The organism is Arthrobacter ginkgonis, from assembly GCF_039540195.1.
In the GTDB taxonomy this organism is placed as follows: Bacteria; Actinomycetota; Actinomycetes; order Actinomycetales; family Micrococcaceae; genus Zafaria; species Zafaria ginkgonis.
Genome location: NZ_BAABEO010000025.1, coordinates 1 through 193873, shown reverse-complemented (window position 1 = coordinate 193873; position 193873 = coordinate 1). Strand labels below are relative to the sequence as shown.

The following is a 193873-nucleotide window of genomic DNA, read 5'->3' as shown; positions in this document are numbered from 1 at the left end:
CGGGCTCCCTTGCCCAGCCGTTGTTGTACTTGCGGGCCGACGAACCAAAGCCGATAACGGCGCATACGACGGAGGCCCGGGGCATCAGACGCCTACCGATCCTCGGAGAGCGACTGCATGGCCTCGGGCCCTTCCCTGGTTCCGTGCCGCTCGTGGGGCGCGGCCGGCGGGAGCCTGCCTGTCGCTTTAGAGGGCTGCGATGTTGCTGGCCTGTGGTCCCTTGTCGCCCTGGACGACCTCGAACTCGACCCGATGTCCCTCCTCGAGGGACTTGAACCCGTGGCCGCTAATCGCCGAGTAGTGGGCAAAAACGTCGGCCGAGCCGTCGTCGTTGGAGATGAAGCCGAAGCCCTTTTCGGCATTGAACCACTTGATGGTGCCTGTTGCCATTTTCGTTCCTTTGTTTATGCGTGCCCGTTGCCGGTCCTGGGGGTGGTTCTGCCGCGCGCAGACGGTCCGGCGGCAGGGTGGTGGGGTTTACGGTTAGACGGCCATCGTCCCGTCCGACATGGTTTGCTGCGCCGGCTCGCCGGTCACGATGCGCAGCCTGCACTCGGCTTGCCCGGGGTCGATGTGCTTGGGCAGGCGTCGGAGGCAGACGTAGGCCTGCAACGCGTCGAGGACTTCGGGTTCGGCGGGGGCGGCGCTTAGGTCCAGGGTGATTTCGAAACCGGGGTTGAGCGAATGGGCCCGGTGGGCCAGGGAGTACAGCGCTTGCACGTTGCGGGAGTCCACCAGTCCGCGGACAACGATGCTTGCCGCGCGGCCCTCCAAGTCGAGGGCGACCTTCACTGCGATCTTCCCGTTCATGCGGTCTTTCCGTTCTTTGCAGGGGTGCGTGCGCAAGCAGACGGTCTGTCGATGCTTGCGGCAGCCTGCCCTTTCCGCGGCGGTGCGCTGGTGTGTGCCCCGAGCGGATCATGGCCAGGTGCTGGCGTTGGTCGCTGGACACCGGGTGGGCCAAGGGCCTGCATCCTGGCCTCGTGGCAGGGAAAGCCGTCAGCATCCGGCAGGCGGGTGTCCAAGGGGCCCTGCGGGCCGCCCTGGCGACCGCATCGACACGACCGGCGACCCTCTCCCGGGGGCACGCCGGTCCGGTGTGTTCCCGCCGTCGGTCCGCGCCGCCGCCGGCGGGATCGGGTGCGGCGGTGTTTGGAGGCTAGGCGTAGGTGCCGTGGCGGTTGCCGGACTTGGCCAGCCCGCGGGCGAGCATGTAGCCGATCGTGAGGTAGGTGATGTACTGCATCGCCTGGGCGGCGTTGAACGCGTCCTCGGTGTTTTCGCCATTGTCGCCCACGACGAGGGCCGTGATGACCGTGGCCAGGACCATGGCGACGTAGACGAAGAACTCGGTGGTCTTCGTCGCGGCCTTGACCCCGCTGCTGGCGCGGCCGTTCGCGTGGGTGGTCTCGGCGGTGTTGTGGCTAGAGGTGTTCGAGGTCATCGTGTCTCCTGAAAGATGGGGGCGGCCGGATCGGCCAGGTTCTCCCGGGGCGCCTTGTGGGCCGTCACGAAAGTTTCTACAATGTAGACGTTACCCGTAGAGTAACTAAATAACAAGCCACCTGCCCTCCCGGGGCCGCAGGGTGGATAGCAACCAGGAGAGGGGATCCCGATGCCCGACGTGCCTACCGGCGAAGACGACGCGAACGAGGAAGGACGGCCGACCACGGCCCCCGCCCGGACTCGGCGCCCCCGCCTGAACCGCGACCTCGTGCTCGCCGCGGCCCTGCACCTGGTGGACACCGAGGGCCTGGACGCCCTCACCATGCGCCGGCTGGGACAGATCCTCGACCGCGATCCGATGGCCCTGTACCGGTACGCGCCCAACCGGGCCGCACTGCTGGACGGCGTCACCGAACTGGTCATCCAGGAACTGGTGATCGAACCGGCGGACCCCGACTGGCAGTCCCAGCTGCGCCAGACCGCCCACGCCTTCCGGGCCCTGGCCCTGGCCCATCCCCACGTGGTGCCCCTACTGGTCACCCGGCCCCTGTCCACCCCGCTGGGCCTGCGTCCGCTGGGGACGCTGCGCCCCCTGGAACAGATCCTGGGACTGCTCACCCACGCCGGGTTCTCCCCCGAGAACGCCCTGCACATCTACCGGGCCTACTACGGATACCTCTACGGCCACATCCTGAACGAACTGCAGGAGCTCATCGTCGATCCGGAGGAAAACGAAGACCTGCTGCGCCTGGGACTGCACCGGCTTCCGGCCAAGGAGTTCCCCCACTTGCGCAGCCTTGCCCCCGTCCTCGCCGACTACGACGGCGCGGACGAACTCGACCAGGGCATCACCATCCTCCTCGCCGGACTCCAGGAACGCCTCCGCCCCGACGCGGCCCCGGAACGCTAGGAGGCCAGACGCGGATCTCGTCCGGCACGAAGGGTGGTTGAGAGCTTGCGACATGCCGGGACCTGGAGCCACGCGAGTGGAAGCGCTGCCAACCGCGAGTGCGGGTGGAACGGAGGGCAGCTTGGGCGGGTACGGTCCGCAGAGGAACAGGACCGAGCGATATGGCGCGCGTACGGTGCGGACCCCCGACAACCGTCCCGGGTTACCAGCAGGACATAGCGGGAACGACTCGCCCACGCGGCTCCCTGCGTACCTACAACGCCTACCCGGCATGTTTCCCTCAAGGACGCCCACGGCCGATAACGGCGCATACGTCGGCCTCCAAGCAACGCTTGCATTGCAAGCATTACGCGTGTGGTGTCTCGTGAAGAGACTTCCGGGTCCTTCGTCCGCGGCGCCAGTGGGCGGGGTCGGGGCGAGGTTGTGTGTGGGGCGTGCAGTGCTGAGATAGCTTCCGGCAGGGAGTGCCCATCATCGCCTTACTGCGCAGTCCGGTTCCCCGTCCCACGACGGTCTCTCTTCCTCTCCAACTGGACCGCCACCAACGACCACGCCATCCAGGGCCGAGGGCAACCCGCTCCCGACACCTTCCGCCGGCTGACACAATCCAAGAGCGGCGGGACCTGACGCAACCGGTCCCAGCCGTTGCCGGCCCAGCGTGGGCACGGCGGAAGACGCGAGGGAACAGAGGAACGATGATCGATAGAAGCGATGTGCTGGAGGCCCGGCGCCGGATAGAGGGGCATGTGCGTTGGACGCCCCTGCTGCGCGGCGGCTCCGGGAGCGCCCCTGTGTGGCTGAAATGTGAGTTCATGCAGCACACCGGCGTCTTCAAGGCCCGCGGGGCATTCAACCGCCTGCTCGCCGCCCAGGAACGCGGCGAACTGGACCCCGCCGCGGGGGTGGTCGTGGCATCCGGAGGCAACGCGGGGCTGGCCAACGCGTATGCCGCCGCCGCGCTGGGGGTGCCCGCCACGGTCTTCGTTCCAACGACCGCACCCAAAGTCAAGGTCGAACGGCTACTCGAGTACGGGGCAACCGTCCGCCAAGTCGGCGCCGAATACGCGGAGGCATACGCCGGCGCGCTGCAGCACGCCGGGCAGAGCGGGGCCCTGTTCTCCCACGCCTACGACCAGCTGGAGATTGCGGCCGGAGCCGGCACGATTGCGGAGGAAATCCTTGAGGACGAACCCGGCATCGACACGATCGTCGTGGCCGTCGGCGGCGGCGGGCTCTACGCGGGCTTGGCGGCCGCCGCGGCGGGCCGCGCCGGCATCGTGGCGGTCGAGCCGTCCACCATTCCGACCCTGCACGGCGCCCTGGCCGCGGGCCGGCCCGTGGACGTCCCCGTGTCCGGAGTCGCGGCAGACTCCCTAGGCGCCCGGCGCATCGGGGACATCGCCTTCGACATCGCCTCCCGCACGCCCCGGTTTCGGTGCTCGTAGACGACACCGCCATCGTCGCCGCCAGGGCGGAACTGTGGAGCGACTACCGCATCCCCGCCGAATACGGTGCCGCAACCGCCTGGGCCGCCCTGTCCTCGCGCGCCTACCTGCCCGCCGACGGGGAACGCGTCGCAGTGATCATCTGCGGCGCAAACACCGATCCATGCACCCTAGGCGACCAGCCCTAAACCCGCCGCCCCGGACGTCCTCCCTACGCGATAACGGGTCGCTGCGTCGCCGGGTCGCAGCCCCAGCGCGAGCGACGCCTATAACGGCGCATACGACATGCAGCACCGATTCCGAACAGTGGTTTGCCTGACGACAGCGGTTGTGCGCGCGTCGATCCCTCATGCCGGCCGGTGTATGCACAGGTGTCCCCCATGCCGATGGCAGGACTTCCGGAGGTGGAGGTCAACCATTCAAGATGGCTCCATGACGGCCACCGACGTTTCCCTGGCATCGGCCGAGCAGGCCGGCGCGGTAGGGCACCTGCTGTACGACTTCAACGCCGAGTTTGAGACACCTGGCCCGACGGCAGAGGAACTGGCCGTCCGTTTCAGGTTCCTCCTGGTCCGGGATGACGTGGTGGTACTGCTGTCAGGGGATCCCGACACGCCAACAGGTTTCGCGTTTCTGACCCTGCGGCCCACCCCGTACTACGACGGGGCCCTGGCCCAGCTCGAGGAACTCTATGTGCAGCCCGGTCTGCGCGGCCGAGGCATCGGCACCGCCCTGCTGACGGCAGCGATCCTCCGGGTTCGTGAGCGGGGCGCAGCCGAAGTGCACATCAACGTCGATGAGGTCGACGTCGATACCCGCCGATTCTACGAACGTCACGGCTTCACCAATGTCGAGCCGGGCCAGGATTACCGGATGCTGTGCTACCTCCGCGAGCTCTGACCCCCACAGGCGCGGACCCTCTCCGGATCGAGGCTCGTAACTCAGGTATCACCGACGGAAGAGGGACACCAGGAAGAGCAAGGCACTGATCCCCACGGAGACCACGAGCATGGAGACCCAGGGGATGTACACGCGCACGTTCTCGCCCTCGATCCGGATGTCCCCGGGAAGGTGTCCGAACCAAGCAAGCCAGCCGCGCCATGCCAGCACGCCCACCACAACCACCAGCAACCCGAAGGCCACCAGCAGCGGACCGAGGTCACGGCCCATGGAGCCACCTCCTCCACACCGCCGACGGCTTTCACGGATCCTCTCGGCGCCCGGCACTGCCCATCCGCGCAGAACCGGTTCCACCTAACAATTTCAGCACCTCCGAATCCGTGCTGCCACCGGAGCCGGGAAGCGCTGATCGAGAAACACCTCGACGATGTCACCGGCGCACGGCAGGATCGAGGGATGACGCACTTTCTCATCTCCTTCCCCAGCGCCGCCATGGTGATCTCGGACGAGGATTTTCCCGACGTGGTACGCGAATCCCACGCGGTCATCCAGGAGGCCAAGGATGCCGGCGTGTACGTCTTCGGCGGCGGGATAGACGAAGGCGTCGCCCCCGTCCTCGTGGCCGGTGACGGCACGGTGACGAACGGCACCTACCCGCAGAGCACGCGGTTGGACGGCGGCTACACCATCCTGAATCTGCCCTCCCGCGAGGCTGCGCTGGAATGGGCGAAGAAAATCGCGGTCGCCTGCCGCTGCTCGCAGGAGGTCCGGGCGTTCCAGTACGACCCGCTCGTCTGACGGCGTACGGCCACCCCCGCGACGTCCGCACCGCCCGCCGTCTCGCAGGCGGGCGGTGCGGACGCGGTCAGTCGGCGTCGATGCGGTCCAGGAGGTCCTTCAGGGCGTCGCGGATGTCGGTGTAGTCGTTCTGCCCGGACCGGCTCTCACCGGCGATCACGCCGGACCGGTGCACCTTCCGGAAGTCGCCGAACGGGAACGAGTAGGCCTGCTTGGTCTCGCGGTTCTCGGTCTTGTCGATCCCCATGTGCCAGTGCGAGTACTCGGTCCACCCCTCCTTCTCGATGAACGCGTTCTCCTCCTCGGCCGTGGGGTTCGCCTCCGACCAGTCGTCGCGCTCGTCGCGCACCACGCTGCCGTCGCGCACCAGCGCCCGCGCGTGCTCAAGCGCGGGCCTGTTCAGTTCGATCGCCATGGCGCCGACAGTACGGCAGGCACGGCGACCCGACAATAAGGGTGCTTCGACCCAAACGGCTCGCGCAGCAGGGGCTTCGACGGCGCGGGACGTCTTGGGGGTTCGTCCCGGGCCCTTCCACCTGCCGCGGCCATTTTTGGAGGATCTCACCGGCCCGTCTCCGCACATAGGCATCAGCCTGGGAGTTTCCTTGTACGCAAAGCCACCACGCGCCCTGTTTCACGGTTGTCCCGCACGGTATGTTGCTCGAATGGACGATACGTATGAGGTCATCGTGGTTGGCGGCGGGTTTGCCGGCATGACCGCGGCCGAGGAGTTGGGCCGCGGGGGCATTCGGGCACTCCTGATCGATACGAACAACTACCATCAGTTCCAGCCCCTTCTGTACCAGGTGGCGGCATCGCAGATCGGCGTGTCGGCGGTGGCCCGGCCACTGCGTTCCGTGTTCCGGGGCATCAAAGGCGTGCGTGTCCTCACGGCGGAGGTGACTGCGATCGATTCGGGCACCCGCACCGTCACCACGGCCGATGGCTCCCGTCACCAGTCACGCATTCTGGTCATTGCCACCGGCGCCGTCCCGAACTTCTTCAACACTCCGGGCGCCGAGGAACATGCCTATCCGCTGTACTCAGTAGCCGACGCCACGCGGCTCAACGCTGCGATCACCAAGGTCCTGGATGAGACGGACCGCGAGCCCGAGGGCCGGGCGGACGTCGTCGTGGTCGGCGGTGGCCCCACCGGCGTGGAGACCGCAGGTGCCTTGGCGGAGAACGCCAAATACATTGTGCCCAAGTACTTTTCGCCGGCCCTGGCGTCCCGGTGCCGCATCCATCTAGTGGACATGGTGCCGAACGTACTGATGGCGTTCTCCGACAAATCACAGACGTACGCCAGGAACCGGCTGGAGAAACTCGGGGTTCAGCTGCACATGGGCCAGGGCGTGACCGACGTCCGTCCCGACGGCGTCACGCTCGCGGACGGGACCGTGATTCCCGCCCGGATCGTGGTCTGGGCCGGCGGCCTGCAGGCTGGAAAAATCGTCACCGAGTCCGGCCTTGCGCAGGGGCGCGGCGGCCGCATCGACGTCCTGCCGGACCTGACCGCACCCGGAGCCGAGGGAGTCTATGTGCTGGGTGATGCCGCCAACATCACCGATGCCGCGGGCACCAAACTGCCCCAGCTCGGCTCGGTCGCCCAACAGTCGGGCAAATGGGCCGCCCGCAACATTCATGCCGACCTTACCGGGGGCACGCGCCAACCGTTTGCCTATTGGGACAAGGGATACATGGCAATGGTCGGTCGCGGAGCCGCAGTAGCCGAAATCGGCCGCAAGCGTATGCAGTTGCAAGGCCCGCTGGCGTTCGTTTCCTGGCTGGCGGTGCACCTCGCCTTGCTGCCCGGATTCCAGCAAAAGGTGCGGGCTCTCTCCTCTTGGGCCACCGGCTACGTCACGCACAGCCCATCGCAGGTGGTTGTCGGCAGGCCCGACTAGGCCGTGCATGGGGAGCAGGGGGACCTATGCTGAACGCCCACAGGCAACCATCGCAGCCCCGGAGGCGAGACCACTTGACGGCCCGTGCCGAAGCTCGCCCATCGCAGCCAGAGCCCCAAGCCGTCCCGGGAACATAGGGCCGTGAGAAGCTTGAGGAAGGCTGGCCCTCCTCCGTCCGGCGTTGTCGTCATCACCGGGGCTTCCAGCGGCATCGGACGGGCAACGGCCCACGCGTTCGCCCTCACGGGTACCCGCCTTGTCCTTGCGGAGCCCAGCGCGTCGCCGTGATGGGCAAGGTCCAAGGAAGCTTCATCCCCATCCACGCGCACATGGCCGGACTGTACGACCGCTTGATTGTCCCCACCATGAACGCCCTGGCGCTGCGCAGGGGCCGCGTCGAGCCCCAAAATGGGACACTCTTCGAGCTCGATCCCGCCAGCAACGCCGTGACGGGAGAATGGCGCAGGAGGCGTCGGGGAGGCGGTCGGCCCGGACCGCGGGGCCCGTCCCCCCGCGGCTAGCGGAACCCTTCGCGCTGCGTTTCCTCGTCGGCCACCCGAACGCCCAGCCGCTTGGCGCCCGGAGGATTCCTGTGACGGAACCACAACCCTCTGTTCGCAAACACAATTGCATTGTATATTGGTGCAATCAGCATTGCAGAGTGATCTGCGTAACGGAACGGGTTCGGACTTGAACAGCAGTGCGGTCGATCAGGAAGCCAACGCGAGGGGCCACAACGGTGGCGCGGACGTTGCCCATGCCTGGCTAGGAGACGTTCTTCCGGACGTTCCGCTGTCCAAGGCCCAGAGCCGGGTGGTCGATGTCATCGCCCGCAATCCGCAGCTCGCCTCCTACGCGGACATCGCCGAGATTGCCCAGCGCGCCGACGTCAACAACTCCACCGTGGTCCGCGCGGCCCAGCACTTGGGCTACCGTGGCTGGCCCGACCTCCAGCGGGAACTGCGCTCCCGGTACCTGGTGATGATCACCACCGAGGAAACGCTGACCGAGCACGGCGAACACCGCAGCCCCCTGCATGACGCGCTCAACCACGACATCGAGAATCTGCGCCTGACGCTGGACTCGAATACGGCCGACGACGCCGAGGCGGCCATCGCTGCCCTTGCCGGCGCCAAATCCATCACGGTCGTCGGGCTGGGCTCGTTCGCCGGGCCCGCCAGCGTGATGGCCCACCTGGGATCCACCATGGGATACCCGATCACCCTGGAAAACCGCGGCGGCGTCCACCTCGCTTCCAGCACCAACACCCTCGGCGCCGGGGATGTCCTGGTGGTCATCAACATGTGGCGTTCCATCCGGCAGATCATCGCCGCCGCCGAAGCCGCCAAGCAGGCCGGGGCCACGGTCATCGCCATCAGCGACATGCGCCGTGGTCCCCTCGCGGCCGCGGCCGACCACCTCCTGGTGGCCGCCTCGGAAGGCATCTCCTTCTTCCAGTCCGTCACGGCCGCGAACTCCGTGGTCTACGGCCTGCTGGCGGGCATGGAGGCGGCCCATCCCGAACGGAGCCGAGCCGCCATCCGCCGCACCCAGCAATTGTGGAAGGACCTGGACGTCTACCTCGACTGAGCCCAGCGCTTCCGGTTTCCTTCGCTGCAGACCCCCCTTTAGGAGTACTTGATGAACGACCAGATCAACCGCCGCGTCGCCGTCGTCGGTCTTGGAGCCATGGGCGGAGCGATGGCCGCCACGCTCCGTCGCGCCGGCTGGGACGTTACGGGTTTTGACCCCTCCGAGGCAGCCAGGGCGGCCGCCTCCGAAGCGGGAATCCCCACCACCGCCAACATCGCTGATATCGCAGGGACTCCCTACGCCGTTCTCTCCCTGCCGGGAGCCAGCATCGTGGAAAGCACGGTGCCCCACCTTCTGGCCGCCCCGGGGACCGTGGCCATCATCGACACCACCACCTCCGAGCCGGCAACGAGCAAGCGGATGGCCGGCCTCGCCGAAGCGCAAGGCGCAGCCTTCGTGGACGCGCCGGTCTCCGGCGGCCGCGACGGGGCCGCATCGGGATCCCTGAGCGCCTTCGTCGGGGCAACCGCCACGGGGCTTTCCGCCGCGGAGCCGGTCCTGCTCGCGCTCACCGGCGGCAAGTACAGCCACATCGGCGGCCCCGGCAGCGGCAACGTGGTCAAGCTCCTGAACAACGTCCTGGCCGCGGCAAACCTGGTCTCCGTGGGCGAGGCCCTCGGCGTCGCCCAGGCCTACGGCATCGATCCCGCCAAGGCCGCGGCCAGCATCAGCGACGCCTCCGGAGGCAGCAAGGTCTCCGCGAACATGTACCCGAACTGGGTGCTCACCGGCACCCACAACTCGGGGTTCTCCCTCGGCCTCATGGCCCGGGACGCCGCCCTCGCCGTGGAGGTCGCCGCTCAGATCGGCGAAAACCCGGCCTTGCTGGCCGCCGTTGCGGGCCGGTGGCAGGACGCCTTGGCCGTCCTGGGACCGCGGGCGGACTTCACCGAAATAGCCCGGACCGTCGCCCCGGCCCTCACGCCCGCCGGCGCCCCCAACACCGAAAACGGCGCCGCAAACGGCACCGCCGCCGTCGCCTAAGCCCCCCAGCCTCTAGCCGTTTCAGTTTCAAAGGACCACCACATTGAGCATCACCACAGCACCCACCGCCTCCTCGGCCGCCACCGCCCGGGCCATCCTGGACGCGGCCTTCCCGGCCGGCCTCGGCGCCTTCCTTGACGGCAGGACCGTTGCCGGCAACGGAGAAAGCATCACGCTCACCGCAGCGGCGACCGGCGAACCGTTCGCCAGCTACGCCGATCCCGGCGCCGAGGGCGCCGATGCCATCCTGGAAAGCTCGACGGCGGGCGCGGCGGTCTGGGGCGCGATGAACGGATTCGAACGGGCAGCCATCCTGCGCAACGTCAGCCGCGTCGTGGAAGCGCACGCGGAGGAACTGGCCATCCTCGAGTCGGCCACCACGGGAAAACCCATCCGCGACGCCCGCGTCGAGGCCGCCAAGGTGGCCGAAATGTTCGGCTACTACTCCGGCTGGGCGGACAAGCTGACGGGGCAGACCATTCCCGTCCCCGGCCAGTGGCACACGTACACCGAACGCGTCCCGTGGGGCGTCGTCGTCGCCATCACCCCGTGGAACGCTCCCCTGTTCACGGCCGGCTGGAACTCCGCCGCGCCGCTGGCCGCCGGCAATGCCGTGATCATCAAGCCCAGCGAATTCACCCCGGCCTCATCCATCCGGCTGGCGCAACTGGCCCACGAAGCGGGCCTGCCGGCCGGCGTGTTCAACGTCGCCGCCGGGCTGGGCACCACCGTCGGTTCCGCGCTCACCAGCGACCGGCGCGTCGGCAAAGTCAGCTTCATCGGCTCCGTCCCCACCGGGCGCCGGGTGGCCGTCGCGGCCGCGCAGGCCGGGATTCCCGCCCTCCTGGAACTCGGCGGCAAGAGCGCCAACATCGTGTTCGCCGACGCCGACCTGGACCGTGCCGCCGACGGCGCCATCTCCGCGATCTTCTCCGGCGCCGGGCAGTCCTGCGTCGCCGGATCCCGGCTCCTGGTGGAGCGCAGCGTGCACGCACGGTTCGTTGAGCTGGTGGCCGAGAAGGCGGCGCGGCTGCGGGTCGGCGACCCGCTGAGCGCGGACACCGAGGTGGGCCCGATCATCACGGCCCAGCAGTTCGCCACCGTCACCTCCCTCATCGAGGCAGGACTGCACGACGGCGGACGCCGGGTCACCGGCGCGGCGTTGCCGGAGGCCCTCGCCGGGTCCGCGCTGGCAGGCGGACACTGGGTCATGCCGACCCTGCTGGACGGGGTGACGCCCCAGAACCGCCTCGAAACCACGGAGGTATTCGGTCCCGTGGTGGGCGCTGACGCCTTCGACACGGAAGCGGAGGCCATCGCCCGGGCCAACAACACCAACTTCGGCCTGGCCGGTGCCGTGTGGACCTCCGACGTTTCCCGCGCGCACCACATTGCCCGCGAGGTGAAGGCCGGCACGTTCTGGATCAACTCCTACAAGACCATCCACGTGGCGGTTCCGTTCGGCGGCTTCGGAGATTCCGGCCACGGCCGCTCCTCCGGCCCCGGCGTCCTGGACGAGTACACCCAGACGAAGGCCATCTGGGTGCCCACGCGTGCGGCCGGCTCCCCCTTCCCGTCCTTGTCCTACTAGAGCGCCCTGTTAGGCAGGCAGATACTGATGGAACTGACAGACACCACCGGCGCGATGGCGGACCTCCGCGCGGCCCTGGCCGACGGCGTCGAGGGCTGGAAACCGCGGGTCCAGGCCATGGCGCAGGCCATCCACGCCTACAAGGAGGTCTCCTTCGAGGAGGTCCGCTCGGCCGAAGAGGTCACGGAACTGCTGGGCGAGGGTGGCTTCGAGGTGGAACGCGGCACCGGCGGCCTTCCCACGGCGTTCACGGCGAGCGCCGGTTCCGGCGAGCTGACGGTCGCGCTCTGCGTGGAATACGATGCGCTGCCCAACATCGGGCACGCCTGCGGGCACAACCTGATCGCGGGCGCCTCCGTCGCCGCCGCCCTTGCCCTGCGTCCCCACGTGGACCGGTTGGGCATCACGCTGAAGGCGATCGGAACGCCGGCCGAGGAGCACGGCGGCGGCAAGGCCGTCCTGCTGGAACGCGGAGCGTTCGACGGCGTCGGCCTGGCCCTGATGGTCCATCCCGTCCAGGACGGCGTGACTTACAACCCGGCCGGCACCAGCGCCCAGGCCGTGGGCCGGTTCATGGCGACGTTCACCGGCAAGGCGGCCCACGCGGCGGCGGCCCCGCACAAGGGCGTGAACGCTGCGGACGCCGCCGTGCTGAGCCAGGTCGCCATCGGGCTGCTGCGCCAGCACATCCCCGGAGACCACCGCATCGCCCTGTACATCTCCGAGGCCGGACACGTCACCAACATCATTCCGGAACGGGCGGTGGTCCAGTTCGAGTGCCGCGCCTTCACCTTGCCGGAATACGAGGCTCTGCTCGAGCGCGTCCGCCGCTGCTTCGAAGGAGCCGCCCTGGCTACCGGCACCACGCTGAGCATCGAGGCCACCGAACCCCTCTACGAACCCCTGCTCCAGGACGACGACCTGGCGGCGCACTGGACCGAGGCAATGGATGCGTTCGGCAAGGACACCTCCTCCTCCGCAGGCCTCGGCGGCGGCTCGACCGACATGGGCAACATCTCCCAAGTCATCCCGTCCCTGCATCCCTGGCTGAGCATCCCCGGCGCGGACGTGCCCATCCACTCCCACGGATTCGCCGCCCTGGCCGACTCCCCCCAGGCCTACGGCGTGATGTTCGAGGCAGCCACCGCGCTGGCCTGGACCGTCGCCGCCGCGGCCTCCTCCCCCACCGAGCGAGCACGCTTCACCGAAGCGGCCTACCGCCGTCGTACTCCCACCCAGGAAGGCACCCCATGAGTACCAGCACCCATACCCCGCGCATCGGCAAAGCTGGTGCCCGGCTGACGCTTCCGGTCGCCGCGCTGGCCTTCGTCATTGCCGTCGCCGTCCAGCTGATCGGCCAGGCCAAGATCGACCTCGGGATCGGCGCAATCGTCATCTTCCCCATGGTCTGGGGCCTCATCCTGGGCCTGCTGGTCTCCATCCAGAAGTTCAAGCCCCTCGGCCTGGACCTGCAACGGGTTGCCGCGGCCCTGGTGGGTGTGGCCGTCCTGCTCCTGGTCGCGCGGCTGGCATTCAACATCGGTCCCAGCCTTCCCACCCTCGTCAAGGCGGGGCCGGCCCTGCTCCTCCAGGAAGTGGGCCACCTGCTGGGCACCGTCGCCCTGGCCCTGCCCCTGGCCGTGCTGCTCCGCATGGGCAAGGCAACGATCGGAGCCACGTTCTCGCTGGACCGCGAACCGTCCTTCGCCATGGTCTCCGAAAAGTACGGTCCCGATTCGGACCAGTACCGGGGCGTGCTGGCCATGTACGTGTTCGGCACCCTGTTTGGCGCCGTGTTCATCACGCTGCTCACGTCGCTGGTGGCCAACTGGAACATCTTCGATCCGCTGGCCCTGGCCATGGGTGCCGGCGTGGGGTCGGGATCCATGATGGCGGCGTCCTCGGCCAGCATCATCGCGGCCTATCCCGCCGACGAGGAAGCCATCCTCGGCATGGCGGCGGTGTCCAACCTGATCACCACCATCCTCGGCGTCTACGTCGGAATCTACATCGCCCTGCCGCTGGCGGACCGTTTCTACAGGATCCTCACCCGCAAGCAAACCCGCGAAGCCGCGGCCGTCGCCGCAGGGGCCACCGCGGAACGCAGCCAGGCCGACGTTGAGCGCGACGCGGCCCAGGCCGAAGAAAACCGCCGCTTCCGCGAACAGGTCGCCGCATCCTCGGTACCCATCAGGCTCCCGCTGTGGCTGTCCTTGTCCGTCCTGACGGTCGTGGGCATCGGCACGGCCTCGGTGGCGGCCAAGGGATTCAGCCTGACGATCGTTGCCGGGTACGGCATCATGCTGGCACTGGTCCTGGTCAGCATCGCCCTGGCCAAGGTCACCCGGAAGATCTCGGCCATCATCTACATCACCACCATCGGCGCCTACATCTCCAGCCCGTGGTTCTTCGGCGCGGAGGCGCTCAACCCGCTCATCAAGTCCGTCGACTTCCTCTCCATCGCCACCGTCATGCTGACGCTCGCGGGCCTGTCCCTGGGCAAGGACATCCCGCTGCTGAAGACCATCGGCTGGAAGATCATTCCCGTGGGTCTGGTCGCCATCACCGCGTCCTTCCTGCTCTCCGCCGTGATCGCGGAGTTCGCCCTGGGGCTCTGGCACTAGATGTACCCGGCCAACACGTTGGTCACAGGCGGCTGACGGGACCGCCGCCCCCATACTCCAGCGTCTGATGGTCTCCCTTTCCCGGGAACCGCGCTGAGCACAGCGGCAGGCTAGGCATCGTCAGCGCAGCCGCCGCATCAATGGATCGCAATACGAAAGGCATCTTCATGGATAACCATGGAAATTGGAATGACCTGGCCGCCCGGCAGGTGCGGATCCAGCACCACGGGAGCACCATTCGGACCGGCTCCCTCGAGGAGGCAACCGAGGCCGTGGACACCAGGGCTGGCACCGTCATCGAGGTCAGGGCCAGTGACAAGGCCTCCACGAACGACTGCCTCAACGCCGCGGTCGACCGCATGATCGAGGTCGCTCTGCGGGGCCGCCGGCGCGGCATCCTGGTCACCCGCTTGGGGGCAAGGCACTTCACCGTCGGGCTCAGCGATGAGGTCCCCTTCGGCCGCACCGAACAGTGCGACGCCTGGGACAGGTCCGCCTGACCCTACCCCCGGGTGGAAAGACCTCGGGAACTACCTCAGGAACACTCCCTGCCCCGCACCCCCACGACCTGGCGGCGCCTGGAAAGGCGCCGCCAGGAACGGATGCCTCCCCTGCGGGCAGCCCCGGCATTTCCCCGTGCCGACGCTCCCCGTGCATCCGTTCCGCCGGATACTCCCGGCAGCCGGGCCGGACCCGCGCATGTCCACCCATCGGTCACCAGCCGCTGGTCCATGAATGGACGCCCCGCCTTGCCCGAGGAAGAGCGCATCATCGGGGCAATCAGGGACTAGGAGTCACGCCTAAGGGCGGGCACACACCGTCAACGCCTCAAATGGGATCGCGATGGCGCAGTGAAGGCGATAGGCCGGCACCTTTGAGATGGTGGTGGTCGATACATGGATATATGGCCACCATCAACCGAAGGGAGCACGCCGTGACCTCAGCTTTGCCCTCCGCCTCCCCCGCGGTACCACTGGTTCTGTCGGGGTTCGGTCCGGTGGGCCAGGCCTTCCTGGAAAAGATTGGAGCCCAGCAACAGCGGGGCATCGCTGTCACGGTCATCCGCGGCCAGGCCTCCGAAACCACGCTCGGACCGGGTTCCGGCGTGCCGGACCGCGCATCCTGGCACCCGCTGGCCCAGCTTGAGGCGACCCTCGACCGCACCGGTGCCGGCGTGCTCGTGCAGGCCCTGCCGTCCTCGCCCGAGGCGCATCCGCGCGCCGTCGACGAAGCCATTACCGCCCTTCGCCGCGGCGTGCACGTCGTGACCGCGACCAAGAGCCACCTCCTCACCCACTGGCGGGACCTGGAGCAGGCGGCACGCACGGGTGGCAGCCGGATCCGGATCTCGGGCGCCACCGGCGCGGCCCTGCCCACGGCCGACCTCGCCCGCCTCGGCGTGCGGGGTCTCGACTGCCATGCGTTGCGCGCCTGCCCGAACGGCACCTCGACCTTCGTGTTGGACCGGATCTCCGACGGCGGAAGCCTCAAGGAGGCGGTGCGGGAAGCCCGGCGGTGCGGGATCGCCGAGGCCGACACGAGTGCCGATCTCTCCGGCTCCGATGCGGCCACGAAGGCCCGGCTGCTCGCCGGTCTCCTGTGGGACTGGGATGTCGCGAGGATCCAGATCGAAACCGAAGCGATCGACGAGGGCACAGTGGAGCTGGCGGCGGCCGCCGCGCGCTCGGGACGTCGGCTCCGCGCCGTCGCGTCCGCCTCACTCGACCGTCCGATGACGGTCACGGTGCGCCTGGAACGGGTGGGGCCGGGCGACCCCTTCTTCCACATCACGGGCCCCGAGAAGGCCATGACCTTCCACTGCCCCGACGCCGGGGACATCACGGTGCAGGGCGGCCGCTCCAGCCCCACGGGAGCGGCCCTCGCCATGGTCAAGGACGTCCTCAACCTCGTTGAAGGCAACGCGACGGGCTTCCACTGATCATCCGCCACGCTTCCGCAGGCAGGGGCCTTCACGCCGAACCGGTTCACGTTTCACGTGAAACAGGACGGAGAGGGTCCGGGTGGCTTCACGGCTCGGAGGGCGCGTCCCGTGTGTTTGCGCCGCGGCCCTTGAATCTCGCCGGCCCCCTTGGCGGGCACCCGCTCAGCCCGCTCCCCCGGTCCGCCGGCGCGCCGCCGTCGTTTGCCGCAGCAGCAGGTACACCAGGCTCCCGGCCGCGATCCCCCAGAACGGGGCGACGATCCCGAACGGTGCGACGCCGGAGGCGGTGACCATTAGGGTGGCCACGGCCGCCTCGACGACGGCGGGTTCGCGCCTGCCCGGTGCCAGGGCGTCCGTGAACGCGCCCTGCAGGGCGCCCACCAGCGCGACGCCGGCGGTGGCGGTCACCAGTGCCTCGGGCACGGCGCCGAGCAGCGCGACGATCGGTCCCGCGAAGACGCCGAAGAGGATGAAGAACACTCCGCAGGAGACGCCAGCGACGTAGCGGCGGGCGGGGTCCTGGTGGGCCTCGCGGCCGGCGCAGATCCCGGCGGTGATGGCCGCGAGGTTGATCGAGTGCGCGCCCAGCGGCGCGAAGGCCAGGGACGCCGCGGCGGAGGTTCCGAGCAGCAGGCGGTCGTTGGGCTCGTACCCGCTGGTGTGCATCATCGCCAGGCCCGGCCCGTTCTGGCCGGCCATGGTCACGATGAGCAGCGGCACCGAAATGCCCATCACCGCCTGGAGGCTGAAGGTCGGCACCGTCCAGAGCGCCGCCGAGAACTCGAGCGTCAGCGGCGGCAGGGAGACCTGGCCCGACGCGGCGGCCAGCGCGATGCCGGACAGCAGCGCCAGCAGCACGGCGTACTTCGGAACGAAGCGCCGGCCGAGCAGGTACGCGGCGACCAGCCCGCCGGCCACGAGCGGGGACGCGACGACGGCGCCGGCCACCTTCAGCACGAACGGCAGCAGCACCCCGGCGAGGACCGCGGCAAGGATCGGCCGCGGGACGACGGCGAGCAGCCTGCCGAACCAGCCCGTGGCACCCAACAGCAGGCCCAGGACCGCGGCGACGATGTACGCCCCGATGGCGTCCGAGTAGGAGTGGTCGGCGAGCGCCGTGATGAGCAGCGCCGCGCCCGGCACGGACCAGGCGACCACCACCGGCATGCGGGTGAGCAGGCTCAGCGCGATGCAGACGATCCCGCTGCCGACGGAGATCGCCCACACCCACGACGCCGTCTGCGCGGGGGTCAGTCCCGCGGCGCCGGCCGCGCCCAGGACCACGAGCAGCGGGCCCGCGTAGGACACCGCGACGGCCACCAGTCCCGCGGTCACCGCGGAAAGCGAGACGTCGGACAGCTGCGGACGCCGGGGCGGCGCGGCCGCCGCCGTGGATGGGGTCTGCGTCATGGGGTCCTTCCGGCTGGGGCGCGGGTCCCGCCCACCCTAGGGGTCCACGCCTCCCGTGAACAAATACCGATTCGCGCCTGATTGGGACCTTCATCGTCTCAAGGGGGACCTAGGTGGAGCCTAGGCATTCGCCTAGTGTGACGCGGCGCACAGGCGGGCAAGGTTGAGGGCACGACTTTCCATCCCCAGCCCGGCCGGGCAACGACGCCCCATGCACGAGGAGCACACCATGACCGAGACACTCGAGACGATCAGCCACCAGCTGCGCGACGCCGTGGTCGAGGACGCCGCAAACGGCATCCACCGCACCAAGCGCGAGATCTTCACGGACGAGGAGATCTTCGAGCTGGAGATGAAGCACATCTTCGAGGGGAACTGGGTCTACCTGGCCCACGAGTCGCAGATCCCGAACGTGGGCGACTACTTCACCACCTACATCGGCCGGACCCCGGTGGTCATCTCCCGCTCCAAGGACGGGGAGCTGAACTGCCTGATCAACGCCTGCAGCCACCGCGGCGCCATGCTGTGCCGGCGCAAGACGGACAACCGGAACAACTTCACGTGCCCGTTCCACGGCTGGACGTTCAGCAACAAGGGCAAGCTGCTCAAGGTCAAGGACTCCCGCGACGCCGGCTACCCGGAACAGTTCAACAAGGACGGCTCCCACGACCTGACCACGGTGGCCCGCTTCGAGAGCTACCGCGGCTTCCTGTTCGGCTCGCTCAAGGCGGACGTGCTGCCGCTGGCCGAGCACCTCGGTGACACCACCGCCATCATCGACATGATCGTCGACCAGTCCCCGGAGGGCCTGGAGGTGCTGCGCGGCTCCTCCACCTACACCTACGACGGGAACTGGAAGGTGCAGGCGGAGAACGGCGCGGACGGCTACCACGTCTCCGCCACCCACTGGAACTACGCGGCCACCACGGCCCGCCGCGGCACCGGAGACTCCGCCAACGAGACCAAGGCCATGGACGCCGGGACCTGGGGCAAACAGGGCGGCGGCTACTACTCGTTCGACCACGGGCACCTGCTGCTGTGGATGTGGTGGGGCAACCCGCAGGACCGTCCCAACTACGAAAGCCTCGGCGAGTGGTCCAAGGAGTTCGGGAAGGACCGCGCCGAGTTCATGGTCGGCGCCTCCCGCAACCTCTGCCTCTACCCGAACGTGTACCTGATGGACCAGTTCTCCTCGCAGATCCGGCACTTCCGCCCCATCTCCGTGGACAAGACCGAAGTCACCATCTACTGCATCGCCCCCAAGGGCGAGTCCGACGCGGCCCGCGCCAACCGGATCCGCCAGTACGAGGACTTCTTCAACGCCACCGGCATGGCCACCCCGGACGACCTGGAGGAGTTCCGCTCCTGCCAGAAGACCTACCTGGCCAAGAACGCCCCGTGGAACGACATGTCCCGCGGAGTCACCCACCAGATCACCGGCCCGGACGAGACCGCGAAGAAGCTCGGCATCAACCCGATCTCCTCGGGCGCCAAGACCGAGGACGAGGGCCTCTACCCGGTCCAGCACAGCTACTGGGCCCAGGCGATGCGCGCCGCCGTCGCCGCCGAGGAGGCCGAGGCCGCCGCCCGTGCCGCCACCCCGGACCGGGGCGAACGGGCCGGCGCCTCGCCCTGCGGCCACTGACCCGGCCCGCCCCACTCCCCCATCTCCTAAAGGACACCGAGCATGACCACCACCACAGAGCCGGTCGCCACCGACGCAGACAAGACGATCGAACTGGAGCGCATCCGCCAGTTCCTCTACCGCGAGGCCCGCTTCCTGGACGACCGCGAGTTCGAGAAGTGGGTGGACTGCTACCACCCCAACGCCGAGTTCTGGATGCCCGCCTGGGACGACAACGGCGAAACCACCGAGGACCCGCAGCGCGAGATCTCCCTCATCTACTACTCCAACCGCGGCGGGCTGGAGGACCGGGTGTTCCGCATCCGCACCGACCGCTCCAGCGCCACCAGCCTCCCGGAGCCGCGCACCGGGCACAACATCACCAACGTGGAGATCCTCGAGCACCGCGGGGACCAAGTGGACGTGCGCTTCAACTGGTTCACCCTCTACTACCGCTACGACAACGTCGACACCTACTTCGGGACCTCCTTCTACACGATCGACCTCTCCGGCTCGCAGCCGGTGATCCTCAAGAAGAAGGTCGTGCTGAAGAACGACTACATCCACCACGTCGTGGACATCTACCACATCTGATCCCCGGCAAGGAGAACACCATGGGACACAAGGTTGCGCTCAGCTTCGAGGACGGGGTCACCCGCTTCATCAACGTCGAGCCCCACGAGACCGTCGCCGACGCCTCGTACAAGGCCCGCATCAACATTCCGCTGGATTGCCGCGACGGCGCCTGCGGCACCTGCAAGTCGTTCTGCGAGTCCGGGAAGTACGACGGCGGCGACTACATCGACGAGGCCTTGACCGACGACGAGGCCGACGCCGGCTACGCGCTGCCCTGCCAGATGCGTCCGCTCTCCGACCTGGTCCTGCAGATCCCGGGCACCTCGGAGATGGCCAAGACCGGCATCCAGGAGTTCACGGCCACCATCGAGCGGCTGCACTGGTACGCGGACAACACCGCCGGCCTCACGCTCTCGGTGGGGAACCGCGACCAGCTGCACTTCCTGCCGGGCCAGTACGTGAACATCCTGGTCCCGGGCACCGACCAGGAGCGCAGCTACTCGTTCAGCAGCGGACCCGACGAACGGGAGCTGCGGTTCCTGATCCGCACCGCTCCCAACGGCGCCATGACCACCTACCTCAAGGAGCGCGCGGCCGTTGGCGACAAGCTGGTCCTCCAAGGGCCGGTCGGCAGCTTCTTCCTGCGCGACATCAAGCGCCCGGTGCTGCTGCTCGCCGGCGGCACCGGCGTCGCTCCCCAACTGTCCATGCTGGAGAAGCTGGCCTCTTCAGGGCAGCAGCCGGCCTTTCCGATCCACATGGCCTACGGCGTCACGTTCGACCACGACCTCGTGGAGACCGAGGCTCTGGAGGGCTACGCCCGGTCGCTCGAGGGTTTCACGTTCGACGCCATCGTGGCCGACAAGGAATCCAACGCCCCCAAGAAGGGCTACGTCACCCAGCACCTGCTGCCGGAACACCTGAACGGCGGCGACGTCGACGTCTACCTCTGCGGCCCGCCCGCGATGGTCGACGCCGTGCGCAGGTACTGGGCGGAGGCGGGCATCGAGCCGGCCAACTTCTACTACGAGCGCTTCGCCGTCGGGGTCAGCTCCGAGCAGAGTGCGGCGTCCGTGGGGGCCGGCGCGTGAGCGGCACGACGACGGCGGCCGGGGAGGCGCACCTCCCCTCCCCCGCCGTGCCGCCCGCCTTCTTCGCCGGCCGCTTCGCGGGCCAGGTGGTCGTCGTGACCGGATCGGCGCAGGGAATCGGCGAGGCCGTCGCGCGGCGCATCGCCGCCGAATCCGGACAGGTCGTCCTCGTCGACCGGGCCGAGCTGGTCCACCAGACCGCCGCGTCCATCCGGGTGGCCGGAGGCGAGGCGGCCTCCGCCACCGCCGACCTCGAGACCTACGCGGGCGCCGAGGCGGCCATCGCCGCGGCCGTTTCCGCGTATGGGCGAATCGATGTCCTCATCAACAACGTCGGCGGCACCATCTGGGCCAAGCCGTACGAGCGCTACGCGCCGGAAGAGATCTCCCGGGAGATCCAGCGATCGCTCTTCCCGACCCTCTGGTCCTGCCGCGCGGCGCTGCCGCGGATGATCGACCAGGGCTCCGGGGTGATCGTCAACGTCTCCTCGGTGGCCACCCGCGGGGTGAACCGGGTGCCGTACGCGGCCGCCAAGGGCGGGGTCAAGGCGATCACCGCCGCGCTCGCGCTGGAGGGCGCGCCGCACGGGATCCGCGTGGTGGCCACGGCGCCGGGCGGCACCGAAGCCCCCGCCCGCAAGGTCGCCCGCGGACCCGCCCCGGCCGGGAAGCAGGAGCTGGCCTGGTACCAGCAGATCGTGGATCAGACCGTCGACTCCTCGCTCCTCAAGCGCTACGGCACCCTCGAGGAGCAGGCCGCGGCGATCACCTTCCTGGCCTCCCCCGAGGCCTCCTACATCACCGGCAGCGTGCTGCCGGTGGCCGGCGGAGACCAGGGCTAGCGCGCGGGGCAGGCCCTCTCGTGTCGACTTCGTCGCCACGAAGGGAACCCGGCTGCTCCGCGCTTGCGGGGGACCGGCCCACTCGTGTCGACTTCGTCGCCACGAAGGGAACCCGGCTGCTCCGCGCTTGCGGGGGACCGGCCCACTCGTGTCGACTTCGTCGCCACGAAGGGAACCCGGCTGCCCCGCGCTTGGCGGTAAAACCCCCGTTGGGGCCGGGCCCCGGACAACCGTGCCCGGCCCCGATGCTCCAACCCGTGCTTCACCTCGCGGCCAACCCCCGCGGCCCCTGCTGACATTGGAGTCACCATGAACGGCAACGAAGCGGCTGTGTCCCCACAGCAGCGCAGGACGGTTTCCTGGGTGGTGGCGATCGCCGCCATCGCCCTGGTCTTCGACGGGTTCGACCTGGTGGTCTACGGCACGGTGGTCTCCACCCTGCTGCGCGATCCCACTCAACTCGGCGCACTCGACCCGGCGCAGGCCGGGGCGCTGGGCAGCTACGCGCTGATGGGCGTGATGGTCGGTGCGCTGGGCACCGGCGCGGTCGGCGATCATCTGGGCCGGCGCCGCATCATGATCGCCGGCATCGTCTGGTTCTCGGTTGGGATGGGACTGACCGCCCTGGCCGGGTCCGTGGCCATGTTCGGTCTCTTCCGCTTCCTCACCGGGATCGGCGTCGGTACCCTGGTCGCGACCGCCGGCGCGGTGGTCGCGGAGTTCGCTCCGCGCGGCAAGCGCAACTTCTACAACGCGGTGGTCTACTCCGGCGTGCCGGCCGGCGGGGTCCTCGCCGCCCTTCTCGCCATCGGGCTGCTCAACGCGGTGGGCTGGCGCGGCCTCTTCTGGATCGGCGCGCTGCCGCTGCTCTTCCTGCTGCCGATGGCGCTGGCCAAGCTGCCCGAGTCTCCGGCCTGGCTGCTCTCCCGCGGCCGCGTCGAGGAGGCCCGGCAGGTCGCCGCACGCACCGGCGTCGTCCTGGACCTCCCCGCGGACGGCACCGCCCCTGCAGGGAAGGCCGAGAAGACGGGCGCCGAACGCGTCGGCTTTGCGGCCCTGGCCACCCCGCGCTACGCGCTGCCGACCCTGCTGCTCGGACTGATGAGCTTCTCCGGGCTGCTGCTCACCTACGGGCTAAACACGTGGCTGCCCGAGATCATGAGCCAGTTCGGCTACGGCAAGGAGTACTCGCTGGCGTTCCTGCTGGTGCTCAACGCCGGAGCCATCATCGGCGGCGTGGTCGCGTCGATCTCCGCGGACCGGGTCGGCGCCAAGCGGGTCGTCACCAGCACCTTCTTCCTGGCCAGCGTGGCCATGGTGCTGCTGACTCTGGGCCTGCCGTTCACCGTGCTGATGGCCCTGACGGCCGTGGCCGGCGTGGGAACGATCGGCACCCAGGTGCTCATCTACGGCATGGTCTCCAACTTCTACACCTCCAACGCGCGGGGAGCCGGGGTGGCCTGGTGCGCCGGGTTCGGCCGGCTGGGCGGCATCCTGGGTCCGCTGGTCGGCGGCTTCCTGATCGCCGCCGGGGTGCGGAACGAGATGGCGTTCTACGTCTTCGCCGGGGTGGCCGTGCTGGGCGCGGTGGTGACGATGTTCGTGCCGCGGCGCAACGACGGCGCGGCCGCCGCCCCTCGGCGGGAGCTGGAGCCGGCCGCGACCAGCTGATCCCGTGTTTGGCTCAAGCATCCGGCGGACCCGAGCATTCGGGTCCGCCGGATGCTTGGGTCCGTCGGCCCAAGGCGTCTCAGCGCTGTGCTCGATCTATCGGGACTCGTCCTGCTGGTTCTCCCGGATTTGGGCACCCTCCGCCCGGTACCGGGCGGCCAGTTCCGTGCGCGAGGAGACGCCAAGCTTCGCGTACGTCCGCGTCAGGTGGTACTGGACCGTCTTGACGCTGACGAACAGTTCCTGCGCGGCCTCCTTGTTGGTCACTCCGCCGGCCACGAGCCGGACCACGGCCTGCTCCTGCGCCGTGAGCGAGGACCAGTCGGTGGCCTCCCGCCGGGCGGCGCTCACCCCGGCGGCCTGCAGCTCCCGGTCGCAGCGCTCGGTGTAGGTGCTGGCCCCCAGGGCGGCGAACCCTTCACGGGCGCGGCTCAGCGGGATGGACGACTCCCGGCGCTTGCCCGCCCGGCGCAGGGTCTGCCCATAGGCGAAGTCCACGCGGGCCCGCTCGTAGGGCAGGTTCAGCCCGCGCAGGGACGCCAGCCCCGCTTCAAAGGCGTCCTTCGCCCCGTTGATGTCCCCCCGGGCCCCCAGGATGCGCCCGCGCACGTAGGCCAGCCGCGCGGCGGCGGAGCGGTGCCGGCGCTCGGCAACGATCGGCTCGAGGCCGGCCACGAACACTTCGGCTTCCTCGATCCGGTCGGTCATCACGAGCGCATTGGCATAGACGTCGTGCCAGGGCCAGAAGCCGGGTTCATCCAAGCCGTGGCGGCGGTCCAGGGCGGCCACCGGCTCCAGGGCACGCAGGACGCCCTCGTAATCGGTGCGGGCCTCCGCCACCTGGGCCTGCGCCAAGTGGTACGGCAGGAGCATGATCGGGTAGTTGCCGGAGTTGGCGCGGCCTTGTTCAAGGTGCTCGGCCGCCGCGTCCCGGTTCCCGCGCAGCACATGGATCTGCGCCGCCGTCCAGTGCAGCAGCGGGCGAACAAGTTCCATGCCGGTGCTGCGCTGGAGCACCAAGGCCCGATCGATCGTGTGCAGGGCCTGAGACCAGTCGCCGAGGGTGAACTCCGTCCGGGCCAGCCAGGCACTGGCCCACAACGAGATCCGGTACGAACCGGAGCTGAAGTCGGTGGAGACCGCCGAGGCCAACTCTTCCCGGGCGAGCTCCGGCCGGTCGAGCGCCAGGTGCAGCCACCCCATGCCCATGCGCACCCGCTGCGACTGCGCGCCGAGGTCCGGCCGGTCCACCAGTGCCGCATAGGACGACTCGGCCTCCGCGGTGCGGCCCATCGCGGCCAGACCCAGGCCCTTGATCGCCGACGATTCGATCACGGCGGGGCTGCCCGGCTCCGCGAGCGCACCGGCGCATTCGGCCCAGTCCACCAGGTCCGGCCCGTTCCACCGGGCCAGCGAGTCCAGTACCCGCCGCTGGGCGACGAGTGTCAGGGCCCCGCGGTCCCTCCCCCGCTCGGCGAGCGTCCAGGCCTGCTCCAGCTGGGTGGCCGCATCCAGTTGGCGGCCCTGCACGATGGCAATGTAGCCGGAGACCGCGTTGCGCAGCGGACTGGGCGCGAAGTGGGCGAGCTCGTCGGCATAGGCAAGGGCGCGTGGCAGCTCCCCCGCTCCGACCATCGCATCCACCGCCCGCAACAGCAGCGCCTCGTGCTCCTGCCCGCCGGGCAGGAGCCTGCCGGCGGTGACCAGCGCATCGGCCGCGATCGACCATGCCCCGGCTTCCGCCTGCGCGGCGGCGTAGTCCTGGAGTTCGGCCGCCAACTGTGGGTCCGGCAGCAGGCTGGCCGCGGCGCGATGGCCCAGCGACGCGCCGCGATCGGCCAGCCTCTCGGCGGCGGCGCGGTGCAGCGCGACCCGCCTCGGCAGGCACAGGGCATGGTAGACGGCCGCCCGCTCGACGGCGCTCGGGAAGGCGACGGCGACCCTCCCGCCGTCGCCGGCCACCGCCAGGAGCCCCGCTTCGCCGGCCTCGGCCAGCGCCGGCAGCGGATCCCCGCACCCGGCCAAGGCCGCCGCGTCGGCGAGACCCGACGTCGTGCCCAGCACGGCGGCCGCCTCCACCAGGTGCCGAGCCGGGGACCCAAGGCGCCCCAGCCGCACGCCGGCGTCGTGCACCAGCTCGCGGGGGGCGGGAAGTTCACGCTGCCACTGGCGCCACAGCTCGGGCGGGTTCTCCTGGAGGAGGTGCCGGACGTGCCGGGGGTTGCCGCCGCAGTAGCGGGCGATGCGGTGCGCGGCCGGTTCCGTGAGGTCGACACCCAGGCCCCTCACCGCAAGTTCGAGGATGTCCGCCGCGGAGAGCGGCCGGAGCTCCACCACCGTGGTCCGGTGGTCCTCGAGGAAGTCACGGCACGGTGTGGGGAGGCGGTGGGCGTGTTCGTCCCCCAGCACGAGGACCGCCAGCAGGCGCTGGTCGGTGAGGCGACGGAGCGCGAAGAGCAGCGCTTGGAGCGTTGCCTCGTCGACCCACTGGAGGTTGTCGACCAGCAGGACCGCGGGGCCGCCGGCGGGCGGCGGCTCCTCCCCCGGGTCGATTTCCTGCCCCTGCCCGGCCGGGCGGTCGGTGCTGGAGTGCGGGGAGGATGAGGCGAGCGACACGGAGGTGAGGGCTTCAAGCAGTGCCGGCCCTGCGGTGGCGAGGTCCCAAGGTTCGCCGGCCGGGGCCGGCCGTCCCGCGGGCAGCAGTTGCTCCAGCACCCCGCCATCGAGCTCCTGTTCCCACGCGCTCCCCGAGGCGCGCAGCACGTCCGGGCCGCCCCCGGCCTGGATCCCGTGGAGTTCCAGCAGGCGCTCAACCAGCCTCGTCTTTCCGGATCCAGCGGCCCCCCGGACGACGGCGACCTGCGGCCGTCCGGCCGAGGCGGCGGCGAGGAGTCCGTCGAGGACTTCGAGTTCGCTCCGACGCCCGACAAAGAGCGATGGGGAGGGGGATGCTGTCACGTGGTCGCCTCGAGGTCGGTGTGTGCGGGAACAGGGAGGCCGTGCACACGCATCGGCCACACCGCCGGATTTTCACAGTCTACGTCGCGCCCATGCCGCGACCGTTCCACGTGAAGCACGTCGGCATCCCGGTTCCACGTGGAACAAGCGGACGCTCCTTGTTTCACGTGAAACCTGTTGGCGCTCTTGGATTCACGTGAAACGGAGAGTGCTTTGGTAAACGCCATGCCCTACTGCCGGCGGAACACGCCTGCCGCATCGAAGGCCCCCGGACGGACCGATCGCACCCACGCGGGGTCGATCGCACCGTAGAGGTGCGGGTACGGCGTGCCGTTGCCTCCGTCCTCGTAGCGCACCTCCAGCCCGGCCTCCCGGAGGGTTTCCTCCTCCAGTTCAAGCACCACCAATTCATCGGGGGAACCCGCCCACACCGCACCGGCGACCTCGGCGAGCTGGTCAGGGGTAGAGCAATGGATGAATCCGACCTGCTCCAGCGTGGCTCCGTGGGTGGAGACGGCATAGCGGCCCGAGGCGACCGCGGCTGTCCAGTCGGCGGCCGTGGCAAGGTGAAGGATGACCATGGCGCCAGTTTAGCCAGCCTTCGGCACCCGCCTCCCCGCTCCCCGCTCCCCGCTCCCCGCTCCCCGCTCCCCGCTCCCGGGAGAGTATCCAGACACCAGTACCGCCCTCTGGGTGCGGGCAGGTCTTGCCAAAGCCTCCTGCTCCCCTCCCCCGTTTCACCAAAGGTAGATGTCGCCTTGGCCCCTCCAAAGCCGCATCTAGCTTTGGTCAAACGCGGGAGGCTGACCGTTTCCTTTGGCCAACCTCCGGCCGGTCCTAGCAACTACTGGCCTCCCCGTTCGCAGCCTGCCCCACATGCTTCGCGCGCGGGGACCCCTGGCCGCTCTCTTGCCTCGCTTCGCTCGGGGCGGGGCCCGATAAGCGGGGGGCAGCCGGGTCCCTACGTGGCGAAGAAGTCGACACGAAAGGGTCTGCCCCGCGCGCTAGTCTCCGACGGCGTCGCGGCCGCGGCGGACGATGAGCGGATCGGGGTCGTGGACCACCGAAGTGTCCTTGCCCTCGTAATCGAACTGGTCCAGGAAGAAGCGCATGGCGTTCAGCCGTGCCCGCTTCTTGTCGTTGGACTTGATGGTGATCCAGGGCGCGTGGTCGGTGTCGGTGCGCAGGAACGTCTCTTCCTTGGCTTCGGTGTAGTCGTCCCACCGATCCAGGGAGGCCAGGTCCATGGGCGAAAGCTTCCAGCGGCGCACCGGGTCGATCTGCCGGATCGCGAAGCGGGTGCGCTGCTCGTGGCGGGTCACGGAGAACCAGAACTTGGTCAGGTGGATCCCGGACTCCACCAGCATCCTCTCGAACACCGGCGCCTGCCCCATGAACGCCTCGTATTCCGCGTCCGTGCAGAAGCCCATGACCCGCTCGACGTTGGCCCGGTTGTACCAGGAGCGGTCGAACATCACGATCTCCCCGTTCGTGGGCAGGTGCTGGACGTACCGCTGGAAGTACCACTGGCCCTGCTCGCGGTCCGAAGGCTTGGTCAAGGCCACCGCCCGGGCGGAGCGCGGATTCAGGTGCTCGGTGAAGCGCTTGATCGTCCCGCCCTTGCCGGCCGCGTCTCGCCCCTCGAACACGACCACGTGGCGCAGGTCGTGCTCCTGGCCCCAGTACTGGAACTTCAGCAGCTCGACCTGCAGCCGGTACTTTTCGACTTCGTACTCCTCCCGCGACATCCGCTCCTCGTAGGGGTAGTCCTCCCGCCATGTCTCCACGGCCAGGCCCCCGGGGTCGATGAGTTCGGGGTCCTCGCCCTCCCCGCCGCGCACCTGGTACCCCAGCTCCACGAGCTGGTCGATGGTCTCGCGCAGGTTGTCCCTGATCCACCACCCGTCCCCCGGCGTCCACGACCCGCCTATCTGCGCCATCCCGTTCTCCCTCCCGCTCCTGCCATCCTTTGTCCGAAGTGTAAGGGTTGCGGGCAACAAGGGGATGAACGAAGGGCGGCCGCCGTTTCAGGTGAAACGACGGCCGCCTTCGGTGGTTCCAAAAAACGCCTATGAGTTGGTGTTGGGCGCAATGACCGCCATGATGCGGTTGAGGTCATCCACGCTGGCGAACTCGATGCTCACCCGCCCCTTCTTGGCGCCCAGGGAGATCTTCACGTTCGTGTCGAGGTGGTCGGAGAGCGAGTTCGCCAGGAAGTCCAGGCGTTCGTGGCGGGCGGAAGTCTTCGGCTTCTGCTCGCGCGCCGGCCGGCGAACGCCGTCGCTGAGCGCAACCATCTCCTCAGTCGCACGGACCGAGAGTCCCTCGTTGACGATCCGCTGGGCCAGCTTCTCCATCTCCGCGGCCTCCGCAAGCCCCAGCAGGGCACGCGCATGGCCGGCGGAGAGCACCCCGGCGGCCACACGGCGCTGAACCAGGGCAGGCAGCTTCATGAGGCGGATGGTGTTGGAAATCTGCGGGCGCGAACGCCCGATACGCGCGGACAGCTCTTCCTGCGTGCAACCGAACTCCTCCAGGAGCTGCTGGTAGGCCGCCGCCTCTTCGAGGGGATTCAGCTGGGAGCGGTGCAGGTTCTCCAGCAGCGCGTCGCGGAGGAGATCCACATCCTGCGTGTCGCGGATGATCGCCGGGATCGTGTCCAGCCCTGCCTCTTGGGTGGCACGCCAGCGGCGTTCACCCATGACCAGCTCGTAGGACTGCTCACCACCCTCGGTGGACGGGCGGACGACGATCGGCTGCAGGAGGCCGACTTCCTTGATGGAGTGGACCAGCTCGGCCATGTGGTCTTCATCGAAGACGTGGCGCGGCTGCTTCCGGTTCGGGTGGATCGAGCCCACCGGGAGTTCGGCGAAGGAAGCACCCGGGACCTCCACCAGCGTTCCACGTGAAACATCCGCGTCGGGGACCGCGACAACGGCGGGATCTCCGCTCCCCGGCGCGTCCGCTGCGCCCAGCGCATCGGTCGGGAAAAGGGCCGACTCTCCAAGCCCGGCGTCGTCTTGCGCGTCCCGATCTTCCCGCGTCCTGTCCGCGCCCAGGAGATCGGGCATCTTGGCCCGCTTGCCGGCGGCACGGCCGGCGACGTGGCGCTGGGCCTCGGCGTCGGAACCGTCCGCGGCGTGGGAGGTTTCGTCGACGGCCTCGCGGGCGGCCTCCTCCTCGGTCTTGCCGGGGGTGAAGAACATGTCCACGGGGCGTGCCTTGCGCACCGCACGCGCCCCGGTCTTGGAGCTCTCGGCGCCCGCCTGGGGCGTCTTCAGGTCCGGCAGGTCCCGCCCGGCAGGACGTGTCCCGCCCGAGGTCTGAACCAGCGTTTCGGCAACCGTGCCCAACTTGCCGGCCGTACCGGCGGGACGCTTGCGGGGGGTGGATTCCTGCTCGGCAGTCTGCTCCGGCTCCTGGGTGCCGGCCTGCTGTGCGGGGCTGCTGGAAATCAGCGCGCCCAATCCTCGTCCCAACCCGCGGCGTTTCTCCGCCATCTGATTTCCTCTCGGCGCATGAGTGCCCCACCTGTTCGTGGGCCGGATGTTCGGGTTTGAGTCTACTTGGAAAAGTCCCCTAGTGCTGGCACGCACCGACTCCTCCGGAACCCGCCGCCGCGCAGGAGTAGGCCTCTCCGTGCCCCGGGCTGCCTTTCCGTTGCGGGGAATCCAACCCATCCGGTTTGGCCGTGACGTTGCCTCGGGATATCTCCAAGACCGGAGTTGTGGCGGTCGCTATGTTCCACGTGGAACCATTCCCAAAGCAGTGTGGCCCTCCCCTGCCGGGGAGGGCCACACTGTTGGGATTCTCTGCTCGCCGCGGAACGCCCTGCCAGCGCAAAGTCAGGATCGGCGCCGCCGGGTTCGGCGACCCTAGCCGCGTTCGGCGAGTTCCGCCGCGGCCTCCAGGTAGGACAGCGCACCGGTCGAATTGGGGTCGTAGGTGATGACCGTCTGCTGGTAGCTCGGCGCCTCGGAGATGCGCACGCTGCGCGGAATGATCGCCTGCAGGACCTGGTTCGGGAAGTGCTCACGCACCTCGGCCGCCACCTGGGCGGCCAGGTTGGTACGGCCGTCGTACATCGTGAGCAGGATCGTGGAAACCACCAGATCCGAGTTGAGGTGCTTCTGGATCATCTCGATGTTCTTGAGCAGCTGGCTCAGGCCCTCCAGCGCGTAGTACTCGCACTGGATCGGGATCAGCACCTCGCGGGCGGCCACGAACGCGTTGACGGTGAGCAGCCCCAAGCTCGGCGGGCAGTCGATGAACACGTAGTCCAGCCGGGGAAGGCCGGTGGACTCGCGGTGCTTGGCGTACTGGTCCAGCGCCCGGCGCAGGCGCTGCTCGCGAGCCACCATCGAAACCAGCTCGATCTCGGCGCCAGCCAAGTGGATGGTCGCCGGGGCCACCACCAGGTGCTCCAGGTCCGGGCACGGGGCAACGACGTCCGCCAGCGGCATGTCGTTGATGAGCACGTCGTAGATGCTATCGACGTCGGCGTGGTGCTCGACGCCCAGGGCGGTGGAGGCGTTGCCCTGGGGGTCGATGTCCACGACCAGCACGTTCAGCCCGGCGGCGGCGAGGGCCGCGGCCACGTTGACGGTCGTCGTCGTCTTGCCGACGCCGCCCTTCTGGTTGCTGATGGTGAGGTAGCGGGTGTGCGGCGGCTTGGGCAGCTGCCGATGGCTCAGGCGCTCACGCCGCCTGGTCTCGTGGGCCAGCTGGCTGGCCAGCGGCGTGCTCTCGTCCATCGTGTCCATAACGCTCCGAGCCGGCGCTTCAGTTGCCGTTTGAACCGTCTTTTCAACCACCGGGTTCTCCTCCCCGCTCAGGATGCTGAGGAACGCCAGGTCCGCTTCGGCATCGCCGGCTGTTCCACGTGAAACACGATCGATATCGACAAGTTCCTCAACCTCATTGGGTTGCACAACCGTCGTTCCCCGGTTTGAGGATGAAAACAGTGCGGCAAAGGGGGGAATCTTGCTGCCCGGCTTTTTCACGCGCTGCTACTCCTTGTAAAACTCCGGTGGCCCCACGGCCACCAGTACAGACTATCGGCTAAGGTCAGCCGACGTGGATTCGCACCACCGTGGTCGGCTCGGCGAGGACTTCGGCGCCCACGGTGACGACCTCGGTTTCCTTCCCGCCCAGGCGCCGGATGACCTTGGCGGCCTTCTCGATCTCCTCGGCGGCGCTGCGGCCCTTGATCGCCAGGACCTGTCCGCTGCCGTGCAGCAGCGGAATGGTCAGTCCGGCCAGGTTGGTCAGGGCGGACACCGCACGCGCCGTCGCCACGTCGGCGTCGATAAAGTCCACGACCTGCTCGGCGCGGCCGCGCATCACGGTCACGTTGTCCAGCCCCAGATCTTCCACGACCTCGGAGAGCCACACGCAGCGGCGCTCCAGCGGCTCCACCAGGGTCAGGTCCAGGTCGGGGCGGGCGATGGCCAGGGCCAGGCCCGGGAGCCCGGCACCGCTGCCGACGTCGGCCACCTTGGCGTTCTCGGCGATCAGTTCCGCCACCACGGCGCAGTTGAGCACGTGGCGGCTCCACAGCCGCGGCACCTCCCGCGGGCCCAACAGGCCGCGTTCCATGCCGGAGGTGGCCAGGTGGTGCACGTAGCGCTCTGCCAGCGGCAGGCGGTCGCCGAACACGGCCTCCGCCGCGCGGCGTTCCTCTGCGGTGAGTTCGACTTCGCTGCTCACGTTCGGATGTCCTTCCACCGGCCTAGGCTTCGGCCAGCGACACGACGATGTGGCGGCGGCTGCCCTCGCCCTCGGACTCGCTGTGCAGGCCCAGGTCGGCGACGGCGTCGTGGACCAGCTTGCGCTCGTAGGCGCTCATCGGATCCAGCGCCACGTCCTCGCCGGTCTCCTTGGCTTGGGCCACGGCGTCCTCGGCGATGCGCTGGAGCTCACCGGCGCGGCCGGCGCGGTACCCGGTGATGTCCAGGACCAGGCGGGAACGGTTGCCGGTGGACGTCAGGACGGCCAGCCGGGTCAGTTCCTGGAGGGCCTCCAGCGTCTCGCCGTCCTGCCCGATCAGGGCGCGCAGCGGCTCGTTGGCGTCCTCCTCGCTGAGGATGGAGATGTAGGTGCGTCCGCCGCGGACCTCGATGTCGATGTCGCCGTCGATGTCGGCGATGTCCAGCAGCTCCTCCAGGTAGTCGGCGGCAACGTCGCCCTCCTCCTCGAGGCGGCTGGGGGCGGTTTCCTCGACGAGTTCGTCGGTCACGGCGCTTTCCTCCACATTGCTCATGGACTACTTCTTCCTTCGGTTCTTGCGCTGCGGCTGCTGGCGCTGCGTCTTCGGTTCAACGATCGTCGGCGCGGCCTCCACGGAGGCCTCCGCCTTCTTCAGGCCGACCGGCGGCAGGCCCTTGGCGGCACGGCGCTCGTTGAGCTCCTTCTCCGCCTGGGAGCCGGGGGTCGGGTTGTTGCGGATGACGTAGAACTGCTGGCCCAGCGTCCACAGGTTGGTGGCCGTCCAGTAGATGAGCACACCGATGGGGAAGTTGATGCCACCGATGCCGAAGACCAGCGGAAGGATGTAGAGCATCATCTTCTGCTGCTGCATGAAGGGGCCCTCAAGGGCCTCCTTGGTCATGTTCTTCGACATGATCTGCTTCTGGGTGATGAACTGCGAAGCCGTCATGGCGATGATCATGAGCAGGGCCACGATGATCACGGAGATGCTCGGCGAACCCGAATTCAAGGTTCCCAGGAAGGTGTCGGACAGGCGGGCACCGAAGATCGAGGAGTCGTCGAAGCTGCGCACGTGCTCCGGGGAGAGCGCCCCGATCCCCTCGCCGGCGGCCTTCGCGTTGGCCGTGTTGTTCAGCACCGTGAACAGCGCGAAGAAGAACGGCATCTGGATCAGGATGGGCAGGCAGGACGAAAGCGGGTTCGTCTTGTGCTTCTTGAAGAGTTCGCGCTGCTCGGCCACCATGGCCTGCTGCGAGAGCTGGTCCCGCTTGCCCTTGTACTTGGCCTGCAGCTTGCGCAGGTCAGGCTGCAGGGCCTGCATGGCGCGCTGGGCCTTGATCTGCTTGACGAAGACCGGAATCAGGGCGGTGCGGATCACCAGCACCAGGAAGACGATGGACAGCGTCCAGGTCCACCCGGAGTGAGGGTCCATCCCCAGCCAGGAGAAGAGCTCGTGGAAGGCCCAGAGGATCCAGGAGACCACCTGGCGGAAAGGCCACAGCAGCGTGTCAAAGAAACCCATTAGTCGGTCATGCTCCTCGGGCCGCGTCAGCGGCGTCGTCGTCGGGCGGAATCGGGGGATGGTTCAAGACCATGATCTTTGGCGTCTTGCCCTCGGGCCAAATCCTGCGCCCCGGGGGCACATGATCTATCCCTCCATGACTCCAGGGGTTGCAGCGGCAGACCCGCCACGCCGCCAGTCCGGCACCCTTGACCGCACCGTGGACCGTAACGGCCTCGAGCGCATACGCGGAGCAACTGGGGAAGTAGCGGCAGACGTCGCCGTAGAGCGGCGAGAAGACCTTGCGGTAGGCCTTAAGGAGCAGGATCAGCAGTTGGCGCGGCACGTCCAGCGCCATGCGTCCGGCAGCGGTCAGCGGCCGGTGCGGTTCACCTGCCACGCTCCCCCGCCCCCTTCCCGGAGGCGGCCGCGCCGCTTGAGGCCTTGCGGCAGGCGGTCTCCAGCGCTGCCCGGGTCTCGGCGGAAAGCTCGTCCCAACCGGCGGCGGCTGCGGGCGGAAGCGCACGCACGACGACGTCGAACCCGGCTTGCGGCACGGCAAAGGACTGGGCGGCCAGGGACTGCCCGGCCACCTCGCGCAGCCGGCGCTTGACCAGATTGCGGGTTACGGCGTTGCCGATGGCCTTGGAGACGATGAAGCCGAAGCGTGTCGGTTCCCCGGCCTGTTCGGCGCCACGCGAACGCGCATATAGCACGACGTTCCGGCGCCCAGAACGGGCGCCGGAACGTACGGTGGCGGAGAAGTCCAGCGCGGACCGCATCCGGTGTTCCTTGGGCAGCATGGCGTCAAACGCCCGTGCTGAAGCAGGAATCACCCATGCGCAGTGCCGGCTGGACCTGCACGCTGATGCTATGCAGAAAGTTCGGTGCGGCCCTTGGAACGGCGAGCAGCCAGAATGGCGCGGCCGGCGCGGGTGCGCATACGAAGGCGGAAGCCGTGCTTCTTGGCACGACGGCGGTTATTCGGCTGAAAAGTCCGCTTGCTCACGGTAGTAACTCCAAGACGATCAATTGATGCGCCTTACCCGTGGAAGTACAGGCCGACGCGTCGTATTAGGGTGTCCGCCCCGGCGGTGCTCCGCGCTGGCCCGGAAACCGGACAAGGACGTGGAGTATCGCCAAAAGCGTACACATAGGACTAAACCACGATAGGTGCCGGGGGAAAGGTACGTCAAACCGGCGCGCGGCGGCGGGTACGACACGTGCCGCGCTGGACACAGGGCGCCGACACCGTCCGCGCGGGAAGCTGGGGTCCGGTTTCCGCCCCTGCGCTGGGCATATTTCGTCGCATCCATTGGCTCACCCACAGGCTGTGAGTAGCGGATTCACGGCTGTGGACAACAAGTCTTTCCGCGAGGCGGAATCGCCGACATGCGTGGGCACCCGCCGGCTCGGTTGCCTGATTTGACGCGGACGGGTGCGGAATTGCAAGGCACGTGGCGGGAAACACAAGTTATCCACGGGCTGTGAATAACGCTGTGGATAGACGGTAGGATGGGTAGTCCGGCCACCCGCCTCCACATGCGGCGCCGAGCCATTTCCGCTGATCGGCGGGGGATTCTTGAAGGGACTGCATATTAGTGAGCACTGACGAGTCGAACAGCGTAGGAAGCGCGTGGCGTCAGGTTGTCCGCAACCTGGAACACGACGACCGCGTCACTCCGCGCCAGCGTGCCTTCGTCGTGCTCGCCCAGCCGCTGGGCCTGATCGGTTCGACCCTGCTGCTGGCCGTCCCGAACGAGCTCACCCGGGAAGTCCTGCAGACCCAGCTCAAGGCACCCCTGGACGACGCGCTGCGCACGGTGTTCCGCGACGACATCCTCTGTGCCTTCAGCATCGATGCCGACCTGATCCCGGTGCCGGTTGTTGAGCCGTCCGAGCCTGAACCCCAGCCGCAGCCCAAGGAGCGCGAGGCCGCCGCGCATCCGCAGCCGTCCCCGCCGTCGACCTCGCATGAGTTCGGCCGGCTGAACCCGAAGTACATCTTCGACACGTTCGTGATCGGTTCCTCGAACCGCTTCGCGCACGCCGCGGCCGTCGCCGTGGCCGAAGCCCCCGCCAAGGCCTACAACCCGCTGTTCATCTACGGCGACTCCGGGCTGGGCAAGACCCACCTGCTGCACGCGATCGGCCACTACGCCCGCCACCTCTACAACGGCATCCGCGTGCGCTACGTGAACTCGGAGGAGTTCACCAACGACTTCATCAACTCGATCCGCGACGACGAGGGAACGAGCTTCAAGCAGACGTACCGCAACGTCGACATCCTGCTCATCGACGACATCCAATTCCTGGCGAACAAGGACGCGACGCAGGAAGAGTTCTTCCACACCTTCAACGCGCTGCACAACCACAACAAGCAGGTCGTGATCACCTCCGACCTGCCGCCGAAGCAGCTATCCGGCTTCGAGGACCGCATGCGTTCGCGCTTCGAGTGGGGACTGCTCACCGACATCCAGCCGCCGGAGCTGGAGACCCGCATCGCGATCCTGCGCAAGAAGGCGACCGCGGAGGGCCTCTCGGCGCCGGACGACGTCATGGAGTACATCGCCTCGAAGATCTCCACCAACATCCGCGAGCTCGAGGGCGCGCTGATTCGCGTCACGGCCTTCGCCTCCCTGAACAGCCAGTCCGTGGACATGGCGCTGGCCGAGACGGTGCTCAAGGACCTGATCACCGACGAGGGGGCCCAGGAGATCACGGCGGCCACGATCGTGGCGCAGACCGCGGACTACTTCAACCTGAGCATCGACGAGCTGAACAGCAAGTCGCGCACCCGCACCCTGGTGACTGCCCGGCAGATCGCCATGTACCTGCTGCGCGAGCTCACGGACATGTCGCTGCCGAAGATCGGCCAGGAGATGGGCGGCCGCGACCACACCACCGTCATCCACGCCGACCGCAAGATCCGCGAGCTCATGGCCGAGCGGCGCGCCATCTTCAACCAGGTCACCGAGCTGACCAACCGCATCAAGCAGCAGCAGCGCGAGGGCTGACACTCAGTTCCATTCGGCAAAAGCCACAGTTGTGGATAAAACTGTGGATGGTTAAGTGGATCACTGCCAATTTCCTGCGCATAACTCCCCTGGAGCCTGTGGATCCCTTAAATGGCGCGGATTTTTGTCCACCGGTCAATGGGGGTTAAGAGTTCGTAAAGCACAGATTGTGCACATGCATAATCCGCAGGAATCCCCGGCTGCTTTGGGTTATCCACAGTATCCACAGCAGTTATTAACACTACGAACTACATCTTTAGGAAAATTCCAGATAACAAAACCCTCCGGCCTTCCACGCGGATCCAGACCCAACCAACCAGGCATCCCCCGCACCCTCTCCGCCGCCTTTTCCAGCCGCTAAGCTTGCTCCGACAAACGTGTAATTCCATTCGCTCCGGAAGGCGGACCACTTCGTGAAGTTCAGTGTCGAGAGGGACGTGCTCGCCGAGGCCGTATCCTGGACCGCCCGATCGCTGTCCCAGCGTCCGCCGTCCCCCGTTCTCTCCGGCATCCTGATCACCGCCGCCGCGGGGACCGTGTCGCTGGCCGGCTTCGACTACGAGATTTCGGCGCACCTGGAGATTCCTGCCGAGACCACCGAGGAAGGCACCATCCTGGTGTCCGGCAAGCTCCTCGCGGAGATCTGCCGTTCGCTGCCCCAGGCCATGGTGACCATCGAGACCGACGGCACCAAGCTCAACGTCTCCTGCGGCCGCAGCCGGTTCCACCTGGCCACCATGCCGGTGGCCGATTATCCGGAACTGCCGGTGCTCCCGGACATCGCGGGCGTGGTCGACGGCGAGGCCTTCGCCCAGGCCGTCAGCCAGGTGATCGTCGCCGCCTCCAAGGACGACACCCTTCCGATCCTGACCGGCGTGAAGATGGAGATCGAGGACGACCTGATCACGTTCCTCGCCACCGACCGCTACCGCCTTGCGATGCGCGAGGTTTCCTGGAAGCCCACCGTCCCGGGGATCTCCACCTCCACCCTGGTCAAGGCGAAGACCCTGAACGAGGTCGCCAAGACGCTGGGCAGCTCCGGCGAACTGAAGATCGCGCTGAGCGAGAACAGCGAACTGATCGGCTTCGAATCCGGAAGCCGCCGCACCACCTCCCTGCTCGTGGACGGCGACTACCCGAAGATCCGCTCGCTCTTCCCCGAAAACACGCCGATCCACGCGACGGTGCGTACCACGGACCTGATGGAGGCCGTGCGCCGCGTCGCGGTCGTGGCCGAACGGAACACTCCGGTCCGGCTCGCCTTTACCGAGGGCCAGCTCGCGCTGGACGCCGGCACCGGCGAGGACGCGCAGGCCGAGGAGGCCATCGAAGCGCAGCTGGACGGCGAGGAAATCACGGTCGCGTTCAACCCGGCCTACCTGGGCGAAGGCCTGAACGCGTTCTCCAGCGAATTCGTGCGCTTCTCCTTCACCAGCGCCCCCAAGCCGGCCATGATGACGGCGCAGGACTCGCTCGACGGCGGGGACCGCGACGACTACCGCTACCTGGTGATGCCCGTTCGCCTGCCCAACTAGCCGGGCCGGCGGGACGCGTGTACATCTCCCACCTCTCCCTGACCGATTTCCGCAGCTACGCGCAGGCGGACTTCGAGCTGGGCCCGGGCACCACGGTGTTCGTGGGCTCCAACGGCGTCGGCAAGACCAACATCGCCGAGGCGATCGGCTACCTGGCCTCGCTGTCCTCGCACCGCGTCTCCACCGACGCCCCGCTGATCCGCTTCGGCGCGGACAAGGCGCTGGTGCGGGCGCGTGTGGCGCGCGCGGGCCAGGCCACCGCCGTCGAACTGGAGATCGCTGCCGGGAAGGCCAACCGGGCACGGATCAACCGCGCCAACCCGGTGCGGGCCCGGGACATCCTCGGGATCGTGCGCACGGTGCTGTTCGCTCCGGAGGACCTGGCCCTGGTCAAGGGGGATCCGGCGAACCGCCGGCGCTTCCTCGACGATCTGCTGGTGGCGCTGCGGCCGCACCAGGCGGCCACCCGCGGCGACTACGAACGGGTCCTCAAGCAGCGCAACGCCCTGCTGAAATCCGCACGGAAGGGCCGGTTCAGCGCGGCGCACGAATCCACGCTCGAGGTCTGGGACCAGCACCTCGCAAAGGCCGGCGCCCGCCTGCTGCGCGGCCGGCTCGACGTGCTGGAATTGCTCTCCCCGCATCTGGGAGCGGAATATGCGGGCCTGACTGACGGGTCCAAGGCAGCCAGCGCGCGGTACCGTTGCACCGTGGTCGAGGAACTGGACGACGACGGCGGCGCCGCCGCGCTGCCCGCGGACGCAGGGCAGGATTCAGGCGGGCAAAATCCCGCCGATTCCGGCGCGGACGCCGGAGCCGTGCGCGCCCCCGGACTGGACGGTGCCGGAATCGAGGAGCTGGAGCGGATGTTCCTGGCGGCCCTGGTGGCGCACCGGAAAAAGGAGACCGACCGCGGGATCACCCTGGTGGGACCGCACCGGGACGAACTGGAACTGTTCCTTGGACCCGCACCCGCCAAGGGCTACGCCTCCCATGGCGAGACCTGGTCGCTGGCGCTGGCCCTGCGGCTGGCCTCGTACCGCGTGCTCGGCGAGGACGATCCGCGCGAAGGGGCCGGCCCGATCCTGATCCTGGACGACGTGTTCGCCGAACTGGACACCGACCGCCGCACCCGGCTGGCCGCCGTCGTGGCCGGCGCCGAACAGGTGATCGTGACCGCGGCCGTGGCCGCGGACGTGCCCGCCGAACTGGGGGGACGGGTGCTCAGGGTGACGCCGGGGCACGTTTCGCCGTGAGCACCGAGGAACCGCAACCCCAGGAATTCGACGCCGCCCGGGCGATGCTGAACCGGATGCGGCAGTCGGCCCTGGCCCGCGGCGAGATCCGCATCGATGCCGGGCAGGCCAAGCGGGCCGGTGAACGCAAGGCCGCCGAACGCGCCCAGCGGCGCAAGGGCCCGGCCGCGGTCCAGTACGACGACGGGCGCGATCCGCAGGGCATCGGAAACGTCTTCGGCCGGATGGTGCGCGACCGCGGCTGGACCTCGCCGGTGGCCGTCGGATCCGTGATTTCCCGCTGGGAGGAGCTGGTGGGGCCGCAGATTTCCGCGCACTGCCGGCCGGAAAGCTTCGAGGCGACCACCGTGGTGGTGCGCTGCGACTCGACCGCGTGGGCCACCCAGCTGCGCCTGCTGAGCCACAGCCTGCTCAAGCACTTCGACGAGAAACTGGGCCCGGGCGTGGTGACCGCGATCCAGGTGATCGGACCCGCCGCCCCGAGCTGGCGCAAGGGAATGCGGCGGGTCGCCGGACGGGGGCCGCGGGACACCTACGGCTGAGTCCGGGCGGCTCGCGGAGCAAATCCGGTGGGGCGCCTGCAGGCGCGTTTGGGGGTGCGGGGCGGCATGGCCCCTTGGTGTGGGGCCGATTCGGCCCTCCTACGGGCATTCATGGGCCTGTGGAGGGCATATGGTGGGCGGGTTCCGCGCTTTTCTCCGGCGAAACGCGATAGAATTACATCTGTGGTGTCCCTCCGGCCCGGAGGGGCGCCGGTTCATGCATGGGCCCAACTCATACGGGGCCCGCCCGCCCGATGCACAAGGAGTCTGCAGCGCCTGTGGCTACTGAGAACACCGCACCCCAGGAAGATCCCTCAGCGGAGGCCAGGGAATCGGCCACCGGCAAGGCGGAAAAAGACTACGGCGCGTCCGCCATCACGGTGCTCGAGGGACTCGAGGCCGTGCGCAAGCGCCCCGGCATGTACATCGGCTCCACCGGTCCGCGCGGCCTGCACCACCTGGTGTACGAGGTCGTGGACAACTCGGTTGACGAGGCCCTGGCCGGCTACTGCGACCACATCAAGATCACCCTCCAGGAGGACGGCGGCGTCCGCGTCGAGGACAACGGCCGCGGCATCCCGGTGGACATCCACCCGACCGAGGGCAAGCCGACCGTCGAGGTCGTCATGACGATCCTGCACGCCGGCGGCAAGTTCGGCGGCGGCGGCTACGCGGTCTCCGGCGGCCTGCACGGCGTGGGCATTTCCGTGGTGAACGCGCTCTCGCGCCGGGTGGACACCGTCGTCAAGCGCCAGGGGCACGCCTGGAGCATGACCTTCGGCGACGGCGGCAAGCCGCAGGGCCCGCTGGTCAAGGGCGAGGAAACCGCCGAAACCGGCACCACGCAGACGTTCTACGCGGACCCGGAGATCTTCGAGTCGACGGAGTACGACTTCGAGACCCTGCGCGCCCGCTTCCAGCAGATGGCCTTCCTGAACAAGGGCCTGCGCATCACGCTGACGGACGAACGCCGCGCCGAGCCGGACGAGGACGAGATTGCCGGGGAGGCCGAGGAGGCGCCGAAGCACCGCGTCGTCGACTACCGCTACGAAGCCGGCCTGCTGGACTACGTCAAGCACCTCAACGCCTCCAAGAAGGTGGAGCTGGTCCACGAGGACGTCATCTCCTTCGAGTCCGAGGACACGGAGAAGAAGATCTCCGTGGAGGTCGCGATGCAGTGGACCACCGCCTACTCCGAGTCCGTGCACACCTACGCGAACACCATCAACACCCACGAGGGCGGAACCCACGAAGAGGGCTTCCGCGCCGCGATGACGGCGCTGATCAACCGCTACGCGCGCGACAAGCAGATCCTCAAGGAGAAGGACGACAACCTCACCGGCGACGACATCCGCGAGGGCCTGACCGCCGTCATCTCGGTCAAGCTCGGCGAACCGCAGTTCGAGGGCCAGACCAAGACCAAGCTGGGCAACTCGATGGCCAAGGGCTTCGTCCAGGGCGTTGTCAACGAGGAGCTCGGCGACTGGCTCGAGCGCAATCCCAACACCGCCCGCGACATCATCCGCAAGGCGCAGCTGGCCGCGACCGCGCGCATGGCCGCCCGCAAGGCCCGCGAGAACGCCCGCCGCAAGTCGCCGCTGGAATCCTTCGGCATGCCCGGCAAGCTCTCCGACTGCTCCTCGAAGAACCCGGTGGAGTGCGAGGTCTACATGGTGGAGGGCGACTCCGCCGGCGGTTCGGCCAAGCGCGGCCGCAACCCGGAGACCCAGGCGATCCTGCCGCTGCGCGGCAAGATCCTCAACGTCGAGCGCGCCCGCCTCGACAAGGCGCTCGGCAACGCCGAGGTCCAGTCCATGATCACGGCCTTCGGCACCGGCATCGGCGAGGAGTTCGACCTCGCCAAGCTGCGCTACCACAAGATCGTGCTGATGGCCGATGCCGACGTCGACGGCCAGCACATCACCACCCTGCTGCTGACGCTGCTGTTCCGCTACATGCGCCCGCTGATCGAAAACGGGTTCGTCTACCTGGCGCAGCCGCCGCTGTACCGCATCAAGTGGTCCAATGCCGCGCACGACTACGTGTTCAGCGACCGCGAGCGGGACGAGGCGCTGCGGAAGGGCCAGGCGGCGAACAAGCGCCTGCCCAAGGACAACGGCATCCAGCGCTACAAGGGCCTGGGCGAGATGGACTACACGGAGCTGTGGGACACCACCATGGACCCGGAGCGCCGCACGCTGCTGCAGGTCACCATGGAGGACGCCGCCGCGGCGGACCAGATCTTCTCCGTGCTGATGGGCGAGGACGTCGAGTCGCGGCGCTCGTTCATCCAGCAGAACGCGAAGGACGTGCGCTTCCTGGACATCTGATCCCGGTGCCCCTTCGACGTATGCAGACTTTGACTAGAGGAAGAACCCGATGAGCGATCAGACTCCCGAGAACCCGCAGAACCCCGAGGACCCGCAGGAGCCCGTGGAGGGCACCGTGATCGACCGCGTCGAGCAGGTCGACCTGCAGACCGAGATGCAGCGGTCCTACCTGGACTACGCGATGGCCGTGATCGTCGGCCGCGCACTGCCGGACGTGCGCGACGGCCTCAAGCCCGTGCACCGCCGCGTGCTGTATGCGATGTTCGACGGCGGCTACCGTCCCGAGCGCTCGTACAACAAGTGCGCCCGCGTGGTCGGCGAGGTCATGGGCCAGTACCACCCGCACGGCGACACGGCGATCTACGACGCCCTGGTGCGCCTCATCCAGGACTGGACCATGCGCTACCCGCTGGCGCTGGGCCAGGGCAACTTCGGTTCCCCGGGCAACGACGGCGCCGCGGCCCCGCGGTACACCGAGACCAAGATGGCCCAGCTGGCCATGGAGATGGTCCGGGACATCGACGAGGAAACCGTCGACTTCCAGGACAACTACGACGGCAAGAACCAGGAACCGACGGTCCTTCCGGCCCGCTTCCCGAACCTTTTGGCCAACGGCTCCTCCGGCATCGCCGTCGGCATGGCCACCAACATCCCGCCGCACAACCTGCGCGAGCTGGCCGAGGGCGTGCAGTGGTACCTGGACAACCCGGGAGCCTCCAAGGAGGAGCTGCTCGAGGCGCTCATCCAGCGCGTCAAGGGCCCCGACTTCCCCACCGGCGCCATGATCCTGGGCCACAAGGGCATCGAGGAGGCCTACCGCACCGGACGCGGCTCCATCACCATGCGGGCGGTCGTCAGCGTCGAGGAACTCCAGGGCCGCACCTGCCTGGTCGTGACCGAACTCCCCTACCAGGCCAACCCGGACAACCTGGCGATCAAGATCGCCGAACTGGTCAAGGACGGCAGGATCCAGGGCATCGCCGACCTGCGCGACGAGACGTCCGGCCGCACCGGCCAGCGCCTGGTGATCGTGCTCAAGCGCGACGCCGTGGCGAAGGTGGTCCTGAACAACCTCTACAAGCACACCTCGCTGCAGGAGAACTTCTCCGCGAACATGCTGGCGCTGGTCGACGGGGTGCCGCGCACGCTCTCCATCGACGCGTTCATCCGCCACTGGGTGACGCACCAGATCGAGGTCATCGTCCGGCGCACCAAGTTCCGCCTGCGCAAGGCGGAGGAGGCGGCCCACATCCTGCGTGGCCTGCTCAAGGCGCTCGACGCCCTCGACGAGGTCATTGCCCTGATCCGCCGCTCCCCCACCGTGGAGGCTGCGCGCGAGGGCCTGAAGGAACTGCTGCAGATCGACGACGTCCAGGCCCAGGCGATCCTGGACATGCAGCTGCGCCGCCTGGCGGCCCTGGAGCGCCAGAAGATCACCGACCAGCACACCAAGCTCGAGGCCGAGATCGCCGAGTACCGGGTGATCCTGGGGGACCAGGGCCGCCAGCGGCAGATCATCTCCGAGGAGCTGCACGAAATCGTCGCCAAGCACGGCGACGACCGCCGCACCAAGATCCTCATGGGCTACGACGGCGACATGTCCGTCGAAGATCTCATCCCCGAAGAGGAAATGGTCGTTACGATCACCCGCGGCGGCTACGTCAAGCGCACCCGCAGCGACAACTACCGCTCGCAGAACCGCGGCGGCAAGGGGATCAAGGGCGCGCAGCTGCGCGGCGACGACGTCGTCGAGCACTTCTTCGTCACCACGACCCACAACTGGCTGCTGTTCTTCACCAACCACGGGCGCGTCTACCGGGCCAAGTGCTACGAGCTCGCCGAGGCCGGCCGCGACGCCAAGGGGCAGCACGTGGCCAACCTGCTCGCCTTCCAGCCGGACGAGCGCATCGCCCAGGTCCTGGACCTGCGCGACTACGAGCAGGCGCCCTACCTGGTCCTGGCCACCAAGAACGGCTTGGTCAAGAAGACCCGCCTGGCGGACTACGACACCAACCGCAGCGCCGGGGTGATCGCCATCAACCTGCGCGAGGACGACGAACTGGTCTCCGCCCAGCTGGTCAGCGAAACCGACGACCTCATGCTGGTGTCCCGCCACGGCCAGTCGGTGCGCTTCACCGCCACCGACGAGGCGCTGCGCCCGATGGGCCGCAACACCTCCGGCGTGACGGGCATGAAGTTCCGCGACGACGACGAGCTGCTCGCCGCCGACGTCGTCTCCGACGGCTCCTACGTCTTCATCGTCACCGAGGGCGGCTACGCCAAGCGCACCTCCATCGAGGAATACCGCGTGCAGGGCCGCGGCGGCCTGGGCATCAAGGTCGGCAAGTACCAGGAGGACCGCGGGCACCTGGTCGGCGCGCTGATCGTCCAGGAAGAGGACGAGGTCCTGGTGGTCATGGAGGGCGGCAAGGTGGTCCGCTCCGACGTGGCGCAGGTCCCTGCCAAGGGCCGCGACACGATGGGCGTGATCTTTGCCAAGCCCGACAAGAAGGACCGCATCATCGCGGTGGCCAAGAACACCGAGCGCGGCCTCGGAACGGACGCCGATGACGATGCAGTACCGTTGGATGCGAACCAGATCCCGGCTGAGGCGGAGTCCGTTCCGTCCGTTGCGGACGAGGCGGCGCCTGCGGCCGACAACGACGGAGGTAATGCGTGAGCACCCCGAATACTCCCCGCCCGGGAGCTTCCCGCCCCGCAGCGGCAGCCGGGGCACGTCCGGCAGCGCCGCGGCAGGCACCGGCAAATGCCGCCCGTCCCGCCGCCGCCGGCCAGCGTCCCGCCCAGGGCCAGCGTCCCGCGGCGGCCGGCGCAGCCCGCCCCGCACCGCAGGGACAGCAGCGTCCGGCCCCGCGTCCGGGCCAGCAGCAGCTGGTGCGCCCGGCGCCCAAGGCCAAGGTCCGCAAGGCCCGCCTGCTGGTCAGCAAGGTGGACCCGTGGTCCGTGCTGAAGATGGCGTTCCTGCTGTCCGTGGCGCTGGGCATCGTCACCGTGGTCGCCTCCGTGGTGCTGTGGACCGTGCTGGATCTGACCGGCATCTTCGACCGCATCAACGAACTGCTCCGCGACGTGGCCGGCACGGAGAGCTCCTTCGACCTCAAGGAACTCATCTCGCTGGGCCAGACGGCCTCCTTCGCCACCATCGTCGCCGTCGTCAACGTGGTCCTGCTGACCGCCCTGTCGATGCTTTCGGCGGTGCTGTACAACATCTCCTCGACCCTGGTCGGCGGCATCGGCGTGACGCTCACCGACGACTAGCCGTCCAGACGGCTCCCACGCCTCGCTTCGCTCGGCGCGGGGCCCTCGCCGTCTGGACTTACAGGCTTGAAGGAACGGCCCCCGGCCGCGGAACGCTCCGCGGCCGGGGGCTTTTCCTTTGCCCCGTTTTCGAGGGCCGATTTCCGGGCCACGTCCCCCGAAAAACCGCAGGAAAACGCCCAAATGCGGCCGATTTGGTTTATCTGCGGTTCTTCGGTAAAGTCTTATCTCGTCCTAAGGGACACTGAGGGCGTATAGCTCAGGCGGTTAGAGCGCTTCGCTGATAACGAAGAGGTCCCAGGTTCAAGTCCTGGTACGCCCACGGATCCCTCCACGGTTGAGTCAAGGAGGACCGCATGCGCAAGCTGTTGGTTCTGGCAGCCGCGATTGCGGGAATCTTCACTTACCGGAAGTGGAAGGAATCCGAAGCGGAGAAATCCGCTTGGAGCCGGTCGACCGACAAGGTAGACTAGCCACCCCTTCCGGGGGCATGGCGCAATTGGTAGCGCACCTGCTTTGCAAGCAGGGGGTTAGGGGTTCGAGTCCCCTTGCCTCCACCGGATGAAATGTCCCGGACCCCCAGGGTCCGGGACATTTTCCGTTTCCCGGCCATGCACCCGATCGGCTTCCCGGCCCGCCACCGGTCCAGCGGGAGCCCCCGGGGGCCATAGGGTGGAACGGTGATCTTCCTCCTCGCGGCGCTCGGTGTTCTGGGCGCGTCCGCCTCCGGCCCCATCATTGCGGCGACCCCCGGGGTATCCCCCCTGGCCATGGCGTTCTGGCGCAACGTGCTCGGTGCCGGGGTCATGGCGGTCCCGATGGTGGTCCGCGAGCCGGCGGCCCTGGCCCGGGCCGGCCGCCGCGGATGGGGTTGGAGCGCCGTGGCGGCCCTGGCGCTGGCCCTGCACTTTGTCTGCTTCATGTCCTCCGTGCGCATGACCTCCGTCGCCACGGCCACCGCCCTGGCGTGCCTGCAGTCCGTGTGGATCGCCCTCTTCCAGCGGCTGGGTGGGATCCGGCTTCCCTGGGCCGTGGCCGGCGGCATCGCGGTGGCGTTCGCCGGCGTCGTCACCATCACCGGGTTCGACCTCGGCGGCGACCCGCGGGCCCTCCAGGGCGACGCGCTGGCCATCGTCGGGGGCATGCTGGCCGGCGCCTACACCCTAGCCGGTTCCAAGGCCCGGGAAACGCTCGCCACCGGCCCGTACACGACTCTCTGCTACGGGATGACGGCACTGATCCTGCTGGCCCTCTGCGTGGCCTTCCACGTGCCCCTGTGGGGGTTCGGGCTGGCCGGGTGGCTGGGCATCCTTGCCTTGACGGTGTTTGCGCAGCTGATGGGCCACACGATCTTCAACCACGTGGTCAAGCACCTGGGTCCGCTGACGGTCTCCACGCTGATCCTGCTGGAGATCCCGGGGGCGGCCCTCATCGCCGCCCTCCTGCTCGGCGAATCCCTGCCCGTGGCCACCTACGCGGGCATGGCGCTGATCATGGCCGGTCTGGCCGCCGTCGTCCGCGGACAGCGCGCCGCCGCGCCCGTGAAGACGGCGGAACCGGCGGAACTGCCGCTGTGAACGAACCGAACCCCCGCCGCCGCTGCGCACCCGCGCGGCGATGGATGAAGCGCAGGGTCCTGGCCGGGTAGTAGATGGACAGAAAGAGCAGCTCCGGGATCCTCAGGACCTTCCTGTCGATCCGGTGCGCCTTGTAGGTGCGGTCGAAGCGGCCGACGTAGCGGCGGTAGTCCCGCGGGGAGTCCTCGAGCCGGCGCGCCGACATTCCGGCCACCATGGCCGGAACGTAGCGCACCGCCATGCGGTGCTCGGCCAGATGCAGGGAGATGTCGATGTCCTCGTGCATCAGGTCGGCCTCGTCGCGGCACACCTCCGGGGCGATCGCTTCCCAGGCGGTGCGGCGCACGGCCATGTTGGAGCCGAAAAGGAAGTGGTGCTGCCGATGGGCCAGCCGCAGGACCAGCTGGCGCAGGCGGTCGTCCGCCTTCAGGCCCCACCGGCGCAGCGGCATGTCGTAGTAGTGCACCGGCCCGGTGGCGCCCATGACCTCGGGGTCCTGGAACGCGCTGGCGACCTGCGCCACCCAGTCCGGTTCCAGCACCGAATCGGCGTCGATGCGTCCCAGCACGTCTCCCGTGGCCAGGCCCAGCCCCACGTTCCGGGTGGGGACCAGTCCCTGCTCCGCGTCCTGGCGGGCGAGGTGGAGCGGGGCCTCCGGGTGCTCGCGCTGCATCCGGCGCACGATCGCGGCCGTGCGGTCCGTGGACCCGTTGTCCACCACGATGATTTCCCGTGCGGGCACGCTCTGGCGCAGCGCCGCCGCCACGCACTGCCGGATCACGCCTTCCTCGTTGTATGCGGGAATGACTAGGGAAACGGTCGGTCGGCGGGGATGCACGCCCATAATGTACCAACCCGGCACATCACAAAGGCGCAGGGCCCCGCGGTTGCGGGGCCCTGCGCCTGGTGTGTTTCCGGTGAGTGCTACTCGGCCGCGTCGTCCGAGGCACGACGGCGGGTGCCGCCGCGTGGTCCCGGCTTCGGGACCTCCGTGGTGCCCTCCTCGGGAACCTCGGGTTCGGTGCCCGCGCCCGCTTCTCCAAAGGAGGTCTCCGCCACTTCCTCGGCCGGAGCAATCTCCTCGGACGGAGCGACTGCCTCGGTCTGGGCGGTTTCCGCCTCCGTGGCCGCGGCTGCGGAGACCGGTGCCGCCGGAACCGCCGACTCGGCGCCGGGTTCCCCGGTTTCCGGGACGGCCACGGCCGGGATCGGAGCCGGGTCGACCGGGGCGGGGGACTTCCAGGGATCCTCGACCGGCTTGGAGGCCTTCCACGCGGCGATGCCTGCGGCGGCCGCCGCAGCGAAGATCGCGAAGACCAAAAGGCCCTTCTTGCGCCCCTTGCGGCCCTGTTCCTTCTGGACCTTCTTGGTGGCGGCGAGCCCGGCCGCGCCGGCTACGCCAGCCGCCGCCTTCCGGGCCTTCTTGAGGGTCTTCTTGTCCACCTTGATGGTCGCGGCAGCCTTCTGCACCACCGGGGCGGCGACCACGTCAAGCTTGCGGATGGTGTAGTCGGCTGCCTCGCCGAGCTTCACGCTGGCGGCCGGAAGGTATTCGCGGACCACAACGTCGCGGGCGTGCTGCAACGCCGGGGCCGCCTTGTCCGCGGCGCCCTGAATCTTCGGGGCTGCCTCGTCGACCGCGGCCGAAATCTTCGGAGCGACCCTTTCAAGGCCTTCCTGGAGTTTCGGGGTCACTCTGTAGACTCCTTCGGCGAGTTCTTGGGCTGCACGGGACAGGCCTTCCTGGATCTTCGGAGAGGCCGTTTCGATGCCTTTCTCGGCCCAGTAGACGGCCGCCTCCACCTTCGGTGCGGCCCAGTCCTTGGCGCTGTCGACGGAAACGCCGAGGTTTCGGGCACTGCGTTCGGTATTCTTCACACGTTCCTCCCGGATGCTAAGGGGCTTCGCCGCCCAGCCTACGCGCATGTCAAGCCCGCGGGCCATCGCCCCGGCACCATGTGTTGGGCGCGCCGTCCCATGTTCACTGTCCGCGTATCCGAGCCGGGCAGGCGCCCGGGTGCCCCGTGGAAGAATGGGGGTCATGACTGCTATCCCCACCCACAAGGCGACCATCCACACCAATCTTGGCGACATCGTCGTGAACCTCTTCGGCAACCACGCGCCGAAGACCGTCAAGAACTTCGTTGGCCTCTCCACCGGCGAGCAGACCTGGGTCGATCCTCAGAGCGGCGAGGAGAAGGCCGGTACCCCGCTGTACAACGGCACCATCTTCCACCGCATCATCTCCGACTTCATGATCCAGGGCGGCGATCCGCTGGGCCAGGGCATCGGCGGCCCGGGCTACCGCTTCGACGACGAGATCAACCCGGACCTGGACTTCACCCAGCCGTACAAGCTGGCCATGGCCAACGCCGGCATCCAGGGCGGCCGCGGCACCAACGGCTCCCAGTTCTTCATCACCTCGGTCCCGACCACGTGGCTGCAGGGCAAGCACACCATCTTCGGCGACGTGACCGACGAGTCCTCCCGCGCCGTCGTCGACTCGCTCAACGCCATCGCCACCGACGGCCGCGACAAGCCGCTCCAGGACGTCGTGATCTCCAGCATCGACATCGAGGAGCTCTAGGCAGCTTCCCCGCGCCGCACCGGCGCACTTGGTCCCGCCCGGTCCCCGCAAGGAAGCCGCGGCGGGACCTTGCCGTTTAAGGCCCCGCCAGACTCAAAAGCCGTCAGGCCGGGGGCCCAGGCTCCGCGGGGACAGCCACCAACCCCACCCGCAGCCACACCGCCCAGCACCCACGCCAAACACCCAGGAGTTCCCTCATGGCCTTCGGCCAACCCGCGCACCAGCCCGAGATGGAAGTGCCGGTCTGCCCGCGCCACCCCGACCGCGCCTCGTATGTGCGGTGCCAGCGCTGCGGCCGGCCGGCCTGCCCGGAGTGCCAGCGCTCCGCCGCCGTCGGCGTCCAGTGCGTCGACTGCGTGGCCGAAACGAACCGCACCCTGCGGACGCCCCGGACGTCGCTGGGCGGCACGGTGCGCGACGGCAAGCCGATGGTCACCTACACGCTGATCGGGCTGTGCGTGGCGGTGTACGCGCTGCAGCTGGTGTTCCCCGGGGTGCAGGAAGCCTTGGCCTACAACGGGCTGTACACCGGATCCGAACCGTGGCGGATGCTCACCTCCACGTTCCTGCACTCGCAGGGGTTCCTGATGCACATCGCGTTCAACATGTATGCGCTGTTCATCATCGGCCGGATCCTGGAGCCGATGCTGGGCCGGGCCCGGTTCCTGGCGCTGTACCTGCTGGCAGGTTTCGGCGGATCCGTCGCCGTGCTGCTGATCAACCCCTATTCGTGGGTCGTGGGCGCCTCCGGCGCGGTCTTCGGGCTGTTCGGGGCCCTGCTGGTGGTCACGCGTGCCCGCGGAGGCAACTACCGGCCGATCCTGCTGCTTCTGGGCATCAATCTAGCGATCGGGTTCATCCCCGGAACCAACATCGCCTGGCAGGCCCACGTGGGAGGACTGGCGGCGGGCGCCGCCCTGGCCGCGGTGTTCGTCTACGCCCCGCGCGGTCCGCGCCGGGCGGCGTTCCAGTGGGCGGGGGTAGTGGCCGTGGCCGCGGTGCTGCTGGGGCTGACCTGGTTTGGATGGCAGAACGTGCTCCAGGACGTGGTCCAGCGGTACGCCTCTGTATAGCGCTCGGCGAACCGCATGGCCAGGGACACAAACTAGGCTCGGTGGGATAAATCAGGTTAGCCTAACCTAAATGCCTATCCACCTCGTGCCGTGCTTCCCTCCTGCGCGAGGCCGCCAGAGAGGTCACCGTGCAAGCCATCCTGTTCCCTACCGACTGCAACGCCCAGCACCAGCAGGGCCTGGCCAGCCATTTGTGGATCGACAACGACCTGTTCCCGACCGTGCACAACCGCCGGGACACGTACGCCGTGCCGGCCTACGAAATCAAGGGCCACTGGGTGTATCCGTCCCGGTACAACCTGTTCCAGTCCCCCCAGCTGCCGGTGTACGTCTTCGACGGGGAGTGCCTGGTAGCCACGGGCCACGGCGACGAGCCCGCGGGGATGCCGGTGTATGAAATCCGGTGCATGTGCCTGCCCCACCTCACCCCATGAACCCGCCGTCCCGTCTCGCGAGCCCCGGCGGGAGCGCCATTGGCGCGGGGAGGGCCGGCAGGCCGCGCGGCGTTTCCACAGCGCTTATCCACAATGTTAATAACTGACAGCCATGTAATTCAGAGTGTGAAGGTGACGGTTCACGCCGAAAATAGGGGGACGGCCAGCGCAAAGGGGTTCCCGAACCCGAATATGCACACGTCAATCCACATCTGTGGATAACGCTGTGCACAGACTGTGGGGTGTGGATAGCCTGACTTGGGACTATCCGATTCCGCCGCTCTTCGAGCGTCGAATGCCCCCATCTTCCGCGGTTTCCCGCGGGATATCCAGAGGGGGAAAGAAATTCTCCACAGGGCTTCTCCACAGTGTTAATAACTTACGCGCCTGTAGTTCCATGGCTCAAGGGGCCTGCATCGGCATCATTCCGGGCGATCGAACACGGTTACCAACACAATTGTCCCCATCTGTGGATAACGCTGTGCACAGACTGTGGTTTCCGGGCTCGGGGACCTGAGGCAGGCATTAGGATCGTGGGGTGAAATCCCCAGAGTCCACCGGCCCCGCCGCGCTGCCGCAGGCCGTTTCCCCGGACCGCGCAATTTCCCCGGGCCGGGCACGGACCGCCCGGCGGGCCTGGACCGTTGCCGCGCTCACGCTGCTGGCGCTGGTCGCCGGGGCCGCCTTCCGCTCGACCACCGGCGCCCTGCTGGAGCCGCTGGAGACGGAGTTCGGCTGGACCCGGTCCGCGACCAGCGGCGCGGTCACCGCGAACCTGGTGGTCTACGGCCTGACCGCACCGTTCGCGGCCGCCGCCATGGAACGCTTCGGGGTGAAGCGGGTGGTGACCGCCGGCCTGCTGCTCACCGCCGCCGGCAGCGCCCTGACCACCGTCATGACCGATCTGTGGCAGCTGTGGGTCCTCTGGGGAGCCTTCATCGGCGTCGGCACCGGCGTCATGGCCCTGGTCTTCGGGTCCGTCGTCGCCAACCGCTGGTTCGCCACCCGGCGCGGACTGGTGATGGGCCTCTTCTCCGGCGCCAACGCGTGCGGGCAGCTGATTTTCCTGCCGTTGATCGTCCACCTGGCCCACTCCCCCGGATGGCGGGCCGCCGCCCTCGCGGTGGCCCTCCTGGCGGCCCTGATCGTCCCGTTCTGGCTGCTGTGGTTCTCCGACCGGCCGCAGGACCTGGGCCTGCGGCCCTACGGGGAAAACCCGGAGCACCCGCAGCAGGACCCCGCCCCGTCGGCCGTGCCGGCCTGGAAGCTGGCCGTCGTCGTGCTCCGGGAGGCGGCACGCAGGCGGGCGTTCTGGATCCTGGCCTTCACCTTTTTCGTCTGCGGCTGGTCCACCAACGGACTGGTCCAGACCCACTTCATCCCCGCAGCGCACGACCACGGCATGCCCGCCACCACCGCAGCCGGGCTGCTCGCGATCATCGGGGTCTTCGACCTGATCGGCACGGTCCTCTCCGGCTGGCTGACCGACCGCTTCGACCCCGCCCTGCTGCTGGTGGCCTACTACGGCCTGCGCGGGCTCTCGCTCGTGTTCATCAACACCATGCTGGCTCCGACCATCGAGCCGCCGCTGTGGATCTTCATCGTCTTCTACGGCCTGGACTGGGTGGCCACCGTGCCGCCAACGGTGGCGCTGTGCCGGGAGCATTTCGGCATCCAGCGCGCGGGCATCGTGTTCGGCTGGGTGTTCGCAGCGCACATGGTCGGTGCCGGCATCGCGTCCAGCGCGGCCGGGTGGATCCGCGAGGCCACCGGCAGCTACGCGCTGGCGTGGATGTCCGCCGCCGTCCTGTGCGGGGCGGCAGCCGTTTCGCTGTTCGTGATCCGCTCACGCAAGCAGGCGCCCGCCCTCCGGGACGCAGCCTAGCGCCGCCTGCGCCGGTGCCGCTGGGGAGCCGGGTGGCCGGCCCCGGTTGTCACCGGCGCGGAGAGCCGGCGTTCGCCGGCTCCGGCAGGATGTCCAGATCGAATTCGGCCGCGTCCAGCAGGAGGCGTGTTCCCGTTCCGGTTTCCCAGATCCACAGGACGCCCAGGTGCGGGGCCGCCACGTCGGTGCGGCCGCGCAATTCGACGCCGCGGGCGTCGGTGGCCACGATGGCGTCGCCGCCGCGAATCTCATGCAGCTTCCTGGATCCTTGCATCGGATTCCTCCTTCCGGGGTGGCGCTAGTACATCGTGCTGGCCAGGAGGTCGGCCAGGCGGCGTGCCGAATGGCGCAGCTCCGGTACCTGCGCCAGGAGGTCGTCGCGTGAAGACGACTCCATCGGAGAGGTCAGCGAGATCGATTCGGTGATTGTTCCGCTTCTCGAAGGGACCGCAACGGCCACCGAGACGACGCCGGTTGCACGCTCGTCCTCGGAGTAGGCGAAATCCTCGCCGGGAGGGGGGAGGCGGCGGCGCAGCTCGGCGACGGTGAAGCCGGCGGGTTCGTACTTGCGCTCGACGGAGGCGGTGACGACCTGCTCGAGTTGGTCCGCATCAAGCGCGGCGACCAGGATCTTTCCCGCGGCGCCGACGGTTAGGGGCAGGCGCCGGCCCTGGGGCAGGTCGTAGCCGAGCGAGGCCGCGCCGACGACGCGTTCAACGAGGACCCGCTCAAACCCCAGCTTTGAGTACAACGACGCCGTCAGCCCGGTTTGTTCGGCAAGGTGCTGGAGGATCGGCCGTGCGGCCCGGGCCAGGGGGTCCGACTCGAGGAAGACGCGTGCCGCCGGCAGGACGGCCGGTCCGATGCGGTAGCTCTTGTCGGTCTGGCTGACCAGGCCGTACTCCTGCAGGACCCGGAGGATCCGCAAAGTCGTCGGCGAGCTCATCCCGCAGTCCTTGGCGATCTGGTTCAGCCGCTGGGGATGGTCGTAGCGCTGCAGCTGTTCGAACACCTCGATGGCGCGGGACAGCGACCGCATGCTGCTGGCCGATCGCGCCTCGGATGCCTTGGGTTCCACCGTCATTCTTTCATCCTACGCAATCTTTCCCGTGACGCACCTCGCTTGACCGTGTGATGTGATCCATGCCATCATTTCATCTCACGTTATTAAATTTTATTGTATGAAATTTTGCGTCGAACTACGCAACTCAATTCAAGGATTCCCATGACCTCAGTCACAGAAGCCCGCCCGGTGCGGCGGCTGCGCCGTTCGATCGTGGCGGGCCAGCTGGTGCTGGCGGCCCTCGGCGCGTACGTCCTGGCCGAATCGGCCGGTCTCGGGCTGTGGAACGAGCTCGGTCCCGGGCCCGGTTTCTTCCCCTGCGTCCTGGGCGCGGCACTGGTGCTGCTCTCGGTCGTCTGGTTCTTCCAGGAACGCGCCGGCGTACAGGCGGCCCCGGTGGCCGAGGCCTCCGACCGGTCGCAGGTGCGGGCCGTGGTGCTCAGCCTGCTGGTCCTCTCCGCGGCGCTGCCGTTCATCGGCTTCCAGCTGGGGGTCTTCCTGTTCCTGATGTACCACCTGCGGCTGCGGGCGCGGACGTCCTGGGTCAAGTCGGTGGTCATCTCGCTGTGCGGCAGCGTGGGCGTCTACTACCTCTTCACCTTGGGGCTCAACGTCTCCCTCCCCGAGGCGGTCATCGTTCCCCTCAGCCTGATCGGACTGTGACCATGGACGTACTGAACGAACTGCTCAACGGGTTCGCTGCGGCCCTGACGTGGCAGAACCTCCTGTTCGCCTTCATCGGCTGCCTGCTGGGCACCATGATCGGCGTCCTGCCGGGCATCGGCCCGGTCGCCGGGGTGGCGCTGCTGATCCCGCTGACCCTGAACCTGGACCCCGCAGGGTCCATCATCATGCTCTGCGCGATCTTCTACGGCACCACCTACGGCGGAACCATCACCAGCGTCCTGCTGAACACCCCCGGAGAAGCCGCCTCGGCCATCACGACCCTCGACGGGTACGCGATGACCAAGCTCGGCCGGGCGGGAGTGGCCCTCACCATCGCCGCCGCCGGCTCCTTCATCGGCGGCTCGCTGGCCACCGCGGGCCTCGTGATCGCGGCAAAGCCGCTCGGCAGCCTGGGCCTGATGATCGGACCGCCCGAGTTCTTCGCCCTGGTGGTGGTGGGCATCTCCCTGCTGGTCGCCCTTGCGGGCCGCTCCATGGTCCGGGCGCTCATCTCCGGCGCGCTGGGCCTGTTGATCTCCATGGTCGGCATCGACCCGGTTGCCGGCGCGCCCCGGTTCACCTTCGGCATGGATCGCCTGCTCGACGGCGTCAGCTTCGTCGCGGTGATCGTTGGCCTGTTCGGCCTCTCCGAGATCCTTTCCCACCGTCCCGGCAAGGATGAGGTCGTCGCCCAGGCCCCCGGCCTGCGGGCCCTCCTGCCCACCCGCGAGGACTGGCGCCGCAGCGCCCCGGCCTTCGCCCGCGGCACCGGCATCGGTTTCGGGCTCGGACTGATCCCGGGCATGACCGGCTCCGTTTCCTCCCTCCTGTCCTACGGCGCGGAGAAGAAGTTCTCCAAGCACCGCCACGCACTCGGCCAAGGAGCCATCGAGGGCGTCGCCGGACCGGAAACGGCCAACAACGCCCACGCCAACGGCGCCCTGATCCCGCTCTTCACCCTCGGCATCCCGGCCTCCCCCACCATCGCCGTCCTCATGGGCGCGTTCCTCCAGCAGGGCCTGACCCCCGGCCCGACGCTCTTTGCCGAGCACGCGGACATCGCCTGGACCATCATCGCCAGCCTCTTCATCGGCAACATCCTGCTGCTGGTGCTCAACGTCCCGCTGGTGGGCCTGTGGACCTCCATCCTCAAGGTCCCCTACCCGATCCTCACCGGCCTGATCCTCATGTTCATGGTCGTCGGCGCCTACACGATCAACTTCTCCGTCTTCGACGTGTTCGTCATGATCCTCTTCGGCGTCATCGGCCTGGTCCTGCGCCACCTGGACATCCCGCTGGCACCGATGGTCCTGACCCTTGTCCTCGGGCCCCTGATGGAACGCTCCCTGCGCGAATCCCTGGACATCTCCCGCGGCGACCTGACCATCTTCCTCGAGCGCCCGGTGACCGTGGTCCTGCTCGCCATCGCCCTGCTCATCGTCTGCAGTCCGCTGCTCAAGCTGCGCAAGCCCGCCGCCCTCGCCGCCGAGGACCCCGAAACCTAAGCCGCCCGCACCACCCACCTACTCCACCCATCGCAAAGGACACCCAATGAAGCGCATCCTTGCCGCCACCTCCGTGGCCGCCTTCACCCTCCTCGCCACCGCCGCCTGCGGCTCCGCGGGCAACTCCCAGTCCCAGGGCGAGGACTTCCCCCGCAAGGGCAAGTCCATCGAACTGGTGGTCGCGTTCGCCCCCGGCGGCGCCGTGGACACCGCCGCCCGGCTCGTCCAGCCCGTGCTCGAGCGCGAACTGGGCACCAACGTCGAGGTCGTCAACAAGCCCGGCGCCGGCGGACAGATCGGCTACACCACCCTCACCAGCGCCCGGGCCGACGGCTACACCATCGGCGCCACCGGCTCCCCGTCCGTCGTCGTCACCCCGCTGGACTCCACCCGCGGCGCGAAGTTCACCCGGGAGGACTTCCAGCCCCTGGGCCGCCAGGTCATCGACCCGGCCGTCGTCGCCGTCCAGCCCGACAGCCCCTACCAGGACCTCGACGACCTCCTGCAGGCGGCCAAGGACCACCCCGACACCATCACCGCGACCACCACCGGCCAGCAGGGCGGTGAGCACTTCGCCATCGCCCAGATCAAGGAAGCCACCGGCGCCGCCCTCAGCCCGGTGCACTTCTCCGAGGGCGCCTCCCAGGCCTCCACCGCCTTCCTCGGCCGCCACGTCGAGGTCCTCGTCGCCAACGTCAGCGACGTCACCGACCTGGTCAAGCAGGGCAAGGCCAGGGTCCTGGGGGTCATGGACAGCGAGCGGGCCGCGGCCCTGCCCGACGTTCCGACCTTCGCCGAAGCCGGACACGACATCGTCGCCGCCACCGCCCGCGGCTACTCCGCCCCGGCCGGACTGCCCGACGCCGTCGCCGAGAAGCTCGAGGCCGCCCTGAAGACCGCCATCGAGGACCCCCAGGTTGTCGCCAAGATGGGCGACCTCGGCCTGGCCACCAGCTACCAGCCCGCCGAGGAATACCAGGCGTTCTGGGCCCAGCAGGAAAGCGACTACAAGACCGTCCTGCCGCTGGTTCAGGCCAAGTAGACAGCCCAGGCCAAGTAAACAGTCCAGGCCAAGCAACCGGCCCGGGTCCACCAACCGGCCCGGGCCCGGCACCAACACACGAAGGATCAGCTCATGACCACAGCCGCAGACACCTCCACCGCCACCGACTTCGATCGCCCTGCGCCCGAGCTCGTCGCGCGCCTCGCGGCCCTGCCCGCCGCCAACATCGGCGATGCCATGGAACGCCTGGGGGTTGCCGACTCCGCGATCCAGGCCATCTGGCCCGGAGCGAAGCTCGCCGGTCCGGCCTTTACCGTCTGGGTCGCCGCCGGCGACAACCGCGGCATCCACGAAAGCCTCGCCGTGGCGCAGCCCGGCGACGTCGTGGTCGTTGCCGGAGGCGGCGACACCTCCCGCGCCCTCCTGGGCGAGCTCATCGGCGAACGGGCGATTTCCGCCGGCCTCGCCGGATTCGCCCTCGACGGTGCCGCGCGGGACGCGGAGGTCCTCGGCGAGATCGGCCTGCCGGTCTTCGCCCGTGCCACCACCCCCGCCGGCCCCTACAAGAACGGACCCTCGCGCATCGCGGTGCCCGTCGCCTTCGGCGGCGTACCCGTCCTGCCCGGGGACATCGTCATCGGGGATTCCGACGGCGTCGTCGTCGTTCCGCGCGACCAGGCAGAGCGCATCGCCGAGGCGGCGGAGGCCGTGTTCGCCGACGAGGCCGAACGCCGGGCCCGCATCGTCGCCGAACGCGCGGCCGCCTCCTAAGCACCCCCAGCACCATCTGAAGGAAACAGCACCATGAACTGCACGATCATCGGCCTCGGCGAGGCCGGCGCCATCTACGCCTCCGCCCTGCTGCGCGCCGGCCACCGGGTGACCGGCTACGACCCGGTCGTCACCACCGCGCCCGCCGGCGTCGAGCTCGCGCCCAGCGCCGCGGCCGCCTGCGCCGACGCCGATGCCGTCCTGGTCCTCACCGGGGCCGGTGCGGCCCGGCCGGTCGCGGCCGAGTGCCTCCCCGCCATGCGGAAGGGTGCCTGCTACGCGGACCTGACCTCCTCCTCCCCCGGCACCATGGAGGAACTCGGCCGGACCGCCGGCGGGGTGCTGTTCGCCGACGTCGCGATCCTCGGCCCGGTCATCTCCCAGCGGGAGGAGACCCCGCTGATGGCCAGCGGCCCCGGCGCCGAGGCGTTCGCCGCCCTGGTCTCCGGGATCGGGGCCCCGGTCGAGGTCGTGCCCGGCCTCCCGGGGGCCGCGATGGCGCACAAGCTCCTGCGCAGCGTGTTCATGAAGGGGCTGGCCTCCGTCGTCGTCGAGGCGGTCACCGCCGGACGGGCCGCCGGCCTGGAGGACTTCGTCCGCACCCAGATCGCCGCCATGCTGGCCGGGGACGGCGAAGCCGTGATCGATCGCTTCCTCAACGGCACGCAGAAGCACGCGGCCCGCCGGTCCTTCGAGATGCGCTCCACCAGCGGCTACCTCGCCGAACTGGGCGTCCCGTCGGAGATGACCGACGCCTCGGCCGGTGCCATGGAACGGATGGCCGCGACCGAAACCGTGGCATCCTGATGATGTCCTGCTTCCCGCCCCGAAAGGACCGGACATGATCGGCGTGTGGGCGCTGGGCGCCTATCTGGCGGTCATCATCCTCTGGACGACGCTCATGCGGCGCAACGTCGGTGAAGCCATGATGGTCGGCTTCCTCGTCGCCGCCGCCTTCAACGGAGCCGGCGCGCTGGCCGCCGGCTGGACCGCGCTCTACGACGCGCTGACCGACGAGATCGTCTACGCCACCGTCGTCTTTGTCTTTATGGGCTACCTGCTGGAAAAGGCCGGCGTCATGGAACGGATGATCAATCTGCTCGACTCCCTCATTGGCGGACGGAAGGGCGGCTCGGCCTACGTCTCCACCGTCGCCTCCGCCGGGCTCGGCAGCATCGTGCACAACCAGGCCGCCATCGCCGCGACCGTCGGATCCGTGACCATCCCTTGGATGGAACGGGCCAAGATGGACCGCACCACCGCCGCGACCATCGTGGCCGGCAACGCCGGCATGGGCATCACCTTCCCCTTCAGCGCGTCCATGTTCGTGCTCGTCGGCTCCTCCACCGTCGGCCCGCTGCTGGACGTCGATTCGCTGATCGTGCCGTTGATCGCCGGCGGCCTGTGGTGCGTGCTGCACCGACTCGTCGTCACCGCGATCCTCGTGCGGCGCAGCGGCGGACAGGCCACCGCCAAGGAGAACCGGCCCCTGCTGCTCGAGTCCCTCCGCCGCGGCTGGACCACGCTGCTGCTCTTCGTCGGCGTCGCGCTGCCCATGTTCCTCACCACCGGCCTGCTCGCCGAACTGCTCTCCAACCACACCGGGACCGACGTGTCCAAGGCCGTCAGCCCGATCTTCTGGATCCCGGTGGTGCTCATCGCGCTGGGCCTGGTCCTCGGCCGCCGGCAGCTGCCGCGCAGCCCCAAGGCCTGGGCCACGCTCATCGGGGACTCCGCCCCGCGCTTCGGCGTCGTTGGCATCACCGTGCTTTTCGCGTTCGCCGGCGCCAACGCGCTGGCCACCACCGGCCTGCCGGAGCAGCTCTCCGGGCTGCTCGGGAGCCTGGACCTGCCCGTGTGGCTGCTCGCCCTGGTCATCGGCCTCATCGTCGTCGCCGTCGCCGCGCCGCTCTCCTCCACCGCGACCATGGCCGCCGTGGGCACCATCGGCGTCGCCGCGCTCATCGCAGCTGGCGTGCCCGCCCCCACCGCCGCCGTCGCGGTGCTGATCTTCTCCTCCTGCGAGGCCGCCGTGCCGCCCGGCGGGGCGCCGCTGTACGTCGCGTGCGGCATCGCCGGCGTGGACCCGCTCCACACCTTCCGCCGCATGCTCCTCTACTACGCCCTGCCCCTGCTCGGCATCGGCGTGCTCGTTGCCACCGGCCTCCTGCCCGTCTGACAAGGAACCCCCATGCTCCACCGCATCGCCCGGACCGTTTTCACCGCCTCGCTCGCCACAGCCCTGCTCGGTGGCTTGCTGCTCATCATCTGGCAGGCACTGGGCCTCGCCGCAGGCGACGCCGGGATCCTCACCGCCCCCAACGGCGTCTTCAAGACCGTCCTGTGCATCGCCGCGTCGGTTGCGTCCATCGCGGCCTACGTCCTGGTCCACGTCAAGCAGCGGCAGCCGGCCCACCTGACCGAGGCGGGAACCCGATGAGCGCCCCCCGGCACGGGTTGCCCGACCGCCGGCAGCTCAAGCAGCGGCCCGGCGTCCTCGCGGGGACCTCGTGGGAGCTGTTCGGCGAACCCTGGCGGGGTACCCCGTCCTTCGCCGACACCTCCTCGGTGCTCGCCGCCGCCGGCTCCGTCCGGCACGGGGAGGTGTTCGGCCTCGACTACGCGGTGGACGCCTTCGCCCCGGGCATGTCCAAGGCCCGCAAGGCGCCGGTCCACACGATCTACGCGAACCACCCCGCCCACCGCGACGACTTCCTCGACGGGTTCTACCTGCAGGGCTCGAGCCAGGTGGACGGGCTGCGGCACCGCCGCGCGGACGACGTCGGGTTCTACGGAGGCGTCCAAGACAGCCAGGTCCGCGCCGGCAGCGAGGACATCGGCATCCAGGTCTGGGCCGACGACCCCATCGTCACCCGCGGCGTGCTCGTCGACCTGGCCGGCTACGCCGAAGGCCGTGGCCTGCGCATCGACCACGCCGCGGGCCAGCCGCTGCCGTTCCACCTGATTCCGGACGCGCTCGAAGCCCAGGGCACCGACGTGGCCACCGGAGACCTCGTGATGCTCCACACCGGCTGGAGCGAATGGTTCCTGGGCCTCGACGAGGCAGCAAAGAGGGACCAGCAGTCCACCGGCCGTGCCACCGGCATGGCCCAAAGCGAAGAACTCGTGGACTGGGCCTGGAACAACGGGCTGACCATGCTCGCCGCCGACAACTTCGCGGTCGAATGCCTCCCCCCGGTCCCTGACTCCCCCTTCCGGGACTCGGCCCCCAACGACCGCGGCATGATGCATCAGGAAATCCTCGCCAAGCTCGGCCTGCCGCTGGGGGAACTCTGGCGCCTCGGCCCCCTCGCCCGCCGCATGCGCGAGCTGGGCCAATGGCACGCGCTCGTTGTCGTCAAGCCCCTCAACATCGTTGGCGCCACGGGATCCCCGGCCAACGCGACAGCGATCCTTTAGGAAGGCGGCCAGCGAGGCGGCCAGGGAAACGGCGGCCGGGCGGCCGGAGGCGTGACAGGCTCCGTGCCCGCCGCTAGCGTGGTGAAGTCCGCCGCGTGCGCGGACCACGCCCGCAAAGACGTCCCGAAGGGAGCCGCCGTGCCGCTGGAACACCGGCCGATCACGCCCGCCGACACCGAGGCCTGGAGCGTCCTGACCGACGTGCTCGCCGAGGCGGACGGCACCGACGAGCGCTACGCCCCCGAGGACCTGGCGGAGGAACTCGACGAACCCGGCTTCACCCCAGCCCTGGACAGCATCGGGGTCTGGGACGGGGGCCGGATGGTCGGCTACGGCCAGTTGCGCATCAAGGCCGCCCTGCTGGAGGGCCGGGCGATGGCCAGCATCCACGGGGGCGTCGACCCCGCCTACCGGGGCCGCGGCGTGGGACGGGACATCATGGACCGCCTGGAGGCGCGGGCGGGCGAGCTCTCCGCCCAGCGCCATCCCGGCGCTCCGGTGCGGGTGGACGTGTGGGCCAATGCCCCGGGGTCGGGGACCACCCGGCTGGCGGCCGCCCGGGGCTATGAGCCGGTGCGCTACTTCCAGGACATGCGGTTGGATCTCCCCATCTGGCAAGATCCCGACGCCGGGCAGCCGTCCCCGCTGGCCCTCCCCTTCGACCCGCGCCATGCCGAAGCGGTCCGGCTGGCCCACAACGAGGCCTTCGCCGACCACTGGGGCTCCACCCCGCGCACCCCGGAGGCCTGGGCCGACATGCTCGCATCGCGCAGTGCGCGCCCGGCGCTCTCCCGCGTCGCGCTCGCCGGCCCGCAGGCCGATGCATCCGCCGGTCCGGCCGCGTCCCCCGGTCCGGAAGGGAGCGGCACCCCGGCCGCGGACTCCCCCGCCGGCGCCGTCGACTCCTACGTCCTGTGCGCCGAATGGACTCCCGGCACGCTCCACGTCAACCTGGTCGGCACCCGGCGGCGGGCCCGCGGCCGCGGCCTGGCCGCCACCCTGCTGACGGACGTCGTCCGGGCGGCGCGGGAGGCCGGGTACCGGCGCGTGGAACTGGGCGTGGACTCGGAGAGCCCCACCGGCGCCGTGGGCCTGTACGAGCGCGTCGGCTTCGCCAAGGTCCGCACCAACGTGGTCTATTCCCGGCTCCTCTAGGCCCCTACGCTGGCCCCATGCGCGTGGAACGGTCCGGAAACCCGGCCGGGGAACCCCTGCCCCGCGGGGATATGCCGCCCGGCCGGGCGGCCCTGCTTGGGCGGGCGATGCTGCCCCGCCGAACCGTCCTGGCCGCTGCGGCGGCCGGACTGCTGGCCGGATGCGGCACCGGCGGCCGGAGCGGGGCATCGTCGCCTCCGCAGGCCACCGCAAGCACCACCTCCGGAAGCGGCGCCCCGGCGTCGTCCTCTGCCCCCGCGGACGGCGGTACGGACCCGGCCGTCACCGCGACCATTGCCGAGGGGCTGGACACCCCGTGGTCGCTCGCCTTCCTGCCCGACGGCACCGCCCTGGTCTCCGAGCGCGACACCGCCCTCATCAAGCGCATCGGTCCGGCCGTGGGTGGATCCGGCGTGAACGAAACGGTCGCCGAGGTTCCCGGCACGGTCCACGGCGGCGAGGGGGGCCTGCTGGGGCTGGCGCTCTCCCCCGAGTTTGCGCGCGACGGGCTGCTCTATGTCTACCGCACCGCAGCGGACGGCAACCGCGTCAGCTCCTTCCGCTACGGGGACGGGCTGGGCCCCGAAAACGCCTTGGGCCGCGAAACCGTCCTGCTCGCGGAGATCCCCAGCAGCCGCATCCACAACGGCGGCCGGATCGCCTTCGGCCCCGACGGTTTCCTCTACGTCGGCACCGGGGACGCCTCCCACGCGGACTTGGCGCAGGACACCGCCGCGCTCGCCGGCAAGATCCTGCGGCTGGCCCGGGACGGGACGCCCGCCCCCGGGAACCCCTTCGGCAACGCGGTCCACAGCTTCGGCCACCGCAACGTGCAGGGCCTGGCCTGGGACGGGCACGGGCGCCTGTGGGCAAGCGAATTCGGGCCGGACCGCGACGACGAACTGAACCTGGTCCGCGCCGGCGACAACCACGGCTGGCCGCTGGTCACCGGCACGCATCCGGCCGCGGGGACCATCCCGGCGGTGCACGTGTGGTCCTCCACGGCGGACGCCTCCCCCAGCGCCCTGGCCATCCTGGGCGGGACGGCCTACGTCGCCTGCCTGCGCGGACAGCGCCTGTGGCGGCTTCCGCTGCCCGAGCCGGGCACGGAGTACGACGCCGGGGGCCGGCTTCCGGGGGCCGCGGACTTCCTGCGCGGGAACGCCGCAGCGGGCGGGTTCGGCCGGCTGCGCGATGTCGCCGTGGCCCCGGACGGGACCCTGTGGCTGGCGACCAACGAGGGCGGCGCCTCGCGGGTGCTGCGGGTGGAGGTCTGAGGCCCGCCTCCGCACCCAAGACTCGGTGCACAAAACTCCGTGCATAAGGCTCAATGCAGCAGCAGGGACACGGCCAGGGCGGCCATGACCACGGCGACCAGCCCGTCCAGCACCCGCCAGGACGCCGGGCGGGCGAAGAACCGGCGCAATCCGCGGGCCCCGAATCCCAGCGCGGAGAACCACAGCAGGCTGGCCACGGCCGCCCCGACGGCGAACAGCCAGCGCCCCGGATCCCCCTGGGCGGCGGCGAGGGAGCCGAGCAGCACCACGGTGTCCAGGTACACGTGCGGGTTCAGCCAGGTCAGCGCCGCAACGGTGAGCACCGCAGCCTGCGCCCCGGTGCGCCGGTCGCTCCCCGGGGGAGCGGCGTCCTCCACCGTCAGGGCCGCCGGGCGCAGCGCGCGCCGGGCGGCGAACACGGCGTAGACCAGCAGGAACGCGGCCCCGCCCAGCCGCGCTGCCACCAGCAGCCACGGTGCCTGCGACGTCAGCGCCCCGAAGCCGGCCACCCCCGCCAGGATCAGCAGGGCGTCGGAGGCGATGCACACCGCCACCACAGGCAGGACGTGTTCGCGCCGGATGCCTTGGCGGAGCACAAAGGCGTTCTGGGCGCCGATCGCAGCAATGAGGGACAGGCCGGAACCGAAGCCGGCAAGAACGGGGAAGGAAGCCACTCTTCCACGGTAGGAACCCGCCTTCCCTGCGGTCCAGCTAAAGATTCTTCAGCACCATTAGGATTCCTAAACATGGACTTCCCAGCGGACCAGTTGCGGGCCTTCGCCGCCGTGGTGGACGGTGGCGGCTTCGAGGCCGCGGCCCGGCGCCTGCACGTCACCCCCTCCGCCGTCAGCCAGCGGATCAAGGCCTTGGAACGGCAGGTGGGGACCGTCGTTGTGCAGCGCACACGGCCAGCCCGCCCCACGCCCGCCGGCGAGGTCCTGCTGCGCCTCGCGCGCCAGCTGGAACTGCTGGCCGGGGAGGCCGCCGCGGAACTGGGCGGCACGCCGCGCGGCGCCGGATCCGCCCGGGTTCCCGTCGCCGTGGCCGTCAACGCGGATTCGCTGTCCACCTGGTTCGGTGCCGCGCTGCGGGACCTGGCGTCCGAGGACTCCCTGGCGGTGGAGGTGCTGCGCGAGGATGAGGCGCATTCAATCGAACTGCTGCGCTCCGGGCGGGCGATGGGCGCGGTCACCACCAGCGGCCAGCCGGTGCAGGGGTGTTCCGCGACGCGGCTGGGGTCCGTGCGCTACCGGGCGATGGCGGCGCCGGACTTCGCCGCGCGGTGGTTCGGGCAGGACTCCGCCGACGATCCCGCCGCCGGCCTTGCCGTGGCGCCCGTGGTCCACTTCGACCGCTCCGACGGCCTGCAGGCGGGACTGCTGCGGCGCTACGCCGCGGGAGCGCAGCCGCCGGCGCACTACGTCCCCGACTCGGTCCAGTTCGTCCGTTCCATCGCGGCCGGCCTGGGCTGGGGCCTGGTTCCAGACCTGCAGGATCCGGGCGACGGCTCGCTGCTGGCGCTGGACCCGGCGTGGGAGGTGCGGGTGCGGCTGTACTGGCAGCGCTGGAAGCTGGACTCCCCCGCCCTGGACCGCGTTACGGCCGCGGTGCTGGAGGCCTCCCGGGGGCTGCGGGCCGCGGCCCCCGGACCCTGAAACGCCGGGACGGCCGGGGCGGATTCACCGGGCCGGCACTCGCCGACCCCGCCGCGGCCGCGGCGACCTAAATCGGCCCGGCCCAGACGGCATTGGCCTTGACCGGACCGGCCGTGGGCACAAGGCTAAGGGGCATGCGGATTCTGGTGGCCGGAGGAACGGGAGTGCTCGGCACCCGGGTGGTGGAACTGTTGCGCGCCCGCGGGGACGAGGTATCGGTGCTGACCCGCCGGGAAGGGGTCGCCGGCGGGGTGTCCGGGGACCTGGCCACCGGCGCGGGGCTGGACGCGGCCTGCGTGGGTGCCGAGGCCGTCATCCACCTGGCCACCGCCACCACCCCTGCGGGCTGGCGCGAGGTGGACGTGGACGGGACGCGCCGGCTGGCCGAGGCGGCCACCCGGCAGCACGTGGCCCACTTCCTGTACATCTCCATCCTCGGGGTGGACCGCATCCCGTTCGCCTACTACCGCGCCAAGGCGGAGGGCGAACAGGAAGTCCTCCGCGCCGGGGTGCCTTGGACGGTGCTGCGGCTGGGCCAGTTCCACGAACTGCTGGACTCGCTCCTGCGCGTGGTGGCGGCGGTGCCCGTCGCCTTCGTGCCGCGCGGACTCGCCGTGCAACCGCTGGCCGCGGCGGACGCGGCCAGGGTCGTCGTGGACACGCTCGACGCCGGCCCCCGGGGGCGCTTCGTCGGGGCCGGAGGCCCGCAGATCCTCACGGCCAAGGACGCCGCCGAGCAGTGGCTGGCCGCCCGGCGCGCGGCCGGCGGCCGGGGCGGAGCCGTCGTCGAACTTCCCCTCCCGGGCGCCCTGATGCGCGCCTTCCGCGCCGGCCACAACCTCATGCCGGCCTCGATGCAGCCGGGCACCGCGTTCGGGGACTGGGCCCGCGAACGGTTCGCCGCCGGGACCGGTCCGGCCTACCGGAGGTAGCCCGAAGCGCCGGCGGACGCCGCCATAGGGGGATGCCGGGCCTACGCGCTCCGGCCCCGGGACACCGGCGGGACCACTTCTCCCAGCGGGGTGCGGATCCACTGCTGCCCGGTTTGGCGGAATTCCGCCCGCGTCGAATACCGGTACAGGAACGCGCGGGCGCGCACCCAGGCCGGGCGCTCGCCGTCGAACGGGTCCTCACGCAGCAGCTTCAGGATCGCGGGGTCGGCGGCCAGCAGGTGGCTCAGGAACGCGTGGAACCAGCGCTCGTGCACCGAGCGCAGGGGCAGGAACCACATGAGCCAGTCCAGCCGCAGATGGTACGGAGCCCACTGGCGGGGCAGCCGCCGCACGTCCCCCGGCTTGCCCTTGAACCCGTATTCGCGCCAGTCGGCCACGTTGTCCGGCTCCGCGTCCAGGGTGCCCTCGACGATGATCTCTATCCGCTCCTTGGTCACGGTCCCGAAGGCGCCGTAGGCGTTGACCAGCTGCCAGCGGTTGAAGGCGGCGTTCATGAGCTGGCCCCGCGAGAAGAGATTCAGCAGGGGCCGGTAGCTGAGCACCAGCAGCAGCGCCGCCACGGCCCAGACCAGCACGACCCACCACAACGGGGAGCCCGGGCCCGGTTCCTGCCCCAGCGGGATCATCGGCAGCACGGCGTGCACCACGCGGTCGCTGACCGCGCTGAAGGCCAGCACGATCGCCATCCAGTTCAGCCAGGCGAAGTTCCCGGTGGCCACCAGCCACAGCTGGGTCCCCACGACGACGGCCGCGGCGATGGTCGCCACCGGCTGCGGAGCGAAGAGCAGGAACGGCACCACCAGTTGGGCGAAGTGGTTGCCGGCCACCTCCATCCGGTGCAGCGGCTTGGGCAGCAGGTGGGCCTGCCGGCTGAGCGGGCCCGGCATGGGCTGGGTCTCGTGATGGTAGAAAAGGGCCGTGAAGTCCCGCCATTCGCTGCCGCCGCGGATCTTGATCATCCCGGCGCCGAACTCCAGGCGGAACACCAGCCAGATGGCCAGAAGGATCATGGGGGCGGGCGGGGGCACGCGGTCGGAACCGAGGAAAGCCGCCAGGAACCCGGCCTCCAGCAGCAGCATCTCCCAGCCGAACCCGTAGAAGGTGTGCCCCACGTTGACGATGGACATATACATCCCCCACAGGAGCAGGAACGCGACCATCGGCACCCACGGGGGACCCGCTTGGGGCAGGCCGGCAACCAGCAGCGCGGAGACGGCCAGGCCCGTCCAGCACATCGCGCGCAGCCGCCGGTCGGTGTACGGCCAGCGGGTGAACAGGGTGGGGCGCGGCCGCAGGCCGCTTTGGATGGTCCGTTCCAGGTACCGGGGCACCGGCAGCAGGCCGTGTTCGCCGAGCAGCGCCGGGAACTGGTTCAGCGTGGACAGGAACGCCACGAAGTACAGCGCTGCGATGCCGCGCTGCAGCACTTGCCGGGCAAACTCGCGGTCGGTGGCGTTGAACCAGCCCGCGTCGAACCAGAGGATCCAATCCACGTTCCCACGCTACGCCGTAAGGGGGCGCGTGGTCACCGGTAGCAGGGACGGGGCCGTTCCTCCGCAAAGCGCGGGGCAGTCGGGTCCCTGCGTGGCGACGAAGTCGACACGAGAGGGCCGTTCCCCCGCAAGCGCGGGGCAGTCGGGTCCCTGCGTGGCGACGAAGTCGACACGAGAGGGCCTGCCCCGCGCGCTAGCCCTTGGGGACCGGCGGGCCAACGGCCAGCAGCGCGGCGGTGGCCGCGGCGATCAGCACGGCGCCCACCACGGAGGCAGCCACCGGACGGCGCAGGCACAAGGCCTGCAGCTTTTCGACCGCCCCGGAAGGCTGCTCGCCGCCGGGGGCCAGCCGCCAGCCGCCCTCCAGCAGCCCGCGCCGGGCGGTGGCCCGCTCAAACGGCAGGGTGGCGAAGGGAATGATGGCGGAGGCCAGCCCCAGCAGGCCGCGGACGAAGCCCCAGCGCTGGTTGACCCAGACGAACACCGTCACCACGCAGTAGGCCAAAAACACCACGCCGTGGACCAGTCCGAACACGGGCACCAGCGCCTCGGTGATGCCGGAGTACTTCAGCACCATGCCCAGGATCAGCAGGGCCCAAGTGACCATTTCCGCCAGCGCGAGGGCGCCGTAGAGCTTCTTGGGCGGGAGTTTGGAAGGGGCGGTGGAGGAGAGGTGGGACTGGGTCGTGCCGTCTTGGGTCTTGGTGTTCTGGGTCATGGTGTCTTTCGGTCGGGAGCGCGACGGGGCGGGCGGGCAAGGGGGAGGGCCTCCGGTGGTAGCCTAACCGGCAGGAATCCACCTTTCCCCGGACGAGGGAGCCGTACCCGGACCACGACAAGACGGCCGCTGAAGGGACGGGTGCGCCATGGCGTGGATCGTGTTGGTGGTGTCGGGACTGTTGGAGGCCGTCTGGGCGGTGGCCCTGGGCAAGTCGGAGGGATTCACCCGCCTGGGGCCCGCGGTGGTGTTCGGGATCGGCGTGGTCCTGAGCATGCTGGGTCTGGCATATGCCATGCGAAGCATATCCATCGGAACCGCTTACGCGGTGTGGGTGGGCATCGGGGCGTCCCTGACCGTGGCCTACGGAATGGCCTTCGGCGGCGACGCCGTCAGCTGGCAGAAGATCGTCCTGATCACGGTCCTGATCGGATGTGTCGTGGGGCTGAAGTTCGTCGAGTGACCCGCGCGGGGCGCCCGGCACCGGCCGCAGGGACCGGGGGATGGTAAGCGCGGGGCAGCCGGTGCAACCAACCTGCTGGCTGAGTACAGCTAGCGCCAGCGGGTGGTCATGAAGAAGCCCGCCATCGCCAGCCCGAAGCCGATCACGATGTTCCAGCCGCCGATCATGACCACGGGCAGCACGCCCTGGGAAATGTAGTAGACCATGATCCAGAGCAGGCCCAGGATCATCAGGCCGAACATGACGGGCTTGTACCAGACCGGCAGCGGCTTGTAGCTGGCTTGGCCGGCGCCGGAGGCCTCGTCGGGCCGGCGGTTCTTGCGTCGGGTCTTGGACTCTGGCACGGCTTCTCCTGCGCTCGGGCGCCGGCGACATCCGCGAAGACTGCGGGTCGGGCGTTATTGTGGCTGGTGGGCCGGTCCGAATAGCACCGGCACGCTCCTTGTCAATATCTCAATTGTAGCCGCTGGGGCCCTTCCGCCCCGGGCGACGGCGCGGAAGGAACCAGGAATGCCCGAAGCGGCCCAAGTCACCCGCAGATCAACGGGTGCTGCGCACGACCGCCCGCGGCGGGGTCCCTTCTCGACGGCCTTCGGGATTTTCGGCGAACTGTTTCTCACCGCCGGCGCCGTGCTGCTGCTCTTCGTCGTCTGGCAGTTGTGGTGGACGAACCTCGACGCCGGACGCGCCCAGGAAACGGCCGTTGAGCGCGCCCTGGAAGGATTTGCCGGGACTCCTGCCGAGGAGCCGGCTGGCGAACCGGCGGATAACCCGCTGCTGGAAGGGAACCCGTTCGCGGTCATGTATGTCCCGCGCTTCGGCGAGGACTTCGCGCGGCCGGTGACCACCGGCGTCGGACTGGACGTGCTCAACACCCTGGGCATCGGCCACTACCCCGACACGCAGATGCCGGGGGAGAAGGGCAACTTCGCCGTGGCCGCCCACCGGCAGACTTACGGGGAAGCTTTCCGCGAAATCGACCGGCTCCGCGACGGCGACCTGATCTACGTGCAGACCGCCAAGGGCTTTTACACCTACGCCTACCGCAGCACGCAGATCGTCCACCCCTCCGCCGCCGAGGTCCTGGCGCCGGTGCCCGGCCGGCCGGGCGAAAAGCCCACCGAGGCCGTGCTGACCATGACCAGCTGCGACCCCCCGTTCACCACCCGGATGCGGATCATTGCCGTCTCCGTGCTCGAATCGTTCACGCCCGCCGCGGACGGCCCGCCGGCGGCCATCGCCGCAACCGTCGCCAAGCTGCAGAAGTAGCAGGGAGCAACAAATGTACGCCTGGATTTTCCGCCACCTGCCCGGACCGCTGTGGATCCGCCTCCTCATTTCCGTCCTGCTGATTGCTGCGGCCATACTGGTCCTGATGGAATACGTGTTCCCGTGGGCGAACCGCCAGTTCGTTCCCTGGACCGACTCGACGATTGGCATGGTGCTCCCGCGATGACCGCCCCCACCCGGATCCTGGTGATCGACAACTACGACAGCTTCGTCTACACGCTGGTCGGCTACCTGCAGGAACTCGGCGCCGAAACCACCGTGGTCCGCAACGACGACGTCACGCTGGCCGAGGCGATCGAACTGGCCTCCGCGCGCGACGGCGTCCTGATCTCCCCCGGCCCGGGCAACCCGGCCGAGGCCGGCGTGTGCGTCGAGCTGATCAAGTGGTGCGGCACCCACGCCAAGCCGCTGCTGGGGGTGTGCCTGGGCCACCAGGCCATCGCCGAGGCCTACGGCGGCGTGGTCACCCACGCCGAGGAACTGATGCACGGGAAGACCTCGCTGGTGCACCACGGCTCCCACCCGATCTTCCACGACGTCGCCAACCCGTTCACGGCGACCCGCTACCACTCCCTGGCCGCCGTGCGCTCCTCCATCCCGGAGGAGCTGGAAATCACCGCCGAGACCGAGGGCGGCGTCGTGATGGGCCTGGCGCACCGCAAGGCGCCGCTGTGGGGCGTGCAGTTCCACCCCGAATCCGTCCTCACCGAGGGCGGCTACCAGATGCTCGGCAACTGGCTGGAGTCCCTCGGGCTGGCCGGGGCGGCCCTTGCGGCCGCGGACCTGAGCCCGCTCATCAAGCAGTAGGGCGGCCCGGGGCCATAAGTCCCGGACCGCCCCGCTTGGTTAGCCTGCCCCGCGCGCTAGTCCTCCCAGTCGCCGCGTCCGTTCCCCGAGTCGCCCTCGTCGCCCGAGTCTTCGTCGGAATCCCCCTCGGAATCCTCGCCGGAGTCTCCGGACCCATCGGAGGATTCGTCAGCGGACGGATCCGGCTCCTCCGCGGCCGGGGCCACGGCGACGGTGACCACCACGGTGCTGCCCGGGTCGACGTCGCTGCCGGCGGCCTGCTCCTGGCGGATGATCGTGCCCGGTTCCACCAGCGAGTTCTCCTCCTGGCGGACTTCCAGATTCAGCTGCACGGCGTCGTCGGCGAGGGCCGCGCGGGCGCTCTCCTCCGTCAGGTCGATCAGGCGCGGCACCGTGACCTTCCCGGTGGAGAACGTCAGGTCCACGGTGCTGCCGGCCTTGACCTGCTCGCCGAGTTCGGGGTTCGTCCCGACGAGCCGGTCGCGGGGCACGGTCGCGGAGTTGTCGTTCTTCACTTCGCCGACCAGCAGTCCCAGCTCGGTGAGCACGCGCTCCACGGAGGCCTCGCTCTGTCCGGCCAGGTCCTTGGGCAGCTGGACCTGCTCGGGGCCCATGGAGATCAGCAGCCGCACCTCGGAGTCCACCCGCAGTTGCTCCCCGGCCAGCGGCTTGGTGCCCACGGCCAGGTCCTTGGGGACGGCGTCGTCGTACACCTGCTCGGTCAGCGGGCGCAGGTTGACGGCGACCAGCGCGTTTTGCGCCTGCGTGAGGGTCATATTGGCGACCTCCGGCACGGCGACCGTCGCGTTGCGCGCCCGCTCCTCCTCGCTCCAGTTCCAGAGCAGCCAGCCGCCGGCGCCCAGCACCACAACGACGGCGAGGGCCAGGACCGTGGTCCATGCCCGCCGGCGGGCGGCATCGCGGTCCCTGTCGAAACGGTCCCGGCCGCCGCGGCGGGCGGGATAGGCCGGTTCGGCGTGCTCGGTCGCGTACTGCTCCCCGTAGTGGCCGTAGCCGTCCTCCGCCGGAGCGGGATCGTAGGTTTCCGGGGACGGCGACTCCACGGACAGCGCTCCCACCGGCACCATGGCGGCCAGGGTCTCCTGGTGCTCTCCATGGGCCTGGTGCTCCCCGTGGTCCCGCAGCGGCGGGAGGTCGTGGGCGCGGGTGGGGGGCCCGGCCTGCATCGCAAAGGCGGCGGTGGCGGTGTCCTCGGCGCCGGGAGCCGGCAGCGGGGTCGTGGCCAGCGCCTGGGTGGCGGCCTCAGGGTCCTGGCCGGCACGGGCGGCCACGAGCGCCGCGGCGAACTCGGCGGCACCCTGGTACCGGTCCTCCCGGTCCTTCCGCAGGGCGCGCTCGACGACGGCGTCCAGCTGGGCGGGCACGTCCGGGTTCAGTTCGCTGGGGAGCACCGCCTGCTCGCTGACGTGCTGGTAGGCAACGGACAGGGGGCTGTCCCCGATGAACGGCGGGCGCCCGGTGAGCAGCTCGTAGAGCAGGCATCCGGCGGAGTACAGGTCGCTGCGGGCGTCAGCGGACTCGCCGCGGGCCTGCTCGGGAGAGAGGTACTGGGCGGTGCCGACGACGGCCTGGGTCTGCGTCATGGTGGCCCCGGAGTCGGCCAGGGCCCGGGCGATGCCGAAGTCCATCACCTTGACGTGGCCGTCCGGGGTGACCATCACGTTGGCCGGCTTGATGTCCCGGTGGATGATTCCCTTGCGGTGGCTGTAGTCCAGGGCGTCCAGCACGCCCAAGGCGTAGCGGCCCGCGGACTCCACGGTCACTTCACCGGCCCGGAGCAGCTCCCGCAGGGTGCGGCCGTCGACGTATTCCATCACGATGAACGGTGCGGCCAGGCCTTTCCCCACGATCTCAGGGAGAGGTTCCTCGCCGGTGTCGTAGACGGCGACGATCGACGGATGGTTCAGTCCGGCCACGGCCTGGGCCTCGCGGCGGAACCTGGCCTGGAACATCGGGTCCCGGGCCAGATCGGCACGCAGCAGCTTGATGGCGACCTCGCGCCCCAGACGAAGGTCGCGCCCGCGGTGGACGTCGGCCATGCCGCCGCGGCCGATCAGCGGGCCAACCTCATAGCGGTCATCAAGGGTGCGGGGTGCGGCCACGGCTGGGTGCCCTTCCGGGATCACCGGTTGTCAGCCGAGGAAGACGGGGTCGTGCCGGGGATGGACGGCAGAATGGACGTCGGCGTGGGCTCCGGGGTCTCCTCCTCGACCTCCTCCGGTCCGCTGGAGACGGTGTACTCGACAGAGAAGCCGCGGGCCACCTCGTCGCCTTCGCCCGGGTTCACCGAGATGACCCGGCCCTTGGGGACGGTGTCGCTGGGCACGGAGCCCGCGGAGACCGGACTCAGGCCCGCCTTCTGCAGCTTGGCGCGGACGCTGCCCTCGGTCGCGCCGACCAGGCCGGAGGGCACCTGCACGCTGGAGCTTTGGATCGCGTAGGAAACGGTGACGGTGTCGCCGGCGGACACCGTGCCGGCGGGGGAGACGTCCAGCACCGTGTTCTCCCGTTGGGTGCTCTCCACCGGGACGGCGTTGACCTTCAGGCCCTTGGCCTCCAGGTCCTGGCGAACGCTGTTAAGAGGTTGGCCCAGGTACTCGTTCTTGGAAATCACGATCCCCGCGGGGGCGGAGGAGGTCGGGCGGGCGGAGGTGCTCGAGGGCGTGGGGGGCGCGGAGGAGCTGCTGCTCGCCGGCGCGGACGAAGAGGCGGTGGTCGGGGCGGGCGATTCGGTCTGTTCCCCGCCGTCGCCGCCGCCGGTCAGCAGCGGCGCCAGCCAGACGCCGAGGGCGGCCAGGAGCACCAGTGTGACGAGCGCCAGCAGCGGCCACGTCCACGGGCTGCGCTTGCGGACGCCGCGGTCCCCGCGGCCGTCGCGTTCGGCCGGGACCCGGCCGTTGTCTCCGGCCCCGCCGTCGTACTCGTCCTCGTCGTCGTCCGGGCTCCAGGCGCGGCTGGCGCCCAACAGCGAATCGAAGCCGGCCTCGCCGTTGCCGCCAGAGGGCGTGGCGGTGGTGGGCGTGGCAGACATCGGGGTGGCGACGGTCGGCAGGGCGCTGGTGGCCGGGGCGGAGGCTCCGGCCGCGGACGGCTGCGCACGCGTGGCGGCGTCGGTGTACGGGACCGCCTCGGTGGCTGCGGTGTCCGGCGCTTCCGCGCCGACCAGCAGCATGCCCGGCACCGCGGCCTGGGCGGCCTTGATGTTGCCGGCGCGGATGGCGTCCGCGGCCTCGGCCAGCTTGGTGGCGTTGGCGGGGCGCTCGGCCGGGTTCTTGGCCAGCATCGACATGATCAGGGCGCGCACCGGGGCCGGAATGGACTCGGGCAGCGGTGGTGGGGTGTCGTTGACCTGGGCCAGTGCGATCGCGATCTGCGACTCGCCGGTGAAGGGCCGGCGGCCGGCCAGGCACTCGTAGCCGATCACGCCGAGCGAGTAGATGTCGCTGACGCCGGTGGCCGTCTGGCCGGTGGCCTGCTCCGGGGCCAGGTACTGGGCGGTGCCCATGACCTGTCCGGTGGCGGTCAGCGGGACCTGGTCGGCGAGGCGGGCGATGCCGAAGTCGGTGATCTTCACCTTTCCGTCCGGCAGGATCAGCAGGTTGCCCGGCTTCACGTCGCGGTGCACAAGGCCCTGCGCGTGAGCCACGGCCAGCGCCTTGGCGGTCTGGCTGATGATGGACAGCGTCCGGTCCGCGGAGAGCACGCGCTCGCGCTCGATGATGGCGGACAGCGGCGGGCCGGGCACCAGTTCCATGACCAGGTAGGCCGAACCCTCCTCCTCGCCGTAGTCGAACACGTTGGCGATGCCGTTGTGGTTCAGCAGCGCCGTGTGGCGCGCCTCCGCCCGGAAACGCTGGAGGAAGCCCGGATCGCCGGTGTACTCCTCCTTGAGGATCTTGATGGCGACGGTGCGGCCGAGGATCTCGTCGCGAGCCTTCCACACCTCACCCATGCCGCCAATGGCAATACGGTCGGTCAGCTGGAACCGTCCGCCCAGGGTGATTCCGGATGTTGGCCTCACTTGTTGAACACCGCCTCTAAGATCTTCTTCATGCTCGGACCGGTCAGGTTGTGACCGGTGTTGTAATCGACTTTTTCAATGACCACGGTGACCGCGACCTGCGGGTCGTCGGCCGGGGCGAACCCCGTGATCCATGAATTGACCTTGCCGGTGTTGCCGATCTGGGCGGTGCCGGTCTTGGCCGCGATCTTCAGGCCGGGGACCTGGGCGCTCATCGCGGTACCGCTCTGGATGGGTCCGAGCATCAGTTCGGTGACCTTGTCCGCGACCTCCTTGGAGGTGGCGGTGCTGAACTGCTCCGGCTTCGGATCCTCGATGACCTTAAGGTCCGAGGCCACCACCTGCTTGATCAGGTTCGGCTTCATAATGACGCCGTCGTTGGCGATGCCCATCGCCACCATGTTCATCTGCAGCGGGGTCGCCTTGACGTCGAACTGGCCGATCGAGGACTGCGCCAGCTGCGCGGCGGACATGTCGGCAGGGAACACGCTGGGGGTCACCCGCAGCGGGACCTGCAGCTGCTGGCCGAAGCCGAAGCGTTCGGTGACGTCGCGCAGCGCGTCCTGGCCCACGGCCTGGCTGATCTCCACGAACGGGGTGTTGCAGCTCTGCGCGATGATGAAGGACAGCTTCGCCTTCGACTGGCCGGAGCAGATGCCCTCCTCGAAGTTGCCCAGCTTGGCCGTCGAGCCGGGCAGGGTGACCGAGCTGGGGTTGTCGATCACCGTGTCAAGGTCGTACTTGCCGGATTCGAGGGCGGCCACCGTGTCGAGGATCTTGAACGTCGAGCCCGGGGGAATCAGGTGTCCGATCGCCGGGTTGATGTTCGGGCTCAGGCCCGTCGTCTCGAGGATCTTGTTCATGTTGGTGGTGGACTGGGAGCCGGAGACCACGGCCAGCTTGTTCGTGTCGTAGCTGGGCTTGGAGGCCATGGCCAAGATGTCGCCGGTCTTGGGGTTGGACACGATGATGGTGCCTTGGACGCCGTCCGGAAGCAGGTTGTAGGCCGTCCGCTGCAGCTTCGGGTCGATGGTCAGTTCCACCGACGCGCCCTCGTTGGTGCCGCCGGAGAGCATGTTCACCAGCCGGTCGTAGAACTGGCTGTCGCTCTGGCCGGTCAGTTCGGCGTTCATCACGGATTCGAGGTGCTTGGAGCCGAAGGTCAGCGAGTAGAAGCCGGTCAGGTGCGAATACAGCTCAGCGTCGTGGTAGACGCGCTGGAACTTGAAGTCGCCGTCGGATTCCACCGATTCGGCGATCGGCTCCCCGTCAACCAGGATGGCCCCGCGCGGGAGGTCGAAGTCGCGGTAGAGCTGGCGGTTGTTCAGCGCGTTGGCGTTGAGGTCCTGGGAGGCGAAGAACTGGATGTAGGTCAGGGACCCCATGATCGCGGTGAAGAACACCAGGATGGCGATCCAGACGTTGCGGATGGCCTGGTTCATCGGGCGCCCTCCTTAGGAGCTGCGGAGGCTGCGGAGGCTGCGGAGGCCACGGGGGCCGCCGGCGCTTGCGGGCGGCGCTTGGGCGCGGTGCCCGCCTTTTCGGGTTCGGTCAGGGGACCGACGGCGGCCGGGCGGCGGGCGCCGTGGGAGACCAGCAGCAGCAGCGCCACGATGATCCAGTTGGACAGCAGCGAGGAGCCGCCCGCCGCAAGGAACGGGGTGGTCAGGCCGGTGAGGGGGATGAGCCGGGTGACCCCGCCCATCACCACGAAGCACTGCAGGCCGATCGTGAAGGACAGCCCGGCCGCCAGCAGCTTGCCGAAGGCGTCCCGGGTGCCGAGCGCGGCGCGGATGCCGCGGCTGACCAGCACCACGTACAGCATCACGACGGCGGTGATGCCGAAGAGGCCCAGTTCCTCGCCGAGCGCGGCGACGATCATGTCGCTGTTGGCATAGGTGATCAGGTCGGGCCGGCCGTTGCCCAGGCCGGTGCCGAACAGGCCGCCGTTGCCGAGCCCGAACAGGCCCTGCACGATCTGGAAGCTGCCGCCGGCCCGGTTGTAGACGTCGGGGTCGAAGGCGTTGAGCCAGGCGTCGATGCGGCGGGTCACGTGGGACATGAACTGGGAGGCCAGCAGGCCGCCAACCGCCACGAAGGCCAGGCCGATCACGATCCAGCTGATCCGGCCGGTGGCGACGTAGATCATCACCATGAACAGCCCGAAGAACAGGATCGAGGATCCGAGGTCGCGCTGGAAGACCAGCACGCCGATGCTGACCAGCCACGCGACGATCATCGGGCCGAGGTCGCGGTAGCGGGGCAGCTGCAGGGGCCCGATCTTGCGTCCGGCCAGCAGGATCAGGTCGCGGTTGCTGGAGAGGTAGCCGGCGAAAAAGATCGCCAGGGTGATCTTCGCGATTTCGCCGGGCTGGAAGGAGAACGGGCCCAGTCCCACCCAGATGCGGGCGCCGTTGATCTCGCGGCCCAGGCCGGGGATCAGGGGCAGGATCAGCAGGAACGCGCTCAGCGCCAGGAAGATGTAGGTGGCCCGGCGCAGGATGCGGTGGTCGCGGACGGCCCAGAGGGTGATGATCGCCGCGGCGACGGCGATGCCGGTCCAGAGCAGCTGGCGGGAGGCGGCGTTGTCGCCGGTCGCGTTGTCGATCCGGTGGATCATCGCCAGGCCGATGCCGTTGAGGGCAACAACCACCGGAAGGATGATCGGATCGGCATACTTCGCCCAGATGCGCAGGACGACGTGCACGGCCAGCGCCATGCAGGCCAGGGCCACGCTTTGGGTGATCCACTTCTGTTCGACGCCGGATTCGTTGCTGAGGCTGACGAGGTAGTTCGCGCCGGTGACGACGGCGAGGGCAAGCGCCAGCAGGCCCAGTTCGAGATTTCGGCGGGGCACGGGGGCTGTCGTGACGTCGCTCACTGGGCCTCCTCCTTGCAATAGGACGGCAGGTCCGTGGGTGGGGACTCGCCGTCGACGGGCACCACCACGGGGCAGGACTGCTTGGCGGTGATCAGCAGTTCCCCCACGATCCGCTGGGCATGTTCGAGGTCTTTGGCGGCTAGCGAACTGGTCAGGCGCTGCTGGGTGTAGGCGGGCAGCACGTCGAGCGGGATGTCGGTGACGGTATCCACGTGGGAGAGCTTGACCGGCCCCAGGTCCTGGGAGACGCCGTTGAAGATCGCCACGCGGCCGTTGTAGTTGCCCACGAAGTACTGGGTCTGCGTCCACATGTAGCCGAGGGTGAGCACCGAGGCGAGGATCAGAGCCATCAGTCCCAGGAAGGCCGGCACGAGCCAGCGGCGCAGGCGCGGGCGGACCGGGGGCTCCTCGGGGAGTTCGGCCTCGGCGGCCACCGGCGGCGGTGCCTTGTGCGTAAGTATGGCGGCGGCGCGGCGCTGCGCGGAGCGCTGCGTCACGATCGGGATCTGCCCGGTTTCGGTGGCCAGGGCGGCGGCGCCCACCAGGGAGTGCGGGCGGTTGGACATCTCGTGGCGCAGGATGGCGGCGCTGGCCTGGAGGTCGCCTTCGCGGGCCACCTCAAGCTGGCCGGTGTCCGGGGCCTCGATCTCGGCGGGAGGTGGCGGCACGGCGCCACCGTCGTCCTCCGCGACCTCCACCACCACGATGGTGACGTTGTCCGGGGAGCCGTTGGCGAGGGTGGTTTCGACGAGGTCGTCGACGGTCTGCTGGAGGGAGCTGGTGCCGCGCACGATCTGTTCGGTGACGGCTTCGGGAACGACGGCGTTGAGCCCGTCAGAGCACAGCAGCCAGCGTTCGCCCGGCTGCACCGGGTACTGGGCGATGTCCAGTTCCGGGCTGGCGTCGGAGTCCCCGAGCACGCGCATCAGCACGTTCTTGTGCGGGTGGGTCTCCGCCTCCTCGGGGCGCAGGCGTCCCTCGTCGACCAGATGCTGGACGAAGGTGTGGTCCTTACTGACCTGCTCGAACACCCCGTTCTTGAGCCGGTACGCCCGCGAATCCCCAATATGCGCGTACTGGAATACGTCGCCGGTGAGCAGGAGGGCGGTCACCGTGGTGCCCATTCCGGAAAGCTTCGGGTTGGCGCTGACGAGTTCGTTCAGGATGGAGTTGGCGGTCTGGATCTCGTCGGGAAGGACGGTCTCGGCGTCGCCCTCCACGAGGCGGTCCAGGTGGACAAGGTCCAACACGGTGGAGGCGGAGGCGACGTCGCCGCCGACATGCCCGCCCATGCCGTCCGCCACGACGGCAAGGTAGTTGCCGGCATAGGCGGAATCGTCGTTCTTGGAGCGGACCTTACCGACGTCGGACCGCGCCGCGAAACGCAGGATCAAGGCCATGGTTACGGCCTCAACTCCATAATCGTCTTCCCGATCCGGATCTTCTGTCCCAGTTCCACCGGCTGCGCGCGGGTCAGCTGAGTCTCGCCGAGGAAGGTGCCGTTGGTCGAGCCGAGGTCCTCGATGAACCAGCGGCTGCCCTGCGGGAACAGCCGGGCGTGGCGGCCCGAAGCGTAGTCGTCCTCAAGCACCAGGGTGGCTTCCTGCGCACGTCCCAGCAGGATCGGACTCGCGGCCAGTTCCATGTTGATTCCCGCCTGCGCGCCGTCGACCACCGTCAGGGTCCGGGCTGACTGCTTGGCGGGGGGAGCCGACTCCGGGGCGAGATCGGGGTTCTTCCGCACTTCGCGGGCGCTCGGCGCGCCGGTGCGGGCCTTCTTGCCGACGTGGAGGTCGCGGCGCAAGGCGGCGACGACGCTGAGGATGAGGACCCAGAGCAGGATCAGGAAGCCCAGTCGCAGGGCAGTGAGGACGAGTTCGCTCATGGGCGGCCTCCGGAGCGTTGGGGCAGCAGGCGGAACGTGATGCGGGTTCGGCCCATCGCGATGATGGAGCCGTCGAACAGTTCCTCACGTCCGGCGACCCGCTGGCCGTTGACGTAGCTGCCGTTGGTGGAACCGAGGTCGACCGCCCACACGGAACCGGCCTCGCGGACGACTTCCAGGTGGCGGCGGGAGACCCCGGGGTCATCGATCAGGATGTCGGCGTCGCCGGAGCGGCCCAGGACGATCGAATCGGCATTGAGGGCGTAGCGCTGTCCGTTGACGTCCAGGACAGGCTGCAGTTGGGAAGGCTGGCGTGCGGGGGCGGCCGGAGCGGGAGGCGCGGCGGGAGCCGCCGACTCGCTGTCCCGGACCGTGTCCGCGTCGATGGCGAAGTGCCCGGACTTGAGTTCGGGATCCTTGTGGAAGGAGACGTGGACGGCTCCCTGCAGCGTGTACTGCTGGCTCTTGGCATGCTTGAGCGCCACGGTGCACAGCTCCTCCGCCAAGGTGGGGCCCCATTGGCGGGCGCGGGCAAAGTCGTCGGCGCTGAGCCGAACGGTAAAACTGTTCGGTGCCAGCGTGCGGCCCTGGGACAGGCCCAAGGACTTAACGTCCATTTCATTGCGCAGGCGGCTGGCGATCTCCACCGGCTTGACGTCGCTGGATCCGGATCCCCGGAAAACGCTGGTAACCAGCTTCTCCAGGCCGCGCTCAACATTGTCAACGAGACCCATGGGCGCTGCTCCTCTCCTAGTCTTCACATCTGCGATCGGCGCCCCGGAGCATCGCACTGCGGAGCGCGGGCCGGGTGGCCCGTGCCCTCCCGATACTACTTGGGTTGCCTTGGAATGAGCCGAGGCCCCCGTTAAACCGGCCCTTCATGCAACGAACCGAGGCCCCGAAAGGTTGCCAAAAAGTGAGGCCAAACACAAAGCGGGACCCCGATTTGGCATCTGCCCGAAAGACGTGGTTAGATTGTTTCCGTTGTTCGGGGGAAACCCGCGAACAAGTGAAATGCGCGAGTGGCGGAATTGGCAGACGCGCTGGCTTCAGGTGCCAGTGCCCGCAAGGGCGTGGGGGTTCAAGTCCCCCCTCGCGCACAGAGGAAGAAACCGGTTATCCCGAGAGGGATGGCCGGTTTTTTCGTGTTTCGAGGTGTTGGGCCGCGGTCCGGCACGGGGCCGGGCACCAATCGCAGCTAGCAGGGGAAACCGCCGGCCGCGTCAGGATGCGGCCCTGCGGACCAGTTCCTCGATCTTCTTCACGTCGGCGTCGGTCAGGTCGGTGATCGCGAACGACGTCGGCCACATGGTGCCCTCGTCGAGGTTCGCCGGGTCGTTGAAGCCGAGTGTCGCGTACCGGGCCTCGAACTTGGCGGCGGCCTGGAAGAAGCACACGACTTTGCCGTCCCGCGCGTAGGCGGGCATCCCGTACCAGGTCTTCGGCGCCAGCTCCGGGGCCGCGGCAGAGACGATGGCGTGGATCCGCTCGGCCAGCGTTCGATCCGGCTCTGGCATCTCCGCGATCTTGTCCAGCACGGACTGAAGGTCGTCGGCCTTCTTTTTGCCGCCGCGCCCCTCCGCCCGGAGCTCCTCAGCCCGCTCCTTCACGGCGGCGCGCTCCGCCTCGCTGAATCCGGTGGCGGACCGTGCCTGCGATTCGTTGTCCGTTGCGGCCATGGGCTTATGCTCCTCGCTCGTCAGGGGTGATTCAAGGCAAGTATCGCCAGCGGACCAGGCCGCATGTCAACGGGCGGGCCGTGGTCAGCGCCAGCCGAGCTGCGGCGCCACGTGCTTCAGGATCGAGTCGATGACGTGGGCGTTGTACTCGACGCCGAGCTGGTTCGGGACCGTGAGCAGGAGAGTGTCGGCCGCCGCGATCGCCTCGTCCCCGGCCAGCTTTGCGACCAGCTCGTCCGGGGCGCCTGCGTAGGACCGGCCGAAAACCGCTCGGGTCCTTTCGTCGATGTGGCCCACCTGGTCGGAGCTGAAGCGGTCGCGGCCGAAGTACTTCCAGTCGCGCTCCTCCGTCAGCGCGAAGATGCTGCGGCTGACCGAGACGCGCGGCTCCCGCTCGTGTCCGGCCTCCTTCCAGGCCTGCCGGTAGAGCTCGATCTGCTCGGCCTGCTGGACATGGAAGGGTTTGCCGCTCTCGTCGTCCTTGAGCGTGGAGCTCTGCAGGTTCATGCCGAGCCGCGCGGCCCATGCCGCTGTGGCGTTCGAACCCGAGCCCCACCAGATGCGCTCCCGCAGGCCTTCCGAGTGCGGCTCCACGCGCAGCAGGCCCGGAGGGTTGGGGAACATCGGGCGGGGGTTCGGCTGCGCGAAACCCTCGCCAGTGAGCACCTCGAGCAGGCGCTCGGTGTGCCGGCGGCCCATGTCGGCGTCGGACTCGCCCTCGGCGGGGGAGAAGCCGAAGTGGCGCCAGCCGTCGATGACCTGCTCTGGTGAGCCCCGGCTGATGCCCAGCTGCAGGCGTCCGCCCGAAATGAGGTCGGCGGCACCGGCGTCCTCGGCCATGTAGAGCGGGTTCTATCGCTCCTCGTTCTAATCTAGGGCTCGCTGGTCAGTGATGCTCTAGGGCACAGCTTACCGGCGGACGTCGTTTCCACAATCCGCCCGACGTTAACCAGCGGATGCCAGGCAAAAGATTAGGCCGGTACTGGCGGCGACCGTGACCAGACGGAGGGCGCAACCCCTGGCCACGCAACACCGAAGCTCGCTCCCGCGCAGGGGGCGGGCCATAGGTGTTGGCCTATACGGGGCTGGTGGTTTTCTGCCCGGCGGCAATGGGGGCCAAGCAAGACCAGATCTCCCGCAGGGAGGCCGCTCCCATCTTTGGAGCCTCCCCGTGACTACCCTCCCCGGCCGTGGAGCCCTCGCGTGAGCACTCGCCCGGACAACGTAGAGCCTCGCCAATGTGCGGGGCTTCTCCTATATATAGGTACGAGGGCCGCTCTCCAGGATCCCTACCTGACGCGGAGGTCGCCGACCGGGCGGGCCGCGCCAGGTTTTCCTATACCTATTAACGGCCTGGCGCGTGCGGGCCTGGCGGCCGTGCTCTCTCCTCCGGTGTCCTGGCGGTGTGCTGGGGTGGTCTAAGTGGTCGCGGGAGGCGTCTCTCGTAAGGCGTTCCCAGTGGTCGGAGAGGCCGCCGGGGTCTGTTAATTTTGCTCCGGTGCGTCTCGCAGTGAGCCGCCGAGACAGGGGGCTGACATTGGGTTTTGACATGTTCGGGGACGACGAAAACCTCGGGCCGGTCGCGGTGATCGTCGACGGCGACGGCGCCGTGATCGAGGTCTACGCGGACGGCTCCTATTGCACGAAAGACGCGACCGGGCGGGTCCTGCCGTCGGGGCCGGTGACGGTGTAGGCGGCTCGCAGACGTGTCGACCTGGGCGACCTCCTCGCGGCCTCTCCTTGGCGCCCTGGGGCTCCGGCGGTGCGAGCCTTTCCGGGGCCATTCCCGTGCCGCTGTAGGCTCGCGACATGGGATTACTTGACCTGATCTTCCGCCGTAGGACCGCCAAAGACCCCATGCCGGAGTCGGACGCCGCCGAGACAGTGCCCGAGGTCCAGACCGTCGAGGAGCGTCCGGCGCCCGAGGTCGTTACCGAGGAGCCGCTCCAGGTTCCCGAGGTCGTCGCCGAGGAGCCGCTCACGGTGCCGGACGTTGCCGCCGTGCGCGTCGCCGCCCCGGTCGTGTCTCCCGACGTCGTCCTCCCGCCTCCGCGCCTGGGGCCGCCGCGCGAGGAGGCCCGCGAGGAGGCCCGCGAGGAGGAAGGGGACCGGGCGCCGAGGGGCAACGGCGTAAAGAAAAAGGTCCTGCCCTCGGGGCTGTCGATCCTCGACCTTCGGGAAGTCAAGGCGACGCGGACGCGCATAGTCGGATCGGCGTATTGGGTCACGGATAGCGGGCGCGATAAGCACGGCGGAACCGAGTACGTCCTAGTTCGCGAGCCGAAAAACCAGTGGGACCCGAACGCGATCGGGGTCTATGGCAAGGGGCGCAAGGTCGGGCACCTATCGGCGGCCAAGGCGGCGGCGCTGGCGCCCATTTTCGACGCCCTGGACTATGACGCCTTCAAGGTCAGCGGGGCGCCGACGTCGGGTACGTCGATAGTCCTCCGGGTGGATCTGCCGTCGACTCCGGCGTTACGCACGTTCATTAAGGGGCTGGGCAAGGAATAGGGTTCGCGGTAGGCGGCCGTTCCCGGCGTCTCCAGGGCTCCGGCGGTCCGTGCTCCTCCTCGACCAGGAGGCGGCAGGAGGGGCGCCCTTGTGCAAACGCATTAACGGCCGGGGTCCAAGATCCGCAGAATCTCGGGAAAGTGGGAAACTGAACCAGGCGAGCCGGCCTGTGCGCCTGCCCTGCGTGCAAGCCAGGGCGGCGGGCCGCGTGCCAGGGCTTACCTCCGGCGGCATCCAGGCGGCCGGGTCGGTCCGGGGTGCGGGCGGTGCCCGATGGTTCCAGGGGCCATTACCGGCGGACCGTCCAATGGATTACGGGCCAGGCTTAGGGCCGTTACCTGGCCTCTGGCCAGTGGACGAGGCGGAGCCTCCCCCGCGTACATAACGCCCGAATTGCCAGCCGGATTGTTAAGGGCGCGCAGATTTTGCGGCCGACTCACCACTCACCCCTAGGGCTCACCACCCTACGGACGGCAAAACGCCTAGTCACAGTGCAAGGGGTGAGTTTGGGGGGTGGGGTGTGGCTAGAGCGAAGAAAAATAGAGAAACGAACCAGAGAAAGACCACAAACGCCACTTTCACCACTCGCGGGTGAGGAGGCGCCGGAGGCGCGGAGGATCCGGGCGAGAGCCTCGGGCCGGGCGTCCGCGTGCGGAGCCGCTGGCGGCCCTGTGCGGGCCTCCCGTGCCCTGGCGGGCCTCCAGGGCCAGGAGGCGGGTGCCTGGGCCTCCTCCTGGGACGACGTCGCGGAGGTGCTGGCGGGGCTCTCCTGGGCGACTCGGCGGCCTCCTCCATGGGAGGGCCTGGGTGCCCGTGTGCAGGCCGCTCCGGCGATGTCTGGGCGTGGGCTCGTCCAGGCTCCTCCTCGGCCTCCTGGCGGGCTCCTGGCGCTCCTCCTGGGACACGGGAGAGGCACCCGGAACGCAGAAAAGCCCCGCCTCCGGCGCGGGGCCAGGGGGCGGGGCTTTCGGGATGGAGCTAGGCGGCCTCAGCGGCCAGGACGGCGGCATCGCGGGCACGGCGGGCGGCCTTGACGCACGGAGTGCAAGCACTGCGTTTGTCGCCAGGACGAACGCCGAGGTAGCGCGCCCGGTGGAACGCCTGGGCGGGGAGAATCTGGCGGCACGCGCGGCACTCCTGCCGGACGAGGGCGCCGTCCTCGTAGAACTGCGCGAGGTCCTGGCCGGTGTGCGGGTCGCGGAGAATGCGCTTTTCGGCGGTCATGGTCGGGGGGCCTTTCGGAGACGTGCGCCGGAGCGCGGGAGTGGGACGAGAGGGGCGGATCAGAACGGCGGGGCATCCTCGGCCGCGACGACGGCGGCCGGAACCGCCCACGGGTCGAAGGCCCGGCGGGTCGGGGCGGGCTGACGTGCCCAATGGGTATCGTGCGGATCGTCGGCGACCTCGGCGGCCGCATACGTCCGCTTAGCGAGCTTGGCGCGGGCGCGGGCGACCTCGTCACGTTCAGCCAGGGTCGTTGCGGCGGCCTTGGCCGCGATCAGTGCCGGATGGTTGCGGGCGGCGTCAACCGAGGCCGTCAGGATGCCTACGCGGGCGACGTCGGCGGCGGACAGGACGACGGGCGCCAGGCGGAAAATGTCGACGGGACCGCCGGGCGCGGCGGTAGCGGCGCGCTTCTGCTTCTTCTGGGCCATGGTTACGCCTTCCCTCGTTGCTTGTCCCAACGGGCGCGGCTGGCCTTGCGGGCGGCGCGGCTGGTGGCCGTAGCGGCGTCCTCGCCGTCGTCGAGGCGGAGATCGAGGAGGCCAAGGAGGCGAACGAGGATCGCGCGTTGCTGGCGGGCCTCGGCCAGGAGCGGCGACGGGCGGCCGCTGGCCAGGATCCGGCCATGCTCGCGGATCGCACCCTCTAGCTCGGCCAGGGTGTCGACGGTCTCGCACGCCTGGGCGAGGGCGGCACGCTCCGGGATCGAAAGCTCGTACTCGTCGACGGCGGAACGGAACAGGGCCGCGCCCGCCTCGCCGAGGTGCGCGGGAGTGGGGATCTCGTCGACGTCGGGGTCGACGGCTGGGGCGGTTGGGGTAGTCATGGGGCGACCTCCTGGTCGTCGTGGTGGCCGTAGGGACGGCCGGGGATGGGCTGGGGCTGAAAAACACGGGTCGCACGCTTGGGGCCTAGTGCTATGCCGCTTCGGGCAGGAGCGAGGGGGCGGGGGAGGGGTCACCCCCCACCCTGGCCGGGCTAGGAGGCCGAGCGTGTGCTTGTGCATGTGCTCGGCCTCCTCTCGGTGTGCGTGGCTACTTGCCGCAGGTCGCGGCGCGGGCGCGGCGCTTGGCTTTGCGCCTACCCTGGGCGGCGGCCGGGCGCTCGGCACGGGCGGCGGAGTAGTCGACGGCCGAGGCGGTCGCGGCGTGCGACGAGCGGGCCTCAACGGGAGCGGCGCCGGTCGGGTCCTCGCGCTGGGCGCGGCGCTGGCCGGGCGTGCATCGCACGACGGCGGGCCGGGCCGAGGTGGCGACTATCCAGGTTCCGCACCCGCCGATGCAGGCAACGACGAGGCGGCGGCCGGAGGGGCGGGCAGGCGTGGCCGGTGCGGCCGTGGTCTCGACGGTGGCCGGTGCGGCCGTGGTCTCGACGGTGGCCGGTGCGGTCTCCTCGACGTCCTCCGGGCGCGGGCCGATGACGGCCTTAGCCTGGGCGCGGAGGACCTGGCGCAAATGGTCCAGGCGTGCGGCCTCGTCCAGGGCCAGCCAGGCCGCGCGGGAGTGGGGCGCCATGAGGGCGAGCGGGGCGGTTGCGGCGTCGGCGGCGGCGAACCTGGCGCTGTGCTCCATGCCGCGCTTAACGCGGCGGTAAACCGCGCGGTCATAGCGGCGCTGTTCCGGGGTGTGATTCGGCTTGCTGGTCTCGGTGGCGGTGGTCTCGATGTTCATGGGGTTGGGTCCTTCGTGTAAACGAGTTGGGTTAGTAGGTGGGCCAGGGCTCGGCCTCGTCAGGGTGCGCGGGGCGCGGTCCCTCGTCGGCCTTCACCTCAGCGCGGACGGCGGCCTTGAGGTGCTCCAGCCGCTCGGCCTCGGACAGTGCGAGGTACTCGGAGCGGCGGAGCCAGCCGAGGAGACCGAGCGGGACGGCGTCCGCGTGGGCGTCGGTGGCGAACTTGCCGAGGCAGACCATGAAGCCCTCGACGCGGGAACGAACACGGCGGTCATACGCTCGTTGCTCCCGCGTTTTCTTCGGCATCCTCCGGCCGGTCTCCAGCACGGCGGGCCTAGTAGCCGCGCGAACGGGCGGCTAGGGCGATCTCCTGGGCCTTGGCGGAGGCGTCGCGCTTGGCCTGGTCCTGCTCGCGCTGGGCCAGGACGGCGGACCAGTAGTTTTCCGGGGTCGTACCGGCGGCGGCCGCGCGGGACTCGACAAGGGCGCGCGTGCGGTCGTCCAGGTCGGTATACCTGGCCGGGAGGCCCTTGGAGGACTTGGCGAGGATCTCGTCGGCGATGTTGTGGGCGTTGGTCATGGGGTGCCTTTCTGGGGGCGGGTATGGGTGCGCCAGGGCCACGCAGTAACGCGGGACCCCGGCGCGGGAGTGGTGAGGGAGGGCGGGCTAAAAACCGGCGGCGCGGGAGCGGGCCGCCTCGGCCTGGCTAGCGGCGCGCCTCTCCTCGGCCTTCTTGATTGCCTGGGCGGGGTTGCTCTCGTCGGGGTGCAGTTCGATCGCGGGGGCGACGTCCTCGCCAGCGGCCACACGCTCCAGGGCGTCGACGTCGAAACCGTCGATAGCACCGGAGAGGATCCGCTCGGCCTCGCCGACGACATGGAAGCGGCCGCCGCTGGGGACGCCAGCCGTGTTCTCCCAAGAGCGGCCCGGCGATCCGGCGACGCGGTGCGCGTCGTCGCGGTCCTCCAGGGCGGCGGCCAGGAGCGGCCACAGCCGGGCCACTTCCGCGTGCTGTTCGATCGCGTACTCGGCGGCGGCCTTGCGGCGGACCTCCGGGCCGGACGGGTTCTGCATGAGGGTGTCGAACTTGCGGCGGGCGGCGCTCACCTTGCGGGCGTGCGCGGCCTGGGCGGCCTCGGCCTGACGGACGGCCTCCTGGGCGTCCTCAAGCGCGGCGGCGCGGATACCGGGCTTGGGGACGAGTTCACCGTCGACCATGCGGCCGAGTTCGTTCTTTGCCCGCAGGGCGGCGCGGACGGCGTCGAAGTAGGTCCGGGCCTCAGCGTCCAAGGCCTCCCACGCGGCGAGGGCCTCCTCGGCGCCGGACGTGAGGCGGATAAGCCAGGCCGGGTACACGCGCTGGCCGTTGGCGGTGATCTTGAGGGTGTGGGTACTCATGGGATGGGGTCCTTTCGGGGATGGGGTGCCAGGACGCCGGACGGCGAATGGCGGGGGTGGGGTTGGGGCTAGTTGGCGATGATTTCCAGGGCGTCAACGTCCAGGCCGGAAACGAAAGCGTCGATCATGTGCTCGACCTGGGCGGCCCCCTCGGCGACGCCGCCAGGCGGGGCCACGGGCAGGCGCCAGGTACGGCCGGGGACGACGTAGCCGAGGGCGGCCTCGCGGGTCGCCAGGGCGGTGCGGAGAGCCTGCCAAGCGGTGACGGCGTCGGCCTGGGCCTCCAGGGCCAGCGTGGCGGCCGCGCGGGTGCGGGCCACGTAGTTATCGGGGCCGCCCATCAGGTCATCCAGGGCGGCGCGGAGGGTGGCGGCCTCGGTCGGGTCCGTGGCGGCCGTCCAAGCGGCCAGGGCCTCGGAGGCGCCAGGGACAACGGCGACAACGGCGGCCGGGTAGATCGGGCGGCCGTAGTTGTCCGGGGTGCGGAAATTCATGGGTGGGGGTCCTTTCGGGAGGGGTTGGGGTTATCGGGTGGGGGCGGTCGGGCGGGCGAGAGCCTCGTCGACCTGGGCCTCTAACGCCGCCAGGCGGTAGAGAACGGCAGTGGCGCCGGTGAGGCCGTAGGCGGTCGCACGGTTGGCGGCGCTCAATTGGCGGCGCCGACGGTCTCGCGGGCGGTACGGTCGGCCGCACGCGCGGGCCGGAACGTCGGGTAACCACGCAACGCGCGCGGCATCCCCCAACGGGTCGCCGCCAGGGCGCGCAACTCGGAACCGGACAGGCCGCCGGGCGCGCCGTCCAGGTCGTACTCGCGGGCGAGGTCGGCCTGGCGGACCTTGTCGACCTCGTCGAACTGGGACAGCCACGCGGCCGCGTCGTCCCCGGAGGTGTCCGCCTCGGCAACCGGCGCGGGCAGGAGCGAACGCAGATCCCGAGCCAGGGCGGCGCGGGCGTGGCCGGACTGTTTCAGGTCGCGGGCCGTGCGAGACAAGGCGACGGCGTACTCATCGAACGGCGCCACACGGGCGGCCGTCTCACGATCCAGGGCCAGCGCGTCGCGGGCCTCCATGCCCTCGACGGCGGCGGCGTAGAACGACGTAGGCGCCGCCGTAGCGGCCTGGGCGACCGCCTCGGCCTCCTCGTAGTCGTCGATCATGCTGTGAGCCTCGGCGTGGGCCTCGTCCATCCACTCGGCGGCCATGTCGCGGACACGCTCCAGGGACTCATAACGGGACTGGTGCGGGTCCAGGTGCTCGGCCGCGATCGTTAGGACCGTGCGCGCAATCGTCGCGACGGCGTAGTCGTCCAGGGTCTCGCCGAACTGGCGGAACCCCTGGCCACGCTTGTACGTGACGCCCCTCCGGGCGATCTCCGGGGCCAGGAGTTCGGACAGGAGACCAATCGGCCAGCCGCCGGAACGGCGGGCCGTCGACGGCGACGGGAGCGGGTTGGTGGAGGTGGACGGGTTGGCGGTCCAGGCGGTCAGGCGGACGGGGCTAGGCATGGTGGGGGTCCTTTCAAGGGGTGGGGGCGGTGCCCCGGTGTGGGGCGGTACTTGCGGGCGTGAGTTGGAGGGACACAAACGCCCTCCGGGCGTAAGGGCCGGAGGCTCTCCCCGCGTGAATTGCCGGCCGCTGTAAATAGGGGCCGGCTACTCACCACACGCACCATGCGTAGGCGGGCAAATAGGCGCATTTCGCCTAGTCAGCGTGTGGGGGGTGAGTTTGGGGGGGTGTGGTGTGGCTAGAGAGAGCAGAACTGTAGAAACGAACAGAAGAAAGACCACAAACGCCACTTTCACCACTCGCGGGCTAGTCGCGGGTGAGGCGCTCGGCCTCGCGCCGGAGCGACTCGACGACGGCCGGGTCGCGGGCGGTGGCCATGCGGGCCAGGAGGTCCAGGGCCTTCCGGCGCTCGGCCTCCTTGCGCCGCCGGGAGCGGGTGACTCGGCAGGCTGTAGAGCACGTTTCCGCGCTGGCCTGGCCAGTGAACGGGCGGTGACAAATGAGACAGACATGGTCGGCCATGGGCGGCCTCCTTTCGGGCGTTGGCTTACTTTGTTTGGCAAATGAAAATGCCGCCGAGGGTACGGCGGCGGGTGAGGGCTCACGGACAGGAGGGCAGTAGCCCCGCCGGGTTTACGGCGGCGGGGCTACCGGGTCCCATCCATGAAAAGACCGGCCACGAGGGCCAGCGCCGAGCGGGGGCTTAGGCCGCTCGGACGGGGTGCGAACCGCCGCGCCCCGGAGAGTGCGCGGGCGCGGACGGTTCAAACTTGGTGGGGGGGAGGATCCAGGCGCACGCGGCGCGGATCTTTCCTACTGGAGTAGACGGCCGGGCGTACAGGACGCGGGCGCGGATCTCTCCCGTCTGAGTAGACGGCCGGGGGTGTTACAAATGCGCGGGTCTCTCCCGTCTGAGTAGACGGCCAGGGTCCGTTAAATGCGGATCCGACCGGGCCGGGGTCGTGGTCGGGTGCTTACAAGAGAGAAGACCGCCAGGAGCGCCGAAACTGTCCACGGCCGGGGCGTGCGGCCGGTCACGATCGCGCGGGGAGCGGGCCAGGGCGGCCGGTGACGGCCCGAAGTGGTGAAAGTGGCGAAAGTGGTGGTCTCTCTATATCTCTACTCAAGTAATGGCTTTACTTGAGAACGGATAGAGAAGTACCTCCACTTTCACCACTTCCACCACCTTTAGGCTCAGACGCAGGCGTCCAGGGTCGGGAAAACGACCTCTCCGGCGCCTCCGGCCGTCGTCTCCCGCGCTGGCACGGACGCGGGCACGGGGCGGGCCGCCCTCTCCCCGCGAGGGCGAACCGCCGCCACCTCCTCCGGCGCCCTGGGCGGCCGCCTGGCGGCCTCGGAACCGGGCCAGAGCCTTCAGGCCCGCCGGGCACGGGCGGATCCTGGGGCGGCGCCTCCTGGCGGGGAAACTGGCACGGGGGCGACGGCCGCCTCCTCCCGCGTTGTCCTCGGCGTGTAAACGGGCTGGCATCTCGCCGAGGCGGGCGCCGCCCGCCAGCCTGGCCACGGCGCAGGGATCCAAGGTCGCCACGTGGCCACCTCCGGGCCTCGCGCGGACAGGACCGGCGCCAGCCGCCGGAGACAAGAGGAGGGCCTCAGCGGGGCGTCTGGGGCTCCTCGGGTCGGCGCCAGGATCCAGGCGCGGGACTGGACCTAGAAGCGCGGAGGACGGGCGCGGAACGCCTAGGCCGCGCGGTGCCGGGCGGTCTCCTGGGCGGCTCTGGGCGCCCGTGTGCGGGAATAGGAAAGCCCCGGCCAGGAATGTGTCCGGGGCTTCCGTACGGGGCCGCCGGGCGGCTCTCAGGAGTTCCAGTAGATCGCGACGCGGTCCTCGTCGAATGCGCGGGTGCCCATGCCGGGCGTACGCGGACCGACGCGGACATGGTCGATCGCCCATAGGAGGACAGAACGGCGCCAGGCGGTGCCCTCGTCGGCGTCCCATGCCTCGGCCAGCGTGCGGCCGGTGGGCTTGCTTACGGTCTCGACGGTCACGGGGCGGGCGCGGAGGTCGGCACGGCGGGCCTTGAGTCCGGCGATCCGCTCCAGGAGTTCCGGCACCTGGGCGTCGTCCTCCGTCATGGCGACGGACGCCTCGCGGAGGAGAGCCTCGATCTCGGCGAGGGTCGCCTCGGGGGCGCCGCCGCTGGCGATCGTCTCGGTAGCCATTTCGGGCCACTCTCCGGCGACGGCCAGGACGCGGGCGGCGACGTACTCGTCCAGGGCGTCGGCGGTGATCGACGGCGAAGGGCATTTCTCACCATTCCAGCTAGACCCGCACTTGTAGATAGGTGTGCCCGACGTCGTCGTCACGTACAGGCGCGAGTCGCAGAGCCCACAGAACGCGACCGACGACAAGATCCGCGCGGCACGCTTGCGGGTAGGTTGGACCTTCGGTTTCGGCGCGGGCGGGAGCCCCAGCGGGCCGCGTTGATCCTTGCGCGGCTTCCAGTTCATGCGGACGCGGAGAGCGTCCAGGGTGGAGCGGTCCAGGATCGGCGGCCATACGGCCAAGGGGATTCCGGCGGCGTCGGAAACGAACTTGCCACGATGCACGACGCGGCCGAGGAGCACGTCGGACGTCCAGACGTTGCGGAACGTCGACACAGTCCACTTGCCAGTATCCAGGCCCTCGGCGGGCAACCCCTGGCGGAGCGCGCGGCGCGCGAGCGACCTGGACGTCGGCACGCCGCGCTTGTTCAGGTCGGCGGCGATGCCGGTAAGCGACTCGATATTGGAGAGGATGCGCGCCGCCACGTCGCGGATAAGGGCGACCTCCTCGTCGTCGTGTACGAGGATGCGCCCCGTACCGTCCGGCGCCGGGACAGAGCGGTAGCCGAGCGGCACGGCGGACCCTCCCGCGAATTTATGGGTCCGTGTCTTGCGGTGCTCGATCGAGTTAGCAATGCGCGCGGCGGCGTTCTCGGCCTCGCTCCTGGCAACCTCGCTCAATACGCCCGCGATCATGCGGAACGCGGCTTGATTGGAATTGAGGCCGTCATGCAGGGCGACGAATAGCGCCGGGATGCACCGGCCAGCCTTGGCGCCCTCGGCGCGGGTGGCGAGGGCCTGGGAGAGCGCGCCGAGCCCGTCATAGCCCATTCTTGTAAAGCGGTCCAACTTCCACACGGCCAGGACGTCGGCCTCGTCGTCGGCGATCATACGGACGGCCTCGGCGGCCTTGGCGCGGGCTTTCCTGCCGGAGATGCCTTCATCTACGAGGACCTCGGTGACGTGCCAGCCCTTGCGCCCGGCGTGCTCGCGCAGGTCTCTTTCCTGACGATCGAGGCTGGTGGAGTCGTCGGACACAGCCGACAATCTGAGGTACAGCACAGCGCGGAGGCGGTTGTCGGTCACGCTACCCAAGGTAGCTCAATTCATGGAGTTGCAATTCTCGTAGCGCATGTCGATGACGCCCGTGCCGATCTCGATTCGGCTGGTCCGTGCCCCGATCGCGGCGAGCAGCGGGAACGGGGAGGCGTATTGCTGCGCGAAGTGGTGAACACGGAAGTAGGCGCCGTCCGCGCCGAGCTCCTCGGCCGCGACCGCGAGGTCGATCGCCTGCAGGAGCGCGTCCGACGCGCTGCGCGTGCCGGACTGCGGGTGGTCGGTCCAGTGGCCGAAGGACAGGAATCCGATCTTCTTCACATCAGGAGCCAACCCGACGGCGACGGCGGGTATTCCTGGGCCGCGTCCTGCCAGTGGGCCGGTGCAGGCCCGGGCGATTGGTGGCTAGGTGGCTTCGGTGGTCCGCCGGGCCGTTCCGTGGGTGAGCGCCAGATGCCCGCCCAGGAATCCTGCTCCGGCCGCGATGGCGTTTCCGGCGAGACCCAGACCCACGCCGAGGCCATGGCGGCCGCGCATCCGCGCGATCAGGGAACCGAGGAAAAGGAAGGCGGCGGCATTGGCGCCCAGTGCGTGTACCGCGCCGATCCGCCGCTCGGGGCCGTTCATTTCCGCCCAGTCGCTGGTGCCTGCAAGGGCGGTCGGCCCGGCCGCCGCCAGCCCGGCTCCGACCAGGAGCGTGGCACCGCGCCGTGCCTGGGGTCCTCCGGCGAGGTCGAGGATGGACGCACTCATCCAGCATCCAAGCGTCACGTCGGTGAGGGGTGGATGCACGGAGTGGCCGAGGACGCTGGTGTGAAAGGGGCTGCGCCGCGCCCAGTCGATAACCGGTCCGTAGACGCGCTCTTGGGCGACAGCCACCCGTTCCGAGAGGGAACTTTCGCCCACGGCCCGGGCCAGTCGTTGCGGCAGTGACAATTCGCTCACGCTTGCTGACGCTACGCCGACGCGGCTCGACTGTATAGAGATGGATTGACCCGTCAAGGCTGCCGAACGCCGTCGCCTATGCTTTCGCCGTTCTGTGGTTGACTTCCTGCAGGCTACAACCCGGTGGCACCTGGCGTGGAGGAACAGAAGACTGATGGCATATGGCGAGCTCGATCCCTCGTCCGGGGTACCCCTGTATCGGCAGATCAAGGAAATCCTGCGCAGGGAGATCGCCGAGGGAAACGTGGATCCCAACACGCCGATGACCGAGGCGCAGCTGCTCGGCCGATTCGACGTCAGCCGGGCGCCCATCCGGCAGGCCCTCCAGGAGCTCGTCAGCGAGGGGTACGTCTACAGGAAGCAAGGCAAGGGGACGTTCCCGGTCACGGGTGCCCGGGTGCGGCGGCCGGCCGACGTGCGGTCGGGGGCCCTGTACCAGTACCTCTCCGACAGCGGACTGCATCCGACCGGGACGGTTTCCGGCATCGAACGCGTGGAACCCCCCGCCCGGATTCGGGACCTCTTGGGGCTCGAAGCGCACGAACGGCTCCTGCATTTCATCCGGTTGATCTCGGTCGAGAACGAGCCTCTCGTGGAAGCCAGCATCTATGTTCGCGCGCCCGAGGAGTTCAGCCCCTCGATTGAGGAACTGGAAGACCGGGGATCCGCCTTCGAGCTGCTGGAGCGGGAGTTCGGCATCACGCTCGACCGGGCCGAGCACGAAGCCTGGGCGACGGCGGCAACCGCCGGCCAGGCGGCGACCTTCGGCGTGGGCGAGGGGAGCCCGTTGCTCGTCATCGAGACAACCTTCTTCACGACCGGGGGCCTGCCCGCGGGATGGCGTTCCGCGGTGCACCGTGCCGAGGATTTCAAGTACCGGTTCACCACCAGCCGCTGAGTCGCCGCCGGGCCCCGAAGGAGGAGCGCGGCCAGCTGCGGGAGACTCTCCATTGACTTTGGCATAACAACATGTAAATCTAGTACGCAGGTAATCAAGGTCACAGGCGCGAGCAGGGGACTAGGGTCCATAGCGGATCCTGGGCTCCCCGCGCGCTGTCTCCTTCGTTTACATCGCCTGCACCGAGTTCGGCGAGGATCCATCCAGAGGTCGCGCGGTGCATGATCCTTCCCAGCGCGTGACGCCAATGAGGGCGTGACGCTGACGAAAGGTTGTGCCAATGACGGATACAACGAATGTCACCGGCCAAACCGTCAACACGGTCCTTGGCCCCGTCCCCGCTCACGAATTGGGTGTTGTCGGGGTCCACGAGGCCCTGCTCTCGGTGCTCCCCGGCGCCCAGTACGCCCCGGACATCACCATGGACCGGGCGGAGATCTTCGAGATCCTGGCCGCGAAGCTGGCGGACTTCCGCGCCCAGGGCGGAAAGACCATCGTCGACAGTACAGGCATGTTCCACGGCCGCGACCTCAAGCTCTACGAGGCCCTGTCCCGCTCTACCGGCGTGCACATCGTCGCCTCCACGGGCCTTGGCCCCGAGGAGGAGCTCGGCGGCTACTTTCTGACGCCGCAGACCAACCCCCCGACCCCGTGGCCGGCCGAGAAGTTCGCGGACCTCTTCTCCAAGGAGGTCACCGAGGGCATGGTGGTCCCCCGCGTTGAGCGCCGTGCCGCCGCCGGCATCGTCACGACCACCGCCGACCGCAGCGGCATGACCGCCACCGAGGAGAGCCTGTTCCGCGGTTCGGCCCGCGCCGCGCTGGACACCGGGGTGCCGGTGTCCATCCGCTTCGGCGCCGACGCCGTGCACGACCTCGACGTCGTGCTGGAGGAGAAGATTCCGGCCGACCGGGTGCTTGTGGGGGACCTTGACCGCAAGGACGCCGCCGGCGCCGCCCATGAGGTGGCCCGCCGGGGGGCCTTCGTGGGCCTGGACCACGTCGGCCTGAACGACGACGGCGACTACCTCACCGACCGCGAGCGCGCGGCCCTGGTGCTCGAACTCGTCGCGGCCGGCCACGGGCACCAGATCATCCTGTCCGGCAACGCGATCGGCGTGGCCAAGGGATTGCCGGACTACGACCTGCCGTACAGCTACGTCCTGTCCACGTTCGCGCCCTTCCTCAAGTCGCAGGGCCTGAGCGACGAGGATGCCCAGCGCATCCTCGTCGACAACCCGCGCAACCTGCTGTCGGTGCGCTGAACGCGCGGCGGCACACACCCAACAAGCTTTTTCCCGAGGGGACAGTAATGACCAAGGTAAACACCGTGCTGGGGACGATCCCGGCCGAAGAACTGGGCCTGGTGGCCATCCACGAGCACATCGGATACGGCATGCCCGGGTCCGAGCTGGACTCCAAGTGGTGGAAGACGCCCGAGCAGGCCTACGAAGAGACGGTGCCGAAGCTGCGCACGTTCCACGAAAACGGCGGCGGGACCTTCGTCGACGCCACCGGCATCTGCAACGGCCGCGACATCGACTACTACAAGTCCCTGTCCAGGAAGACCGGCGTCAACATCGTCGCCTGCACCGGGTTCGTCGGCGGGGACACCGCGCTGCCGCACTTCGCCCGTGCGACCGTCGACTACCTGGCCCGGGTCTTCATCCACGAGATCACCGTGGGCATCGGGGACACCGGCAGCAAGGCCGGCATCATCAAGGTCGGCGTAAGCCGCGGTGGCCGCATGACCGAACTGGACAAGCGCATCTACCGGGCAGCGGCCCGCGCCGCCGTCGTGACCGGGGTGCCGGTCCTCACCCACCTGGCCATCGACCCCGAGCCGGCGATCGCGATCTTCCGCGAGGAGGGCCTGCCGCTGGACCGCGTGCTCTTCGGGCACGCCGACGACGGCCTGAACGCGGCGAGCACCCCCAGCGAAATGATCATGGGCGAAGGCGGCCGCATCGGCTTCGACACCTTCGGCTACGAAACCGAGCTCCCGGACCCGCCGTTCTGGGCCCGTCCGCGCAAGGACCGCATGGACCACTTCATCGACCTGGTGGGCAAGGGATACCTCGACCAGCTCCTCGTCTCCGCCGACGCCAACTGCAGCCCGCTCGGCTGGCCCGGCGTCAAGGGCCACACCGTGAACTACATCTTCGAGGTGCTGATCCCCGACATGCGCACCAACGGCATCGGCGACGCGCAGCTCAAGGCCATCTTCGAAGAGAACCCTGCCGACTTCCTGGCGATCCAGGCCTGATCCTTCGGCACACCACCACACCCCCGTTTTTCCAGGGACGCCCTGGGTCAAGAAAGAGAAAAACAATGAAGGCTTCGGAAATTCAGAACCTCAAGATCGCCATCGTCGGCGGCGGCTACGGCGGGGCCTCCGTGGCCAAGGCGCTGCAGAGCATCGGCGCGGAAAATGTCCACGTCTATGAGCAGGCATCCGCCCTCGCCCAGGTCGGCGCCGGCATCGGGCTGCGCCCGCCGTCGGTCGAACTGTTCCGCAAGTGGGGCATCTTCGATGCGATCGCCGCGGTGAGCTCGCCCAGCGACCACCTGGAGATCCTCAGCGCGGACGGCAAGCACGTCCTGGCGAACGAGGAGTGGCCGTTCCTGAACGCCTACGAGCAGGTCAACCACAACCGCATGATCCACCGCGGGGACTTCATCGACGCCCTGCTCAGCGTGCTCCCCGAGGGCATGGTGCACCTCGGCCACAAGCTGGAGACCATCGAGGACAACGGCGACCACGCGACGCTGACCTTCGCGAACGGCGAGGTAGTCACCGCCGACCTCGTGATCGGCGCCGACGGCATCCGCTCGACGGTGCGCAACCAACTGTTCTCGCAGAAGGAGCCGGTGTTCTCCGGCGAGCACGCCTACCGTGCGGTCATTTCGATCGAGGACGCCCACGGGCTGGTGACGGACGACAACCCGCGCTTCTACATGGGCGAGAACGGCACGATCGCCTACAACCTGCCGCTGCGTCACCGCGGGCAGCTCTCCTACGACATCACGGCCCCGTCCGACGACGACTCGTGGGCGCCGGAGATCTCGACCGAGTACCTCGTGAAGATCCTGGAAGGCTTCGATGAGCGGATCGTCCAGGTCGCCCGGGAGCTCGACCTGAGCCAGGTGACGAGCCGTTCGGTGTTCGACATCGATTCGGTCGACTCGTGGCACACCGACTCCGTCGCGCTGCTGGGCGATGCGGCCCACGCGATGCTCCACCATCAGGGCCAGGGCGCGAACTCGGCGATCCTGGATGCCGACGGCCTCGCCGAGGCGCTCCTGCAGGGCGACTCCGTGAAGGACGCGCTGTCGATCTACCAGGCCACCCGCAAACCGGTGACGGATGAACTGCAGCGCGTCTCCCGCCTCGGCTGGCACGCCGACGCGGTGGACTCCGCGTTCCCGGCCAACCAGTAAGGCCGAGGTCGCCCAATGGCTATCCATCCCGAAATCGCCAAGATCCTCGCCACCCTTCCTGCTCCGGATGGCTCTCCGCTGAACCCGGAGGCCATGCGCGCGCACGAGGAATCCATGGTTGCCCCGCTGGAGGAGCGCCTGCCGCTGCACTCCGTTGAGGACCTGACCCTGCAGACTTCAGCCGGACAGGTGCCCGTGCGGATCTACACGCCGGTGGAGGCGGAGACCTACGGCCTGCTGGTGTACTTCCACGGCGGCGCGTTCTTCCTGGGCAGCCTGGACACCCACGACCACGTCGCGCGGTCCCTGGCCAGGGAGACCGGCCACAAGGTCATCTCCGTGGGCTACCGCCGGGCCCCCGAGGCCGCCTTCCCGGCGGGCCTGGAGGACTGCTACGGGGTGGTCCGCTGGGCCGCCGGGCAGGGGCAGAGGCTGGGCTGGGACGGGAAGAACCTCGCCATCGCCGGCGACAGTTCCGGCGGGACCTTCGTGGCCGCGGTCGCCGCCAAGGCCCACGACGACGGGTTCGCCGGCATCACGCACCAGGTGCTGTTCTACCCGTCGCTGGACCTGGACTTCGACGTCGACCGCTACGCCTCGCTGCGGGAGAACGCCGAAGGGTACGGGCTGGAGACGGCGGGCCTCAAACCCTTCAACTCCTTCTACCTCGAGAGCGGGGCGGATCCGGCCGATCCCCTCGTCTCGCCCATCAAGCGCGAGGACCTGTCCGGCCTGCCGCCGGCCCTGGTCATCACGGCCGAGTACGACCCCCTGCGCGACGAGGGCGAACTCTACGGCTACCGCCTCAAGGAGGCCGGCGTCGACGCCACGGTCAGCCGCTACGCCGGGTCCAACCACGGCTTCGTCCAGAACTTCTCCTGGATCCCGGAGTTCCACCGGGCCTTCCGGGAAACAGGCGACTTCCTGAAACGGGACTGAGCCCACGGGGCCCCGCCCCTTCCGCCTATCCATCGGCGGCACGAGTCATCCGGCTCGTGCCGCCGACCTGTATCCGAAGTACCTCATCGGCACGTGCCCGCGGGCACCGTTAACCACTAGGGACAATCGACATGACAACCATCAACATCAGGGATTTCATCGGCGGGGCGGGTTTCGGCCGCTTCCACGCCGGAATGCTGTTCTGGGCCTGCTTCATCATCACTTTCGACATGTATGACCTGGTCGTTTACGGATCGGTCCTGCCGGTGCTGATGAAGGAATGGTCGCTGGATCCCATTCAGGCCGGGGCCATCGGCAGCTACGGCATCTTCGGGATGATGGTTGGCGCCATCCTCTTCGGAATCCTCGCGGACCGGTTCGGCAGGAAGAGGATCCTCACGGCCAGCGTCATCCTCTTTTCCCTCGCCTCGGCCCTGTGCGGCTTCGCGCCGGGACCCCTGGAGTTCTCCGTCCTGCGCTTCCTGGGAGGTCTGGGCATCGGCGGCATCCTGCCCTGCCTCATCGCGATGCTGACCGATTACGCACCGAGGGGGCGCGCCAACACCCTGGTCGCCGTCGTCATGTGCTTCTTCTCCGTGGGCGGCATCCTGGCCGCCTTCGTCTCCATGCTGCTGCTTCCCGCCTTCGGCTGGCATGCCGTCTACTGGGTCGCCATCCTTCCCCTGCTGTTCCTGCCGTTCATGATGAGGTACTTCGTCGACTCCCCGGCCATGCTCCTGGAGAAGGGGCGGCTCGGTGAGTTGCGTGCGGCGCTGGTCAAGGTGAACCCCACCGCAGCCCTTTCGGCGGACGCGGAATTCACCGGCCTGCAGGAGAAGGAAGCGGGTAGCCCGGTGGGCGCCCTGTTCAAGAACCGCCGCGCGCTCGGAACGATCATGATCTGGATCGCCTTCTTCATGTGCCTGTTGATGATCAACGGCGTCTCGACCTGGCTGCCCAAGCTGATGGTGGAGGCCGGATACGCCCTGGGCTCCAGCCTGACCTTCATGATCGTCCTGAACGTCGGAGCCATCGCCGGCACCCTGGTGCTGGGCAAGCTCGCCGACAAGTGGGGCGTGAAGAAGGTGCTCGTCCCGATGTTCGCGATCTCGGCGGTCTCGCTGACGCTGCTGGGATTCGGCAACAACATGGCGATCCTGATGGTGCTGGTGTTCATCACCGGTGCGTGCACCATGGGCGCCCAGAACATTTCCTACTCCTTCGTCTCCCAGTACTACCCGTCCTTCATGCGCTCGACGGCGATCGGGCTGGCCTCCGGCGTCGGGCGGCTGGGGGCGATCGTCGGACCGACCTTCGGTGGCGTCCTGCTGACGCTCAGCCTCCCGGTGCAGATGAACTTCCTCTTCTTTGCCATCCCGGGAATCTTTGCCGCCCTGGCCTTCCTCTTCGTTCCGCTGGCCGCTGCGCAGGCAGCACGGAAGGGCCGGGACGAAGGCAACCGCGACGAAAACAGCGGGGCCGCCGCCGGGGACGCCGTGACGGCAGCCCCGTAGGACGAAGGTCGACGACGGCGGCACGCATCATCCTGCGATGCGTGCCGCCATCGTGCCGTCCTGACATGCTGGTGGGGTGTCATTGACCTCGACGGAAACGCCACGTACCGCCCTCAGTTGGAAGCTGGTGCCGGCGGCGCTTGTCTCCGCGTCCGGAGTGCTTCTCTTTGGGTTCGAAAACGATCCCCTTGGCTACGGCGCCCTTGCCCTGGGCCTGGCCACGGCGGCTTTCATCGACCGCGAGCTGATGCGGCACCTCGCGCTGGTAGCGGCGGGAATGGTCATCATCAGCCTGGTCCCGCTGAACGCCGACTTGAGCCTCCAGCACATGGCCCTCATGGGCGGGGCGCTCGCCTTGGCCGTGCTGGTGCCGTGGCTGGTGTCGCGCTTCGTCTACCGCGAGAGGATCATCAGGTTTCCGGTGAACACCGGCCGCAAATGGCCGTTGCCCGCGAAGCTGTACCTGATCGGCGTGGTGTTTCTCGGCTACCTCGTTCTGCCCGCCTACCTGATCCGCACGGGGGTCTACCAAAACTGGCCGGACGCCTCCGACCCGACCATCTTCTGGCGGCTCTTCCTCGGAGTGAACACCGTCGGCATCTGGGACGAACTGTTCTTCATCTGCACCATGTTCACCCTGCTGCGGCGGCACTTTCCGGATTGGCTGGCCAACCTCCTTCAAGCCGTGGTTTTCTCGTCCTTCCTGTGGGAGATCGGCTACCAGGCGTGGGGGCCGCTTCTGACGTTTCCGTTCGCGCTGCTGCAGGGCTACACCTTCAAGCTGACGAAGTCCTTCAGCTACGTCGTCACGGTGCACCTGACCTTCGACTTCGCCCTGTTCCTTGCGCTGGTGCACGCACACAACCGCGACTGGCTGCCGATCTTCCTGTACTGAATCGACCCTGGATTGGGCCGATCCCGCATCGGGCCGAAGGCGGCCGGGAACGACGGCGGCGCGCGCCCGCCCGGCGCGCCGCCGTCGTGGTCCGTGCCGGGGTCAGCGGGAGGCGGCCTCCAGTCGGCGGTAGCCGTGCAGCGTCGTGAAGAAGGGGGAGGGCTCCAGCGTGGGATCGCCCCCGTAGCCGAGCTCCTCGGCGACCGGGGCGAACGGGGAGTACACCGAGTCCGTCTCCCGCAGGCCCTCGCGCAGATACCGGCGGGCGGCGCCGTCGATCCTGGCTTCGAGGTCCAGGCTCCCCTGCAGGGCGGTCCGGGCCGTCTCGCTGTCCAGTTCGACGCCGTGGGGCACCCCGTCCGCGCCGCGGTAGGGGTGGCCAAGGTAGAGGTGCTGCGGGCGGACCTCGTCGAGCAGGTACCGCAGGCTGGAGCGGTAGGCGAGCGGGTCCTCGTAGCCGGGGAAGCCGTTGGCTGCACCGTGGATCTGCACGGCATCGCCGACGAAAACGGACTGCTGCCCGTCCACGACGTAGGCCACGGAACCGGCCGTGTGTCCCGGGATGTGGTGCACGGAGACGGTGACGTCCCCGCCGAGGGAAAGGATTTCGCCGCCCTTCACGAGGACCGCCGGCTCCATCTCGCCGGAGATGACCGCCTCCGCCATCCTGGTCTGTTCCTCCACGGCGTTCGGATTGTCCAGGTACTGCTGGCGCACGTCCACGTACTGGTCCATGTGCGCGCGCCGGGAGCGCAGCAGGGGAGCGTCGGCCTCGTGGATCACCACCTGCGCTCGCCGGCCCGTGAGCTCCCACAGCGCGTGCGCGCCGCCGAGATGGTCGATGTGGCCGTGGGTCAGCAGGATCCAGCGCACATCCTCGATGCGGCGGCCGAGCTTCTCGAGGGCGGGCGCCATGCCCTTGGCCGGGGAAGAGGCGATGCCGGTGTCGACGATGGCCGGTTCCGGAGCGTCGATGAAGAAGCTGTAGAGGCCGAAGCGGCCCCAGGGCGACACCAGTGGATGGATTTTCACTTCTTGCGTCATTGTTCTCTCCTCAGCTCCAAAACCCGTTCCCGGTCTTTGATGATTGTCGGCCACGCGGGCCGGGACCCTGTTCGCGGCGGGGGATGCCACGAGGGGTCCCTGGCGCTGTGGCCTTGCCCACAACTATATTATTATAATAATATGACTGAGTCGTGCTCGAAAGGGCATGCCTGCCAGCGGGAGACCTGGCATCCAACGTTGAACAGGAGCTGCACACTCATGGCTGATTTCACGACGTGGAACGCCGGCGGAGAGACGATCGCCATCCGCAAGGACCTCCGCGTCCCGATGCGGGACGGCGTCGAGCTCGCCGCCGACGCCTACCAGGGCCTCGAGGACAAGCCGCGCCCGGCGCTGGTGGCCCTGAGCCCGTACGGCAAGGAACTGCAGGCGCTGGCCCTGACCACCCCGCCGCAGCGGCGCCCCAGCCCCATGTGGGACGGCTGCATCGAGGCCGGGGACATCGCTCGGATCGTCAAGGAGGACTACGTCCACGTCATCGGCGACCTGCGCGGCTCCGGCGCCTCCGAAGGCGAGCACGTCGGCAACTACAACGCCGGCGGCGTTTCGCTGGGCCAGGACGCGTACGACTTCATCGAGTGGGTCGCCGCCCAGCCGTGGTGCGACGGCAACGTCGGCATGGTCGGCATCTCCTACTTCGGCTCCATGCAGGTGCTGGCCGCGGCCGAGCGCCCGCCGAGCCTGAAGGCGATCTTCGTCTCCGGCGGCCACTACGACTTCTACGAGACCACCTACCACGGCGGCATCATGTGGTTCATGCCCCGTGCCGCCCGCGAGGGCCGCGGCGGCGACTCCGGCTGGGCGTTCACCGACAACGTCAAGTCCCGCATGATCGAGAAGCACTCGCCCGAGGAGCTCAAGAAGCTGGTCGCCATGCGCCTCGAGGACCCGGACGTCGCCGCCTGGCCCAACCTGGTGCACGTGCTGAACTACCCCAAGAACCACGAGGCCTGGTTCGACATCGTGATGAACGAGCTCGACGGGGAATGGTACGAGGAGCGCAACCCCATCACGCTGGCCCCGAACATCGACATCCCGGTCTGGCTGCAGCTGGACCAGGGCCGGGGCTGGACCCTGGACGGCACCATCGAGCTGTTCAACGAGCTCAAGGGGCCCAAGAAGCTGGACATCGGCCCCTACCCGCCGATGCAGTCCCGGCCCTTCATCGAGGAGCACGACAAGATGTTCCGCTGGTACGACTACTGGATCAAGGGCATCGACAACGGCGTGATGGACGAGCCGGCCGTGAGCGTCTTCGTGGAGGGCTCCCGGGAACTGGTGACCGCGGACGCCTGGCCGCCGAAGGACATCGAGTACAGGTCCCTGTACCTGCGCCCGCGCCACAAGCTCTCCACCGAGCCCGAGCCGATGGGCGCGGAGTACGCCGCCCCGGACGGCTTCTACCAGGCGCCGCTCACGGTGACCGACAAGGTGGAGATCATCTCCTGGTCCACCCCCGTCTTCGAGGAGGATGCGGAGATGATCGGCACCGGTGCCGCGCACCTCTTCGCCGAGATCGACCAGCCGGACACCAACTTCATCCTGCGCCTGTGGGACGCCGCGCCGAACGGCAAGCGCCAGCTGATCACCACCGGCTACCTCAAGGCCTCGCACCGCGAGCTGGACGAGCGCACCACCGAGGGCAACCCGTACCACCCGCACACCCGCGTGGTGCCGGTGGAGCCGGGCAGGATCGAGGAGTACGTGGTGCGCCTCTACCCGTTCGCGAACACCTTCCGGCCCGGCCACAAGCTGGTGGCGGAACTGTCCAACAGCGAACCGCTGGCCGACGAGCACAACGCGCTGCTGCCGCCGGACGCCTTCCACCTGCCGGTGGGCCGGCCCGTCACGCACAAGATCTACCGCGACGCCGCCCACCAGTCCCGGCTGGTCCTGCCGTTCACCACGCGCAAGACGGCGGAGGGCCGGGCGGACTGACCCCGCCGGGGACTGGTCGGGGACCGGACCGGGACGGCAGGATGGTCCCATGACCGAGGCCGCGCCCACGACGGACTGGCAGACCCGTCCGGTCACCCCCGACCGGTTCGAGGACTTCGCTGACGTCATCAACCCGAACCGACGCGACACCCACTGTTGGTGCCTCTCGCACCGTCTGGGGGCCAAGGACATCGAGGAGCTCGGCGGCGGCAGCCGCGAACAGGCCATGCGGAGGCTGTGCGAGCGGGAGAATCCGCCCGGGGTGCTCACCTATCGCGACGGCGAGCCCGTCGGGTGGTGCAGCATCGGCCCCCGCTCCGAGATCCCGCGGCTGGCGGCCTCGAAGCTCATGCGGCCCGTGGACGAGGTCCCGGTGTGGAGCATCATCTGCGTGGTCGTGCGCAGCGGCCGCCGCAAGCAGGGCGTTACGGGCCGCCTCATCGAGGGAGCCGTCCGGTATGCCGCCTCGCGGGGTGCTCCGGCGGTCGAGGCCTACCCCGTGGATCCGGAGGGACGCATGGACCTGACCATGGCGTTCGTCGGCACCCGCTCGATGTTCGAGAAGGCGGGATTCCGGGTCATCGGCACCACCGACGCGGTGGCGGGCAGGATGCCCCGGCTCATCATGCGCCGCGATCTGTGACCACGCCGGTCCGGTCGACGGCGGCACCCCGGAGGAGGGTGCGGGGGAGGGCGCGACGGCGCCCGCGGGACGGAGGTGATGCTTCCGTCCCGCGGGCGCCGGGATCCTTCTCAGGCGGTGTGGTGGGTCTCCGCGAGCGCGTAGACCGGGGTGTCCAGCCCCTCGAACCGGGCCTTGAGCTGCAGCGCCAGGTACTTCGAGTAGTGCCGGGACTGGTGCAGGTTCCCGCCGTGGAACCAGAGGTTCGGCTGCCGGGTGGGCTTCCACATGTTGCGCAGTTCGCCCTGCCACGGCCCGGGGTCCTTGGCGGTGTCCGAGCCGAGCCCCCAGCACTTGCCCACCGCGTCGGCAACCTCCTGGCTGATCAGCCGCGCCGCCCAGCCGTTCATCGAGCCGTAGCCGGTGGCGTAGACGACGGCGTCGGCCGGCAGTTCCGTGCCGTCGGTGAGCACCACCGCCTCCTCGGTGAGGCGGGCGACGTCGCCGTGGGCCAGCGCGATGGAGCCGTCCGCCACCAGTGAGGAGGCACCGATGTCGATGTAGTAGCCCGAGCCGCGGCGCAGGTACTTCAGGAACAATCCGGAGCCGTCGTCGCCGAAGTCCAGGTCGAATCCGGCGTCGGACAGACCCTGGTAGAACTCGGCGTCCTGCTCGCGGATCGCGGCGAAGGCCGGCTTGTGCACCTCCGGAAGCACCTTGTAGGGGATGGAGGCGAAGATCAGGTCCGCGGTCTCGTGGTCGATCCCGTTGGCCAGCGCCTCCTCCGAATACAGCGGGCCCAGCACGGTGGACATCAGCGAGTCCGAGCGGACGATGTGCGTGCTCGAGCGCTGCAGCATGGTCGGCCTGGCCCCGTTCTGCCACAGGTCCGCACAGATGTCGTGGGCGGAATTGTTGGAGCCGACCACGACGACGTTCTTGCCCCGGTAGCGTTCCCCGCCGGGGTGGGTGGAGGAATGGTTCTGCTCCCCGGCAAAGACGTCCTGTCCGGGGATGGACGGGATGTTGGGCACCCCGGACATCCCGGTGGCGAGCACCAGATGCGAGGGGGCGAGGGTCAGCGGCGCACCTTCGCGCAGCACCTCCACGCTCCACCGCCCGGCTTGCTCGTCATAGCTGGCGGAGACGGCCTCGGTGTTGGACCAGTAGTCCAGTTCCATCAGGTGCGTGTAATGCTCAAGCCAGTCGCCCATCTTGTCCTTCGGCGTGAACACCGGCCAGTGGTCGGGGAAGGGCAGGTAGGGCATGTGGTCGTACCAGACCGGATCGTGCAGGCAGAGCGAGTGGTAGCGCGAGCGCCACTGGTCGCCAGGACGCGGGTGCTTGTCGACCACCAGGGCCGGCACGCCCTGGCGCTTGAGCCGGGCGGCGAGCCCGATGCCGCCCTGGCCGCCGCCGACGACCAGGACGTAGGGCTGTTCGGCGATGCCGAACTCGGCCTGCCGGCGGGTCCTGCGGTCCAGCCAGTTCTCCGCCGTCATCTCCTCCCCGTGCTGGGCGCCGCGGCTCCTCCGGGGTCCGCTCGGTTCCGGGAAATCGGCCAGGTGCTGGGCTGTGGACAGGAGCGTCCAGCAGGCACCGTCGCGCAGGCGCACCAGCCCCAGTCCGCTGAACGCGTCATTGCGGAAGCTGTACCAGGCCTCGACGACGCCGTCGGCCTCGGTGGCGCCGGTGACCTCGAGTTCGCGGGGCCAGGCGCCGCGTTCGATGCCCTCGAGCATCGCCTGGATCCCGTCCTGCCCCTCGGCGGTGTGCAGGTTCCAGGTCAGGCTCGCCAGGTCCCGCCAGTAGCACTCCTCGCCGAAGAGCTGCGCGGCCGCCGCCGCGTCCCCGGACCCGAGCGCCGAGCCCAGGGCGGTGAACCATTCGCGTGCCGCCGCCCATGCCTGTTCGTCATCCATGGCCATCTCCTTTGAAAGCGTGAACCGATGGCACGAGCGTATGAGGCGCGTCACATCCGCGGCAGCGTTGCATGACGTTGCAGCCGTCCGAGGGTTCAGCCGTGCACCAGGACCGGGACCACCAGGCGGTAGGGCCGCGATTCGATCAGCCCGCCGAGGCGGCGGCGCAGTCGGGAGAGTTCGGCGCGCACGGTGACCTCGGTGGTCGCCCCGTCGAGCCGGGCCAGCATGCCGCGTACGTCCAGCCCCGCCGGGTGCGCGGCCAGCAGCGCCAGGATCTGGTAGTGCCGCTCGCTCAGCGGCACGGCGGTGCTGGAGTCGCCGTGGTGGATCAGTGCGCGGGGCGCCGGGTGGGCGATGAGTTCGAGTTCGGTGCGGGTGTCGGCGGCGCGCAGGGTCCAGCCGCCGTCGACCGCTTCGGCCACCACGTGCCCGAGCCCGGCCACCCAGAGCGGACCGGGCCCCAGGCCGCCGGGCAGGCGCAGCCGCCCGGACACGCCGAAGCCGTGCGTGCGCGCGACCCAGCCGGCGGGGTCGACGAGCACGTGCGGCGCGGCCGGGGCGGGGACGCGGCCGGCCAGCTGCGCCAGCTCGGCGTCGCGCCGGACCGCCAGAAGCCCGGAGGCCTCCGCGACCGCCGCGCAGACCAGGGCGAGGGTGTGCGGGTGGGCGGTGCGGTAGGAGCCGGAGAGCGTGACCGTGCCCAGCACCGCGCCGGCCGCATCCAGCAGCGGCGCGCTCGTGCACACCCACGCGTGCTGCTCCTCGCGGGCGTGCTCGGGCCCGAAGATCTGCACCGGGGCGCGCTCGGTCATCGCCGCGCCGAGCGAGTTGGTGCCCACGTCGGTCTCGCGCCAGCGGGCGCCGCCGACGAAGCCGATTCCGTCGCTGCGCCGGCGCACCTGCGAGGGCCCGTCGACCCACAGCACATAGCCCTCGTCGTCGCTGATCACCAGCTCGTTGCCGGCGTCGGCGGCGAGCCCGAGCAGCCGTTCGCGCAGCAGCGGCACCAGCGAGGAGAGCCCGGCCGCGCGTTCGCGCCGCTCGCGGATTCCCGCGGCATCCAGCGGGCGAATCACCGCGGGGCCGAGGTTTTGCCGCTGCCAGGAGCGGGCGACGACGGGGCGCACGGGTCCGGGGATCGCTGCCGTCTCGCTCCAGATCCGGTGCAGCGGCAGCAGGGTGCGGGCCTTGGCGGTGGGATCCTCGCTGGCGGCCAGGGCCGCTTCGAGCCGGGAGGCGGACATGGCACCTCCCCGGCGGCGTCGCGATGGGCCCGCGCGTCTACGCGGGATGGCGTTGAGTGTGACACGCGCCACCGCCGGTTGCCAAGGCCTGGAAAGCGGGGGATTCCCCACGGCATTCCCGCGCCCGGGCTGCCGGCCTCGTCGCGAAAAGCGTCCTACTCGCTCTCGGTCGAGCTGGTGTGGTGGGGGACGCCCACCGGTTTGGACTCCGCGGAACCGCGCTGGCGCAGGTAGATGGAGAGCACCACCATGCTGCCCACGGCAAGGAACTCCGACTGCCAGTTCTGCAGGGTGCGGTTCCAGAAGTCGGCCGACAGGACGTATCCGAGCCAGTCCACCGCCGGCTGGCCGTGCTCGGCCTGCTCCTCGTTGTACACCACCGTGCCGGCGAGCGACTGGGCCCACAGGGACAGCAGGAAGATGGCGCCCATCACCAGCAGCAGGGAGTTGGAGTAGAGGGTGCGGCGCCACCCCTCGGCCTTGGCCCAGCGGGGGGAATCCGGGCGGGCGTGGGGCCCCACCAGCTGTTCCTCGTCCGTTCCGACTCCCTCGTCGCCGGGCTTCTTCGATTCCGGGGACCCTTTTTCGATGAACCAGATGGTCGCGAGGATGAACAGGAAGAACTGCAGGTATTCCGACTGCCAGTTCTCCGCCACGTCCACCACAAAGGCCGACGACGTCACGAACTGCCAGTAGGTGACCACGGCCTGGCCGTGGGAGAGCTGGTCCTCGTTGTAGACGGCCAGTCCCGCGAAGGACTGCCCGATCAGCGCCGCGAGGAACAGGACGGCGAAGAGGAGGCTGAGCCCGTGCTGCCGGATGCCTCCCTGGCCCTTCATCGCCCCGCCAGCCCGATGGCGATCATGTACACGAGACCCCCCACGATGAAGGCCATCCAAAGACCGAACACGACTTTCATAGGGTCAACCTAGGCCGTTGTCCCGGAGAACGTAAGTCCCCGCCCGCGGCGGACGCCGGGGGCCACGTGGCCGGTGACTAGGCATGGCTGCCGCCCCGACGCCCCGGCGGATGCGCGCTCGCCGCGGCCGGGCCGAATCCCAAAATCCGGTCCCGGATGGCTAGGGTGGGGACACGGAGCACGTGGAAAGGCTGTCCATGGATTCAGGATGGGTGAGGTTTTCGGAAGGGGCTGCCGAGCCGCCGTCGGCAGCGGAAGCGGCCTTGGCTGCGGCGGCATCGGACTGCCACGGCGATCCGGCGCCGGTCATTGCCCTGCTCCGGACCGGCACCCTGCCCAGCATCGGCTCTGGGCTGTCGCCCCTGCGTGGCAACGCGGAGCGCTGGTGGCGGCTGCTGGCCACCCTCGCCTCCCTGGACCTGACGGCGGCACGCGCCGTCGAACCCCACCTGGACGCCCTGACGATCCTCGACCAGGCCGGCATCGTCCCGGAGCCGGGGACGGTGTGGGGCGTCTTCGCCGCCGAATCCCCCGACACCAAGCTGGTTGCGGTGGACGACGGCCGCTGGAGGCTCGAGGGCACCAAGCCGTGGTGCTCCCTGGCGGGGCAGATCGACCGCGCCATCGTCACCGCCCACGTCGACGGCGGCCGCCGCGCCTTCGCCGTCGACCTCCGGCTGCCGCAGGTGCGCGTGGCGGAGGCCCACTGGCACAGCCGCGGGCTCCGGCAGGTGCCCAGCGGGCCGGTCCACTTCGACGGCGCCCCCGCCGAACCCGTGGGAGCCGCCGGCTGGTACCTGCAGCGTCCGGGCTTCGCCGCCGGCGGCATCGGGGTCGCGGCGTGCTGGTTCGGCGGGGCGGTCGGCCTGTACCGGAGCCTGCACTCCGCCGCCCTGCGGCGGGAACCGGACCAGCTCGCGCTGGCGTGGCTGGGTGAGGCGGACCGGCTCCTGGCCGGAGCGGCCGCCCTGCTGGCCGATGCGGCCCGGCGGGCCGACGGCGGGACCGCGACCTGGATCCACGCGCACCGGGTGCGCGGACAGGTGGAGGCCCTGTGTCGCCGGATCCTGGACATCAGCGGCCAGGCCGGGGGCCCGCGGCCGCTGGCCTTCGACGAGGACCACGCCCGGCGCGTGGCCGACCTCGGCCTGTACATCCGCCAGCACCACGCCGCGCGCGACGATGCCGCCCTGGGCCGCCTGCTGCTGGAGGAGGACCGTCCATGGTGACGTTCCGCCACGACGACGGCGGCACCCCGGAAAAGTCCTGGCTGGACGGGGGAGTCACCAGCCTCCCCGTCCTTCCCGGCGAGGCGCTCCCCGGCTGCGGGGACGGGCTGCTGGTGGTTGCGGCGCACCCCGACGACGAATCCCTGGGCGCGGCCGGCCTGATTCGGCACGCCCTCCGGGCCGGCGCCCGGGTGAGGGTCCTGCTCTGCACCGCTGGGGAAGCCTCCCATCCGGACTCGCCCACGCGCACCCCCGGGGCGCTGGCGGAGCTGCGGACGCTGGAATTCGACCAGGCGATGCGCGCGCTGGACCCGGACGCTGTCCGCGGAGACGGAGCAGACCCTGAGGGCAGACGTTCCCCGGGGGCCGGTTCGCTGGTGTGGCGCCTTCTGGGGCTTCCGGACGGCGCGCTGCAGGACCACGGTCCCCGGCTGAACCGCGAGATCGCCGCCGAGGTGGCTGCCTTGAGGGCGGCGGATCCGGCACGCCTGCTCATCGCCTCGACCTACCGGCACGACGGCCACGGTGACCACGAGGCCCTGGGCGCGGCGGCCGCCCGGGCCGCGACCGAACAGGGCCTGGACCTGCTGGAGTTCCCCATCTGGTACTGGCACTGGGCCTCGCCGGAGGACGGACGCTGGCGCGGATGGCACCTGCTGCCCCTGGACGACGACGGGCGAGCGGCCAAGCGCCGGGCCATGGATTCCCACCATTCCCAGGTCCATGCGCTGTCCGGGCAGCCCGGCGACGAGGTCCTGCTGCTCCCGGGCATGCTGGAACACTTCGACCGGCCGTCCGAGACCTACCGGTGGACGCCGGCCGGCTATCGCGGAGCCGGCACCGCCACCTCCGACTTCGATTCCCTCTACCATCGCGACCCCGACCCCTGGGGATACCTGTCCTCCTGGTACGAGCAGCGCAAGCGGGCGGTGACCCTGGCCAGCCTGCCCCGGCCCCGGTACGGCCACGCGGTGGAGGCCGGGTGCTCGATCGGCGTGCTCACCGCCCGGCTGGCCGAGCGCTGCGACCAACTCGACGCCCTGGACGCCAGCGGCCGGGCCATCGACCTGGCCCGCCAACGGCTGGAACACCTGGGGCACGTCCGGCTGCGTCACGCCGTGCTCCCCGGAGCCTGGTCCTTCCCGGAGGGCTCGCTGGAGCTGGTGGTGGTCTCGGAAATCGGCTACTTCCTGGCCGCCGGCGAGCTGGACGACCTGCTCCGCCGGGCGTGGTCCGCGCTGCGCCCGGGTGGCCACCTGCTGCTGTGCCACTGGCTGGGACCGATCGTCGGCTGGCCGCTGGACGGGGAGGAGGTCCACCGGGCCACCCGGACGGTCGCCGGCGAACCCGTCGTGGTGCACCGCGAGGAGAAGTTCCTGCTGGAAGTCTTCGAGCGGCCCGGACCCGAACAACGCGGGCCGGCGGCATGAGCCTCGGGAACCGCCGGATCCGGCACGCCGCCGTCGTCGTTCCGGTGCGGAACGAGGAGGACCTGCTGCCCGTGTGCCTGGCCCACCTGCGGCGGGCGATGGACCACTTCGAGGCCCGGCGCGGAGGCCGCACGGCGCGGTGCGCGGTAGTGCTGGACCGCTGCACGGATGCTTCCGCCCGCATCGCGGCCTCCGCTGCCGCGGACGACCCGCGGATCCTGGTCCTTGAGGTGGGCTTCGGCAGCGTCGGCCAAACCCGCGCGGCCGGCGTCGGAGCGCTCATGGCCGGCACGGGCCGGCGCGGCCTCGAGGCCACCTGGATCGGCTGCACCGACGCCGACACCCTGGTGCCCCCGCAGTGGTTGGCCGTCGGGGCCGACTTGGCCGATGCCGGCGCCGACGCGGTGCTGGGGACCGTCGAGCCCGACCCCCTGGACACCGATCCGGAACTGCTTGGGCTGTGGCGCGGGGACCACGACTCCGGGGACGGCCACCCGCATGTCCACGGCGCCAACCTCGGGGTCCGTGCGTCCGCGTATCTGGAGGCGGGCGGATTCCCCGCGGTGTCCCTCGACGAGGACGTCCTGCTGGTCGAGGCCCTGCGGAAGGCGCGGAAGACGGTGGTTGCCTCCGGCGCCGTGCCCGCGGTGACGTCCGGGCGGCTGGACGGCCGGACAGCCGGTGGTTTTGCCGGCTACCTGAGGGCCCTGCGCGCTGCGGCCGGAGACCTGTCCGAGACGGCGGCCGCCGGACGGTCCTGAGGCCGCCCTCCGGGTCCATACTTTTCCGCGAACCCCCGGAGCAACACGCCGTCTCGTATGTGATCTACATCACGGCTTGAGGATCTTCCGTCGGTCCGGCGCCGTCGCGGGAAGGGCGCAATCCGCACCGGTCACCCCCGAAAAGTGGCCGGCCGGACCGCGCTGCCTTCCGCCGAAACGCGGTCCGGAGGCGCTGAGGGGCGCGGTGTAACGTGGATCTCCGCCGCCGTTCACCGGCCCACGGCCCGCCGTTCACCGCGCTTCGGGACACTGGGACCGGCCGGTATCGCAGCGGCCAGAAGCGCACCGCCCATCGCAACCGTCGATCCCGGACTGCTGGTCCGGCTAAGAGGACCCATGGACAAGAGCCGCCAAGCTTTGCTCAGCCGCACAGCCTCCACCCGCCCGCTTTTCGATCCCGCCGGCGCAGTTCCCGCAGGGGGTGCCCTTATCGGCCCGGCCGCCGGCAGGGACCTGCACATCATGAGCTTCAACGTCCGTTGCGTGGTTTCCGGGACGGCGCCCGGCCACCCCGACCACTGGCCGGACCGGGCCCCGCTGGTTCAGGAATTCCTCGGCCTCGAACAGCCCACCCTGCTGGGGGTCCAGGAAGCCGGCTTCGAGCAGTTGGCGGCCATCCGAAGCGGCCTGCCCGACGGCTACCGGATGATCGGCTTCGGGCGTGAGGGCCGCAGCGTGGGCGAGTACTCCGCGGTCTTCTACGATTCCCGCCGCCTCGAGGTCCTTGAGTGGCAGCAGTGGTGGCTGTCCTCCACCCCGGAGATCGTCGCCTCGCGCACCTGGGGCAACGCGGTGCCCCGGATCGCCACGTGGGGCCGCTTCGCTGACCGTGCCACCGGCGCGCAGTTCGTCGCCGCCAACACGCACTTCGACCACGAGTCCGAGCCCTCCCGGATCAAGAGCGCGGAACTGCTTGCCACGCTGGCGGAGCGCTTCGAAGGCCTGCCCTCGGTGGTGATGGGCGACTTCAACGACCTCGCCGGCGCCTCGGCCTCCTACGCGACGCTTGTCGACGACGGGCCGTTCACCGATGCCTGGGATGCCGCGAGGAAACGCCTGACCCCGGACTGGGGAACGTTCACCGACTACGGGCCCCCGGTGGAAGGCGCGAAGGTCATCGACTGGATCCTCACCAGTCCCGACGTGAGCGTCCACCGGGCGGCCATCAACACGTGGAACGACGCCGGCCGCTGGCCCTCCGACCACGCCGCCGTGCAGGCGCTCGTTACGCTGTAGCGCCCGCGCACCAGAGTCCGGGGCCATTCCGTCTCCCGTTGCATCATTTTCGTCTATGGTGGTAGACGATAAATAAGTGACGACGGCCACATTCGTGGACGGAAGGAGCGGGCACATGGACACTGGCGCGATTCCCTACCCCAGCCGGGGTTATGAGGGCTTCAAGGGCAGGATCGAGGAAGTGTCCTCGGCGTCCGTACCGGCTTGGCCGGCCAAGCGCCGGGCGCCCCAGGACGCGCCCAACGTCGTCGTCGTCCTGCTGGACGACCTGGGGTACAGCGACATTTCACCCTACGGCGGAGAGATCGACACGCCCAACCTTGCGGCCCTGGCGGAGGGTGGCTACCGCTTTACCAACTACCACTCGGCGCCGGTCTGTTCGCCGGCCCGGGCGGCGCTCCTTACCGGCCTCAACCCCCACCGTGCCGGGTTCTCCTCGGTCGCGCATGCGGATCCCGGATATCCCGGGTACACCTTGGAGATTGCCGACGACGTGCCGACCATCGCCGAGTCCTTCCGGGCCGGCGGGTACGCGACCTTCATGGTCGGCAAATGGCACCTGACCAAGGAATCCAAGATGCACGACGGCGCGGACAAGGCTTCCTGGCCGTTGCAGCGCGGCTTTGACCGCTATTACGGGTGCATGGACGGCTTCACTACCCTGCACCATCCGCACCGACTGGTGCAGGACAACGCCCCACTGGTCATCGACGACTTCCCGGAAGGCTATTTCCTCACCGATGACCTAACCGACCAGGCGCTGCGGATGATCAAGGGCCTGCGCGCCAACGATCCGGACAAGCCGTTCTTCCTCTACTTCGCCCACCAGGCCGTACACGGCCCCATTCAGGCCAAGTCCGGCGACATCGGCAAGTACCGCGGACTTTACGACGCCGGCTGGGACCATGTGCGCGATGAGCGCTTCCGGCGGCAGATCCGCGACGGGCTCTTCCCGGCGGACACCGTCCTTCCCGCGGAACAGGAGCCGGGCCTGGAAGTGGCCGCGTGGGACAGCCTGAGCACGGAGCAGAAGCAGCTCTTCGCCCGCTACATGGAGGTCTATGCGGGCTCCGTGGACAACGTTGACCAGAACCTCGGACGCCTGCTGGACCACCTGAAGGAAATCGGCGAATACGAGAACACCCTCGTGGTCTTTGCCTCGGACAACGGAGGGACCGCCGAGGGCGGAGCCGAAGGCACCCGAAGCTACTTCAGCCAGTTCGTGCACCTGGCCGGGTTGCCGGCCGACTGGGACCGGGACGTCCCCCGGGAACTGGAGCTGATCGGCGGGCCGCGGGCCTTTGCCCACTATCCGCGCGGCTGGGCCCGCGCCTCCAACACGCCCTTCCGCCTCTACAAGGGACATACCTTCGCCGGGGGCATCCGGGTCCCGCTGCTCGTCTCCTGGCCGGCCGGCCTGCCCCGGGGCCAGGGCGACGGCGGCTTGCGGTCCCAGTACGCCTACGTCACCGACCTGGGCCAGACCCTCCTCGGCCTGGCCGGCGTGGAGCACCTGGCCGAGCGCCACGGGCTCCGGGCCAAGGAAGTGGACGGCGTCAGCTTCGAGGCGGTGCTGCGGGACCCGGCGGCACCTGCCGCCCGGCACGAGCAGTACACCGAGTTCATCGGTCACCGCGGCTATTTCTGCAACCAGTGGAAGATCGTTACCGAACACCGTTTCGGGGAGCCGTACAGCGACGGCGAGTGGGAGCTCTACAACATTGAGGCGGATCCGGCCGAAACCGTGGACCTGGCCGCGGTGCACCCGGAGAAGGTCGCCGAACTGGCCGAGAAGTGGCGCGCCGCGGCGTGGAACAACACGGTCTTCCCGCTCAGCGACGACGGCTCGATCTTCCGCACCCGCCCTTCAACGGAACTGGTGCTCTCCGACCCGGTGACGCTCTACCCGGACACTCCCACGCTGGAACGTTACCGCTCCAGCAAGCTGATCCACCTGCGCTCCTTCGAGATTGCCGCCGATTTCGAGTACCGGGACGGCGACGGCGGCGTACTCGTCGCCCACGGGGACCAGGGCGGTGGCTATGTGTTGTTCGTTCAAGACGGACAACTGTGCCTCAGCTATAACGAGTACGGACGGGTGCACCGGGTATGCAGCCCCATCAGGGGCCGGGGCCGCCTGCAGGCAAGGTTGGCCGCGGAGGCGCTGCCGGACATCAAGTGGGCGGTGCGGCTGGAATTGCCGGATTCCGAAGCCGTGCATCTGGGGCCCGTGCTGCAGCTGGTGGGGATGTCGCCGTTCACCGGCATCAGTTCCGGCGTCGACCGCGGAAGTCCGGTGGACTGGGAGCTTTACGAACGGGCGGGCTCGGCTCGTTATACCGGCACGCTGCACCACGTCCGCTACACCCCCGGCCCCAAGGCCGGCTACAACCCCGAGCTAATCGTCGAGATCGAGCGGGAGGTCGAGCGCATCTACGAATAGATCCATCCCGGAATGGATGAGGGTTCAACGGGAGGGAACCGAGGCCAAGGCCCCGGTTTCCTCCCGTTGCGCGTCCGGGCAGTCTTGGCGACCGGGTCAAGTCCCTTTGCGGGGCACCAGCTTCCCTGCTGGCACGACACATTTTCCGCAATGAGACCGCTGTCACATTTTATTGTCTACGCTCGTATACTATAAAGGTGGAAGCGGCAGTCGAATCTGGGGCCCCGCCGCGAATCCGAGGAACCCGAAATTTTTCCCGCTGCATCAGCCAATCTCCCTCAGCAGAGAGAAGGAACCATGAAAAAGACCCCGTTTGCGGCCGCCCTGGCTGTTGCCGCAATTGCGCTCACGGCGTGTTCGCCCGGGGGCGGCTCCGCCGCTGCGGGCACTGCGCCGACCGAGCTCAAGATCGGCAACTTCTTGGATGTCACCGCCTGGGATCCGGCAAACGCCGACATCGGCTTCGATGGACCCTACCTGTCCGCGGTCTATGACCCGCTGGTGGCCCTGAACGGAAACGGCGAGCCCATCCCTGCGCTGGCCACTGGCTGGAAGTTCTCCGGGGACCGCAAGACGCTGACGATGGACCTCCGCACGGACGCCAAGTTCAGTGACGGCGAGGCCTTCAATGCCGAGGCGGCGGTTGCGAACCTTGAACACCTCAAGGAGGGGGCGCGCTCGGGCGAGGCCTACCAGAACGTCAAGAAGTTCACCGCGGTGGACGAGGACACGATCCAGTTCGCGTTCGCGGAGCGGGAGAACTCGATCCTCTATTTCATGGGTCTTGGCCGCAGCTACATGGCCTCGCCGGCCGCCCTCGCATCCGGTGCGCTGCAGGGCGGGCCGGTGGGCTCGGGCCCCTACGCCCTCGATGCCTCGAGCACGCCGGGGTCGGAGTATGTGTTCACCAAGACCGCGGACCACTGGGATGCTGCAACGTATCCGTTCGAGACGGTCAAGGTCCTGCCGATCACCGATGCCACGGCCCGCCACAATGCCATGCTCTCCGGGCAGATCAACGTCGAATACGGTGATCCGGCCAATATCCCGCAGGCCGAGCAGAGCGGGTGGAACGTGGCGAACAAGGTTTCCGGCTGGGTGGGCATCCAATTCGTCGACCGTACCGGGAAGGTCCTTGAGCCCCTCGGGGACGAGCGCGTCCGCCAGGCGCTGAACTACGCCTTCGACGGCGCCGCGATACTCGAGTCGATCGGTTCGGGAGCCGGCACCGCCACTGACCAGGTATTCCCGGCCGGCACCGAGGCCAACGACCCCAAGCTCGACGAGGTGTACTCCTACAATGTCGACGAGGCCAAGCGGCTGCTGACCGACGCCGGCTACGCCGACGGATTCTCCGTGACCATGCCCATGTCACCGGTCTTCCAGACATGGCAGGCCGCTGCCGAGCAGGCACTGACGGAGATCGGCGTCAAGGTCACGTGGGACGACATGTCCCAGCCCGACTACCAGGCCAAGGCGGCGACCTACCCGATGTTCATCTCCTTCCTGGCCATGGATGCGGATCCGGTCGCGACGGTCGCCCGCCAGCTGACCAGCAAGCAGTGGTTCAACCCCAACACGGAATACACCGAGATCCCGGAGCTGAAGGCGCTCGTCGACAAGATCAAGGTGGCCGAGGACAGCGAGCAGCTCGCCCTCATCAAGGAACTCAACAAGGCCCTGACCGAGCAGGCATGGTGGACGGTCTGGTACCAGTCGGACAACACCTACTTCAGCGCCGATGGCATTACCGTGACCCCGGTTACGGGCATGATGTTCCCGACCCTTCGCCATATTCAACAGGGCTAGATTCATCCCTCTCACTGGGGCGGGGCGCCATGAACGACGGCGGCGCCCCGCCTGCGATCAGGACTCAAGATGCTTAGATTCACTGTCAAACGCTTCGTTTCCGGCCTCATCCTTCTCTTCGTCATCACCGTCGCGTCGTTCTTCCTTTGCTACCTGGCGATCGGTGACCCGACGGTGGCGCTGCTTGGGGACACCGCCACGCCGGCACAGCAAGTGGCTCTGCGGCAGCAACTGGGGATTGACCGGCCCATCCTCGAGCAGTTCTGGGACTGGTTCCGCCACGCGGCCACGGGAGACTTCGGCACCTCGTGGAGGTATTCCCGCCCGGTCAACGACGAACTCTTCCTCAAGCTGCCGGTGACGCTCTCGGTCGTGGCTTTCGCGACGCTGATCTCGGCCGTCATCGGAACCGCATTCGGGCTTCTCGCCGGCCTGCGCCCTGGCAGCGCGATCGACCGGGCCGTCAAGACGTGCGCTGTGGTGCTCTTCGCCCTGCCCGGCTTCTGGGTGAGCTTCGTGCTGGTGATCTGGTTCGCGATCAACCTCCGCTGGTTCCCGGCGGTCGGCTATCTTCCCATCGACCAGTCGTTCGGCGGCTGGCTGCGCTCCATCACCCTGCCGGCAGTGGCCCTGGCACTGGGCGGCATCGTGTCGGTGGCGGAGCAGTTGCGCAACTCGGTGGTGCGCGTCAGCGGCCTGGACTTCGTGCGCACCTTGCGCAGCCGGGGACTTTCCGGCCGCCGGGTCAACACCCACATCCTGCGCAATGCTTCCCCGGCCGCCCTGACAGTGCTCGCGCTGCAGTTCGTTGCCCTGCTCGGTGGGGCAATCATCGTGGAGGCGATCTTCAGCCTGCCGGGCATCGGCGCGCTCACCACATCGGCGTCGAACTCCGGCGACATCCCGGTGCTTCTGGGCATCACGGTCGTCTCGGTCGTTTTCGTCGTCATCGTCAACTTCCTGCTCGATCTCCTCCTTGGCCTCATCAACCCGAAGGTGCGTGTACAGTGACCGCTGCCATCAACATCGAGACAGCCAAGGCCCGACGCGAATCCGTGGCCCGGCGCTTCATCAGGCGTCCCGCGGGGGCGGTTTCCCTGTCCATCCTGGTGCTGGTGGTGCTGGTGGGCCTCCTGGCGCCCTGGCTCAGCCCGTACGATCCGAACTTCGTCAACCTCAAGATCACCAAGGCCCCGCCGGGCGCCGACCACTGGCTGGGCGGCGACTCCAGCGGCCGCGACGTGCTCAGCCGGCTCATCTGGGGTACCCAAACCACGCTCTACGGCGCCCTCCTCGCCGTTGCCACCGGCGTCATCACCGGCGTGCCCGCCGGCGTCGCCGCCGGCTACTTCGGCCGGGCCACCGACCGGATCTGTACCTGGATCAGCGACGCGCTCCAGGCCATACCGGGCATGATCATCCTGCTCATCGTTGCCGCGGGCACCGGAGCCGACTTCACCATCATCATGATCACCGTTGGCGTGTTCATGGCGCCGGGCTACTTCCGGATCGCGCGCTCGGCGGCGCTGGCGGTCCGCAACGAGCCCTACATCGATGCTGCCCGCGTCGCCGGGCTCACGGACCTGCGCATCATGGGCAGGCACGTCGTCACCGCCGTGTACGCCCCCATCATCATCCAGACCGCCCTCACTGCCGGCATCGCCATGGGCCTGCAGGCCGGCCTTCAGTTCCTGGGCATCGGCAGCGCGTCCATCCCGAGCTGGGGGGCGATGATGAACGACGGCTTCCGCAACATGCTCACCGAACCGCTGCTGCTGCTCTGGCCCGCGGCGGCACTGGGCATCACCATCGCCGTGCTCGCTGTCATGGGCTCGACGCTCGCCGACCTGGTCGTCGTACGCAAACCCGCCGCGCGCTCCACCCGCAAGTCCCGGCAGCGGACCAGACGGGAGTTCGCACCGGCCACCGGGATGATGGTCCATGCGCCGGAGAAGGCGGCGGCCCGGATCGAGAATCTCAGGGTGTCCTACGCCGGCCATGGCGGCGACGTCGAAGTGGTGCACGGGATCTCGCTCGACATGGCACCGGGGGAGGTGCTGGGCATCGTCGGCGAGTCCGGCTCCGGCAAGTCCCAGACGGTCTTTTCGCTGCTCGGCCTGCTCCCCGCCGGTGGGCATGCCACCGCCGACGGGATCTGGATCGACGGCCGGGAGGTGACCCGGATGGGCTCGGCGGAGCGGGCCGGCCTGCTGGGCAGGACCATCGGCTACATCCCGCAGGAACCCATGTCCAACCTGGATCCCTGCTACACCATCGGACATCAGTTGGTGGAGCCGCTGCGCAGCGTGCTGAAACTCCCGCGCGCCGAGGCGCGCCGGACCGCCGTCGCCATGCTCGAGCGCGTGGGCATCGTCGACCCGGAACGGGTCATGAACTCCTACCCCCACCAGATTTCCGGCGGCATGGCCCAGCGCGTGCTCATCGCCGGGGCGGTTGCGGGGCGACCCTCACTGCTGGTCGCCGACGAGCCGACCACGGCACTGGACGTGACGGTTCAGGCCGAGGTGCTTGAGCTGCTGCGCGAACTGCAGCAGGAGTACAACATGGCGCTCATGATCGTCACCCACAACTTCGGCGTCGTGGCCGACGTCTGCGACCGCGTGGTGGTCATGCAGCACGGGAACATCGTCGAAGTCGGCGAGGTGGAGCAGATCTTCGGCCGCCCGGCCCAGGCCTACACGGGGGAACTGATCAGGGCTTCCCTCGACGGGTCGGACAGCCGCAGCCAGCTCGACGCCCAATGGAACAAAAGCAACAGCATGCAGGAGGTCGCGCCATGAGCCCGTCGAATATCCCGTTCAACCCGATCCTGACGGCCGACGACGTCGTCGTCGACTATGCCCTGCAGGGCAGGAGCGAAACGTTCAGGGCACTCAAAGGGGTCTCGCTCTCGATCGGCGAAGGCGAATGCGTGGGACTGGTCGGCGAGAGCGGCTCCGGCAAATCCACGCTCGGCAAGGCGATCCTCGGTCTCGCGCCGATCACCAGCGGGAGGATCAGCTTCGCCGGTGCCGACATCACCCACGCGCGTGGAGCGGCGCGGCGGCGCCTGGCCAGCAACATCCAGGTCGTCTTCCAGGATCCCTACGGCTCGCTCGATCCGACCATGACGATCGGCGAGATCCTCGCCGAGCCGCTCACGGTCAGCGGCACGTCCACCGCGGACGCGAAAAAGGCCGTCGCCGAAATGCTCGACCGCGTCCGCCTGCCCTCGGCATCGGTGGACCGGTATCCCAGCGAATTCTCCGGTGGCCAGCGGCAGCGCATCGCCATCGCACGGGCGCTGGTGCGCCGGCCGCGGCTGGTCGTCTGCGACGAACCCGTGAGCGCGCTGGATCTGACCACCCAGGCGTCAATCATTGACCTCTTCATCGAGCTGCAGCGCGAAACGGGCGTTTCCTACCTCTTCGTCTCGCACGATCTCGGCGTCGTCCGGCGGATCTGCCACCGCGTCGCCGTTATGTACCGCGGCGAGATCGTTGAAACCGGAGACGGGGAATCCGTCACCCGCGAGCCCGTCCACTCATACAGCCAGCGCCTGCTGCTGGCCTCCCCGGTCGCGGATCCGGCCCGGCAGGCCGCCCGTCGCCAGGCTTGGCTCAAACTGCGCGGCGCGCCCGAGCCTGCGGCTGCCGTCCGGTAGCGTTCCCGGCTTAGGGGCGGCCGGCTGCGGGACCGCCGGATTACTGGTGGTTCTGGCTTGGTCACAGTTGGCGGGTCCGGTCTTCGAACGCGATCGTAAAGGCGTTCGGGGCCGGCCTCCGCCAGCGCCCTTCCTGTCGATCGAGCGACGCCGTTCCCGCCGCTTTTGGGCGCTTCCCACTAAAGTGGAAGGAAGCCCCGCCGCGAGGCGTTCCCCCATCCCCTGGAGTCCCCAGTGCCCCGAATTATCGACCATGGCCAGCGACGCCGCGAGGTCGTTGCCGTCACCCGCGGCCTGATCGTGGAGGGGGGCATAGAAGCCGCCACGATGCGCGAAATCGCACGGCAGGCGGGCTTCGCCAACGGCGCCCTGAAGCACTTCTTCGACAGCAAGGACGACATCATCCAAGCCACCTACCAGGAGTCCTTGGGCGCGATGACGACCTTCATCGACAAGGGCCTGGACTCCAAGCGGGGGATGGAGGCATTGCGGGCCATCGCCCACGCCGCGATGCCCAGCGACGAGGAACGGATCACCGCCGGGCGGGTGCTGCTCTCCTTCTGGGAGCGCGCCGTGAACAACGCCCGAATGCGGGAGAGCTACGAGGAGCACCTGCGGCACTGGCGCGGTGCGCTTGCCCGCTATGTGGCCGAGGGCAGGGAGGACGGGGACATCCGCACCGCGACCCCCGACGAGCAGCTCGTTGATGAACTGGTGTTGCTGACGGCGGGGGCGAACGTCATGGTCCTCGTGGCCCCGACGCTGTCCACCCCGGAACTGCAGAAGGCCCACGTGGAGTCCTTCCTGGCCAGGATCGCGCGGGAGGACTGACGCGCAGGGGCCCCGGCGGCAGTCCGCCGGGGCCCCTGCGCGTTCGGACGCCGAGCGGCCGCTGTCAGCGGGTCCGCGCCACCAGGAGGCGGGGGCTGCCGGGCAGATCGATCCGTTCTACCGGCTCCCACCCGGCGTCGAGGAACCACTGCTCCACCGTGGCCTGCGGGTAAACGACGGTGCCGTCGATGTTGTAGTACTCGCCCGCGTGCAGGGCGTCGATCTTGCGCTGGGCCGCGTCGTCGTCCAGGTAGAAGTCGAGCATCACCAGGGTCGCCCCGGGCGCGGCCGCCGCCCGCGCGCTGCGGATGATGTCCAGGTTCTCCGCCTCCGTGAAGCGGTGGGCCACGTGGTTCAGCATCACCAGGTCGTAGGACCCCGCAACCGACGCGGTGGCCGTCGCCTGGGCCTCGATCGTGGCGCGGCCGCCCAGGCCCGCGGCCTCCACCGCCTGCCGCACCTCGTCGCTGAAATCCGGAGCGACGACGAAGTGCGTGGTGAGCTGCGGGTTTGCCGTCATGGCCTGCACCGCGAACGCCGGGCTGAGTCCGCCGAAGTCCAGGACGCGGGAGAATTCCGAGACGTCGAAGTGGCGCACGAACATCCGGGCATGGAGTTCGTTGTACGTCATCACGCCCGCCATGAAGTCGGCCCAGCCGGCGTCGTCCAGGGCGAGGGTTCCGGCGTCGTTGGTGTCTACGGTGTGGTCGTAGCCCTGCCACTGGTCGTAGCTGATCGATCCGAGGAAGGCCAGGAATGGAGCGAGGTCCAGCTCGGCCCGCGGGCCGGTGAGGTACGCGGCGGAATCCGGCGTCAGGGCGTAGTTGCCGTCGGTCCGCGTCAGCAGATGCTGCGCAGCCATGGAGTCGGCCAGGATGCGCACCTGCGCGGCGGGGGTGCCGGTGGCTGAAGCGAGCTCCTCGGCGGTCAGTGGGCCGTCGCCCAGGGCGGAGAACAGGCCGATGCGGCTGGCCGCGAACAGCTGCTTGGCGGCCATGAAGCCGATGGCGACGTCGACGATCGCTTCGGGGCTGGTGGTGGATGTGCGGGGATCGGTTGCTGCGGTCACGGTGGAACCCTTCGGGTGGTGGTCGGTGGTTGCGGTCCGGATCCAGGGATTGATGAGGCTGGATCCGGATCGCACTTGAGAGTCTACGAGCGTAGACATAAGGTGTCCAGTGTCACCTCCGGAAGCGGCGACGTCCGCGTGGCGCCGCGTCCGAGAGGCCGGGCGGCGAGCGTTGCGCCCTGCGTGCCCACCAAAAAATCCCGCCAAAAATTAGGAGCAATGATGCCAGCTGCACTTTCCGTGGCGGTCCACCGCCGAGACGCCGATTTCGTCGGCCGGGGCCAGCCGCCCGTCGTCCTTATCCACGGATTCGCCTCCTCGGCCGCGGAGGACTTCCACGCAACGGGGTGGACCGCCGGGCTCGCGGCCGCCGGGGTGGCCAGCCACGCCGTCGATCTGCCGGGCCACGGCTCGGCCGGGCCCATCGGGGTGGACGGCGGCTGTTCGGTCCCCGCGCTCATCGCCCGGCTCTCCGCCATCGTCGATGGCGCCGCCGCCTCCAGCGGCTGCGGTGCCGTGGATGTCATCGGGTACTCCCTCGGCGCTCGGCTGGCGTGGGAACTGCCCGGTGCGGGAAGCCCGGTGCGGCGAATGGTTCTGGGCGGGCTGAGCCCGGTCGAGCCCTTTGCGGCCTTGGACCCTGGAGCCGTCGCGGCCGCGGTTGCGGATCCCGGGGCTGCCGCAGATCCGCTGGTGTCCATGCTGGCCTCGATGGTTTCCGCGCCCGGCCGGGACTCGGAGTCGTTGATCCGCCTCATGGCTGCCCTTGGCGAGCGGCCCTTCAGTCCCCAGGCCGGACGCCCGGCCGTGCCCCTGCTGGCGGTTGCCGGCAGCGGGGATCCGGTGGCCGGCGACGCTGGATGGGTCGCCGAGTCCGTGCCCGGCGCGCGGGTGCTCTCCGTGCCGGGCGACCATCGCGGGGCGCTGCTTGCGCCCGAATTCCGGGAAGCGGCCATCGCCTTCCTGGCCTCGTAGGCCGAGGCCACAAGCGAGGGCCGCACCGCCACGGCGGTGCGGCCCTCGCTTCCGTTCGGGGCGGTGCCGGAGGGGCTGCGTCGACCAGTGCGACGCCGGCCGGGGCTACGCGGCCGGCCAGGTCCCGTCGGCGCTGACGTGGCGGTCCAGCCAGAGCCCGGCGGTGGCCTCGCGCAGGCGGTCCGCGCCCAGCCGCTCCAGCAGGTCCAGTGCCCCGAGGTTCTCCTGGAACTGGGCGACGCTGCTGCTGCCGAACAGGACGTTTGCGGTGGCGGGATGGGTCAGGGTGAACGCCAGGCTCAACTGCGTCGGGGTGGTCTCCAGCTCCTCCGCGATCCGCCGAACCTCCGGGAAGGCCTCGACGATGTGCCCGCGGATGCCCCCGACGTCCGCGCCGATCTTGCGGCCGGGGGACAGTTTGCCGGCGAGGATCCCGCCCTCGAAGACGTCGGAGGCCTGCAGCGAGAGGGTTCCGTCGGCGAACAGCGGCCCGTAGCACTCCCCTTCGGCCATCGTGCGGCGGGCCAGCGAGTACTTGAGCTGCGCGAACGACGGCGGGACCAGGCCATGGGCCCCGGCGTGGTCCAGCGCGGTGTGCAGCTCGTTGATGCCCCAGTTGTTCACGCCCCACGATTCGAAGCGTCCGGCGTCGATCTGGGCATTCACGTCGTCGACGACCCTGCGCGCGTCCAGTTCTCCGAGGTAGTCACCCACCACCACGTGGTCGGCGTGGCCGGTTCCGATCCGCTCCAGCGACGTCTCCATCTGCTGGGCGAAGCCCGTGGCCGGGTAGTCCCAGAGCCACAGCTTTCCGCACAGGATGTAGTCGTTGCGCCGCAGGCCGGCCTCGGCCACCGCCCGGCCGAAGACCAGGTCCGTTGTGGCCTGCTCCGCGTGCGGGCCCATGTTGTAGTGGGCCACGTCGAAGTAGGCGGCCCCGGCATCGGCGGCGTACCTGATCAGGGCCACTGCCTCATCGAACGGCATGCGGTCCCACGTGTTCCAGGAGCCGAGCGAGACGGCCGGAACCTCGGGCCCTGCGGGGCCCAATCGACGGGTGGGGACGGTGGTGGAGGTACTCATGCGCTGCTCCTCGAGGTGTGTGAGGGATCACTGTTTTTTGTCTACGCACGTATACTATACGGCGGAGCTGCGGTCCCGCGGCCGAAGAGGAGGAAGCATGAGCAAGGTTCGAACCGTACTTGTCACCGGGGGCGCCGGGGGCATCGGTCGGAGCATCGCCGAGGCGTTCGCGGCCCAGGGGGACCGCGTGGTCATCGCGGACCGCGACGCGGCCGCGCTCGCACGCGTTGCGGGCGAGCTGGGCGTTGGCGCGGAGAGGATCGACATCACGGACGCCGCCGAGGTGGCCGGCGCCGTAGAACGCATCGTGGCCCAGCACGGGCCGATCGACGTCCTGGTCAACAACGCCGGCCTGCTCTCCCTGCACGGGGCGCTGATGGAACTGCCCGTCGCGGACTACGAATCCATCCTGCGAGTCAACGTGCTGGGGACCTACGCGGTGACCCAGGCCGTGGCCCGGCACATGGCGGAAACGGGGAACGGGGGCGCCGTCGTCAACGTCTCCTCCATCGGGGCGCGCCAGCCCACCCCGGGCATGGGCGGCTACGAATCGTCGAAGGCCGCGGTGGACGCCATGACGCGCTGGGCGGCGGTCGAGCTCGCCCCGCACGGCATCCGGGTCAACGCGGTGTCCCCGGGGCCGGTCCTGACCCCGATGCTCGCGGAGGGAATGCCCGAAGGCTCCGAGGCCCGCGCGGCCTGGGAGTCGCGCATCCCGCTCGGCAGCCTGGCCGCCACCGCCGACGTCGCCGCTGCGGTGGCCTTCCTCGCCTCGGACGGCGCCGGGCACATCACGGGGACGTGCCTGCCGGTCGACGGCGGCCAGCTGCTCACCTGACGCGGGTGCGCCTCCGGTGTGGCGCGGCCGGCCGCGCCACACCGGAGGCCCTACCGTAGGTTCGCGGCGGCTGAATTGACGGCCGCCTCGTCTCGGCCGTGGATCTCGTCCCGGCTGTGGATGAGGCGGCCGTCGAACACCGTGTGGAGCACCGCCACGTCGGGCATGTCCGCCGGCGCCAGCGCGTAGGGATCCGCCTCCAGGACCGCGATGTCCGCAACCTTCCCGACCTCAAGGGTCCCCTTGTACGCCTCGGCGTGGTCCTGCCACGCGCCGGCGGCCGTGTAGCAGCGCAGGAGCTCGCCCATGCGGGCCCGGGGGTCGCCGGCGTCCCCCATCCACTCGTCGGCTGCCGCCAGCCCCAGCCGCCAGTCCGGCGTCGTGACCGGCGCGTCCGAGCTCAGCGCCAGCGGAACGCCCGCCGCGAGGGCCGCCCGGAGCGGCCAGGCCGCGGCGGCCGCCTGCCGCCCAAGCGTCCCGACAAGCAGGTCCCCGGTATGGAGGGCGATCGCCGCCTGCGTGTTCAGGCCCATACCGAGCCCGGCCAGGCGCCGCAGGGCCGCCTCACCCACCAGGTCGCCGTGGATGACGTAGTGCCGCAGGTCGCCGTACCCCTTCCCGGCCTCCGCGACGGCGTCGATGAACGCGTCGATGCTGCGGTCGCCCGTGGCGTGCACGCCGACCTGAAGCCCCCGCGCGTGCGCTGCCTGGATCATGGCGCGCAGCGAGGCGGCGCGCGCCTCCTCGGTGGCGCCGTCGGTGAGTGGGGTTCCGTGGGTCCCGTCGGGGTAGCAGCCGTGGATCCAGGCGTTGCGCATCGGCGGGATGCCGTCGGCGAAGATCTTCACCCCGGCCACCCGGAGCAGTCGTTCGGCCGGCCCGTGCGGACGCCCTCCGGCGGGCCCGGCCGGCAGGGACGCGAGGCCGGCCTCGAAGTCGGCCAGGCGGCTGGGGCCATCCAGCAGGCCGTAGAGCATCAGGACCGTGATGCGTGCGGTCAGCCGCCCGTCGGCGGCCAGCCTCCGGTAGGTGGCCAGCACCTCCTCCCCGAAGCAGCCGGTCGGCCCGGCGTTCTCCCCGGGCCCGAGCCCGGGTTCGGTGTAGCTGGTGATCCCGAAGGAAGCGGCGATGCGCCCGGCCGCCAGTAGGGCGGCCTCGCGGTCCGCCTCCGAGTGCAGGAGCCGCTGTTCGACGTCGGGGCCCGGTTCCGTGAGGCCGAGTTCCGTGGCGCCGGTGCCGGCGTCGTTGCGGCCGTCCGGAAGGTTCGGGGCGCCCAAGGGGTTCGGGGCGCCGGAATCGGCCGCCCCGAACAGGGTGCGGGGCCACATGGCCCCCAGCCAGGCGCCGTGCAGGTGGGAGTCGTTGATCCCCGGAATCGCGGCTCCGCCGTCGAGATCCACGACGCGCGTGTGGCGCCCGGCCAGGCGGGACAGTTCGCGCTCGCCGCCCACGGCGATGATCCTGCCGCCGCGCACGGCCAGGGCCTCGGCGGTCGAATCCCGGGCGTCGAGGGTGAGGATCCGTCCCCCGCGCAGCAGCAGGTCGGCCTCCCCGGAGGGGGCGGGGCCGGGGGTCGGTGGTAGGGGTTCGTGCCGCACGGTTCTCCTCGGGTTCCAATTTTTGTCAACGTATGTAGACTATCCCACGTTGGTGCCGTGCATCACGGCTACGGCGCATCACCCCCAGCCCTCCCCACCACGTAGGAGTACGCATGCCCCGTCCCACGCAGACACGTGCCGCGATCCTGACAGAGTTCGGCGCCGACCTGGAAATGCAGGAGATCCCGCTGCCGCGGGAACTCGAGGCGGGTGCGGTCCTGGTCCGGATCCGCCGCGCGACCCTGTGCGGCACCGACGTCGAAATCTGGCAGGGGAAGATGGACATCCCCGGCATGCTGCCCATGGTGCTGGGCCACGAGATGGTCGGCGAGGTGATCGCCGTCGGCGGGCAGGCCCGTGATGTCCTGGGCCGCCCGATTTCGGTGGGGGACCGCCTCGGCTGGTCCGAGTCCACCTGCGGCGAATGCCACGGCTGCCGCGTGCTCCGGGAGCCGGTCGCCTGCAGCGCCCGCGGGTACGGGTTCCTCCAGCGGTCCGACCGGCCCCCCTATGCCACCGCCGGCCTGGTCGAAACCTGCTACGTCACCCCCCGGGCCGAGAAGCTGCTGCTGCCGGACGCGGTGGACGACACCCTGGCTGCCATGGCGGGGTGCGCGGCCAAGACCGTGCTGCGTGCCTTCGACCGCGCCGGAGGAGTGCGCCCCGGTTCCACGGTCGCGGTGCAGGGGACCGGCGCGCTGGGGATCTTTGCGACGGCCGTGGCGCGCATCGCCGGCGCGGGCACGGTGGTCACCATCGGTGCCCCCGCGGACCGCCTGGGGATGGCCAGCCGCTTCGGGGCCGACGCGGTGGTCGACATCTCGGGCGGATCCCAGGCAACCGTCGAGGCCGTGCGCGAGGCGACCGGTGGCCGCGGAGCGGACCTGGTGCTGGACTTTGCGGGCGCGCCGAGCGTGGGGGTCGAGGCCGTGGCCATGGCCGCCCAGCGCGGCACGTTCGTGGTGGTCGGCTCGACCGGACCGTCCTCCGACGCCATCGCCCTGGGATCCGTTATGGGCAAGGAACTGACCGTGGTCGGCTCGCTGAACGGGGACGTGTCCGACTACCACCACGCCCTGGGATTTTTCGACGCTTTCGGCGACCGCATGCCCTGGCACGACCTCTTCGGCGATCCCGTGCCGCTCGAGAGCGCCGGCGCGTCCCTGCGCGCCATGGCCGGGCACGAGGCGATCAAGGCCGTCATCGACCCCTCCCTCTAGCGGCGCACCACAACACGGCCGCCCCCGCAAGCACCACCTTGGCATCCACCCGCAGGAAAGGACCAGCATGACCACCACGCTTCCCACCACCGTGCCGCAACGCCCCTTGGGCGACTCCGGCCTGGACGTCTCGGCGCTCTCCCTCGGTTCGTGGCACACGTATGACCGCATGGACTTCCGCGACGCCGTGGAGATGGTCCGCGTTGCCCACGGCAGCGGGATCAACCTCTTCGACGTCGGCGTCTACAGCGTCCCCGGCGACCAGCCGCCGGTCTTCACCGACGTCCTGTTCTCCGCGATCGTGCGGGCCGCCGGCCTGCGCCGCGACGACTACCTGGTCTCCTCCAAGCTGTGGCTGGAAGGCTACGGCCCCGATGGCTTCCGCCCGCAGCTGGCGAACGCCCTGTTCCGGATCGGCTGCGACCATGCTGACCTGGTGGTCCTGGGCGACCTGCGCCGCGACGACCTGCACCTGCGCGACCTGGTGCTGGACCTGGCCGGCCTTCACCGGGAGGGCCTGATCCGGGCGTGGGGCGTGAACAACTGGTCGGCCCCGAACATCCAGCGGCTCATCGACATTGCCGCCGAGGAAGGCGTGGCGGGGCCGCGGTTCGCGCAGCTGAAGTACTCCGTCTCGCGCCGCTCCATCCCCGACGGCGAACCCTTCGCCCGGCTCTTCGCGCAGGGCTTCGCGATGCAGGCCTCCGACGTGATGGAAGGCGGCATCCTGGCCGGGAACCTCGCCCCCTCGCGCGAGGTGGGGCGCGACCCGGGAAGCATTCGAGAACGGATCGTCGCGGCGGCGCAGGGCGTGGCCGACCTGGCCCGGTCCCTGGACGCGACCCCGGCGCAGCTGCTCATCGCCTTCACCCTCACGCACGCCCACACCGCGACGACCCTCTTCGGCAGCAGCCGGATCGCCCAGCTGCGCGAAAACCTCGGCGCGATCGACCTGCTCGTGCGGATCGGGGCCGAGGAACTCCGCGCCCTGGCCGCCCCCTTCTGGGCCGACCGCGACGCCGTTGATCCCGAGGGCCCCTAGGGGCCTTCGCGGCCGCGGGAATCCGCACATCCCGCCACCGGCCAACCCCTCAAGACCAGAACCCCGGAACCCAGAAAGACCAGCCTCTAAGAAAGTTGGAGTAACCATGACCGAATCGGGCACCGCCGTCGCTCTCCCCGCCGCCTCCGTCCCCGTTCCCTTCGCCCCCGAAGTCCGGCCCGCCGTCGAGGCGGCGGCCTCGGACGCGCCCCTGACGCGCGACTCGGTGCTCGCCATGCGCGGTTCGATGGCCACCATGTTCCCGCCGCCGTCGGACGTCATCGGCCCCCGGGCCGTCGAGGCCGAGGAACGGGTGATCCCCGGGCCGGCGGGCGCCCCCGACCTGGAGATCACCGTCCTGCGGCCCCGCGGACTGGACCCGCAGGCGCGGGTTCCGGGCCTGTACAACATCCACGGCGGCGGCATGGTCGTCGGACACCGCTACTGGGAGACCGGCCGTCTGGTCGACCTCGTGGAACGGCACGGGTACGTGGCCGTCAACGTCGAGTACCGGCTGGCCCCCGAGGATCCGTACCCCGCCGGCGTCGAGGACTGCTACGCGGGCCTGGAGTGGATGAGCGCGCATGCCGCGGAGCTCGGGGTGGACGCCGAGCGGATCGTCGTGATGGGCGGCAGCGCGGGCGGCGGGTTCTCCGCGGCGGTGGCGCTGATGGCGCGCGACCGCCGCGGGCCGGGCATCGCCGGCCAGCTGCTGCTGTGCCCGATGGTCGACAACACCAACAGCACCCCGTCGGCGCATCAGTACCGGAGCCTGGGGACCTGGACCCGCGAGGCGAACGAGGTGGCCTGGCAGTGCGTCCTGGGCGACGGACTCGCCTTTAGCGAGGACGCCCCGGCCTACGCCGCCCCCACCCGCGCCGCGGACCTGTCCGGGCTTCCCCCCGCCTTCATCGAGGTCGGCTCCGCCGAGCTGTTCCGCGACGAGGACGTGGAGTACGCATCCCGCATCTGGGCTACCGGCGGTCAGGCCGAGCTGCACGTCTGGTCCGGAGGGTGCCACGGCTTCGACATGTACGCGCCGGACACCGAACTGACGCGCGCCGCGCTCGCCTCGCGCGACTCGTGGCTCGAGCGCGTTCTCGGGCAGTAGGACACCACCCCACACCAGGAAGGGCCCGCATGCCCCAGTCAGCCCCCGTCCCGTACGACCCGGAACTGGTTCCGGGCCTGGAAGCGTTCATCGCCGCGTTCGAGCCCTTTCCCCTGCGCGCCGAGACGATCACGGCCAGCCGCGAGCACATCGCGGCGCTTATCCCGTCCCTGGATGAGCAGGCCAGCGGCAGGGCCGTTGCCTGCCGGGACTACGCCGTCCCCGGCCCTCCGGGGTCCCCGGACGTGACGGTCACCGTCGTCTTTCCCACCCGCGGCGCGACCCCTGCCGGCACGCGTCCCCCGGGCGGAGCGCCGGCCGTCCTGGGGATCCACGGCGGCGGCATGGTGCTGGGGAACCGCTTCTTCGGCACCCCCGAACTGATCGAGTGGGCCGAGCGGTACGGCACGGTAGGGGTCTCCGTGGAATACCGGCTGGCGCCCGAGCACCGCGGCCCGGCCCCCGCGGAGGACTGCTACGCGGCCCTGTGCTGGATGGCCTCGCACGCCCCCGAGCTGGGCATCGACCCCACCCGGATCCTGGTGTCCGGGGCCAGCGCGGGCGGCGGGCTCGCCGCCGCCGTGGCCCTCATGGCCCGGGACCGGAACGGCCCGCGGCTGGCCGGGCAGTTGCTGAACTGCCCCATGGTCGATGACCGCAACTCCTCGGTCTCCGCCCGGCAGTACGACGGCACCGGAGCGTGGGACCGGAACAACAACGACGCCGGCTGGAACGCCCTGCTCGGCCCGCTGTGGCAGCGGGACGTCCCGGCGTACTGCGCCCCCAGCCGCGCCCGGGACCTGTCCGGCCTGCCCCCGGCCCTCGTTGAGGTGGGTGCCGCGGAGGTGTTCCGGGACGAGGCGGTCGAGTACGCGTCGCGCATCTGGGCCACGGGCGGCAGCGCCGAGCTGCATGTCTACGCCGGGGCGTACCACGGGTTCTCCGGATCCAGCCCCGCGGCCAGGGTCTCCGTCAACGCCAACGCGAACCGGGAGAGCTGGCTGCGCCGCACGCTGGGGCTTGCGGAGGGGTCGGGATGACCCAGCGGGCCACCGTGGCCAGGCCGGTGGGGACCTTCCGGACCGTTCTCCTGCTGGGCCTGCTGGACACCTTCGGCCCGCTGTCGATGGACCTGTACCTGCCGGCGCTGCCGCAGCTGGCCGCGACGCTGGGGACCACGGATGCGCTCGCCCAAGCCACGATGAGCGTGTGCATGCTCGGGCTCGGGCTGGGGCAACTGGTCGTCGGCCCGCTCAGCGACAGGTGGGGCCGCAGGGTCCCCCTCATCTGCGGGGTCGCCCTGTTCGCGCTCCTGTCCGCGGTGTGCGCCCTGGCCCCCACTATCGAAGTGCTGCTGGCGGCCCGTGCCCTGCAGGGGCTCTGCGGCGCCGCCGGCGTCGTCGTGGCCTTTGCCGTGGCCCGCGACCTGTTCAGCGGCGCCCAACTGTCCCGGGTGCTGTCGCTGCTGGCCCTTGTCAGCGCCTCGGCGCCGGTGCTGGCCCCCGTGGCCGGCGGCCAGCTGGCGCGTGTCATGGATTGGCGCGGCATCTTCTGGGTCCTGGCCGTGGCCGGCGTACTGCTGGTGGCGGCGGCCTGGCGCCTGCCGGAGACCCTGCCCGCCGGCCGGCGTTCCGCCGGCGGCGCCAGGGCCATGGCGGGACAGTTCGCCCACGTCCTGCGCGACCGCCTCTTCGTGTCCCTTCTGTGCATCTCCGCCCTGGGCGGCATCGGCTTCTTCGCCTACCTGTCCATGTCCAGCTTCGTGGTGCAGAACCAGTTCGGCTTCACGCCCCAGCTCTTCAGTGCCGTGTTCGCGCTCAACGCCCTGGCGAACATGGCCGGGGCGCAGGTCAGCCGCGTGCTGGTGGCCAGATGGGGGACCGGCCGCACCTACCTGGCCGGCCAGGCGGCCGTCGGCGTGGCGGCAGCGGCGCTGCTTGTGGCGGCCGTGACGAACGGCTCGCCGTTCCTGTTTCTCGGCTTCCTGTCGCTGTACCTCATGGCCACCGGCATCAGTAGTCCGAACGCAACCACCCTGGCGCTGGAAGGGCACGGCGCGCGTGCCGGAACGGCCGCCGCCGTGTTCGGGACGGCGTCGTTCGCCGTCGGTCCCGTGGTCGCCCCGCTGGCCTCCCTGGGCGGCGCCACGGCGCTGACGATGGCGGCCACGATCGGCCTGGGGGCGGTGGCCGCCTCGGTGCTGGCCTTTGTCCTGGTGCGGCCCGCCGCGCCCCGCTAGAAGAACCAAACATGGAAAGGAAGGAACGCCAATGCGCGCTTTGGAAGTGGTGAAGGCCCATTACGACGCGAACGACCGTGGCGACATGGCCGGGATGCTGGCCCCCTTGGCCGAGGACATCCGATGGACCGAGATGGAGGGGTTTCCCTGCGCGGGCACCTACATCGGCCCCCGGGAGGTGTTCGAGAACGTCTTCGCGCGCCTCGCCGCCGAATGGGACAACTACACGTGCGTTGTGCGGGAACTGCACGAGGCCGGGAACGTTGTGGTTGGCCTTGGCAACTACACCGCCACGCACCGGAAGACCGGCAAGTTCGTCGACGCCCGGGTCGCGCACGTCTGGCGGGTCGAAGACGGCAAGGCCGTCTCCTTTGAGCAATTCACCGACACGGTGCTGTTCGACCACGCCGCGCGCTGACCTCGGCCTCGCGGGCGTCTTTCAGTGGCGTCCGCTACCACACGATCCCGAAGTGCCCGTGGAACGCCTCGATCACCAGCTCGGGGCGGTGGAGGAAGGCCGCAGGGCGGTGGGGCGGGGGCAGTGTGGTGGCCCTGCCGTAGCGCAGCCACATCGCGATGTCGCGCCGGTCGACGCCGAGCTCGGCGCCGGCGTGAAGCAGGGACCGGCCCAGCGGTGAATCCCAAGCGAAGCCCTCGGGCAGCTTGGGCGCATGGGGTGCCTCGGTCATGGGCCCAGCTCCTCGCTAGCGGCGGCCCCGCCCGGAGGCAGCCGACGTCGAAACCCGCAGGACACGCCCCAACGCGGGTCCTTTCAACCATCATCCCACGAGGATCGGCACCGGGTCAGGGGAAGTAGGGCGCGGCCGGGTCCGGAGGACCAGACGGCAGGGGCGGGCGCCGCCCTGCCCTGCCCGAAGAAGCCCCAGCCGGTTCCCGGCCATCCAGCCGCCCCGGCAATCCGGAACATCCGCCTGACCAGTCCCTCTTGCCTGTAGCGTGGGCCTCTGGTCCGGCCTGCAGGCAAGAGAATGCCCAGGATTCCGGCCCAGGGAAGAACAGCAGGGGGAGAAGCACCATGGGACGGAACGGCGTAAAAGCCCGTCTGATCGCCGCCGCCGCGGCACTGGCCGCGGTGGCGGGCCTGACCGCGGGAGGAGCGGGGCCCGCCGTCGGCGCCGCGTGGTCCGCGCACCCCGTGACGGCGGCACCCGTGGGGGTTCCGGCCGTGGCGATTCCGGCCGCCACCGGCAGTTCGGCGGTGCGTCCGGGACCGAAGCTCAACGGGCCCAAGGCCACCTCGGTGCTGAAGTCCCTGAAGGTCAAGGGCAAGGCCGCCGGGACCGGCTACAGCCGCAACGCCAAGTTCGGCAACGGCTGGAAGGACTTCGACGGCGACAAGTGCAACGAGCGCCAGGACACCCTCTCCCGCGACATGTCCAAGGTGAGGTTCTCCGACACGAAGAAGTGTTGGGTGGCCTCCGGCACGCTCCACGACCGCTACACCGGCCGGACCATCCGCTGGCGGACCGGCACCGGGTCGGTGGACATCGACCACGTGGTCGCCCTGCAGAACGCCTGGATCTCCGGCGCCCAGCAGCTCTCCAAGGCACAGAGACTGAAGCTGGCCAACGACCCGCTGAATCTGGTTGCGGCGGACTCCTCCGCGAACCGGGCCAAGGGCTCGTCCAACGCCGCCGAATGGCTGCCCAAGAACAAGGCCTTCCGCTGCCAATACGTGGCCACCCAGATCAGCGTCAAACGGAAATACGCGCTGTCCGTCACCGGGGCGGAGAAGGTCGCGATGTCCCGGGTGCTGGCCTCCTGCCCCAACCAGAAGGCCGCCAAGGTCACCCCGATCAAGCCGGCCAGCAAGACCTCTACGGCCACCCCGGGCGGCTCCACGTCCGGGACCGTCTCCGGAACCGTCACCCCCGGGGCCTTCTGCAAGGCCGCCGACAAGGGCAAGAAGGGCCGCTCCGCATCGGGTGTGGCCTACACCTGCAAGACCAGCAGCACGGAAAACCGCCTGCGCTGGCGCCGGTAGCCTTCGGGGCCCCGCGCGCTAGCGTCGTCGGCGCCTCCCCACCCTCGCTTCGCTCGGCCGGGGCCCCTCGGCCCCTAGACTTGCCTACGGAAAACCCGTACGTCCGGAAGCAGACGCGGACGCAGTCACCCAGGAGGGTACGACCATGCCGTTGAAGACCCCGCACCAGAACGTCACCTTCCCCTCGGCCGAAGGGGAAGCCCACGGCTATTTGGCGCTGCCCGAATCCGGTTCCGGCCCGGGCGTGATCGTCGTCCAGGAGTGGTGGGGGATCGCGGACCACATCCGCGACGTCGCCGACCGCCTGGCCGCGCAGGGCTTCGTCGCGCTGGCCCCGGACCTCTTCGGCGGCTGGATCACGCACGATGGCGCGGAGGCCGCCAAGATGATGTCCCAGCTGCCCGCGGAGGAGGGCGCCCGCCTGCTGGCCGGTGCCGTGGACTACCTGCTGGGGCTGGATGCCGTCACCAGCGAACGGCTCGGCACCATCGGGTTCTGCATGGGCGGCGGCTTTGTGCTGGCGCTCGCCGAGCAGCAGGGGGACAAGCTCGCCGCGGCGGTGCCGTTCTACGGCGTCGGACAGGCCGTTCCCAACTCGTTCACCCACGTCAAGGCGGCCATCCAGGGCCACTACGGTGAGCATGACAGGGGCTACCCGGTCGCCGAGGCGCGCAAGCAGGAGCGGCAGATCCGCCGCGAGTCCGGCGCCGAGGTCGAGTACTTCTACTACGATGCCGGGCATGCGTTCCACAACGATGAAAATCCGGCGGGCAACTACAAGCCCGAGGCTGCGAAGCTGGCGTGGGAACGCGCGGTAGCGTTCCTCAAGGACAAGGTCAAGTAATCGCGGACCCGTCCGCACCACCAACACAGGAGGCAACCATGGCAGGAACCGTGCTCGTCGGGGTCGACGGCAGCGAAACCGCCCAGAAGGCCGCGCGGCGCGCGGCAAGCATCGCCCAGGGGCTCGGCGTGGGGCTGGCGGTCGTGACCGCCCACGCGACCGGCAACACGGAGGTCGTGCGCATCGGCAACGACACGTGGGTCATGGACGACGCCGAGCAGGCGCTCAAGCTCGCGGAACACTCCGCCGAGCGGCTGCGCCAGGACTTCCCGGGGCTGGACATCACCGCGGTCGCCTCCAAGGGCAAGCCGCAGGAGGCGCTGGTCGAGGAGGCCGAGCGCGCCGGCGCCCAGATGATCGTGGTCGGAAACGTCGGCATGAAGGGCTTGGGTCGCGTGCTCGGCAGCGTCGCCAGCTCGGTGGCGCACAACGCCCCCTGCGACGTCCTGATCGTCAAGACCTCCTAGCCGCGCGCGGCACGACGGCGGGGGCCGGTTCCGCACGGAACCGGCCCCCGCCGTCGTGCTCTGCTCATGCAGACCGGGGCTCATGCAGGCAGGGCTCAGGCGGACAGGGCCGCCACCGGAAGGTGCTTGCGCGAATTCAGGGCGACGCTGGCCACCGAGGCCAGGCACAGCAGCAGCGCGACGATGACCAGGGACAGCGTCGGAAACCACTGCGCGAAGAACGCAATGACGGTCGGGGCCAGGAATCCGATGTAGGCCAGGGTGTAGTAGTACCCGGTCAGGGCGCCGAGCTCGGCGGGCGGGGCGAGGCGCTGGGTTTCGAGCAGGCCCGAGACCAGCATCAGCCCGTACCCCGCGCCCAGCACCGTGGAGGCGAGCAGCGCGAGCCACGGATTCAGCGCCAGTCCAGCCACCAGCGCCAGCACCAGGCCGGCAACGGAGGTGCCCAGGGCGGTGAGGATGGCCCGGGCGGAGCCGGGATCGTCCACGCGGCGGGCTAGCGGCTGGATCAGCACGCCGGCGCCGAGTGTCAGGGCCACCGCGGCCGTGGTGTAGAGCAGGCGGGCGTCGCCGAGGTTGGTCAGCAGCGCCGGGACCACCGCGAAGCCGATGGTCCCGGAACCGAACGCCCACGGCGCCGCCGGGGCGATCACCCGGCGGAACCGCGGATGCGCCCCGGAGGGGGCGACCAGCCGGGCGCGCAGCCCGACGCGTTCGCCGCGGGCGCGGGTCTCCGGCAGGCGCAGCGCGATCAGAACCATCGGGATGCACAGCGCAATGTGCACCAGGTAGGGCAGCGTCTCCGGGGCGGGCGCCCAGTTCGCGAGCAGGCCGGCGGCCACGGGGCCGAGCCAGAAGCCGCCCGCGGAGAACAGGGCGGCCCGCCGGGCCCCCGCCCCGATCTGGGCGTGTTCCTCCCACGGAGGCTGCGAGAGTTCCTTGATCCAGCTGGTGGTGGCGGCCATCGCCATGCCGGTCGCTACGCCGGCCAGCAGGCGGCCGGCGTACAGCGGGAGCGGGCTGAGGGTACCGAAGAGCATCGCGGCGCTGGCCACGACGGACAGGGCAATGGCCCACAGCGCGATTCGCTTGCGCCCGGCGGCGTCGGAGAACGGGCCGCCGAGCAGCAGGGCGGGGACCAGGCCCGCCACGTAGATGCCGAGCATCCCGGTCACGGCGAGCTCGGAGAAGCCGTAGTCCTGCCGGTACAGCGCCAGCAGGGAGGCGAACTGGTTGGCTCCCCAACCCACCAGGGTCAGGGACAGGGCGGCGGGCAGCCACAGGCGGTGCGGGTGGAGCATGGGCCACAGTCTCTCCCATGCCCCGGCCCGGCGCCGAATCGGCCGCGGCGGTGTTGCGCCCGCCGGGCTGCGCCTTCGCTGGCTATGCCTTGGGCTGCTTCTCCTTGGCCTGCTGGTCCTTGACGCGCTTCTCCTCAACGCGGACCGCGGCCATGGAGGCGCGCTCGGCCTGCAGCCACTCCGGACGGTCGGCCATCAGGGCTTCGATCTCCGCAGTGGTCAGCGCCTCGGTGATGCCCCCGCGGGCCAGCCCGGAAATGGAGACGTTCAGCTTCTGGGCCACCACGGGGCGCGGGTGCGGGCCGTTCTCGCGCAGGTCCTGCAGCCACTGCGGCGGGTTGGTCAGCAGCTCGTTGAGGGCGTCGCGGGACACCGGGTTTTCCTGGAACTCCGCAGGCGCGGCGGGAAGGTAGATGCCGAGCTTCTTGGCGGCCGTCGCCGGCTTCATGGTCTGCGGGGTCTTCTGCGTCATGCCTTCAAGCGTACCGGTAGCCGCTTGGGCGGCCCGACCCTCCCGGCCGGTAGGCTGGGACGGTGGCAAGACTCAAGATCGCCTTTGTCCCGGGCGTCACGCCGGGCAAATGGCTGGACCGTTGGCGCGACCGCTATCCGGAGCGCCCCTTGGAGGCCTCCGTGTACGAGGGAGAGGATCCGCTGGGGCTGATCGCTTCCGGCGACGCGGACATGGTGTTCGTGCGCTTCCCCGACGGCGCCTCCCCCGCCAACGCGGCCACCCACGTGATCCCCCTCTACGAGGAGCTCCCGGTGGTCTGCGCGCCCAAGGAGCACGACGTCGAGCTCTACGACGACGCCGTTCCGCTGGCGGACCTGGCCGATGCCTCTTTCCTGGACCTGGCCGACTACGCGGAGGCCGGCGGCGCGAAGATGGCGCTGGAGGTGGTCGGCGCCGGTGCCGGCCTGCTGGTGGTCCCGATGTCGGTGGCCCGCCTGTACCAGCGCAAGGATGTCGTCTACCGGGTCCTGGAGGGGGCGCCGAGCACCCGCATCGGCCTGGCGTGGGCCAGGCCGCAGGGGGACGACCCGGAGAACCCGGAGATCGAGGAGTTCATCGGGATCGTCCGCGGGCGTGCCGCCAACTCCTCGCGCCAGCCCTCCGTGCAGGAGCGCCAGCAGGTCGATGCCGCCGCGGCGCGGAAAAAGCGCCAGGCCTCCGATGCCAAAACCAGCCAGAAGTCCCAGAAACCGGGCGCGAAGGGTTCCCGAGGCAAGCCGGGCAAGCCCGGGAAGTCCGGCGGCGCCAAGCGCGGAAAGCGCTGACCGCCCCCGCCCGGCGCGCTTTCGCCAAAGCTTCCTGCTCCGCTCCTGCGTTTCACCAAAGGTAGATGCGGGATTGGAGGGGCAAAGGCGACATCAACCTTTGGCGAAACGCAGGGGGTGGGCGGTTTCCTTGGGCGAAATTGCCGCCGCTCCTTGACCCCGCCGCGTCTTCTGGCCGCCGCTGCTACCCGGCGGCTCCGCCGAACTCCAGCACGATGGCCAGCCGGCGCAGGTCCTTCACCATCTCCCGCCGCAGCGCCCGGCCCTTCGCCGCGGCGGTGAGCCGGGCCAGCCCGCGCGGATGCCCCGTGGTGCGCAGCACCAGCCGGGTGGCCTCGGGCCCCTCGCCCTCCCACAGGTACGTGGTCTCCAGCGGAAACGGGGTCCCGGTGCGCACCACCAGCCGCCGGCCCGGATCGTGCGCGATGACCTGGTAGGTGCAGGCCCGCGTCCTGCCCAGGATCCGTCCCCCCACCTCGAAGAGGGATCCGGCCGCCATCCGGCCCGGGCTGATGTTGCGGACGGTGGCCAACCCGTTGCGCCAGCGCGGATCGTTCTCCGGGTCGGCGCAGAAGGCCGCGACCTCCGCCCGCGGCCGCCGCACCACTGTCTCTGCCTTGACCTCGAACATGCGCCTGCTTCCCGGTGCGCCCCCGGCGGGGCGCATCATCCACGCCGCATCATGCCCCAGCCCACGGCCCGGCACAAACCGCAAGACAAACCGGAACGGAACGGCGCCGCCCGGCCCGGCCACCCGGCGTCGTGCCCAAAACCGGTAATTTGGGATACATGCGTGTTCCCGAGACCCAACCCTTCGTGCCCGTCATTCTTGGCGGCGACATCGGAACCTACTCCCTGGCGCGGGAATTCCACGAGGCGTACGGCGCCGTCAGCGTCGCCGTCCCGGCCGCGTCCAACGGCGTGCTGGAGCACTCCGTGGCCATCAACGTGCGCCCCGCCGGCACCATGGTGGACGACGACGCCGTGGTCGCCCACCTGCAGGAGATCGCCCGCGAACTGACGGCCGACGGCGCCAACCCGCGCCCGCTGCTGCTCTGCGGCTCGCTGGACCTGCAGGTCATGCTGCTGGCCCGCCGCCGCGCGGACCTGGAGCAGTGGTACACGATCCCCTACGTGCCCCTGGAAAAGATGGAGCAGGCGGCGCTGAAGCAGAACTTCTACGCCCTGTGCACGGAGCTGGGGGTGCCCCACCCGCGGACCCTGGCCGTGGACATGGCCGCCTACGCGGCCGGCGGCTGGCAGATGCCCGAGGACCTCCCGTTCCCGCTGATCGGCAAGCCGGCGGACAGTTCCGCCTGGGTGCACGCCAAGTTCCCCGGCAAGCAGAAGATCCACACGCTCACCGACCGCTCCGACCTCGCGGACCTGCTGGGCCGGATCTCCGGCTCCAACTACCGCGAGGCGTTCATCCTGCAGGAACTGGTGCCCGGCGGCGACACCAACATGCGCCTGTGCACCTTCTTCAGCGGCGGGGACGGCAAGGTCCGCTTCGCCGCCTACGGCGAGGTGGTGGTGGAGGAACACGCGCCGCTGGTGCTGGGCAACTCCGCGGGCATCGTCACCGCGGTGGATCCGGATGTGATCGCGCAGGGCCGGCGCATCCTGGACCACCTGGGGTGGACCGGGTTCGGGATGTTCGACGCGAAGCTGGACCCGCGCGACGGCGTCGTGAAGTTCTTCGAACTGAACCCCCGGCTGGGCCGCAACCACTACTACCTCACCGCCGCCGGCAGCAACGCGGCGCGGTTCTACGTGCGCGAATACCTCGGCGAGGAGTACGACGCCGGCGCGCGGCCGAACCGGGCCGCCCCCTCGGGCGCGTGGCTGAGCCAGGGCCTGGCGGGGGCGGAGGGGCTGGAGGGGATCGAGGTGCTGCGCACCGAGTGGCTGTACACGGTGCTGCCGCTGCCGCTGCTGCGCCGGCACGCCCGCGGCCCGGTGGGATCCAAGGCGCTGCGCCTGATCACGGAGAAGAAGGTCTCCAACCCGCTGCTCTACAAGGCCGAACGCCACCCGCGCCGGCTGCTGTACCTGGCCCTGACCTTGCTGAACCAGTTCCGCAAGTTCCGCCAGTTCCCGCCCCGGCGGGCCTGACCGGTCCGCCTGCCTGATCAGTCCACCGGGCGGCACCACCACCCCGGGCAGGCGCGCCGCCGTGGTCCGTGCCGCATCGGTGGCATGCTGGTGCGCAGAACCTCCGAATTTCCGATCCGCAAAGGAGCCGACATGGACTGGGGCACGTACAAGACCCTGCGCGTGGAACAGGACGGGGACGTGCTGCTGGTGACGGTGGACCGCCCGGCCGCCCTCAACGCGCTCGCCGGCCAGGTCGTGGATGACCTCTGGGACCTCACCGGGGTGCTGGCCGGGCTCGCCGAGGGCTGGCCGGTGCGTGGCGTCGTGCTGACCGGGGCGGGGGAAAAGTCCTTCGTGGCCGGGGCGGACATCGTGGAGATGTCCGCGATGGACCCGGACGCGGCCGAGGCCTACGGGCGGCGGATGCACCAGGTGACCCTGCGGCTGGAGGCGCTGCCGGTGCCGGTCATCGCCGCGGTGAACGGCTTCGCGCTCGGCGGCGGCTGCGAACTGGCCCTGGCCTGCGACTTCATCTACGCGTCCGCGAACGCCAGCTTCGGACAGCCGGAGGTCGCCTTGGGCCTGGTTCCCGGGTTCGGCGGGTCCGTCCGCCTCCAGCGCCGCGTCGGGATCGGCATGGCCCGCGAACTGATCTACACCGGACGGCGCATCACGGCCGCCGAGGCGCACCGGATCGGCCTGGTCAATGCCGTCTTTGCCGACGTGCCGGCGCTGCTGGACGGCGCCAGGGCGACCCTCGCCGAGATCGCCGGAAAGGCCCCGACCGCCGTCGCCAACGCCAAGCGGGCCCTGAACTCCATTGCCGACCTGGGCCTGGAGGACGGGCTTGACGAAGAGGTGCGCAGCTTCCGCGAGGCCTTCGGAACCGAGGACAGCATGGTGGGCCGGCAGGCGTTCGTCGCGAAGCAGACGCCGGTTTTCCCGGGCCGCTGAACCCCGCCGGGGACCCACCAAAATTCCGCGGCCTTTCGCCGGTCTTGCGTGGTGGGAGGGACCTTGGGGCATGGATGCCCGCCTCCTAGGGGGTATATTTGGCGCAACCGCGTCAACGCCTAGGTAAAGGTTTGTGGAGTGCTGGCAGTCATTGGTGAAGCCCTTGTGGATGTAATCTCGGGCGGCATTTCAGCACCCGAAACCTATGTGGGCGGCAGCCCGATGAACGTGGCAGTGGGCCTGGCCCGGCTGGGCCACCCGGTGACCTTCGTCGGCCGGTACGGCGATGACGAATACGGCCGGATGATCCACGAACACCTGCGCTCCAACGGCGTCCTTGAGGTCCTGGCCCCGGACTCCCACCCCACCAGCACCGCCCGCGGACACCTCGATCCGGTCGGCGCGGCCACCTACGAGTTCGACCTGGTCTGGGACCTGTCAGGGTTCGGCGCAGTGCGCGGGCGTGCCCTCGACGACGCCCAACTGGTCCACACCGGCTCCATCGCGGCGATCCTCGAACCCGGGGCGAGCACCGTCCTCGACGCCGTGCGCCGTGCCCGTCCGCACGCCACCATCGCCTTCGACCCGAACATCCGCCCGGCCTTCATGAGCGACCATGACGCGGCGGTCGCGCAGGTCGAACGCTTCGTCGAGCTCAGCGACGTGGTGCGGGCCAGCGACAGCGACCTCGAGTGGCTCTACCCGGAGCGCACGGTCGAGGAGAGCGCGCGGGCCTGGCTGGACCTGGGGCCGGCCATGGTCGTGGCGACGTACGGCTCCCGCGGCCCTTGGGGCCTGGTGGCCAGCGGCCCCGCCCGCGCCGAGGCGCCGGTCGTCGACGTGGTTGACACCGTGGGAGCGGGAGATTCCTTTATGGCCGCGCTGCTCTCCGCGCTGGTGGACCGTGAACTGGTCGGTGCCGCGCGGCGCGAGGAACTGCACCGGTTGAGTTCCGGCCAACTGGCCGAGATCCTCGCCCACGCCGCCCGTGCCGCAGCGGTGACGGTTTCCCGTGCGGGGGCCAACCCGCCCTCCCGCCACGAGATCCCCGACCAGTAGCAGGCCCCCGGGGCACGGCTCCCGGGTGGTTTTCAGCGGACCCCCGTACAATTCAGGGGTGCGATTGATTGCGAGCGACCTCGACGGGACCGTCATTCGTGCGGACGGGACCATCTCCGACCGCACGGTGAAGGCGTTCCGTGCCGCCCGCGAATCCGGGATCGAAGTGGTCTTCGTGACCGGCCGGCCGTTCCGCTGGCTGGAGTCCGTCCGCGCGGCCTTCGGGCACCTCGGCACCGTGATCTGCTCCAACGGGGCCCTGGTCTACGACCTCGAGGCCGGCCGGATCCTCAAGTCGCAGACCGTCGACATCGCCGCGCTCCAGGAGGTCCGCCGGATCATCCTCGAGCTTGAGCCCGGTGCCCGCTTCGCCGCCGAAACCCTGCACGGCCTCCACCTGGAATCCGATTTCCTGCGCGACCCGGAGGGCCCGCTGATCGACTCTGTGGTCCCCGGCCCGCTGGACCACCGGCTGCTGCGCACCGAGGGCGTGGTGAAGTTCCTGGCCAAGTCCCACATCCTGACCCCTGACGAGTTCTTCCGGGAGGTCACCCCTGCCGTGGGCAGCCTGCTCTCGGTAACGCATTCCACCAACAACGTCTCGCTGCTGGAGATGGCCCATCCGGGGGTCAACAAGTCCGTGGCGCTGGAGGCGTACGCCGCCGAACTGGGCATCGCGGCCGAGGATGTCGCCGCCTTCGGGGACATGCCCAACGACGTCGAGATGCTGGCCTGGGCCGGCCGCGGCTACGCGATGGGTTCGGGCCACCCGCTCGCCCTGGCGGCGGCCTTCGCGGTGGCCCGCAGCGTGGAGGAGGACGGCGTCGCCCGGATCATCGAGGAGCTGCTCGGCATCTAGCCGGAGCGCTCCCGAGGCGGCCCCCACGACGCTTATGGCCTTCAGGCGCCGGCGGGCCTCCCGGCGCCGTCACGAACCGGTGCCGTCACGAACCGCGGCCGCGGGATGCACCGGCCTCACCGGCGACGCCGTCCTGCTGCCCCAGCCCGTCCTGCCAGGCGGACCAGCCGGCAAACCGGAGGGGCAACGGGTTCAGCAGGGGTTCGGGGAGGGGCCCCGCCTGCGGAAACGGGACGCCCGTGCGCGTCGGGGCCCACGCGCCCGCCGCCTCGAGGGGCTCCAGCACGGTGGCGGCCGGAAGCAGCCTCAAAACCATCCGCGCGCCGGACCTGGCCCAGTGGCTGCGCAGTTCGGGGATATGCGCATCCTCGCCCACGGACAGCGCCCAGGTCCCCGCTTCCGGATGCCGGGCCGGGTGCAGCAGTCCCCGCATGTCCACCGGCGGGGGAGGCCCGTCCCAGCCGGAGAAGCCCGCGTCCAGTTGCGCGGCGGACGGCCGCACCTTGCGCACGTGGGCCACCAGGGACCCCCGCGCGTTCCACATGCTTGCCGAGACATACGTCAGGTCACCGTCCTGCTCCGGCGTGGAGGCAGCCAAGGCGATACATTCCTTCTTGGCAATATAGGCCAGCTGCGCGCGCAGCCAGCCGCCCGGCGTCGTGCTGGACGCAGAGCAGAACAGTTCCGGGGTGGCCAGCAGCGTGGATCCCCTGGCGGCCGCGGCGGCCGCCCAGCCCCGGAGGGTGGCCAGGTTCTCCGCCGGGTCCGGGGAGGGCAGGCCGCGGGCGAGCACGGGATCCATGGAGGCATCTCCTTGCAGCGTTGACATACTCCCCGCCCTAACGGACGGGACCTATTTCGCGCAATCTCGGTAAAATCGGGAGGGTGAACGGCGCGCGCGATCGCGGGGCCATGTACCTGCACGATCATACCGACGGCGGTGTACCGGCCGGACGGCCGTTGGCGTTCGCCCACCGCGGCTTCGCCCCGGACGGCGACGAAAACACGATGGCCGCGTTCCGCGCCGCCGTCGGCCTGGGGTACCGCTACCTCGAAACGGACGTCCGCACCACCCGGGACGGCGTCCTGGTGGTTTTCCACGACGAGCGCGTGGACCGGGTCACGGACGGCATCGGGCGGATCGCCGACCAGACCTACGCCGAGCTGCGCCGGTTGCGCGTTGCCGGACGCGGGTCCATTCCGACGTTCGCGGAACTGCTAGACGAATGGCCGGACATCCGCCTGAACGTGGACGTCAAGGATTTCGCGGGGGCCGAACTGCTGGCCCGGCACATCGATGCCGCGGGAGCGCACGAGAGGGTGCTGGTGAGCTCCTTCTCCGCGCGCCGGCTCGCTGCCGCCCGGCGGGCGCTGGCCCGGCCGACCGCCTTGGGCGCATCCGTCTCCACGGTAGCCCTGGCGACGCTGCTGGGCCCGGTGGGGCTGACGGGCGGGATCGGCCCGCTGCTGCGTGCCACCGATGCGCTCCAGGTGCCGGAGCGCAAGGGCCCGGTTCCCGTGGTCACGGCGGGTTTCCTGCGCCGGGCGCACCGGCGCGGGCTGCACGTGCACGTCTGGGTGGTCAACGACCCGGACCAGATGCGCAGGCTGCTGGATTTGGGCGTCGACGGCCTGATGGCGGACCGGGCGGACCTGCTGGCCCAGGTCATGGCCGAGCGCGGGCACTGGCCGCAGCGGCCGCCCCGCTAGGGACCGGCTGCCGGGCTAGGAGCCGGCCACTCGGGGTCCGGTCCTGCCCCGATCCAGCCCGGACCTGATCCGGCCCGACCCTAGTCAAGTCCCGCCTTAATCAAGCCCCGGCCGGACCAGCCCGGCCAAGGGGGCCAGCGCCTCTGGCGCGTAGCGCTCCACGTCGGCGTCGGAGGCCCCGGAGAGGATGCGCATCCAGATGCCGTGTTCCTGCATCCGCCCCGCGCGCAGGGCCGGCTCCACCAGCGGGCGCAGTTCCTCCACGGTGCCGTACTCGGCCCACTGCTCCAGGTACGCGGCGACGACGCGGCGCACGCGGGCATCCTCGCCGGTGGTGCGGAACAGCTTGCACATTTCCCGCAGCGGCGGGCCCAGCACCGAGAACGGGTGCGCCCAGTAGGCGCCGGAGAGGCTGAGGAAGCGCAGCGGCTCGTCCGGCGCCGCCGGGATGAAGGTGTGGGTCCGGGTCAGCTCATGGTGGACCAGGCTCAGCGGGACCGGTCCGGCGGCCAGCGCCGCGCACATCTCACGGACCGCGCCCAGGCCGCGGTGCAGTTCTTCGGCGTCGCGTTCGGGAAGGTGCAGCGGGTGCTGCGGGGGCATCGAGGCGTGCAGCAGCAGCTGCTCGTCGATGTGGGACGGCAGCCACGCCGGGTCCAGCTGCAGCAGGCCGTGGTCGAAGAGCGTGTCCCCGAACGGCAGCAGTTCGTGCTGGACGCGGGCGAAGTCGCGCACGATCCGCGCCCAGAGCTGGTAGTCGGTCGCCGCGAGAGTGGCCAGCGTGTCGCCGTAATCGGGGGAGAGCATCCAGCCGCGCAGGGGCTCGATCGCCAGCGGCATCACCAGTTGGTCCGGGGCGAGCTTGGCCGCGGTGGCCGTGACGGCGGCCTCGGAGATCTGGCCGGGGTTGTTGGCCTTGAAGTAGAGGCGTCCGTGGTCGGTGTTGACGGTGACGCGCGTGGCCCAGAGCCGGGCCCTGCCGGGTTCAAGCGGGCCGTGCTGGGCGATTTCGTAGGAGTCGAGGACCATCGAGACCCACTCCTGGACCTCGGCCATCCATCCGTCGGTTGCCCATTCCTGGTTCCACTCCGCCACGCCCCCATCCTAAGGCCCGGAGAACCCCGCGGATTTTGCTCGCTTCCGGGCAGTCCCGCCGGGATTTTGCTCGCTTGGAGACGGTGCGGAGCCGAATTGTGCGCGTGACTTGGCCCGAAGACGCAAAACGACGGCGGTGCCCAGGCCTTGTAATCAGCCGGCGGGCGCCGCCGTCGTATGGTGCGTCATCCCGGGGGTCAGCCCAGCTTGGAGGGCGCGGCGCCCTCGTCCTCCGGCGATTCGGTCGGCTCGGTGCCCCGGGCGCGGGCGATGGTGCGCATCAGGTGGAAGACGATCAGGGTGACCGCCGTGCCCATCGCGATGCCGCCGAACTGCAGGCCGCCGAAATCCAGCGGCACGATCAGGGCGATCGCCACGATCAGGCCGGATCCGGCGGTCATCAGGTTGATCGGGTTGGAGAAGTCGACCCTGTTCTGCACCCACAGGCGCGCACCCATGATGCCGATCATGCCGTAGAGCACGATCCCCGCGCCGCCGGAAACGCCCAGCGGGATGGTGTTGATCAGCGCGCCGAACTTCGGCAGGAACGCCAGCAGGATCGCCACGGTTCCGGCGACCCAATAGGCCGCCGTGGAGTACACGCGGGAGGAGGCCATGACGCCGATGTTCTCCGCGTACGTGGTGGTGCCGGAGCCGCCGCCGGCACCCGCGAGGATGGTGGCGGCGCCGTCGGCCATCAGGGCGCGGCCGTTGACGTGGTCAAGGTCCCGGCGGGTCATCAGTGCCACGGTCTTGACGTGGCCGATGTTCTCGGCGATCAGCACGAACACCACGGGCAGGAACAGCGGCAGCACGTCCGCGTGGAAGGTCGGCAGGGTGAAGGTCGGGGCGCCCAGCCAGCCGGCCTCGAAGACCGGGGCGAAGTCCACCTGGCCCTGCGCCAGCGCCACCAGGTAGCCCACCACGATGCCCACCAGGATGGACAGGCGGCCGAGCAGGCCCTTGAACAGCACGGCGGAGACCACGACGGCGCCCACGGTGGCGAAGGTGGTCAGCGGGACCTCGTGCATGGCCGGCGCCGTCGCGGAGGCCAGGTTCAGGCCGATCAGCGCGACGATGGTGCCCATCACCACCGGCGGCATCAGCGCGTGGATCCAGCCCACGCCGGACTTCTGGACGATCAGGCCCACCACGAACAACGCCACGCCGGTGACCAGGATGCCTCCGAGCGCCCCGGACATGCCGTGGGCGGCGGTGGCGGCGCCGACCGGGGCCAGGAACGCGAAGGAGGATCCGAGGTAGCTGGGCACCCGGCCGGCGGTGATCATCAGGAACAGCAGCGTGCCGAGGCCTGAGAACAGCAGGGTGGTGGTGGCCGGGAAACCGGTCAGGGCGGGGACCAGGACGGTGGCGCCGAACATCGCCATGACGTGCTGGATGCCGACGCCGACGGTTTGCGGCCAGTGCAGCCGCTCGTCGGGGGCGACGACCGTGCCGGGGCGGATCGTCTTGCCGTCGCCGTGGATCTTCCAGCCGAAGCCGAGGGGGTTGCTCATGGAGGCCTTTCGCGAAAGGAAGGGCGCGTCGCGGCGCGCGGGGGACGGGGCGGCCGTCCACGCACCCGGCCAGTACCCGGGGAGCATCCTACTCCGTGCCCCGTCCGTGCGGAGGGGCCGGTGGCGTGGCCCACATCGGCGGGCGCCCCGCTCGGGGGAGCCCGCGCGTTTCGCCGAGGGTTGTTGCGCGCCCCCTGCGTTTCGCCAAAGGTCGTTGCGGGTTTTGGGGTGGGGACCGGCCAACAATCTTTGGCGAAACGCAACCACGACGGCGTTTCCTTCGTCGAAAGGCCGCCGGCCCGCTACAGGTCCGCGGCAACCCCCGCGGATTCCCGCGCCCGCGGGCTGGCCTGCGGGGCGCGCTGGTCGAAGAACTCCAGTTCCCACCGGGAGGACTCGCGGAACGCGGTGCGCATGGCCTCCAGCTCCGCCGGCCGGGCGGTGTCCGCTGCGGCCTGGACCCAGCCGATCGCCCGGCGGGTGGCCTCGTCGAACTCGAGGGAGGAGTACATGGCCAGCCAGTCGGCGTAGGGGTGGTCCGGCCGGTTCGCCGCCGCCAGCCGCGTCCCGATGTCCTGGTAGAGCCAGAAGCAGGGCAGCAGCGCGGCCGCAAGCACCGGGTAGGAGCCGGACGCGGCCGCCGCCTGCAGGTGGTTCAGGTACCCGGTGGTCGTGGCGGACGGCGCCACCGCCGGCAGCGCTCCGTCGGCCAGCTCCAGCCGTCCCTGGTGCAGCGTCAGCTCGCTGACCATGCAGCCGTGGGCGCTTTCGGCCCAGAACCGCTGCGCGGCCAGATCCGGCGCCAGCGCGGAGGCCTGGGAGAGCGTCCGCCCGTACGTCTGCAGGTACAGGGCGTCCTGCGCCAGGTAGTGCTCGAAGTCCGCCCGCGCCAGGGTCCCGTCCCGCAGCTCGCGGATGAAGCCCAGCCCGTCGATGGACGCGCGCAGGTCGGCGATCCCGTCCCACCAGCTGCCCAGGGAGGCCTCTTCGCGGGGCACCCCGCCCCCGGACCACAGCGCCGCGAAGTGGTGCACCGGCCCGTGCCCGCCGCCGACCTCCAGCTGCCCCGACGCCTCCAGCGCCCCGCGCAGCCACGCCTTGGCCAGCACCAGCGCCCGCGCCCAGTCCCCGGTGCGCGCGAACAGCGTCGCCAGGGCGCTGGAGAGCGAGCATCCGGTCCCGTGCGTGTTGGGGGTGTCCACACGCACGCCGGGAACCTCCAGCAGCACCCCGTCCGGTCCCACCAGCGCGTCCGGGCAGTCCTTCCCGGCCAGGTGCCCGCCCTTGGCCAGCACCAGCACGCCGTACCCGGCGGAGAGTTCACGGGCCTGCTCCAGCGCCTCCGCCCAGCCGGTGGCGACCGGCCGGCCGCGCAGTGCGGCCAGTTCGGCGAGGTTCGGGGTGACCAGGTCCGCCAGCGGCAGCAACTGGCGCAGCGCCGCCACGGACCCGGACTCGGAGAGCCGGTCCCCGCTGGTGGCGACCAGCACCGGGTCCAGCACGACGGCGGGCAGCCGCGCGCCGTCGTCGGTCCCGGCGGCAGCGCCGCCCGCGCGCAGCTCCTCCAGCCAGGCGCCCACCGCGTGGACGACCTCCACGTTCGCGAGCATGCCGATCTTCACCGCGTCCAGCCGCACGTCGGCGGCGACGGCCTCGAGCTGCTCCGTCAGGAACGCGGCCGGCGGGACGTGCACGCCGCTGACGCCGCGGGTGTTCTGCGCGGTCAGCGCGGTGATCGCCGCCATCCCGTAGCCGCCGCAGGCGGCGATCGACTTCAGGTCCGCCTGGATGCCGGCGCCCCCGGAGGGATCGGAGCCGGCGATGCTCAGAACATTGGGGACAGCGGGGACGTTCGGGACGCGGGGAGCCTGCGGGCCGGCGCCGGGGAGCCCGCTCATGCGCCGGCCTCCGCCCACTCGCGCACCAGGGACCGGGTGGCCTCGGCCGGATCCGCGGCGGCGCAGATCGCCCGCACCACGGCCATGCCGGCAGCCCCGGAGGCCCGGGCCTCGGCGGCGTCGCCGTGGCCGATCCCGCCGATCGCCACGCACGGCAGCGGAGCCGCTGCGGCGAAGGCGGCGAACCCGGCAAAGCCCAGCGGCTCCGGGTGGTCCTTCTTGGTGGGGGTGGGGCGCACGGCCCCGGTGCCGAGGTAGCTCACGGTGCCTTCCGGGTAGCGGGCCAGGGAGGCCAGGTCCTCCGGGCGGCTGGCGCTGAGCCCCAGGATCGCGTCCGGGCCGATCAGCCCCCGCACCGCGTCCGCCGGCAGGTCCGACTGCCCGATGTGCACCCCGTCCACGGGGGCTCCGGCGGCGCGGGCCGCCAGGTACACGTCCACGCGGTCGTTCACCAGCAGCGCCGCCCGTCCCGCGGTGTGCTGGGCGCAGGCGAGCACGTCGGCGAGGAAGTCCCGGGCGGGAACGTCCTTGCAGCGCAGCTGGACCGTGGTGGCGCCGCCCTCGACGGCCGCGGCCACGATCTGCCACAGCGGCCGCCCGGCCGTGCTGGCCCAGTCCGCGACCAGGTAGACGGACAGGTCGAGGTTTTCGTGCCCGAACCGGTTCACCGGAGCACCGCCTTCGCCGCGAGGTCCTCCGGGGTGGTGGAGGCCAGGGCGTCCAGGAAAGCGGGCGCGAACGTGCCCGGTCCGGAGCTGCGTTCCGCGGCCGCCTCGGAGGCCACCGCGTACATCGCGTGGGCGGCCACGGCCCCGGCGAACGGGTCCCCGGCCGCTGCGGCGAACGCCGCGGTGACGGCGCCCAGGGAGCAGCCCCCGCCGGTGACCTGGGTGAGCAGGGCGCTGCCGCCGTGCACGCGCACGGAGCGTTCGGCGTCGAGCACCAGGTCGACCGGCCCGGACACGGCCACCGTCCCGCCGGTGCGCGCCGCCAGGGCCAGGGCCGCGTCCCGGGCCGACTCGACGTCGTCGGTCGCGTCCACGCCGCGTCCGCCCGCGCCGGTGCCGGCGAGCGCGATCACCTCGGAGGCGTTGCCGCGCACGACGGCGGGCCGCAGTTCGGTGACCAGCCCGGCGAACGCGGTGCGCACGGTGAGCGCCCCGACGGCGACCGGATCCAGGACCCACGGGGTGCCGAGGTCGTTGGCGGCGCGTGCGGCCTCGATCATCGCCGCGCGCTGCTCGCCGTGGGGCGTGCCGAGGTTGATCAGGACGCCGGAGGCGATGCGGGCGAACTCGCCGGCCTCCACCGGCACGTCCACCATGGCCGGGGCCGCCCCCAGCGCCAGCAGGACGTTGGCCGTGAAGTTGGTGACCACCGCGTTGGTCAGGCACTGGACCAGCGGCTGGGTGGTGCGCAGCCGGGCCAGGATTTCGCCCAGGTCCTCCGCGGAAACGGGGCCGGAAACGGGCATGGACAGGTGTGAAGGCGCAATGGAATCCATCAGCGACATCCCTCCGCTAGTGCTAGCTAGATCAGGTGCGTACGGGTCTCATCTCAGTCCGGGCCGTGTGGGCCAGGACACCCCGTGTCACTGTCGGCGAGCCTATCCCGGCGGCGCGCTGCGGCCCAACTCTGTGGCCTCGCGGGTCGTCAGGGGCGGGACCTGTCCCGCCGGGCGGTTCGGCTCCGCGGCTAGGGTCTTTGCTCGCCTGCGCGGGTCTCGAAACCGTCTTGCGCAAATGGCTGGAATCCGCGAGCCATTTCAGCCATATGAGACAGATGGTTTTCCGATCCCGCCGAATCGTGCCTTGGCCTGTGGATAACTGAGGTGCGGGGTGGTTGGACCGCAAGAATGGGTTCCGTGAGGACGCCCAAGCCGTTGCCGGAGGAACTGCGTGGCCGGGAGTTCACCTCGGCCGAGGCGGCGGTGCTCGGGGTGCCGCGCCATCGCCTCCGGGCGGGGGACTTGGAGCGGGTGGCCCACGGAATTTACCGCGAGCGGGCAGCGGAGCTGGACCTCTTTCTCCGGCTGCGAGCCCTCACGCAGGCGCTCCCCGGCGCATGGGTGTCGCACCACACCGCGGGAACGGTCCAAAGGCTCTGGCTGCCCTCCCGCATCGAAAGGGAAGCACTGCTGCACCTGAGCCGCGAACGGGGAACCGCCCCGGTGCGCCGTCCCGGGGTGGTGGGCCACACCTTGATGGTGGCGGACGGCGAGGTGGCCTGCTGGAACGGCTTCGCCCTGACGACCAAGTCCCGGACCTGGCTGGATTTGGCCCGTTACCTGGAACTGGGCGAGTTGGTGGCGATCGGTGACCAGCTGATCAGGATTCCGCGGCGGCGCTTCGAGGGGCGCAGCGACCCCTACGCCACCCGCGAGGGGCTCGCCGAACTGGTCGGCCGGCACCCCAACCTTCCCGGGGTGCGGTTGGCTCGGGCCGCCATCGAACTCATGCGGGTAGGCTCCGACTCCGCCAAGGAAACCGAGCTGCGCTTGGCGATCCTGGCGCACGGCCTTCCGGAACCCCGGCTTCAGGTCCCGCTGGACCCCGCGGACCCGTACTCCTTCACCGCGGACCTGGGATACGAGGAATACCGCCTGGCTCTCCAGTACGACGGTGTCCCGCACCGCTTCTGGCCGCGGAAGGTCAAGGACAACCGGCGCAACGAAGCGTTCGTGGAGGCGGGATGGCGGTCCATGGTGTTCGACTCCAGCGATGCGGCAGAGGGGTTCCGGGGCGCCGTGGCAAGGATCGGGCGGTATTTGGTGACGGCTCGGGAGCGTGGGGCCGTGGAGCCGGGACGTTTCCGTCGATCGGCATGAGAGGGCGGCGCTGCCCGTGCCCGCTCCGCGCAAACGCTCTGGCCCAAATGGCTGTTTCACCACAGGCATTCCAGCCATCTGCGCAAGAGAGATTCGGGTTTCGCTCGGGGCCCGGAGGTGACCCGATAGCGACCCTAAGTCGACCCGGAAGTGACCCGCCGTGACAGCCGCCGCGCGCTGCCAGTAGGGTCTCAACCCATGAGCATCTTCCCGACCGGCGCCGCTTCCGACGAACCCGAACGGCTGCCCGCCGCGGGAGTCGAGACGGGCGGGCCGCTGACGGTGGAAAAGCACATCGAGGAAGTGGCGGCCCACCTGCGCGGCGGCGCCGACTCCCGGCTGGCCCACACCCGCCGGTTCCGCGCCTCCCAGCTGAAGGCGCTGGAGCGGATGATCGACTCCCACCGGCAGGATTTCCTCGACGCGCTGGCCACCGACCTGGGCAAGTCCGCCCTGGAGGCGGGCCTGACGGAGCTGGACCTGTTCCGGGGCGAGATCGACTACGCGCAGCTGTACCTGAGCGAATGGATGGAAGCCAAGCACGTGCGGGTGCCGCTGGCCCTGCAGCCCGCCGTCGCCAAGGTCGAACCGCAGCCGCTGGGGCTGGTGCTCATCATCGGACCGTGGAACTACCCGGTGCTGCTCCTGCTGGCGCCGCTGGTCGCCGCCATCGCCTCCGGCAACTGCGCCGTGCTCAAGCCCTCCGAGCTGGCCCCGGCCTGCTCCGGCCTGGTGGCCAGGCTGCTGCCGCTGTTCCTGGACCAGCGCGCCTATGCAGTCGTCGAAGGGGGGATGGAGGCCTCCAAGGCGCTGCTGGAGCAGCGCTGGGACCATATCTTCTACACCGGCGGGGAGCGTGGCGGCCGGGCCGTGGCCGAGGCCGCCGCCCGCCAGTTGACCCCCACCACCCTGGAGCTGGGCGGCAAGTCCCCGGCGGTCGTCATCGACGGAAGCCACGCCTCGGTCGCCCGGCGCATCGCCTACGGCAAGTTCATGAACGCCGGACAGACGTGCACCGCTCCCGACTACCTGCTGGCCGTCGGCTCCTCCGGAGAGGCCGTGCTCAAGCACCTCTCCAAGGCGATCACCTCCTTCTACGGCAAGGACGCCGCGAAGAGCCGGGACTACGGCCGGATCGTGGACCAGAACCACTTCGACCGGCTCGTTTCCTACCTGGACGAGGGCACCGTGGCCCACGGCGGGGGATTCGATCCCGCAACCCGGTTCATCGAACCGACCATCCTCGTGGACGTCGCTCCGGAGAGCCTGGTGATGCGGGAGGAGATTTTCGGCCCCATCCTGCCGGTCATCCAGGTCAACAGCTTCGACGAGGCGGTGCGCTTCATCAACGCCCGCCCCACCCCGCTGGCCGCGTACCTGTTCAGCGAGAACCCGCGCCTGCAGTCCGCCTTCGAGGACCAGGTGCGCGCCGGCGGGATCGGGCACAACATCTGCAACGCCCACGCGGCCGTGCCGGGGCTGCCGTTCGGCGGCGTGGGGGCCTCCGGCATGGGCTCCTACCACGGCCGGCACGGCTTTGAGCGGCTCAGCCAGATGCGCCCGGTGCTCTCCAAGACCGCGGTGATCGACACCCTGCAGGCGGTCTATCCTCCCTACAACTGGGCCAAGACCAAGATCATCGGGCGCCTGATGTAGCGCGCGGGGCAGGCCCTCTCGTGTCGACTGCGTCGCCACGCAGGGGACCCGGCTGCCCCGCGCTTACCAGGGGAACGGCCCTTTCGTGTCGGCTGCGTCGCCACGCAGGGACCCGGCTGCCTCGCGCTTTGCGGCGGAGGCCCCGCCCTGACCCCGGATTCCGGGGCCGCCGGCCCCGTGTCCAGCGTCACATCGAGCCGGGGAACATCCCCGGGATGTATGCGGTTGTATAGATTGAAAGATCAACCGGAGCCGCCAAATCGGCGCCGGATGAAACCCCGGATGCACCCCAAGGAGCACTCATGGCCACCACCGTTCTGACCCTCGTCGGATCCCTCCGCAGCGGTTCCACCAACAAGCAGCTGGCCGAGGCCGCCGTCGCCAACGCCCCCGAGGGCGTCGCGGTGAACGTCTACGAAGGCATCGAGAACCTCCCGTTCTACAACGAGGACATCGACGTCGAGGGCCAGGTTCCGGCCGCCGCCGCCGAGCTGCGCGCCGCCGCCGGTGCCGCTGACGCCCTGCTGCTGGTTTCCCCGGAGTACAACGGCACCATGCCGGCCGTGCTGAAGAACGCCATCGACTGGCTGTCCCGCCCGTACGGCGCCGGCGCCACTTCCAACAAGCCGGCCGCCGTCATCGGCACCGCCTTCGGCCAGTTCGGCGGCGTGTGGGCCCAGGACGAGGCCCGCAAGGCCCTCGAGATCGCCGGCGCCAAGCTGGTCGAGGACGCCAAGCTGTCCATCCCGAACTCCGTGGTCCGCTTCGCCGAGACCCACGCCAAGGACGACGCCGAGGTCGCCGGCCAGGTGGCCGACGTCCTGAAGTCGATCCAGGTCGCCGCCGAGGCCAACTAGCGCTTGGCGTCGCCGGTCCGGAGCCGGCCTCACACCGGCTCCGGACCACCCGCGCCGAGGGACCCCTCCGTTCCGGGGCCCCTCGGCCTTCTAGTGCCCGGGCGCCCCACGCCCCCTGGGGCGCGCCCCGCCCTGACGGGCCGCAGGGCCGAAAAACGCACGACGCCGGAGCCTGGCTCCGGCGTCGTGCGTTTCCTTATGTGTTCCCTCGGCGGCCTGCGTTCGGCTAGGCGATGACCGAATCCACCAGCTGCTTGGCCTCGGCCTGCACCTGCTTCAGGTGCTCGGCGCCCTTGAAGGACTCGGCGTAGATCTTGTAGACGTCCTCGGTCCCGGACGGGCGCGCCGCGAACCAGGCGTTCTCCGTGGTCACCTTCAGCCCGCCGATCGGCGCGCCGTTGCCCGGCGCCTCGGTCAGCTTGGCGGTGATCGGCTCGCCCGCGAGCGTCGTGGCGGTCACGTCGGCGGCGGAGAGCCTGCCGAGCGCGGCCTTCTGCTCGCGGGTCGCGGCGGCGTCGATGCGGGCGTAGGCCGGAGCCCCGTACTTCTCGGTCAGCCCGGCGTAGAGCTTGCTCGGGGAGGATCCGGTGACGGCCTGGATCTCCGAGGCCAGCAGCGCCAGCAGGATGCCGTCCTTGTCCGTGGACCACGGGCTGCCGTCCAGGCGCACGAAGCTGGCGCCGGCGGACTCCTCGCCGCCGAAGACCCCGCTGCCGTCCAGCAGGCCCGGGACGAACCACTTGAACCCGACCGGGACCTCCACCAGCTTGCGGCCCAGGCCCGCGGCGACGCGGTCGATCATCGAGGAGCTGACCAGGGTCTTGCCGACTCCGGCGCTGACCGGCCACGCCGGACGGTGGCGGTAGAGGTAGTCGATCGCCACGGAGAGGTAGTGGTTGGGGTTCATCAGCCCGGCATCCGGGGTGATGATGCCGTGGCGGTCCGCGTCGGCGTCGTTGCCGGTGGCGATGTCGAACTTCTCGCGCTGGGCGATCAGCGAGGCCATCGCGGCCGGGGAGGAGCAGTCCATGCGGATCTTGCCGTCCCAGTCCAGCGTCATGAAGGCCCATTGCGGGTCCACCTTTTGGTTCACCACGGTCAGGTCCAGGCGGTGGACCTCGCCGATGCGGCCCCAGTAGTCCACTGAGGCCCCGCCCATCGGGTCCGCGCCGATGCGCACGCCCGCGTTGCGGATGGCCGCGATGTCCAGCACCGAGGGCAGGTCCTCGACGTAGGGGGTCATGAAGTCGTAGGACTGGATGGTGTCCGTGGCCTTCGCCCGCTCCAGCGGGAGGCGGCGGACGCCGTTCAGCCCGGCTTCCAGCAGCTCGTTGGCGCGGTCGGCGATCCAGCCGGTGGCGTCCGAGTCCGCCGGTCCGCCGTGCGGCGGGTTGTACTTGAAGCCGCCGTCGGCCGGCGGGTTGTGGCTGGGGGTGACCACGATGCCGTCAGCCTGCGGCTCTCCCCGGGTTTCGGTGTTGTGGCTGAGGATGGCGTAGGAGACGGCCGGGGTGGGGGTGTAGGCGCCGTCGGCCTCCCAGAGCACGGTCACGCCGTTGGCCGCCAGCACCTCCAGGGCGGTGTCCTGGGCGGGACCGGAGAGCACGTGGGTGTCCTTGCCCAGGAACAGGGGCCCGGTGATGCCTTGGCTGGCCCGATACTCCACGATCGCCTGCGTGATCGCCGCGATGTGGTTCTCGTTGAAGGCGCCCTTCAGCGAGGTGCCGCGGTGTCCGGAGGTGCCGAACGCGACCCGCTGGGAGGGGTCGGACGGGTCCGGCTTGATGTCGAAGTAGGCGCCACGCACCGCGTCGACGTCGATCAGGTCCTGGGGAAGGGCAACGGTGCCCGCACGGTTATCGGCCATGGGGACAGCTTGGCATGCCCGACTAATGCGCGGTGTGATGTGCGTAAACATTTCGCCACGCGTCCGCCCGAAGCGGAACCGCCGGGCCCGTCCGCCGTCCCCACGGTCCCGGCTACAGGGCCGCCCCGGCGTGGGCGGGTCCGGCATCCGTCCGGGCGGCCGTGGAGACGCCGACGGCGGCCCAGGCCGCGCGGATCGCGGACTGTTCGGCAGAGCCCGAACCGAAGAGCCGTCCGGCCTCGCGCACGGTCCGCCGCGCGAACAGGGCGAAGCCGGCGTCCGCGGGCAGCGGACGGGACAGCGCGGCGGCGAGCCAGATGGCCCCCGCCCGCTCCCAGGCGTACCCGCCCAGCGCGGTCGCGGCGAGATGGAACGCCCGGTTGGGGATGCCGGCGTTCAGGTGGGCGGCGTGCTCGGCGGCGGCGTCGAGGTAGCCATCCATGTGGTCCGGCTGAGGGTCCCGACCCAGCAACGGGTCGTCGTAGGCGGTGCCGGGCGCGGCCAGGGAACGCAGCGCCCGGGCATTGACGCGGTCGGTAAACAGGCCCTCGCCCAGCAGCCACGAGGCCTGCTCGGCGGTGTGCCCGGCCGCGTGCTGCTCCACCAGCACACCGACCACGTCCGCGAAGGAAACGCGCAGCGCGCCCGCCTGGCCGCCGTCGTGCCCGGTGCCTCCGTCCTGGCCAGTGCCGCCGTCAGGCTGGTTGCCGCCCTGCGGGCGGCCGGTTTCCGCCGGGCCGGCGTGGCGCAGCAGCCCGTGGGCCAGTCCGTGCCCCACCACGCCGAGGGAAGCGGCCAGGGACCCGAACACCAGCCCGTCGCCCTCGCCCAGAACGACGGCGGTGCCGGCCCGGAACGCGTTCTGGTAGCCGTTGCCGAAGCGGACCGTCGCCTGCAGCGGCAGCGCGCCGACGGCCCGCTCCACGGCCGGTTTGCCGATCCAGCGCAATTGGCCCTCCGGGAAGGGTTCGCCGGTCCACGGCTCCGCAACCGTCGACGGGTCGACGATGGCCCACGGCTCGGTCGCGGGTGCGCCAGCCGAAAACGTCTTGAGCGCCTCGAGGCCGTCCACGATCCGGGCGATGTCGGCGAGGCAGTCCCGGGCGGCCCCGAGGGCCTCGAACGCCCGCTCCGCCGACTCCGGGCAGGCCTCGCGGCCGGAGGGGTCCGCAGGCGCCTCTTCCTCGGCGGACCGTCCGTCCTCGGTTCGGACCGCGGCGCCGGGCAGGAACTCGGAGTGCGCGGCGTCGGACACCGTCCGGGCGGAGGCGCCTGAGCTTTCGGCGCCCGGCAGCCGGGGCTCCCCGGGCTCCACGGGGCCGTGGCGCAGGGCCTGGTCCAGCAGCAGGGTGCGCCGCGCGGCCTCGGCGATCCGGCTGCGCTCTGTTTGTGTGAACTGCCGGGCCGGTGTGAACTGCCGGGCCGTGACGGGCTGGCCGAAAGCATCGGCCGGTTCCTGCGGGTCCGGGACCACCGGAGTGGGAGTCGGTCCGAGGCCGTCACAGGAAGCCAGGTGCTCCAACAGATGGATGGGGACAACCTGGGTGTGTGTGAGCGGTTCCATACTCCCTAGCCAACCATCCATTTCTGAACGTTGGATGAAAGCCCGCCGGACGGCTGCGCCGCTCTCCTTCGAGGCGTCGGGGAAGCCTAACGTCGTCGGCGCCTCCGCACCCTCGCTACGCTCGGACGGGGGCCCCTCGACGCCTAAACTGGACGTGCAGGGGGCATGAATCCGATGAGGGAGTCGCAATGACGCAGGAAAACGACCGGCCGGCGAACGACCCGGAAACGAGGCGCATCCCGGAAACCAATCCCGAAACGGCCGCGACGCCGGCCCCGGAGAACATGCCGCCCGCCCCGGCTTCTCCGCCGCACGCGGGGGAGACCTTCGCTTCCCCGACGGAGGAGTATCCCGCCCGACTGGACCAGCAGGAGCCCGGGCACAAGCACGCCGCCCCAATCGACGCGGACCAAAGGGACGCCGACGGTAAGGACTCCGCCGACAGGGACGCCGCACAAGGTGGCCCCGACCAGCCGTACACGGCCTCGCAGGACCAGGCCGCCCCGTACCAAAACACGCAGTACCAAAACACGCCGTACCAGAGCGAGCAGTACCAGCCTCCGGCGTACCAGGGTCCCACGGCTCCCGGCCAGCAGTACCCGGGCGCGGGCTACCAGTACCCGGCGGGCTACGCGGCACCGGGAGCCGGCTACGGCTACCAGGCCCCGCCGGCCAAGACGCTGAGCCTGATCTCCATGGTGCTGGGCATCATTTCCGTCGCAACCCTCGGCAGCACCTTCTTCACCCAGATCGCCGCCGTGGTCCTGGGGCACATCGCGCTGAACAAGGAACCGGCCGGACGCGGCATGGCCCTGGCCGGGCTGATCATGGGCTACGTGACGATCGGCCTGGGGATCCTGATGGTCATCCTGGCGATCATCTTCTTCGCCGCGTGGGCCCCGTACTTCTCCTCGACGACCTCAAGCGCGGAGTTTACGGTCTAGCGGGCCGCCGCTTGGGGCTTCGGCCATTCCGGCGTTAAACGCGTGACCGATCCGTGCGGGAACGGGGCATCCGTTCCCGCACGGATCGGTCACGCGTTGGCGTTTCCGGGGGCGGAGCCCCCCTCACCCTTCTATTTCACGCCGCCCATGAGGCGCTTGAGCACCGGGGCGGAGGCGGCCAGCGCCACGGCGAGCACGATCGCGGTCCCGCCGAGCGCCAGGAAGTAGGGGATCTCGTTGCCCTCGGTGTAGTACCCGGCGAGGATGCCCGCCAGCGTGGTGCCCAGGGACACGGAGAGGAAGAACAGCGCGATCATCTGCGTGCGGAACGCCGCCGGCGCCAGCTTGGTCGCCGCCGACATGCCGATCGGGCTCAGCAGCAGTTCCGCGAACGTGCACAGCAGCAGGATGCCGGCCAGTGCCAGCAGCGGGGTCTTCTCCAGCGACTCCAGCGGGATGAAGGTCAGGAACGCGACGCCGATGATCCCCAGCGACACGGCGAACTTCAGCGGGCTGGACGGCTGCCGCTCGCCCATCCGGGTCCACAGCGCCGCGAAGAGGCCGGCGAAGACGATGATGAACACCGGGTTGATCGACTGCACCCAGGAGGCCGGCATTTCCCAGCCGAACAGGTTCCGGTCCAGGCGTTCCTCCGAATACACCGCGATGAACGTGAACTGCTGCTGGAACAGCGCCCAGAACGCGGCGGAGGCGATGTAGAGCGGGATGAACGCGCCCACGCGCTTGCGCTCCACCGCCGTGACCTTCTTCGAGGACAGGATCACCACGAAGTACAGCACGGAGGCGGCGATGACCACCCAGGCGATGGTCTTGGCCAGCGCCTCCACCGTGAGCACGCCGAACACGAAGAGCAGGAAGACGACGACGGCGCCGGCCACCAGGGCGGCCAGGTATCGCACGCGCTGGTTGGCCGGGAGCGGGTTGGCCACGTGGCCGGTGGAGGCGGGCAGGTTCTTCCGCCCGGCGGCGTAGAGGCCCAGCCCCAGCGCCATGCCCACCGCGGCGGCGCCGAAGCCCCAGTGGAAGCCTGCCTTCTCCTGCAGCAGGCCGGTCAGCAGCGGGCCGAAGAGGCCGCCGATGTTCACGCCCATGTAGAAGATGGAGAAGCCGGCGTCGCGGCGCGGGTCGCGTTCGGCGTAGAGGGAGCCCACCAGGGCGGTCGCGTTCGCCTTCAGGCCGCCGGAGCCCACGGCGACCAGGACCAGGCCAAGGGCCAGGCCGGCGGCGCCGGGCAACAGGGCCAGGGCGACGTGCCCGGCCATGATCACGATCGCGGAGGCGAAGAGGACCTTCTCCGAGCCCAGCAGCCGGTCCGCCACCCAGGCGCCGAGGATGGTGGAGAGGTAGACGCCGCCGCCGTAGGCGCCGACCAGGCTCAGCGCCAGGGCCTGGTCCAGTCCCAGCCCGCCGTCGGTGACGGCGTAGTACATGTAGTAGGCCAGGATGGCCTGCATTCCGTAGAAGGAAAAACGTTCCCACATCTCGACGCTGAAGAGGTTTGCCAGCGTCCGCGGGTGGCCAAAGAAGGTTCTTCCCGGCCCGGCTTCGGGCATGATTTTGGTGGTCATTCTTTCAATTTTCCGCCGAAACTGCGGAGAATGCACATCCTGATGAAACGCGGCCCTTCCGGATCCGTCAGCTGCGGTGCCCGGAATCGGGCTGACCAGACGTTTTAGCTACTGGCGAGTTCGATTTCCGCGGCCAGCGCGAGCAGGCCCGCCTCCGCTCCGCGGCGCCCGATCAGCTGCACCCCCATCGACAGCCCCGCCGCCGTGGTGTGCGTGGGAACGGCGATGGCCGGAACGCCCGCCACGTTCACCATGGAGGTGTACGGGGTGAACCGGCACTGCCGCTCGTAGTCCTCCTCGGGATCGAACGCCGTGAAGTACCCCAGCGGGCGCGGCGTCTGGGCCAGGACCGGCGTCAGCACGGCGTCGTACTGCGCCCACTGGACGCGGGAGTCCTCGGCGATCTTGGCCAGCAGCCGCGCGGCGCCGAGCCGCTGGCCCTCCGGCCGGGCCAGCGCGCGGGCGCGGAAGTGCCGGGTGAAGGGCCCCAGGCGCTCCTCCGCGCCGGGGGACAGCTCCAGGTCCGCCAGCGTCGAGGTCCACACCGTGCGGAAGGCCGGGTGGTAGCGGTTGTCGTAGCGCAGGTCCGTGTCCTCCACGCGGTGCCCCGCGCGCTCCAGCAGCGCGACGCCGGCGTCCAGCGCCGCGCGCGCCTCCGGTTCCAGCTCGATCGTCAGGTGCGCCTCGAACGGCGAGCGCACGCTCAGGCCGATGCGCAGCGGCCGCCCGCCGGCCGGTGCCGCGGCGCGGGCGGCGGCCAGGTGCGGCTCCGTGCCGGGGGCGGCCCCGGCGAGGGCATCCATCAGCAGGGCGGCGTCCGCGGCGGTGCGGGCCAGCGGCCCGGAGACCACCAGTCGGGGCGCGCCGTAGTTGTCCTCAGTTCCCCGGGTGAGGTCCGAGGGGACGGCCCCGAGCCCGGGCTTGAGCCCCACCAGCCCACAGGCCGCCGCGGGGATGCGGATCGAGCCGCCGCCGTCGGAGCCGGGGGCGAACGGGAGCAGGCCGGCGGCGACCGCGGCGGCGCTGCCCCCCGAGGAGCCGCCGGGGGAGCGCGAGGGATCGAGCGGGTTGCGGGCGGCGGGGGCCACCAGGTTCTCCGAATGGCAGGTCAGTCCGAATTCGGGCACCTGCGTCTTGCCCAGCCCCACCGCTCCCTGCGCGCGGACGGAGGCGACCAGCAGGTCGTCGCCCTTGGCGGGTCCAAGGTCAAAGGCGGCCGATCCGCGGGTGGTCGGCACGCCGGTGACGTCGAGGAGGTCCTTCCAGGCCAGCGGGAGCCCGTGCAGCCGGGGCAGCGGGTGGTCCGCGTGGCGGGCCCGGACGAAGGCCTTGTCCGCGGCGGCGGCCTCTTCGAGCGCCCGTTCCGCCGTGACCGTGACGAAGCTGCCCAGCCGCGGGTTCCGCTCCGCGATGCGGTCCAGGTAGTGCCGGGCGAGTTCTCGGGAGGAGATTTCGCCGGCGGCGAGCATGTCCCGCAGGGCGACGGCCCCGAGTTCGTGCAGCTCCATGCCCCATGCCTCCTGCCCGCAGTGCCGTCCGGCGCCCGCAGTGTCTTCCGGCGCTCGCCGTGGTGCCGCGCCCGCGGCCGGAGGGCCGGCCCGTGCGTCGTCCTGACGTGCCGCGCCCTGCCGCAAAAAATCGTCCCATAAAATGGAACCGGTACGGCCGCGGTTCCCACTCTATCGGCGGGACGGCCGGCACCCCACCGAAAGGATGACGATGAGCGTGTTCGAGACCGTCGAGGTCACCGAGGTTCCGGCCGGCGCGAAGGTGCTGGATGTGCGTGAGGACTACGAGTGGGTCGAGGGCCACGCCACCGGTGCGCTCCACATCCCCATGAACGAGGTCCCGGAGCGCCTGTCCGAACTCGACCCGGACGAGGACACCTACGTCATCTGCCGTTCCGGCGGACGCTCGGCGCAGGTCGCCGCGTGGCTGGCCGCCCAGGGGTACACCGCCTTCAACATCGCCGGCGGCTCCGGCGCCTGGCTCGAGGCCGGCCTGCCGATGGCCAGCGAAAACGGCCAGGAGCCCAACGTCCGATGATCTACACCTACCTGGGGCCGGCGGGAACCTTCACCGAGGCGGCCCTGATGCAGGTCCCCGGCGTCGACGCCGCCGAACGCGTGCCCTCCACGTCCGTGAACACCGCGCTGGAGAAGGTGCGCTCGGGGGCGGCGGACTTCGCGATGGTCCCCATCGAGAACTCCGTCGAGGGCGGCGTCTCCGCGACGCTGGACGCCATCGCCACCGGCGAATCGCTGCAGATCGTGCGCGAGGTCCTGGTCCCGATCACCTTCGTGCTGGTGGCCCGGGACGGGATCGATTCGCTTGAGCAGGTCCACACCGTGTCCACGCACGGGCATGCGTACGCGCAGACCCGCCACTGGTGCGAGGCCAACCTGCCCGGCCACGACTTCCTGCCGGCCTCCTCCACCGCCGCCGGCGCGCTGGGCCTGCTGGACCCGGAGAACCACTACGACGCGGCCATCTGCGCGCCGCTGGTGGCCGAGCAGAACAGCCTGAACATCCTGCGCCGCGGCATCGAGGACACCGCCGGCGCCGTGACGCGCTTCGTGCTGGTGTCCAAGCCCGGCCGGATCCCCGTGCCCACCGGCAACGACAAGACCACCGTGGTGGTCCCGCTGCCGGACGACCACCCCGGGGCCCTGATGGACCTGCTGGACCAGTTCGCCGCCCGCGGGGTGAACCTCAGTCGCATCGAGTCCCGCCCCACCGGCGAGGCGCTCGGGTCCTACTTCTTCTCCGTCGACGCCGAGGGGCACATCACCGAGGCCCGGATGGCGGACGCGCTCGCCGGCCTGCACCGGATCAGTCCCGGGGTGCGTTTCCTGGGCTCGTACCCGTCCGTGGGCAGGTCTCCCAACGCAACGGCCTCGGTGGCCCGGCACAACACGGACGAGGCGTTCGCGGAGGCCGCGGCCTGGGTGGCCCGGCTCAAGGCCCACCTCGGCTGACCCCGCCCGCCGGGGCCTCAGCCGGGGACGCGCACGCTCAATGCGTGGGGCAGGACCCATACCGTCAGGGACCTCACCTTCCCCACCGGATCGCCGTCGAGCTGCGCGCTGATCGGCTCCGGCACGGACAGGCGCACCTTGCGCGCCTGGTAGTAGTCGATCACCGGGATGGACCCGCGGTGCCGGAACGCCGTCTTCGCCGCGATCCACATCCAGCCGCCGATCGAGCCCGGACTCATCACCACGATGTCCAGCAGTCCGTCGTCGATCCGCGCATCCGGGACGAAGTCCAGCCCGGCCTGCAGTTTGCCGCAGTTGGCGAACACCACCGAACGGACCCTGCGGCGCTGGGCCGGCCCGTCGTCGAGCGAAATGTCGACGTTGCGCCGCTGGCCGGACAGGTGCCGCAGCCCCGCCTCGGCGTACGCGATCGGCCCGGCCAGGGCCTTCAGCCTCAGGCGGGTGTCGTTCATGACGTCGGCATCCATGCCGATGCCGGCCATCACCAGGAACACGTTGCCGTCGCGGCGGCCGTCGGCCCGCTCCAGGGCGAACGCGGCCGCATCCACTTTCCGGGTGGCGCCGTACAGGGCGGTGTGCACGGCGCCGTCGATGTCGTCCACCCAGATGTCCAGGTTCCGCGCGAGCAGGTTCCCGGTGCCCAGCGGAAGGATCGCCAGCGTCGCCGCCTCCCGGGCGGCAGGGGTCCGGGGCGACGGCGGCTGCCCGGCACCGGTGCCCTGCCCGCCCTCCTGCCTGCCTTCCTGCCGAGTGCCGTCCGCGGCTGCCGCGGGGGACGCGGCCCCCGCGGGCTGGGGGGCCCAGGGGTCCGGACCGGCAGGGTCCCCGGCAAGGACCTCGGCGACCTCCCGCACGGTTCCGTCTCCGCCCGCGGCCACCAGCAGGGTGCATCCGGCGGCCAGCGCCTCCAGCGCCATGGACCGGCCCGGATCCTCCAGCGTCGTGGTGAAGACCAGCGGGGGCGCGTAGCCGGCGGCGGCGCAGCCGGCGCGCAGCGCGGCCTCGGCCCGTTCGGCGTGGTTCTTGGAGGGGTTCAGGATCAGGCCGACGCGCGGCGGCGGCCCTTCGGGGACGCGCTCCGACGGCGCCGCCTCCAGCAGTGCCAGGGGCGCCTTGAGCCGGCGCGCCGACCACCAGCTCGCCGCCGCAATCACCACGGCGACGAGGACCAGGATCACCAGGAGGTTATCGATCGGCATGATGCCTTTTACCCTAGTGGCCATTGGGTAGGCTTGGGGACGTGATCGACGTTAAAGAACTCGCAGAGAATCCCGAGCTGTTCCGCGCCTCGCAGCGCGACCGCGGGGCCGACGAATCCCTGATCGACCAGATCCTGGCCGCGGATTCCGCCCGTCGCGAGTCGATTGCCAGCTTCGAGACCCTGCGCGCCGAGCAGAAGGCCTTCGGCAAGAAGGTCGCCCAGGCCAAGGGCGAGGAGAAGCAGGCCCTGCTGGCCGAGGTGCAGGAACTGGCCGCGCAGGTCAAGGCCGCCGACGCGGCGTCCGGCGCCGCACAGGCGGAGCTCGAGCGGCTGCAGCGGCTGATCCCCAACCTCATCCAGGAGGGTGCCCCGGCCGGCGGCGAAGAGGACTTCGTCGTCGTCAAGACCGTCGGCACCCCCCGCGACTTCTCCACGGCCGGCTTCGAGCCGCGCGACCACCTGGAAATCGGTGAGCTGATCGGCGCGATCGACATGGAACGCGGCGCCAAGGTCTCCGGTTCCCGCTTCTACTTCCTCAAGGGCGTCGGCGCCCGCCTCGAGATCGCGCTGATGAACATGGCGCTGGACCAAGCCGTGGCCAACGGCTTCATCCCGGTGATCACCCCGACGCTGGTGCGCCCCGAGACCATGCAGGGGACCGGCTTCGACGTCGCCCACGACGACGAGATCTACCGGCTTGAGCGCGACAACCTGTACCTGGTCGGCACCTCCGAGGTGGCCCTGGCCGGCTACCACGCCGACGAGATCCTGGACCTCTCCGACGGCCCCACCCGCTACGCCGGCTGGAGCTCCTGCTACCGCCGCGAGGCCGGATCCGCCGGCAAGGACACCCGCGGCATCATCCGCGTGCACCAGTTCAACAAGCTGGAGATGTTCATCTACTGCTCCGTCGAGGAGGCCGCCGCCGAGCACCAGCGCCTGCTGGCCTGGGAGGAGGAGATGCTCGCGAAGGTGGAGCTGCCGTACCGCGTCATCGACACCGCCGCGGGCGACCTGGGCATGAGCGCGGCCCGCAAGTTCGACTGCGAGGCGTGGGTTCCGACGCAGGACGCCTACCGCGAACTGACCTCCACCTCCAACTGCACCACCTTCCAGGCCCGCCGCCTGAACATCCGCGAGCGCGTGCTCGGGGAGGACGGCAAGCCGGGCAAGGGCACCCGCGCGGTGGCCACGCTCAACGGCACCCTGGCCACCACCCGCTGGATCGTCGCGATCCTTGAGCACCACCAGAACGCCGACGGCTCCGTGAACGTGCCCGCCGCGCTGCGCCCGTACCTGGGCGGGCTCGAGGTTCTGCCGGTCCTCTGACCGGGCAGGACGTTCCGCACCCCGACGGTCCGGCCGGCGCCCACTGCGCCGGCCGGACCGTTCGTTTGGGCGGCAATGTTCATATCGATTTAATCGCCGGGGTGATTTTGCCCATGCCCAACTTGGGGCTGGAGTGGTTCACTAGGTGGATGACACTCACAATGAGCGCCGGCATCGAAGACCGGCAGGAAAACCCGAACCTCAAGATGGTGTGCCTGGACGTTGACGGCACACTCGTGAACCACGACGGCCACATGTCCACGGCCGTCAAGGAAGCCGCCCGCGCGGTGGTTGCCGCCGGCCACGAAGTGGTCGTCTCCACTGGCCGCTCGCTGGGCGCGACGCTCCCGGTGGTGGAACTGCTCGGCATCGAGCGCGGCTACGCGGTGTGCTGCAACGGCGGCGTGACGCTGCGCGTGGATTCCACCCTGCCCGACGGCTACGAGGTCATCGACCGCCAGACCTTCGACCCGGCCCCGGCGCTGGAGGCCCTGCGCGAGGTCCTGCCGGCCGCCAAGTACGCCTTGGAGGACGTGGACGGGAACTTCCTGTCCACCGAACGCTTCCAGGACGCCAGCTTCGGGGTGGTCGCCCAAGGTGTCGACTTCGAGCGCCTGATGGAATCGATCGCGGTGCGCCTGGTGGTCTTTTCCACCGACTCCACCGCCGAGGAATTCGGCGAGGCCGTGAAAACGATCGGCCTGCACGGGGTGACCTACTCCGTGGGATGGACGGCGTGGCTGGACATCGCCGCCGAGGGCATCTCCAAGGCCAGCGGCGTCGAGGCGCTGCGGGCGCACCTGGAGATCGACCCGGAGAACACCGTCGCGGTGGGCGACGGCCGCAACGACATCGAGATGCTGCAGTGGGCGGCCCGCGGCGTCGCCATGGGCCAGGCCCCCGAGGAGGTCAAGGCCGCCGCGGACGAGGTGACGGCCCCCGTTGAGGGGGACGGGCTGGCGCACGTGCTGCGCAGCCTCCTCTAGCGAGGGCGGGGAGGCTCCGACGGCTGGGCGAGGGTACCGCCCGGCTGCCGGGTGCGCCGGTGCGCAAAGGCTCGGGCCCGCTGGCTCGAGAGGGCGATGAGCAGCAGGACGTCCAGGGAGAAACCCACAAGGTTGTCCCCGAAGCCGGGCAGTGCCGCTCCGTTCAGCACGGCAGTGGCTTGGAGGATGATGGCCGCGGCGCTCAGGGCCATCGCCGTGATCCGCGCCCAATTGCGGCCGTTGAAGATGAGCCAAGCCAGCAGCAGTTCTCCTGCGCCGAAGGCGGCAACAACCACGGTGGCCGGCACCAGCAGTCCTTCCAAGGCCTCGGCCATCCCGGAGGGAAGGCCAAGGGACACCTCCAGCGGGCGGTCGCCCGGGGCCAGCACCCCGCCGGCCAGCGCGAGGGCCGCCAGGCCCCGGCCGGCGACGAGGAGGGAACCGAAAACAACTGGCGCGGGGCGCCGGGCGCTCCTGGAGCCCGGCTCCGTGGGTTGCCCCGCCGGAACGGGGAAGGGCTGCAGGTCAACGATCGGCAGGTTCCCGTCGGTCTCGATCGTGTCCCCGCCGCCGTTGCGCGAGTGGTAACCGGTCGAAAAATCGCGGATGGTCCGGATCGGCACGCCCGGTTCGGCATTTTGCAGGGATGCGAGCACATGGTCCCGTTCCGCGTCGATGCTTTCCGCGACCTTGTGGGTGACTTGCAGGGTGAAGAGGGAAAGCCCCACCGACCTGTCGTACGTTCCCGCGGCCAGCCAGTCCACGGGTATTCCGCCCGGCAGCATCCAGCCGGGCGGACAGCTCCAGAAGCGGATGTGGTGGCGCTTGCCGGGGCTGCCGTCGACCTCCTGCTCGTAGGCGAAATCCTGTTGCCGCCCGAAGAGGAACAGCGGGCTGACCGGGGCGCTGCCGTAGCTTTTGCGCAGCAGGGTGGCCGTGACGATTCGCCAACTGCTGGTCCAGCCCAGCTCGTCCGCGCGGGTCCATCCCGCCCGGCGCATCGTGCAGTGGATCCGGTCCGCATCCCCCAACAGGGCGAGGTTGACGGGGTCGCCCAGCAGGCCGTCGCTGGTCCTGGCCCGGCCCACGAAGTAGTCGGGCAGGTAGATCCGGGTCAGGACCCGGTTCAGCCGGGGCAGGGCGAGGTAGGCCAGCACCAGCCAGAAGACCAGCAGGAACCAGACGCGGCTCCACTGGAGGCTGTCCCGGAGCAGGACGGCCGCCAGCCAGAGCGCCGCAACACCTCCCAGGATGAAGAACGCCCGGTCCGCTGCCGCTTCCACGGCCTTGACTTCCCGTGCGCCACGGGGCTTCCGGAGTGCGTCGGCGCCCATGGGACACACAGTACTAGGGCACCGCTGCCCCGAGCCATGGATGGGAACCCCGCCCAGCGGGGTTACCGGTTCCGCCGGAAAGGCGCCGGCTCCCTCACGGTGGTGGGGGAACCGGCGCCTTTGGGGGCGGCCGCCGATCGGCGGCCGGGACGGGCTATGCGGGGGTCCTGCGGTGCCCGGGTCAGTGGAGGTGGCTGCCGCCGTTGATGTCCAGGGTGCCGCCGGTGAGGTAGGAGGCGTCCTCGCTGGAGAGGAAGGTGATGACCGCGGCCACTTCCTCGGTGGTGGCGGTGCGGCCCAGCGGGATGTCGCGGGTGATGGCGGCCTCGGTTTCGGCGGTCGAGCCGACGCGGATGTTGGTGTCGACGGCACCGGGTGTGACGGCGTTGACGGTCACTCCGCTGTCCTCGAGTTCGCGGGCCAGCGCCTTGGTGAAGCCCAGGATCGCGGCCTTGGCGGAGGAGTAGGGGACCTTGCCGAAGACGCCGCCGCCGCGCTGGGCGGAGACGGAGGACATGTTGACGATGCGCCCCCACCCGTTCTCGATCATCCCGGGCAGGAAGGCCTTCGTGACCAGGTAGGTTCCCGTCGCGTTGACGGCCATGACCTTGTTCCAGATGTCCAGGGTGGTTTCCAGGAACGGCACCGGCGAGGTGATGCCAGCGATGTTCGCCAGCGCCCCGACGGGCGGGAGGCTGCCGGCGGCAACCTCCGCCTGGACGGTCGCGTGGGCTGCGGCGACGGAGGCCTCGTCGGCCACGTCGATGGCGTGCCCGAAGGACGGGACGTCGAAGTCCGCGCCGATCTCGGCGGCGACCTTGGCCGATTTCTCGCCATCGAGATCGAGGACCACCACGGCCCAGCCCTCCCGGGCGTAGCGCCGTGCCACGGCCATGCCGATGCCCTTGTCCGAGGTGGCGCCGGTGACGACCGCGGTGCGCTGGATGCTGTTCATGATTTCTCCTTCAGGGAAGACCGCCTGGCCCGGCACGGAAGTCCGTCCGCCAGAACGCCGGAAGTTGGGGTGTGATGCATGCCACCATATCCCTGTCTACTGTTGACAGTCAACGGGCAACATAATTTGAGGTTGACTGTTGACAGTGAAGGGTGGCGCCGATCACACTGATTGGCATAACCTGTTGACTGTCAACACTGCCGGAGCCGCCCCACGGTGCCGGTGGTTTCCGAAAGGGAGAGACATGACCACTCAGAGCCTCGAGATGCGCGGCCCGGTCCACGGCACCAAGGACGCCCGCCGTGTGGCGGTGGGATCCGGCGTGGGCGCCGTGATTGAGACCTACGACTTCATCGGCTTCGGTACGGCCGCGGCGCTGTACTTCGGCACGGCGTTCTTCCCGGGGGCGGACCCGCTGACCGGAACGCTCGCGGCCTTCGCGACCCTCGGCGTCGGCTTCGCGGCGAGGCCGCTGGGTGGCATTATCGGCGGTCACCTCGGCGACAAGGTGGGCCGCAAGCCAGTGCTGGTGGCCTCCCTGATCATCATGGGTCTGGCCACGTTCGCGATCGGCCTGCTGCCGACGTACGCGCAGGTCGGCCTGTGGGCCCCTGCCCTTCTGGTGATCGTGCGCATCGTCCAAGGATTGGCCTTCGGGGCCGAATGGGGCGGCGCGATCCTCATGAGCTACGAGCACGCCCCGTGGAAGAAGAAGGGCAAGTACACGGGCATCGTGCAGGCCGGGTTCCCCGTGGGGCTGCTGCTGGCGAACCTGGTCTTCCTCTTCAGCGTCCAGTTGGGCAACGAGTGGGCCTGGCGCATCCCGTTCCTGGCCAGCATCGTGCTGGTCGCCGTCGGACTGATCATCCGCGCCAAGGTCCCCGAGTCCCCGGTCTTCGAGGACGTCAAGAAGTCCGGCCAGATCGTGAAGTCGCCGATCACCCAGGTCATCCGCGAGGACTGGCGGTCCATCGTGCGCGGCATCGGCCTGCGCATCGCCGAGACCGCCGGCTACGCCGTCTCGGTCACCTACATGATCTCCTACCTGCACACCGCGGAGCTCGCCAACAAGACCGAGACCCTGATCGCGCTTTGCATCGCCTCCGGCATCGGCATCTTCGCCACCATGGGCTGGGCCTCGCTGACGGACAGGATCGGCCGCCGCACCGTCTACCTCTACTCGACGGCGTTCGCGGTGCTCTTCGGCATCCCGATGTTCCTGCTGGTCAACACCGGCCTGTTCCTCTTCATCATCGCCACGCTCGTGATCTCCTACGCCGTGTGCCAGAACTCCCTGGCCGGCGCCCAGGGGGCCTGGTTCCCTGAGCTCTTCCAGGCCAAGACCCGTTCCTCCGGCGCATCGCTGGCCTACCAGATCTCCGCCATGGTCTCCGGGTTCACCCCCTTCGTCACCACGCTGCTGTTCATTGCCTTCGGCTGGATGGGCCCGGCACTGCTCTTCAGCTTCTACGCGGCCATCGGCCTCTGGGCCGCCCTGGTGACCCGCGAAACGTGGGGGCCGGCCGAGCGCCGGATCGCCGACGAGGCGGAGCGGGCCGAGGCCAACCACAACGTCGCCGCATGACCCCCTCCGCACTCCCAACCGAAGGACATTCCATGGAAACCACCACGCTCAGCACCCGGTCCGGGGAGCTGGCCCCCGAACGACGCCACCGCGTCGAGGAATTCGCCTACCGCATGCGCCACGATGTGCTGAACATGGGCGAGGTCCAGGGGCAGGGCTACGTCGGCCAGGCCCTGGGCGCCGCCGACATGTTCGCCACCGTCTACGCCGACCAGCTGGAGTACCGGCCCGAGGACCCCGACTGGGACGGGCGCGACCGGTTCCTGCTCTCCACCGGCCACTACGCCATCGGCCACTACGCGGCCCTCGCGGAGGCCGGCATCGTCCCGGTCGAAGAGCTCGAAACCTACGGATCCGACGACTCCCGGCTCCCCATGTCCGGCATGTCCACCTACACGCCGGGCATGGAGATCTCCGGAGGCTCGCTCGGCCACGGGCTGACCATCGCGGTGGGCACGGCCCTGGGTCTGCGCCACCAGGGGTCCTCGGCGCGCGTCTTCAACTTCATGTCCGACGGCGAGCTCGACGAGGGCTCCACCTGGGAGGCCGCCATGGGCGCGCACCACCACGGCCTCGGGAACCTGACCGTCATGGTCGACATCAACGCCCTGCAGGCCGACGGAAAGACCGAGACCGTGCTGCGCACCGAGCCCGTTCCCGACAAGTGGGCCGCGTGCGGCTGGTTCGTCCAGCGGGTGGACGGCAACGACGTCGGTCAGCTGCTGGCGGCCTTCGACGCCGCCGCCCGGGAGGCAGAAAACCAGGGCCGCCCCTCCGTCGTCCTGTGCGACACGCGCATCGGCCGCGGGGTCCCGCTGCTGGAAACCCGCGAGAAGGCGCACTTCATGCGCATCGACGAAAACGAATGGCAGACCTGCCGCGAGCAACTCACCGCGGGACACGAAGGAGCGACCAAGTGACCACCACTTCCACCGCCGGGGCCCAGCCCAAGCTGAAGACCTCGGCCATGATCGCCTCCTTCGCCGACCCCGGCCAGAAGACGGCCCCGGCCCCCTTCGGGCACGCCCTGGTCCGGGCGGCCGAGGAGAACCCGGCGATCGTTGGGCTCACCGCAGACCTCGGCAAGTACACCGACATGCACATCTTCGCGCAGGCCTTCCCGGAACGGTTCTTCCAGATGGGCATGGCCGAACAGCTCCTGTTCGGCGCCGCCGCCGGCATGGCCCAGACCGGCCTGGTCCCGTTCGCCTCGACCTACTCCGTCTTCGCCGCCCGCCGCGCCTACGACTTCCTGTGCCTGGACGCCGCGGAGCCGAACCTGAACGTCAACATCGTCGGCGGGCTGCCCGGGCTCACCACCGGCTACGGGCCCAGCCACCAGGCGACCGAAGACATCGCGATCTTCCGCGGCATGCCCAACCTGACGATCGTGGACCCCTGCGACTCGGTGGACATCGAGCAGGCTGTGCCCCAGTTGGCAGCCAGCGAAGGCCCCACCTACCTGCGCCTGCTGCGCGGCAACGTGCCCACCGTGCTGGACGAGTACGGCTACACGTTCGAACTGGGCAAGGCCAAGGTGCTTCGCGGCGGCAACGACGTCGTCTTCGTCTCCAGCGGGCTCATGACCATGCGGGCCCTTTCGGCAGCCAAGGAACTGGCCAAGCACAACGTGGACGTCGCCGTCGTCCACACGCCCACGATCAAGCCGTTCGACGCCGAGACCGTCCTGGCCGAGATCAACACCGACCGGCTGGCGGTGACCCTCGAAAACCACTCCGTCGTCGGCGGGCTCTTCGAGACCGTGGCCTCCGCCGTCGTCCGGGCCGGAGTCAACAAGCGCGTGGTGCCGATCGGCCTGCCGGACGAGTTCCTCCACGCCGGCGCGCTGCCCACCCTGCACGACCGCTACGGCCTGTCCGTGAACCGCATCGTGGAGAAGGTCCTGGGCGAACTCTGACCCGGCTCTTGGGGCCCGCGCCGCGGCGCGGGCCCCGTGCTGGGCTTAGGATTGGAAGTGAACATGTAGTTGTCGACCGTCAACACCGGATGCGGAAAGCGGGAAGCCATGGCCGTGGAAGCGGTGTCCTTGCTGGGACTCGAGAAAACCAGCCTGCGGCAGCAGGCCCTCATGGCTCTGCGCCGGGCGATCACCACCGGGGAGATTCCGCCGGGCAAGCACCTGGTCGAGACGGAACTCTCCGAGCGGCTCAACATCAGCCGGGGAACGCTCCGCGAGGCGCTCCGCCAGCTCCAGCAGGAGGGGCTGGTTTCGGCCGGCGCCCGCGGCAGGCTTGCCGTCCGGAACCTCGACGCCAAGGAGATCCGGGACATCTTCGCCGTCCGCGCCGCGCTCGAGACCCTCGCCGCCCAGCTGCTCTGCCTGATCGAAGACCGCAGCGCCGCCATCGCCGAACTGCGCGCCGCCCTGGATCACATGGGCGAGGAAGCCAAGCACGGCATCGAACGCGGCATCGAGGCCGACCTCGAATTCCACCGCATGCTGTGCCGGCTGACCGGCAACGACCCCCTGCTGCACGCCTGGGAACAGCTCGAAGGCAGCATCCGCATGTCGATCATGTGGGGCGGCATGGAACGCGGCGTCAAGAACATGAGCGTTGAACGCCACAGCGAGATCGTGGACGCCATTGCCTCGGCCGACGCCGGCCTGGCCGCCAGCGTCATCAAGGCGCACATGGACAGCGCGGCGGACGTGCTGGTTACCGCCTAGGGGCGCCCTTGCGCCGGCGTCCGGCTCCCTTGGACCTACGTCCTTCTATAGGGAATGATCCGAAGCGTTGGGGCGGTTACCGGCGTCGAACCAGGCCCTGCCGTGGCGGTAGCGGATCGCATGGCCCGCCAGCCCTGCCGGGCGCAGGTCGATGAAGTCGATGACGCCTCCCAGCGGCCGCTGCGGCCGGTCTTCGTCAAGTCCTTCGTCGCCGGCTTCGCGTTCCTCGGCCAGGAAGCCTCGGCCGCGATCGACCTCGACCAGTCCGCTCTTGAAGCGGGCGGGCAACCCCGTGAACGCATGGCCGGCAAAGCCGACCAGCACGGATCTGTCGGCGTCCGGCTGGGCGGGCACCGGTTCGGGTGAGTTGGCGTCCCAGAACCAAGGGGTGGCAGCCCGCGAACTGAATTGCTCCGCCGTGAGGGAGCTGATCTGGTCGATGCCATGGGCCGCGCAGTATTGCGCGGCGGGCACCCCATCGTGCTCAAGGAACTCCTCGTCCTCGTCCGGGTCCGACCGCAGGAACTCCTCAACGCAACTGCACCCGGTAGTGGTCCGCGCCTGCTTGAACGGAAGCATCCCGGCTTCTCCTTCGAGGGGCGACAACAGGTCGGAAACCGGACCGCCCCCGGAGGGAACCTGCCAAATGACGTCACCCACGGCGGCGCGGGCAACAGCCCGCCACCCGCAGTGCAGCCATTGGCTGAGGGCCAGGATGCTCGCGGCCATCGCGGCCGCGGCCAGCACGTCGGAGCACGAACTGTCTCCCAGCTCCTCATAAGTGCGCCCCAACTCGGTGGCCAAGACCGCGTAGGCCGCGATCCATCCCACGACGGCTGCGGCGCTGAGTCCGAGCGCCCAATAGACGCTGCGCCGCACGGCGCCGCTCACTGCCGAGAGGGTCGCCGCTCCGAGGTTGGTTGTCCGGCCGGTGCCCGACCGGCCGGCCAAGGCACGGACGGCCCGCACCTGTCGAACGGACACGACGGCTTGTAACAGCGCCCAGAGGGCAGCGGCGGCGGCTCCGATCCACCAAACCGGGGCGGACGCATACCCGTCGAGCGTGTGCGGTACCGCCGCATATCCCAGCACCAAGGGGGCCGCGACAGCGGCCACACGCCGGAGAAGCCAACCCCCGAACGTGAAAGCCACGGCGAGATAAAGTCCCGAGAGTCCGAGCATGTCGATGAGCCGGAACTGACCCTCCCACGCGTCATCGTCCAAGGTCTCCCACGCGCGGTCTCCTACGAAAGCCGCCCCTGTTGTGACGGCCCCTATCAGCCAGGCAACTAGCATCTGGCGCCAGGCCGGAGTGCGCCGAGGCAACGCGCGCCATTCATTCGCGTCGGGGAGGACCAGCGCCCACGTGCCGCTCATGCCGCGCAATTCCGTATGCTCATGGCCGCATTCTTCCAGTCAGGCCCGTGCCTCAACCGAAAGCGAAGAAGCCATGGGCGGGGTGTCGCGTCGCAGCGGGTTGACGTATGTGCTGCGGAGCCTTTTCTAGGGCGCCGGGTGAGTGCGGCCAGCGGAGTGCGCTAACTTCCGGGACCGGCGACGGCCCTTCCGCACGTCGATGACCCGGTAGCTGAATCCGACGAAGTCGCCGCTGGAGCCGGTCGGGGCGTCGTCGAAGAAGCTCAGCAACGCGATCAGGACCACGGCCGGAACGAAGGACCACAGCACCGCGCGCAGACCCCCGCGCCACGGCCCGGGCCGGATCCCGTCCTCGATGCGCACGGCCCGGATCCCGCACAGCCGGTCGCCCAAGCCGCCCGTCGTGCCACACAGGGCGCCGTAGGCGAAGAGGAGGCCGCACCACATCAGGGAAAGGGGCACGAGGACGGCGGCGGATTCCGCCCCGTCGGTGAGATCGAACGCGCCGGGGAAACGTTCCAGCAATGGCCCGGCGGCGGCCACCAACACCGGAATGCCCAGCGCCAGGACCGCCGCGGTGTCCAGCAGGCGGGCCAGCAGGTGCCGCCACCGGGGCGGGCGTTCCAGCCGCCGTTTCCGCGCGCGATGGGAGCTTCCCTTAGCGACGGAGGTCTCTCCATCGATGAGGCCGCGCCCAGGGCCGGTGGGAGCCATCGATCCATCCTTGGTCGGTCGGGGAAGGGTGCGGAGGGGACAGGTCCAGACGCATGCCGGCAGTGGCCGGCGCCAACCCGCTAGATCCCGAACAGGCCGATCACCAGGCACATCACCAGCACGGTGACGAGTTCGTGCGCGCAGTTCAGCACCGTAAGGCCCACCGGGCGGCCCTCGAACGCGTCATGGGTGATGAAGCGGGCGGCGGTGAAGCCGGCCCACAGGATGACGCCGGTGATGAGCGTGTTGGCCAGGAAACTGCCGCCGTAGAAATCCTGGGCGATCGCGGCGCAGCCGGCCAGCACCCACGCGCTGATGAAGCTGACCACAAGCGTCACCAGGAGCGGACCGACGGCGGACTTCGCGTCTCCGGACGGGGTGACCTTGGCGGTGCGCATCCAGTAGTTGCCGAACACCTTGGGCATGTACCAGATGGAACCGACCACCATCGTGGACAGCGTGGCCACGATGACGGCCCAGAAATTGATTGCGGGAACGGTCACGGCGGTCTCCTCAAGCTGGATGGCCCCCGGCGGGGGAGCGGCGAAAATCCGCGGCTGACTAGAGTCTAGGGGCAGCCTGGAGCTTGGTCCGGCGCGGTCAGTTCCGGTATGTGTCCGGCCGGCACGCGCGCCTACCGGTCCCTGCCGGGCGCGCCCGGAACCGCCGCCAGGTCCAGCAGCCGCGCCGCCGCGGGGCGGCAGGCCCACTCCTCGTTCCACTGCGAGCGCAGCACCGCCTTCGAGACCGCCTGGGCGGTGATGCCCAGTTCCGTGGCGACCGGCTTCTGCTGCCCGCGCACGCCGGGGGTCATCAGGTCCAGCACGGCCCACTCCGCCTCCGTGCGGCTCGCGACGATCTGGCCCAGCAGGCGCAGCACGGCTTCGGCCTCGGACGCCAGCTGCGGCTCAGCCCCCTCGACGGCCAGCGGCACGCGGTCGCCCATGCGCCGCGCGCGATCCACCGCCCGCCGGGCGTGGCCCGGACCGGGGCCCTGCGCATGCCGGATCTCCTCCGGCAGCGGGCCGTCCAGGCCGCCAATCCCCAGCCCCACATTCCAGCGGCGCAGCCGCAGCACCGCCAGGGTCGCGTCCACCGCGGTGCCGGCGTCCGCCACGACGCCGATCGCCTCATCGCCCACCGAACGCTGGAACGGGACGGCTGCGGGCAGGTGGCGCAGGGCGCGCAGCAACGCGTCCACCCGGTCGCCGGCCGCCCGGCTGTCCCGCTGGTTGATGGTGAGCACAAACATGGCACCCAGTATGCCGAACCGTCCAACGCAAAAGGCCCCGCCGTCCGGCGGCCCCGCCGTCCGGCGGCCCCGGCGTGCGAACACGCGCGGGGCCACCGGACGGCGGGGCCCATCAGGCGCCGAGGCGCCCGGAAGTATCGCTAGCCCTGGGCCGCGAAACGCTCGATCGAGCGCTGCAGTTCGGCCTCGGCGGCCTCGCGGTCCTCCCAGCCCTCGGCCTTGACCCACTTGCCGGGCTCCAGGTCCTTGTAGCGGGTGAAGAAGTGCTCGATCTCCTTGATCAGCCACTGATCGACGTCTTCGAGCTCCTGGATGTGGTCGAAGCGCTTGTCGGTCGGCACGCACAGCAGCTTGGCGTCTCCGCCGCCGTCGTCGGTCATGTTGAACACGCCGATCGGGCGGGACTCGACGATGACGCCCGGGATCAGGTCCACGCCCGGGATCCACACCATCGCGTCCAGCGGGTCGCCGTCCTCGCCGAGCGTGTCGTCGAAGTAGCCGTAGTGGGTCGGGTACTGCATCGAAGTGAACAGCACGCGATCCAGGCGCAGACGGTGGGTCTCGTGGTCGATCTCGTACTTGACGCGGGATCCCGACGGAATCTCGATGGTGACGTCGTGGCTCATCTGAGTCTCCTCGACTTTCGTGCCGGACGGCGTGCGGACGCGGGGCGCGCACACGCCGTCTAGTCTTAAAGGTGTTGTGCCTAAGCGTATAGGGCGCGGAGTGGCAACGGCGATTTCGGAGGTGGGGATGAAGCGCAGCACGCGTGCGCTCACTTCCGCGCTCCTGGCGGCCGTCCTCGGCACGCTGGTCCTGCTGGTCGTCGTGAATCTCGCCACCGCCCTGCCGGGGTGGAGGGCGGCCGGCTCCGCGCCGGCGTCGGTCCCGTTGCCCGCGCTCCCCTCAGCCTCGGCCAGCGTGCTGTCCCCGCTGGGAGCCGACGCGCCGGTGCCGGACGCGGCGGTCCTGGCGGACACGCTGGACGTGGCCTTCGGGAAGGGCGACGCCGGGAACGACGACGGCGGGGCCACCTTCGAGGCCTCCGTCACCGACGTCGCGACCGGGCAGGAACTGTACTCGCGCCAGGGATCGACGCCCGCGGTGCCGGCCTCCAGCCTGAAGGTGTTCACCGCGGCGGCCGCGCTGGCCGAACTGGGGCCGGACCGGAGGCTGCGCACGGTGGTACGGCGCGGCGCCGGTAACCAGGTGGTGCTGGTCGGCGGCGGCGACGTGCTGCTGGGCGCCGGGGAATCCGGCGGCGGGGCGGACGGGCGCGCCGGCCTGGCCACGCTGGCCCGGGACACGGCGGCCGCGCTGCTGGCCGGCAGCGACGGGCGGACCGTCTCCGGGAAGGTCGAGGTCCTGCTCGACGACACCCTCTTCGCCGGTGCCGCACTGAACCCGGCATGGGACAAGTCGCTGGTGACCAGCGGGAACATCACCGCCGTGCAGCCGCTGGCGCTGTACGGGGCGCGGCAGGACGCCGGCGCGGACAGCCCCCGCGTCGCCGACCCGGCGCTCACCGCGGCCACCACGTTCCGCGCCCTGCTGGCGAAGGAACTGAAGGAGCAGCAGGCGGCCAAGAAGGCGGCGTCCTCCGCCAGCACCTCCCCGTCCCCGCCCACGCCCTTGTCCTCCACCGCATCGCCTTCCGCCGCCCCGTCCACCCCGAACGCCTCCGCGAGCGCGGCGCCGTCGGACGCCGCCGCAGCGCCGTCGGACGCTGCCGCCGAGCCGCTGGAGGTCGCCGCCACCGTGGAGCGCGGAACTGCGCCGGAGGGCGCCGCGGAGCTGGCCGCGGTCGAATCCGCGCCGCTGCGCGAGCAGCTGCGGCACATGGCGGAGGAATCGGACAACTACGTGGCCGAAGCGGTCGGACGGCTGGTGGCCCTGGAGGTCGGCAAACCCGCCACGTTCGGCGGCGCCACCGAGGCGGTCAAGGAAGCCGTCGGCCGGCTCGGCGTCGACACCACGGGCCTGGTCCTCGCGGACACTTCCGGCCTGGCCGCCGCGAACCGGGTTTCCCCCGAACATCTGGCCGCGACGCTGCGGGCCGCGGCCTCCTCCGGCACGCCCGCGCTGCGCGAGCTGAGCTACCTGCTGCCGATCGCCGGCGCCACCGGAACCCTGCATGACAGGCTCGCCGGGGCCACCACCAGCGGCACGGTCCGGGCCAAGACCGGTTCGCTGACGGGCGTGGCCACCCTGACCGGGTACGCGGTGACCTCCGAGGGGCGGGTGCTCGCGTTCTCCTTCTTCGCCCAAGGCGTGCCCGCCTCGCTGGCGCCGGCCCGCGCCACGCTGGATGCCGCCGCCACCGTCCTTGCCGGTTGCGGGTGCCGCTGACCGCCTCCCGTGTGGTGTGATGGGTCCATGGATACCTCGGCCGTGGAGCCCCCCGTCCGCCTGATCAACTGGAAGCTGGCGGCCGATGCCGCGGCTCGGCTGGGCAGTGCCGGCCCGAAGCTGACCAACACCGACCGTGAGGACGTCGTGGCCGACCTGCGCCGCCACGCCGACGCGTCCGTCGCCCACGTGCACCGCATCACCGGCCTCGAGGCGGCCCGCGACCTGCGCGACTCGCAGGTCCTGATCGTCGACCGCGCCAGCTGGGCCCGCGCCAACACGCACAGCTTCGAGGCCCTGCTCGATCCCGCGCTGCGCCGCCTGGGCGAGAAAAAGGGCTCCCAGCTGAGCGAATCGACCGTCGCCCTCAGCGGGTTCCTCACCGGAGCGGAGATGGGCGCGATCCTCGCCTTCCTCTCCTCCAAGGTCCTGGGCCAGTACGACCCCTTCTCCGGCCTGCTCCGGCCCTCCGCGTCCGCCGGCGGCCGGCTGATGCTGGTCGCCCCGAACATCGTCGAGGTGGAGCGCGAACTCGGCGTCGAGCCCGCCGACTTCCGCCTCTGGGTCTGCCTCCACGAACAGACCCACCGGGTGCAGTTTGCCGCGGCGCCGTGGCTGCGCGACCACCTGCGCGACCAGATCTCCCGCCTCGCCGAGAGCCTGGTCGAAACCACCGACGGCCTCGGCGAGCGCCTCTTGGGCGTGGCCCGCGAGGCGCTGGGCGCCCGCAACGCGGCCGACGAGAAGCCGTCCGGTTCCCCGGGCGGCGAGGAGGCGGAAGGGGCGCCGGGGCTGCTTGCGGTGCTGAAGGACCCCCAGGACCAGGCGGTGCTCAGCCACCTGACGGCGGTGATGAGCCTGCTCGAGGGACACGCGAACGTGGTCATGGACGCGGTGGATGCCTCGATCGTGCCCACCGTGCGCACCATCCGCCAGCGCTTCAACCGGCGCGGTGAGAACCGCAGCGCCTTGGAGAAGTGGGTGCGCCGCCTCCTGGGCCTGGACGCCAAGATGCGCCAGTACGCCGACGGGCAGAAGTTCGTGCAGCGGATCGTGGACCGCGTGGGCATGGAGCGGTTCAACGTGATCTGGGAGCGCCCCGAACACCTGCCCACCGAACGCGAGCTTCACCACCCCGACGAATGGATCGACCGGATGGGGCTCTCCCCGGCCCCGGCCCGCTAAGGGCCGGTGGGGGGACACCTTCCCGCCACCGTGGCCGCGGCCCGCAATGCCGTGCGGGCGGCGGTCCCGCGCGGATCCTTCGTCCTGGTCGCCTGCAGCGGGGGAGCGGACTCTCTGGCGCTGGCCGCCGCCACCGCGTTCCTGGCCGGCAAGGGCGAACTCCGTGCCGGCGCCGTGGTGGTGGACCACGCCCTGCAGGAGGACAGCGCGGCCGTTGCCGCCCAGGCCGCGGGGCAGGTGCGCGCGCTGGGGCTGTCTCCGGTGCTGGTGAAGGCGCCCGACGTCGGCGGCGCCGGTTCCGAGGCGGAGGCCCGCGCGGCCCGCTACGCCGCGTTCGAGGAGGCGCTCGAGGAAACCGGGGCGGACCACGTGCTGCTGGGGCACACCCTGGACGACCAGGCCGAACAGGTGCTCCTGGGCCTGGCGCGCGGCTCGGGAACCCGTTCGCTGGCCGGAATCCCCGCCGCCCGCGGACCCTACCTGCGCCCCTTCCTGGGCCTGCGCCGCGCCCAGACGGAGGCGGTCTGCGCCCACGAGGCCCTGGACTACTGGACCGACCCGACCAACCTGGAGCGCGGGCCACTGCGCAACCGCGTCCGGCTCGACGTGCTGCCGGTCCTCGAGGCCGCGCTCGGTCCCGGCGTCGCCGAGGCGCTCGCCCGCACCGCAACGCTGGCCCGCGCCGACGCCGACCACCTTGACCGGCTGGCACGCGACGCCCTCGGGGACCTGCTCCTTCCCGTCGCCGCGCCCGGGTGCCTGGCCCTGGACCTGGCCGGCCTGCGGGCGCTGGGACCGGCCCTGCGCGGACGGGTGCTGCGCGCCGCCGTCGTCCGGCTCGGCGGCGAAAACCCGACCCTGGAACGCATCGAGGCCGCCGAACGCCTGGTGGACGGGGCCGGTTCGGCCGGCCCCGTCCAGCTGGCCGGGCACGTTGCCGCGTACCGCGAACGCCCGGACGGCCCGCACGGCCCTGCCCGCCGCGCCCTCGTCCTGGAGGGCACGGCACCGGAAGGCCGGACGGGGGACCGGGAGACGGAACGGTAGGCGCCGCCCGGTTCCGCACTCGGGGCCGTGCTGTGGCACTCTTGAAAGAGCAGCCCACACACTCCCTGCCCGCCCGCGCGGGCACCCGTAGACAGCAGGAGCTCCCCCGTGGATTCGAACGACGTCATCGCCGACATCAAGCACGTCCTTTACACCAAGGAACAGATCCAGGACCGCATCGCCGAACTTGCGGCCCAGATCGACGAGGACTACGCGGACCGCGACATTCTGGTCGTTGGGGTCCTCAAGGGTGCCGTCATGGTGATGGCCGACCTGGCCCGAGCCCTGCACTCCCACGTGACGATGGACTGGATGGCCGTCTCCTCCTACGGCTCCGGAACGCAGTCTTCCGGCGTCGTGCGCATCCTCAAGGACCTGGACACTGACCTGATGGGCAAGCACGTCCTGATCGTCGAGGACATCATCGACTCCGGGCTGACGCTGTCCTGGCTCAAGGCCAACCTGCAGTCCCGCGGCCCCGCCTCGGTGGAAATCTGCACGCTGCTGCGCAAGCCGGAAGCGGCCAAGGTGGAGATCGACGTGAAGTACGTGGGCATGGAGATCCCGAACGAATTCGTCGTCGGATACGGCTTGGACCACGCCGAGCGGTACCGCAACCTGGACTTCATCGGCACCCTGGCCCCGCACGTCTACTCCTAGCGCGCGGGCCAGGCCCTTTCGTGTCGACTTCGTCGCCACGCAGGGACCCTGCTGCCCCGCGCTGGCGGGGAAAGGCCCCCGGTTTCCGGGGGCCTTTCGCGTCCTCGGAGACGGCCCGCGGAAATCCTTACGCCCAAAGGGGAACTGAACGCTTGCCCCGTGCGTCTTGTTTACTGGACGTGTACTTATAGATCAGCGCCATTTGGGCGCCCGGGCGTTCGCGCTCGCAAGCAGGAGGGACGGGGGACGGGACCCCCACGCATGAAAGCCAAGAAGATCCTCAACAGCTGGGCCATCTGGGTTCTGGTCGGCGCCGTCGCGCTGCTCATTTTCCTGCCGACGCTCGCGTCGGGCAACACCGGCCGCGTCGACACCAGCATCGGCCTGCAGATGCTCCAGCAGGACAAGGCCTCCGTGGCCAAGATCTTCGACGGCGACCAGCGCGTGGACCTGACCCTGAAGGAAAACTACGTCGTCGACGGGCAGGACAAGGGCAAGCAGGTGTCCTTCTACTACTCGACGGCCCGCGCGGATGACGTCGTCCAGGCGATCGACACCGCCAACCTCGACTCCTTCACCGACCAGCCGGTGGAAAACAACTGGTTCCTGAGCCTGGTCAGCGTGATCGTCCCGTTCATCCTGATCGCCCTGCTCTTCTGGTTCCTGCTCTCGCGCGCCCAGGGCGGCGGCTCCAAGGTCATGCAGTTCGGCAAGTCCCGGGCCAAGCTGATCACCAAGGACATGCCCCAGGTGACCTTCTCCGACGTCGCCGGCGCCGAAGAGGCCGTCGAGGAGCTGTACGAGATCAAGGAGTTCCTGCAGGAGCCGGGCAAGTTCCAGGCCGTCGGGGCGAAGATCCCCAAGGGCGTCCTGCTCTATGGCCCTCCCGGCACCGGCAAGACCCTGCTCGCCAAGGCGGTGGCCGGCGAGGCTGGCGTCCCCTTCTACTCCATTTCCGGTTCCGACTTCGTGGAGATGTTCGTCGGCGTCGGCGCCTCCCGCGTGCGTGACCTGTTCGAGCAGGCGAAGAACAACTCCCCGGCCATCATCTTCGTGGACGAGATCGACGCGGTGGGCCGCCACCGCGGTGCCGGCGTGGGCGGCGGCAACGACGAGCGCGAACAGACGCTGAACCAGTTGCTGGTGGAAATGGACGGCTTCGACGCGAACACCAACGTCATCCTCATCGCCGCGACCAACCGCCCCGACGTGCTGGACCCGGCGCTGCTCCGCCCGGGCCGCTTCGACCGCCAGATCCCGGTGGAGGCCCCCGACCTCGCCGGCCGCGAGCACATCCTGAACGTGCACTCCAAGGGCAAGCCGATGGCCTCCAACGTCGACCTGCGCGCCGTCGCCAAGAAGACCCCGGGCTACACCGGCGCCGACCTGGCCAACGTGCTCAACGAGGCCGCGCTGCTCACCGCGCGCTCCAACGCCCAGCTCATCGACGACCGCGCCCTCGACGAGGCAATCGACCGCGTCATGGCCGGCCCGCAGAAGCGCTCGCGCCTGATGAAGGAGCATGAGCGCAAGATCACCGCCTACCACGAGGGCGGACACGCCTTGGTGGCCGCCGCGATGCGCCACTCCGCCCCGGTCACCAAGATCACCATCCTGCCGCGCGGCCGCGCCCTGGGCTACACCATGGTGGTTCCCGAGGAGGACAAGTACTCGGTCACCCGGAACGAGTTGCTGGACCAGCTGGCCTACGCCATGGGCGGCCGCGTCGCCGAGGAAATCATCTTCCACGACCCGTCCACCGGCGCTTCCAACGACATCGAGAAGGCCACCGGCACCGCCCGGAAGATGGTCACCCAGTACGGCATGAGCGAGCGCGTGGGCGCCGTGAAGCTCGGCTCCGGCGGCGGCGAGCCGTTCCTGGGCCGCGACGCCGGCCACGAGCGCGACTTCTCTGACCGCCTCGCCGGCATCGTGGACGAGGAGGTGCGCGCCCTGATCGATGCCGCCCACGACGAGGCGTACGCCGTCCTCACCGAGAACCGCCACGTGCTGGACCGCCTGGCCCTGGCCCTGCTGGAGCAGGAGACGCTGAACCAGAAGGAAATCGCGGAGGTCTTCCACGACATCGTCAAGCGTCCCGAGCGCGATGTCTGGCTTTCCAAGGAGTCCCGCCCGGTGCACACGGCCCCGCCGGTGCTGTCCCCCATCGAGCAGCGCCAGCGCGACGAGGCGGCCGCCCGCACGGTGGCGGCCCCGGACGACCTCTCCTAGAAGGGACGGCAGGCTAGGATCGAACCCGTGACGGAAATCGACCAGGAAACGACTGACATGCCGCCCGCCGCGGGCCAGGTGGACCTGCCCCGGATCGAACGCGCCGTGCGCGAGATCCTGGAGGCCATCGGGGAGGACCCGGACCGGGAGGGCTTGGCCGACACCCCCAAGCGGGTGGCCAAGGCCTACGCCGAGTTCTTCTCCGGCCTGCACCAGGACCCGGCGGACCTGCTGTCCACCACCTTCGACATCGGCCACGACGAGCTGGTCCTGGTCAAGGACATCGCGTTCTATTCGACCTGCGAACACCACCTGGTTCCGTTCCACGGATCCGCGCACATCGGGTACATCCCCGGCGCGGCCGGGAAGGTGACCGGGCTGAGCAAGCTGGCCCGCCTCGTGGAGCTCTACGCGCGCCGCCCCCAGGTCCAGGAGCGCCTGACCACGCAGATCGTCGATGCGCTCATGAAGTACCTGGAGCCGCGCGGGGCGATCGTGGTGGTCGAATGCGAGCACATGTGCATGTCCATGCGCGGTGTCCGCAAGCCGGGCGCCAAGACCGTCACCAGCGCCGTCCGCGGCCAGCTGCGCGAACCGGCCACGCGCGCCGAGGCCATGAGCCTCATCCTCGGAAAGTAGGTCCCATGAGCCTCGGAGCCATCCCGGGAACAGGGCCGGCCACCTTCCCGCTGCCGGTCCTCCGGCCGGGGCAGGGACCGCGGACCCTTGCCGACCTGCCCGCCGGCCGCACCCTGGTCATGGGCATCCTCAACGTCACGAAGGACTCCTTCAGCGACGGCGGCCGCTACCTGGAGGTCGACGACGCCGTCCGCCACGGCCTGGGCCTGATGGCCGCGGGAGCCGACATCATCGACGTGGGCGGCGAATCGACCCGCCCGGGCGCGGACTTCGTCGCCCTCGAGGACGAGCAGACCCGGATCGTCCCGGTGGTCGCCGCACTGGTCAAGGCGGGTGCCATCGTCTCGGTGGACACCATGCACACCGCCACCGCGCGCGCGGCACTCGACGCCGGCGCGCACATCATCAACGACGTCTCCGGGCTCACCCACGAACCCGACATGCCGGCGCTGATCGCCGAGCGCAAGGTTCCCTACGTGCTCATGCACCGCCGCGGCGACCAGAAGACCATGACCACCAAGGCGCAGTACACGGACGTCGTCGCCGAGGTCCTCGCCGAACTCACCGAACTGCGCGACCGCTTTGTCGCCGCCGGCGTCCCGCGGGAGCTGATCATCATCGATCCGGGCCTGGGCTTCGCCAAGAACCCTGAGCACAACTGGGAGCTGCTCAAGGCCACCGACCGGGTGCTCGGGCTGGGCCACCCGGTGCTCATCGGAGCCTCCCGCAAGCGCTTCGTGGGTTCCCTGCTGGCGCAGGACGGCACCCCCGCGCCGCCGGTCGAGCGCGACGGCGCCACCTCCGCGATCACCGCGCTGTCCGCGGCGGCCGGCGCGTGGTGCGTGCGCGTGCACAACGTCGCCGGATCGATGGACGCGATCAAGGTCGCGCACGCCTGGGCGAATCCGGCCAGCCAGGCCGCGGACGCGGCCGGACGGGGCTGACCATGGTGGACGGGGGCATGGTCGGTGGGGGCCCAGGTGGCGCGCGGCCTGACCGCATCACCCTCAGCGGCATCACCGCGACCGGCTACCACGGCGTGTTCGAGCACGAAAAGCGCAACGGCCAGCCGTTCGTCGTCGACGTCTGCCTGTACACGGACATCCGCCGGGCGGCCGCGACGGACGATATCGCCGACACCGCCCACTACGGCGAACTGGCGGAGGTCGTGAAGGCGGAAATCATGTCCGGGCCCTACGACCTCATCGAGACGCTGACGGAGAAGATCGCCGCCGCGGTGCTTGACGGCTTCGCCGTCCAGGCCGTGGACGTCACCGTCCACAAGCCGAAGGCCCCCATCGAGGTCCCCTTCGGAGACGTGACCATTTCGATCCACCGGGAGCGGTCATGAGCACGACGCCGGGGGATCCGGTGCGCGCGGTCCTGGCCCTGGGCAGCAACCTGGGCGAGCGCTCCGACACGCTGGCCCGCGCCGTGGCCGACCTCACCGGGACGGAGGCGGTCCGCCTGGTGCGGTCCTCCCCGATCGTTCAGACCAAGCCCGTGGGCGGGCCCGCGGACCAGCCCGACTACCTGAACATGGTCATCGAGGTGGAAACCGTGCTGGACCCGCACGCCCTGCTGCGCCACTGCCAGGCCGTGGAGCAGCTGCACCACCGCGTGCGCGAGGTCCGTTGGGGACCGCGGACGCTGGACGTGGACATCGTCGCCTACGCGGACTTGGCCCTGGATACCGCGGACCTCACGCTGCCGCATCCGCGGGCGGCCGAACGGGCCTTCGTGCTGCAGCCGTGGGCCTGGATGGACCCCGAGGCCACCCTTGCCGGGGTCCGCGTCGCCGACCTGGCGGCCCGGGCCGCCGACCGCGACGGGCTGGCGCTGTTCGGAACCGATCCCGCCGAGCCGACGGACCGCCGGCCGTGAGCGCGCTGCGCCCGATGTGGCTGCTGACCATCTGCCTGGGCACCGCCGTCGCCGGATGGATCGCGCAGCTCTACGCGGCCAGCCATTCGCTGGTCGCCCCGGTGCTGCACTGGACCTCGCTGCTGACCCTCGGCGCCGTCGTGCTGATCACCCTGGCCCTGGGCCTGCGGGTGCTGCGCTACCGCCAGGGCAAGCTCAAGCGGCGCCTGGACCCCATCCAGGCGGCCCGCACCCTGGTGCTCGCCCAGTCCAGCGCCTACGCCGGGGCCCTGATCGCGGGCTGGCACCTGGGCATCCTCATCGACCTGCTGCCTGCCGCCGGCGTGACCAGTTCCGCGGTCCTGCTGTCCTTCGTGATGATCGCGGCCGGCGTGGTGATGGTTATTGTGGGATGGGTCGTGGAGCAGTTCTGCAAGCTTCCGCCCGAAGACCCCTCGGCGCCGGATGCCGGCGGGCACAAACGGGAGGACAACGAAGGGTATGCCGCAGGAACCGGTTGATCCGCAGGGCATCACGTGGACCCGCGTGTCCCCCAAATATGCCGCAGTCCGCATGGTCGGCTGGGCGATCGGGACGGTGGTCACCCTCCTGGTGCTCTCCGTGCCGCTGGTGCTGCGCCTGACCGGGGTCTGGACCTGGCCGCCGCTGTGGCTGGCCTGGGCGCTCCCGCTGACGGTGTTTGCCATCGACCTGGTCCGGCTTTCCCTGATCCCGCGCCAGGTCCGTGCGATCGGTTACGCCGAACGCACCGAGGACCTGCTGGTCCGCCGCGGCCTCCTTTTCCAAAGGGTCCTGGTGGTCCCCTACGGGCGCATGCAATACGTGGATGTGGCGGCAGGGCCCGTCGCCCGGGCCCTGGGCCTGTGCGAGGTCCGCCTGCACACCGCGGCCGCCGACGCGACCATCGAGATTCCGGGCCTGCCCGCGGCCGAGGGCACCCGCCTGCGCGAAAACCTCACAGCCCGCGGCGAAGCCCGGCTGGCGGGGCTGTGACCGTGCAGCCCGACCGCTCCCAGCACCCGGAGGACCCGGGCCTGCCCCGGCGCCCCCTGCCGGACCACTCCCTGCCGGCGGACAGCCCGGCCAGCCCCGGCCAGCCGGCGCACCCGGTTCCCGGACCGCTTCCCGGGGCCGAGGAGGCTCCCTGGCGCCGCGTCCACCCCGCCTCCCCGCTGGTCCGCGGCTGGATCGGCCTGCTTGCCGTCGCCTGGATCTGGGGCCAGAACTGGCTTGAGGACATCATCCTCGCCGTCGAGGATCCCGGCGGCTACGGAGCCCCGCCCATGGAGGGCATGCCGTTCATCGGAGGCGTCGCCTGGCTGTTGATGATCGGCGGGGCCGTGCTGCTGCTGGTCGGGCTCGCCTTCTTCCTCTCCTGGCGCTTCACCAAGTACCAGGTGACCGACCAGCACGTGAACGTGAACAGCGGGGTCGTCTTCCGCCGCCAGCGGCAGGCCCGGATCGACAGGGTCCAGGCCATCGACATCGTCCAGCCCCTGCTGGCGCGCATCTTCGGCCTGGCCGAGCTCAAGTTCGAGGTCGCCGATGCGGGACAGACCGCCATGAGCCTGGCCTTCCTCAGGCTGGGGGAGGCCAAGCGGCTGCGCAACCTGATCCTGGCCCGCGCCGCAGGGCTCCGCCCCGGCCAGGCCGGACCCGCCGGCACCGCCGCACCGGCACCCTCCGGGCCGGCAGCATCGGCTCCCGGCGCCGGCTTCCCTGGCATTGATGTTTTCGGCCCAGCGGCGTCCGGCACCGCCGGCGCGCCTTCCGTGCCGGAGCCGGCAGCCGGCGTCGTGCCCGCCGCGGACGCCCCCGAGGCGCCGGAGCGGGTGGTCGCGGCCGTCCCGGTGGGCAGGCTGGTCGGATCGCTGATTTTCCGGCCGATCACCGTCAGCGTCGCGGTGCTGATTCTCGGTGGACTGGCGCTGCGGCCGGTCCTCGATGGCCGCACCATCAGCCCGCTGGTGGTGCTGCCCTTCCTGCTGGGCGCGGCCGGGGCGCTGTGGAGCGGGTTTTCCAACGGCTTCAACTTCCAGGCGGCGGCCAGCCCCGACGGGCTGAGGATGGGCTACGGGCTGCTGGACACCCGGCACCAGACCGTCCCGCCGGGACGGGTGCAGGCGGTGGAGATCCGGCGTCCGCTGCTGTGGCGGCCGTTCGGCTGGTACCGCGTCACCGTGAACGTCGCCGGCTACGGGCCGGGCGGCAACGGAAACGAGGCACGCTCCACCGTCCTGCCGGTGGGCACCTTCGCGGATGTGCTCGGCGTCCTCTCCGTGGTGCTGCCGGATCCGGGCACGTCGCGGCCGCTGGAACTGGTCACCGCGGGCATCGACGGCAGCGGCGACGCCGAGGGCTTCCGCACCACGCCCCGCCGCGCCAGGGCCCTGGCGCCGCTGGCCTGGCGCCGGCAGGGCTTCGCGCTCACGGACACCGCGCTGTTCGCCCGCACCGGGGTGCTGGGCCGCGCGCTGGCGATCGTTCCGCACGAGCGCACCCAGGGGATCGCCCTCCAGCAGGGACCATTGGCCCGCCGGTTCGGGGTGTGCGACGTGCGCCTGGCCACCACGGCGGGGCCGGTGTCGCCGCGGGTGGTCCAAGCGGATGTGGAGACGGCCCGGATACTGTTCCTTGAGCAGGCGGACCGGGCGGCGAAGGCCCGGCACCGCCACGACCGCGACCACTGGTTGGAGGAGGATCCCCATGGTTAAGCCCGGCCGCCTCGGCGTCGGAGTCATCGGCGCCGGCAAGGTCGGCGCCGTGTTGGGCGCCGCCCTGCGTGCCGCGGAGCATGCGGTGGTGGGTGTGCACGCGGTGTCCGAGGAGTCCCGGGAACGTGCCGAGGCGCTGCTGCCCGGTGTGCCCCTGCTGGAGATCCCGGAGATCGTCCGCCGCTCCGAACTGGTGCTGCTGGCGGTGCCGGACGACGCCCTGGGGCCGCTGGTCCAGGGGCTGGCCGATGCCGGGCACTGGCAGCAGGGCCAGATCGTGGTGCACACCGCCGGCCGCTACGGCACCGGAATCCTGGCCCCGGCACGCGGAGCCGGGGCCATCCCGCTGGCGATCCACCCGGCAATGAGCTTCACCGGCATGAGCCTGGACCTGGCCAGGCTGCAGGACTGCATGTTCGGGGTCACCGCCGACCGCATGATGCTGCCGATCGCCCAGGCCCTGGTGGTGGAGATGGGCGCTGAGTCCACGGTGATCGAGGAGGAGGACCGCGCCCGCTACCACGCGGCCCTCGCGCACGCCTCCAACCACCTGGTCACCCTCGCCGGACAGGCCGCGCAGCTGCTGGCGTCCGTCGGCGTCGACCGGCCGGACCGGGTGCTGGGGCCGCTGATGCGGGCCTCCCTCGAGAACGCCCTCGCCTCGGGCGAGGGCGCGCTGACCGGCCCGGTCGCCCGCGGGGATGTGGGGACCGTGCTGGTCCACCGGGCCGCCCTGGAGCACGAAGCCGTCACCGTGGACGTGCGGGAGGCCTACCGCGCGCTGTCCCGGGCCACCGCCCAGCGCGCGCTGGCCCGCGGGCTGCTCACCGAGGCCCAGGCCGCGGCGATCCTCGACGCGCTGGCCTGACCGGCACCGTCCGGCCGGCGTCCGCACCGGCCCGACCGCCCGGCGGAAGCGGCTGGCCTAGAATTTCCGCGTGAGCAATGCAGCCCCCCTCCCCGCCGCGGCAACCACGCCGCGGGTTGTCCGAACCGTCGCCGAACTGAAGGACGCGATCCGCGGCCGGCTGGAGGAAGGCGCGGTTTCCGGGTCCATCCGCCAGCTGGCGCTGGTACCCACCATGGGGGCCCTGCACGACGGGCACGCGCGGCTGGTGCGCACCGCGGCGGCGGAGAACGACGTCGTTGTGGTCACCGTCTTCGTCAACGAGCTGCAGTTCAACGACCGCGAGGACTTCCTGCGCTATCCGCGCACGCTGGAGGCCGACGTCGAACTGCTGGCCGGCGCCGGCGCGGACCTGGTCTTCGCCCCCGAGGAGGCGGAGGTGTACCCGGACGGTGCGCCGCTGGTGAAGCTGGACAGCGGCCGGCTCGGCGCGAAGTTCGAGGGCGAGGCCCGGCCGGGCCACTTCGACGGCATGCTGGCCGTGGTCTCCAAGCTGCTGCACTACGGTCAGCCGCCGCTGTCCACCGCCGTGCCCGTGGCCTACCGCGCCTACTTCGGGCAGAAGGACGCACAGCAGCTGGCCATCATCCGCCGCATGGTCGCGGACCTGAACTACGACGTCGACATCCGGTCGGTGGCGATCGTGCGGTCCCCGGAGGGGCTGGCGCTGTCCAGCCGCAACCGGTTCCTGTCCGCCGAGGAGGCGGAGGCGGCGCTGGTCCTCAGTCGCGCGCTGTTCCTGCTGAAGCGTCGGGCCGACGCGAGCGAGCCGCTGCACGTCGAGGATGCCGAGGCCATGATCGCCAGCCAGCCGCTGGTGAAGCTCGACTACTTCGAGGTTGTCGACCCGAGGACCCTCGAGCCGCTCGCCTTCAACTGCTTGGAGACCCCGTTCACCGGCGAGGCCCTGGCGCTGATCGCGGCCCGGGTGGGTCCGGTGCGCCTGATCGACAACATGCCGCTGGGACAGTAGGCGTCACCGAAGCTTGCCGGCCGCGCCAGAACCGTGGATTGGCGGGGTTTTGGCGGTGGGGATTCCCCGATTTGGCGTTGGGCGCAAAGGCGTGTATTGTTTTATCTCGCGCCGGA

Annotated in this window: 184 protein-coding genes, 3 tRNA genes, 3 pseudogenes and 1 riboswitch; of the genes and pseudogenes, 114 read left to right on the top strand and 76 right to left on the bottom strand. The window is 70.0% G+C overall.

Annotated features, from left to right (window positions below):
* Nucleotides 1-186: 186 nt before the first annotated feature.
* The 3 genes from ABD912_RS19475 to ABD912_RS19465 all read right to left on the bottom strand — a co-directional run bounded on the left by ABD912_RS19475 (nucleotide 187) and on the right by ABD912_RS19465 (nucleotide 1444).
* Nucleotides 187-390, bottom strand: coding sequence for a cold-shock protein (locus tag ABD912_RS19475; RefSeq protein ID WP_345153495.1), 204 nt, complete (start codon nucleotides 388-390; stop codon nucleotides 187-189).
* Between the two features lie 93 nt (nucleotides 391-483).
* Nucleotides 484-810, bottom strand: coding sequence for a hypothetical protein (locus ABD912_RS19470; protein ID WP_345153493.1), 327 nt, complete (start codon nucleotides 808-810; stop codon nucleotides 484-486).
* Between the two features lie 349 nt (nucleotides 811-1159).
* Complete coding sequence (locus ABD912_RS19465; RefSeq protein ID WP_345153490.1) at nucleotides 1160-1444, bottom strand: hypothetical protein; 285 nt, start codon at nucleotides 1442-1444, stop codon at nucleotides 1160-1162.
* A 171-nt stretch (nucleotides 1445-1615) separates the two neighbouring features.
* Between ABD912_RS19465 and ABD912_RS19460 the strand changes: the two genes are divergently transcribed.
* From ABD912_RS19460 to ABD912_RS19450, 3 genes and pseudogenes are all read left to right on the top strand, one after another.
* Nucleotides 1616-2356: a TetR/AcrR family transcriptional regulator C-terminal domain-containing protein gene (locus ABD912_RS19460; protein WP_345153487.1), complete on the top strand. Its 741-nt coding sequence runs from the start codon at nucleotides 1616-1618 to the stop codon at nucleotides 2354-2356.
* Nucleotides 2357-3051: 695 nt separating this feature from the next.
* Nucleotides 3052-3989, top strand: a pseudogene (locus tag ABD912_RS19455) (threonine/serine dehydratase).
* A gap of 244 nt (nucleotides 3990-4233) precedes the next feature.
* A complete protein-coding gene (locus ABD912_RS19450; RefSeq protein WP_345153485.1) occupies nucleotides 4234-4701 on the top strand; it encodes a GNAT family N-acetyltransferase in 468 nt (155 codons plus the stop codon).
* Nucleotides 4702-4749: 48 nt separating this feature from the next.
* On the opposite strand, the gene ABD912_RS19445 is transcribed toward ABD912_RS19450, so the two are convergent.
* Complete coding sequence (locus ABD912_RS19445) at nucleotides 4750-4971, bottom strand: DUF2905 domain-containing protein (protein ID WP_345153483.1); 222 nt, start codon at nucleotides 4969-4971, stop codon at nucleotides 4750-4752.
* Nucleotides 4972-5157: 186 nt separating this feature from the next.
* Between ABD912_RS19445 and ABD912_RS19440 the strand changes: the two genes are divergently transcribed.
* A complete protein-coding gene (locus ABD912_RS19440; RefSeq protein WP_345153481.1) occupies nucleotides 5158-5499 on the top strand; it encodes a YciI family protein in 342 nt (113 codons plus the stop codon).
* Nucleotides 5500-5566: 67 nt separating this feature from the next.
* Here ABD912_RS19440 and ABD912_RS19435 read toward each other — a convergent pair whose 3' ends face one another.
* Nucleotides 5567-5914, bottom strand: a complete 348-nt coding sequence (locus ABD912_RS19435; RefSeq protein ID WP_345153478.1) for a hypothetical protein — start codon at nucleotides 5912-5914, stop codon at nucleotides 5567-5569.
* Between the two features lie 250 nt (nucleotides 5915-6164).
* Between ABD912_RS19435 and ABD912_RS19430 the strand changes: the two genes are divergently transcribed.
* The 9 genes from ABD912_RS19430 (at nucleotide 6165) to ABD912_RS19390 (ending at nucleotide 16137) form a co-directional block, all read left to right on the top strand.
* Nucleotides 6165-7406 carry an NAD(P)/FAD-dependent oxidoreductase gene (locus ABD912_RS19430; protein WP_345153477.1) on the top strand — a complete coding sequence of 414 codons (1242 nt, stop codon included), beginning with the start codon at nucleotides 6165-6167 and terminating at the stop codon, nucleotides 7404-7406.
* A gap of 84 nt (nucleotides 7407-7490) precedes the next feature.
* Entirely contained in the window at nucleotides 7491-7694 is a 204-nt protein-coding gene (locus ABD912_RS19425; RefSeq protein WP_345153476.1) for an SDR family NAD(P)-dependent oxidoreductase, read from the top strand.
* A gap of 402 nt (nucleotides 7695-8096) precedes the next feature.
* A complete protein-coding gene (locus ABD912_RS19420; protein ID WP_345153475.1) occupies nucleotides 8097-8996 on the top strand; it encodes a MurR/RpiR family transcriptional regulator in 900 nt (299 codons plus the stop codon).
* Nucleotides 8997-9047: 51 nt separating this feature from the next.
* A complete protein-coding gene (locus ABD912_RS19415; protein ID WP_345153474.1) occupies nucleotides 9048-9983 on the top strand; it encodes an NAD(P)-dependent oxidoreductase in 936 nt (311 codons plus the stop codon).
* Nucleotides 9984-10026: 43 nt separating this feature from the next.
* The gene (locus ABD912_RS19410) at nucleotides 10027-11574 is read left to right on the top strand and encodes an aldehyde dehydrogenase family protein (protein ID WP_345153473.1); all 1548 of its coding nucleotides are present in this window, start codon (nucleotides 10027-10029) and stop codon (nucleotides 11572-11574) included.
* Between the two features lie 27 nt (nucleotides 11575-11601).
* Nucleotides 11602-12828: a M20 family metallopeptidase gene (locus ABD912_RS19405; RefSeq protein WP_345153471.1), complete on the top strand. Its 1227-nt coding sequence runs from the start codon at nucleotides 11602-11604 to the stop codon at nucleotides 12826-12828.
* Nucleotides 12825-14198, top strand: coding sequence for a DUF3100 domain-containing protein (locus ABD912_RS19400; RefSeq protein WP_345153469.1), 1374 nt, complete (start codon nucleotides 12825-12827; stop codon nucleotides 14196-14198). The genes ABD912_RS19405 and ABD912_RS19400 overlap by 4 nt, the downstream gene beginning before the upstream one ends.
* A gap of 167 nt (nucleotides 14199-14365) precedes the next feature.
* Nucleotides 14366-14698, top strand: a complete 333-nt coding sequence (locus ABD912_RS19395; protein WP_345153468.1) for a hypothetical protein — start codon at nucleotides 14366-14368, stop codon at nucleotides 14696-14698.
* 434 nt (nucleotides 14699-15132) lie between these two features.
* Nucleotides 15133-16137 carry a hypothetical protein gene (locus tag ABD912_RS19390; protein WP_345153466.1) on the top strand — a complete coding sequence of 335 codons (1005 nt, stop codon included), beginning with the start codon at nucleotides 15133-15135 and terminating at the stop codon, nucleotides 16135-16137.
* Nucleotides 16138-16302: 165 nt separating this feature from the next.
* On the opposite strand, the gene ABD912_RS19385 is transcribed toward ABD912_RS19390, so the two are convergent.
* On the bottom strand, nucleotides 16303-17550 hold the full coding sequence (locus ABD912_RS19385; protein ID WP_345153465.1) for a benzoate/H(+) symporter BenE family transporter: 1248 nt from the start codon (nucleotides 17548-17550) through the stop codon (nucleotides 16303-16305).
* 229 nt (nucleotides 17551-17779) lie between these two features.
* Between ABD912_RS19385 and benA the strand changes: the two genes are divergently transcribed.
* The 5 genes from benA (at nucleotide 17780) to ABD912_RS19360 (ending at nucleotide 23354) form a co-directional block, all read left to right on the top strand.
* A complete protein-coding gene (gene benA, locus ABD912_RS19380; RefSeq protein ID WP_345153464.1) occupies nucleotides 17780-19195 on the top strand; it encodes a benzoate 1,2-dioxygenase large subunit in 1416 nt (471 codons plus the stop codon).
* Nucleotides 19196-19237: 42 nt separating this feature from the next.
* On the top strand, nucleotides 19238-19768 hold the full coding sequence (gene benB / locus ABD912_RS19375) for a benzoate 1,2-dioxygenase small subunit (protein ID WP_345153462.1): 531 nt from the start codon (nucleotides 19238-19240) through the stop codon (nucleotides 19766-19768).
* A 20-nt stretch (nucleotides 19769-19788) separates the two neighbouring features.
* Nucleotides 19789-20841 (top strand): benzoate 1,2-dioxygenase electron transfer component BenC, encoded by a 1053-nt coding sequence (gene benC, locus ABD912_RS19370; RefSeq protein WP_345153461.1) that lies wholly within the window; start codon nucleotides 19789-19791, stop codon nucleotides 20839-20841.
* On the top strand, nucleotides 20838-21683 hold the full coding sequence (locus tag ABD912_RS19365; protein ID WP_345153460.1) for a 1,6-dihydroxycyclohexa-2,4-diene-1-carboxylate dehydrogenase: 846 nt from the start codon (nucleotides 20838-20840) through the stop codon (nucleotides 21681-21683). Before benC ends, ABD912_RS19365 begins: the two co-directional genes overlap by 4 nt.
* A 309-nt stretch (nucleotides 21684-21992) precedes the next feature.
* The gene (locus ABD912_RS19360; protein WP_345153459.1) at nucleotides 21993-23354 is read left to right on the top strand and encodes an MFS transporter; all 1362 of its coding nucleotides are present in this window, start codon (nucleotides 21993-21995) and stop codon (nucleotides 23352-23354) included.
* Nucleotides 23355-23450: 96 nt separating this feature from the next.
* Here the strand turns inward: ABD912_RS19360 and ABD912_RS19355 are convergent, their stop codons facing one another.
* The 11 genes from ABD912_RS19355 to rpmH form a co-directional block, all read right to left on the bottom strand.
* Entirely contained in the window at nucleotides 23451-26312 is a 2862-nt protein-coding gene (locus ABD912_RS19355) for a helix-turn-helix transcriptional regulator (protein ID WP_345153458.1), read from the bottom strand.
* Between the two features lie 230 nt (nucleotides 26313-26542).
* Nucleotides 26543-26893 (bottom strand): DUF952 domain-containing protein, encoded by a 351-nt coding sequence (locus ABD912_RS19350; RefSeq protein WP_345153457.1) that lies wholly within the window; start codon nucleotides 26891-26893, stop codon nucleotides 26543-26545.
* Between the two features lie 423 nt (nucleotides 26894-27316).
* The gene (ppk2, locus tag ABD912_RS19345; protein ID WP_345153456.1) at nucleotides 27317-28252 is read right to left on the bottom strand and encodes a polyphosphate kinase 2; all 936 of its coding nucleotides are present in this window, start codon (nucleotides 28250-28252) and stop codon (nucleotides 27317-27319) included.
* Between the two features lie 129 nt (nucleotides 28253-28381).
* Nucleotides 28382-29812, bottom strand: a complete 1431-nt coding sequence (locus ABD912_RS19340) for a ParB/RepB/Spo0J family partition protein (protein WP_345153455.1) — start codon at nucleotides 29810-29812, stop codon at nucleotides 28382-28384.
* A 375-nt stretch (nucleotides 29813-30187) separates the two neighbouring features.
* The gene (locus ABD912_RS19335) at nucleotides 30188-31075 is read right to left on the bottom strand and encodes a ParA family protein (protein ID WP_345153454.1); all 888 of its coding nucleotides are present in this window, start codon (nucleotides 31073-31075) and stop codon (nucleotides 30188-30190) included.
* A 304-nt stretch (nucleotides 31076-31379) separates the two neighbouring features.
* Nucleotides 31380-32021: a 16S rRNA (guanine(527)-N(7))-methyltransferase RsmG gene (gene rsmG / locus ABD912_RS19330; protein WP_345153453.1), complete on the bottom strand. Its 642-nt coding sequence runs from the start codon at nucleotides 32019-32021 to the stop codon at nucleotides 31380-31382.
* A 22-nt stretch (nucleotides 32022-32043) separates the two neighbouring features.
* Entirely contained in the window at nucleotides 32044-32574 is a 531-nt protein-coding gene (locus tag ABD912_RS19325) for a Jag family protein (protein WP_345153452.1), read from the bottom strand.
* Between the two features lie 3 nt (nucleotides 32575-32577).
* Entirely contained in the window at nucleotides 32578-33543 is a 966-nt protein-coding gene (gene yidC / locus ABD912_RS19320; RefSeq protein ID WP_345153451.1) for a membrane protein insertase YidC, read from the bottom strand.
* A gap of 7 nt (nucleotides 33544-33550) precedes the next feature.
* The gene (yidD, locus tag ABD912_RS19315) at nucleotides 33551-33880 is read right to left on the bottom strand and encodes a membrane protein insertion efficiency factor YidD (RefSeq protein WP_345153504.1); all 330 of its coding nucleotides are present in this window, start codon (nucleotides 33878-33880) and stop codon (nucleotides 33551-33553) included.
* Nucleotides 33881-33911: 31 nt separating this feature from the next.
* Nucleotides 33912-34325: a ribonuclease P protein component gene (rnpA, locus tag ABD912_RS19310; RefSeq protein ID WP_345153449.1), complete on the bottom strand. Its 414-nt coding sequence runs from the start codon at nucleotides 34323-34325 to the stop codon at nucleotides 33912-33914.
* A gap of 68 nt (nucleotides 34326-34393) precedes the next feature.
* Nucleotides 34394-34531, bottom strand: coding sequence for a 50S ribosomal protein L34 (gene rpmH / locus ABD912_RS19305; RefSeq protein ID WP_127513203.1), 138 nt, complete (start codon nucleotides 34529-34531; stop codon nucleotides 34394-34396).
* Between the two features lie 592 nt (nucleotides 34532-35123).
* On the opposite strand from rpmH, the gene dnaA reads away from it, so the two are divergent.
* The 11 genes from dnaA to ABD912_RS19250 all read left to right on the top strand — a co-directional run bounded on the left by dnaA (nucleotide 35124) and on the right by ABD912_RS19250 (nucleotide 47058).
* Entirely contained in the window at nucleotides 35124-36539 is a 1416-nt protein-coding gene (gene dnaA, locus ABD912_RS19300) for a chromosomal replication initiator protein DnaA (protein WP_345153447.1), read from the top strand.
* A gap of 413 nt (nucleotides 36540-36952) precedes the next feature.
* Nucleotides 36953-38074 carry a DNA polymerase III subunit beta gene (gene dnaN, locus ABD912_RS19295; protein ID WP_345153445.1) on the top strand — a complete coding sequence of 374 codons (1122 nt, stop codon included), beginning with the start codon at nucleotides 36953-36955 and terminating at the stop codon, nucleotides 38072-38074.
* A 17-nt stretch (nucleotides 38075-38091) separates the two neighbouring features.
* The gene (gene recF, locus ABD912_RS19290) at nucleotides 38092-39330 is read left to right on the top strand and encodes a DNA replication/repair protein RecF (RefSeq protein WP_345153444.1); all 1239 of its coding nucleotides are present in this window, start codon (nucleotides 38092-38094) and stop codon (nucleotides 39328-39330) included.
* Nucleotides 39331-39374: 44 nt separating this feature from the next.
* Nucleotides 39375-39872: a DciA family protein gene (locus ABD912_RS19285; protein WP_345153502.1), complete on the top strand. Its 498-nt coding sequence runs from the start codon at nucleotides 39375-39377 to the stop codon at nucleotides 39870-39872.
* A 254-nt stretch (nucleotides 39873-40126) separates the two neighbouring features.
* Nucleotides 40127-42202, top strand: coding sequence for a DNA topoisomerase (ATP-hydrolyzing) subunit B (gene gyrB / locus ABD912_RS19280; RefSeq protein WP_425548110.1), 2076 nt, complete (start codon nucleotides 40127-40129; stop codon nucleotides 42200-42202).
* Between the two features lie 49 nt (nucleotides 42203-42251).
* Entirely contained in the window at nucleotides 42252-44882 is a 2631-nt protein-coding gene (gene gyrA, locus ABD912_RS19275) for a DNA gyrase subunit A (RefSeq protein ID WP_345153440.1), read from the top strand.
* Nucleotides 44879-45481 carry a DUF3566 domain-containing protein gene (locus ABD912_RS19270; protein ID WP_345153438.1) on the top strand — a complete coding sequence of 201 codons (603 nt, stop codon included), beginning with the start codon at nucleotides 44879-44881 and terminating at the stop codon, nucleotides 45479-45481. Before gyrA ends, ABD912_RS19270 begins: the two co-directional genes overlap by 4 nt.
* A gap of 248 nt (nucleotides 45482-45729) precedes the next feature.
* Nucleotides 45730-45803: transfer RNA gene (locus ABD912_RS19265), tRNA-Ile, on the top strand.
* A 34-nt stretch (nucleotides 45804-45837) separates the two neighbouring features.
* Nucleotides 45838-45954, top strand: a complete 117-nt coding sequence (locus ABD912_RS19260; protein WP_345153435.1) for a DLW-39 family protein — start codon at nucleotides 45838-45840, stop codon at nucleotides 45952-45954.
* A gap of 11 nt (nucleotides 45955-45965) precedes the next feature.
* A tRNA-Ala gene (locus tag ABD912_RS19255) sits at nucleotides 45966-46038 on the top strand.
* 123 nt (nucleotides 46039-46161) lie between these two features.
* Nucleotides 46162-47058, top strand: coding sequence for a DMT family transporter (locus tag ABD912_RS19250; RefSeq protein WP_345153433.1), 897 nt, complete (start codon nucleotides 46162-46164; stop codon nucleotides 47056-47058).
* Here ABD912_RS19250 and ABD912_RS19245 read toward each other — a convergent pair.
* Nucleotides 46973-47896, bottom strand: coding sequence for a glycosyltransferase family 2 protein (locus tag ABD912_RS19245; protein WP_345153431.1), 924 nt, complete (start codon nucleotides 47894-47896; stop codon nucleotides 46973-46975). The two genes, ABD912_RS19250 and ABD912_RS19245, sit on opposite strands and share 86 nt — an antisense overlap.
* A gap of 86 nt (nucleotides 47897-47982) precedes the next feature.
* Nucleotides 47983-48936 carry a hypothetical protein gene (locus tag ABD912_RS19240; RefSeq protein WP_345153429.1) on the bottom strand — a complete coding sequence of 318 codons (954 nt, stop codon included), beginning with the start codon at nucleotides 48934-48936 and terminating at the stop codon, nucleotides 47983-47985.
* 163 nt (nucleotides 48937-49099) lie between these two features.
* On the opposite strand from ABD912_RS19240, the gene ABD912_RS19235 reads away from it, so the two are divergent.
* The 4 genes from ABD912_RS19235 to ABD912_RS19220 all read left to right on the top strand — a co-directional run bounded on the left by ABD912_RS19235 (nucleotide 49100) and on the right by ABD912_RS19220 (nucleotide 53037).
* Nucleotides 49100-49645, top strand: coding sequence for a peptidylprolyl isomerase (locus ABD912_RS19235; RefSeq protein WP_345153427.1), 546 nt, complete (start codon nucleotides 49100-49102; stop codon nucleotides 49643-49645).
* Between the two features lie 197 nt (nucleotides 49646-49842).
* A complete protein-coding gene (locus ABD912_RS19230; RefSeq protein WP_345153425.1) occupies nucleotides 49843-50718 on the top strand; it encodes a rhomboid family intramembrane serine protease in 876 nt (291 codons plus the stop codon).
* Between the two features lie 128 nt (nucleotides 50719-50846).
* Complete coding sequence (locus tag ABD912_RS19225) at nucleotides 50847-51152, top strand: hypothetical protein (RefSeq protein ID WP_345153424.1); 306 nt, start codon at nucleotides 50847-50849, stop codon at nucleotides 51150-51152.
* A 538-nt stretch (nucleotides 51153-51690) separates the two neighbouring features.
* Nucleotides 51691-53037: an MFS transporter gene (locus ABD912_RS19220; protein ID WP_345153423.1), complete on the top strand. Its 1347-nt coding sequence runs from the start codon at nucleotides 51691-51693 to the stop codon at nucleotides 53035-53037.
* 49 nt (nucleotides 53038-53086) lie between these two features.
* Here ABD912_RS19220 and ABD912_RS19215 read toward each other — a convergent pair whose 3' ends face one another.
* Together ABD912_RS19215 and ABD912_RS19210 are read right to left on the bottom strand one after the other, a co-directional pair.
* Entirely contained in the window at nucleotides 53087-53311 is a 225-nt protein-coding gene (locus ABD912_RS19215) for a hypothetical protein (protein WP_345153422.1), read from the bottom strand.
* A gap of 24 nt (nucleotides 53312-53335) precedes the next feature.
* Nucleotides 53336-54121, bottom strand: coding sequence for an IclR family transcriptional regulator (locus ABD912_RS19210; RefSeq protein ID WP_345153421.1), 786 nt, complete (start codon nucleotides 54119-54121; stop codon nucleotides 53336-53338).
* A gap of 141 nt (nucleotides 54122-54262) precedes the next feature.
* Here ABD912_RS19210 and ABD912_RS19205 point away from each other — a divergent pair, with 141 nt between their 5' ends.
* The 10 genes from ABD912_RS19205 (at nucleotide 54263) to ABD912_RS19160 (ending at nucleotide 63897) form a co-directional block, all read left to right on the top strand.
* Nucleotides 54263-54763, top strand: a complete 501-nt coding sequence (locus tag ABD912_RS19205) for a tripartite tricarboxylate transporter TctB family protein (protein ID WP_345153419.1) — start codon at nucleotides 54263-54265, stop codon at nucleotides 54761-54763.
* Between the two features lie 2 nt (nucleotides 54764-54765).
* A complete protein-coding gene (locus tag ABD912_RS19200; RefSeq protein WP_345153416.1) occupies nucleotides 54766-56271 on the top strand; it encodes a tripartite tricarboxylate transporter permease in 1506 nt (501 codons plus the stop codon).
* A 46-nt stretch (nucleotides 56272-56317) separates the two neighbouring features.
* A complete protein-coding gene (locus ABD912_RS19195; RefSeq protein ID WP_345153415.1) occupies nucleotides 56318-57313 on the top strand; it encodes a tripartite tricarboxylate transporter substrate binding protein in 996 nt (331 codons plus the stop codon).
* 93 nt (nucleotides 57314-57406) lie between these two features.
* Complete coding sequence (locus tag ABD912_RS19190; protein WP_345153414.1) at nucleotides 57407-58045, top strand: RraA family protein; 639 nt, start codon at nucleotides 57407-57409, stop codon at nucleotides 58043-58045.
* Nucleotides 58046-58078: 33 nt separating this feature from the next.
* On the top strand, nucleotides 58079-58852 hold the full coding sequence (locus ABD912_RS19185) for an NAD(P)-dependent oxidoreductase (RefSeq protein ID WP_345153412.1): 774 nt from the start codon (nucleotides 58079-58081) through the stop codon (nucleotides 58850-58852).
* Nucleotides 58853-58886: 34 nt separating this feature from the next.
* A complete protein-coding gene (locus ABD912_RS19180) occupies nucleotides 58887-60224 on the top strand; it encodes a TRAP transporter large permease subunit (protein WP_345153411.1) in 1338 nt (445 codons plus the stop codon).
* A 12-nt stretch (nucleotides 60225-60236) separates the two neighbouring features.
* Nucleotides 60237-60485: a hypothetical protein gene (locus ABD912_RS19175; RefSeq protein ID WP_345153409.1), complete on the top strand. Its 249-nt coding sequence runs from the start codon at nucleotides 60237-60239 to the stop codon at nucleotides 60483-60485.
* Nucleotides 60482-61465: a cyclase family protein gene (locus ABD912_RS19170; RefSeq protein WP_345153408.1), complete on the top strand. Its 984-nt coding sequence runs from the start codon at nucleotides 60482-60484 to the stop codon at nucleotides 61463-61465. Before ABD912_RS19175 ends, ABD912_RS19170 begins: the two co-directional genes overlap by 4 nt.
* 138 nt (nucleotides 61466-61603) lie before the next feature.
* Complete coding sequence (locus ABD912_RS19165; protein WP_345153406.1) at nucleotides 61604-62620, top strand: GNAT family N-acetyltransferase; 1017 nt, start codon at nucleotides 61604-61606, stop codon at nucleotides 62618-62620.
* A gap of 17 nt (nucleotides 62621-62637) precedes the next feature.
* Nucleotides 62638-63897: a PQQ-dependent sugar dehydrogenase gene (locus ABD912_RS19160; protein WP_345153404.1), complete on the top strand. Its 1260-nt coding sequence runs from the start codon at nucleotides 62638-62640 to the stop codon at nucleotides 63895-63897.
* A gap of 50 nt (nucleotides 63898-63947) precedes the next feature.
* On the opposite strand, the gene ABD912_RS19155 is transcribed toward ABD912_RS19160, so the two are convergent.
* On the bottom strand, nucleotides 63948-64571 hold the full coding sequence (locus ABD912_RS19155) for a LysE/ArgO family amino acid transporter (protein WP_345153402.1): 624 nt from the start codon (nucleotides 64569-64571) through the stop codon (nucleotides 63948-63950).
* A 72-nt stretch (nucleotides 64572-64643) separates the two neighbouring features.
* Between ABD912_RS19155 and ABD912_RS19150 the strand changes: the two genes are divergently transcribed.
* Together ABD912_RS19150 and ABD912_RS19145 are read left to right on the top strand one after the other, a co-directional pair.
* On the top strand, nucleotides 64644-65552 hold the full coding sequence (locus tag ABD912_RS19150; RefSeq protein ID WP_345153400.1) for a LysR family transcriptional regulator ArgP: 909 nt from the start codon (nucleotides 64644-64646) through the stop codon (nucleotides 65550-65552).
* A 134-nt stretch (nucleotides 65553-65686) separates the two neighbouring features.
* Nucleotides 65687-66484: an SDR family oxidoreductase gene (locus ABD912_RS19145; protein WP_345153398.1), complete on the top strand. Its 798-nt coding sequence runs from the start codon at nucleotides 65687-65689 to the stop codon at nucleotides 66482-66484.
* A 41-nt stretch (nucleotides 66485-66525) separates the two neighbouring features.
* Here ABD912_RS19145 and ABD912_RS19140 read toward each other — a convergent pair whose 3' ends face one another.
* Together ABD912_RS19140 and ABD912_RS19135 are read right to left on the bottom strand one after the other, a co-directional pair.
* On the bottom strand, nucleotides 66526-67998 hold the full coding sequence (locus ABD912_RS19140; RefSeq protein ID WP_345153396.1) for a lipase maturation factor family protein: 1473 nt from the start codon (nucleotides 67996-67998) through the stop codon (nucleotides 66526-66528).
* A 193-nt stretch (nucleotides 67999-68191) separates the two neighbouring features.
* On the bottom strand, nucleotides 68192-68716 hold the full coding sequence (locus ABD912_RS19135) for a DUF3817 domain-containing protein (protein WP_345153393.1): 525 nt from the start codon (nucleotides 68714-68716) through the stop codon (nucleotides 68192-68194).
* Between the two features lie 68 nt (nucleotides 68717-68784).
* A riboswitch (guanidine-III (ykkC-III) riboswitch) is annotated at nucleotides 68785-68847 on the top strand.
* Nucleotides 68848-68864: 17 nt separating this feature from the next.
* Between ABD912_RS19135 and ABD912_RS19130 the strand changes: the two genes are divergently transcribed.
* Entirely contained in the window at nucleotides 68865-69179 is a 315-nt protein-coding gene (locus tag ABD912_RS19130; protein ID WP_345153392.1) for a DMT family transporter, read from the top strand.
* 89 nt (nucleotides 69180-69268) lie between these two features.
* Here ABD912_RS19130 and ABD912_RS19125 read toward each other — a convergent pair whose 3' ends face one another.
* The gene (locus ABD912_RS19125; RefSeq protein ID WP_345153390.1) at nucleotides 69269-69523 is read right to left on the bottom strand and encodes a cell division protein CrgA; all 255 of its coding nucleotides are present in this window, start codon (nucleotides 69521-69523) and stop codon (nucleotides 69269-69271) included.
* Nucleotides 69524-69689: 166 nt separating this feature from the next.
* On the opposite strand from ABD912_RS19125, the gene ABD912_RS19120 reads away from it, so the two are divergent.
* From ABD912_RS19120 to ABD912_RS19110, 3 genes are read left to right on the top strand one after another with little or no spacing between them, the layout of a single operon-like run.
* The gene (locus tag ABD912_RS19120; RefSeq protein ID WP_345153388.1) at nucleotides 69690-70448 is read left to right on the top strand and encodes a class E sortase; all 759 of its coding nucleotides are present in this window, start codon (nucleotides 69690-69692) and stop codon (nucleotides 70446-70448) included.
* A gap of 13 nt (nucleotides 70449-70461) precedes the next feature.
* Nucleotides 70462-70635 carry a hypothetical protein gene (locus tag ABD912_RS19115; RefSeq protein ID WP_345153386.1) on the top strand — a complete coding sequence of 58 codons (174 nt, stop codon included), beginning with the start codon at nucleotides 70462-70464 and terminating at the stop codon, nucleotides 70633-70635.
* Nucleotides 70632-71276: an anthranilate synthase component II gene (locus tag ABD912_RS19110; RefSeq protein ID WP_345153384.1), complete on the top strand. Its 645-nt coding sequence runs from the start codon at nucleotides 70632-70634 to the stop codon at nucleotides 71274-71276. The genes ABD912_RS19115 and ABD912_RS19110 overlap by 4 nt, the downstream gene beginning before the upstream one ends.
* 56 nt (nucleotides 71277-71332) lie before the next feature.
* Here the strand turns inward: ABD912_RS19110 and pknB are convergent, their stop codons facing one another.
* Genes pknB through ABD912_RS19075 form a run of 7 tightly spaced genes read right to left on the bottom strand, consistent with a single transcriptional unit; the run spans nucleotide 71333 to nucleotide 80818 of the window.
* Nucleotides 71333-73399, bottom strand: coding sequence for a Stk1 family PASTA domain-containing Ser/Thr kinase (pknB, locus tag ABD912_RS19105; RefSeq protein ID WP_345153382.1), 2067 nt, complete (start codon nucleotides 73397-73399; stop codon nucleotides 71333-71335).
* 20 nt (nucleotides 73400-73419) lie between these two features.
* The gene (locus ABD912_RS19100; protein ID WP_345153380.1) at nucleotides 73420-75318 is read right to left on the bottom strand and encodes a protein kinase domain-containing protein; all 1899 of its coding nucleotides are present in this window, start codon (nucleotides 75316-75318) and stop codon (nucleotides 73420-73422) included.
* Entirely contained in the window at nucleotides 75315-76760 is a 1446-nt protein-coding gene (locus ABD912_RS19095) for a peptidoglycan D,D-transpeptidase FtsI family protein (protein WP_345153378.1), read from the bottom strand. Before ABD912_RS19095 ends, ABD912_RS19100 begins: the two co-directional genes overlap by 4 nt.
* Nucleotides 76757-78199: an FtsW/RodA/SpoVE family cell cycle protein gene (locus ABD912_RS19090; RefSeq protein WP_345153376.1), complete on the bottom strand. Its 1443-nt coding sequence runs from the start codon at nucleotides 78197-78199 to the stop codon at nucleotides 76757-76759. Before ABD912_RS19090 ends, ABD912_RS19095 begins: the two co-directional genes overlap by 4 nt.
* On the bottom strand, nucleotides 78196-79599 hold the full coding sequence (locus ABD912_RS19085) for a PP2C family protein-serine/threonine phosphatase (RefSeq protein ID WP_345153375.1): 1404 nt from the start codon (nucleotides 79597-79599) through the stop codon (nucleotides 78196-78198). The genes ABD912_RS19090 and ABD912_RS19085 overlap by 4 nt, the downstream gene beginning before the upstream one ends.
* A gap of 2 nt (nucleotides 79600-79601) precedes the next feature.
* On the bottom strand, nucleotides 79602-80084 hold the full coding sequence (locus tag ABD912_RS19080) for an FHA domain-containing protein FhaB/FipA (protein ID WP_345153374.1): 483 nt from the start codon (nucleotides 80082-80084) through the stop codon (nucleotides 79602-79604).
* Nucleotides 80081-80818, bottom strand: a complete 738-nt coding sequence (locus ABD912_RS19075) for a DUF3662 and FHA domain-containing protein (RefSeq protein ID WP_345153372.1) — start codon at nucleotides 80816-80818, stop codon at nucleotides 80081-80083. The genes ABD912_RS19080 and ABD912_RS19075 overlap by 4 nt, the downstream gene beginning before the upstream one ends.
* Nucleotides 80819-81100: 282 nt before the next feature.
* Here ABD912_RS19075 and ABD912_RS19070 point away from each other — a divergent pair.
* Nucleotides 81101-81184, top strand: a tRNA-Leu gene (locus ABD912_RS19070).
* A 123-nt stretch (nucleotides 81185-81307) separates the two neighbouring features.
* On the opposite strand, the gene ABD912_RS19065 is transcribed toward ABD912_RS19070, so the two are convergent.
* Together ABD912_RS19065 and ABD912_RS19060 are read right to left on the bottom strand one after the other, a co-directional pair.
* Nucleotides 81308-81763 carry an iron chaperone gene (locus tag ABD912_RS19065; protein WP_345153370.1) on the bottom strand — a complete coding sequence of 152 codons (456 nt, stop codon included), beginning with the start codon at nucleotides 81761-81763 and terminating at the stop codon, nucleotides 81308-81310.
* Nucleotides 81764-81847: 84 nt separating this feature from the next.
* Nucleotides 81848-82615 (bottom strand): annotated as a pseudogene (locus ABD912_RS19060) (LLM class flavin-dependent oxidoreductase); the annotation flags it as partial.
* Nucleotides 82616-83312: 697 nt separating this feature from the next.
* On the opposite strand from ABD912_RS19060, the gene ABD912_RS19055 reads away from it, so the two are divergent.
* The gene (locus ABD912_RS19055) at nucleotides 83313-83456 is read left to right on the top strand and encodes a hypothetical protein (RefSeq protein ID WP_345153368.1); all 144 of its coding nucleotides are present in this window, start codon (nucleotides 83313-83315) and stop codon (nucleotides 83454-83456) included.
* Between the two features lie 116 nt (nucleotides 83457-83572).
* Nucleotides 83573-84274 carry an HIRAN domain-containing protein gene (locus ABD912_RS19050; protein WP_345153366.1) on the top strand — a complete coding sequence of 234 codons (702 nt, stop codon included), beginning with the start codon at nucleotides 83573-83575 and terminating at the stop codon, nucleotides 84272-84274.
* 978 nt (nucleotides 84275-85252) lie between these two features.
* Here the strand turns inward: ABD912_RS19050 and ABD912_RS19045 are convergent.
* The 13 genes and pseudogenes from ABD912_RS19045 to ABD912_RS18985 form a co-directional block, all read right to left on the bottom strand.
* Nucleotides 85253-85498, bottom strand: a complete 246-nt coding sequence (locus ABD912_RS19045; protein WP_345153364.1) for a hypothetical protein — start codon at nucleotides 85496-85498, stop codon at nucleotides 85253-85255.
* A 59-nt stretch (nucleotides 85499-85557) separates the two neighbouring features.
* Nucleotides 85558-85929, bottom strand: coding sequence for a hypothetical protein (locus ABD912_RS19040; RefSeq protein ID WP_345153362.1), 372 nt, complete (start codon nucleotides 85927-85929; stop codon nucleotides 85558-85560).
* 2 nt (nucleotides 85930-85931) lie between these two features.
* Nucleotides 85932-86324 (bottom strand): hypothetical protein, encoded by a 393-nt coding sequence (locus ABD912_RS19035; RefSeq protein ID WP_345153360.1) that lies wholly within the window; start codon nucleotides 86322-86324, stop codon nucleotides 85932-85934.
* 208 nt (nucleotides 86325-86532) lie between these two features.
* A complete protein-coding gene (locus tag ABD912_RS19030) occupies nucleotides 86533-87168 on the bottom strand; it encodes a hypothetical protein (RefSeq protein ID WP_345153358.1) in 636 nt (211 codons plus the stop codon).
* A 31-nt stretch (nucleotides 87169-87199) separates the two neighbouring features.
* On the bottom strand, nucleotides 87200-87475 hold the full coding sequence (locus ABD912_RS19025) for a hypothetical protein (protein WP_345153355.1): 276 nt from the start codon (nucleotides 87473-87475) through the stop codon (nucleotides 87200-87202).
* 28 nt (nucleotides 87476-87503) lie between these two features.
* A complete protein-coding gene (locus ABD912_RS19020; protein ID WP_345153352.1) occupies nucleotides 87504-87749 on the bottom strand; it encodes a hypothetical protein in 246 nt (81 codons plus the stop codon).
* An 87-nt stretch (nucleotides 87750-87836) separates the two neighbouring features.
* The gene (locus ABD912_RS19015) at nucleotides 87837-88568 is read right to left on the bottom strand and encodes a hypothetical protein (protein WP_345153349.1); all 732 of its coding nucleotides are present in this window, start codon (nucleotides 88566-88568) and stop codon (nucleotides 87837-87839) included.
* Between the two features lie 68 nt (nucleotides 88569-88636).
* Nucleotides 88637-89062, bottom strand: a complete 426-nt coding sequence (locus ABD912_RS19010; protein WP_345153347.1) for a hypothetical protein — start codon at nucleotides 89060-89062, stop codon at nucleotides 88637-88639.
* Nucleotides 89063-89214: 152 nt separating this feature from the next.
* Nucleotides 89215-90072 (bottom strand): hypothetical protein, encoded by an 858-nt coding sequence (locus ABD912_RS19005; RefSeq protein ID WP_345153345.1) that lies wholly within the window; start codon nucleotides 90070-90072, stop codon nucleotides 89215-89217.
* A gap of 307 nt (nucleotides 90073-90379) precedes the next feature.
* On the bottom strand, nucleotides 90380-90595 hold the full coding sequence (locus tag ABD912_RS19000) for a hypothetical protein (protein WP_345153342.1): 216 nt from the start codon (nucleotides 90593-90595) through the stop codon (nucleotides 90380-90382).
* 1296 nt (nucleotides 90596-91891) lie between these two features.
* Nucleotides 91892-93445 carry a recombinase family protein gene (locus tag ABD912_RS18995; protein ID WP_345153340.1) on the bottom strand — a complete coding sequence of 518 codons (1554 nt, stop codon included), beginning with the start codon at nucleotides 93443-93445 and terminating at the stop codon, nucleotides 91892-91894.
* Nucleotides 93446-93478: 33 nt separating this feature from the next.
* Nucleotides 93479-93736 (bottom strand): annotated as a pseudogene (locus ABD912_RS18990) (LLM class flavin-dependent oxidoreductase); the annotation flags it as partial.
* Nucleotides 93737-93820: 84 nt separating this feature from the next.
* Complete coding sequence (locus ABD912_RS18985; RefSeq protein ID WP_345153501.1) at nucleotides 93821-94207, bottom strand: DUF2231 domain-containing protein; 387 nt, start codon at nucleotides 94205-94207, stop codon at nucleotides 93821-93823.
* Nucleotides 94208-94514: 307 nt separating this feature from the next.
* Here ABD912_RS18985 and ABD912_RS18980 point away from each other — a divergent pair, with 307 nt between their 5' ends.
* From ABD912_RS18980 to ABD912_RS18950, 7 genes are all read left to right on the top strand, one after another.
* Nucleotides 94515-95258: a GntR family transcriptional regulator gene (locus tag ABD912_RS18980; RefSeq protein WP_345153338.1), complete on the top strand. Its 744-nt coding sequence runs from the start codon at nucleotides 94515-94517 to the stop codon at nucleotides 95256-95258.
* A 280-nt stretch (nucleotides 95259-95538) separates the two neighbouring features.
* Nucleotides 95539-96522, top strand: a complete 984-nt coding sequence (locus ABD912_RS18975) for a phosphotriesterase family protein (protein ID WP_345153336.1) — start codon at nucleotides 95539-95541, stop codon at nucleotides 96520-96522.
* A gap of 47 nt (nucleotides 96523-96569) precedes the next feature.
* Nucleotides 96570-97523, top strand: a complete 954-nt coding sequence (locus ABD912_RS18970) for a phosphotriesterase family protein (protein WP_345153333.1) — start codon at nucleotides 96570-96572, stop codon at nucleotides 97521-97523.
* Between the two features lie 65 nt (nucleotides 97524-97588).
* Nucleotides 97589-98698 (top strand): FAD-dependent oxidoreductase, encoded by a 1110-nt coding sequence (locus tag ABD912_RS18965; protein ID WP_345153330.1) that lies wholly within the window; start codon nucleotides 97589-97591, stop codon nucleotides 98696-98698.
* A gap of 15 nt (nucleotides 98699-98713) precedes the next feature.
* Nucleotides 98714-99637 (top strand): alpha/beta hydrolase, encoded by a 924-nt coding sequence (locus tag ABD912_RS18960; RefSeq protein ID WP_345153327.1) that lies wholly within the window; start codon nucleotides 98714-98716, stop codon nucleotides 99635-99637.
* 131 nt (nucleotides 99638-99768) lie between these two features.
* Entirely contained in the window at nucleotides 99769-101151 is a 1383-nt protein-coding gene (locus ABD912_RS18955; protein WP_345153326.1) for an MFS transporter, read from the top strand.
* A 76-nt stretch (nucleotides 101152-101227) separates the two neighbouring features.
* Nucleotides 101228-102046, top strand: a complete 819-nt coding sequence (locus ABD912_RS18950; RefSeq protein WP_345153324.1) for a CPBP family intramembrane glutamic endopeptidase — start codon at nucleotides 101228-101230, stop codon at nucleotides 102044-102046.
* Between the two features lie 102 nt (nucleotides 102047-102148).
* On the opposite strand, the gene ABD912_RS18945 is transcribed toward ABD912_RS18950, so the two are convergent.
* Nucleotides 102149-103090 carry an MBL fold metallo-hydrolase gene (locus tag ABD912_RS18945; RefSeq protein ID WP_345153322.1) on the bottom strand — a complete coding sequence of 314 codons (942 nt, stop codon included), beginning with the start codon at nucleotides 103088-103090 and terminating at the stop codon, nucleotides 102149-102151.
* A gap of 219 nt (nucleotides 103091-103309) precedes the next feature.
* On the opposite strand from ABD912_RS18945, the gene ABD912_RS18940 reads away from it, so the two are divergent.
* Nucleotides 103310-105049, top strand: a complete 1740-nt coding sequence (locus ABD912_RS18940) for a CocE/NonD family hydrolase (protein ID WP_345153319.1) — start codon at nucleotides 103310-103312, stop codon at nucleotides 105047-105049.
* Nucleotides 105050-105098: 49 nt separating this feature from the next.
* Nucleotides 105099-105692 carry a GNAT family N-acetyltransferase gene (locus tag ABD912_RS18935; RefSeq protein WP_345153316.1) on the top strand — a complete coding sequence of 198 codons (594 nt, stop codon included), beginning with the start codon at nucleotides 105099-105101 and terminating at the stop codon, nucleotides 105690-105692.
* A gap of 110 nt (nucleotides 105693-105802) precedes the next feature.
* On the opposite strand, the gene ABD912_RS18930 is transcribed toward ABD912_RS18935, so the two are convergent.
* The 3 genes from ABD912_RS18930 to ABD912_RS18920 all read right to left on the bottom strand — a co-directional run bounded on the left by ABD912_RS18930 (nucleotide 105803) and on the right by ABD912_RS18920 (nucleotide 109679).
* Nucleotides 105803-107599, bottom strand: a complete 1797-nt coding sequence (locus tag ABD912_RS18930; RefSeq protein WP_425548109.1) for an NAD(P)/FAD-dependent oxidoreductase — start codon at nucleotides 107597-107599, stop codon at nucleotides 105803-105805.
* 89 nt (nucleotides 107600-107688) lie between these two features.
* The gene (locus ABD912_RS18925) at nucleotides 107689-108840 is read right to left on the bottom strand and encodes a helix-turn-helix domain-containing protein (RefSeq protein ID WP_345153312.1); all 1152 of its coding nucleotides are present in this window, start codon (nucleotides 108838-108840) and stop codon (nucleotides 107689-107691) included.
* Nucleotides 108841-108995: 155 nt separating this feature from the next.
* Nucleotides 108996-109679, bottom strand: a complete 684-nt coding sequence (locus tag ABD912_RS18920; protein ID WP_345153310.1) for a DUF6766 family protein — start codon at nucleotides 109677-109679, stop codon at nucleotides 108996-108998.
* A gap of 277 nt (nucleotides 109680-109956) precedes the next feature.
* On the opposite strand from ABD912_RS18920, the gene ABD912_RS18915 reads away from it, so the two are divergent.
* From ABD912_RS18915 to ABD912_RS18870, 10 genes are all read left to right on the top strand, one after another.
* A complete protein-coding gene (locus ABD912_RS18915; RefSeq protein ID WP_345153309.1) occupies nucleotides 109957-110988 on the top strand; it encodes an acyl-CoA dehydrogenase family protein in 1032 nt (343 codons plus the stop codon).
* Nucleotides 110982-112418, top strand: a complete 1437-nt coding sequence (locus ABD912_RS18910; protein ID WP_345153308.1) for a bifunctional PIG-L family deacetylase/class I SAM-dependent methyltransferase — start codon at nucleotides 110982-110984, stop codon at nucleotides 112416-112418. The genes ABD912_RS18915 and ABD912_RS18910 overlap by 7 nt, the downstream gene beginning before the upstream one ends.
* Nucleotides 112415-113179, top strand: a complete 765-nt coding sequence (locus ABD912_RS18905; RefSeq protein ID WP_345153306.1) for a glycosyltransferase family 2 protein — start codon at nucleotides 112415-112417, stop codon at nucleotides 113177-113179. The genes ABD912_RS18910 and ABD912_RS18905 overlap by 4 nt, the downstream gene beginning before the upstream one ends.
* A gap of 357 nt (nucleotides 113180-113536) precedes the next feature.
* A complete protein-coding gene (locus tag ABD912_RS18900; protein ID WP_345153305.1) occupies nucleotides 113537-114436 on the top strand; it encodes an endonuclease/exonuclease/phosphatase family protein in 900 nt (299 codons plus the stop codon).
* Nucleotides 114437-114551: 115 nt separating this feature from the next.
* Complete coding sequence (locus ABD912_RS18895; protein WP_345153304.1) at nucleotides 114552-116879, top strand: arylsulfatase; 2328 nt, start codon at nucleotides 114552-114554, stop codon at nucleotides 116877-116879.
* Nucleotides 116880-117176: 297 nt separating this feature from the next.
* Nucleotides 117177-118688 carry an ABC transporter substrate-binding protein gene (locus ABD912_RS18890; protein ID WP_345153302.1) on the top strand — a complete coding sequence of 504 codons (1512 nt, stop codon included), beginning with the start codon at nucleotides 117177-117179 and terminating at the stop codon, nucleotides 118686-118688.
* Between the two features lie 69 nt (nucleotides 118689-118757).
* Entirely contained in the window at nucleotides 118758-119699 is a 942-nt protein-coding gene (locus ABD912_RS18885) for an ABC transporter permease (RefSeq protein ID WP_345153300.1), read from the top strand.
* On the top strand, nucleotides 119696-121489 hold the full coding sequence (locus ABD912_RS18880; protein WP_345153297.1) for a dipeptide/oligopeptide/nickel ABC transporter permease/ATP-binding protein: 1794 nt from the start codon (nucleotides 119696-119698) through the stop codon (nucleotides 121487-121489). The genes ABD912_RS18885 and ABD912_RS18880 overlap by 4 nt, the downstream gene beginning before the upstream one ends.
* On the top strand, nucleotides 121486-122352 hold the full coding sequence (locus ABD912_RS18875) for an ATP-binding cassette domain-containing protein (protein WP_345153296.1): 867 nt from the start codon (nucleotides 121486-121488) through the stop codon (nucleotides 122350-122352). Before ABD912_RS18880 ends, ABD912_RS18875 begins: the two co-directional genes overlap by 4 nt.
* A gap of 234 nt (nucleotides 122353-122586) precedes the next feature.
* Nucleotides 122587-123183, top strand: a complete 597-nt coding sequence (locus ABD912_RS18870; RefSeq protein ID WP_345153295.1) for a TetR/AcrR family transcriptional regulator — start codon at nucleotides 122587-122589, stop codon at nucleotides 123181-123183.
* A 64-nt stretch (nucleotides 123184-123247) separates the two neighbouring features.
* Here the strand turns inward: ABD912_RS18870 and ABD912_RS18865 are convergent, their stop codons facing one another.
* On the bottom strand, nucleotides 123248-124252 hold the full coding sequence (locus ABD912_RS18865) for a methyltransferase family protein (RefSeq protein WP_345153293.1): 1005 nt from the start codon (nucleotides 124250-124252) through the stop codon (nucleotides 123248-123250).
* A gap of 222 nt (nucleotides 124253-124474) precedes the next feature.
* Between ABD912_RS18865 and ABD912_RS18860 the strand changes: the two genes are divergently transcribed.
* Nucleotides 124475-125227: an alpha/beta fold hydrolase gene (locus ABD912_RS18860; protein WP_345153291.1), complete on the top strand. Its 753-nt coding sequence runs from the start codon at nucleotides 124475-124477 to the stop codon at nucleotides 125225-125227.
* A 105-nt stretch (nucleotides 125228-125332) separates the two neighbouring features.
* On the opposite strand, the gene ABD912_RS18855 is transcribed toward ABD912_RS18860, so the two are convergent.
* Nucleotides 125333-126310, bottom strand: coding sequence for an aldo/keto reductase (locus ABD912_RS18855; RefSeq protein ID WP_345153290.1), 978 nt, complete (start codon nucleotides 126308-126310; stop codon nucleotides 125333-125335).
* A 97-nt stretch (nucleotides 126311-126407) separates the two neighbouring features.
* Between ABD912_RS18855 and ABD912_RS18850 the strand changes: the two genes are divergently transcribed.
* A complete protein-coding gene (locus ABD912_RS18850; protein ID WP_345153288.1) occupies nucleotides 126408-127148 on the top strand; it encodes an SDR family NAD(P)-dependent oxidoreductase in 741 nt (246 codons plus the stop codon).
* Nucleotides 127149-127198: 50 nt separating this feature from the next.
* Here the strand turns inward: ABD912_RS18850 and ABD912_RS18845 are convergent, their stop codons facing one another.
* Complete coding sequence (locus ABD912_RS18845) at nucleotides 127199-128746, bottom strand: amidohydrolase (protein ID WP_345153286.1); 1548 nt, start codon at nucleotides 128744-128746, stop codon at nucleotides 127199-127201.
* 113 nt (nucleotides 128747-128859) lie between these two features.
* Here ABD912_RS18845 and ABD912_RS18840 point away from each other — a divergent pair, with 113 nt between their 5' ends.
* The 6 genes from ABD912_RS18840 (at nucleotide 128860) to ABD912_RS18815 (ending at nucleotide 134776) form a co-directional block, all read left to right on the top strand.
* Nucleotides 128860-129966 (top strand): zinc-binding dehydrogenase, encoded by a 1107-nt coding sequence (locus tag ABD912_RS18840; RefSeq protein WP_345153284.1) that lies wholly within the window; start codon nucleotides 128860-128862, stop codon nucleotides 129964-129966.
* Nucleotides 129967-130033: 67 nt separating this feature from the next.
* Entirely contained in the window at nucleotides 130034-131008 is a 975-nt protein-coding gene (locus tag ABD912_RS18835) for an aldo/keto reductase (protein WP_345153282.1), read from the top strand.
* A gap of 106 nt (nucleotides 131009-131114) precedes the next feature.
* Nucleotides 131115-132119, top strand: coding sequence for an alpha/beta hydrolase (locus tag ABD912_RS18830; RefSeq protein ID WP_345153281.1), 1005 nt, complete (start codon nucleotides 131115-131117; stop codon nucleotides 132117-132119).
* A 29-nt stretch (nucleotides 132120-132148) separates the two neighbouring features.
* Complete coding sequence (locus ABD912_RS18825) at nucleotides 132149-133159, top strand: alpha/beta hydrolase (protein WP_345153280.1); 1011 nt, start codon at nucleotides 132149-132151, stop codon at nucleotides 133157-133159.
* Nucleotides 133156-134358: a multidrug effflux MFS transporter gene (locus ABD912_RS18820; protein ID WP_345153279.1), complete on the top strand. Its 1203-nt coding sequence runs from the start codon at nucleotides 133156-133158 to the stop codon at nucleotides 134356-134358. The genes ABD912_RS18825 and ABD912_RS18820 overlap by 4 nt, the downstream gene beginning before the upstream one ends.
* Nucleotides 134359-134389: 31 nt before the next feature.
* Complete coding sequence (locus ABD912_RS18815; protein WP_345153278.1) at nucleotides 134390-134776, top strand: nuclear transport factor 2 family protein; 387 nt, start codon at nucleotides 134390-134392, stop codon at nucleotides 134774-134776.
* Nucleotides 134777-134810: 34 nt separating this feature from the next.
* Here ABD912_RS18815 and ABD912_RS18810 read toward each other — a convergent pair whose 3' ends face one another.
* Nucleotides 134811-135047 carry a hypothetical protein gene (locus tag ABD912_RS18810; protein ID WP_345153277.1) on the bottom strand — a complete coding sequence of 79 codons (237 nt, stop codon included), beginning with the start codon at nucleotides 135045-135047 and terminating at the stop codon, nucleotides 134811-134813.
* A gap of 347 nt (nucleotides 135048-135394) precedes the next feature.
* On the opposite strand from ABD912_RS18810, the gene ABD912_RS18805 reads away from it, so the two are divergent.
* From ABD912_RS18805 to ABD912_RS18795, 3 genes are all read left to right on the top strand, one after another.
* Nucleotides 135395-136363 (top strand): HNH endonuclease family protein, encoded by a 969-nt coding sequence (locus tag ABD912_RS18805; protein ID WP_345153276.1) that lies wholly within the window; start codon nucleotides 135395-135397, stop codon nucleotides 136361-136363.
* 145 nt (nucleotides 136364-136508) lie between these two features.
* Nucleotides 136509-137207 (top strand): dienelactone hydrolase family protein, encoded by a 699-nt coding sequence (locus ABD912_RS18800; protein WP_345153275.1) that lies wholly within the window; start codon nucleotides 136509-136511, stop codon nucleotides 137205-137207.
* Nucleotides 137208-137245: 38 nt separating this feature from the next.
* Nucleotides 137246-137674: a universal stress protein gene (locus ABD912_RS18795; RefSeq protein WP_345153273.1), complete on the top strand. Its 429-nt coding sequence runs from the start codon at nucleotides 137246-137248 to the stop codon at nucleotides 137672-137674.
* A gap of 95 nt (nucleotides 137675-137769) precedes the next feature.
* Here the strand turns inward: ABD912_RS18795 and ABD912_RS18790 are convergent, their stop codons facing one another.
* The gene (locus ABD912_RS18790) at nucleotides 137770-138975 is read right to left on the bottom strand and encodes an MFS transporter (RefSeq protein WP_345153271.1); all 1206 of its coding nucleotides are present in this window, start codon (nucleotides 138973-138975) and stop codon (nucleotides 137770-137772) included.
* Between the two features lie 82 nt (nucleotides 138976-139057).
* Nucleotides 139058-139447: a DUF5997 family protein gene (locus tag ABD912_RS18785; RefSeq protein WP_345153269.1), complete on the bottom strand. Its 390-nt coding sequence runs from the start codon at nucleotides 139445-139447 to the stop codon at nucleotides 139058-139060.
* Nucleotides 139448-139509: 62 nt separating this feature from the next.
* On the opposite strand from ABD912_RS18785, the gene ABD912_RS18780 reads away from it, so the two are divergent.
* On the top strand, nucleotides 139510-140253 hold the full coding sequence (locus ABD912_RS18780; protein WP_345153267.1) for a substrate-binding domain-containing protein: 744 nt from the start codon (nucleotides 139510-139512) through the stop codon (nucleotides 140251-140253).
* Nucleotides 140254-140437: 184 nt separating this feature from the next.
* Here ABD912_RS18780 and ABD912_RS18775 read toward each other — a convergent pair whose 3' ends face one another.
* On the bottom strand, nucleotides 140438-140884 hold the full coding sequence (locus ABD912_RS18775; protein WP_345153264.1) for an SRPBCC family protein: 447 nt from the start codon (nucleotides 140882-140884) through the stop codon (nucleotides 140438-140440).
* Between the two features lie 158 nt (nucleotides 140885-141042).
* Between ABD912_RS18775 and ABD912_RS18770 the strand changes: the two genes are divergently transcribed.
* From ABD912_RS18770 to ABD912_RS18755, 4 genes are all read left to right on the top strand, one after another.
* Nucleotides 141043-142368 (top strand): carboxylate--amine ligase, encoded by a 1326-nt coding sequence (locus tag ABD912_RS18770; protein WP_345153263.1) that lies wholly within the window; start codon nucleotides 141043-141045, stop codon nucleotides 142366-142368.
* Between the two features lie 132 nt (nucleotides 142369-142500).
* Nucleotides 142501-143304 carry an enoyl-CoA hydratase/isomerase family protein gene (locus ABD912_RS18765; protein ID WP_345153262.1) on the top strand — a complete coding sequence of 268 codons (804 nt, stop codon included), beginning with the start codon at nucleotides 142501-142503 and terminating at the stop codon, nucleotides 143302-143304.
* A gap of 138 nt (nucleotides 143305-143442) precedes the next feature.
* Nucleotides 143443-144363 (top strand): carbohydrate kinase family protein, encoded by a 921-nt coding sequence (locus ABD912_RS18760; protein WP_345153261.1) that lies wholly within the window; start codon nucleotides 143443-143445, stop codon nucleotides 144361-144363.
* 58 nt (nucleotides 144364-144421) lie between these two features.
* On the top strand, nucleotides 144422-145222 hold the full coding sequence (locus ABD912_RS18755) for an HAD family hydrolase (protein ID WP_345153260.1): 801 nt from the start codon (nucleotides 144422-144424) through the stop codon (nucleotides 145220-145222).
* A gap of 85 nt (nucleotides 145223-145307) precedes the next feature.
* Here ABD912_RS18755 and ABD912_RS18750 read toward each other — a convergent pair whose 3' ends face one another.
* Nucleotides 145308-146024 carry a nitrilase-related carbon-nitrogen hydrolase gene (locus ABD912_RS18750; RefSeq protein ID WP_345153258.1) on the bottom strand — a complete coding sequence of 239 codons (717 nt, stop codon included), beginning with the start codon at nucleotides 146022-146024 and terminating at the stop codon, nucleotides 145308-145310.
* An 83-nt stretch (nucleotides 146025-146107) separates the two neighbouring features.
* Here ABD912_RS18750 and ABD912_RS18745 point away from each other — a divergent pair, with 83 nt between their 5' ends.
* The gene (locus ABD912_RS18745; protein ID WP_345153256.1) at nucleotides 146108-146932 is read left to right on the top strand and encodes a glycerophosphodiester phosphodiesterase; all 825 of its coding nucleotides are present in this window, start codon (nucleotides 146108-146110) and stop codon (nucleotides 146930-146932) included.
* A 96-nt stretch (nucleotides 146933-147028) separates the two neighbouring features.
* Here the strand turns inward: ABD912_RS18745 and ABD912_RS18740 are convergent, their stop codons facing one another.
* The 5 genes from ABD912_RS18740 to thiM form a co-directional block, all read right to left on the bottom strand.
* Nucleotides 147029-148027, bottom strand: coding sequence for a hypothetical protein (locus tag ABD912_RS18740; protein WP_345153254.1), 999 nt, complete (start codon nucleotides 148025-148027; stop codon nucleotides 147029-147031).
* A gap of 197 nt (nucleotides 148028-148224) precedes the next feature.
* Nucleotides 148225-149544: a uracil-xanthine permease family protein gene (locus ABD912_RS18735; RefSeq protein WP_345153252.1), complete on the bottom strand. Its 1320-nt coding sequence runs from the start codon at nucleotides 149542-149544 to the stop codon at nucleotides 148225-148227.
* Between the two features lie 302 nt (nucleotides 149545-149846).
* On the bottom strand, nucleotides 149847-151442 hold the full coding sequence (thiD, locus tag ABD912_RS18730) for a bifunctional hydroxymethylpyrimidine kinase/phosphomethylpyrimidine kinase (protein WP_345153250.1): 1596 nt from the start codon (nucleotides 151440-151442) through the stop codon (nucleotides 149847-149849).
* A complete protein-coding gene (gene thiE / locus ABD912_RS18725; protein WP_345153249.1) occupies nucleotides 151439-152110 on the bottom strand; it encodes a thiamine phosphate synthase in 672 nt (223 codons plus the stop codon). The genes thiD and thiE overlap by 4 nt, the downstream gene beginning before the upstream one ends.
* Nucleotides 152107-152946, bottom strand: a complete 840-nt coding sequence (gene thiM, locus ABD912_RS18720) for a hydroxyethylthiazole kinase (protein ID WP_425548108.1) — start codon at nucleotides 152944-152946, stop codon at nucleotides 152107-152109. Before thiM ends, thiE begins: the two co-directional genes overlap by 4 nt.
* A gap of 360 nt (nucleotides 152947-153306) precedes the next feature.
* Between thiM and ABD912_RS18715 the strand changes: the two genes are divergently transcribed.
* From ABD912_RS18715 to ABD912_RS18705, 3 genes are all read left to right on the top strand, one after another.
* On the top strand, nucleotides 153307-154269 hold the full coding sequence (locus ABD912_RS18715) for a type IV toxin-antitoxin system AbiEi family antitoxin domain-containing protein (protein WP_345153247.1): 963 nt from the start codon (nucleotides 153307-153309) through the stop codon (nucleotides 154267-154269).
* A gap of 198 nt (nucleotides 154270-154467) precedes the next feature.
* Nucleotides 154468-155925, top strand: a complete 1458-nt coding sequence (locus tag ABD912_RS18710) for an aldehyde dehydrogenase family protein (protein WP_345153245.1) — start codon at nucleotides 154468-154470, stop codon at nucleotides 155923-155925.
* A gap of 302 nt (nucleotides 155926-156227) precedes the next feature.
* Complete coding sequence (locus ABD912_RS18705) at nucleotides 156228-156782, top strand: NAD(P)H-dependent oxidoreductase (protein WP_345153243.1); 555 nt, start codon at nucleotides 156228-156230, stop codon at nucleotides 156780-156782.
* Between the two features lie 226 nt (nucleotides 156783-157008).
* On the opposite strand, the gene pgm is transcribed toward ABD912_RS18705, so the two are convergent.
* Both pgm and ABD912_RS18695 read right to left on the bottom strand, forming a co-directional pair.
* A complete protein-coding gene (pgm, locus tag ABD912_RS18700) occupies nucleotides 157009-158649 on the bottom strand; it encodes a phosphoglucomutase (alpha-D-glucose-1,6-bisphosphate-dependent) (RefSeq protein WP_345153242.1) in 1641 nt (546 codons plus the stop codon).
* 112 nt (nucleotides 158650-158761) lie between these two features.
* The gene (locus tag ABD912_RS18695; RefSeq protein WP_345153240.1) at nucleotides 158762-160213 is read right to left on the bottom strand and encodes a M4 family metallopeptidase; all 1452 of its coding nucleotides are present in this window, start codon (nucleotides 160211-160213) and stop codon (nucleotides 158762-158764) included.
* A gap of 188 nt (nucleotides 160214-160401) precedes the next feature.
* Between ABD912_RS18695 and ABD912_RS18690 the strand changes: the two genes are divergently transcribed.
* A complete protein-coding gene (locus ABD912_RS18690; RefSeq protein ID WP_345153239.1) occupies nucleotides 160402-161157 on the top strand; it encodes a DUF4190 domain-containing protein in 756 nt (251 codons plus the stop codon).
* Nucleotides 161158-161288: 131 nt separating this feature from the next.
* Here the strand turns inward: ABD912_RS18690 and ABD912_RS18685 are convergent, their stop codons facing one another.
* Together ABD912_RS18685 and ABD912_RS18680 are read right to left on the bottom strand one after the other, a co-directional pair.
* Nucleotides 161289-162746 (bottom strand): peptide MFS transporter, encoded by a 1458-nt coding sequence (locus tag ABD912_RS18685; RefSeq protein ID WP_345153238.1) that lies wholly within the window; start codon nucleotides 162744-162746, stop codon nucleotides 161289-161291.
* 104 nt (nucleotides 162747-162850) lie between these two features.
* Entirely contained in the window at nucleotides 162851-164254 is a 1404-nt protein-coding gene (locus ABD912_RS18680) for an amidase (RefSeq protein WP_345153237.1), read from the bottom strand.
* A gap of 211 nt (nucleotides 164255-164465) precedes the next feature.
* Here ABD912_RS18680 and ABD912_RS18675 point away from each other — a divergent pair, with 211 nt between their 5' ends.
* A complete protein-coding gene (locus tag ABD912_RS18675) occupies nucleotides 164466-164792 on the top strand; it encodes a rhodanese-like domain-containing protein (protein ID WP_345153236.1) in 327 nt (108 codons plus the stop codon).
* Entirely contained in the window at nucleotides 164789-165724 is a 936-nt protein-coding gene (gene pheA / locus ABD912_RS18670; RefSeq protein ID WP_345153235.1) for a prephenate dehydratase, read from the top strand. Before ABD912_RS18675 ends, pheA begins: the two co-directional genes overlap by 4 nt.
* Before the next feature lie 17 nt (nucleotides 165725-165741).
* On the opposite strand, the gene ABD912_RS18665 is transcribed toward pheA, so the two are convergent.
* Complete coding sequence (locus ABD912_RS18665) at nucleotides 165742-166944, bottom strand: diacylglycerol/lipid kinase family protein (RefSeq protein WP_345153233.1); 1203 nt, start codon at nucleotides 166942-166944, stop codon at nucleotides 165742-165744.
* Between the two features lie 41 nt (nucleotides 166945-166985).
* Here ABD912_RS18665 and serS point away from each other — a divergent pair, with 41 nt between their 5' ends.
* Both serS and ABD912_RS18655 read left to right on the top strand, forming a co-directional pair.
* Nucleotides 166986-168275, top strand: coding sequence for a serine--tRNA ligase (gene serS, locus ABD912_RS18660; RefSeq protein WP_345153232.1), 1290 nt, complete (start codon nucleotides 166986-166988; stop codon nucleotides 168273-168275).
* Nucleotides 168276-168424: 149 nt separating this feature from the next.
* A complete protein-coding gene (locus tag ABD912_RS18655; protein ID WP_345153231.1) occupies nucleotides 168425-169261 on the top strand; it encodes an HAD family hydrolase in 837 nt (278 codons plus the stop codon).
* On the opposite strand, the gene ABD912_RS18650 is transcribed toward ABD912_RS18655, so the two are convergent.
* Both ABD912_RS18650 and ABD912_RS18645 read right to left on the bottom strand, forming a co-directional pair.
* Nucleotides 169258-170595, bottom strand: coding sequence for an LssY C-terminal domain-containing protein (locus ABD912_RS18650; RefSeq protein WP_345153230.1), 1338 nt, complete (start codon nucleotides 170593-170595; stop codon nucleotides 169258-169260). The two genes, ABD912_RS18655 and ABD912_RS18650, sit on opposite strands and share 4 nt — an antisense overlap.
* Nucleotides 170596-170776: 181 nt before the next feature.
* Nucleotides 170777-171550, bottom strand: coding sequence for an SDR family NAD(P)-dependent oxidoreductase (locus ABD912_RS18645; RefSeq protein ID WP_345153228.1), 774 nt, complete (start codon nucleotides 171548-171550; stop codon nucleotides 170777-170779).
* A gap of 244 nt (nucleotides 171551-171794) precedes the next feature.
* On the opposite strand from ABD912_RS18645, the gene ABD912_RS18640 reads away from it, so the two are divergent.
* From ABD912_RS18640 to ABD912_RS18625, 4 genes are all read left to right on the top strand, one after another.
* Nucleotides 171795-173135, top strand: coding sequence for an MFS transporter (locus tag ABD912_RS18640; protein ID WP_345153226.1), 1341 nt, complete (start codon nucleotides 171795-171797; stop codon nucleotides 173133-173135).
* A 32-nt stretch (nucleotides 173136-173167) separates the two neighbouring features.
* Entirely contained in the window at nucleotides 173168-174055 is an 888-nt protein-coding gene (locus ABD912_RS18635; protein ID WP_345153224.1) for a transketolase, read from the top strand.
* Between the two features lie 47 nt (nucleotides 174056-174102).
* Nucleotides 174103-175053 (top strand): transketolase family protein, encoded by a 951-nt coding sequence (locus ABD912_RS18630; protein ID WP_345153499.1) that lies wholly within the window; start codon nucleotides 174103-174105, stop codon nucleotides 175051-175053.
* A 108-nt stretch (nucleotides 175054-175161) separates the two neighbouring features.
* Nucleotides 175162-175824: a GntR family transcriptional regulator gene (locus tag ABD912_RS18625; protein WP_345153221.1), complete on the top strand. Its 663-nt coding sequence runs from the start codon at nucleotides 175162-175164 to the stop codon at nucleotides 175822-175824.
* 45 nt (nucleotides 175825-175869) lie between these two features.
* On the opposite strand, the gene ABD912_RS18620 is transcribed toward ABD912_RS18625, so the two are convergent.
* From ABD912_RS18620 to ABD912_RS18600, 5 genes are all read right to left on the bottom strand, one after another.
* Complete coding sequence (locus tag ABD912_RS18620; RefSeq protein WP_345153219.1) at nucleotides 175870-177201, bottom strand: hypothetical protein; 1332 nt, start codon at nucleotides 177199-177201, stop codon at nucleotides 175870-175872.
* A 126-nt stretch (nucleotides 177202-177327) separates the two neighbouring features.
* Nucleotides 177328-177915 (bottom strand): RDD family protein, encoded by a 588-nt coding sequence (locus ABD912_RS18615; protein ID WP_345153217.1) that lies wholly within the window; start codon nucleotides 177913-177915, stop codon nucleotides 177328-177330.
* An 80-nt stretch (nucleotides 177916-177995) separates the two neighbouring features.
* Nucleotides 177996-178418: a DUF1761 domain-containing protein gene (locus ABD912_RS18610; RefSeq protein WP_345153216.1), complete on the bottom strand. Its 423-nt coding sequence runs from the start codon at nucleotides 178416-178418 to the stop codon at nucleotides 177996-177998.
* A 131-nt stretch (nucleotides 178419-178549) separates the two neighbouring features.
* On the bottom strand, nucleotides 178550-179167 hold the full coding sequence (locus ABD912_RS18605; protein WP_345153214.1) for a hypothetical protein: 618 nt from the start codon (nucleotides 179165-179167) through the stop codon (nucleotides 178550-178552).
* A 140-nt stretch (nucleotides 179168-179307) separates the two neighbouring features.
* A complete protein-coding gene (locus ABD912_RS18600) occupies nucleotides 179308-179793 on the bottom strand; it encodes an inorganic diphosphatase (RefSeq protein WP_345153211.1) in 486 nt (161 codons plus the stop codon).
* 127 nt (nucleotides 179794-179920) lie between these two features.
* Between ABD912_RS18600 and dacB the strand changes: the two genes are divergently transcribed.
* The 14 genes from dacB to panC all read left to right on the top strand — a co-directional run bounded on the left by dacB (nucleotide 179921) and on the right by panC (nucleotide 193757).
* Nucleotides 179921-181516, top strand: a complete 1596-nt coding sequence (dacB, locus tag ABD912_RS18595; RefSeq protein WP_345153209.1) for a D-alanyl-D-alanine carboxypeptidase/D-alanyl-D-alanine endopeptidase — start codon at nucleotides 179921-179923, stop codon at nucleotides 181514-181516.
* A gap of 27 nt (nucleotides 181517-181543) precedes the next feature.
* Nucleotides 181544-182701 (top strand): zinc-dependent metalloprotease, encoded by a 1158-nt coding sequence (locus ABD912_RS18590; protein ID WP_345153207.1) that lies wholly within the window; start codon nucleotides 181544-181546, stop codon nucleotides 182699-182701.
* A 6-nt stretch (nucleotides 182702-182707) separates the two neighbouring features.
* Entirely contained in the window at nucleotides 182708-183748 is a 1041-nt protein-coding gene (gene tilS, locus ABD912_RS18585; RefSeq protein WP_345153206.1) for a tRNA lysidine(34) synthetase TilS, read from the top strand.
* A gap of 108 nt (nucleotides 183749-183856) precedes the next feature.
* Entirely contained in the window at nucleotides 183857-184408 is a 552-nt protein-coding gene (gene hpt / locus ABD912_RS18580) for a hypoxanthine phosphoribosyltransferase (protein ID WP_345153204.1), read from the top strand.
* A 261-nt stretch (nucleotides 184409-184669) separates the two neighbouring features.
* Nucleotides 184670-186640: an ATP-dependent zinc metalloprotease FtsH gene (gene ftsH / locus ABD912_RS18575; protein WP_345153201.1), complete on the top strand. Its 1971-nt coding sequence runs from the start codon at nucleotides 184670-184672 to the stop codon at nucleotides 186638-186640.
* A gap of 57 nt (nucleotides 186641-186697) precedes the next feature.
* Nucleotides 186698-187279 carry a GTP cyclohydrolase I FolE gene (folE, locus tag ABD912_RS18570; RefSeq protein ID WP_345153497.1) on the top strand — a complete coding sequence of 194 codons (582 nt, stop codon included), beginning with the start codon at nucleotides 186698-186700 and terminating at the stop codon, nucleotides 187277-187279.
* A gap of 5 nt (nucleotides 187280-187284) precedes the next feature.
* Nucleotides 187285-188223 (top strand): dihydropteroate synthase, encoded by a 939-nt coding sequence (gene folP / locus ABD912_RS18565; protein ID WP_345153199.1) that lies wholly within the window; start codon nucleotides 187285-187287, stop codon nucleotides 188221-188223.
* A gap of 2 nt (nucleotides 188224-188225) precedes the next feature.
* Entirely contained in the window at nucleotides 188226-188630 is a 405-nt protein-coding gene (gene folB / locus ABD912_RS18560) for a dihydroneopterin aldolase (protein ID WP_345153197.1), read from the top strand.
* Entirely contained in the window at nucleotides 188627-189163 is a 537-nt protein-coding gene (folK, locus tag ABD912_RS18555) for a 2-amino-4-hydroxy-6-hydroxymethyldihydropteridine diphosphokinase (protein WP_345153195.1), read from the top strand. The genes folB and folK overlap by 4 nt, the downstream gene beginning before the upstream one ends.
* The gene (locus ABD912_RS18550) at nucleotides 189160-189663 is read left to right on the top strand and encodes a DUF3180 domain-containing protein (RefSeq protein ID WP_345153194.1); all 504 of its coding nucleotides are present in this window, start codon (nucleotides 189160-189162) and stop codon (nucleotides 189661-189663) included. Before folK ends, ABD912_RS18550 begins: the two co-directional genes overlap by 4 nt.
* Nucleotides 189644-190156 (top strand): PH domain-containing protein, encoded by a 513-nt coding sequence (locus tag ABD912_RS18545; protein WP_345153192.1) that lies wholly within the window; start codon nucleotides 189644-189646, stop codon nucleotides 190154-190156. Before ABD912_RS18550 ends, ABD912_RS18545 begins: the two co-directional genes overlap by 20 nt.
* Complete coding sequence (locus ABD912_RS18540; protein WP_345153191.1) at nucleotides 190153-191877, top strand: PH domain-containing protein; 1725 nt, start codon at nucleotides 190153-190155, stop codon at nucleotides 191875-191877. The genes ABD912_RS18545 and ABD912_RS18540 overlap by 4 nt, the downstream gene beginning before the upstream one ends.
* Complete coding sequence (locus tag ABD912_RS18535) at nucleotides 191870-192745, top strand: Rossmann-like and DUF2520 domain-containing protein (protein ID WP_345153190.1); 876 nt, start codon at nucleotides 191870-191872, stop codon at nucleotides 192743-192745. Before ABD912_RS18540 ends, ABD912_RS18535 begins: the two co-directional genes overlap by 8 nt.
* Nucleotides 192746-192815: 70 nt before the next feature.
* Nucleotides 192816-193757 (top strand): pantoate--beta-alanine ligase, encoded by a 942-nt coding sequence (gene panC / locus ABD912_RS18530; RefSeq protein ID WP_345153189.1) that lies wholly within the window; start codon nucleotides 192816-192818, stop codon nucleotides 193755-193757.
* Nucleotides 193758-193873 lie beyond the last annotated feature (116 nt).

What these genes read in the sequence shown, in the direction of transcription:
- ABD912_RS19475 (WP_345153495.1), bottom strand. Translation starts at nt 390, where the DNA reads ATGGCAACAGGCACCATCAAGTGGTTCAATGCCGAAAAGGGCTTCGGC.
- ABD912_RS19470 (WP_345153493.1), bottom strand. Translation starts at nt 810, where the DNA reads ATGAACGGGAAGATCGCAGTGAAGGTCGCCCTCGACTTGGAGGGCCGC.
- ABD912_RS19465 (WP_345153490.1), bottom strand. Translation starts at nt 1,444, where the DNA reads ATGACCTCGAACACCTCTAGCCACAACACCGCCGAGACCACCCACGCG.
- ABD912_RS19460 (WP_345153487.1), top strand. Translation starts at nt 1,616, where the DNA reads ATGCCCGACGTGCCTACCGGCGAAGACGACGCGAACGAGGAAGGACGG.
- ABD912_RS19450 (WP_345153485.1), top strand. Translation starts at nt 4,234, where the DNA reads ATGACGGCCACCGACGTTTCCCTGGCATCGGCCGAGCAGGCCGGCGCG.
- ABD912_RS19445 (WP_345153483.1), bottom strand. Translation starts at nt 4,971, where the DNA reads ATGGGCCGTGACCTCGGTCCGCTGCTGGTGGCCTTCGGGTTGCTGGTG.
- ABD912_RS19440 (WP_345153481.1), top strand. Translation starts at nt 5,158, where the DNA reads ATGACGCACTTTCTCATCTCCTTCCCCAGCGCCGCCATGGTGATCTCG.
- ABD912_RS19435 (WP_345153478.1), bottom strand. Translation starts at nt 5,914, where the DNA reads ATGGCGATCGAACTGAACAGGCCCGCGCTTGAGCACGCGCGGGCGCTG.
- ABD912_RS19430 (WP_345153477.1), top strand. Translation starts at nt 6,165, where the DNA reads ATGGACGATACGTATGAGGTCATCGTGGTTGGCGGCGGGTTTGCCGGC.
- ABD912_RS19415 (WP_345153474.1), top strand. Translation starts at nt 9,048, where the DNA reads ATGAACGACCAGATCAACCGCCGCGTCGCCGTCGTCGGTCTTGGAGCC.
- ABD912_RS19405 (WP_345153471.1), top strand. Translation starts at nt 11,602, where the DNA reads ATGGAACTGACAGACACCACCGGCGCGATGGCGGACCTCCGCGCGGCC.
- ABD912_RS19400 (WP_345153469.1), top strand. Translation starts at nt 12,825, where the DNA reads ATGAGTACCAGCACCCATACCCCGCGCATCGGCAAAGCTGGTGCCCGG.
- ABD912_RS19395 (WP_345153468.1), top strand. Translation starts at nt 14,366, where the DNA reads ATGGATAACCATGGAAATTGGAATGACCTGGCCGCCCGGCAGGTGCGG.
- ABD912_RS19385 (WP_345153465.1), bottom strand. Translation starts at nt 17,550, where the DNA reads ATGACGCAGACCCCATCCACGGCGGCGGCCGCGCCGCCCCGGCGTCCG.
- benA (WP_345153464.1), top strand. Translation starts at nt 17,780, where the DNA reads ATGACCGAGACACTCGAGACGATCAGCCACCAGCTGCGCGACGCCGTG.
- benB (WP_345153462.1), top strand. Translation starts at nt 19,238, where the DNA reads ATGACCACCACCACAGAGCCGGTCGCCACCGACGCAGACAAGACGATC.
- benC (WP_345153461.1), top strand. Translation starts at nt 19,789, where the DNA reads ATGGGACACAAGGTTGCGCTCAGCTTCGAGGACGGGGTCACCCGCTTC.
- ABD912_RS19360 (WP_345153459.1), top strand. Translation starts at nt 21,993, where the DNA reads ATGAACGGCAACGAAGCGGCTGTGTCCCCACAGCAGCGCAGGACGGTT.
- ABD912_RS19350 (WP_345153457.1), bottom strand. Translation starts at nt 26,893, where the DNA reads ATGGTCATCCTTCACCTTGCCACGGCCGCCGACTGGACAGCCGCGGTC.
- ppk2 (WP_345153456.1), bottom strand. Translation starts at nt 28,252, where the DNA reads ATGGCGCAGATAGGCGGGTCGTGGACGCCGGGGGACGGGTGGTGGATC.
- ABD912_RS19340 (WP_345153455.1), bottom strand. Translation starts at nt 29,812, where the DNA reads ATGGCGGAGAAACGCCGCGGGTTGGGACGAGGATTGGGCGCGCTGATT.
- ABD912_RS19335 (WP_345153454.1), bottom strand. Translation starts at nt 31,075, where the DNA reads ATGGACACGATGGACGAGAGCACGCCGCTGGCCAGCCAGCTGGCCCAC.
- ABD912_RS19325 (WP_345153452.1), bottom strand. Translation starts at nt 32,574, where the DNA reads ATGAGCAATGTGGAGGAAAGCGCCGTGACCGACGAACTCGTCGAGGAA.
- yidC (WP_345153451.1), bottom strand. Translation starts at nt 33,543, where the DNA reads ATGGGTTTCTTTGACACGCTGCTGTGGCCTTTCCGCCAGGTGGTCTCC.
- yidD (WP_345153504.1), bottom strand. Translation starts at nt 33,880, where the DNA reads ATGGCGCTGGACGTGCCGCGCCAACTGCTGATCCTGCTCCTTAAGGCC.
- rnpA (WP_345153449.1), bottom strand. Translation starts at nt 34,325, where the DNA reads ATGCTGCCCAAGGAACACCGGATGCGGTCCGCGCTGGACTTCTCCGCC.
- ABD912_RS19285 (WP_345153502.1), top strand. Translation starts at nt 39,375, where the DNA reads ATGCTGAACCGGATGCGGCAGTCGGCCCTGGCCCGCGGCGAGATCCGC.
- gyrB (WP_425548110.1), top strand. Translation starts at nt 40,127, where the DNA reads ATGCACAAGGAGTCTGCAGCGCCTGTGGCTACTGAGAACACCGCACCC.
- gyrA (WP_345153440.1), top strand. Translation starts at nt 42,252, where the DNA reads ATGAGCGATCAGACTCCCGAGAACCCGCAGAACCCCGAGGACCCGCAG.
- ABD912_RS19260 (WP_345153435.1), top strand. Translation starts at nt 45,838, where the DNA reads ATGCGCAAGCTGTTGGTTCTGGCAGCCGCGATTGCGGGAATCTTCACT.
- ABD912_RS19235 (WP_345153427.1), top strand. Translation starts at nt 49,100, where the DNA reads ATGACTGCTATCCCCACCCACAAGGCGACCATCCACACCAATCTTGGC.
- ABD912_RS19230 (WP_345153425.1), top strand. Translation starts at nt 49,843, where the DNA reads ATGGCCTTCGGCCAACCCGCGCACCAGCCCGAGATGGAAGTGCCGGTC.
- ABD912_RS19215 (WP_345153422.1), bottom strand. Translation starts at nt 53,311, where the DNA reads ATGCAAGGATCCAGGAAGCTGCATGAGATTCGCGGCGGCGACGCCATC.
- ABD912_RS19210 (WP_345153421.1), bottom strand. Translation starts at nt 54,121, where the DNA reads ATGACGGTGGAACCCAAGGCATCCGAGGCGCGATCGGCCAGCAGCATG.
- ABD912_RS19205 (WP_345153419.1), top strand. Translation starts at nt 54,263, where the DNA reads ATGACCTCAGTCACAGAAGCCCGCCCGGTGCGGCGGCTGCGCCGTTCG.
- ABD912_RS19200 (WP_345153416.1), top strand. Translation starts at nt 54,766, where the DNA reads ATGGACGTACTGAACGAACTGCTCAACGGGTTCGCTGCGGCCCTGACG.
- ABD912_RS19195 (WP_345153415.1), top strand. Translation starts at nt 56,318, where the DNA reads ATGAAGCGCATCCTTGCCGCCACCTCCGTGGCCGCCTTCACCCTCCTC.
- ABD912_RS19190 (WP_345153414.1), top strand. Translation starts at nt 57,407, where the DNA reads ATGACCACAGCCGCAGACACCTCCACCGCCACCGACTTCGATCGCCCT.
- ABD912_RS19185 (WP_345153412.1), top strand. Translation starts at nt 58,079, where the DNA reads ATGAACTGCACGATCATCGGCCTCGGCGAGGCCGGCGCCATCTACGCC.
- ABD912_RS19180 (WP_345153411.1), top strand. Translation starts at nt 58,887, where the DNA reads ATGATCGGCGTGTGGGCGCTGGGCGCCTATCTGGCGGTCATCATCCTC.
- ABD912_RS19175 (WP_345153409.1), top strand. Translation starts at nt 60,237, where the DNA reads ATGCTCCACCGCATCGCCCGGACCGTTTTCACCGCCTCGCTCGCCACA.
- ABD912_RS19170 (WP_345153408.1), top strand. Translation starts at nt 60,482, where the DNA reads ATGAGCGCCCCCCGGCACGGGTTGCCCGACCGCCGGCAGCTCAAGCAG.
- ABD912_RS19160 (WP_345153404.1), top strand. Translation starts at nt 62,638, where the DNA reads ATGCGCGTGGAACGGTCCGGAAACCCGGCCGGGGAACCCCTGCCCCGC.
- ABD912_RS19150 (WP_345153400.1), top strand. Translation starts at nt 64,644, where the DNA reads ATGGACTTCCCAGCGGACCAGTTGCGGGCCTTCGCCGCCGTGGTGGAC.
- ABD912_RS19145 (WP_345153398.1), top strand. Translation starts at nt 65,687, where the DNA reads ATGCGGATTCTGGTGGCCGGAGGAACGGGAGTGCTCGGCACCCGGGTG.
- ABD912_RS19135 (WP_345153393.1), bottom strand. Translation starts at nt 68,716, where the DNA reads ATGACCCAGAACACCAAGACCCAAGACGGCACGACCCAGTCCCACCTC.
- ABD912_RS19130 (WP_345153392.1), top strand. Translation starts at nt 68,865, where the DNA reads ATGGCGTGGATCGTGTTGGTGGTGTCGGGACTGTTGGAGGCCGTCTGG.
- ABD912_RS19120 (WP_345153388.1), top strand. Translation starts at nt 69,690, where the DNA reads ATGCCCGAAGCGGCCCAAGTCACCCGCAGATCAACGGGTGCTGCGCAC.
- ABD912_RS19115 (WP_345153386.1), top strand. Translation starts at nt 70,462, where the DNA reads ATGTACGCCTGGATTTTCCGCCACCTGCCCGGACCGCTGTGGATCCGC.
- ABD912_RS19110 (WP_345153384.1), top strand. Translation starts at nt 70,632, where the DNA reads ATGACCGCCCCCACCCGGATCCTGGTGATCGACAACTACGACAGCTTC.
- ABD912_RS19095 (WP_345153378.1), bottom strand. Translation starts at nt 76,760, where the DNA reads ATGAACCAGGCCATCCGCAACGTCTGGATCGCCATCCTGGTGTTCTTC.
- ABD912_RS19085 (WP_345153375.1), bottom strand. Translation starts at nt 79,599, where the DNA reads ATGGCCTTGATCCTGCGTTTCGCGGCGCGGTCCGACGTCGGTAAGGTC.
- ABD912_RS19080 (WP_345153374.1), bottom strand. Translation starts at nt 80,084, where the DNA reads ATGAGCGAACTCGTCCTCACTGCCCTGCGACTGGGCTTCCTGATCCTG.
- ABD912_RS19075 (WP_345153372.1), bottom strand. Translation starts at nt 80,818, where the DNA reads ATGGGTCTCGTTGACAATGTTGAGCGCGGCCTGGAGAAGCTGGTTACC.
- ABD912_RS19065 (WP_345153370.1), bottom strand. Translation starts at nt 81,763, where the DNA reads ATGGCCGCAACGGACAACGAATCGCAGGCACGGTCCGCCACCGGATTC.
- ABD912_RS19055 (WP_345153368.1), top strand. Translation starts at nt 83,313, where the DNA reads ATGTTCGGGGACGACGAAAACCTCGGGCCGGTCGCGGTGATCGTCGAC.
- ABD912_RS19050 (WP_345153366.1), top strand. Translation starts at nt 83,573, where the DNA reads ATGGGATTACTTGACCTGATCTTCCGCCGTAGGACCGCCAAAGACCCC.
- ABD912_RS19045 (WP_345153364.1), bottom strand. Translation starts at nt 85,498, where the DNA reads ATGACCGCCGAAAAGCGCATTCTCCGCGACCCGCACACCGGCCAGGAC.
- ABD912_RS19040 (WP_345153362.1), bottom strand. Translation starts at nt 85,929, where the DNA reads ATGGCCCAGAAGAAGCAGAAGCGCGCCGCTACCGCCGCGCCCGGCGGT.
- ABD912_RS19035 (WP_345153360.1), bottom strand. Translation starts at nt 86,324, where the DNA reads ATGACTACCCCAACCGCCCCAGCCGTCGACCCCGACGTCGACGAGATC.
- ABD912_RS19030 (WP_345153358.1), bottom strand. Translation starts at nt 87,168, where the DNA reads ATGAACATCGAGACCACCGCCACCGAGACCAGCAAGCCGAATCACACC.
- ABD912_RS19025 (WP_345153355.1), bottom strand. Translation starts at nt 87,475, where the DNA reads ATGCCGAAGAAAACGCGGGAGCAACGAGCGTATGACCGCCGTGTTCGT.
- ABD912_RS19020 (WP_345153352.1), bottom strand. Translation starts at nt 87,749, where the DNA reads ATGACCAACGCCCACAACATCGCCGACGAGATCCTCGCCAAGTCCTCC.
- ABD912_RS19015 (WP_345153349.1), bottom strand. Translation starts at nt 88,568, where the DNA reads ATGAGTACCCACACCCTCAAGATCACCGCCAACGGCCAGCGCGTGTAC.
- ABD912_RS19010 (WP_345153347.1), bottom strand. Translation starts at nt 89,062, where the DNA reads ATGAATTTCCGCACCCCGGACAACTACGGCCGCCCGATCTACCCGGCC.
- ABD912_RS19005 (WP_345153345.1), bottom strand. Translation starts at nt 90,072, where the DNA reads ATGCCTAGCCCCGTCCGCCTGACCGCCTGGACCGCCAACCCGTCCACC.
- ABD912_RS19000 (WP_345153342.1), bottom strand. Translation starts at nt 90,595, where the DNA reads ATGGCCGACCATGTCTGTCTCATTTGTCACCGCCCGTTCACTGGCCAG.
- ABD912_RS18980 (WP_345153338.1), top strand. Translation starts at nt 94,515, where the DNA reads ATGGCATATGGCGAGCTCGATCCCTCGTCCGGGGTACCCCTGTATCGG.
- ABD912_RS18975 (WP_345153336.1), top strand. Translation starts at nt 95,539, where the DNA reads ATGACGGATACAACGAATGTCACCGGCCAAACCGTCAACACGGTCCTT.
- ABD912_RS18970 (WP_345153333.1), top strand. Translation starts at nt 96,570, where the DNA reads ATGACCAAGGTAAACACCGTGCTGGGGACGATCCCGGCCGAAGAACTG.
- ABD912_RS18965 (WP_345153330.1), top strand. Translation starts at nt 97,589, where the DNA reads ATGAAGGCTTCGGAAATTCAGAACCTCAAGATCGCCATCGTCGGCGGC.
- ABD912_RS18960 (WP_345153327.1), top strand. Translation starts at nt 98,714, where the DNA reads ATGGCTATCCATCCCGAAATCGCCAAGATCCTCGCCACCCTTCCTGCT.
- ABD912_RS18955 (WP_345153326.1), top strand. Translation starts at nt 99,769, where the DNA reads ATGACAACCATCAACATCAGGGATTTCATCGGCGGGGCGGGTTTCGGC.
- ABD912_RS18945 (WP_345153322.1), bottom strand. Translation starts at nt 103,090, where the DNA reads ATGACGCAAGAAGTGAAAATCCATCCACTGGTGTCGCCCTGGGGCCGC.
- ABD912_RS18940 (WP_345153319.1), top strand. Translation starts at nt 103,310, where the DNA reads ATGGCTGATTTCACGACGTGGAACGCCGGCGGAGAGACGATCGCCATC.
- ABD912_RS18935 (WP_345153316.1), top strand. Translation starts at nt 105,099, where the DNA reads ATGACCGAGGCCGCGCCCACGACGGACTGGCAGACCCGTCCGGTCACC.
- ABD912_RS18930 (WP_425548109.1), bottom strand. Translation starts at nt 107,599, where the DNA reads ATGGCCATGGATGACGAACAGGCATGGGCGGCGGCACGCGAATGGTTC.
- ABD912_RS18925 (WP_345153312.1), bottom strand. Translation starts at nt 108,840, where the DNA reads ATGTCCGCCTCCCGGCTCGAAGCGGCCCTGGCCGCCAGCGAGGATCCC.
- ABD912_RS18920 (WP_345153310.1), bottom strand. Translation starts at nt 109,679, where the DNA reads ATGAAGGGCCAGGGAGGCATCCGGCAGCACGGGCTCAGCCTCCTCTTC.
- ABD912_RS18915 (WP_345153309.1), top strand. Translation starts at nt 109,957, where the DNA reads ATGGATTCAGGATGGGTGAGGTTTTCGGAAGGGGCTGCCGAGCCGCCG.
- ABD912_RS18910 (WP_345153308.1), top strand. Translation starts at nt 110,982, where the DNA reads ATGGTGACGTTCCGCCACGACGACGGCGGCACCCCGGAAAAGTCCTGG.
- ABD912_RS18905 (WP_345153306.1), top strand. Translation starts at nt 112,415, where the DNA reads ATGAGCCTCGGGAACCGCCGGATCCGGCACGCCGCCGTCGTCGTTCCG.
- ABD912_RS18900 (WP_345153305.1), top strand. Translation starts at nt 113,537, where the DNA reads ATGGACAAGAGCCGCCAAGCTTTGCTCAGCCGCACAGCCTCCACCCGC.
- ABD912_RS18895 (WP_345153304.1), top strand. Translation starts at nt 114,552, where the DNA reads ATGGACACTGGCGCGATTCCCTACCCCAGCCGGGGTTATGAGGGCTTC.
- ABD912_RS18890 (WP_345153302.1), top strand. Translation starts at nt 117,177, where the DNA reads ATGAAAAAGACCCCGTTTGCGGCCGCCCTGGCTGTTGCCGCAATTGCG.
- ABD912_RS18885 (WP_345153300.1), top strand. Translation starts at nt 118,758, where the DNA reads ATGCTTAGATTCACTGTCAAACGCTTCGTTTCCGGCCTCATCCTTCTC.
- ABD912_RS18875 (WP_345153296.1), top strand. Translation starts at nt 121,486, where the DNA reads ATGAGCCCGTCGAATATCCCGTTCAACCCGATCCTGACGGCCGACGAC.
- ABD912_RS18860 (WP_345153291.1), top strand. Translation starts at nt 124,475, where the DNA reads ATGCCAGCTGCACTTTCCGTGGCGGTCCACCGCCGAGACGCCGATTTC.
- ABD912_RS18855 (WP_345153290.1), bottom strand. Translation starts at nt 126,310, where the DNA reads ATGAGTACCTCCACCACCGTCCCCACCCGTCGATTGGGCCCCGCAGGG.
- ABD912_RS18850 (WP_345153288.1), top strand. Translation starts at nt 126,408, where the DNA reads ATGAGCAAGGTTCGAACCGTACTTGTCACCGGGGGCGCCGGGGGCATC.
- ABD912_RS18840 (WP_345153284.1), top strand. Translation starts at nt 128,860, where the DNA reads ATGCCCCGTCCCACGCAGACACGTGCCGCGATCCTGACAGAGTTCGGC.
- ABD912_RS18835 (WP_345153282.1), top strand. Translation starts at nt 130,034, where the DNA reads ATGACCACCACGCTTCCCACCACCGTGCCGCAACGCCCCTTGGGCGAC.
- ABD912_RS18830 (WP_345153281.1), top strand. Translation starts at nt 131,115, where the DNA reads ATGACCGAATCGGGCACCGCCGTCGCTCTCCCCGCCGCCTCCGTCCCC.
- ABD912_RS18825 (WP_345153280.1), top strand. Translation starts at nt 132,149, where the DNA reads ATGCCCCAGTCAGCCCCCGTCCCGTACGACCCGGAACTGGTTCCGGGC.
- ABD912_RS18820 (WP_345153279.1), top strand. Translation starts at nt 133,156, where the DNA reads ATGACCCAGCGGGCCACCGTGGCCAGGCCGGTGGGGACCTTCCGGACC.
- ABD912_RS18815 (WP_345153278.1), top strand. Translation starts at nt 134,390, where the DNA reads ATGCGCGCTTTGGAAGTGGTGAAGGCCCATTACGACGCGAACGACCGT.
- ABD912_RS18810 (WP_345153277.1), bottom strand. Translation starts at nt 135,047, where the DNA reads ATGACCGAGGCACCCCATGCGCCCAAGCTGCCCGAGGGCTTCGCTTGG.
- ABD912_RS18805 (WP_345153276.1), top strand. Translation starts at nt 135,395, where the DNA reads ATGGGACGGAACGGCGTAAAAGCCCGTCTGATCGCCGCCGCCGCGGCA.
- ABD912_RS18800 (WP_345153275.1), top strand. Translation starts at nt 136,509, where the DNA reads ATGCCGTTGAAGACCCCGCACCAGAACGTCACCTTCCCCTCGGCCGAA.
- ABD912_RS18795 (WP_345153273.1), top strand. Translation starts at nt 137,246, where the DNA reads ATGGCAGGAACCGTGCTCGTCGGGGTCGACGGCAGCGAAACCGCCCAG.
- ABD912_RS18790 (WP_345153271.1), bottom strand. Translation starts at nt 138,975, where the DNA reads ATGCTCCACCCGCACCGCCTGTGGCTGCCCGCCGCCCTGTCCCTGACC.
- ABD912_RS18785 (WP_345153269.1), bottom strand. Translation starts at nt 139,447, where the DNA reads ATGACGCAGAAGACCCCGCAGACCATGAAGCCGGCGACGGCCGCCAAG.
- ABD912_RS18775 (WP_345153264.1), bottom strand. Translation starts at nt 140,884, where the DNA reads ATGTTCGAGGTCAAGGCAGAGACAGTGGTGCGGCGGCCGCGGGCGGAG.
- ABD912_RS18770 (WP_345153263.1), top strand. Translation starts at nt 141,043, where the DNA reads ATGCGTGTTCCCGAGACCCAACCCTTCGTGCCCGTCATTCTTGGCGGC.
- ABD912_RS18765 (WP_345153262.1), top strand. Translation starts at nt 142,501, where the DNA reads ATGGACTGGGGCACGTACAAGACCCTGCGCGTGGAACAGGACGGGGAC.
- ABD912_RS18750 (WP_345153258.1), bottom strand. Translation starts at nt 146,024, where the DNA reads ATGGATCCCGTGCTCGCCCGCGGCCTGCCCTCCCCGGACCCGGCGGAG.
- ABD912_RS18735 (WP_345153252.1), bottom strand. Translation starts at nt 149,544, where the DNA reads ATGAGCAACCCCCTCGGCTTCGGCTGGAAGATCCACGGCGACGGCAAG.
- thiD (WP_345153250.1), bottom strand. Translation starts at nt 151,442, where the DNA reads ATGAGCGGGCTCCCCGGCGCCGGCCCGCAGGCTCCCCGCGTCCCGAAC.
- thiM (WP_425548108.1), bottom strand. Translation starts at nt 152,946, where the DNA reads ATGGATTCCATTGCGCCTTCACACCTGTCCATGCCCGTTTCCGGCCCC.
- ABD912_RS18710 (WP_345153245.1), top strand. Translation starts at nt 154,468, where the DNA reads ATGAGCATCTTCCCGACCGGCGCCGCTTCCGACGAACCCGAACGGCTG.
- ABD912_RS18705 (WP_345153243.1), top strand. Translation starts at nt 156,228, where the DNA reads ATGGCCACCACCGTTCTGACCCTCGTCGGATCCCTCCGCAGCGGTTCC.
- pgm (WP_345153242.1), bottom strand. Translation starts at nt 158,649, where the DNA reads ATGGCCGATAACCGTGCGGGCACCGTTGCCCTTCCCCAGGACCTGATC.
- ABD912_RS18695 (WP_345153240.1), bottom strand. Translation starts at nt 160,213, where the DNA reads ATGGAACCGCTCACACACACCCAGGTTGTCCCCATCCATCTGTTGGAG.
- ABD912_RS18690 (WP_345153239.1), top strand. Translation starts at nt 160,402, where the DNA reads ATGACGCAGGAAAACGACCGGCCGGCGAACGACCCGGAAACGAGGCGC.
- ABD912_RS18685 (WP_345153238.1), bottom strand. Translation starts at nt 162,746, where the DNA reads ATGACCACCAAAATCATGCCCGAAGCCGGGCCGGGAAGAACCTTCTTT.
- ABD912_RS18680 (WP_345153237.1), bottom strand. Translation starts at nt 164,254, where the DNA reads ATGGAGCTGCACGAACTCGGGGCCGTCGCCCTGCGGGACATGCTCGCC.
- ABD912_RS18675 (WP_345153236.1), top strand. Translation starts at nt 164,466, where the DNA reads ATGAGCGTGTTCGAGACCGTCGAGGTCACCGAGGTTCCGGCCGGCGCG.
- pheA (WP_345153235.1), top strand. Translation starts at nt 164,789, where the DNA reads ATGATCTACACCTACCTGGGGCCGGCGGGAACCTTCACCGAGGCGGCC.
- ABD912_RS18665 (WP_345153233.1), bottom strand. Translation starts at nt 166,944, where the DNA reads ATGCCGATCGATAACCTCCTGGTGATCCTGGTCCTCGTCGCCGTGGTG.
- ABD912_RS18655 (WP_345153231.1), top strand. Translation starts at nt 168,425, where the DNA reads ATGACACTCACAATGAGCGCCGGCATCGAAGACCGGCAGGAAAACCCG.
- ABD912_RS18650 (WP_345153230.1), bottom strand. Translation starts at nt 170,595, where the DNA reads ATGGGCGCCGACGCACTCCGGAAGCCCCGTGGCGCACGGGAAGTCAAG.
- ABD912_RS18645 (WP_345153228.1), bottom strand. Translation starts at nt 171,550, where the DNA reads ATGAACAGCATCCAGCGCACCGCGGTCGTCACCGGCGCCACCTCGGAC.
- ABD912_RS18640 (WP_345153226.1), top strand. Translation starts at nt 171,795, where the DNA reads ATGACCACTCAGAGCCTCGAGATGCGCGGCCCGGTCCACGGCACCAAG.
- ABD912_RS18635 (WP_345153224.1), top strand. Translation starts at nt 173,168, where the DNA reads ATGGAAACCACCACGCTCAGCACCCGGTCCGGGGAGCTGGCCCCCGAA.
- ABD912_RS18630 (WP_345153499.1), top strand. Translation starts at nt 174,103, where the DNA reads ATGATCGCCTCCTTCGCCGACCCCGGCCAGAAGACGGCCCCGGCCCCC.
- ABD912_RS18625 (WP_345153221.1), top strand. Translation starts at nt 175,162, where the DNA reads ATGGCCGTGGAAGCGGTGTCCTTGCTGGGACTCGAGAAAACCAGCCTG.
- ABD912_RS18620 (WP_345153219.1), bottom strand. Translation starts at nt 177,201, where the DNA reads ATGAGCGGCACGTGGGCGCTGGTCCTCCCCGACGCGAATGAATGGCGC.
- ABD912_RS18615 (WP_345153217.1), bottom strand. Translation starts at nt 177,915, where the DNA reads ATGGCTCCCACCGGCCCTGGGCGCGGCCTCATCGATGGAGAGACCTCC.
- ABD912_RS18605 (WP_345153214.1), bottom strand. Translation starts at nt 179,167, where the DNA reads ATGTTTGTGCTCACCATCAACCAGCGGGACAGCCGGGCGGCCGGCGAC.
- ABD912_RS18600 (WP_345153211.1), bottom strand. Translation starts at nt 179,793, where the DNA reads ATGAGCCACGACGTCACCATCGAGATTCCGTCGGGATCCCGCGTCAAG.
- dacB (WP_345153209.1), top strand. Translation starts at nt 179,921, where the DNA reads ATGAAGCGCAGCACGCGTGCGCTCACTTCCGCGCTCCTGGCGGCCGTC.
- ABD912_RS18590 (WP_345153207.1), top strand. Translation starts at nt 181,544, where the DNA reads ATGGATACCTCGGCCGTGGAGCCCCCCGTCCGCCTGATCAACTGGAAG.
- ftsH (WP_345153201.1), top strand. Translation starts at nt 184,670, where the DNA reads ATGAAAGCCAAGAAGATCCTCAACAGCTGGGCCATCTGGGTTCTGGTC.
- folE (WP_345153497.1), top strand. Translation starts at nt 186,698, where the DNA reads ATGCCGCCCGCCGCGGGCCAGGTGGACCTGCCCCGGATCGAACGCGCC.
- folP (WP_345153199.1), top strand. Translation starts at nt 187,285, where the DNA reads ATGAGCCTCGGAGCCATCCCGGGAACAGGGCCGGCCACCTTCCCGCTG.
- folB (WP_345153197.1), top strand. Translation starts at nt 188,226, where the DNA reads ATGGTGGACGGGGGCATGGTCGGTGGGGGCCCAGGTGGCGCGCGGCCT.
- folK (WP_345153195.1), top strand. Translation starts at nt 188,627, where the DNA reads ATGAGCACGACGCCGGGGGATCCGGTGCGCGCGGTCCTGGCCCTGGGC.
- ABD912_RS18545 (WP_345153192.1), top strand. Translation starts at nt 189,644, where the DNA reads ATGCCGCAGGAACCGGTTGATCCGCAGGGCATCACGTGGACCCGCGTG.
- ABD912_RS18535 (WP_345153190.1), top strand. Translation starts at nt 191,870, where the DNA reads ATGGTTAAGCCCGGCCGCCTCGGCGTCGGAGTCATCGGCGCCGGCAAG.